This is a genomic window from Nitrososphaerota archaeon, from assembly GCA_027887005.1.
In the GTDB taxonomy this organism is placed as follows: domain Archaea; phylum Thermoproteota; class Nitrososphaeria; order Nitrososphaerales; family Gagatemarchaeaceae; genus UBA183.
The window spans coordinates 115,343-346,028 of the sequence record JAPCJI010000001.1; the positions used below are offsets into that span (position 1 = coordinate 115,343).

The following is a 230,686-nucleotide window of genomic DNA, read 5'->3' on the forward strand; positions in this document are numbered from 1 at the left end:
CCTGATATCCTCTGTGTCGGCGAAGTGAGAGGAGAGGAGGCATATGTGCTATTCCAGGCAATCTCCACGGGCCACGGAGGCCTTTCGACTGTCCACGCAGACGACGCAGCGTCGGCCCTGCAGAGGCTTGTATCCGCTCCTATGAACGTCCCGAGGGCCTTCATACCATTCCTCGACCTCGTTTTCGTAGTCAGAAGGATCTCAGTCCCGGCCCCAGGGGGAGGCTTCAAGGCCGTGAGAAGGATCGTCTCGGTGGACGAGGTGGTCAGCGACCAGGAGGTAATGAAGGCGTTCCGATGGGACGCACGCACCGACACTTTCAAGCCTAGTTTCGACAAAAGCACCAAGCTCGAGCGCATCTCACGAGACAACGGCATCCCAATGGGTGACATACTGAAGGAGATCGAAAGGCGCGCCCTCATCCTCCGGTGGATTCAGCAGAAGGGAATCAGGAACTTCAAGGAACTCTCGCCGATACTCGAGCTTTACGTGGCAAGGCCTGAGGAAGTGTTCAACACCGCCGCCAACGAGCTCGAAGCGAAAGGGGTCGCGGTCGCTGAGATCATGGGCGAATACGGCCACGGCGGTCAGCGCCCGTGAGCTTCAAGTTAATCCTGCCCAGGGGCAAGTCGAAAGAGAAGATCAAGCTCACCTTCTTCGACAGGTTAACACAAGCCTCGTTTCGGATCTTCGCCTGGCCCGCCACTAGGCTAAGCCGCTCGGTACCCCTACTCAGGGATAACATCCTGAAGTCGAACCTCAGAATAACACCAGAGGGCTTGATCTCCGTGGCCCTCTTCTCAACCGCCCTTACCGCAATAATCGCCGGGGTCCTGATCTACGTTGGTTTTGCCTTCTTCCACATTCCCTACTTCCTGGCGCTCATCGCCGCTGTCCCCCTGGTGTTCACTCTGGTCATAAATGGCCCCAAAATCAGTGCGTCATCTCGTGGAGCAAGCATAGATACCGAGCTCCCCTTCGTGATCGGATACATGTCGGTGCTGGCAGGGGGAGGCGTTTCCCCTCTCTCGACACTCAGGAGGATCTCGGAAATGAAGCTATTCCCAGCCGCTCGAAGGGAGGCGAAGAGGGTCCTACTTGAGGTTGAAGTCTTCGGACACGACCCTATCACCGCGATTGAGATCGTAGCACGCTATAACCCAAACAAGCGCTTCTCAGAATTCCTGTTCGGGTACACGGCAATCCTCAAGAGCGGAGGAAACTTCATCGCCTATGTCCAGTCTAAGCTCAGGGATACTATGGAGGCCAAGGCAAACCAGGTGAAGAGGTCTGCCGACACGACGGGAACCATGGCAGAAGCGTACCTCACGGTCACAGTCATCCTAGGAATGGTGCTCTATACCCTGTACATGATTCAGACACTCATCAGCAACAACCTCAATGGGCTCACTAATCTTTACATCTTTGCCTTTGTCCTCGTTCCTGTAATCTCTGCTGGATTCATCTGGCTCATAGACGCCGTCCAGCCAAAGTGGCCCTACGTGGACTACAGGCCCTACAAATGGTTCCTAGTCACCGCGCCTATTGCAGCGCTGTTCTTCTTCCTGCCTCTCCCACTCCATTTGTACCAGAAGACCTCCGGAACCCTGATCATAGGTGTGTCAATCCCGGCCTTCCTGGCGATCAGATACGGCAGAGAGAGGAGAGGACTCGAGCGCATGCTCCCCGAGTTCATCCGAGACGTAGCCGAAGGCAGGAAGACTGGACTCTCTCCCGAAGTCGCGATTGAGAGGCTCGGAACGAGGCAATACGGGATCCTCTCAAAGCACGTAAGAAAGATGGGAGCCCAGCTATCGTGGGGTGTTGCCCTCTCGAAGGTCATATCGACTTTTACCGGCGCTGTTGGGAGCTGGATCACGAGAGCTGTCGGAACATTGCTTATCGAGGTTGTCGACGTCGGTGGTGGGACGATCAGGAGCTTCTCAGAGATGGCCGAGTTCACAAGGAGCATCAACGATATGGAATCGGACAGGCGGTCGGCCCTCAGGCCCTTCGTCTTTATCACCTACATCGCGGGAGTGATGGTCATCATTACAACGTTCATCATGGTGTACCTGCTGTCAGCTCCTTCGGCGACCGGTTTCGCGACCTCAACCGTTCCAACGGTTTCACCCACCGTCATCGACACTCTTCTGACGACCGCGGTCTTCGACGCATTTGTCATTGGGATAGTCGCAGGCAAGATGGGAGAGAGCGGAATCTCGGACGGATTCAAGCACGCCATCGCCCTGGTCGTCGTAAGCCTGCTAGCGATATTCGTCGCAAGGGGCTTCATTGCCATCCCCGTCTAACGCGAAGGTACGAACAATAAATACAAGTTCCAGAGGGATGCCGTGAAACATGTCTTCTGATAGGCCTGTCAGCGTCCCTTCCCCTACAGGATCTCCCGTGAAAAGCCTCGGAAAGGTAGGATATGGAATCGACGAACCGAGGTCAATCATTGAGTTAGTCATCGCCGGTGGTCTTGCAGTGGTGATTGGCTTCGTCATCTCAGCCTACACAGAGAGAGTGAACCCGGGGACGGCGCGGATTGGTCTCCTTGCCGGCCCTGCGGTGGGGTTCCTGATCCTCGCGGTGGCGGCTGCGCTCTACTGGAGCAGCAGACAGGGGAAGGTGAATGAGATGACTAGGATAGTCGCGAAGATTCCCTGGGGGGGTGAAGAGGTCGTGCTGGAACTTGGATGTGGAAGGGGGCTGGGAATGGTCCTCGCAAGCAAGAGGCTTACAAGCGGGTATGCGGTCGGAGTGGACCTCTGGCAAAAAGGCCATCTGTCTGGGAATGCTCCCAAATCAATATGGGCCAACGCCAGCCGAGAGGGGGTGCAGGACAAGGTCTTCGCCATCAAGGCAGACCCGAGGTTCCTCCCCTTCGCAGATTCCTCTGTTGATGTCGTTCTCTCTGCCGTCTCGATTCACAGGCTGACGAAGCGAAAGGAGAGAGGCTTGGCCTTTTCTGAGGTGGGGAGGATACTCAAGAACGGAGGCCGAGTAGGGATCCTCGAGGCGGGGAACGGCGGGATCTATTCCGACTTCCTGAAGAAGCAAGGCATGTCGGACGTGTCCGTCCATCGACTCCGTTTCTCTAGCTTTCCCCCCTTCCACGTGGTCATGGCAAGGAAACCATTTCCAGGATAGAAAAGCTTGGAAAACGCACGGGACAATATAAAGAAGGGTCAAATATACACTAAGATACCGTCATTGAGAGGGCACAGTCTTGTTTAGAGGTTCCCAGAAGAAGGAGCCACCGAAGGACGAGCCGTTTGACGTGGACGTTGAACACGGTACGATAAGACGGAAGGAGGATGGAATCCGGATGATGGCAGTGGGATCCATAGGCTGGGCGACGATCGAAAAGGAACTTGCGAGTACATTCATGACTGGTTCAGCGGTCATCCTCCAGAGAATGGGATACAGCAACGGGCGGTACCTAGGAAGGCTTGCGAAGACTCGTGAGGTCGCGCCACAGGGGGCCTACGAGGCGCTGCAGGGCTTCGCCAGGGAGCTTGGGTATGGCGAGATGCGTCTGGTCGGAGGCGACCTCTACGGAGGCCAGGCCAGGATATTGGTCAAGAATTGCTTCTTCTGCCTGCACATCAGGGACTCGACGGATCCGGTCTGCAACCTACTTGGCGGCGTAATTGGAGGGGTGGCAGACGAGATAATCGGATCCACGCATCGAGTCGTCGAGGAGAAGTGCGTGGCGAAGGGAGACAACATCTGCGAATTCCTGGTCGAGCGCGTAGGCTGAGCTACACCTTCGAGTTTGCTTCCGAGTCCGTGAAGTCCGAACCGGAATGTTTGGCATAAGGGCAGGAAATCTTAACTCGTTTTCTGCTGTCGGAACTCCAATGATAAACGGGCAAAGGCGTCGGGACAGTTCAGAAATAATGTTCGCTATCCTTAGGTCAGTGCAGACAGGTCGGCGAAAGACGAAGGTGATGTACGAGGCCAATCTCAACCTAAAACAATTGAACACATACCTCGACATGCTCGCATCAAACCAAATGGTTGTCTTCCAGCCAGCGGGAAGGATCTTCCAGGCGACCGAAAGAGGGAAGGCCTTCGTGAAGGCGTACGAGCACTATAAAGAAACGACCGAGTTGCTCAGGGAGCAGCAATCTGCCCTAGGCGTTTTCTTCACCAAACAAACGAGTGAGCCTGTTTCTCCTCGGACTTGGTAGCCGTTCCAAGCAGCCCGAGCAGCTCTCCGGCCCCTGAAGGTTCCTTCCCCATGAGGCTCAACCTGAGCCCATCGTACACCTGAAGGATCGACTTTCCTCTGCCTGTAAGCTTGTAGGTGCTCCTTTTGCCCCCCTGTTCCTCCTTTTCAATCAGCCCCTTCCCTAGCAGGTAATCGAGGTAGGCCGCAAGGACCTTCCAGCTCATGTTCGCCTTGTATAAGATATGAGTCGGCTTGGTCGGACCTTCAGAGAGAACGCCCAGGATGTCGCAGACCATCTCCATCGGCGACCGTCTCGCCTGACCGAGGGTCTCTCCAGGGAGCCCGAATGTTGCCGTGTTACTCATATCTCTGTAAAAGGCATGGAACCTAGTTAAGTATTGCTGTGCATATTCCAAATATCTACTCCCATTCGGCCCGTTTTCCAGACAACTACTTCTTATCGGGTGCGGTTTTCAGCAAAGTAGGCAGCGGGCGGGGGATCTTCAGGCCCTCAGCGACGAGGTAGACTAGGCCGTAGATTCTCTCATATACGGTCGCCAGGACGAGCGGAGGGTTGGTGTCGTCAGGAGCTGCCAGGGCGCCCTGGATTTCGTCCTTCGTGCCAGTCAGAGTCGTTATCCCGGAGACCAATATCCTGGCCAGTTGTGGTTGGCTCGTAAGCTCGAGCGTGAAGCTGAGTAGGAGAGATGCGGGGCTTCGCTCGCGCTCGGAAAGCGAAACATTCAGGCCATAATTTGAGGCTGAGTTTTCGGTGACCTTGTCAGAAAGTCGGGCGCCATCAATTCTTTCTATGAGAACGCCGATCTCGAGCATACTACGCGCACGGCTCAAGAGAATATAACATTTAAGGGATTGTGGTCAAAATTCAGGCTCTGCATTCCTCACGTCAAGGACCACAAGAGCGCCAGCGGACTAGACAGCCTTGAATTTCCCGTCGAACATGAACTTGGGAGGCCTTGTTTCGTTCATGTCTACGATTAACCTTTCAGGGATTCCGCCGCGGAGGTACAGCAGGAAGGTGGCGTCGTCTGGAATTGGGAGACCCTCTACCCCTTCGAATGCCTTTAGGACTTCTTCAGTCTTTACGACTCTCGGTTTCATCTCGTTTACTATCTGAAAAACGACCTCCATCCTCCCCTTCTCTGCGTCGGCCATGTTGACGAACAGGGATCCGACCTTTGCCCACCCCTTCGAGATGATGACCTCCATGCCCTTCTGGCCCTCCGAGCGAAGCATCCCTCCGATGATATTGGACGACTTGTCGTACTCGCGTTGGTACGTATCGAGAAGTTCTTTCAAGTAACGCCTGACGTCGTTCAGCTCGTAGAACCTTAGCACGCCGGAAACCATGCTCGTCCCCGTCTCAGGGATCAACACACTTGTTGCACCAAGGGCGCGGTTATAACGTTTGTTTCCATTCGTCTTCTATCCTATGGCCAGGTAGAAGTGGGCGAGGGTGACGATATTCGACCCTACCACGGCAACATAGAAGATGTCGGCAGCCGCCAAGGCCACGAAGGCGCTAACCTTAACGATTCTGAAGACGACAGGCCTCGTCCCTTTGTCCTTCAGGTAGGTCGCGTAGATTAGGGGGGCAATGGGTGCGTACTTCAGACCGAGAGCGACGACGAACCCGTCGAAACTGAGCCGGAAGAGCTGCGAGGCGATTGGGTTCAGCTCGACGAATGTCGGACCCGAATGGATTGCTATCAACGTGCTGAGAGCGTCGAAGAAGTTCAGTGAGACGAAGACTCCCAGTAGGACTATGAGCCTCTTGTCGAGGCGTATCATGTTGAATGACATCAGGAACTTTGTCTCCCGAATGCGCGCGTCGTGATACCTCTCACGCCACCTTGCCATGATGCGTTGCAACCCGAGTCAACTCTCGACTTCTGTCATACAGATTTGGGCTTGTCTTCGGAACGCAAATGCTCAAGAGGAGATGCCGGAGATCTCCTTCTTGTCGCCGAACGATCCCTTGAACACGAAGGCGCCTTTTGTCGCACGCAGGGGTACTTCGACCTGGTCTTGGACTTTCAGGGGCCTCTCTTCCTCAACGGCCTCGCTTGCCTCTTCCCTCGGCTCGTCTTCCGTTACCTCGAGCTCGTCCCTTTTAGCAAGCTTGAAGGTGGCCTGCGCCTTCTTCAGTTCCTTCAGGACCCTTTCCATCGACTTGACCTTGTTGCTCTCGGTCCGTCTCTTCTCTGAGATTAGCCTCCTTAGCTCCGGAGTGCACTCTTCTATTACTGAAATCAGCACGTTGGGGGGCAATCGGTAGAGGGGGCTTGAACTCATGTTGCGGCTCTTGTCGAAGGCGACGACGACTGCCTCTGACACCAGGTACGCTGAAGTGACCCCGTTGCCCATCGTCTCCGGCCTAATGGGGATTGTAGTGTCGACCTCGAACTGCAGTGCCTTCATCATGTCCGAGAGCTTCTGGCCGTATATTCTTTGCCTCTCGTAGAGGTCATTGAGCTGTATGTATTCTCCTTGAATCTCGCGAAGGCTGTCGACGAAACTCCCGTTCTCTCCATCTGAAGCTTTCTGTTCTTGAGCCAATGTTCCAGACTGGGCTGTTTCAGCATTAAAGGCATTGTGAAGGTCCAATCTGATTTTGGAATCCATGAATGCCAGGTGTGCCTCAAGTAGCCTCGAACGAGAGTTGATATCAGCTCGATGAAAACGCCGCGGAGTAGGAAGCGAGAGTACCGTCGTCGAAGCGAACCGTAAGGTTGTAACCTCCCCCGCCCTGGCCATTGAGAGTTGGGAGAAACTGTTGATTCATACCCATCGAACATAGGTATGCGGTAGTTCGGTTCGAAAGCATAGTCAAGGATGAGCCAAAAGAGACGGCAGGTGGGCCGGACCCGTACCGCAGGGTGAGCTCGGTTACGTGAACATCTGTGGCTCCCGGGTTGTGTAGTTCGATGCTGCACGATGACCCGTCAGGGGCGATCATCGCGCTGAGAATGGTCGGCGTGGGTCTCGATGCGAAAGCCTCAAACCCCTGAAACCCCAAACCTGCAACTAGAACGAGAGTTGCGGCGGTGAGTAAGAGCGGAACGTGTGGGGTTATCTTTGCGGACAGGTGTCTTATTCTCACTCGTCGCCAGCGCCAGAAGACCTCAAGCGGTACCTAAGCGAACCTGCCATTGCGAATGAACTCGCAAGTGCCTATTCTATGATTCGGAAGCTTCCGGGCCTAAGGTAGTTACTGAATCCATATTGAAAATAGGCAAAGGCTAATTACGCTAAAGCGTCATTCGTGGACAATGACTGAGAACCTGTTCCAGCCCGTAACGGTGCAGGGTGGGGAACCTGAGCAGTCGATTCCGGCAGGTCGGAGGTCGATCCTTCAGATAAGGGTAGACATCCTGCGGGTAGTTGCGCAGGGGTTCGGGAAGCCGACTCAAATAATGTACAAGGCGAACCTTTCCTGGAACGTCCTCCAGGCCCAGCTGAGGTCGTTCGTCGTCGCAGAAATGCTGACTGTTGAGGAGTACGGGAGCAGGAGGAGATACACGATTACAACACGAGGCGCCGACCTAGTCCGGTCCTATGAGAAGGTAGTCAACGAGATCCTGAATTGAAAGTCAACGGGGAACTCTTGCGACTCACTTGGTCTGATAGTCGGATTGCTGCGGACAGGTTGACACCACCTACTCATGAATCATGCGCCTCCTACTTCAGAGAACAGTCGACATGACTCAGTCAAGAAAAGAAAGGAAACACTCCAACGGGTTCGGCAGGATAGCGTATCTTCCCCCGTCACCAACAAGGGGTATGGGAGCCAGCTTGATGCCCGGAAATATTCAGAGGAAAGCCCTGGGCAGGATGTCGGCCCTGATCAAGGAGAGCCTGGAAGAGGAGCTCATCGCCCTCAACGCGGTAGCCCCTGACCACATCGAACAGCTTCCACGAATTTTCGAACTTGCGGTCATGGACTCTTTGACCAATATCGTAGGAGAAGGCGAGGCAATTGCCCTTTCAAAGCTGGTTGGGAAGTCCGGCCTTGGAGAACCTATCACGGTCTATGCCCAGCTCGACCTCCTACTTGGCGAAGGGTCTGGGATATTGAAGGGCGCAATCCAGGAGGAGTTTCGAGTGAAGGTTCATGAGCTTTACGTTCGAATGATCGATCAGTTTGTGCCAGTGCCTGAAGCATTGGCTGCATTCCCAATCGTTTCTTGACCAGGACCACACGCCTGTGCAGGGTTTTTTGGCGCCCGATTCGAGGTTTCTCGACTGCAGTGATTCAAGACGCCGATGTCTAGCCTTCAGATTACTGAAGGAGAGGGTCTAGGTCTGACGAGCCTCAGTATCTTGCGTCTCTTAGCCTGTCCTGGTACGGCTCCACAACGTTGTGGGCCGTGTCCCTTACAAACGTGAGGTTCTCTAATCGGAGCGTGTGTGCATTGGGGAATGCGGCGGCTGGCCCGAATGCAAGCTCCTCCTGCCTCCGTCCAGCCTTGTTCACGCTCTCCTTGTTCAGGTAGACTAACTCTAGCTCTTCGCGTATCTTCTGGGGCAGCTTCCACCCGAGCCCTAAGCGCTTGTATTCCATGTAAGCACGCTTGGAGTACCGAGGCATCGGTGCAATCGAGGTATCCCCAGAAAGCTGTGAGTCGGCATACTCCATTATCTTCCTCGTGACAATCGCGTTCGTCTTCAGCTCGGCTCTCAAGGCGTTCCTAGCCTTCCGCCTATTGTTCCTAGCAGAAATTGAGAATGCGAGCCAGACCGAGAGGAAGGCGATTACAAGCGTGAAGAGGTATGGAAAGACGTACATCTGAAGGTCGTCCAACAGCGTCTGCCAGAACAGGTCAAGAGGGGTGGCCAAGTCCGAAAGTTGTAGGGGGCGTTCGGTATAAAGAGTAACCGGAAGTGCAATACAGATTCCGCGAAGAGGTTTCTCTCCCGGCCAGGATCCTACTTCCTCGAGATGTCGGCATAGTTCGAACCGGCCGAGATAACGTTCGCGAGGGCCAATTCAAGAGCGTCGAGCATATCGGTAAGCGTGAGTCTGTCTTCTGGGGGTTTGGACAGGTCGAGCGTTTCTCTCTTGAGTGCGAAGGCAACCCAACCAGTCGTTATGATTGTCGATGCCATCATGAATACAATCACGTGACTCCCGGTGAGTCCGATTTCTTTCGCGATCGAATGAGTCTGCCTTCGGATTAGCTCCTGAAGCCTGGTCTGTGTGGCTTCGATTTCCTCGGGAGTCTTGCCTGGGCCGATGTCAATTAGGACTCTTCTGAGCTCTTCTTCGATCTGGTCTATGTACTTCTTCATGTCGACTCGGCTCGTGACAGCCGGAAATCCTTCGCTCATTCTTGTACCCAAATCATTTGTCTAGCCAGTCTTAAACGTTTGAGAAAATAGAATCAGTATTGGATAGGAAGTAATGGATTATGGCAACCCGCTCCTTCGCAAGGAATCCGCCACTAGTTCCTGCAAAGCAAGCACTCATCCGATGTCTTGAACATTCGAATTCTCCTTTCACCGTCAGTTCCTCTTCGCCACGAAAAAATCAAATTGGGCATCATTACGTAATACTTCACTTCAGAATCTCCATAGATTATGAAGACTTTCACAGTCGCCTCGTGCTCTTCGCAGATGGCTTGGTCCAAGGCTTGGTTGGCCGTCCTGCCGCGCTTCAGCATGTTTCAATACGAACGCCCCCTGTTGGATATATGCGAAGTGGAGCTAGAATTCAGTAAGAAGGTCTGTCGAGGATGAACTCTGCTTCGAAACCCCACTGCTCCCGAGGGGAAACTGGCTCTGGACTCTTGGGCTCCCGTTCGAGGATGTCCTCAAATGGCATTTGTTCGAGAAGGAGGACCCTGCCTTATTCTGCTTTGTGTACTACGGGTACATAGTTCGCGTTTGTTGGACCTTCGTAGGTTCCCAAGTGACCTCTGAGAAATTCAGAAGGCCGACTAGGTTTCCAAATGCTATCACATCCTTCGCTCATCTAATCAGGAGTTGGGATTGAAATCTTAGGAGCCTGACTGCAGACTAAGGAAATATCCTCTCGATCCAGAACTCTCGCTCATCGCAGCAAGTTAGGGTCTCCGGAGTACTCTCCGGACTCTTTCCCTTGCGCCTGTTGACCTTTTGATAGGAGAGGAGCGTGATCATCGGCGTGGGATGCTCGCAGACTCGATGCCGTCCTTCCATGCATTGCCTGCAGGGTTCTTCCAGTCTCGCCATCATGGGCGAGTGAATCACCCCCATTTTCCTACTTGAGGGTTGTGAACTCTGGATTCGGATTTTGGTTTCTTGCCAGGTCTAGAATCAAGCCGGTCGAATGAGGCCCTCGTTCAAGCTTAACCTGGAAAAAAGGAGAGGGAGATTCTCACTTGCCAGTTATTCGGAATAACTTGCTCCCGCAGGACGAGCACGTCCCCGAGATTGCCTTGCGACCATTCTTGAAGGTGACTGGTCGGGGTGAGTTGATCTCCCTGGTCTTCTTCTCTTTAACACAGAAGGCCTTGGTCATCAAGGAACAGAAGTGATACGGATGATAAACACTCCAGAGACAATCTAGTTGCACTGTGGAGTCGGCCAATCTTGACCAGTTCTAGGCTAGCAGATGTGCCCTTGCGAACCTAATCGGGCATGAGGGCTGAGTCCTTTGATCGTTGATCCACCTATGGAACATCATGGAATATCTTCTATAACGTCATTCCACGAAGTATCTACTATCATGACACATAATGACTGACAACTTAAATAGAATTTCTACGGTGGGGTCGGTGGCACCCCTCATGCATACAGAGAAAACCACCGAGTTCAATACGTTCCCCATAAGGGTAAAGAGTCTACTGAAGAGGGCCATCACTTCGTCCAAACGAAGGGGAGCCTGGTTCGCGCTTGACAGAAGGGAGAAATCCATCCTGTCGCTGTCGATCCGCCTCGAGCTCAAGTTCGAGAGCTTCGACCTCCTCCGCGCGCTGACCTCAATTCTGAAGAAGTTGGCGGGGCAGGGGGAGACGCTTCACGCATGGCTGCAGAGAGGGACCAAAATCGCTTGGGCATTCTCTGATTTCGCCGTCTCATCGGGAAACGCCTCCGCACGCTCCTGGAGGCAAGATAGGAACTACGTGGAGTACCTCGGCCGAGCAGTCTCGGGAGGTCTAAGGGGGATAGCCGCGTTTTGAGTTCTAACGCAGGTCCTTAGCGAAGTTTGGAAAAGAGTCGTCGCAAGCGCAACAGTTACGAGCTTCTAGCTGAGATGCTAATCTCCTCCAGAGGTGGCGCTAGAAAGACGACGATAATGTTCAGGGCAAACCTGAGCTTCCAGCTCCTCACCAAATACTTGACAATTCTCCTAACGAATGGCTTCCTCGAATTTGAAGATGGCTTTTTCCGACCAAGTCCGAAGGGATTATCCTTCCTCCGAAGATTCGCCAAGTATCAGCGTGCCAAGAATGACGTGAGGAAAAGTGAGGAGCTGGTCAGATCATACTTGTCATTCACCCCTACGCCGGGACGACCCGCATGAAGGCAGTACTGCTCGTCGGTGGAGCGGGCACGAGGATGCGACCCCTCACATACGTCATGCCGAAATGCCTCCTGCCGGTGGGTGGAAAACCTCTCGTCGAGGGAACGATTGCCTACCTCAAGGGTTACGGCATACGCGACTTTGTCCTGTGTGTGGCTTACCTGAAGAAGCAAGTAATGGACGCCCTGGGAGATGGCTCCCGCCTCGGCGTCAAAGTGGAGTATGCCGAATCAGATTCTCCCATGGGGACAGCAGGGCAGCTAAAGACCGCAGAGCCCTTCCTCAGTGGGACTTTCATCGCCATGAACGGCGACATCGTCACCGACCTCAACGTCGCCCACCTTCTCCAGAGTCACCTTGGGAGCGGAGCTATAGCGACCCTCGCTGTGAAGAAGTATGGCGTCAAGATTCCATACGGCCACATCACGGTCGACGAATCCTCGGCGATAATAGCGTTTGAAGAGAAACCTACTCTGCACTACCTTGCCAACGCAGGGGTCTATGCGATCGAGTCGAGACTCCTAGAGTCAATCCCGGCTGCGACCCAAAGCAGCCTCGAGAAGGAGATATTCCCGCGGCTCCTTTCCAAAGGCGAGAAGCTGAACTCCTACTTCGAAGAGGCAAGCTGGGCAGACGTCGGTTCGATGGCTGACTTCGAGCGGATCAATGATGAGGTGTTGGCAAACGGAACCTAGGGCAAACGGAAGCCGGCATGGAGCGTACAAACACGCGATTTTGGTGATATTTTCCCTCTTTCCCTTTGGAATATCTGCCATCGCTTCACTCGCTGCGTGGGAGATTTCGTCGGGCTTTGACCCAATTCCGAGGCTGGCCCTCGCCGTCTTCTCGTGGGTGATTGCCTTCGCAGCTGGAACACAAGCATTCTGGAAGGTTGTGGAACGATTAGCTCCTCGGTAGCAGGCTTGGACCCGATAGTTGGGACTGCAGCTGTGGCCGTCGCCGCGTTGTCTTCCTTTTCGATAGCCAGGTATCAGAGCAACAAGTTCGGGGCTCTTGGAATTACAGGCATCGATGTGCACAAGCCCCATGGGCCCGTTGCGGCGGAGATGGGAGGACTAGCGGTGCTCTTCGGTTCAGCATTGGGGGCTTCTGTCTACTTGGTCGCGGCTTTTCCCCATGACGGCTCTTTCCTCGCTTTTGCCGCAGGGATGTCTGCGATTGGATTCACAGGAGCAGTCGGCATTGCGGACGACCTCTATGACATCCGCCAGCGGTACAAGCCCTTCATGATTGTAGCCGCTTCTATCCCTTTGATGTACTTCCTGATGGGACGAGGTTCAGTCTACCTCCCGCTAATTGGGAACCTGAACATTGGCCTGCTCTTCCCGCTTGTCGCTGTACCCCTGGCGGTGACCACGTCCGCCAACTTCTCGAACATTTTCGCTGGGTTCAACGGTCTGGAGGCGGGCATAGCGGTAATCTCGCTTGGAACCCTTTCTTTCCTCTCTGCGGAGAGGGGATATCCCACGGTGGCCATGTTGGGAGCGATACTCACGCTCGCCTATCTGGGTTTTCTGTTTCTCAACTGGTATCCCGCACGTCTCTTCCCCGGAGACACAGGTACCCTGATGGCAGGGGCCGCCGTTGCAGTCATCGGCATCCTGGCGAGGGTAGAGTTCGAGGCAATAGTATTGAGCATCCCCGCTGCCATGGACTTCGCCCTCAAGGCGATGCAGAAGAAGCCCTTCGGTGGAAGGAAGATTCACGGCAACACCTCGGTTGACGCGGACGGCACCCTGACACCCCCCGGATATCCTGCTTTGGCTCACGCCTTCATGAAGGTCTCCCCCATCAAAGAGAGGGGGCTGGTCCTTTCGCTGCTCAGTATGCAGGCCCTCTTCGCATTGACTGCCATAGTGATTGCCATGGGATATGCGTGATGAGCTGATGGACAAGCCAAGTGGAGTCAAGAACGCCAAGATCCGGAAGATATGGGTGGCAATGAGCACCCCATTCCAGGCGAACTTCTTCGCTCCCTTAATCAAGGAGCTGGAGAATGACTACGATTTCGTTGTAACCGCCCGGGAGCACGACAACATATCCCGTATCCTCAGGGCCAAGAATATCGACTTCATCCAGGTCGGGAAGCACGGGGGGAGAGAGCTTTCCAACAAGCTAGAGGCCTACGCCGATGGGATCAAGACCATGATCCCCATAGTCTCGAGGGAAAAGCCCGACCTACTTCTCACGGAAAGATGGCCCGAGGCCGTTAGGGTCGCCTTCGGGCTAGACATTCCCGCTTGGACTATTTTCTACGATGAGAGGGAGACTCATGTCAATCAGATGGTTTTTCCCCTGGCGAGCAGGGTGTATGTTCCCCGATTCTACAATTTCCAGGAAATATACGCGAGTGGAGTTACCGATCCGGACAAGGTTGCCTGGTTCAACGGGTTCCACACGGGTTACCTGAAGGGGACGAAGACCAACGGCGAAAACCCCTACAAGAAACTTGGAATCAAGTCTCCTCTAGTTTTCGTCCGACCAGAACCGGAATTCGCCTCGTTCTTTCCCACCCATGAACCGGTCCTTGAGAAGGCAGTCGCGCGGATCGTGAAGAACGATAAGGCTTCAGTAGCCGTCTTGCCAAGGACTGAGTCTCAGCGCAGGACGTACTCACAGATGGGTGTGACCGTGCTCGAATCATCCATGATCGAGTCTCCAGTTGCCCACGCGGATGTTACTTTAGGAGCAGCGGAAACGATGCTGATGGAGGCGTTCATCCTAGGGAAGCCGGCTGTCAGTGCCATCTACTGGAAAGCATCCAAGCCGGTGGCCGAGCTGCATAGGTACATTCCTCACTCGACAGACCCAACCCAAATCGCAGAATACGTTGAAGAGTATCTCGACCCTGACACGCAGAAAGCCTTCAGTGAAAAGGTCTCTCTGCTGGTGCAGAACATGGACAACCCTGTCCAGCTCATGATAAACGACATCCGCCGGCTAAGCGATCCTAAGCCGGTAGAAGTGTCCCTGAAGAGGAGGTCAAGGCTTGAGATCTATCTTGACATAATCCAGGCCGCGTCTTTGAGACCGCTTCGTCCCACCCAGATAATGAAGGAAGCAAATATTTCATACAACGAACTGAGAGGGATAATAGAGAGCCTCGAGGCGAGGGCTCTAATCAGAACCGAGAACACAATCAGCGGGAAGTATTACCAGGCAACTGACGAAGGTCTTAGGCTACTGGAGGATTATCGCACTGTTCGTGGTCGGCTCTTTCCCGAATAAGAGTAGGTCGATTGAATATGAGAGAGTTGGGCGTGCGGTCAAGCCACCCTCGCGAATGGAGGAGGCTCAAGGTTGGCACCCCCCACACACCCCGTCTGTACTTGGGTTGCAATTTGGATAAAAGCTTGATGAATTTGAAAACCATAAACATGAGGGTGAAATCCTTTGCACCGAGCGGCTTCATCACGGGAGGGAATCGAAACTGAACCTGAAAAGGGTCGCGAAACAGCTCGCCGTAAGGGCCGTCTCATCAACCTATGTTTCGCAACCCCTTGTTTCCAAGGAGGTTCTGAGGGTTCTGAACTTTGACTACGGACCGTCGATTGACGCTGCCGGGGTTCTCCCTGGCACCGGAGCAATCTCATGCGTAACGGTGGACTTCGACGTCACCACTCCCTCCAGATACGATGACAACCGAAACGGGACCATTGCACTGCTCGAGCTAGCTGAAAGGTACGCAATTCCACTTACATGGGCTGTCTGCGGGAAGTCGGCAGAGGAAGACATGAAATCCTACTCAGCCATCGTAAACTCTTCAATCCTTCACGAAATAGGGGTGCATACCTACTCCCATCTTGACGCTACTGCTTGCACATCTGGAGAATTCAGAGCCGACATCCAAAGATGCATTCAAACACTCGGTCTCGACTCTCCGCGGAGCTTTGTCTTCCCATGGAACCGGGAAGCTCATTTCGACGTGTTGTCAGATATGGGTTTCAGGGCATACAGGGGCAAAGCGCGAGCAATTGGAATCCCGGTGAAAAGGGAAGGACTCTGGAATATTAGGCCTGTCTACTACTTGGACCAGAAATCAAGAGGAGCCCAGTCCCTGATAAATAGCTACATCGACCTATGCATCAGGCACTCTCTCCCTTTTCATCTTTGGACCCACCCTTGGTGCATGGTTTCTGAAGGCAGAACTGAACCCATGATGAAGACCTTGGAGGCCGTCTTTTCCTACATGAGGGAAAGGAGAGCGGACAAGACCCTTGCAACGCCAACGCTTGGGGAGATAGGCGCGTCGCTTGATACTGCAACCGAGCCCAATGCAGCGTTCTCGAGAGCAGTTCCCTTGCCATCGCGGGTGGCCGCCAATTGAGAATTGCTCAAGTGAATTCCTACTTCCACCCCTTCATGATTGGAGGAGCGGAATGGTACGTTTACAACATTTCGAGGGAGTTGGTGAAGGCAGGTAACGAGGTCACAGTCTTCACGTCTGAAAGTTATCGCGGCAAGAAGGCGCCTCGTGAAGACGAAGTTGAAGGCATCAAGGTCCGACGGATTCCGCTCAGAATCGACTGGAGCTATCGGATCAAGCTTTGGGATGGTCTAAGAGACGCGCTGACAAGGGAGGGTTTCGACATCATACACACCTACGATTACGCGCAGAAACACAGCATAGACGCTCTGGGAGCCGCTAAGCATATGGGAATAGGAACTGCACTGACAGTTTTCGACGTGCATTCCTCCATTCCGAGAAGATGGTACAAGCGAGTCCCAATGAATTACCTCGACTCGTATTGCGCTAGGCGGACCTTCCCATTTGCGACGAGAATACTCGTCCGTGCACCGAATCTTGTTCAACATCTGCCTGAACTAAAGGGGAACGAGGGCAGGGTCAGAGTCTCACCTTCGGGGGTGCGTGTGGAATCGTTTGCAAAGTACGACGGAGAGAAGTTCAGGGGGAAGCACGCAATAAAAGGTGCGCCCGTTGTCCTCTTCCTGGGGAGGCTCAATCCCCTCAAAGGACCGCAGGTCCTCCTCGAGGTGGCACCGACGCTGCTTAGGCAATTTCCAGATTTTGCCGTGGTCTTCGCTGGCCCCGACCAGTCTGGCTACAGGAGGTATCTTGAAACTAGAGCTGAACAACTTGGGATTTCCTCGCGAGTCTACTTTACAGGAATGATCGACGATTTTGAAGAGAAGATGCAGGCCTATTCAGCCTGCGATGTCTTCGCACTTCCCACAACCTACGAGGGAACCAGCCAAGCAATATTCGAGGCCATGGCCCAGGCTAAGCCAGTTGTGGCGACAAGGACTGGGGGAATCCCATACCAGATCACGGACGGCAGGGAAGGATTATTGGTCACCTACGGCGACTTGGGAGCACTGGCCGAGGCGATTGCGTTCCTCTTGAGGGATACCGTGAAGGCAAGGGAGATGGGGAACAGGGCCAAGGAAAAGGCCATGGGTTTCCAATACCCGAACTTGGCTATCGGTCTGCAATCCGTTTATGAGGAGATAGTTGAGGCAAATGGAAATTAACGATCAGAAAGTCCTAGTGACTGGAGGAGCCGGTTTCATCGGTTCCAGCATGTCCGAGGCTCTTCTCAGACTAGGCGCAGAAGTGACTGTTGTAGACAACTTCGACGACTTCTATTCAGGGAAGGAGAAGAACATCGAGGGTCTCCGCCTGAACAAGAGATTCAAACTGATTCGGGGCTCTATCCTCGACCAGGACCTTCTTCTCTCAGCGAACAAGGGCGTTGACCTAGTCGTCCACCTGGCTGGCCAAGCAGGGATTCGCTATTGCAACGAGCGGCCCTCCAAGGCCAACGAGGTGAATGCAACTGGCACCATGAATGTCCTTGTCGCCGCCCGCCAACGGCAAGTGAAGAAGGTAGTGTATGCGTCTTCCTCTTCTGTTTACGGAGATCCCGTGAAGACGCCGATAAGAGAGGATCATCCGACCGAACCCTCGAGTCCCTACGGAGCCAGCAAGCTGGCCGGTGAGAAGTACTGCACATCTTTCGTGAAGACCTACGATATGGACATAACCTGCCTTCGATACTTTTCGGTGTATGGACCTCGGGGACGCCCCGATCAGATACTATACTCTTTCGCGCAGAAGGTGGCAAACGGAGGAGCCCCAGTCATCTACGGCGACGGCAGCTATTCGAGAGACTTCACCTACGTGTCGGACGTCGTCTCCGCGACTCTGATGGCCGTTATACATGAAGAAAGTCGGGGTCGAGTGATCAACGTTGGATATGGAAAAGACTTCAAGGTGATCGAGGTGGCACGGCGTATCATTGACCGCTTCGGCCTAGATATTCAGCCCGTCTTCAAAGAGAGCTACGGTGGCGATTTCTCAAGGACACTCTGCGACAACAGCCTGGCAAGGCAAGTGCTGAAGTGGACACCGGAAATCAAATTCGAAGACGGATTACCTCGATTCTTGGACTGGTTTGACGAACATCACAATTCCGCCACAACGAGGACTGACGAAGCCACGTTCCCAAAGTCTCCTGAACATCCTGAACTCTAGCATGAAGCTAATCCTGTATGTTCTGCTCTTGGGGCTAGCCACGACGATGCTGCTGATCGCCAACCACCCAGCCAAAGCCGCAGGTCAATCGCCGGTCATCCTCTCCTACAACATCACGGGGGGTGGGACTAACAGTTCTGCGGTTCTCTATTACGTATCAAATGGCGCGAAGGTCAATACATCCCTAACTCAAACCCCGACGACATACGCGATCGACCAAGGTACGGTCTGGACCGCCTCGAGGTCGCTTCCCGGCAGCAACAGCACCGAACGCTGGCAATTCAAGGGTGATAATCCGAGTGGCAACTCCGGAAGCAAACCCCTTGTCTTGAGCTACTACAGGCAGTATCTGGCCGCCTTCGGTTTTACTGTGGTAGGAAGTATCAAAGGAATGATCGCACCCTTGGTCAACTTTACAGCATTCGGGAAGCCCCAATCATTGCAAGCGGGGTACGCCGACTGGGTCGACTACCAGTCCACTTATGCCTACGGGGTTGCCCACGGGAACAGGTCTGGTGTCCGATGGTTCGCGGGAGCTGGCACGTCCGGGGTTGTCAACGGAAGGGTCAGAGTCTCTCCAAAGTACTACCAGCAATACTACGAGGTCTTCAGCCTCAGTACCAAAGGAGCAGACGCTGTGCCGCCAATCTCCCTGGGCACGACATTCCTTGGAGTGGCCATTCAAACCCAACTGGGCGGCTCCGGACTGTCAATGTGGGTCGATGCTGGAACCCTGTTCTCGTTCCCTCCCGTGATCAATTCCGGCTCCCCCGATCAAAGATGGACGTTCCATAGCGTCGACGCGGCTAGCGCGGTATCCCCCGCCAACCTAAAGGTAGTCTACTACGAGCAGTATGTGTTCGTCCTGAGCTTCTCAATCAGCGCCGGCGCCGCTCCCTCCCCTCCCGTCCTCACCGCTATCGCCAACGGCCAGCAGACTTCCTTTCAGATGTACCCGAGCGGTCCAGCAGTCTGGGTCGACCTCAGTTCAACTTACTCAGTTTCGAGCCTCCTCCTTGGGTCCACGTCTGGGGAAAGATGGATTACGATTGAAGGCACTTCCGGCGTAGTCAACGGACCGAAGTCCCTCGCATTGTCCTACTACCATCAAGTGCAGGTCAGCTTCAGCTACACCGCGATAGGCGGAGGAGACCTACCCGCTTCTGATGCGTCGTTCTTCGACTTTGGGAAGAATATGACCTCTCCCATCGGCACCGCAGTGGGCAACGCCTGGGCGGATTATGGAACGAGTTTTGTGGTGCCAGGCGGTCATGATGACGCGGGTTCGGGGGGGAGATGGATTCTCGGCTCGGCTCCGTCCCTGATTCTCCTCGAGCCCGCTACTCTGTCTCTTCACTACTACCATCAGTATCAGATCGTGGTCACATACTCCTTGTCGAACGGCGGACATGCCCCGCCTGACAACTTGACCGGAATTGCCTTCGGGAAACAGATCATGGCCTCGATTCCTTCGAGCGCGATCCTGTGGCTTGATGGCGAGTCAACTTGGAGTGTTTCTCAAGTCCTGTCGAGACACACAAGCGGGGAGAGATGGTCTGCCGTGGGAGCGACCGGCGGAACCGTCAATGGCTCCGCGACTATTCACGCACTCTACGAACACCAATACTTCGTGAGCACGAGCAGCAACTCTCCAGGAGGCGGTACCTTCACTCAACCCGGCTGGGTTCCCGCTGATTCGCCTTTCGGCCTGTCAGTGGCACCGAACGAAGGGTGGAGATTCATGGAATGGGTTGGTACCGGCGCCGACTCCTACACTGGACCCACGGAAAACGCCACAATTACTGTCTCGGCGCCGGTGAACGAGACTGCAAGTTTCGGAGCGGCGTTCACAATCGAGGCAGTGGGGAAAGGAACTCTAATGGTTTCTTACGGCTCGAAGATCTTCGCTGTGGCCAACGCGGCTCTCGTCCTTTACGTGCCTCCCGGGAGCAGCGTAACGATCAATGCGGAACCGGGTATTCTCTCGCTGTTCGACAGGTGGAGTGGCGCGTCGGGTTCTAACCAGAATCCCGCTACGTTCGATATCACTTCACCCACTCAGATACGCGGAGTGTTCGTCGCCAACGCAGGGTTAGAATACTCGATGATTGCTGGGGTCTGGTTGGCCACACTCTACTTCGCTGCGTATCTGGTGAGGCGCAGAGGCATTTCGTTTGGTTCCCATAGGCGAATCATGTCGAGGCGAGACTAGGGCTTTGAGTGGAGATTCGAGTCAGGTGCCGAAGGGTGAAAGCCCGTCAAGAACGGGACGCCGGCTCCTCGGAAGTGGAAATTCGAGGATATTTGGGGTGGTGCTCATTGCGACTGGTGGTCTCCTCTTCGGACTCGCCTTCGAAACTGGTCTCCCAGTGTTCGAAGTCGGGTCGCTTATGGCGTTCGTCTTGGGCGTTATCCTCGTTGCAGTAGAAATCGAGCCCAGAATAAAGATCAGCATGGCATCTGATAGCACTCTAGGCTATTTCAAAGCCCTTGTGAGCGCCCTGAAGATTCTGGGGGCTGAAGGCAAGGCCACGTATCTTCCGAAGGGGAACGAGATCAGCATGGTCGTGGCGCGTGACGACAAGCAGACGCCAATCGAATTGGCACCTGTAGGAGACGGCCTCTACTCCGGGTTCGTAGAAGAACTCGGCGAAATGCAGAGGAAAGGGTTCGACTTCTTCACCTCGTGGATACCCAGAATAGTCGTGGACGGAATCGGAGCAGCAGACAAGGTCAGCGTTGCCAAGGAAGGAGACCGTGTAAATATCACAATGCGCCGGCCCTACGTAAGGCCTCTCTGCGCTGACCCTTACGTCAACGCTAACGTGTGCTGCAGGATGGGTTGCCCCTTGGCCGGATCCTTGGCGCAAGCGCTGGCAGCCACGACGGGGAGGGAGGTCAGGTTCGAGAACTGCGCCTATGACCCGAAGCTCCAAACGGCGACGACCACCCTCGATTTGGGCAGGAGTCCATAGGTGTCCGGTTCAAGGACACTGGCCATTACGCTAGTCCTTCCCGTACCTGCGGTCATGGTTCTATGGCAGGACGCGATGGGGACATTCTCTTTGAACTTGTTGAATAATCTTCCTTTGATAGGCTTAATCTTGGGCGCATCTTCGCTATCTGTCGCTGCCGCAATCAGAAGAATCGGCCCCCAGTACGCACTCGGACGCTCGAACACTGGCGCCCTGCTCATTGCCGTGGCTCTCTTCTCATATCTCTTCGGCACCTCGGTCCAGAGCGACCAGTTGCATTTGCTTTCAATCATGGCATTCTACATGGGCGGCGTCTTCTACCTCGGGGGAGTGAAGTATCTCATTTCCACTATTCCTGGTCTGGGAATTGCGCTGTCAGTCCTCCTTCTCCAGCCATACGGAACGGTGGTCCAGCTGGGATCAGAAGGGGTTCTGGTGGGATTGATATTCGCATTCGCTTTGATGCTCTGGAGCTCAAAGAAGCGAACCGAGAGGGCACTCTGTCGACTCTGCTCCTCCTTCAGGGATACTGGTGCGAGTTTCTGTAACGCGTGCGGAAGAAACCTGAAACCATTCATGGTTAGGCTCCCATACGCGAGATTCGCAGGCTTCGCTATCTTCTCTTTGCTCCTGGTCTCATTCCTAGCGGTTACCGTCCCGGCGGTCTCTGATTCTCCCAAGCCCTCATTCGTTACCCTCACACTCGGTGGGATTCAAAACAACGGCCCGTTCACGCCGCTTCCAGGATGGAGTATGAGCGGCCAGGTTCACTATCTCTCGGGGCAGACGCTACAGTGGTTCGACCTGACTAGGGGCAGGACTTCTATTCAGGCTATCATCAGTACGTCGTTCACCCGTGCGGCGGCTGTAGGAGCCCTCGGTCAGCTGGCAGGCAATGTGACGGTGAGCCCGATTGCGGTCAATCAGTCCGGTGTGAGCCTGGTAAGGTACTCCGCTGTCATCAACGGGACGCACTACGAGGGCGTTCAAGGAAGCGATCTAGTCGGGGTGGTCAACGGCTCACGGTTGTCCCAGAGCTACGTTGCTTTTGATCTGCAGCAGACTACCAGCCAATTCAAAAGCGACAATGGCGCCTCTCTTTATCCTGCCGGAGCTGCAGTGGCCAATTGGCTTTCCAATTCTGGAGTTTGGTTCCCGAGCGTAGTAGCTCTTTTGCCTCAGTATCAATCGGCAAACCTTCTAGTTGCAGATGGCTCCCTCGGTCTAATCGCGGTATTCCTGTTCTCCTCCATCAGGACGTACGATCTTGCTATTGAGCGACGGCTCGAGTCAACCCTTGGCCTCACCGCTTCCGCACTCGCCCACCTGAGGGCCTTCGGCGTTAACGCAGGAAATGCGAAGGGAGAAGACCTCCTGGCGATAGCAAGGAGGGTGGACCCCGGCCTTGATGAACGCGGATTCTATCTCGAACTCAACGAGCTGTCAAAAAGGGGTTTGGTCGAGTCTCAGGTCTCGTACATCGCGGGCGAACCAGTCCTCCTATGGAGGTGCCTCATTTGAAGAAGCGCGTATTCCTTACAACTCTTGCCTTGGTCACACTTCTGACTGTGGTGCAATTCCTTGTGCCCGTGGCGGTCTCCCAATCCGCGGGTTCACCCAGCCAGCAGCAATGGTGGAATACCCAGTATGGCTACAGGCGCCAAATCACGATACCCGACAGGACTCCCCTGCCTTTGGTCAACCAGACGGCGATTGCACATCTCAGTTTCGCGTCCAACTTGGCAGAGGACCCGCTGACAAGCTTCAGGCTCATCAGCGCGGCAGGGAAAGAGATTCCTTCCGTCGTCGTGGGCGAGCAGTATTCTGGCGCGTTCCTCACTTCGGCGTACCTGCTGTTCCTTGCCGATGCCCCAGCGAATTCAAACTCGACCTATTACCTCTACTATGGAAGCGGCGTCCAAGCGCCTCCTTCGTACAGGGCATCAGGACAACTCACCTCGCTCAGCAACAATCTCATCAGGGCTCAGCCGGGGGCGCAGACCCTGGACGCTTCCAGGCTCGAAATCATCTTCGGAAATGTCTATACCGAGACCACCATTTCGAAGGTCTCCTACGTGAATGGCGGGGCCATGGACTATGGTCCAACGCAGATATCGGCGAACCCGTTCTCGTCTGATAATGGTTGGGTCAGCGCCGGGGACCTTAGTTCCTCAATATCCGTGGCTTACGACGTTCTCAAGGCTGGAACGGTGCAGCTTACAGAGATCCTGCTCGTAGGCCCGAGCTCGGCGGTCACGGTCAACGCCGTCGCAAACGCGGGACCAACCGAGATTTCAGGGGTGAGCCTGACCTCGGTGATTGGACTGGCGGGCCTTTCAGTGATATTGCCCTCAGTTTCAACCTACGACGCGAGCAGCGGCTTCCTGACCTCCCAGTCCCCAGGTGTGGCTTTCGGTATCAAGTCGCTGCCTCTGCCTGTATCCTACGGCCTCGGTTCGCAAAAGCAGGTCATGTCGGAAGCTTTGTCCAATGGATTCCAAAGCAGCTCGTCCCAATCGGGAGCGTCCGCGGCTGGCTTCGTGTGGGGGCTCGGGATTCTGCCCCCGGCAGCGTCGAGCTGGGTTTCATCAGACTGGAGCGCAGCCGCAAGCACCAAGGGGCTGAGCTCAGGTTCTTTCCGGATGCCCGTAGTGGCCCTGGGAGGGCCAGAGGAGGCTATCGGGGTCGCCACCCCAATGGCGAGGTCGCTGTGGAACACCACTCTCACTATCGCGGGCGTAACTGTGCCTGCAACCGGGCTGACGGTCCCCTTCACCCTCAAAGGCGCCGCATTGGTGCCAATCATGACAGCGATCAGCGGGAGCTTCTCTTACAGCGTTCCTCCAGCCCCCTCGGTGGTCCCTGGGGCCTGGTCCGCGGCAAGCTTGTCGACGGGGAACGGGACAGCATTCGCTTCTCCAAGTTACTATGCGTTTGACCTGGGGGCGAACGTCGGGAGGCTCTCGGGATACGTTCCCAACAACTCTAGCTCTGTCACAGCTCGCCTCGCATCAAAGGGGTTCTTCGCCTACGGGGGACCCTTGGTATCGCTCGAAATTCGTTACAAGGCGTCCTACTCCGTCAACGCGGGCAACTTTTCCCAGCAGAACTTCTACGTGGCAGCGGACCTAGACCCGACGTTGAACAGTAACTTCAACGAGAGCATCCTAGTCCCTGTGGTTGGTAGCTCGACCACCATAGGTCCCTTCGGCTGCCAGCTTCCAGGCTTGAGGCCCCCGGTTGTACTAAACCAGAGAGGGGGGAACAACTACTTGATTGGAGACAATGCATGGAGGACCCTCACCCTGAGTCTTCCGGACAACCTGCCGAAACAGGGGTTCAACGTCAGGATAAGGAGTTGCGTCTCTTCCTCCCCTGGTTTCGCAGGAATCATGCAATTGGACATCCAATCGGCGAGCATTTTGCTGCGTGGCCCGGCTTCAAGTGTACTTCAGGCGTCCACTTCCTACGCGAGTCCACGGGTGGTGGTTGACTATTTGCCTGAAGCCGCTGGCCTGTCCTCTGCGGGAGTTGTAGTGAACTTGACGCTGGCCCTTTCACTCCAGGCCAAAAGCAGCATAAGCTGGGCCGACGGGGCTGACTTCACCGGTCTTGCCTCTGCTCCTCGATCCTTCAGTCTCAACAGATCGTCATTTCTGGGGTCTGAGACGCTAGCTATGCCGCACCTTCAAGGGGTCCTCGTCAATTCCGCCATAGCCAATCGTGCAGTCGATTCGTCAGTGGGAGGAACTTCGGTACAGGGCTCGCTTGCTCTCGGCTCGCTCTTCCTCCCCTCTCCCATTCTTCCGACGCCCTCATCACCCGTTCCATACAGGATTGGCCTTGGAAGCAAGACCGTCCGGGTGACTGTCCTTGACAAGAACGGCGTTGGGGTCCCGGGAGTGGTGGTAGTTCCCCAGTTGGAGGGGACCATCATCCCTGGCACGTATGCGACTGATACATCGGGGAGCGCTCAATTGAAGTTGGTCCCCTGGACGTTCCAAATGAACGCCACCTACCTTGGAAACACCGTCGCTTCCGAAGGCATTATGGTGGGTAGCCAGTCCTCTCTGTCGATCAATGCAAGCATTTTCAGCGTCACCGCAGCTGTCGTGGACTCCCGCAACCACCCATTTGTGGGGGCTGAAATCAGGCTAACCCTGGGCAATTACACGATTTCAGGGGTGACCGACAGCAAAGGCTTCTTCTCGTTCCATGCTGTTGGCAATGCCGTCTACAATACTACAGTGAGTTTTGGGGACCAATCATACTTCAGCGGTGGGGTTGGAGTGCCGAATAGCAACGTGGTCGTAGTGGTATCTACGTCGTATCTTCCACCGTCATTCCAGCTGATAATACTTGCCCTCGCGGCGGCAGTTCCGATTTCGGGAATCGCTGTCTACTTCATTGCCAGAAGACTGAAGAAACCCAGATGAAGCCCACTCTTACTCTCTGCCTCCTCCTGGTTACTTGTATGTTCCTCGTGGTACCGAGCCAGGGGGTACACGCCCAGCAATCTTCCCTGGCCGTCACCTACGAGGCAGACCTCAGCCAGCATTTTGGGCTCTACAGCGGTACCATCCACGGACTGAAGTTGACGGTCTCTGGGGTGATTCAACAAACGAACGCGAGCGCACACGTATCGATTTACTACCAGTTCAACCTCAAGTCAGTCAGTGGCCTTCCGTCGGGCGCGAACTACTCCATAATCTCAATATCGCAGCACCCCGTCCTGAACGATTTGTACATCACCCTCCCTCCTGGAACTAGTGGGTTCGAATTCAGCGTCTACGCGACCATCCACGACCAGAGCGTTCTGTACCGAGGCACCGCGACTCTCACCTACGCCTCCGTTGCGATGGATGTTCCACCATATTCTCCGACGTCGTACGTTGTCCTAGTGCCAACATCGCCAAGCTTCGAAATTCTCTCGGTCTTCCCAGGCAGTGGTCCCAACGTGGTGACGCAGGATATCTCGATCAACGGTACCTCCTATCTGCAGACGGGGTTCGTATCAGGTGTGTACGAATATGTTCCTGGAACCATCGTCATTCTCTACCAGGCAGCATACTTCAAGTACTTCCTCGTCGCTTATGTTGTCCTCGCCGCGGGTCTTCTTGCTGCTGCGGGGCTTGTCCTTCGGAGGCTAAGGCAGCAGTCGGGGAGCTTGTTGGTCCGAGTAAGGAGGCTCTTGAGGTGGCTCGTAACTTCTATTGACTCCAGGAAACTGCTCGCCTCCCTGGTGGGGGTGGCCATCCTCATGGTTTCGATTGCGTTCATTTTCGGGCCACCCCCCTCTCCCAGGCTCTACCTCGCCGCCACGCCCCAGACCGCCCAGACATTGGGGCCGGCTATCAACGGCACGGGTTTCACCTACCTGACCCCCACGCAAGCCTCTGACGAGTTTGACAGGCTATCGCAATTCGGCTTCTTCCATTCCGTGTTGGTGGCGGATTATCAGATACGCCTGCCATCACAGGGACTCGGATCAGACTACAGGATTCTCGTTCTGTCGCAGTACGCGAACGCGACGTATATTCGCGAGCTAAAGTCCCTCTACAGCCCCTGGGTTAGCGTGGCAAACAATACCCTGGAAATGACCAGGGCGCTAGATGGTCAGAGGGTGAACTACGGCTCGAACCATCTGGGCCTGGGTTTCTTTCCCCAAGGTTACGCAGCCATCAGCAACATCGAGGGGCTGTTGAGCTTGGTGGTGCCGTTTCTGGCCCTGGCGTTCTTTGCACGCTTCATGATCGAGTCTGCCTCGAAGGGTCTCGGCAGGCTGGCGCAGGCCGTTGCTTTCTCGTTCTTCTTGTTCCTGTTTGGCGAGCTGGTCTATATCCAGACCGCGGTCCTACTGGGCATCCCGGTTGCTTTGCACGCCACGATTTCTCCGCTAGAAACGGCGGGGGGAGGACTCGGATTTGGCGGGGGTTCCCGTCCCAGACTTGTAATGGGGATTGTCGGATTCTTGTTCGGGGCTTCGTTCGGGCCCGGTGGGAGAATCAAGTTCGACAGGGTTGTCTTCATCGGGCTTGCTTCGGCTTTTGTCTTCCTGATTGTCGACCCGCTTCAAATCGGCCAGGATTTCTACCAACTCATACTCTTGGGCTTGACCAGCGAAACTGGAACCACGTTCGGTCAGAGCGCGTTGGTCACCGTTAGAGATTCTGTTTCCCATGTCATGAGTATTTTTGGGGACTTCTCGACACTGTCGTATTTCGCTCAGCACGGGGCAGTGTTCTTCTTCGTAGGAGCCGTGCCTTTTGCCCTCTACACCTACATTCGTAAGTCGTCTGCGACTCTTCTCCTGTTCTTCTCGGCACTCTTGTCGGGCCTGGGTTACGTCAGAATCGGGGACCAGGACCCGCTGAAGGCGATTGCCTCGACCATGCCAGGGGTCACTATCGGGATCCTGGTCATACTCGCATTCCTCTCGCTCGATAGGGTTGAGAGGTTTCTAAGGCTCAGGCTCGGGATTCCTTAATGGAATCGTGCGCCCACACGTTGAGTCCGAACAAGGCTATGGACAAATCAAGCGACCTCCAAGTTCCCGCCATTGTCCCCACAACGACAAGGAACTGAGGCGTCATCGGAATGAACATAATCTACGTCACTCCGGACGTCGCCATCCCCTACTTCAGGGGCGCCTCCACTCATGTGTTCGAGGTTTCAAAAAACCTCTCCGCTCGGGGTCATCACGTCTCCGTGGTCTCGCGCCGGTTGAATCGTTCACAGCCCAGGTGGGAGGCAATCGATGGGTTCGAAACTTACAGGACGTTCCAGGGTCTGGCGTTTGAGCCGCCAATGTCGAGTTACAGCAGATCTCATGTAGACAGGGAGAGCCTCTCCTCCATCCAACGTGTCTATTCCTGGTATCTCGGTTCCTATCGCGCTTTTCAACTGGGTGTGGAGGTTGCGACCGTGATGTCGGGCAGGGAGGCTGACATCGTCATTGAGCGAGAGACGGCGTTCGGGGCCGGGGCTGTGCTGAGTTCGATTCTGGGCGTCCCGATGGTTCTTGAAATGATAGGTCCGAGAGTGAGTGTGTTATCTTTGAAGCGAGCAAGCAAAGTCCTGGCGTATTCCACGAGAATGGTGGGGGGTAGGGTCCCCCGCGAGAAGCTGGAGATTGTCTCGGGCGGGGTGAATACAGAGATGTTCAGGCCAGACCCGGAGGCAGGAGCTAGGGTAAGAAGCAGGTACGGGCTGACAGATGAGTTTGTAGTGGGGTATGTTGGCACGTTTCCGAAGTGGCACGGAGTGAACGCCCTCTTGTCTGCCTGCAGAGTGCTTGATTCTGCTGTCCGGAAGGTCAAGGTCTTACTCGTGGGTCCGTACTACGCTGACGCAAGGCAATTCGCGGAGGGTATCGGGATGGGAGACAAAGCCCTATTCGCTGGGCCTGTCTCTTATGATATGGTCCCAGAATATATCAACGCCTGTGATGTCCTTTGCGCACCCTATGACCCCACCCTCTCACGGATTAGGAAGGAACGCGGAATCGGCGCCCCGCTCAAAGTGTTAGAATACATGGCCTGCCAGAAGGCAGTGATATCGACCAATGTGGGACCGGTGAATGAAGTTGTGGAAAGCGGAAGGACAGGGGTACTCGTTCCTCCCGGAGATGTGAACTCCATCACAGACGCAATAAGGGGATTCATCGAAGGCCCGGACCTCTTGGAAAGAATGGGGATCGAGGCAAGGAAGGAAGTAATCGCCAAGTACTCCTGGCACAGGCTCGCGGAGATTCTTGAAGGAATCCTTTACTCCGCAAGTTCTCCCCGCATTGGGAGGCAAGAAGCGCTGAGTTGAGCGTCTTGGAAGGAGCCACCAAGCAGTCAGAACGCGAGTCTGTTCCCCCCGCGGTGAAGATCACCGATCTCTACAAGAGATACTCCGGGCGGAAACGGGGACGCGACCTCTCGCCGAGAGGTTTCCTGAAGTCCATCTTGGTTGGGAAGGAATGGGAAACAATCGCGCTCGACAGGGTCAGCTTGACAGTCGAGCATGGCGACGTCTTCGGGCTTCTTGGTCCCAACGGCTCGGGGAAGACGACGATGATTAAGATTCTGGCCAACCTCGTCATACCGGACTCGGGCACGGCCTATGTGGAAGGCATCAACGTGGTCCGGAGGCCCTATGCCGCCGCCAAAAGGCTTCAGACCGTCCTGGCCGAATCGATTGGTTTGGAGAAGCGGGTTACCGTGAGGCAGAACCTTCAGCTCTTTGCATCTCTGTACGGTTTGCCCAAGCAAGAAGCTAACGAAAGAATTGATAGGCTCCTTGACTACTTCGGGTTGAGCGAAGTCACTGACAAACAGTCACAGTCGCTTTCCACCGGGATGTCGCGGAAGTTGTCTATCTGCAGAGTGCTCCTCAGCAATGCCTCGGTGGTCGTCTTCGACGAGCCAACAAGCGGCTTGGACCCTTCTGCTGCAGAGAACTTAAGGGAGTTGCTCGTGCGAGACCTTGTTAAGCGCGAAAAGAAGACCATCATCATAGCTACGCACAATCTGGCCGAAGCAAACTCGATTTGCACTCGCATAGCCCTCCTGAACAGAGGCAGGCTGATCGCCCTAGGTAGTCCGGAAGAGATCAGGAGGAGCGTCCAAGATCAAGTTGACATAGCCATTACAATCACCGGGGCGGACGGCAATCTGGAAGAGTTGCGTGAGAAGCTTGGAAAAGTTGACGGTGTATTTTCGGTCGAACTTGTCGAAAGGCACCAATCCAAACAGATTCGGCTAACGGGAAGGAAGGACATGCGTTACCTGGATGTCTTTTCTCTGGTGTCGGCCCGCGGGTTGGAGGTGCTCTCAATGGAGACCTCGTCCCCCTCGCTTGAAGACGCATTCATCCGGTTGACCCGCGAGGCCAAGAAGTGAAGTTCTATTCCTTCGAATGGGGGAAGATATTGGCGCTGATGCGAAGAGACTTCCGTAACTGGTCCTCGTACAAAATGCAGGTAGCCATCGCCATCATGGGCGCGCTTGTAGGGTTCGCGTCTTGGGGCTTTAATGCGAGCTACAGAAACGTCACAGTCACATTCCAGTCCTTCCAATCGACCCCCGTTTATCAGACATCGTATCTGTCCTTCATCATCACTGGGATACTAGTGTCCAACGTTGTACTATCGCTTACAGGTGGATTGACAAGCGGACTCCGTCCGTGGATGCTTGAAAGCATTCTGATGACAGGAATGAGGCCATCCACCTTCGTATTGGGGACTGTGGCCTTTTCCTACTCTCTTTCGGTTGTTTTCTTCATTCCTCAACTTATGATAGGGGTTTTCTTTTTCAATGCGGGCCTAAATGTGAACTACCTCTCCTTCATCGTTTCGGTGCTGATCTCTGGAGTAATCGTCTTTGGGATTTCGATGGCCAGTGTGGGACTACGGCTGGTTACGAAGGTGTCAGACCCCATCAGCTGGATGCTCGGAATCTCCATGTCGCTTCTTTCTGGACAGACATTTCCAGTTCAGTACCTCAACAACTTCTTCCCCGGCATATCAAACATCTCGTGGGCCCTTCCCTACACCTGGATCTTCGACATCATCAGACTCTCGACCCTGACAGGCGCGTCGATCTTCGAACCTAGCGTTGCCGTGGCCTTCCTCGTCAGCCTCGCCTATGCGTTGGTCCTCGTTCCGGTCGGCCTCTACGTCTTCCTTTGGGGACTTCGCAAGGCGAAGAAGCAGGGAACCCTGGGCTGGTTCTGAGTCATGCTGGTCGACTCCCGATGAAGCAAGTAATCGCCGAGGCAGGCAAGATCAAGGTGATTGAGGTTCCGGTTCCTCAGTGCAAGGATACCGAGGTCCTCGTCCGTTCCGAGTTCTCTCTGATAAGCACCGGCACGGAAACGTGGACGCTGGAATCCACCAGGCCCATAGGGGCAGGCGACCTCGTTGCGGACTCGTCCAAACTGAAGAAGGCTGCCGGTCTTGCCGCTGGCGTGCTCAGAAAGGAAGGAGTCGGCGGGTTGGTAGACTACGTGAAAGCGGTCAGGAATCCCGAAGTTGCTCTGGGATACAGTCTTTCTGGGGCGGTGGTGCGGATAGGCAAGAACGTGACTGACCTGACCGTGGGTGACCACGTCGCATGCGCCGGGGAGGGCTACGCCTGCCATGCTGAGTACGTAGCGGTCCCGAGAAACCTCGTGACGAAGGTTCCAGAAGGGGTGAGCATGAGGGACGCAGCCTTCTCGACCCTCGGAGCTATCGCCATTCATGGTTTCAGGCGCAGCGGCTCCGCCCTGGGTGAGACTGTCGCTGTGATAGGAGCGGGATTGGTTGGAAACCTGGTGGTCCAGGTTTGCAAGGCCGCAGGATGCAGGGTCGTGGCACTCGACGTTAGGAAAGAGAGACTCGAGCTCGCCGAAAGGGTTGGGGCAGGCCTGACCCTGGAGATTGGTGACCAGAGCCTTCTAGATCATATTCTCCACTTCTCGAATGGGAGGGGCGTTGACGGGGTGATAGTTTGCGCATCAGGACAAAGCAATGATCCTGTAAACCTCGCATCAAAGCTGGCCAGGGATAGGGCAAAGGTCACAATCGTGGGAAGAGTCGGGATGGACTTCGACAGGAAAGACTACTACCAGAAGGAATTGGATGTCTCGATGTCCAGATCCCTCGGGCCGGGTAGGTATGACGTGAGGTACGAGGAGCAGGGGTCCGATTACCCCCTCAGCTATGTCCGCTGGACCCTCAACAGGAACATCGAAGCCTTCCTGGATATGCTCTTGCAAGGGAGTGTCTCGGTTGGAGAGCTCGTAGGTCAAGAGTATCCCATCGAGAGGGCATCGGAAGCGTACGAAGCCTTGAAGACCACTTCCAAGGTCGCTCTAATGTTACGATATTCAACTGAGTCCGTTCCGGCTGAGACCTTCGCGGTCCAGGAGGCAAAGAAGACTGCAAAGAAAGACGCCTTAGGCGTTGCACTCGTCGGACCTGGAAACTACGCTAAGGAGATATTGCTACCACTGCTCCGTAGAAATAGGAGATTCACTCTCAGGTGGGTGGTCTCATCGGACCCGCTTCACGCACGACAGGCCGCCCGACGCTATCATTTCGAAAACTTCGCCACCGACTTGGACAATGCCTTGGGCGACCCCCAGACCGACCTAGTTGTGATTTGCACCCCCAACAACACGCACGCTCAGATGGCGATAAGGTGCGCCCGAGCTGGGAAGGCGGCATTCATTGAGAAACCGCTCTGCATCACCGTTCAACAGCTTGAAGAGGTAATTCAAACCCAATCGGAGACCCGTCTTCCCATGATAGTGGGGTTCAACCGGAGATACGCTCCCCTCGTCTTGAGGATGAAGGAAAGGCTTGCGCGCCTTGACGGTCCGATACTTATCAATTACAGAGTCAACACTGATCTAGTACCTTCGATTCGATGGTCGCAAGACCCCAGCATAGGCGGAGGGCGGGTCATTCACGAGGCATGCCACTTCTTCGACCTTTTCAACTTCCTTGTTGCGGCAAGCGGACCTAAGGTGTCTGTTACCTCAACAGATGTCAATTCCTCCACGGCGGTAGCGCGAGACAACTTCGTCGCGGTGCTCAAGTACCCGAACGGTTCGGTGGCGTCGCTCACCTATTCTTCCCTCGGGACGAAATCGATGGACAGGGAGAGGATAGAAGTTTTCGCTCAGGGACAGGCCTTCGTCTTGAGCGACTTCGTACGTCTGAATATCTACGGTGTGAGGAACGTGGAGGTTAACCTCAGAACGCAGGACAAGGGCCATGCTAGAGAGTTGGAGGAGGTGTTCAACGCGTTGACCTCCAGTTCATCGAGACTGATCACATTTGGAGAAGCAGTAGAAGCGATGAGGACCACATTCGAAGTGGACTCCAAACTCAGAGAGCTCGAAGGGCTCTCCAGAGAGAAGTAGGTAGTAGGTTTGCTGAAGAGTTTCAATGACCGTAGCCAGTTCGACATCAAACTACAGGCCAGCAATCAGGCCATGCACCTCCTCGCCCATACCGATCCGGAAGAATCAAAGCGAACGCGGGTGACCCATCAAGAATACGTTGGTGCGAAGGACGCACCAAGGGTTTCAATCATCCTCCCGCTCTACAACTCTGCGAAGGAACTCCCCTCGGCCCTGTCCGAATTGGACAATCAATCCTTTCGGAACAGGGAGATAATACTTGTGGACGATGGCTCCTCTGATGAGACTTGGAAGACGGCAACAACTCTTTCCACCGGTCGAGCCGATCTTTTCCTCTTAAGGACCGAACATCGTGGACCAGCCCACGCTCGCAACGCAGGGTGGCGACAGTCTCGTGGTGCTATAGTCTTCTTCTCCGAGTCAGATTGCGTCTATGATAAGACGTACCTACAGCGAGCAGTCGAGTGTCTTGACACGCAAAAGGAGGCTGCCGCCGTTTGCCTTACAGGGGCTCCGCTCATTACCCGGTCGACCCTGGCCACGGAGTGCATTGACATCGAGAACAAGGTGCAGCACCGTCTGCTCAGCCAGGGGAAGATCAAGCCATTCTATGCGTGGGTCTATCGTCGGGAGGTCCTGGTGAAGCTGGGTGGCTTCGACGAGGACCTCTTTCAGGCAGAGGACAAGGATCTATTCAGGAGGCTCAAGAATGCCAAATTCGAGGTGGCATGGGTTCCAGGCGTGAACTGGCGACACATACGAGACCAGACCACCCTTGACCTCTCAAGAAAGTGGTTCGGCCGTGGGAGGACGAGGCTTCTCTACCTGCTTAAGCACAGGCGCACACTTGAAATTCTCAAGACTGTGCTGCCTTTGTGGGTAACTGTGCTTGGCGTAGTCCTGTCAGTGTGGTTCCCGTTACTCGGCGCTTTGGTTCTCCTCCTCGTTGCAGTGGCGTTCTTGGCCAATACAGTGAGAATCACTCTGATAGCGTGGTCGTCGGTCACGAGAAGGCGTTATTTCATCGGGTACCCGCTCTTCACTATTGCTCGGAATTTCTCCACGGCATTTGGATACTCCTCGGCGATGATCACGATTCTAGTCAGAAAACTCCAAGGCAAACAATTGACATGGGACACCCTGTAGGATTGTCACAGAACGGCAGAAGGGAGCTGACTTTCCTTGCCGCAGAGATCGACATCGGTGAAGGGAACGGGCACTCGGGACGAGTCCTCCCGCAGGAATCTGACAGGAAAGGAGACTATGAATGGCCCTCTCCGGGGCTCAAGCGATTCCACCTCGGCCATGGAACGAATTGACCACGAATTGATAACCAAGGTTTGCCGTTTCGTCGGCGAGTATCCTAGAGCTGGGGAGGCTTCATATGGCCTCCAGCCAGTATTTGTGAATCTATCTGAGGAACAGGCTCGAATGGGCTACGAAGTGCATGTGATTGCGAGAAGGAGCCCCGGGCAGCCTTCCCACGAAACAGTGAAGGGGGTAGAGATTCACAGGGTCAACAGCCCCTTCAACGTAACCGCCCTGGACCTCAGCCTGAGGCTCACGGGGGGCGAACCTGGATGGGTTCTTCACCCGCATGCTACTTCGGGCATCTTCCTGAGTATCACTAGCAGATGGGGACGCACCCCTCTCGTGTGCCATTCACACGGCACGTCCCGGTCTCACAACGTCCCCATCAGCCTGAGTCATGGGGAAATCAAGGTTGAACAGTCGAGCGGCGGAATGCCTTTCCATGTGGTGCGGGAGAGGATGCTTTGGTCCAGCGCCGACAGGCTTCTCGTAGTGAGCAAAGCCGTAGAGCGTGACGTGACAGGAACCTACGGCATCAATCCCGAGAAGGTCAGGGTTGTCTACAATGGTGTCGATGCCAGTCTTTTCAGTCCAAAGGAGGGTGTTCCCCTCCCAGCACAGCTGGCTGACCTCGGCGGAAAGAGAATCGTCCTCTTCGTTGGTCACTTCGGGCTGCGCAAAGGAATCTTTTACGTCATTCGTGCGATGAAACGTGTCAGGTCGGAGATCCCGGACGCACACCTGGTGTGTATTGGAGGTACACCTGCCTGGCTCGGGAGGACTGATTTCGAGCAGATGCTCCGGGGAGAAATGCAGAGGAACGGGGTGGAGGACTGCGTGACCCTCCTGGACGCCGTGAAGAACACAGAACTAATTGGGTTTTATCGCCACTCAGAGGTCTTTGTCCTTCCCACCTACTACGAGGCATTCCCAAAGGTGGTAGTGGAGGCGATGGCCTGCGGAAAGCCTGTCGTGGCCACTAGGACCGGAGGGATTCCAGAGCTGGTGAAGGATGGCGAAACAGGTTTGCTTATCCCATTCGGTTCACCCGACGCCATCTCGGAGGAACTGATTGCGCTCTTGGAAGATGAACACACGAGGGCCGCAATGGGCAGGCGCGGAAGAGAGCGCGTTGAAAGATTGTTCACCTGGCATGCCGTGGCAGAAAGGACAAGATCAGCCTACGACGAGCTCATGCACAACTGAGATGGTGAATTCTCTTCTTGAATATTGCTCGACGAGTGGTGCCAGAACAGTTGATGAGAGGCATTAGGCGCCTCGGTGTTAGTGTTGCTCCATAGCCGCCAGATCGGTCGACCGCGTCCTGCCAGAAACACTCCTTGTAGCCTGCGGCCGTCAGCTCGCTCCTAACTGACTCACCACAAGGGTTGATTGAACTGGAAGTGAGAATGCTGATAGTGACCTGTGACCCTCCGGTCGGTTCTGGGGGGATGGAAGGGAGGGCGTTAGCATATACCAGAGCTCTGGTCAGGTCGGGAGTTCACGTCGAAGTGGCGGCGCTCGCGCCTCACCAAGAGATGTCCGTGGAACCATACCAAGGAACGACACTGACTCGCCTCTCCTCGTCTATCCTCCAGCTTCCCAGGACCTTCGGAGCGCTGGTCCGGATGATTAGCCGTTCATCGCTCGATTCCATCTTCATCCTAAGCGGTGGGTCGACTGCTGCCGGTCTTCTCGTCTTGGGCTTCTCTCGATTGACTGGGAGGAAAAGCGGCATCTTCTTCTACGGCAGGGATATCCTTCAGGCTAGGCAGCAGACTAGTGGAAGGATCTCACTTATGCTATCGATTCTCTTGGCGGGAAGGGTTGCGACCAATTCCAGATACACGGCAGGGCTGCTTCCGCTCGGACCAAGGAGCCCTTTAGCTATTATTTATCCGGGCGTCGATGCCAGGATTGCTGAAGGTCCGAGCTTTGACCAAAGCCATCAGCAGAGCCGGCGAATTCTTTTCGTAGGAAGGCTCGTAAGGAGAAAGGGAGGGGACCTCCTTCTGACTGCATTCAGTCTACTGAGACCCACATTCGCTGACCTCCGGCTCGACATAGTGGGTGATGGGCCCGAAATGGGAAACCTCCGCACCCAAGCAGACGAGCTCGGCCTGGGAGACGCCGTCACCTTCCACGGCGCGCTCTATGGGAGGAGTCTTTGGGCGAGGTATGCTGAAGCTTCCATCTTCGTGATGCCTTCCAGGCAATCGAAAGTCGACGCGGAAGGCTTCGGTACGGTCTTCCTCGAAGCGGGCGCTTTTGGCGTCCCTTCCGTAGGTACGCGAACGGGGGGGATTCCCGAGGCCGTGATCGACGGTGTTACCGGAACACTCGTCAGGAGCGAAGACGTCGAAGGGCTGAGGGCAGCGATCCAGGGCCTTCTCGCCGACCCCTCAGAGATGGGACGAATGGGGAAGAATGCTCGACAGCGTGCCTCAGGGCTGTCCTGGGAAGCCAGTACGACCGAAGTTTTGTGCCTCTTTGAGAGTGATGTCGCATGAAATACATCGCCATTTCCGGTCACCGGGGGAGCCCAATGGTCGCAAGGCGCCCTCTGGCCACCATTCCTGGTTCGAGCAAGTCCAAAGCGAATCTCCTATTATCCGAACTTCCCGGGTCTGGGGCAAGCGAACAAAGATGATTTCAAAGCACACGGTTGGGATGGTAGGGTTGGGCTACGTCGGACTTACTACGGCAGCTTGCCTAGCATCAAGAGGCATTCGCGTGGTCGGAGTCGACGTCGACCAGCGCAGAGTCGCAACTCTCTCGAAGGGGATCGTTCCTATTCACGAGGAAGGGGTGGACTTCCTCATAAAACGGGCGCTCGGTTCAGGGCTAATATCCTTCCACGAGAGCTATGAGGCGATAAAGAGCTGTGATATCGTCTTCCTTACCGTGGGAACACCGGGACTGCCTGGTGGCACGATTGACACCAGCTACGTAGAAGCCGCCGCCGGAGCTGTGGGCAGGCTTCTGAAAGGAAGGAGAGAGTACCCCGTAGTCGTCGTCAAGAGCACTGTTACTCCTTCGACTACGCAAGAGAGAATCCTTCCCATTCTGGAAAAGGAGTCGGGTCTCAAGTGCGGTGAAGGATTCGGACTTGTAACGAATCCGGAGTTCCTGAGAGAGGGGAAGGCAGTCTGGGACATGATGCATCCCGACGCCGTAGTCCTCGGGAAGGTGGACCAACGCTCAGTGCGGGTCATGAAATCGCTTTACGGCAGAGTCTATGTGAAGATGCCCCCTCTATTGGTGACCGAAGCAGTGAATGCAGAGTTCGTAAAGTACGGAGTGAACTCCATCAGAGCCGTCCAGCTCAGCTTCATCAACACCTTGGCCAACATGTGCTCCAGACTGGGAGGCGCCAAGGTCGACGAAGTCGTACGAGGGCTCCTCCTGATCAATCATATCGACAAGAGGTACTCCCGCGCAGGGCTGGGGTTCGGGGGGAGCTGCCTCCCAAAGGACACGAACGCGTTAATCTCACTCGCTCGGTCGATGGGCGTCAACGAAGGCCTCCTGAGTATGGCAGTGGAGGTCAACGAGGGCCAGGCTAACGAGGCGATTGCCATGGCAGAAAGTCTCATTGGCTCTGTCAGGAGTAAGAGAATTGCCGTCCTAGGCTTAGCATTCAAGGCAGGAACCGACGACACGAGAGAATCGGTCGGAATTCGCGTGGCAAAGTCGCTTGTAAGCAAGGGAGCTGAGGTCACAGCGTACGACCCAGCCTACCTTGTTGAAAAGCACAAGGAGGATTCGTTCAAGCTCGCGAGGAGCGTCTCCTCCTGCATCAGAGGTGCAGATTGTTGCATCGTTACGAACGAGTGGGACGAATTCAAGAGACTCAGTCCTCGGGCCTTCAAGAGTCTGATGAGGCAACCAGCCGTGGTTGACGGCAGGGGTCTGTATGACGTCAAGAAGTTTACCCGCGCGAAGGTTAACGTGCGCAGAATAGGCGTCGGAGTGCTGCCGATAGACCTCGGCCGTAGGCTCTAGAGTGACCCCGTCTGATCAACCTGCTCAGGGTTTGTCCCTCGTGAAAGACCAGTCTATCTCCATGGATGCGTCTTCGAGCAATCAGAGCCTCAGAGACGGGGCTCAGAGACGAAATCAGAGACGAGGCTGAGCCTGTACGTCTATCTCTCTGGCTCTCTCCCGCTCGTTGTCCCGGCCCGGTGCTCATTAGACAAATGCTACCTCGAGTCTCAGTGGTAATGACGAACTTCAACAAAGGGGCGTATCTTGAACTTGCGATAAGGAGTCTACTCGGCCAGTCACTCGGGGACTTCGAACTCGTCCTCGTGGATGACGGGTCGACTGATTCCTCGAGCGAGATTATCAGGGGGTTACAAGAGACCGATAGTCGGATTAGGTTACTTGAACATCCCAGGAATCTAGGTCCTGCAGCCGCAAGAAATACCGGCGTAAGGGAAACAACGTCAACCCTGGTGACTTTCATGGACTCGGACGACCTATTCTCTCGAGACAGGTTGCAGAGACTCGTGGATCTTGCCGCGAACAATCCAACTCCTTCACCCATCTACTCGGATCCCGTGTATATCGACTCCAAGGCAACAACGGTCTCCACCTCTCCTTCTGACTCCGCCTTTCGACCCTCTGGGATGATCCTGAGTTATCTGCTAAGCGGGGCTTTCAGATTCCACGGTGGGCTGATAACGGCGAAGAAGATCTGTTTCGAAGAGGTAGGCAAGTTCGATGAAACCCTAACCTGGGGGGAGGATTTCGAGATGTGTCTTCGCCTCGCTGCTAGCTATCCCATCACATATGACGGGGTTTCAACATACGGATACAGAATCTACGATCAGAACACGTTAAATAGAATTTCAAAGAAGAAACGGTGGAGTGTGCAAGGCCAAATACTCGAGAAGCATCTTCGCATGAACATGGGGGCACTGGATTCCGAAAGCGTCAAGCGTTCCTTCGATTATCTATTCTCCTGCTATGTAGCGAGTGGACAGTGGTCCAAGATCCTACGCTATGGGTTCACAAGAAAGGAAGGATTCGAGTCCATGGTCGGCTTGCCGATTCGCGCTCTGCGGCGATGACAGTTCATCCGGAGATAACACTGTGAACTACGAGGAGGCCTACCTACGCGATTAAGAGGGCTGCCGATGGACGAACGGGAGAGTCAGGGAAGGAGTTAGTCACATGACCAGATACAGCGTCTGCATGACGTGTTTCAACGAAGTCGCAACCGTCAGAGACTCTCTCAGCAGCCTCCTCGGGCAGCTTAACGAGAATTTTGAGGTCGTCATCGTGGATAACTTCAGCAACGACGGGACATACGAAGTACTCAGGGAATTCGAACAGTCCCACGGGGTGAAGGTTATTCGGAGGCGATGTTCGCGGGGATTGGGCCGCCAGTTCGCCTTCGAGAACGCATCGGGAGAGTACATAATCGCGAACCTGGACCTTGATGACACATTCCTGCCTGTCCTGAATGAAGTGGTGACGAGGTATCACGAGATAGTTGGAGGGAAACTGTTGGCAGTATTCAACTCCTCCCCCCCTCCCGACATGACCAGGGGGTGGACGCAGAACATCACAATCGGCCCTCAGAAGCTGATCGCGTCGCTTGGCGGGTGGCGCGACTTGAACGTGTTCGAGGATTGGGACATCTGGAGCCGGGCGAACAAGCAGCAAAGTTTCGGTTGGACTTCGTTCAGGTTTGCGGCGAACGAGACTCTTCATCCGGTGTCAAGACGGGCTCTCACCAGGTTGGTCCAAAGGTATGAACGGTACCGCAACAGACTCCGGCTCGGATTGAAGATCTTCAGCCCCGGCGAGAATATTGGCCTTTCGCAGAGGCTTGCCTATACTGGTGCCCGACTGTCTCTCCTTTCCCAGGGAGCTCTCGTCGGCCAAGATCCAGAATTCAACTCGCTGGACATTGGTCTCTTCATCGACTTTGGGGCAGGCGAATCGCGTGAATAGTCCGAAGGGGGAAGGTGGAGAAGAGGAACGAAGCTACGATGTTCATGGGGCAGTAGCGATGAGACTGGTCGGTCATGACCCGGTTTCTGAGATAATTGATAGGACGCTGAGTTTCTTTAGGTCTCCGACAAAGACTCCCGATCTAACATTGGTCCTCGGACAATATCCGAGCCAGGAATGGACGCCCACTGGAACACTCGTCGGAGACAGAATCCTCTACGACCCGGAGAGCAGAACGACGAGTGTCCTTCGCAACAAGGCCACCAAGAAGGTAGTGAGGTCCGAGGCCGAATACGTGGTGATCGGGGACCTCCGAGCTTGGGGAGAACCGGTGACCGTCTACGTTCCAAGCCTGCGGAGACCCATGACTCCGCGGAAGACTTTCGGTCGAGATGTCAGGCACGGCCATTTGAGGCGGGCTATGCTCGCCGTGGCGGGTAACCCCCTCGGGATGAGACAGGTTGTCCGACAGGCTGAAATGATAACTGAGGCTATTCTCGAGCCGTTCCTTTTCTACAGGCTCCCAGCAAAAGGACTGAGCCTCATCCACGCTGCTTCCGTCTGCTCCCAAAGCGCTGCGACGGTGTTCGCTGGGTCGGCGAACATCGGTAAGAGCACCCTTGCGCTCCGTTTCGCGAAGGAGAAAGCAGCCTTCCTAGGAGACGCCCTAGTAATCTTGGCAGAGAGTGGCGAGGTTCTGCCATATCCCGGGCTAGTCAAGCTGCACGGGGGACACTTGGCATCATTCCCAGAACTCAGAATTCGCCTTACGGCAGGAATGGGTCCGATTGGTACCTACCTCCTTCGGAGCGAGCTGTCCGCCAACCCCATGGAGGCGCTCGAATCTCTCCCACAGCGCGAGATGGTGGAGCTATTCGATGAGGTCATTATACCGAAACGCTGTAAGCTGAAAGAAGTCGTACTTATCAGACGGGGACCCTTCGCTGAGGCCAAAGTCGAAGAGATTGACCCCGAGTTGCTAGCCCGAGTCCTGTCTGCGGAAATTTATTGGGAGGCTGAGGCTGCTCCGTGGCGCAACGGACAATTCATCTACGCTCCCTCGGCTGCCACCGGGAGGGACTTCTTTCAGGAGGCAGCGGAGCATCACGCCAAAGTTGACGAGATCATGCGTAGGGGAGTTGCCAATGCGAAGTGCTTCATGGTAGCTCTCCCGATCGAGGCGCCTGTCCAGATGGTTGAGGGTCTGGTCCCCGGGTTCAGGGGCTCGACGCAAGACTGAGAAGCCGACTGTGGAGATGGCCTCGAGCTCGCCGGGTGCTTTCGATTTTGAGTCAGCGTTTGGGAACCATCGATTGATTGACGAACCTTCGAGACGCATTCCTTCAAGGTTGGTCTGTGCTCCATGAAGATTGCGATGATAGGCGCGCGTGGCGGAGGCGGGATAGCCACGCACATAAATGAGCTTTCAAGACAACTTGAGTTGCGTGGCAATAGTGTGGCCCTCATTTCGCCGCGCCATCTTTCCCCGCCACTTGCGTTGGCTAGGTATGTGAAGAAGCTCGCGGCGGGTTACGACATTGTCCATATCCACGGGGATTATGATGTCCCAGGCCTCATTGCGGGGCTCCTTGCTACCAAGGCCCTTGGGGGTGGCACAGTCTTCACTACGCATGGCACTGGCTCCAGGTACTGGCGACCGGGGAAGCGGTGGGGGGCCCTCTGGAAAGACTCGGCCAAACGGGTCGATGTCATCATCTCGGTCTCGGAGTATGTCAGACGGAGATTGGCGCAAGTCCTGGGCGAGAACCCCCCTAAGCATCACACAATCTACAACGGTGTGGACACGCGTTTCTTCAGCCCAGCCGAGGATTCGTCAGAGGCAAAGCGCGAACTGGGGGTCTCGGGGAAGTATGTCCTTCTCTATTTGGGAAGGCTCGCTCCGAGCAAGGGGATAAGCTATCTTCTCCGAGCTATGCCCTCGCTCAAGAACGAGATTCGAAACGTGATGCTGCTAGTCGGCGGCCGAGGGGAGATGGAGGGGGATCTCAGGAGAGAGGCGGTTGAGTTGGGAGTTTCAGACGTCGTCGAATTCAGAGGATTTGTCCCTCAAGAGCTCCTCGTCAGCTATTATGGGGCCAGCGATGTAGTGGTGGTTCCGAGCGTCATTGAGGCCATGGGGATTGTCCCACTGGAAGCCATGAGCATGAAAAGACCCGTCGTCGGGGCGAGGACGGGGGGAATCCCCGAGCTTCTGACCAACGGGCGGACCGGATTCCTAGTCCCACCCAGGGACCCGGAGGCGATTGCCAACGCCGTAAAGACCCTCCATGAGAATCGAGAGCTCGCAGCCCAGCTTGGGGAAAACGGGCGCATGATAGTTGAGAAGAGATTCAGCTGGGAGAGAATAGCTCAGGAAACTCTTGAAGCCTATGCCGACGCACTGTCAGGCTGAGCCGACAGCGTCGGAAAACGTCTCAGAAGTGTGATGGCACATTCTCAAATATAGCATCTGTATCACTCACTACAACTCCGGAGCAACCGTAGAGAAGTCCATCAATAGTATTCTCAGTCAAATTGACGATCAGTTTGAAATCGTAGTCGTAGACAACCTGAGCAAAGACGGCTCGAGATCGATTCTACAGGAGCTCGCAAGACGAGGCTTAATCAAGTTAATCGAGAAGAAATGCTCCCGTGGCAAGGGGAGAGAGATAGCATTCGAGGAGGCAAGAGGTCAGTATGTGATCTCAGGTCTGGACATGGATGAAGCCTTCAAACCGAGGCTGCTATCGCTCCTCGACTTCTACCACAAGAAATGCGAAGGGAAGTTGTTGCGAGGAAAATGGCAAGGAACGATTGTCGCCCCCCGGCGTCTGGTGGCTGAGCTCGGCGGTTGGAGGGATTTGCAATACAGCGAGAATTGGGATCTGCAAAAACGTGCGGCTCAGGTCGGCCTTTACAGATGGACCATCTTCTTGCTCACGGAAGGAGCTGAGAACCGCCATCCAGAGAGATGGAGTTTCCGCGGGGCTACAAGATACAGGTATATCATGTATCGAGAGAATCTGAGAGTAGGGCACCGCCTGTTCCAACCTAACGAGTCCATTGGCTTGCAGAAAAGGCTCATTGAGTTGGCAGCTCTTGTTTCCCTTCCCTTCTACGGGTCATACCGCGGAGGCGTCGCTGGCTTCACATCAAACGAACTGGAGTATTTTGTAGATTCGAGAGATTGGTGGTATGATGGGACTGACGCCGAGAGGGAACGTGAACGGTATGGGACACTGTTGGGAAAGGAGTTTCCTTGATCCTTGAGCGGTCCTCAAGGGGCTTCAGAGTGTCTGGAAAGCTGGACAAGCTCGCGCTTCACGGTATTCTCCCACGAGAAGTTCTCAGCGAGCTGACGCGCCTTCTTGGCAAACATCTTTCGCTCTTCTTCGGCTCGCAGTAATTCTCTAATCTTGCTTGCGAGGGCGGAGGGTTGATCGACCGGGAAGAACACAGCCGCGCCCCCGTAGACCTCCTTGAGCGGCGGAATATCGGACAGGAGGCAACAGAGACCGCAACCCATCGCTTGAGACACAGCTTGGGCGAAGCCTTCCATTCTCGAGGGGAACACAAAAATCTTTGACGAGTTCAAGAGTCTTACCAGCTCCGCGTCCTCGACGAACCCTCTGAATTCTACATTTCTCTCGAGCCGAAGTTCCTTTGCCATTCCTTTGTAGCGTAGGACGTCCTCGGGGTCGCCCCCGCCCAATATGACCAACTGAGAGCCCGGTTCTTCTTGGACCACCTCATTCCAGGCTTGCAGAAGAACGTCAATTCCTTTCTGAGGTGCCAAGCGGCCGAGAAACGCCGCGTCGAAAGTCTTCGGTAGGTCAAGAGGGCGGAACTTTACTGTATCCAGCCCATTCCCAACCACCGTGCAGTCTTTGATTCCAATGTGCTTCTCGACATCTTCCCTGGTTGCCTCAGACAAGGCAATATGAACATCAGCGTGATTCGCAGCAAACCTGTTAAGAGCCGGCAGCAGGCTCTTGAAAACGGCTCGAACGGGATGGAAACCCCTTCGCGTTCGATCGATAATGCCCTTTCCAAACGAGACGAAGGCTGCGGGCCGTATTTGGTGATAGACTACTATTAGAGGAGCACCGAACAAGAGTTTCAGCAAGAAACCTACCCAGAGGTTCTCGATATCCTGGTTGTACGCATAGATTGCTACGGGCCTGGAAGGATATCGTCGGATCGCTGCTTTCAAGGAAAATAGCGAGAGCATGAGGAGTTGGCCAATGCTCTGAGGTGGAATGGGACAACGTCCCAATATCATTTTGGTGTAGAGTTGTTCATTCATTCCGTCCTGAATTGATGGTTCCTTCTCAAGTGTATAGAATTCAAACCCCAGTGACCTGAACGCTTTGACTTTCTCTATGTACCCTCTTTCGTCACCCCGAATTTGGTGCCCCCAGGCGTAGGTATGGATGAAAGTGCCGACAATGAAGCGCTTTGCAGGAGACTTCCCTGTAGAAGAGACTGACCGTTCCAACCTTTACCGGGCATCCCGCAAATCTCTTAAAAAGTAGAGCAAAGACGAAGCGACTCCCGCGAGGATATTCAGTTTATTACCGATCATCAAGGCAGCCTGACGAAGGCACGAATTATTGAATCCCACTCGAGGACCCCCCGCCGACGGCTCCGCCGGAAAGCCATACTCGGGGGCTTTCATTGAACTCGAAAGCATTCAGGTACATTCGGACACCCTTCTTCTCAGGATCTCGTACCACGAGGTCCTAGATCCACTCCTAACTTCGGGACTGTTCTACGCAAAGTTTGACTTCCCAATCGAGCAGGTGCCCCCTTCCATACTCTCGATTCCCCTCCTTGGATTCCTTGCACCACTGGGATGGCTTACAAATGCGGAGATTCGGTTCGGAGACGTTGACGAAGAATACCTGAGTTCGCTGCCTCGGGTGGCCCAGGAGTTCAAGAAGATGTACCCGAAGATACCTTTCTCGGGGAGAATCCTGGCCAATCCAGTGAAGAACAGTTCGCAGTGGGACCATGAGAAATATTGCATACTCTACAGCGGAGGAGTCGACTCCACCACCTCCTTGATCCGAAACTTCGAAAATCACCCATCCATCTTGACCGTTAGAGGAGCGCCAGACGTCCCGCTCCAAGATGATGAATACTGGAGGCGGGTCCAAGAGCGTATCCAGCCTTTCATCAGTGGCCTTGGGGTCGAGAGCCATGTCGTTGAAACAAATGCCTTGGACATGATCAACCTCGGGGCCATCAAGGCCAACTTCAAGTTCCAGCTCCGAACGGGCTGGTGGGAGGATCTCACTTTTGGGTTGTTCCTTGTTAGCATGTCCGCCCCGTACACCTTTCTCAACCAGATTGGTAACGTGATGATTTCTTCTTCCAATACGGCGAAGTCCCAGGTACCATGGGGTTCGAGTCCCATGACAGATGAGAAAATCAGGTGGGGAGGTATTAGGGTGATTCATGATTCATATGACCTTGAAAGGGTCGAAAAGATTCGTCAGGTCGTTGTCCCATTTGCGAAGAGCCACGGTGGCACGGTTCCGCTTAGGGTGTGCACTGGAAGCAGGCGTGTCAGGCTTGCGAGCAACCAGCTTAACTGCGGTCAGTGCTCCAAATGCATGGTGATTGAGCTCACTCTGATCCTCTCGGGGGCTGATGCGGGTGAAAGCGGCTTCGACATCTCCCCCGCCTCGCTGTCGGCGTTGAAGCACAATCTGGAGGTCGGATTATTCAGCAGGGAATATGACGAGTCCAGCTGGATGTTCATCAAAGAACACGCCAGATTTGCGCCCAATGAGATTGTGTCCAGACACCCAGGTCTTCGCGAGTTTTTCAACTGGTTTGCGGATTGGGACGAGAGGCCTACGAGGAAGAGCAGGAGCTGCGTAGATAGAATGGCGCCTCGAGGGAGCCGGCGGAGGGACATAGCTAGGGCAATGTTCGCCAAGAAGGAGAACCGGACAGAGTGAGGCCACAACACATCAACTTGATTCACGAGAGGGTCAAGTGACCTGGCAGAGGAATATTCCACTCGGCCTCAGGTTCTCGTAGTGATGCTACCCCCCAAGGCTCGCCCGCGCGACCAACTTGGGGAGGTCAGATCAGCATACTCGTATCAGCATACTCGTCAGAGCAGATGAACCGTCTGCTCTTGCGGATACAATACTCGGACTCCTCTCGACGAGGGGAAAAGAGTTGAATACTCAGCCCGAAGCGAATCTCTAGCATGAAGCTTCTCCTGGGGTATTGTCGCGAAGAATGTTCTTGCCGCCTTGAGCGGGCAAGCATTGGGCAGCGAAGTCCGCAGGCTTTGCTAATTTGAAGAGTGATCTCTTCGTTTCGCGAGAATTAGCCCAGCTTCGTACCGTGGACTCGAGCTACTTGAATTGAAGCTGAAGTGGAGATCCCATTTCCTGGTAATGTTGAAGCCGGCGCTTTTCAACTTCTCTAGTATTGGCTTGGCTCCATAATGATACTTGAGGGCTATCTGAGAGAAATGTGCAAGATCCTCTGCAGACGCGTTCAGTAGGAACTCGTACTCAGAGCCCTCCCCATGGAATTTTAGGACCGCCTTTTCAATTCCGAACCTCGATATGATGTCGTTCAGCGAATTGAACCTCACCTCTTGTCCGTCGTTCGACGGAACAGCGTTGGCCCAGAGGTTTCGTTCCGAACGAGATAGCTTCATCCAACCCGAAACGCCCGCTCCTTCGTTCAGGAGTATCACTCTATCATCGAAGCCATTCGCTGAGATGTTGTGCTTTGCGTGCGCATACGTCGCAGGATATGGCTCGAACGATATCACTCTGCGCGCACCTTTAAGGCCAAAATAGATGGGCGTGTCTCCGATACTCGAGCCGATATCGACTACGTCCATCCCTTCGACATCCAGTCCTCCGTACGGTTCGTGTATGAAGAACTCTTTCAGCACGACCAGCGTGCCATACCTATTGCCTTCATAGGGGAACGCGAGGTTCCTCCCTTTGAAACTGAAGCGGAAAACTCCCGCGTGCTCCCCAAGAACATCCTCATCGAAAGGTGAGGGCTTATAGGCCGCACGAACGCGTTTCGAGAACTCATTTCGATCTGCCGAGTTCCTGACGTTAAATGGCCGTCCCGCGACGGTGGCCGTGAAGGGAATTCTGATCCCGAGCCTCCAGAGAAGGAAACCTAACCATCCCTTAACGTGCGACGGGATCCATAACTGGTAGGCAAGGCTCGTCTTTACTCTCCGCGTCCAAGAGCTTGGACCAATCAGCCTGAGACCGACTGCCCACTTCAGTCGATACAGAATCCATGCGAATCTCCCCATTTCTGAAACTGGAGTCTTGGATGGCCTCATCAGTTGCAAGCCGGCCAACGACGGTGATTGGAACTCCTTTTCCTCTGTTTGAATCGTCATGGCTGGAGTAGTTGAAGGGAAGTGCGAAACCTATTAGGGCAAATATGCCCTTCTCACAGGTTTTCAAGTCAGGCCCCCCCGAACACGGCAACATTGGCGAAGTCGTAAGTGGGCCCAGTGCTGTCAAGCCGCCAGAGCGCGCTCGAGCCCAGAGAGGGCGCCATCCGGGACCTTCATCTCAAGAACTCCGAGGTACTCGACCACTTGACCCGGTTTGGACGCGCCTACAACCGGGGCGGTAACCGATGAGTTGCTGAGTACCCAGGCCAGGGCTAGCTTACCCAACGGAACGCCTGCTCCTTCGGCTATCACGCGGAGCCGTTCGATTGTCTGAAAGTCTCCTTCCTTCGTTACCTTATCCCAATACCTCCGGTTTGCCAGTCCCCTTGAGCCTAACGGGGGCGGCTTACCCACCTGGTACTTGCCAGTGAGGAATCCTCCCCACAGCGGACTGTAGGTTAGGACGGACATCTGATGGGCTGTGCAGTAGGGGAAGAGGTCCTTCTCGGCGTCCCGGTTCAGAAGGTTATACGGCGGTTGGACAGCGACCGGCTTGGCGAGTCCGAGCCGCTCGCAAATTCCCAACGCCTCTTCAAGCTGGCCCAAAGTGAAGTTTGAGACACCAAGGTATCTCACCTTGTTCTTCTTGACCAGCCCATCGAGCGTCCTAAGCGTCTCTTCCAAAGGCGTGTGCGGGTCGAACCTCTGCACATAGTAGAGGTCTATGTAGTCTGATTTGAGGCGCTTCAGGCTTTCTGCAACCTGCCGTTCGATGTATTTGCGTGAGAGATCAGCAGTCCTTGGTCCTTCACCTGTCAGTATTCCGACTTTTGTTGCAATCAGGACCTGGCTCCGGATGGCGTGTAAAGCATTACCGATTATCTCCTCGGAGCGTCCTCCGTTGTATACGTTCGATGTGTCAAAGAAATTAATCCCTATTTCGAGCGCCTTGGATATGATGGCCTTGGATCCGTCCTCGTCCAGCTGCTTTCCGAAGTTGTTCGTGCCCAGGCAGAGACGCGAGACTTTGGGACCATCGGGTCCTAGGGTTCTGAAATACACGCCGCCTCGTCTCCTTTTCGCGAGTATTCACTCTTGCGCCTGATGCGAAGGTGAACTCGTGTCCTCTCGTTGCCCCCAGAAGTCCTTCCAGGAGGAGATGAGATGTGTGATTCTCGACTCTGCGGTGCGGCCATGATCCGCGTCGTTTTGCCCCCTCGAACTTGACCAGACGCTTAGATTTCCCCCTCTTCGCTTTGGATTTTGCCGTTCCAGCTTAAATAATTGAAGCCGTCCAAAAGTTCGACGAGTTATCATGGTTGGCAAGGAACTCCCAGTATCCTACGAAGGCTGGGAAGAGCTAGCCCGGAAAACTCTTAACGAAGAACGGTTCAGGTACATCGCAGCTGGCACCGGCTATGATGAGACGATCAGTGCAAATCTTGAGGCGTTCAGGAAATGGAAGATTGTCCCTAGGGTGCTCAGGGATGTCGGGAATCGAAGTAGCGCGGTGACGCTGCTCGGGACGATCGCCTCCGCCCCACTCCTCCTTGCTCCAGTGAGGGCGCTCGGTTACATCCATCACGATGGGGACATGGGTGTTGCAAGGGCGGCCGCCGATCTCGGGGTGCCTTTAGTCGTGAGCACTTTTGCGACGACCCCCATTGAGAAGATTGCGGAGGCAATGGGGAACGCGTCGAGGTGGTTCCAGCTCTACCCGGGTACAGATCCTGAGATAATGAAGAGCTTGGTGCATCGCGCGGAGGTATCGGGGTACTCGGCTATCGTCGTCACAGTGGACAAGGCGGACAACTACCCTCAGTACAGCGGCCCCCGAGGGCACGAATACGATCTGACCGGTTACGAGGTCTACTTTAGCGACCCAGTTTTCGGGGCAAAGTTTGGCGGAAGGCCCGAAAGGCAGTTCGAAGAAGCTCTAAAACTCTGGAAAGAGGTTCGGCTGGGACCTGGCCTCTCCCTAGACGACCTTCTTATGCTTACAAAGCAGACAAGGCTTCCGGTCATCCCCAAGGGTATCCTAGATGCGAGGGACGCTGCGCTCGCGGTCGAGAATGGTGCCGCCGGAATCATAGTCTCGAACCATGGAGGAAGGAGCCTCGACGGGGAGGTGGCGAGCCTGGACGCACTTCTCGAAGTCCGCAAGGTTGTTGGGAAGGAGTTCCCCGTGCTATTGGACAGCGGAGTCCGGTCGGGAACTGACATGGTGAAAGCTTTGGCGCTGGGCGCCAACGCTGTGCTAGTTGGGAAGGCCTACCTTTTCGGGCTTGGAGTGGCGGGTGAGCTTGGGGTAAGGAAGGTCCTGCGCAGACTAATCAGGGAATTCGACTCGGCCATGGGTCTCTGCGGTGCATTGACTGTCGGCGACATCGACAGGTCAGCGGTAGTGAGTGCGTAGCCCTTCGCTCCCAAGTCATCAAGGGTGATGTTTCGGCTTTGGCACGGTGCTCGCAAGATCACATGAATTCCTTTGCCTTGACCCCAGCTTCACTTTGCGTGAACCAGCGCGAGAACCCTGTCCACAATCCTGGGAATCCTCGATTCGATGGAAAACGCTTCAAAATGCCTGGCTTGATCCTCCGCTTCTGAGTGGAGAAGCCCATGGTCCTTCTGGACGTTCTTCAGAGCACTCAGAAAGCTCTGATAGTCCGAGTCGACCCAGACGACGCCCTTCAAGTGTGAGTAGTCAAGCTTGCTGATTTCAGTCTTTGTCGCAATGATCGGCGTGCCTACGGCAACGGACTCGGCGATCTTAAGCCAGTTGGAGTGTGTTGAGAATCGGAACTTCGTGCTTACGGGGCAGATAGTAACGTCGCTTGCTGCTATGTAGTCAGGAAGCTTGGTGTAAGGAATTGTTCCAAGCATGGTGAATGAATTACCTGCTTCTGTGCTTCGGAGCCTATCAAATTCGCCAAGCAGCGGTCCTTCTCCACCAATCAGGAAGTGAGCGTTGGGTATCTCTCTCGCTAGGTTTTCTATGAGTGGGACGATGATTTCCTTTATCATGCGATAGGAGTGCATTAAGCCAAACCAGCCGATTACAAATCTACCCTCTAGCCCCAACTTAGATTTCGCGTCGTTTGGCTTGACTTGTGGTTTGAAAACCTCCGGATCAATCCCCCTGAAGATCCCAAGTACCTTTTTCTCTGGAATGCCCTCGGATATGTAAAGCTCGGAGTACGCTTCTGAAGGCAGGATAATCAGGTCAGTTTGTCTGAGCAATAGCGAACGGATCAAAGAGAGCCGCCTGTGTATCTTCGTCCCCTCGTTCAACTCGCCCGCGGCGATCTCGAAATCCACGTAGGGGTCTCTTTGGTCTAGAACAAGCTTCACACCGAATCCGCGCAAGATCATCTGGCACGCCAGACGCGCCCAAGGCTTCTTCCTAAGGAATAGCCACTCGTCCTCATAGACCACCTGAATCCTTCGAGTGGCGCAGTACAAGGCTAGAGGTAGAGCTTGGAGCGCCTCGGGGAGGTGGCCCCCCCTTGGAGCCCTGAGCACGGCGAATTGTATCCCGTCTTTGTTCCATCTTTTCTTGGGTCCTCCGAGCTGCACCCAATTGACCGTGAGCCCTCGCCTTTTCATTTCCTCGGACACGTAATAATTTTTCATGTTGTGAATGTCGGGAGGATAATTCATTCTCCCGCTGAACAAAAATGCGACTCGCGGCCCCCCCTTGGAACCAACATCCTGCGGACTCGCTCGGGCCACAGAATCGCTTCCTAAACTATCCTTAAGAGGTTATGGAGCCCCATGAGACCTCTCTTGTGAAAGGACGCGACTTGCATTGGCTCAGCGAAGCCGATTATTTCCAGATGGGCACTTCTCTGGCAGGCGCTGCTATCTCAGCCCATCGGTCTCCCGCGGCCTATCGTGGGAGGCCTTGCGCTCGAAGTGACCCACGCTACACCCAAAAATCTACATTTGAGGATGAAGGAGGTAAGTCAAATCCTCTTAGGCTCCTGCTGAGTGAAGATTCCAGTGCCCCTTCCCGATTCTATGACTGTGCTTTTGAACTGACAATGAATGATTCGATTGGCTCGGCAGGAGAGTACGCGGGGGGAACCTGGCGTCGTGGAGAACATAGGTTCTTGGCGCCGAACAGGGCTAGGCCAAAGACTAGGACTGAAGCGAGATGCTCGAGAACGTCCAGTTCATACCACGAGGACCTGACAGCTGACTGCACTGAGTGAAGAGGTATGTTCTGAAAGTAACTCAGGATGAACGCAATCCCGAGAAGCATGTAAATCCACAGCCTCCCATCATGCAAATGGAGGGCACCATCCGAGATCTCCCATACAGAGAGATAAAGGAAGACGAGTGTTGCCAGGTGGAGGAGGAGCTCGAGGGTAAGATGAGGAAGAAGGGGGTTGAGCCTCGTGACTTCCGGCCAGGTAAGGACCGAATCGAAGTTCACCGGGGCATCGTCGATGACAGACCAAAGGTATCCGACGAATGCGAACAAGAGGAATCTGTTGTCCCTTCGGCGAAGGAGGGCCCACCCTACTGCCAGAGGAATAATAACGCCGATCATGAAGGTCGAGTAGTCGAACGCCTGGTTGTAACCGACGTAAACCTCAGTGGCCACTAGCGCTGCGATGACTGTGGCCCCAGATCCAAAGCGGCGGAATCCCGCTGACACGCTAAAGAAGCACCCTTTCATTCACGCAATCCAGCCTTCTGAATGGCTCACTGCACCAATCTTATGAATATGTGTTGGAATTAGTATTTTTCAGGTAATGGTCATCCATGAGACCTGTCATGGTCCGGAGTACAAGAAGGGCCTCATCCATGGGGTCGGCCCAACAAACGCTTCCCTCGGAGTGTCAGAAAGAGCTAGCTGGGGAAGCGAAATGCGAAGTAGAACAACTACTGTCCAAAATCAGGAACATCATGTCGACTTGACATGAATCCGATATTCATGCGCATGACTCCCTGGTACATACAAGGTTCCAGTCTCTGCCGGGTTCTCGAGGGCTGGAGTCAAACAGGCGCATCGCGATCCTCGATTCTAACATCGCAAACGAGTCCGTCAATTCAAGGTCGATTCGAGCTTCAAGAATGGTCCTCGGGACTTCCTGGGCGTTCGATTGAACCGACCCTAGGCATCTCAGCGTGCGGCCAAATCTTGGGTCGGACCTTTGTGAACTTTGTCGCTGTGAACCCTACTCCTAGGGAACCTCGTTTCCCTCAGGTAGCGTAGTAATGACGCGTAGTCTTGCTTAAGCTTCTTTGTGACCAGCGAGGTTGTCAGCTCAGCAGCAAGGACGTCAAGGTCGCGAAGGACCGAGTCTCTCATCTTGAACATGTCTGTCTCAATCACCTTCATCGTGTAATTATTGGAGCCAAGAGTCTCGTAACATGTAACGATCCTGGGGTCGGAGTTTATGAGCTCGTTGAGCTTGTGAGCATACCCAATCCCACGAACTGTGGTCGACCCGACATAAGCCTGAGCCCGAAGTCCGAGTTTCGACCAATCTATTTCGACAGCTTGCTTCAGCACCCCTTCGTTGGTGAGAGTCCTAATTCGCTTTGCCACAGTCCGCTGGTCCCAGTGGAGCAATTCAGCGATGTCCTTGTAGTTCATCTCGGGATGGCGGACCAACGTTTCGAGCAACATTAGGTCGAATTCGTCTGCCTCGAACGTTGTCTCCGACGACACCATGACACTCGATGGCATGAACTCTTGGGCTTAAGGCTATCCGTTGGGTCATCCCTGCCGCCCTCGGTCTAATTCTTGCCAAGCGAGACGAGAACCACTCCTGCAACTTTCAAGTCCGAGTCAAATTGTTGCGACCAACCTAGCGTGAGGGGGGGTTTCCTTTGAACTCATGTCAAACCATTTCGCCCAAAACCCCAAATCAGGGGTTAGAGGAAGCGGGGGACCTTGACAACACTTCCATCTTGTATTCAAACGGGACCTCCAACTTCTACAGGATGCCTGGCTTGACGAAATTGAGAGTCCTGATTGTCACCCCATCGTTCCCGCCGCTACGAAACGGGACGGCGAGGCTGATTGGAAACATAGCTGATTCCCTGAGCGCAGGAGGATCCTCCGTCGTTGTACTCACCCGCCGAACAGGGGCATTGCCTGCTCGCGAAAGCGCGAATGGAGTCTACATCATGCGCATTTCTGCTAGCTCCTCATTTTTCGGGAAGATTTCCTTCGTGATTCAATCCTTGGTGCTTCTGGCGGTCTCTATTCGGCGCTGGCGGATCGAGGTGATTCATTCCGTCGGCACGGCGGCGCTAGCCTCTTCGATATTCGGGTCGCTCTTCTCTCGACCGATCATCGTGACCTTCCCCGGGCTGCCCGCTGAATCAAAGCGATCTGGAGACCCTCAGAGGGCCGTTAAGACGAAAGCCCGCGGGATACTACGTGTCCTTTCCCTTTTTCCTCGATACGCGACCGTCCCTACGAAAGGGGCATTGGGGCCAATTGTCGAGCTCTGCGGCGAACGAATCGCCGAGAGAATTCGGGTGATTTCGAACCCGATGGATGTGGCCAAGTTCTCACCTTCTGGTCGCGCGAGGCCCGAAGGAAACTTCCCCGAGATACTGGTTGTGGGCGGACTCCGGTCAAGAAAGGGCGTTGGGACCTTGATTCGTGCCCTTCCCGTGGTCTTGCATGAATACCCAACCCTTAGAGTGACTCTTGTGGGGAGTGGGTCGTTTGCGCCTAGCCTCGAAAGGCTGATTCAGAAGTTGGGCATAGCAGGGTCGATAGGATGGACGGGAGAGGTCAGTGACGAACAGCTCATTGATCGCTACGAGGACAGCGATGTGGTCGTAGTTCCTTCCCTTGCCGGAGGAGAAGCGTTCGGATACGTCGTTGCCGAAGCAATGTGCATGAAGAAGCCGGTGATTGCGTCCGCAACGCCTGGGCCGTCAGAGATCATCACAGACGCCAACTGCGGCCTCTTGTTTCCTCCTGGAGACCAGGCCGAGCTAGCGGCACTGATTCTTCGGATCGCAAGAGACGACACTCAATGCAGGTTGTTCGGCGAAAATGGCAGGCGTTACGCAGAAGAGCATTTCGACTCAAAGAAAGTGATTGTGGAATTCGAGGACTTGTACAGAAAGGCAATAGGTTGAACAACCAGCCGACTGATCTTGACCCTCCTAATGACCCCCGAGGAGCGAAAACAAGGGCAAAAATTATTCAATAAATCCCCTCCCCTGCCTGCAAGATTTCTGGTACTGAAGCCTCTCGGATGGAAAGATGTCGGAAGTGGAAGCATAGATTCAGAACCCTCGTTTGAAATCCATTCCACTTATGAGCCTAATAACATGAAAATCTGCTTGTTTGAGGAAGAAAGATTCAAGTTTACTTGTTCTCGCTATCTTGGTGGTCTCCTCACTCTATCCGATGATCCTGACTTCTACAGTCGCGCCAGTCAGTGCATCAGGCGGAGCGCGCTTGGGCTTCTGGGTTGACGAGCGCGACCAATGGAGCGGCATCGGCTATAACTGGACGCCACAGCAGTTCATAACGAATTACTTCAATACCGCGCCGTTCCCATCTGCCATGGTCTGGGCGACTTCGATGACCCCTGGAGGTCCCAATAACCCCGGTGCGTTGGGCGAGGCCGCGTGGCTCTCGCAGCTTGCGAGTCTATGCAAGTCGTCGAACCTAAATGTCGAGATAATACTTCTTATGTTCATCAACCTCTCCGGAACCACAGTCAATGGCGTTCCGGATCAGACTGCGCTCTTCACCCAATACGTAGCCGCGCTCGGAACTCACTCGAACATTGCAGGTTTCGAGTACGAGCGCGAGTATTACGGTAACACCGTCTCGGAGAACACCGCTTTCAGAGACATAGTCCAAGGGGCGGGCTATACTTGGATCATCGACCCTTCAATGGTGCCGAACTTCTCAACTGGGCCTGTCCTTGACTACTCCACCTACCCCTACTTCGGCGCGACAATCCCCTCTTCGCTCTCTTCGGGCTCTCGAAGCATGGGGGTCGGGTACGGGGAGACGGGGTCCCCGACGGGCAATACTCCTAACCCCGCGTGGACTCAAACGAGCGTCCAGGCCATTGTCGACACATCTCCAGCCAATCCCTACGTTCTGCTCTACTCGGGAAGCGGAGGGACGGGCCAACCTTCCTATCAACTCTGGAACTGGCCCACGCTCCGGAACTGGATATGGAATGACCCCAGCTACCAGCAGAACTTCGTGCTTTCCACCCTTTCGGGAGGGGGCGGTACGACCACGACTTCCACCAGCACCACTTCCTCCACGAGTTCAACGACTAGCACGTCTTCCTCCACCACTCGTTCCACCTCCACAACGTCTTCAACATCTACCACGAAGTCCACTTCCACGGCGACCACCTCCAAGTCCACCACGACAACTACTTCCACTGTGACCACGGCCAAGTCCACAACGACAACTTCGACCTCTTCTTCGGCAGCAACAACGAGTTCGACCACCACGTCGACGACAACGCCTACAAGTCCAACTTCGACCTCTTCCTCGACAACCACAACCAGCTCTGCGACCACGACGTCAACTTCAAGCAGTCCTAGTCTAACAACCTCGCAGCCGGCACCGACAAGAACAAGCACTTCCCAGGGCACGCCATCGTACACGCTTTCGGTCGTGGGCGTTTGTGTCTCGTCTGGGGCAGGGTCCTATGTGGATGGCTCCACGGCGACCGTCGAATTCACGGGAGTCTGCTCGAGAAGCCAAGGATCGGGGGTCAGGGTGATCTCCTGGTCACTTGACGGCGGACGAAACACCACCGTTCAAACTCCTGCTGCGTCTAGCATCTCAGTACTCATGGATACATCTCATACTGTCAGACTCTACTCCGTTGCTCAGTACCAGTTATCCCTCGACTACGGAGCCGAGACCTCTATGCTGTCTGTCACGTCTCCCAGCATTCCGGGGGACGGCTATTGGTACGACTCCGGGACCACTGTCTCATTTGCCGGCGAGGTCGGGGTAGTTGGGTTCCAGGTCACGGGCTGGGCGCTGGATGGTTCGGGCACCAACTCGGTTTCAAGCGCCACAACGTTCTCCTCGACCCCATTTGCCATGACCAAACCACGTTCACTCACCATCGTTCTCACTCCTGCCTCCGGTCCCTCATGTGGGTTGTCCAGTTGTACTTCAGCACCGGTATTCGATATGACCGTCAAGACAGACAAGAACGTTGCTGGTGGGGTCTGGGTCGATGGGACTTCCTTCCCCCAGACAGTGACATTCTCCTGGCCAGCTGGGTCGATTCACAATATCACCGCGATCCAAAGCGACATTGATTCGTCGGTGCGCGAATACTTCAGCCACTGGTCTGGAGACTCTACCTCCCGATCACCGACCATCACGTTGATTGTTAACAAGACTGGGTATTTGGCGCCAGAATATCATTCACAATACTTGGTGTCTTTGGCTTTTACAGACGCTGGGGGAAGCCCTCTGACGCCTCAGGCCGTCACCCTAGACGGGCCTGCCGGCGTGCAGAAGCTCGGGCCGAATCTGTCGATGTGGGCAATCGAGGGAGACAACTACAAGTTGACTTCGGTGTCCTGGTCGGGCTCGAACGTGGTGATGGACAATGCATCCGTGTTCAGCGTGAACTTCCCTCAAACCATTGCCTTCCCGCTCGCCGTTTATCCACAGGTCGTCAGGGCCACCGACGTCTATGGCTTGCGGCTCCAGGGTGCGATGGTCAACGTCACAACTTCGACCGGCGTCGGCTTCTCAATGAAGACCGATGCCCAAGGAATAGTCCGATTCAGAGTCCCATTCGGGATATATGCTGCCACTGTCAGCTATTTGGGGGTGACCGAACAGATTGTCCCAAACAGTCTGGGGAGTCACACCTTCACAGTAAGTTTCTTGCTCAGCTATCCTCTCTTCGCAACCGTTGGGGCCGCAACTGCCATAGCCTGCGTCTTCGTTTTCGTCAGACTTCGGAGGAGACCAGACTTTCAAGGCATATACTACTTCGACTCGGAATAACGAATATCCTCGAGGCCGCCGAATCAGGTGAAATGTCAAGAACAATCGTTGGATTAGGTCATGATTGCCTAAACCCTGGTTAAGCGCGAACCAGGCCTGATTCGAGTGTCTCGGCATAGACGGCTAGTCGCCGATCTCGTTGTGTCGGCTTTCATACCGTTCTTGGGCATCTGGCTCTATGAAATGACTAATTGGATGGCTCTGGCACTTCAGGGCTATGGTGTTTCTCTCAGCATGGCGGGGTGGATGCCTTTGGGAGTCTCGGCAGTGACTTCATCGGGACCCTCCCCTTTGACCAAGGTGGTCCAAGTGGCCGTTGCCATCGGCCTCCTGCTGCCGCTGAGGAAGCTTTTCTCCAGCACTAGGCTCCCTCTGGCCGAGGCCTTGGTCGTCTCTTCAGTCGGCATCTTTCTCGCCAGCGGATATTGGGAGATGCTCTCCCTTCTGACAGTTCTGCCAACTGCGATTCATATGGGCATCTTCATCTCCGGCACAGGCGCCTCGGTGCTAGTACTGCTCCATGGTAGCCAAATCGGTCGACCCCGTCACTTCGCACGCACTTCTGCGCGCCCAGCACCACGCTTGTAGGGGGACGCACTACTATCTGGTTGGCGCCCTGCAATAGAAGGGGCACCTGCAGAAACCGCCAGTCTGCCGGCAGACCACCTACATGATAGAGTGAGCTTCGGAAACCCTGACCTCGTCAGATTGAATTCGTAGGCGGCGGATTGCCTTCTCCGCATGGTGAGTCGATAATAGTGATCGCCTAGGGCTCCATGAGTATGGCGCTCATCCATAAGTGGAAAGCACGAAGTCTTGCTGGTAGTTGGAGTCAGTCCAAATCCAATTTCTGAGCGTAGGCCAGTTCCACATCCGCGTTGACGGTTGGCCTGCGGGTAAATATCCCGCGCCCGCATATACCAGGACGTAGGGATCGGCTGGAGATGTGTCTACAATGGCCTGGACGCTCGTTTGAGTCCACGCTGGAGTCGGAGTCGAACCAGTTGGAGCACCAGTTTCTCCATATCCTATCCCTATGCTGCTTGAGCCCGAGGGGAGCGAGCTGGGAATAGTCCCTCCGAAGTAGGGATAGCTCGAGTAATCCAAAACCGGATCAGAGGGAAAGTTGCTCATCATCGAGGGGTCGACTACGTTGGTGTAACCCGCCCCGTTGATGATGGTCCTGAATCCAGCGACCTCCGCGACGGTGTTGCCGTAGTATTCCCGCTCGTATTCACAGCCAGCGATATTCGTGTGGCTTCCGAGCGCGCTCATGTATTGGGTGAGGAGAGTGGTCTGGTCTGGAACCCCGTTGATGGTTCCTCCCGAGAGGTTGACGAAGAAGAGAATCACTATCCTCACGTTCAGCCCTTGGGACTGTGCCAGGCTCGCTACCCGTGAGAGCCACAGGGCCTCCCCTATCGCGCTTGGCGCGTTCGGTCCAGTAGGCGTCATGGCTGTCGCGAAAAGCATCGCTGAAGGGTAGGGCGCAGTCAGGAAGTAGTTAGTTACGAACTGCTGGGAAGTCCAGTTGAGGCCTACCCCGCTCCACATGTCCCTCTCATCAATCCAGAATCCGAGCCTGTACGTTGCAATTACGGTTCGAGTCGTCGTTATTGTCCTGTTGGTGATGATTGTGGTCTGGGTCCTGATTGTTGTGGTTTGAATCGTTTGAGTGGTTTGGGTGGTTCGGGTCGTGGTCGTTATGGTTTGGGTCGTTGCCGTCGACGTCGTTGTGATTGTGCTAAGTGGGAGAGTGCATGAATGGGTCTCGCAGGCGTTGGTCGTGGCGCCACCTGCGATGTCGAGGTATGCAAGAGCGCTAACAACAGAAGCGACACAAACTATGCCGATTACGAAGATGGCTGCCCAGAAAGTGTTCTTCGTTGTCCACGTCTTCATTCGCGCGGCGAATGTCATCCGAATTTTCAAGCGCGCGGGGAATTAAAGGTTTCACTGCTCCACATCGTGAGTGGGTCAGGTGGTGGGCTGCTTTGATTCTTGAGGTAATGAGGGTCGTCTTGGTCGGGCTGGGTGGTTGGGCTGAGTCGAACAGTGGACGAGTGGGACACGAAGTTTGACATGACCGACAGTAAGGGAGGCTCGAACGAGCCGGTGGTGGTCGATGCTACTCGCTTGCTTCAATCGTTCGTCAAGATCGCGAAGTTCACTCGAGGGGGAGAGAATTGGCCACCCGTTGATGGCACTGCATCTGAGCTTGATGGAAATGCAAATACGTTCCTTCAATGTGTCATGATAGGCTTATCTCTCTGTATGACATGGATATTGTATGTTCGTGTTATTCAATAACACAGGCAATTATATCTGAACCGGAACATCCCCAAGAAGGAAGTACTAGTCGATGTCGAAGTTCCCCTTGTTCCTTGCGATTATCCTCGTAGTCAGTCTTCTCTCAGTCCCCGCTGCTATTGCTCAACCAACGCACAGGCTCGGATTCTGGATTGATGAGAGGGACATGTGGAGCGGGGTAGGCCTACATTGGTCACCCCAGCAGTTCGTAACCAACTACTTCCTGACTGCGCCGTATCCGTCGGCCATGGTCTTTGCCACGGCGATGACACCTGACGGCCCATACGCTGGCACGTTGGGGGGAGCGCTGGGGGAATCCAAGTGGTTGGGACAGGTGGCGAGCCTGGCACAGTCCCAAGGGCTGAACGTGAGGATAGTGATTCTCTTCTTCGTCAACCTCTCGGGAAAGACGATTGGAGGTATTGGGGACCAGGCTGGGCTCCTGACCAAGTACATGCAGGCACTCGGGAGCCATACAAGCATAGTTGGTTGTGAATACGAGCGGGAATACTACGGCAACACCGTCGCGGAGGTCACCACGTTCAAGAGCATCGTAAACAAAGCGGGATGCACCAACATAGCCGACCCCACGCAGAAGGCCAACTTTCTCTCCGACCCAGTCCTGGACTATTCGATCTATCCATATTTCGGAGGGACAGTTCCTGGCGCGCTTCTCGCAGGTTCCCGGAGCATAGGGCTAGGATACGGGGAGATAGGAGTGCCTTCTGGCAATACTCCCAACCCCGCATGGACCCAGGCAAGCGTTCGCTCTATCGTCGATGCGTCCCCTGGCAGTTCCTTCGTACTGATTTACTCAGACAACGGCGGCAAAGGCCAGCCATCGTGGGAGTTGTGGAACTGGCCCACGCTCCGGAACTGGATATGGACTGACTCCAACTACAAACTCAATTACGTTCTGTCCACGACCAAGTAGCGGCCAGCAAGTTGACCACCACGACCAGGACAACCCTGGTCAGTCAACACGCATCCGACCCTCGTCGTTCCACTCCTCGCACTTTATGTGAAGATGCGAGGACTTTGGAGTGAACAATTGGCGGTCGAAATCTAGAACATCCTACCTCTAAACAATGAATGCGAGATTCATGATAATGAATTGCTGGAACACTCGTGGCCTATTGGTTGCCTTCGCGTAACTTGGGGCTCGTCTTCAAGCTATCCATTCTGATTTGCACCAAATGAGTCCGAAAACAATAACCTAGCTAGATGTTCAAGACTTTGTGAAGTGATTCGACCTTCTTCTGGTTTCGTGCGAGAATGTCCCAGAAGCGTTGGCTCTTACCAGGGTCAAGTTGGAGTCCCTTGCTCCAATAGGATCTGTTGACTGGGTCCGAGAGAACCTGCGAATCGAATTGGTCTTCTCTGACGACCATATCGACCTCGTCTTCGAAGATGTCGAGGGAGGGCGGAACCACCCTCTCTGTCGCGGTTACCGCCACGATTCCTTCGGCGATACCAGGCCAGCTGACGACGGGAGCATCAGCCCGGGTTCTGACATCATGAGGTTCCCTTATGTCGAAGACTACTCCAGAGGATGCGCCGACTCTTTCCCATTTGCCGATTGCCAGGACCTCGATTTCTCCCGCCAGAACAAAGGTTGATTCCTGAGTCATCAAGTGAACATGCTCGCCGTCTTTCGCGTTGGCTGTTCGCTTTGTTATCGATATCATGCTCCTACCACTGTAGAAGCTCTTTGCAAATCCATCCAGCGAATCGCCTGCTTGAATGACTTGCATGAAGTTCCACACTTGTGCGACGGTATTTCAAGGTTCGGAACTGCGGCCAGAATGCCAGGTGGAAGAGGTGAGTCAGGATGAAGGTGGTGCTGGTCAGGAACTGCCTTACCTCCCGGCGGGCATTTCGATCATGGGAGCGGGGTCGTCTCCACCCTGTGGATCCTGGAATAGAGATAGTAGATTAGCAACCCCAAGATTATCCAGACTGTTCCCACTTCTCTTCCGATCGGATGAAGGACAACCACCAACAGCCAGATGGTGAGATCTGCTGCAAAGCATGCTGCGGCGAGGATCGGGACCTCATACTCTCTTTGCCCGCCACTTTGGGTCTTCCTCTTGATTCTGATGCTCCAAGGGGCCTTGAAGGGGCGAACGAGGTTTTTCTCTTTGTTTCGCAGCGAGATAAGGCTTAGACCCACTATCATGTAGGCGATTAACGCTCCAAAGTTGTACATTTCCGCAAGAATGTCAAGCTCGGCGGAAAAGGCGACGACGATAGCGATTGCAATCGATGAGAAGACAACAATTGAGACGAAGGGGGTCTTGTACCTCTTATGCAGACGGCTGAAAACCTTTGGGATGACTCCCTCATCACTCATGGCATAGGTGATCCGAGAGACTCCCACAATTCCTGCGTTGGCAGCAACAATCAGAACCGAGATTCCGAGGATAGCTGTAAGCCCGCCAAGAACCCATCCGAACGGAAGCCTAGACGCGATGAACGAAACGGGATAGTTGATAGCGGCCGGATTGTTCTGAAAGGCCTGATATGGGACGACGCCCAACGCCAGTGTCGAATAGGCTAATGTTGCTGCGACCACCGCGATGCTGATGAGAAAAATCGCCCGTGGGATGTTCTTTCCGGCATGCTTGGTCTCTCCGCTACTCTGAGAGACGACTTCAATCCCAAGGTAGGAGGACATGGCGATGGTTACTGCATAGAGAAGATTCGGATAGGTAGGGGTGCTCCCAAGAACCGGCGGAGCATTCAATGCCGGGTGATAGGAAAGGACGAAACCAATCGCCAGCACCACTGCCTCTCCGACAAGGTCGAACATGACCAGGAAATACGAGAATCTCGCAGACTCCCCAATCCCCAAGATGTTGATTGCCAACAGTCCAAGGATGACTGAGACGGTTACAATGCCCGCTACGGTGTTTAGCACTGGGAAGAAGTACCCCACATATCCGACTGCGGCAACTGCGGAGATTGCAGTCGTCACTAGATAATCCAACAGCAGCGCCCAGGCAGCTAGGAATGCGACCCTACGGCCAAAGGCCTTCTTCGCGAAGATGAAGGCTCCCCCAGCCTGGTGGTAGGAACTTGATAACTCAGCGTAGCAAATGGCGGTGAGGACGTACGCAATGGTGGCGAAGACGTACGCATATGTCGCAGCCGCGCCAGCGTACAGCAACACGAGGCCGAGGGTGAAGTAGACCCCCTCGGCGACATCGCCGTAGGCGAAAGCGAAGTTTCCGAGGATACCGATGTCCCTTCGAAGACTCTGTCCTCGTTTACGTTGCATAGGAATAATCGGAGGGGTCGAAGGTCTGGCGCATCTCTAAAAAGCGTTTAAATCGAGCTGATTTTCGCTTTCATTAGGTAACGATTGTAGCTCATGAGAGATACCCCGGATAAAGAATTTGAAGATTGAGTGCTTCTGAGTTTGCCAACGCTAGTTACCGGTGGAGGCGTGATAGGGTCTAGGCTCGCTGTCTATCTCTCTCAAATTGGGGAGGATGTGACCGTAGTCGAGGAAGATAGAAAGAAATGCGAGTGGATTTCGAAGAACTCCGACGCAAAGGTGTACAATGGCAGCGCGCTGGACCCCGACCTCCTCATGCAGGCGGGCATCGACAAGGCTGACACCCTGATCGTCGCTATGGGGAACGACCAGCTCACCAGAAAGGTTGTGGATCTTGCAAAGAAACAGTTTGGAATCCCCAAAGTCTTCGCCATAACAAGAGAATCTGAGCATTCTGACCAAATACGCTCCAGCGGAGCCAACAGGGTGATATGTGCCCAAGATGAAGTTCTGGATGAGGCCAAGAGAGCGTTGAACTCGGGCGCCGATCGAATGATCTATCACGACGTGCAGAGAGGCTGTCTCATTTCAAGGGCAACCCTTCGGGCGACTTCGAGCGCGATTGGGAAGCCGATTTCAAAGTTCCAAAACAAGTCTGCAAGGATCTCGGGATTGATACGTGATGGAAACCTCATGTTTCCGTTCGAAGACACGACCCTCGAAATGGGCGACGAGCTGTTCATCATCGGAATGCAGGACGACGTTGAAGAGGTTGTGAGGGTGCTAAGTGAGGAGAGCTGAGAGTAGAGAAATGTCGTCAACGATATCGACCTCCTCCGTCACAGACATCGTCGTAAGGATAATCATATCTGCGGTCATCCTGGCAACCACGTACCTGATCACCTTCGGGTTTGGCAGGCTTGTCGTGCAGGCTATCGGAAGGCGAAGCAGGAGCTCTGCCTATGAGATTGGGAGGGTGGGATCCACGGTGATTTGGATCATTGGGATACTTTCGATACTACCTGTCCTTGGCGCTTCGGAAATCGTCGTTGCCGTGGTCATCTTGCTCGTCGGCGCCTTTCTGATCTTGGCCACGAGGGACTTTTCGAACAACTGGTTTGCCGGCCAGATGATCAAGGCGATCGGACCATTCAAGATCGGAGACTGGATTCGGACGACCGATGGCTCCTACGGACGAGTAGCAAAGATAGAGGGGCTCTACACGCTGCTCGTGACGCCCCAGAACGAGATAGTTGTCATCCCGAACAGCAAGTTGACCTCTGACTTGCTCTTGGACAGGACCACGAGTGGGAGTCTGAAGGTGCCCGTCGAACTGGAACTTGATCGCGGCGTGGAGTTTGGGCAATTCACCCTGGCTGTCTCAAGGATCATGGAAGATCTAGGGCAGAACTTCACCGATTCTGCGCCGAAGGGTAACGGACCGGAGATATACTTGGTGTCGACAACGCCCGATTCTATCAAGGTGAGAATCTTTCTCAGAATAGACAACGCCGCGAAAGAGGAAGAAGTAGCATCGGAATTCAGAAAGCGCTTCAGCGTATCGGGACTAGAACGACGAAAGGCAAACGTCCCTGGCTAGCCAACATCTGACCAAAAGGGCACGGCCTGATGACACGCGCGCATTACGGGTAGGTCGTCGTCTGAGCGGGCTTCGCGACCGGCGCAGGCTTGGCTTTCTGCATGAACATGTACCCCCCCACGACTAGGAGCACTATTCCGACCCCTATGCCGCCTGTACCGATGGTCCTATGCCAGTCTATAGCATACATTGCCCCGCCGATGATTACACCGAGTACGCCCAGCAGGATCACCCACATTCCAGACTTCATGTCGCGAAGTAGACCGACCCGCCTATTTATTCTCACCTAACATGAGGATGGTCCTGCACTCTCCTAGGCTTGGAGGCAGGGTCTCCGTCCGGGCGAGCAAAGTCTCTTGAGCCCTTCAAAGCGGCCAATCCTTGAACGGCGGGATAGGAGGAACCACACAGGCCGTACACCTGTCATCTTTGGATCAAGTCGAAAGACCCGAGCGAGCCGAGACCTCCCAAGCAGCCCCTAAACGAGACCCTTCTGGCAATCAGATGGACCCTGCTTGAGCTGACTGAAGGGGGCGAGATAAATGAGGCGCCCGACATCAGCGGCCACAATGAGGAAGAATTGGTGGCCCCCTCGGGTTCACACGGCCCTTGAAATGGGGGACGAGCCGCTCATTTTGCTGGTTCTCTTGAATCCAAATGAAGGAGGGAGGCGTGAAATCCATAACATCGGTGCCTTTGAGCATGAATCCGAGGTTTATGTTCGTGAATTGCTGCCACATTCATTCGTATAAGCAGTGACCCTCTGGATCTAATTGGAGTGCCGGGGTGAGTTGGGAATGGCACGCTCAAGGGGCTATGAGTGTGTTTTCGGTTATCCGGCATTCCTGAGCATTGGCGAATGGCCCAGGTTGGGCCGGCAGCCATGAATGTGCTTTTGGCAGCAGTCTCGAAGGCGAAGAAGAGGATGGGGGTGACCCCGGGGCAATGGGGGGTGTTAGTCGCGGCGTGTGTGATGACAGTTACGGTTGGCACAACAGTGGTGCTGACATCAACTCCAACTACCTACGTGGTTACCGACACATCAACAGCCACAGTGGTTTCAACATCGAGCGTCACCAGAACGGCGTCCGAAGTTCCGACATCGACGGTGACCTCCACTCAAACATTAACTGTGACTTCGGGGACCGGACTCACCTCTGTCAGGACGACCACTACGACTGTCACCACCTCGCCGAGCACGACGATAACAAGGACGGTCATCACCACCTTGACCGTCGCTTCAACCACAACGGGTACGACGACTTCCACCAGCACTACCTCGACCACTGTTACCCAGACGGTCACCTCGACCCAGTCCTCAACTAGCATTGTCACATCAACGAGTACGGTCACATCCACGAATACAGTCACATCCACGAATACAGTCACTTCGACGACCACTGTGACCACTACACGCACCACGCGCAGCCACTAGACTTCGCAGTCCTCGAACGGATTCAATTCCCGGATGTCCGGTGGGATAGCTGGCCGACGGAGATCTCCGAGTAGTTCTGCTTGGGCGATTATGGCGGAATAGAGTCCATTCTGAGCTTGCTTGGACTAGCCCGGCTAAGGGGTGCGGCTGTATGGGTCCGAATGCATCTCCAATTCGAAAGTCAATGGATGAGCCTTGTGCGTGCCGCTCCACCTGCAGTAGCCTATCTTCGGCTCAAGATTCAACTAGTTCTTGATGGATTCTATGGCGGTGATCGTTCCTGCCCATTGATGCGACACTCGTGATACAGGACCTGGCCCTAATCATGGTCGTCGCATCTGTCATGGCTCTCGCATCCTTCAAACTCAAGCAGCCCATGGTACTAGGCTACATTATCGCGGGGATGATTCTTGGACCCTACACCCCTCCCGGGAGCCTCCTCTTGGATCCGGACGCGGTCAACGTCTTTGCCCAGATTGGAATCATTCTGCTCCTGTTCGTTGTCGGCCTCGAATTCCCCATGAACAGGCTGAGGGTGATTGGAAGGAAGGCAACCCTGATTGCGTCCACAAAAGCCCTGGGTACTTTCGCCGTGGGCTATCTCGTCGCCTACGCCCTGGGGTTCTCCCCTTTTGACAGACTCTTCGTCGCTTTATCCATCTCTGTCACGAGCACTGTGGTTGCACTCAAGGTCATGGAGGGACTCGGCATGGTCAAAGAAGAGGCGGCTTCTCTGATTGTAGCCATCTCTATAATCGAGGACATCGTAGTGATTTCAGCGTTGGCACTCCTTCAATCAATAGCGTCGACGGGAACCCTTTCGGTCCTACAATTGGCCACCTCGACAGGCTTGGTTACATTGTTCATCGGAGGGACAGTGTTACTCGGTTCTCGGACCATCCCCAAGTTCATGAACTTCGTTGCCAGGTCGAACAACGAGGAGCTGTTGCTGATTGCGATGCTTGGCGTTGCGTTCGGCCTCGCCGTCGTCGGAAGCAAGCTCGGGATATCCGTGGCGACAGGTGCGTTCCTTGCGGGGGTGGTCGTTGCGGAGTCGAAGGCGGTCGACCCTGCAAGGGTTATCTCGAGGCCCTTACGAGATATGTTCTCTGCCATCTTCTTCGTATCTATGGGCGCGCTGATGAACGTCTTTCTGATTCCGCTTTTCATCATTCCGGCGCTGATCTTCGTGTTAGCTTCAGTTACCATGAAATTCGTTCTCAGCGTGTCCGCTGCAACGGTCCAGGGATACCAGCGGTCACTATCGCTCAAGGCAGGCGTCGGATTGTCTGGAACCGGGGGCGAGATGTCTCTGGTGGTGGCGAAAGGGGGTGCAGATGTTGCCGCCACTAGCGCGTTCGTCCTCCCGATGATCGGCGTCATCACGCTCATCACAACCTTTCTCTCACCTTACATCATGAGAGTAGGCTGGAAGCTAGTCGACCAACGCTGGGCGGAGCCTCAGAGAACCCCGCCCCAGGCAGCCACGCCTTAGGTTCAATACATCCGTGACTCACTTGAAACAGTGGTCCCAGGGATTTCCGGTCGAGTTAATGCCATGAAAGCTTTCAAAATGAAAATGTTTTGATTTGAGCCTCTATCGAATGTAGATGGCAGATGCTCAAGACCCAAGAATGGACCTTGAGAGTGCGATCCCAGAATCAAGTCTTTTTAGTAGGGAGGTAACCTCGTGCGGGCGGGAACTGGCCCGTTGAGATTGTAATTGAGACAGAAAGTTGTAACGGTCTTGCTCCTTATCGACGTTCTCTTTGCCGGTCTGATAGTGTATCTGCAATTGGCGAATCGCGGTGTTATCACTTTGGATGTCAGGACCACGACAGTCACCGTGACGTCGACAGTCGACTTAATTCAGGCACCCTACGCGGCAGTAAACGTGACTTCGGTGAACTGCATCGCGTCTGACCGAAGCTGCAACATCACCGTCTTGAACTACGGAGACATGGAGGTGAGGTTCTCAGCGTGTATCTTCCAACAGAGCGGTGGAAAAGGCACACTCAACGCTACGGCCGGGTTGCCTCCTCACAGTCAGACAAGGGTGAATTGCTTGGCGCCGGCGGATATGGCAGGTGTCGCTGCGGGAGCCAGAGTTCTCGGAGCGTTCTTCTTTGTCGGAAGTTCTACGCTCAATTGGTCAGGGACTTGGCAGTGAGCCAGAGCACTCTTACGGCATTCCAAACTGATGCTAGGTCTATCAGGGGGCTTGGTTGGCTCTCAGAAGTGAATTGAGCCTAACGAGGTCGGCGATCATGCTCGCCGCGATCTATGGCGTCCTGGTCCTTGCGTTCACCGGCATTGGCATGGCGGTCGCGGCGCCTGGGGCACAGGTTGGTGGGACCCGGTCCTTGGGGACAATCCCGGGACATCTGTTGGAATTGGCCTTCTTCGGACTGTTGCTGGGGGCAGCCTCAGCAGTGTTCTATGGGCGCAAGGGGCTCCCACTGTTCCTCCTGACGCCATTTCTGGTCGTCTTGCTCGACTTGGACCACATCCCAGCCTACCTAGGTTTGTCCCAACCGATCCGACCCGCGCACTCCTTCGTCTTCCTTCTTTTCGCCCTGGTTTCTGCGGCGATAGTCTTAAGGCGGATTGATCTGGAACTGATACTCACGTCTTCGTTTATGGCGCACCTGGGGGTCGATTCGGGCCTCTTCCCGCCATTCTCCCCTCTTTCCTTCGAATACATCCAGGTAGACCCGTACCGGGTCCCGCTGCTGGTTGGCTCCGTTACGTTCGCCTTGCTGGCTGGGCTCTTCTGGCGAAACAGAGTTAAGGGGAAGTCTGCCAGATGAAGCAAATGAAGGCCTCAGTTGTCGCGTTGGAACCTGAATCTGGCAAGGTGGCCAGCCTCCTTCGCCAGGGAAAAGTCAGGATCGCAGTTCTAGGCCTGGGGCGGATTGGCCTCCCTACGGCCGCAGTCTTCGCGGCAGCTGGCGCGAAAGTCGTGGGGGTCGACGTCAGCGCCGACGTCGTCCGGAACACGAACGCCGGCCGCTGCAAGTTCTCCGATGAGCCGGGCCTGCCGGAATTGGTCAAGAAGGTCGTAAGGAACAGGAAGCTGCGAGCCACGGTTGAACCCGGTGAGGCGATAACCAATGCCGATTTCATCCTGGTCTGCGTGCCCACGCCGGTCGACGAGACCAAGACCCCGGACTACTCGGCCGTCAAGTCGGCCTCGCACACGATAGGCAAGTTCCTGAGGAAGGGGAGCACCGTGGTCATCGAGAGCACGATTGGCCCGGGCGTAGCTGAAGAGATGGTGCGACCAATCCTGGAGGGGGAGTCTGGCCTGAAGGCAGAGGAGGACTTCGGACTTGCAAGCTGCCCGGAGCGCTCTGACCCGGGGAACATACTCGCTAACATGAAGTCGCTGCCCAGGATCATTGGTGGGATGAGCTTGAAGACCACCGACTCGGTCATCTCCTTTTACGAGGGGGCCCTGGGGGTCAAGGCGATCAGGGTCGCGGACCCGAAGACTGCAAACGCGGTCAAACTCACTGAAAACCTGTTCCGTGACGTCAACATCGCTCTCGCCAACGAATTCGCGCTATTGTTCGAGAAGATCGGGATTGATGCCATCGAAGTCATAGACGCCTGCGCTTCAAAGTACAATTTCATGCCTCACTACCCCGGGGCCGGGGTGGGGGGCCCCTGCTTGCCTTCGAATTCCTACTACTTGATTTCAGAAGGCGTCAGGGCGGGCAACATCCCATATCTCATTCGGATGGCCCGAGAAATCAACGACAGGATGCCCGACCACGTGGTGGAGCTGGTGGGCGAGGCCCTGAACGAAGTGGGGAAGACGATCAGGGGCTCGAAGGTGGCGATCCTCGGAGTGGCCTACAAGCCCGACATAAAGGACACCCAGCTGACACCCATTGAGAGGGTAGCCTCGCGCCTGGGCGAAATGGGCGCGGCGGTTTCAATATACGACCCCATGTTCAAGGGGGAGAAGGTCTTCGGCATCAAAGTGAATGCAAATCTGAAAGGCGCAGTTCGAGGAGCAGACTGCGTAGTAATCGGGACCGCGCATTCAGAGTTCAAGGGACTGGATCTGGGGGTCCTTGCTTCCTTGGCCAATGTGAGAGCGGCCCTGGTGGACGCGAGAAACCTAGTTTCGCCCAAGCAGGCGGTTAGGAACGGGTTTGCGTACAGAGGAGTCGGAAGAAGGTCGTCCTAGGCGCCCTGACCTTTTGTGGCTCCGCCGTTGAAATCCTAATGAGGTGCCATCGGCGGAGGATTAGACCTTGACAATGAATCAGCACCGCAAGAGACTGCACGTTGTCATCTGTGGATATTATGGAAAGGGCAACCTCGGGGACGAAATCATACTCGAAACCATGCTTCGCTCAATGCGAGCAGCTTTCCCGGAAACGACTTTCGTCGTCTTCTCGGACAATCCACGGCAAACGTCTCAGAGCTTCGGCGTGGCAAGCGTGATGAAAAGGGGGAGCTGGTTCGATTGGCTGAGGCGAATCCGAGTTCTCATTTCCGCGGACCTGTTCATATTGGGCGGTGGTGGGATCCTAATGGATTATGGCGCCTCAGCTGCGGTCTTGCTGAAAGGGCTTGAACCTCTGGACGTTGCACAGCTCCTTGGGGTCCCGACGATGACCTACGGAATAGGGGTGGGGGACGTGTATACCGGAAAGGGGCAGGATGCCCTCAGGACGAGGTTGAATGAAACAAGTGTCGTCTGCGTACGTGACAGGGACTCTCAAGTAAGACTCGCCGAACTCGGGGTCCAGAAGTGCGTTGTGACTGGCGATCCTGGAGTTACGATTTCCGACCAATTTGGGATTGGGTACGGACAGAGGGCCTTGCATGTTTCTTCGCCCCAAGTCAGTGTCTTCCTGCGGCATTGGTTCGTGAATAAGGACGAAACCACAGACATCCGAACTTGGGAGCGCTTCGAGGACAACCTCGCGGAGTTTCTCGACATCCTAGTTGAAACCCGTGCCGCATCAGTAGTCTTCGCGCCCATGCGGACCGTTTCGTCGAGGGACGACGATCGCGTTGTCGCAAAGGAGGTAGTTGATAGGATGACCCAAAAGAAGGCCGCTACCATCCTCGAAGGCGAACCATCCACTAGCAAGTTGATGGAGCTCGTAAGCCAGAGCGACCTGGTCGTGGGGATGCGACTTCATTCTGTCATCTCGGCAGCGTCAGTCGGAACTCCCACGATCGCGGTAAGCTATGCCTCGAAAGTCGAGAGCTTCATGCAGTCGATTGGGGCGGCCGAGTGGGTACTCAGACCCGACCAGTGCTCCGTGGAAACGCTCCAAGGTCTATCAGAGAAGGTTTTCGCCGGGAACTATCCTAGGGAGACTTTACGGGTTGGCTTGGAGAAATTGAAGGAGTCAGAGAGACAGAATGTGGCTCATGCAGCCGACCTTTTGCTTCGAGCGGAAGGCCGACGGAGGAGGTTGTCAAAAGCAATGGCAGGGCTGGGGATTGCGACCGGCGTGAAGAGGAGAAGGACGAATCAGAATGGAACCTGATCCCACATATCAGGCAGACTATTTCGACGATGATTCTAATCATGACAAGTTCATCGAGCTTGAGAGCACCCAGGTCCATTCCGGCACCGTTCTTTTCAGAGTCTCATACCACGAGTCTCTCAGCAGGTACCTTACCACCGGGCTCTTCTACCTGAACTATGATTTCCCCCTAGAATCAGTTCCCCCCTCCATTCTGTCGATCCCTCTCTTGGGTTTGCTCCTGCCATTCGGATGGTTGACGGGTGCGGAGGTTCGGGTGGGAGACGTTGACGCCAAGTATCTAGACTCGCTGCCGGAAGTGGCCCTGGAGTTCAAGAAGATGTTCCCAACGATGAACTTCTCGGGGAAAATCCGGGCGCACCCTGTCAAGAACGACTCGGAGTGGCGCCAAGATAGTTATTGCCTCCTGTACAGCGGGGGAGTTGACTCCACGTGTTCTCTTATCCGGAACTATGAGAAGAGGCCGTCACTAATGACCGTAAGGGGGACCCCCGACATCCGCCTCCATGAAGAGCAGTATTGGACTCGGGTGAGGGGACGGATCCAACCTTTCATCAAGAGCATGGGGCTGGAGGCTCACGTTGTGGAGACCAATGCCATAGACATGGTCAACCTAGCGGCTTTGAAAGCTGATTACAAGGGGCTGGTTAGGCATGGCTGGTGGGAGGAACTCGCCCATGGCTTGTTCCTTTTAGGCGCATGCGCACCTTACACCTTCCACAACCAAATTGGCAGCGTCATGATAGCCGCGTCATATACGAAGAAGAACCAAGAACCGTGGGGGTCCAGTCCAATGACCGACGAAAAGGTTAGGTGGGGAGGGACTCGGGTAATCCACGATTCCTACGACCTTAGCAAGGTAGAAAAAATTTCCCAAGTCCTCGTTCCATTCATGAGGAACCGCGGCAGCCCGATTCCACTCAGGGTTTGCACCGGGAAGAGGGGAGCAAGGCTCGCGAGCAACCAGCTGAACTGCGGGCAGTGCGCCAAATGCATGGCGATTGAACTTTCCCTAATAGTCTCTGGGGTTGACGCGGGCCAAAACGGATTCGACATTTCCCCCCCTACCCTAATGGTGCTAAGACAGAATCTCGAGGCCGGGTGGTTCGGCCCGAAGGACTATCCAATCCCCTGGAGATTCATCAAGGAAAACATTAGCTCTACACCGGAAAGTGTCGTTGCCGGGCACCCCGGACTTGGCGAGTTCCTTGACTGGCTAGCGGACTGGGATGAGAGGCCGACGAAGAAAAGAAGGCGCTACGCGGACAAGGTGGCGCCTCCAGGTAGCCGGCGGAGGGACTTCGCCAGCGCGATCTTAGGGAAGAAGGGGAAGCTGGAACCAGGCGTCATGAATGCGGATGTCGGGCAGCATGCCTAACACGAGGCCTTGGCCAAATACCACTCGTAGTCAAAGAGAATCTTGGTCAGGCAAGGTCTTGAGCCAGATGCATACGGGATTTGGCTATTCGGTCTGTCTTCCCTGACGCCCCTTGCGGTGTTTGCCCAGTCTAGGCTCGGATCCCCGCTGGATGACTAAAGGCCACCTTTCGCGCCAGAAACAGGATCGAGATTGAGAGCAGGAGTACCGGCACGAGGCCCAGAGGGAACTCGGGAACGCCCGGCGCACATTCCGCGGCGCTACAGGTACCATGCGTAGTCGTGGTCGTCTGGGTAACAATTACCAAGTTGGAACCCGCCGTCGAGCTGGATTGAGTATTCACCGTGGTGGTGGACTGGTCTGGCGCTCCGAACAACCCCGTGGAGGTGCCAGCAACGCTTGTCTGAATTTGTTCCGTGCTAGTGCCTACGGTGCTTGTCTGGACATGCTGAGTGGAAGTGGTCTCAGTCGAGGCTGAGCTCGTCAGAGCGGTTCCTTGACTGGTGCTCACGTCGGTCGTTGTCGCGACGACAGTCGTACTGCCGTGCGAATCGGAGGTTGAACCTACAGAATCGCTGCTATCGGTCGACGTTGCGGTAGAGGAAACGGATTGGGCGCTCGTGTCCGAACCGGTGGATTGCTGGGTACTTGTGGTCGAGTCAGGCGAGTGGGCTACAGTCGTTGTTGAACCAGAGGGGTGTGGGGTGGTAGTTGTCAAACCGGAGGGGAGTGAGTTGGTCGCAGAGTTGGAAGATCCTGCAGGCAATCCGGAACCCAGGGCGAGGAAGAACGCGATCGCCAAGAGGAAGAAAGCGAATGAAGTAATGATTACTGACCGGCGCGACTTGCTCAACGACATGCAGGAGTGTCGCTCTAATCAGTATAAGCATTTGGGATTATTTGGCAATTGAAATATGGCTTTTCGTTGGTTCAAGTCTAGAAGTTGCGACCCCCTTACACCACTTGGAGGCCTCCCCTTCACCAGTTAATTCCAACGGAATGAGAACTATGTTTCGTGGATTTTGTCCGTCCACGCTTTTATAGGAAGTCAGCCCCTTTCATACGAAGCTACCACGATCAAGCTTACACGAGCTCACGCATTCGTCCTGAGCATAGCCGCCACTTTCCTGCTGCCGCTGGCGATTCCGGGCGTGGGCCTGGATTACGAGTTCTTCATCATAACCGTGTTAGTCCTGCTCGCCTGGTTCATTTTCAGGTGGGACAGGATTAAGGAGATTTCCCGGCGGTCTGGGAAGGCTGAAGTCTTCTTGGGTTCTACCCTGATTGTTGCGGACTACGCTTTCAACGCGCTTAGGCAGTCGAGCGTAGGAATCGTCGACCTTCTCGTAATCTTTGTCGGGGCTATTATCGCCTCATACGGGATCAGGTCTCTGAAGTTCTTCTGGGTCCCGGCCACCTATGGGATAATCCTCTTGCTCGGCTATCAGATCGAAAGCCTCACTCCGAACTACGTCGTTCTGCAGAGCTGGTTGGCCGGGGTCATGGCGTCGATCCTTAACGCAGTGGGTGTCGGCTCCACGGCCACGGGTCACGTTGTCTCTATGACCGCGCCCGATGGCACGCGATTGTTGCTAGACGTATCGGGGCCATGTACCGGGTTGCAAGGGATCCTCGCCTTCGGCATGCTCTCCACGCTGGCTCTGCTAGACCTAAAGCCTAAGATGTCTCGGACAATCCCGATTTTCGCCATCGGTTTTGCGGGAGCTTTTCTGGTCAATATCGTCAGGCTCCTTGCGATGTTCTTGACCTACGAGTATTTGGGCGTCGACGCAGGGGCCTTCGTGCACATTTACATTGGGTACTTCGTGTTCATTGTGTGGGTCGTGGCTTTCTGGGCGATCGCTTACAGGTACCTGGGTCCCGTTACGAGTCCTACAGCACAGCCCGCCTCTATGCCAAGTCTACTAGACTCAGGCAACCCGGTCTGAAGACGATCGCCGCCGACGCTTCGCGAGGCAGTTCTTGGTCAGGTTACTAGTCACGGCGATCGTGACTTCGCAATAACCTATCTGGAAGGAATATTATTGTGTTAATCATCCTAGCGATGACTGACCCGAGAAGTGCGGCCCACCATTAGATGAGGTTGGAGACTTCCCCTATGCAGTCAATCGACTTTACACTGCACGGAACCGGCGGGTCTCTTGTTTAAATAAATCCCGAAGGACTGATGGCCATGGTTCTTGACCTCCCGACAGGCAACATAGCCAGGCGCGAACTAATCAAGATCGACGAGGACAAGTCGGTCTTTGACGCAGCCAAGATGATAGTCGAGAACAACAGGGGTAGTGTTCTGGTCACCAGGGGAGGCGAGAGCATCGGGATACTGACTGAAAGGGACGTGATGAGAAAGGTGGTCGCCAGATCCCTGGACCCGAAGTCCGTCAAGGTGAAGGAAGTGATGACATCTCCTCCGGTGACAATCGACAAGGACAGGCCGCTCCGCGAAGCTGTAGAAGTAATGAACAGGAAGAAAATCAGGAGAATGCTCGTAACGGAGAAGGGCAAGATCATTGGCGTCTTCACCATCAGGGATGTCGTCAAACACATGAGGACTTGCACCTACTGCGGCAAGGAGATCAGGTCGATCCTGGAGAGTGAGAAGCCCGAGCCCTACGCCGAGTGCGAGTGTGGATCCAGGTATCACAGGAATTGCGTCGAGACTGTGGTGAATTGCCTGAACTGCGGAAGAACGTTAGTCACGAGCGTTTCATATCCAGAGCCGTCAGAGACGTTCAGCGGCTAAGGGTGTCTCCTTCATCTCCTTACCCTCCAAGCGCGAGCATAGGATTCGCAAACCTGGGAGAGAAATCCTTCTCGTCGGGAGACATAGTTGAGGAATAGGCGCCCGGTTGGGCCTTGAAATTCTAGGCGGGCGCCCTCTACAGACTTGGCGAGCGAGGGCGCCCTCGAATATTCGATGGCGCCCTCTCGGTTGCCACGGTAAGTTTCACCGTGTTTATCTACGAGGGTTCCTCGGAAGAATCGGTAACCGTTGAAATCCCCCACCGTGCCGGAGCCGTTCACGCCCCCGCCTGACATATTCCTCGTGACGACGCCGTTCGTATCAGGGTATCACGTGACTCGTGTCGTTGGTGCGACATTTGGGTTAATCGTAAGGTCCAGGGGACTGGGGCAGAACATATGGGCCTTCTTCCGGGCCTGGGGTGGCGGGGAAATCAAGGTGTATACGGAGCTCCTCGAGCAAGTACGTCATCAAGCCCTCCAACGCCTCGCCGATCATGCAAATAGCCTAGGAGCAAACGCAGTCGTCTCCATTGGTTTTGACACATCAGAGATGGGCGGAGCGATGACGGAGGTTCTCGCCTACGGGACCGCGGTGGTTGTGGAGAAAGACGCCCAACCTGCACAGCCCGTTGCCCTTCACTGAAATGGCGCCCTGGCCGGGCCTTGTCATGAATGCTGGCCCCTTGTAAGGACAATCCATTTGATGCGATGCCAGGCGTCGGGGGCACTCCCATATTACAGTAACCGGGCAGTCCGCTTGCTCCCGAGCACGTACCCAGCCGAGAGGCCGAATAGCGCCCCGCCAAGATGGGCGAGCCAGTCGACGTAGGAAAGCCCGAAGCTGCTGAAGACGAACACCAGGAGGAACCAGCTCAGCAGGCTGTAGTTGACCCGACGCTGGACTGCGTAGTCTAGCGCCACCGCACCTGCGAGCAACCCGAAGATCCCTCCAGAGGCGCCGAAGCTTATCTCCCTGGGGCCGTTGAGGAGGCTGAACAGGTTCCCCGCCAGCCCCGAGGTGACGAACACGGCATAGTATTCGGCCGGCGCTAACGCGTCAGACAGAAGCCCGTCGAGCCAGACCACGGCCAGGGCGTTGAACAAGACGTCTACGACTCCGAGCGAGTTTGGAAGGACGACCAGAAGGGAGGTGAACAGCTGCCAGTACCAGCCGCGATAGACGAGGGAGTTATCCTGGAGGAAGAGGTAGGTCAGTGGGACCCCCCCGAAGCTCACAAGCGAGGAGACCAGCCCGACGACGAGGCCTCCGACGATTCCCAGCGCAAGGTTCCTGCCCTGCTTTGAGACCACGCCCTAGGAGCGCCAGGAAGGGTGTTTAGGCGTTAGACCCACTGGGCCCCTGTTCGGGCCTTTCCGCTGTGCACGATGACTGCCAGTCATTTAGAACCACCACTGAAGGCTCGGTCCTAATGGGCGCAGGTTCTCTTCGGCTGACTAGGTCGGTTTCTGCTCTGTGGAGTCTGGTACCGGCCCGGTGGGCATTTCTGGGATGTCAGTGATGGGTTCGGGGGGAGGAGTGGTCGCCATGGTGTACCCTATCCAGCCAAGGATGGCCAGCAGGGCGAACACCGCGAGGAAGGCGCTTATCTCGAGCACGAGCACAGTCCAGTACCATATCAGGAGCCCGTAGACGATTACTCCGATTATGCTTCCCGCGAGGATGCCTCCGCCGATTAGCTTGTCGTTGGCCAAGGCTTGTAAGGCTGCTTCTCAACTTTAGGATATAATGCTTCCCTCCCGACTCCGATCCCGCTCCGCACGTCAGAGTCACAATTGACGGGGGCCCACTGTTCTGTGGATTGAATGGGCTACGCCAGCGTGCGCATTGCGAGGAGCGTCAATCGGATGATACCGAAGGCCCGACGGGACATCAGGGTGGACTGGGAAACGTGGGCTCGGAGATGAAAGACTTCTCATCGCGTTGGTCTCTCCTGGCTAATCTAGTCGACGGGGGAACGACGATATGGAAGAATAATCCCTACTGATACTTCCCAGAACGGAAAGAACGCTTTAATCGATTTCGAGAGGTCTGGAAGGACAGCGCTTGAAACGTCAAAGTGTCGGGTCAGCTGACGGTCGACATAGGAAATCCAGCCCTCGCAGGACGATGAAACGGAAGGGTAAGGCAAAGACGACGATAATCTTTCCATTCTCTCCGGATTCAGTTCCAAGTTCCTCGAATCTGCCCTTCTCTGAAAAGAGTCCATATCAAGAGAGCGTTGAGTCTCAGAAACCTCAGGAACACGTATTTGGCACCCCCCAAGTCAAAGTTGGCTCCGAACCAGCCAATGCACCAGTGGTCGTAGCTCACGAGACTGCAACGGCTTCAAAGGAGACTAGCCCGCTTCCTTCCATCAGCTACAGCGAATGGCCCCCATCCTCTTCTCGGATGTCCGCCAGAGGCTTCTTCCAGGTGGGAAGCCTGATTCGACTTAGGCTGGGCGCGTTGGTCGGATGGACAAGTATAGCAGGAACCGGAGCTCTCCTACTGCTAAACAGGGGAGGGCCGTTCCCGGCGACGCAACTTAGTGAACTCCTTGCGACCTGGGCAGGGGTATCCGGAATACTCTGGGTCGTCTCGGCGAGACTGAAGAAGTAAGGCTAGCTGAGTCGCAGAAGCTCCAAACCCCTCTCAGCGGGCCTGGAGGGATTTGACCAGTTTGGTGTGCAAATCCATTCGTGCAATCCCGCGGGGAAGTCTTTGAAGGTCCCAGACAGACAGAATCAACCCATTTTATCCAAGAACCGAACTTGTCCTGAGTTCAACGGAAAGCGGGGGTCGCTGCCGCCGGATCGCTAGGGGTAAGTTAGCCCTCGTAGGGTAGGTGAACCTTCCTGAAGACCTCCCCGAGGCGGGGATCCTCGCGAGCCTTCTTGAACAGGGGATGGTAGCGCGCGGTGACGGGGTCGAAGGTGTGATTTTCCGCGGCCCTGTACATTTGTTCGAAGAATCTGTCCTTGTCTCCAAGGGCCAAGTAGATGAATCCTGCTTGGGGAGCGCCGATCCATCCTGGCCCCTTTCCAGAGTCCAGCTTTGCGATCATCTCCCGAGCTGTCTTCTCATCACCCGTCAAGGCCGCAAGATAACCCCTGTTCAGGTATGTGCTGGTCAAGGTCGGGCCAATCCTCTCCATCTCCCTCACGGTCTCCTCCGCCTGCTCGTAGTCTCCCTTGCTTACATAGTAATCGAACATGTTACGATACGTGCGGTACGGCTCCAAGTGAAACGTCTTCTTCCAGTGGTCCATGGCTTCCTCGCTTCTACCTGTGAAGAAGTAAGCTCTGCCCAGCGTAGATATCGCCCTTGGTGAAAGAGGATCCAGCTGGTAGGCCTTCTCCGCCGCCCTGACAAACTCCTTTGAGTCTCCTAGTGCGGCTGACTCGCTGGCCAGTTCGACATAGGCATCGGCCAAGTTGGGGTTGAGCTCCAGGGCCCTTCTGAGCTGGAGCAAAGAGCTTTGATCCTCGTCTGCCATCCCCATGATTGAGGCCAGGCTGCTGTGCGCCTCCGCTAGGTTTTCGTCTAGCTCCAGAGCCTTCAAGGCAGCTGCACGACCCTTATCGATCCCCTCCTGAAACTGGATGTAACCTCCGTTGCCGAGCCAAAGGTAGCAACCAGAAATTCCTGCGTAAGCCCTGGCGAACTTAGGGTCCCTAGCCACCGCCTGTTCGAAGAGGCTCAAGGCGTTTCTGAGCGGGTCCTCCCCCCCTTCTGGTCGGTGGACCAGCTGCATCCCCTGCAGGTAATACGAATAGGCAACCGTGTCTTCAGTTGCTCTACTCTCCAACGCCTTCTTCTCAGAGTCAAGGAGGTGGATTTTCAACTCCCCCACCACTTTTTCGGCTATATCCGTCTGCACAGCGAAGATGTCTTCCAGTTCTCTGTCGTACCTGGAGGACCAAAGGTGCTCCTCTGTGTTGGCATTGATCAACTGGGCGGTGACTCTGATCCTGTTCCCCGCTTTCCTGATGCTTCCCTCTACAAGCGAACCTGCCTTGAGCTCACTCCCGATTTGAAGGGCGTTCTTTTTCACGCCCTTGTAGTTCATCACAGAGGTCCTGGCTATCACGCCCAGCTCCCTAACCTGGCAGAGCCTGTCGATCAACTCCTCCGTGAGGCCGTCAGCGAAATACTCGTCGTTGGGCTCGGGGCTCATGCTCGAAAAGGGAAGGACTGCTATCCTCTTCGAGTCCAGCTGCAGGACCTGCCTAGGGCTACTCTCTTCCCAGGGCATCACAACCTTGTAAACCTCCATCGGCTCGGCAACGTTCTTCAGAGACCTTGGCCCAAGGCTCGAGAGCTGAAGGTCTACCCTGTCGCGGATGAGATCGTATACCCGATGGGTGATACACACCCCGCCATCCTCGGAAACGGCCTCTATCCTGGACGCGACGTTCACAGCGTCGCCCGAAATGTCTCCCTGAGACTCGACCACCTCCCCTACGTGGACGCCTATCCTGAGATGAACCCTCTTGTCAGTGGCAAGGGAGAGGTTGAACTCCCGGGTCGCCCTTTGAATGTCGTAAGCGCACCTGACCGCATCCACGGCGTTTGGAAACTCGACAAGGAAGGCGTCACCCATGGTCTTGACCTCTCTACCATTGTGTCTCCCGAGAATTGGCCTAACGAGTTTTCTTTGCTCCTCGACCAAGGCGAGCGAAAGCGACTCATTCCTTTGCGCCAAGGCGGTGTATCCTACCATATCAGTGAACATGATCGCGGCCAGCCTCCTTTGACTCTGGGACAAACCTGACTTCGAGTTCGGGTCACGCCAGCGATAAATCCCTTTTGGGGAGTGTGAAGAACGTCCAAACATCGGCAGTGGCTTCGGACATGGACGCGACGCTAGGAACGCAATTTGAACGAGCTCCTAGCAATTCACGCGTATGGTCAAGATTAGCCAGAATCGAGTCGCTTTCACCGAACTGAGTTCAATCTGGGTTGTATAGAAAATGGGGTCGCCCGGATACGAACCTCAAGTTCAATGCGCACCCTCGCCCGGCCGACTTCAATTTCCCTTCCTGTTCGCTTCCCCCTAACCTTCATTAGATTCCAGGTCGAAACTGCGTCGTGTCTGTCTATTATGAAGGCGCCGAGCCGCCAGACTATCCGTCGCGCCATCTCCTGATCCGCTCGCTGGCTCTGACATTCGCAGCCTCAATCCCGTTCCTGTTCTTCCTGCTCCTAGGCGCCGTGGGTCTGCTCCTCTACGGGGTCGCCCTCTTCTACCTGTTCCTGCTGGTCTTTGCCCAGATCTACTACCTGCCCGAGAACTCCAAACCGTCGATAGTGGAACGGCTCCGTCTCCATAGATGCCCCTATTGCATGCGCTGGTCTTCTCGCATGGTCGACAGGCGGGCTGTAGGGGAAGAGACGAACCAGTCCACGCCGACGCCTCAGGTCGTCCTCTCCGCCCAGGCGATGGTCGGGCCAGACAGCTTCCTGCCCGGCGACGGGATGGTGGTGAAAGACGCTCGGATCGAGAACGTCGAGCCCGAAGTTGAAGAAGTTACGTTCAAGGAGTCCTTCAAGTGTTCGCGGTGCGGCAAGACATGGACCAGGGACGTCACCCATGCCACAAAGATGATCCTAAAGCCTCGGATGAAGGAAGAGGCCGAGGCTAAGTGGCAGGACGCAGACCTCTGACGCCTCCCTGCTGAAGGGAATCCCTAGGGAAGACGATTCTCGTAGAGGGTGTCGCGCGCAGTTGGGAGCGAGAAATGGGTTCGAACCCAATCACCTTCGGCCCCTAGCCGGGCTATCTGGAACATTCTAGAACAGAGCCGGAGATGAAATGAGAATGCTGATCACTTCACGGTCAGAAACTGCACAACGTTCTTCAGTCACCTTCAGTCTTTGCATACGTTGGGCCCTCGCAGCGGGTCGAAACTAGTCGCTCTTATCGTGATTATGCTCCTTGCGGCCCCCTTCCTCGCGCTGATTCCGTCTAGGGCACAGGCGGCTGGCCCTCCGGGGACGGTGCCGGTCGTCCTGACGGTCTACCCCCGGGGAGCCCCCACGGCGACATTCAGTCTGAGTGGATGCGGCGTTTCGCCCGCGACAATACCTGGCGATGGACTCGCCCACACCGTAGTGGCCGAATCAGGCTGTGGCGTGATCGTGGCCGCTCCGACTCCCGGGTCAGACATGCGGTTCGTCTTTCCGTCTGCGAGCCTGGGTGCAAGCAACAGCACCGTGATAACGGTAGGCTCCGCTTCTCTGATTTCTCTAACTTACTATTACCAAGTCGGGGAGTACGTCTCTTTCAATGTAATCGGCGGAGGCTCGCCCAGTCCCGTTCCTAGCCTTCTGTACTCCTACGTCGGAACAAACCTCACGCAACCTTTGTCGACCACCCCCACCCACGACTGGTTAGATTGGATTGACCCGTCGACGGGTAAGTACCTGCACGTCTCGCCTGCGGCAATCTTCGCCCCCGGGTCGAGTTCCGAGAGGTGGGCAAATAATGGAACCTTCGCCGTGAAGCAGACCGCTGGAGGAACCATCATCCCGTCCTACCACCACCAGTACTATCAGTTTCTCTCATATTCCGTCACCAACGGTCATAGCGCGACCGCCCCCTTTGTCGACGGCTCCCAGTTTGGATACCCCTTCTCCTCCAAGCTGGGGACCCCGTCAATTCCGACCTGGTTCGACGCCATTGGCAACCTCACTTTCAGCAGCACCACAGACAGCACAGGCGCAAAGCTGGTCCCCAACCCGGCGTGGGTTTCGGCTCTTCAGTCGCAGAACACCATCATAGCGTATTCTCCCGTGTCGGTCACGTCGACCACAACCACCAGCTCGTCGTCGAGCGTAAGCTCCAACACCACCACCCCCACCATCACTACCACGCCGGGATCCACGTCATCTTCGACTGGGGGCGTGAATCTCGTCTTGCTTGTCCTCCTTCTGGGGTTCACAATCCTAGTGGCAGCAGCTGTCTTCCTGTGGCGTAGAGGTATCATTCTTGCGGGCGACAAGCCGAAGGGTCCAGGCGGCGCGCCTGAGGAAGGGGGGGCCACGGGCACCGGGGGACCTGGAAGTGGTCCTGGAGCCGGTCCAGGAAGCGGTCCAGGAAGCGGCCCGGGGGGAGGTCCAGGAGGGATTCCGGTGGGTGGCGAGCCCGTCCCTCCTCCGGTCGTCCCCCACGGAGCACCTGAAGGGTGCGCTCTCTCGTCACATTGGCTCCATCACAGGTTGGAAATGGGCCTGCTTCCTGGAGGGAGCAAGGACGCTCCCAACAAGTTCACCACCCCCCCGGACGAACCAGTCCCACTGAGAGCTGGGGCGACCGACGTCCATCTGCTCATCCAGGAGTGTTCCTGCCCCGGAATAGCAGGAGACTTGAGCAGGAAGACGATCAGCATGGCGGCCAAGCTTCGGGTCGAGTGGGAGATCGTTGAGGGGGAGGGCGGATTCGTCGACCAGAGTCGGGGGACGCCCCGTCAGTCTGACAAGGGCGACGAAGTGCTCTTCCAACCCGGCCGGGTTGACCCGAAGTCAGGCTCGAAAGCAAAGACAGTCAAGGTCAGGGTCAAGGCTGTCCACGACGACACGACGAAGCCCCCAGACCACGCCGAGGTGACTTCACTCATCACGATGGAGATATCGAGGAGTACCGCCCCCGGCGGCCCGGCCGCTGCAGCAGGCCAGGCGTCGAAGGACGAATACCTGTACAACTACTGGGTAGAGGACGGCCCGCCTGTCAAAGGCCCGGACCCGCCGCCGGACATGACCGCAGACTGCGTACCGGGTCACGATTGGGCCCAGGCAGAGGAGATCCAGGGGCAGATCTCGTTGATGCCTCTGTCCTGCAACCCAGGCGACCTCGTCAGGCTTGGGGCGATGGGCACCGACGCGGACGAACTCAGGCTCGTGTGCACACCCTCAGGCAAGGTTTGCAAACTCCCCTCTCCGACCTCGGGCTCGGTCCTGAGCGACCCCCTCACATATTCTTGGAAGGCGGACAGGGGCGACTTTCCACTCAAAGAACTGTACGAGAAGCTGCACGGGAAACCTCCTGGGGCAGGCGGTTGGGAAGGGGGTCAGGTCGTCGTCTGGCGGGCCCCTGGGGAGGCCTGCGACGCGAAGATAACGCTCCAGATGAGGGATTCTGGCGCGGAGTTCCCCGACAAACCCAAGGAACTGCAAGCTGACGTCAGGGTCGGCAACCCAAGCCCGAGCACGCCTGCTACGCCGCCTCCCCCAACCGTCATCCCGCCACAGACGTCCAAGGCACAAGTCGGGACCTGTTGTGGCCCAGATGTCACCGATAACGTGCTGGGGGCCATGCTTAAGATGATGAACGACTTCTTTTCTTGGAGCAGGGAGAAGCAGTCCACAGAGTTGGGATACCTCACACGGATCCCTCTGGCTGGGGACGATGGCTCGAAGCCCAATTTCAACAACGCCTGGGACATAACCGAACTAGCCCCGTCTGAAGAGAGAGGGGACATTACAGTCTCCCGAAAGAACCCTGTCCCACACAGAGGACCCGCCACACCTGTGGCAGGAGGGTACAAGGCCACGCTGAGCCCCTACGTCGGCCGCTGCATGAATCCAACCGACCCTTGCTACCCATCGGTTGTGTTCCTCGGCAACTGTCATCATCCCCAAGTCGTGAACTACATAGAATGGGGCGTCTTGGCGCGACTTGATGAATGGATGAAGGTAATTGAACGTTTGGAGGACTTGAAAGCCGTAAACGCCCAATATTTCAAGAATCATCCCGAAGAGAAAGAAACAGCGTCACCGCAGGCCGCGACCCGGCAGTATCTGGCAACGACCCTAGGTGACTTCCACACCCTCAGGAGCGGACTGTTGGACGCTAATTATCAGGACCAGGTGGCGATGGTTGAGGTGGGGTGGCGGCTTGCAGACGATTATCTAGTGCGAAAGACGAACGGAAAGCTTCCGTACAAGCTGAAGGAGGTGAACAAGGCGGCCCTCGAGGGCATCTTGGAGTCATTGCAGAACAACTCAAGAGGGACGGCAGCCTGCAAGACAAATTGCGGTCGCTACCTCTCGTCCATGTCGTTTAGATACAATTTCGGCGATGAAGAATTGAGGCTCGGAATCCCTCTGGCAGAACTCTGACCAATTGCCTCAATCCCCGCGAGAGAGTTTGTTCAGGCGCCCACCTGAACTGGGAAGGCCCAGCCAGGGCGCTCTCCATCACTCTCAACTATCTAGGGAGGCCTGAAACACAGCTCGGGCAGACAGTCAGGAGGAGTCCATTAGAGCACTCGAAATTGGTGGCAGTCGTCGAGCAGACAGGGCAGAGTGTCCTGTTCACTTTCCACCCTGCATCCAACCCTCCCTTCTTGATCCAGTCGACCAGCGCCAGGACCCTTCCATCCGTAATCTGGTCAGGGTTCAAGTCTTGGATGTAGTTGACTGCCAGCTCGAACTTCTTGAAAACCCCGTCAGGTAGCTCTCCGTTCAGCGACATCTGGGCAAGGGCGCCTAGGAAAGCCCCCTTCTCTTCATCCTTCTTCGCCTTTGCTTCACTCCCCCCTATGTACGCGAATGTGATCAGCCCCACAATGGTGACGAGCCCCTGCGGGGACTGGGCGAACATGACAACGAGGCCCACCTTGGGGATCACGACTTCCGGAGTGCCAAGGATTCTGGCCGAGGGAACGAGCCCCGGGTCAGGCTGTTGGTTGTTGTCCCCCTTCGTTTCATAGTTGATCGTCCTATCGCTCTGAATGACCGTGCCTACTATCCTGTGGATGAGGACGGGCTTCAGGAGGGAATCGAGGGCCGATATCCCGGTCCCGCTCTGGACAAATACGATGACGGTGCCGTTGGGGATCTCCCCCTGGGGCGCCGAGTGGAAGACGACCAGGTCCCCGTTCTGCAGCGCGGGGTACATGCTGTTGCCATTGACTACCGTCATCGGATAGGTCAGGGTCCCCATGGAGATCGGAAGGAGTATCGCGGCGGCGAACAAAGCGATGAGAAGGCTGATTCCAAGCCTCTTCGGGAGCCCCTTGGGTAGCCTCATGTCAACACCTTCAAGGGCACCTGGAAGTTGGTGGGTTGGCCCACTCCCCAGTAAAGGGTAGCGGCGGAGGAAGAGGCTGTGACCACCACTGAAAGGTAATCGTTGGCGGGAACGCTCACAGTTGCTTCGGCGAAGGTCATCGTGTACTGTGCCTCAGCGGTCCCGAGCACAGAAGAGGGGACGTTGCTAGCCACCGTCGTGACCACGGTCCCGGTCGACCCTGTGATGTAGATCGAGACCGTGACCTTGTTAGAGGAAAGGCTGCCCAGAGAAACGGCTGGCAGGGCGCCGCCCGGTGGAGAGGCCCTTGCCCTCCCCCAGTTGAAGTAAAGCCCGTCCGGGTTGCCCGCAACGCTCGCGCCTACCGAGCACCAGTACAGTTGCGCCGAACCGGTGATCGGGTGCTGAGGGGTGGAGGCAGCATAGGCAGAGTAGAAACTAGTCGAAACGATCCCTGAAAAGGAAGTCGAACCCGTTCCAGGGTAGGCAAGTCCGGCATAGTACCAGGTGAGAGCCGCATCCACGCCCCCTCCTGCTACCTTGGTAGCCGCCCCGGCCGCAACGTAGACATAACCATACAGCGTCCCGGCGTTCCCCACGACCTCCGATTCGGCGTTTATCGTCCCTGATCCGGCTGTGGTGCTATCACAAAACCCGGCCAGTCCTTGAAGGTTGCCCGCGTCCCCAGTCTGAATTTCTGAATACGACTCCGCTATCTCCCCATAAGTGGGATTGGCAGCCGGCAGCGGAGTGGTGAGGATCATGTTCACCCTGTTGGACGAGCCGTATCCTTTCAGACTGAGGACGTTGATCGACGAGCCGCCAGCTATTGGATTGGCTACTCCTGTGGTCTTTGCCAATGTGTTAGAGGCTCCATTGTTGAAGCTTGCCACCGCCGTGTTCCCGTTGAAGTAGAGGTCGAACACGTTCGCCCCGTTGTCGTAAGCGGCGTAGGTGGTCGACAGATGGGGAGATTCTCCCCGATATGCCCCATCGAACTCTGTCGATGTGGGTAAGAACACCATGTAGATCGTGAGCGAGCCGCCGCTCCCGGCAAGGGATGAGGTCAGCTTCACCCAGAAGGTCGCCGTGGTCGACGCGGTTGAGCAGGGTCCGTAGGGGGCGGCGCTCCCGCATCCTTCGAGCCATGAATACAGTTTCGTCGAGCAGAGGGTGTTCAGGCAAAACCCGATGTTTCCCAGGTCAGAGGTTTCATACGCTGAGTACAGAGATGGGTTCGGCTGGACAATGACTTGCAAGGTATTGGGGGTGGCAGAGCCTTGGTTGTTGGTCAGGGTGATTGGGACGTAGCTGTATGCAGCTGCCGCAGCCCAGAAGTCGAAGACCCAGTTGCCCGCGCTGACTGTGGTCGCGCTGACGAACTGGGGTGACCATAGGTACCCCGAGGTCGCTTGGGGTATCGAGTACGAGCCCGACGTGCCAGAAGGAGTCTGGGCAGTGTTTGTGCTGGGGGTCGAGCTCCCCGGGCCGGATGCGGTCTCGAAATACACGTTTGTCAGGGTCCCGTACTTGGTCTGAAGGTTCGTAGTAGAGACCGTCACGGACGTGGCGAAGGACTGGACAGCCAGGACTGCTATGATGAGCAGGGCGATAGTGAGGAGCCTCAAGGTCCGGGCGACCTCCAGCAACGAATGCTTCGAGTGAAAGAAGGGGTCACTGCGAGCCTAGGCTCGCTTCCGTCCCCCATTGGGTCTACGCCACCGTGACTACGATACCGGCCGGCGCGGTGAACGATGCTCCAGCAGTATCCAGAAGGAACGTCATAGTCTGGCCTGCAGTGATGGATGCAAGCGTTGTAACGGTCAGGGCGAATCCGAGCGTGGAATAGCCAGCACCGGTGTTCCAAGTGACGGTAAGGGTGTATGTGGTGCTTGGACTGGCAGCGGCATTGAGGGTAAGGGTGACAGAATAGTACCAGTGCCCGGCCGTCAGAGCCGTCTGGCAAGTACCGCCGTTCGCCCATGTGCATGGCAGAGTCGAAGCAGCTCCTGTCGCCTGGACCACGGAGAACCCGTTGCTCGCCGCCGTGAAGCCACCTACGACGTTGTAGTAGACACCGTTCACGCCCTGGTAGGTGTTTGTGGTCACATTCACGCTAGCAGCGTAGGATACCCCTGAGAAGACGACGATGGCCAGGAGCGGCAGGAGGTACCTCATTCGCAGCCTCCGCCTTGATGCCGGCTTTCTCGTGTACGTTTCCACCATCTTACTTCCTAGCCGAAAAGGGGCCCTCTCCCTTATTATTGTATTATGGAGTAGTACTCTATAATATGGAATGACAACCTATGTTATGTTGTAAGATGGTTTCGAGAATTTGCACAGGAGTACTTGCGATTGTTTAGGTTATATCTTAGTGTTCCTTGGTGAAACATGAAATTGAGCAAGCAAAAAGAGACGCATCTGAGCCACCAAAAAGAGACACATGTGATCCGCACCGTCAGAATTCCAGCGTCGATGGACAAGGCGCTGCGGAAGATCGCCTTCGATGGAAACACGAGTGTCAACGCACTCGTCGAAGCCTCTTTGACGAAGTTCATCGAGTTTGACCAATATGCAGAGGAACTCGAATACGCCACTGTACGGAAGGCCTTCCTCATCAAGGGCTTGGAGTACTTTGATGAAGGTGAAATCCGTGATTTCGGGAAGTGGGCCGCGATGGAGTCAACTTCAGAACTCCTCCAGTTCTTTGGCGTGGGCTCCAATCTTGATTCCATCTTCCATATCTTCGAGACGGTCATTTCGAAGTACGGGAGACTCTTCACTTTCCATCACGAGTCTGATGGCAAGACACACAGAATCTTGCTCAATCACAGATTGGGAAAGAATTGGTCCATATTCTTCGATGCGAACCTGAAAACCCTCTTTGCAAGGTTAGGAATTGACCTGCAGACTGAAGTGAGCACGAACTTCGTTAGGGCGCACTTCGTCGAGAAACCATGAGAATCGCCCCAACTAATCTACCCAACAGCGACTACAAGTAATCTGTGGATGTTTGGCGGAGGAGTGAATCGATCCCTCCGGACCCGCAGCTCCCGTCTGTCGGGGCGCGAACCTAAACTGCAGAGTCCCGGCCAGGGCGCCTCTCAATATTCAAGGGCGCTCTATCATTCGGGAACCCTGCGGCATGTATCGTTCATGACCGGCCGCCTCCCTCTCGCTGCTGGCCGGTGCAGTGCCCGAAACTCGAATCCAGCCCGCCGATAATGTGCCTTTCTGTCATCTGGGAGGTGCAAAGGGTTTATCCAACGCCCCCCTCGGAGACCCTCAGAACCTTGATTCAGGAAGGGCGCAGGCTTGGGGCCATCATGTTCACAGACATGGTTGGGTATACCGCACTTTCCCAGGCCAACGAGACGCTCGCTCTCAAGCTCTTAGAAAGTCACAGGAGTCTTATCAGACCTCTTTTTGTAAAGCACAACGGGAGGGAGATAAAGACAATAGGGGACGCCTTCCTGGTCGAGTTCGAGAGTGCGCTTCAGGCGACCGAATGCGCAGTCGAACTGCAGCAGGCCCTCCACCAACAGGAGGAACACTCCCCCGAAAGGGTCCTCGTCAGGGTCGGAATCCACGTAGGCGACGTTGTCCATCGTGAAGGGGACGTGTACGGGGACGCGGTGAACATCGCGTCGAGAATCTACCCTCTGGCATCAGGCGGGGAGATATGCATCAGTGCCCAGGTCTTCGACCAGGTAAGGAACAAGGTTCCTTTCCGGTTCGTGAAGCTGGAGCCGAAGGAGCTTAAGAACGTCACATTTCCCATCGACGTGTACAAGCTCGAACTCCCCTGGGAGAAGGGCCAGAGGGAGAAGGGGAACGAGCCCCTCCCTCCCGACAGGATAGCCGTCCTCCCCTTCGTGAACATAAGCCCTGACCCCAACGACGAGTACTTTGCCGACGGCCTCACGGAAGAGCTGATCACGAGCCTGTCTCTGGTGAAGGGTTTGAAGGTGATCGCCCGCACCTCGGTAATGAACTACAAGAAGAAGGAGATGAACGTCTCACAGATAGGGAGAGAGCTCGGCGTGGGGACTGTGGTGGAGGGGAGCGTCAGGAAGGCGGGGAACAGGATCAGGGTGACTGTGCAGGTGATAGAGGTGGACACCGAGGAGCACCTATGGGCCTCCAAGTACGACGCCAGCCTCGACGATGTCTTCGCGGTCCAAAGCGACATCGCAGACAAGGTGGCACAGTCTCTCCCGGGGGCCCTCAAGGCCAGGCATACCGAAGCCCCCGAGAAGGAGACCCAGGACACGACCGCCTACATGGACTTCCTTCAGGGGAGGGACTTGATGTACGCGAAGGAGGAGGGTCCGCTGCGCCAGTCGTTGCAATTCTTCCAGCAGGCCATGGACAGGGACCCGCACTTCGCGAGGGCCCACGTCGGGATGGCCCAGGCGTACCTCACTCTCGGGAGCGGCGGATTCATCTCCTGGGCGGAGTCGATCGAGACTGCGAAGTCTTTCTTGAGGCGAGCCCTAATCATCAACGAGAGCCTCGCCGAGGCCCATTCGCTTCTTTCTCGTGCGGCGTTCATGGGTGACGAGCCGTATTCAGTCATGGAGTCCGAGGCGCGCAGGGCGATTGAGCTCAACCCTAACTTGGCCGGCGCCTACGAAGACCTTGGGGCGGTGAAGGCAATCCAGTCGTCCCCTGAGGAGTGGGTCCACCTACTCGAGACTGCGTACCAGCTCGACCCCCTTTCTTCTCAGGTGATCGAGAGGCTGAGCGCAGCCTACATGTACACCGGACGAGAGGCGGAGGCCCTCAACCATCTGCGGAGGACGCTCCACCTGAACCCGATGAACACTCACCGATGGATGAGTCTTTACCATACCTACAAAGGGAACCTGGACGACGCCGAAAGGGAGCTCGCCCAGCTGGAGTCCCTTGCCCCGACCTGGGAGTTCACGATGCTGACCAAGGGGTACCTGGCGGCTCTCAGGGGGAACAGAAATGTGGCTGAGGAGATGATTGCAGCCCTTGACCAGAGCCACAAGAGCGGATGGGCACGTTCGTCCCTGGCCGGCTTCATCCGTTACGCCCTCGGGGACATTGACGAATTCTTCCGGTACATGCACAACGCCGCCGAGGACCACACGCTGCGGGCCACCGACCTGATGTACTCCCCCCTCTTCGCCAAGGCAAGGGCCGACCCACGCATGAAAACCGTTCTCGCCGTATCAGGAATAGATCTCCCCTCCAATGCGTGAAGACAGTGGACCTTGTCATGGAGCCTGCGTGCAACTGTTTGCTTCTCCGCGTGCTGGTGCCTCCCTTTCATCGATGGTGAAGGTCATTCGTCTCTTTGCATAGTCTTTCACGTTCTGAATCAGGATAGCGCGCAAGTCTTCTACTCATATCTGGGCGCCTACATAGACCGACGAGTCCCGACCAGGGCGCCCTGGCCGGGACTTTACATCTAATGTTGGCGCCTCTTCATACGAAGGTGCGAAGCGAATCAGCAAGCTAGGCGGGGTCTGAACCTATCGAAGTCAGGTTGGACGTTTGGTCCTAGGTCTAACCAACAGATAGGTCGAAACCAGAAGGATGGTCAGAACCACTGCGGCCAGGGGCTGATACGGGAACTCTGGAATTCCTCCCCCTCCGCCTGTTGTGCTCGACGCGGTGCTCTGAGTCGTGGTCGGACTTTGGCTGGTGGTAGGCGTGGTAGTGGCACTGGATGTGGTGGTCGACGACGCCGCACTCTCCGATATTACCGAGACCGTGCTGTCGCCAGCGTTGGTTACGAACATCTCACCCTTGCCGGAGTCATAGGCCAGGCCGAAGGCACCGGCTCCCACCTTCAAGGTCGTAACCACGGCGTTGGTGCTGTCCGAAATGACCGAGACCGTGCCGTCGACAACATTGGATGCGAAAATCTCACCCGTGTGAGAGTCATAGGCCACTTCTTCTGGAGTGAGCCCCACGGTCACGTTTGCAACGATAGTATTGCTGCTATCCGATATGACCGTGACAGTGTTGACGCCAGCATGGGTCACGAATACTTCGCCTTTTGCAGAATCATAGGCTACGCCATAGGCCACGCCTGCCTGTGGGGGGTATATCGTGGGTATGGTTGCAATCACGGTATTGCTGCCGTCCGATATGACCCCGACCGTGTCGTAACCCTGGATGGCCACGAATATCTCGCCTTTGCCGGAATCATAGGCCATGCCAGCGATCGGCACGTACGTGGCGGCTGCCAAGTTTATGGTTGCAACTACAGTGTTGGTGCTGTCCGATATGACCGACACGTCGGGGGGAATGTCGTCGGAATTCGTCACGAATATCTCACCCTTGGCGGAATCATAGGCTATGCCCACGGGATCCGATCCCACGGTCACGTTTGCCACAACAGAGTTGGTGGTATCCGAGATGACCGAGACCGTGCCGAGTTTCGTGGCGGCGTTACCATTGGTCACGAATATCTCTCCCTTACCAGAATCATAGACTACGGCATAGGGCGCGTACCTCATGGGCACGGTTGCAACCACACTGTTGGTGCTGTCCGATATGACCGATACAGTGTCGGAGCCCGCATTGGTCACGAACACTTCGCCTCTGGCAGAATCGTAGGCTGCGTAGTAATCGTAGGGCTGATAAGTGCCGGGCTTGCCCACCGGTATCGTGGCTGTTACCACAAAGCCATAGGCCGAATGGGCGGTTGACAAGGCAAAGACCGCAACGAGTACTAGACCAAAAAGTTGCCAGACTTTGGTTTTCATAAGAAATTCCCCGGGTATCGTTCAAAAGACAAGCGTATTTACGGGTGTTGCACGTTTGAGTCCGGGCCCGACGGGAGTCGCTTAGATAACTAAGCGAATCCTCCTTTCAACATGGTCTCTCTACAACATGCGTTAGGTGTCCAATATCAGAATTCACTTGTCCTTTTTGTCAGTGTACGCGAGTTATGGCGCGGATAAATAGTGCAGGGCTCTTGTCATCGGTGATGCCAGCGGATGATTGAAACTGAAAATCTCACGAAGAGATTCGGTGGCCTCACAGCCGTTGACAACCTGACCCTCAAAGTCAACGATGGGGAAGTTTTTGGCTTCCTCGGGCCCAACGGGGCAGGGAAGACCACCACCGTGCGGATGCTCTGCTGCCTCATCTCGAAGACGAGCGGCGAGGCCAGGATTGGCGACTACGACATAGGGAGGAACGAGGACGCCCTAAAGATCAGGAAGCTCATCGGCTTGGTGCCTGACAACGTGGGCCTCTACGACGACCTGAGCGCCTATGACAACCTGGACTTTTACGGCAAGCTGTATGGCTGCACGGAGGCCCAGAGGAAGGAGAACATCCAGCGATTCCTTACGATGCTCGGGCTGTGGGAGAAGAGGGACGTCATGGCGGGAACCTTCTCCAAGGGGATGAAGCAGAAGCTCGCCATCGCGCGCGCCCTCATACACGAGCCAAAGCTCCTCTTCATGGACGAACCCACGGCCAACTTGGACCCCGAGTCCGCCAAGACTGTCAGGGATTTCATCCTCGAGCTGAAGAAGGAGAAGAGAACCATCTTTCTCAACACGCACAACCTGGACGAGGCCCAGAGGATATGCGACAGGATTGGGATCTTGAAAACAAAGCTCATCGCGACGGGTACTCCCCAGGAACTCGAGAGGGCGCTGAGCAGCGGAGGAGGCACGAGGAGGACAGTCGTGCTGCTTCAGGAGCAAGCGACGGGCGCGATTCTGGCGGGAGTGAGGAAGCTCCCCGCCGTGGGAGGCGTCACAGCAGAAGGGAACAAGCTAGAGGTCGCGTTGAGCGACCCTGAGAAGCAGAACGCTTCTGTTGTCGAGGCGATCGCCAAGGCCGGAGGGCACATCCAGTCTGTGACGATAGTCGGCGCCTCACTTGAAGACGTCTACCTGAAGCTGGTGAAGGAAGGAGGGGGGAGTTAGGAACCGTGCGGCTCTCCCAGTCCTGGATCGTAGCGGCGAAGGACTTCAAGACTTTCCGCAGGAAGAAGAACATCATCTATTCGTTAGTCATCATTCCGCTTCTCGTCGCCATTCTCATCCCCGCAGTCATAGGCTTCGTCGGCCAGAGGAACACCAGCCGCACGTCCCCTGCCGAGCTGGTGGTCCTGCTACCTGCGTTCCTCTTCTTCTACGTCATTCTGGCCGCGTATCTCTCTACTCCGATAGCATCGTACACCATCGCTGGCGAAAAAGTCGAGAAGAGCCTTGAGCCGCTGCTTGCGACGCCAACAACAGACGGCGAGATTCTCCTCGGAAAGGGGATAACTGCCTTCTTTCCGCCGCTGGCTGCGGTGCTGGGAGGATCCGCGCTCTTCATGCTTCTCATGGATCTTACCACCGTGGACAAGCTTGGTTACTACTATTTCCCAAACTGGAATTCAGCCATCGTTATACTCCTGCTTCTTCCGCTCGCTTTGTTGATGAGCGTACAAATGAATGTAATCGTGTCCTCGAGGGTGACCGACATCAGATCTGGACAACAACTCGGGGCGCTGACAATCATTCCGTTTGTGGGGCTGTATGTCGCTGGGGAGCTGAACTTGATCAACCTCGGAGACGCCAGCAACCTGCTGATAGTTGCGGGAGCTTTGGTCGTGGTAGACGTGCTGCTTTTCTTCGTCTCGAGAGCGACCTTCCGCAGAGAGGAGATACTGACAAGATGGAAGTAGACGGCCTCTGCTTCGAAGCCGATCCAAAACTTGGACGGCGCGATTCTCTTATATGTTCTGTCACCCTTCGCAAAACGCATGGCCGAATCCAGTTTCGAAGTAGGAGAGAAGGAGAAGCACACGATTACAGTAGATCATGACTGGGCAACGAAGCATATTCGCATCGAGCTGGACGGAGAGAAGCTGGCCGATGAATACTACTACTCGCTCAGTGCGAAGACGTGGTCTTTCGACGTAGGAAGCTCTGAGGTGCACAAGGTCGAAGTCAGACTAGGAATGACTTTGCCCCTAGTCGCAATTTTCAAGAGGAGGGAAGTGAAGGTGCTCGTGGACGGGAAGCCAGCGCGGAGTTCGAGCACCTGAAACCGAGGATATGGCGCTACGCAGCAGTGTCGCCATCGGAACCCCGTCGGAATCGAAGTCGTATTAGATTCGGTACTTGGACTTCAAAAAAGGGGAGGGGTATTCGACCCTTGCAAGAGGCGGGCCCGACGGGATGCGATTGAATAATCAAGCGAATCCGAAGCCGAGGATCAGAAGATGGTGACGGCATGAGAAGAATATTCTTGTACATGACAGTGACCTTCGACGGATTTCTATCTGGCCCGCATAACGAGCTCGACTGGTTTGTGCCAGGTCAGGACGACGAGATGAACAAAGACATACTGCGGATATTGGATAGCGCGGATTCGCTAATGATGGGCTACCCGACTGCCCCAGGAATGATGGCTTACTGGAAGGAGGTGGGAGAGAAGAGAGCGGATCCAAAGTGGATGCTTGACATTGCAGATGCGATGGATAACAAACGCGTTTTTGTGATCTCCAACGAGAATGAAGACCTGAAGATGGAAAACGCGGAACTTGTTGTTGCAAAGAACGACAAGGAGTTGACCTCCGCAGTGAAGAAGCTAAGGGAAAGCAAGGGGGGGAACATCTGCATTCTGGGAGGCGTTCGTACCGCGCAGAATCTTTCAAGATTGGACCTAATCGACGAGTATATTCTGATGGTGCACCCGGTTGCGATAGCTCATGGCAAGCCTCTTTTCATCAGCAAGACGGGGCTAGAATCTGTCAGCTCCAAGTCATACAATTCGGGGGTCATGCAGATGCGCTTCCGTCCGGCAAGAGTCTGAGTGGGACTCCTAAGCTATCTGACTTGCAGCTTCAGTCGACCCTTTCATCGGTGGTCAGGGAATCGGATTCGCTGAATTTGAAACCTGATTGAATCTGCGAACCTGCGACCGCACAGCACAAACTCGCGAGACCACATTTCGCAGGATTCGCTTAATAACTTAAGCGGGTCCAGGCAAGAATTCGGCTCTTCGCAAACTAGTTGAACGTGAAAAGTTGGCGGGCCTGGTGGGATGCGCTTAGATAATTGAGCGAATTCTCGCATACGTCGCAAGCCGTTTCATGCTACAGAAGGAAGGGAATCAACCGCTTCGTCCTGCGCATATACTCCGAATACGGCCCGTCGAGGTCACGAACCAACGCCCGCTCCTCCACCACTATCCTGTAACCATAGACAACACCGCTAATCACAAACAGAACCAGGACTCCTACCAGGGATTGAGTCGCGAAGCCGATTCCCACGAAGGTGGCTATTGCGCCGCCGTAGCCTGGGTGCCGAACCAGCTTGTAGGGCCCCGAGTCCACAACCTTGTGGTCTTTCAAGACGCCGACCCTGAACAGAAAGAACTCCCTGAGGGTCATGATCGCCCATTCCCTGATTACGATGCCGACGAACATGAGGGTAATCCCGACGAGGAAGGTCCAGTCGGGGAGGAGTGTGACGTTGGCGCCTCCCAGCGAGAAGGCCACTACAATCGCCGCGAAGGTGCCGATGAAGATCAGCAGAGCCGACCCTCTGTCTTCCTGCGTCCTCCTCTCTCTTCTGCCTCCTCTCCCTATGATTAACGGTTCGACGATGAAAGTGATGAGAAGCCACAGCCCGAAGACGACGTAGAATACGGCGAGTTCGATCGCCGGATGAAGAAGGCTCAAACCGCCGGGACCGTCCGAAGAGCCTCCGCGATGTCGTCAGCCCAGGCCCCGATTTCACTCCAGTCGCGAAAGTCTCCCTCGGGCATCGACTTGCGGGCTTCCTCGCTCCGGCGGACCATCCTGTACATGAAACCAGTGGCACCCGTCAACTTCGAGCCGTCCAGCACTCCGAAGAAGATCTTGTGCTCGCGCGGCCTGACCGCCATCAGCTCTTCCAGCTCTTTCGGCCCTGACACCGACACGTCCAGCAGGTCTTGCCCCTTGGGGTTGGTCCTGCTCGTCCCCACGGGCCCACTACTGAAGAGCCAGACGGGCCTTCCTAAGAGGAGTCGCTTGTTCCGAGAAAGGAACTGCTTCGCCTCTTTCATCCAGTGGAACATGTAAACGGCACTCCCGACGACAAAAGCGTCGTAGCCACTGACGTCACTGACAGAGGTGACCTCTTGGACGTCAACCTGCAACCCCAGCGCCCGCAGCTTCTCTCCGATGAACTCGGCAATGCCTCTTGTGCTCCCGGCCTTGCTCGCATAGGCCACGAGGATCTTCATTTGGGCCCTCCCACACTAATCGCGTACGGTATCCGATTGAACCTCTTCTCCCAGGCGAACATCAACTGGCCGAAGAGGAGGGCCTGAATTAGGAGTTCGATGGCTACAACCACGTAATAACCCAAGGGAATTGAAACGTAATAGACGGACTGATCGAGACTCGCGATGAGCTCTCCAATGACGAAGATGACTGACGACATTGCCAGACACCCATAGAGCCTTCCCAACTCGAGCACTCTTTTCCGAAATGGGTAGAAAACAAACCCAAGGAGGAGTCCATGGAGAATCGCCGCCGGGAAGACCACAGATTGGGAAGGGATTTCTCGGAGGAAGGAGAGAGCGTTCGAAGACGGGGGATAATACTGGGCTTCTCCTAGCCCGATGCCGATGAATCCCGCGACATAAGACGAAACAACGTAGGCCAACATAGCACCCACGAAGAACGTCAGTGTGGATTTCGCCGAAGCCATGCTTTCCACTCCAAGTCTGCAAGGGAGTTCATAATCATCGTGGCGATTCTCATAATTGAGAAACGGCTTGGAAATTGCAGATGGTTAACGGAGGAGGCGTAATGACAACCACGAATCCAAAAGGATTCGCTTGATTTTCTAAGCGAATCCTAGACGCGGGCCCGACGGGGCTCGCTTTCATACAGGTTCGATTCTTGTCCTAGCATGAAAGTCCCTGGCCGGGCCTTGTCGGTCCATGTAGGCGCCCCAAGGTGAGAACCCGGGATGAAGTCCCGACGATCTACCTTCGCTACTTCGTACGGCTACCTTGAGAGTCCAAGGAGGTATTGCCTGAGCCTTGCAGCTACGAGGACGTCTGCGGAATCTCCACCTTGTTTGTAGCACTCTAGCGCTTTCTCGCAAAGCGGCAGAGCCTGCTTGGCCTTTGACCTCCCGTCTATCTGCTGAGAAAGGATCATCTTGATCGCTTCAAGATACCAGTTGCCCGCCTCCTGGCGGTCCTCAAGCCTCGTATTGCATTCTGCCAGCCACTTGCAGTATTCTACCCTCTCCAGCGGAGACCTGGATTCGTCTGCAACCTCTCGTTCCAGCGAAGAAACCGCCCTTCCGTACTCCCCATTGTGGATGAGAACAACTATTTCCTGCAGACTCATCAGCGACCAGAGAACCGCTTGAGGTCATAAGAAGTCGTGTATCAGTTAGGTGACCTTCGACTCAAAACACAAAGGTTCGTTACCAAGGGCCTGAAGACACAGAACGTTACTTGGTCTTAATCGAAGGCTAGTCGTCGGGTGAAGGGCCCATGCTGAGGCCCTTCAACACTTCGTCTGGAGGCGGTGGGGGCATCGAAATCGTTTCCTTAGAGCCAGACTCTTGTAAGTTGAGACACCTCACCAGGTCCTCCCTTGCTTGCTCTAGGTCGTGCCAGGCGTTCCTCACATCTCGGTAAATCCTAAGGCGCCTGGCGTCGTCCAAGCGCCCTGCCCATTTCGCCTCGTCGGCAGTTTCGAGGAATGCCATCTGCTCTTTGTAGCGTGCAAGCGCCGAGTCGAAGGCCAGTCTTTCCTTGCTGCAGTCCTTCTTCTGGGTCTTGGCCTTATCCGACGGTGTCACCTCCCCCCCTCCGGGAGGTATGACGGGAGGTACGGGCGGCCCACCCGGCCTGGATCCACCTCTGAAGAGGTAGTACAGAAGAGCTCCGATTGCCACCAGGGCGAGTAGAACTGCTATCCCCAAGTCCAGATTTGGAACTCCTGGGATCAGGTCACCCCCTCCACCGGTTGCCGTGAGTACCGTGCTAGACTGTGATGTGAGAGAGCTGCTGGACTGGGAGTGGGACTGGATGCTCGAACTCGAACTTTGGGTAGTCGAGCCTGAAGTGGAGGAAGATGTAGACGTTGTCGAGGAGGTCGAGGTTGCCGGCAACCCGCTGACGTTAAGCGTGTACACCTGGGCAACTTGATCGCTGGTCGTCTTTCCGTTGACAAAGAACCACCCCTGTGAGAGACTCGAGAAGACCACCGAAGTGGCATAGGCGAAACCGTAGGCGCCGAGTCGAAGGCCAGAGAGCGAGGGTTGGCCAGCTTCCGCGGCGTTTACGTTGTAGACATTGATCGCCAGAGGGTCGGTGGTATTCCCTGAAGCGCTGATCCACGCAGCCAGGCCGTTGTCGTACAAGATTGGCAAGGTGGCCCCTACTGTTGCATAAGCCCCTATCAAGAGCGGCGGCCCTCCGATGTTGACGGCGGGGAGCAGACGGCCCTTCCCTGTTGCCTGATCATAGAGTTCGTATGCCTGCAGGTAGGTGCTGGTCGAATTGGTGAAGTCCCACAACACTGTGTTCCCGTCAATCCCGAACGCCTGTGCGCCAGGGAAGCTCCCCAGGGGGTAGAGGTTGTGGAAGAGCGTCCCATTGCTGTTGATGAACGTACGACCAGGGTCGTATACCCAGACCACGCTGTTGCTCGGGTTGCTTGTGTCCGGCGAGACCCAGAGGAGCCTGCCGCCGTCGGTGATGGAAGCTCTGATGTACTCTCCGAAATTGCCCGGGTTGGGTATCTGGTAGACAGCGTTTCCGTTTGAGTTGTCCAGGAGCCAAAACGACGAATTGGCTGGGGTGTCGGACCCCAGGTAGGTCCTGAAAACGAGCAAGTTTCCGGTGTAACTGATGAACCCGCCAAAGCACCCGATGCCGTTTCCGGGCGATGAGACGGAGCAAGACTGGAGACCGAACGATGCGTTACCGACCCGGGGCGCGAAGGCATAGACGCTCTTGCCGTCGATGAATATGTGGCCAACCGTCTCGTGCTGGCGCAGGGAACAGCCTCCAGCTGGGGTGTCCAATTGGTAGCTCGACATGAAGTAGGCCACGTGCCCCTCGGGGCCGCCCATGAAACCCGCGAAGGGGTCACCACTGTTGGGTGCTACTTGGAGTACTGTGGGGTCGAAGAAGAATGTAATGTTATTGCCAGCTTGGTCGAGGCAGGGCGTCTGCACGATCTGGTAATCGTTTGGCGTGACCTGGGTCCAGGCGGCGCCATAGGCCCTCACTACCTCGTTGCTATACGCGGGTGGATAGCCGGATTGAAGGACATGCGGGAAAGGGGCAGCTCCGACCGCACCTCCCCCCGACGCGAGAAGGTACGGGAAGAGGAAGTTGCAGTAGATGGCGGTGGTGAGGTTTGCTGTCAGGCACTTGTTCGCTGGGGTCGCCGGGCTGTGGAGGGGTATCAACTGTGAAGTCCCAAAATTGGTGTCGAATACACCGAGGCTCGTGTTGAGATATGGATACGCGCTGTTCACGAAGCCCCTGATGTATCCATCATCGAGGCCAGGGCACCCGGTGGACGCCGGTATGCCGCACCACACCGCGGGAGTCCAGTTCGGCGGCCCGGACACGTCCTTTGCGGTCGGGGCAGAGCAGCCGGCACAGAGAGAAGCATAGCCGTCCTTGGTGGTACCGTTGGAGAATGTCGACCAGGCCGCGAGCGCCCCCTTGGATGGTCCCTGCACAGTGCCGTACCCTGCCAGGAATCTGCTGTCGGCGAGGAGGAAGCTGTCAGTCTTGCCGTTGGTTAGCTTGATCAGCTGAGGCGGGTCTGTCTTGGCTGCGGCGGCGCCGAGACCGAAGACTGTCAGAGCAGGCAACGACACGAGCAGGAGTGCAATCGACAGGGAGGTTAGAGTCCTCGTCCTGTCGGTCAAAGGGTGTGAAGCACTCGACTCAATCTCAAATTTAGACTACTTGAAACCAAAGGCACGCCTGATGGCTATAAGGGTGCAATGGTCATCAGGGCATCCGTTACGAGTCTGTTACCATGTTCCAATCGTTCCTGTCTTCCGTCCAAGTTTAGGCTCGATTTGTGGGACACTTCGTAGGCCTACGAAAGGTCTCTTGGATGTCATGGGTTCATGAGATGTCGGCCCGAAGGTAATCACGGCGAGAGGGTGTCCAGAAGTGGGCCCGAACTGGAAGTGGCCATGACGGCTTGATGCCTTCTCATTACTGAGAAAGGTGTTACGACCTTAAAGACGGGCTCGAAACGCTCAAGCTCCACTGGTGATTGATCTCAGTGAGCCTACTAAATCGTCCCTTGGGATACGTTACAGGGGGTTTCGCCATCCTAGGATATCTCTTCTTCACTGCCATTGCCTACATAATGTACCCTTCCGCATATACTCCAACCGCCAACTGGTTGAGCGACCTCGGCAACTACAGCCGGAATCCAGCCGGCGCCTTATTCTATGATGTCGGCGTCTTTCTGACCGGTGCTTTGATAGCGGCCTTCGCAATCAGCTATCTCGCTTGGCGAAAGGAGTTGAGGCGCAGAGGCCAGGTGCTGCTCTCGATCGGCGTGGTTTCAGGGGTGGCTGCGGGAGTCTCTCTGGCGTCGACAGGTTTCTTTCCGCTCCCGACGCCCGTTCACGGTCTGATAGGGATGTCGTTCCAGATCAACATGGCCGACCTAATCGTATTCTCGACCGTCGCTCTCCTTAGGCACCCCAAGTTCATCCGCCCAATCGCATACTTTGCCTTTGTCTCCGTCATAGCTGACTTGAATTTCAGTGTCCTAAACAACACCCCAATCTTCGAGTGGTTGGATATCGGCTTGTTCCTTGTCTATGCCGCCCTAATGGCTTTCAATTTCAGAAAGAGCTTTTCTCTAAGGCAGTGAAGAGCGCAAGTTCTTTGAGTTTCTTCTGGTAATCAGAGTCTGACGGAAACTAACTGCTCCGGCTGGAATGGTTCAATGGGCTGGCCAACGTAGCTCAAATCGAGCTTCTTTAGAAACAACGGAGTCTATTCTGAGCTTATTCTGAGCTGGGGTCGGCGAGATTCGACAGGTAGAGCGTGCAGATCCGTGTTCAGATGGGCCAGCCCCCAAACAGGTTCTGAGAGTGGATTTCAATCGTGAATGCGAAGTTGGTCAATGCAGGCGCCCTGGCCGGGACTTGTCATAATATGTAGGCGCCCCAACAATTGAAAGGATAGTAGTGGAGCGGCACCAAAGGGTCCGCTACCCCTTAGCGGCTGGGCTTTCCGACTCTGAAGAGTGCACCTAAATAAACTCCGAGCAGGACGAGCGCACTTCCCGCTATGAATGCGAGGTTAACCACTTCCCCCTCAAACAACGCCGCAAGAAGAACTGTCACAATCGGAACGAGAACGAAAGAGTAGTTGGTTGCAGTCGCAGTCCACCCAGACAGAACATAGAGGTAGAGTACGGAGGAAGCTGAACCGACGAGGACCAAGTAAGCAAATGCAATGGAAGTGGTCGGCTGGACTGGCAACAGCCATGCCTCGCCCACCAGAGCCGACAACGCAAGAAGCATCAGCGAACCGGTTGTCATCGCCACGGCAAGTGTCGCAAACGGATCTGATTGAGGGAAGTGCTTGAGGGCGATGCTCGTTTCTGCGCTGCACAAAATTGCGCCTGCCAAGGCCAAGAGCGAGAGCAGTGGGATGCGTGACGTCAGCTGCGCCTGAAACACTATGGCTGTCCCGGCCAGCGCGACAAGTGCGCCCATGATCCCACGTAATCCCAGATGCTCTTGGTTTTGAGCAGAAGCAAGAAAGAGTGTCGAGAGGGGAACCAGCGCAAAGATAACAGAGGTCAGCCCAGCTTGCACATTCACAAGGGCATAATAGAAGAAGGCGTTACTTGCTCCGAAGCCCAAGACCCCGTAGACCAATGCTCCCAGAAGTGCTTTTCCCCTCGGCAGAGCAATCCTTCGCATGGCGACGATTGCAATGAACAGGATAGAAGATACCGAGAATCTGAGACCAGCGCCCCAGAAAGGCGGCAGTTCGAAGTTACTCAGTCTGACGGCAACGTAGACACTCCCGCTTATGACGATGATTCCGAAGAAGGCGAGGAGAAGGCTGTTGGGATTGCGACTAGGCACTAGCTCGACGGGCGAAAGTTACCTTTTATCTGTGCCCTTGGCAGAGTGAAGATGGCAAGCGGTGCGCCCTGGCCGGGACTTTCCTTACTAGGATAGAGAGGAGCTAACCCCATTAGCTTCCTTGCGAACTAGTCTCGCGGCCCAGGGGTGGTGTTCTGACCGAGGTTGCGCCGGCCTGATGAAGGCGATGAAGATAGCGTGGGCGTTCTTGGCCGCGGCCGTAGCCTGGGGAAACCCGGGTGCACCCCTGTGGAGGAGCGACAAAGGGCACGTCAGCTTCCCTCGCAATGAAGTGAGAGGGGGCCCAAATCGACTAAAATGACCGACCGACTTTTATAGGAAGTACCTGCGATGGGACAAGGTGAGATGATGAGGAATCTGATTAGCTACTTCATGGCGATGCTCAAAGGATTGACCCTTTCCATCGAGAGGAAGTTTGCACTCCTCAGTACGAAACGTGGACTCGCGCCGATAGTGTGGGCAGCAGTCATCATGATCATACTTGTATTCGGAACGATTACCGTGTATATACTTGTGGTCCCGGGCCCTGGTTCTGTCACCGTCGTATACCCGTAGCTGTAGGGTTTTTCAGAAGGTCTGGAACTCCCCGAGACAATCTTGTTGATTTAGACGGCCCTCTCACCTCATAACGAACCATCAGACGATCCTGCTCCCGATGAGAAGGTGTTGAGGCGCGTCTGGCTGTTTTCTCTTGTCGTCGGCGTCGGGACTGTGGCGGGATTCTTCTGGTACGCGAACTATGCCCATGGGCACAACTGGATCCCTCTCGGGTACGACTCCTACTATTACGTCGGTTGGATCAACCAGGTCGTCGCCTCAGGGCCTCTGCAGTTCGCTGCGTCTCAGCACTACGTCGATTTCCTATATCCGATCGTGGCCAGCGTCCCCGTGTATCTGGGAGCCTCAGCCGACATCGTGGAGATAGTCCTCCCGATTCTTCTAGCGTGCGCACTGGTCGCGGCCACTGGAATCCTTGCCCTGGAGTCGAAGGATTGGAGGGTCGTGATACTCTCGGTCGCGTTCTCGGGCGGGTGGTTCGCGGTCTACAGGATGGGCGCTGATTTTCACGCGAACCTGTTCGCGTTTCCACTCCTCATCCTAGCTTCGGCGCTGCTCATCCGGGCCGCGAGAAGGGGAGAGGCCTCAGGGCCTATTCTTGGGGGGTTCTTGGCCCTGGTTGTAGTTGCGGGCGCGGCCCACGTTGAGACGACGGACTTCTTCATTGCGGCTTGGTTTGTTGCTTTCGTGCCGCTGGGATGGAAGACCAGTTCTGGCTCGTGGAGATGGAGTTCGTTCATGGTAGTGGCAGGGGCGCTGACAGCTTCCCCCTTCACCCTCGCGTACTTCCAGGGGGTGGCCGGGGGTCTCGGGGGTCAGTACTGCGTCCTCCCCGCCTACTGGTTGGAGGTCTTCGGGCCTGGGGCAGGGTTGGCGATACTCGGGCTGGGGACCTTGGCGTGGCGATACAAGGCCCAGGCCTCCGAGGGATACCTGACGAAGCTCTTGCTTTCTTGGTCCGCTTTGGCCCTGGGGATTGGGGTCCTGGGATACGTCGCCCAGGTCCCGATTTCCTTCTCCGACAGGGCGCTTCTCCTCTTTCCTCTGCCCATCGTCTCATCATTCGGGATGTTATGGCTGGTGGGCAACATCCCAAGGCTCCAAGGGTTCTCACAGACAAGGTTGCTGGCCGTTCTGGTGGTGATAGTACCACTTTTGACCGCCCCCCTGGTCTTCAGCTACACCGCCCCGCACTTCATATATTTCGCTGAGCACGGCCCCTCCTTGGTAACGTGTGCAACAGGGTGACTTTACGGATCTGCAAAGGAGGTCGAACGATACATTGAACGGCCAAGAGGTCCTCGTGACGGGGGGAGCGGGGTTCATTGGTAGCCATCTCGTAGACAGACTCGCCGGCGAGGGGTTCAGTGTGGTCGTGCTTGACAACCTTTGGACGGGACACCTCGACAACATAAGGGCGCAGCTTGAATCGTCGAGGGTCCGGTTCGTCAAGGGGGACGTCAGAGACTACTCCACCTTGAGAGACCTGAGCGAGGGGATGGGGGCGGTGTTTCACCTCGCTGGAATCGCGAACGTATCTTGGTCGATTCAGAACCCAGGCGCGACCCATGAGGTCAATGCCACGGGGACGCTCAACGTCCTGAGGGCCGGCGTCGAGGCAGGGGTAGCCAAGGTCATCTTCGCTTCGTCCAGCGCCGTCTATGGGAATCCGCTTAAACTCCCGATAGACGAGGACCACCCTGTGAGCCCGATGTCCCCGTACGCGGCCAGCAAGGCGGCGGCGGAGGGGTACGCTCGCGCCTTTGCCAGTTCTTCCGGCCTCTCATCAATCTGTCTTCGGCTCTTCAACGTCTATGGTCCACGCCAGGCAGAAGGAGACTCCGGTGGCGTCATCGCTAGGTTCGCCACGATGCTAGCCGGGGGCATCCCTCCGGTCATCTACGGGGACGGGGAGCAGCGGCGGGACTTCGTGTACGTGGAAGACGCCGTGGAAGGCCTCATGGGAGCTTTCAGGGCCGAAGGCGGGTCTGGTGAGGCCTACAACATCGGGAGCGGGAAGGCCTTCTCGGTCAACGAAGTCTTCACCATGCTGCGACATAGCCTCGGGAAGGAAGGAATCCAGGCAGATTACCGTCCCGCTCAGCCAGGGGAGATCAAAGAGAGCGTTGCGGATGTCAAGAAGGCGGCTGAGCTGCTCGGGTTCAAGCCAGCAGTCTCCCTTGAGGAGGGGCTCAGGCTCACTATCCAGAACGTGGTGGCGCGTGCAGGCGGGTAGCACGCGAATAGTGGTGGCCATCCCGGCCTGCAACGAAGAGAGGAACATTGCCGCGGTCATTATCGCCGCACAGAAACATGCGAATGAAGTAGTGGTCTGTGATGATGGTTCCACGGACATGACAGCTGAGATTGCGGAGCGACTGGGGGCAGTCTTGGTGAAACACGACACACATATGGGGTATGGGGCGGCCCTGAGGAGCGGGTTCGAAAAGGCGATTCAACTTGGGGCCGACTTGATTGTTTCGCTAGACGCTGACGGCCAACACGACCCTGACGACATACAGCATTTGATTGAGCCTCTCATCAATCGCAAGGCAGACATCGTCATAGCATCCAGGTTCCTGGAGGGCCAATCAGCTACCCCCGGATACAGGAAGTTTGGAATCGAAGTCATAAATTCCGTAGCACGGAGCAAGAAAATGGGAGTAACAGACAGCCAATCGGGTTTCAGGGCGTATACACGGGAGGCTTTGCTCAAGGTCCTTCCCGCTGAAATGGGGATGGCCGCGAGCACCGAGATCCTGCTGAAAGCGAGGGAGTCGGGGCTCCGGGTTCAGGAGATCTCGTCGAGGATCAAGTATGACACGAATACTTCGAAGCACAACCCGGTTGGGCATGGACTTGACGTGCTGTTTGGTCATGTCAAGCAGTTGACCTTCAGGCATCCGCTCATGCTCTACGGTATCCCTGGGGTGATTCTCTCTGGAATCGCACTCGCCACCGGACTCTTCCTGTTACGGCTCTTCAACGCAGAGGGATACTTCAGCATCCCTCTTGCGCTCCTCACCGTCGGTTTCGGCGTCGTTGGCGTGTTGCTCATTGTGGTCGCCCTCATAGTATGGACGATGGTCAGCCTCTTCCGGGAAGGACGTGCTTGAGCAGTAGGAATTGGACAAGGATGGGCACTAAGTCTCAATGAAGACGACTCAAATCCTGGGTTGATGCCCTTCGGAAACGATAGCTAGGGTCTCTCATGTCTTCTCCCCTCAAGTTGTAGGCGACCCGTTCAGCTCATATGAATTGTCATTGCGGCAGTCACAGACTCGAAGAATCGTGGTTTTCACATGGAACGTGGCTAACAGGCAGAGTGTGACTGAACGTATCAATCCCAATTTCACTGTGAAGAGGATTCGGGGAGTGAACCTCGCCCTAAGGCCTCTCTTCTCTGAATACCCGCTAATTCCGAGCTTGGACACTGAGATTTCGAGTTGCAATCCAGGCCTGATAGATGCCCATTCGCATCTGTTCCTTCCCTCCTTTCAGGCCATCAGAATTGCAAAGAAGCTGGGTATACCTTCGGTACTGACAGTCCATGGAGTGATGGCTCAGCGTGATAATGTCACCAACCTGCTTCAAGAAGCGTACCTCCGTTTGGTAGCCTCGAGGGCGCTCGCTGACGCCACCGTGGTTGTATGTCTGACAAAGAGGGACGCAGATACGATGGCCCATTTCGGCTGCCCTCAAGAGAAAATTAGAATCGTTCCCAACGCTGTTGACGCCGAATTGTTCAGTCCTGGACCGCACAGAGATGAAAAAACTATCCTTTGGGTAGGTCGCATGGTCCCTGAGAAGGGAGTTCGGCACCTCGCCGAAGTCATCGATCTCGTCATTGAAGGTGACAAGACGACGCGCTTCGTCATCATAGGGGATGGACCTCTGCGACGACTCCTCCATGACTCGATAGCTGGTCGCGATTGGCAAAATAGGGTCTCAATTCTGGGGCGTCAATCAAGAGAAGTCGTTTCCGAGTGGATGGGCAGAGCCTCCGTTTTCCTGTTCACGTCTTCGCGTGAAGGATTTCCAAAGGTGATCCTGGAAGCGCTGTCGTCAGGCTTGCCGATAGTGTCTTTTGACCTGCCTGGTCTAAATGGAGTGGTCGAACACGGACTCGATGGCCTTATGGTTCCTCCTGGAGACACAGCGGCCATGGCAAAATCGGTCCTGTCGATTGTCGGTGATTCTGATCTTGGGAAGAAGCTCGGTCAGCACGGGAGGAAACGAGTCCTTGATACCTACACCTGGGAACTAGTTTTGGACTTGCTTTCGAACGTCTATCTCGAAGCTCTCTCGATGGTATAAGAAGGGGAGATCATGTCGGACCATACTGTAGCTGTCGTTGGTGGGTCAGGCTTCATTGGCTCGTCCATTGCAGCCAGAATGGCGAAGAAATATCGAACGATTGTTGTTGACCAGAAACGCTCCAACCTGGCCAGGGGGGTGGAGTTCAAAGCCTGTGATATCCGGAATCCGAAGGAGGTCAGACAATCACTGGCGGACGTAGACTTGGTAATCCACACTGCGATCATTCAGATACCAGCGATTAACTCTGAGAAGAGGCTCGGCTATGATGTGAACGTTTTGGGAACCCAGAATGTCTGCGAAGCAGTCGAGGACAACCCCGGTATCAGAGGCCTAATTCTTGCTGGGACTTGGCACACAATCGGAGAGAGTGCCATCGATGGCATGGTAGATGAGGGGTTCGGATACAGGCCGGACAAGGTCGAGGACAGAGCCAGGCTCTACGCTATCTCGAAGATTGTCCAAGAGTCAATCGTACGGTACTTTGATGAGCTTTCACCAAAGGTCTTTGGAATCATCCGAATGGGCACTGTTCTAGGTGAAGAGATGCCCGCGCTGACTGTCGCAAACTTGTTCATCCAGAAGGGATTGAAGGGTCAGCCGATTACCCCTTACAAACACAGCATGCACAGACCCATGCTCTACGTTGATGTCAATGACGTAACCAAAGCGTTTCAGAGATTCTCAGACATGATAGTCCAAGGCAAGATTCTGAAGGACGGTAACAGCTTGAATCATGTCGTAAATGTAGTATATCCGAAGCCAATCACTATCCGCGAATTGGCCTTCGTGGTGCGTCGAGAGGTTCTCAGACTCACGGAAGGGAATACGCGACCCAGGGTCGAGGTGGTGGACGATGGCCTGCACGAACTCTTCGGACCATGGGAGAAGAGTAAGTTCGAAGCCGACACCAAAAAGGCCAACATTTTGTTGGGGCTCAGTACCCTCGTCAGCCCGGAGGAGTCGATTCGTAGCATTATCAAGGGAAGACTTCGCGTCAGGTGACCTCGGTGAACGGTGGAGCTCTCGTGAAACAAGAATGAAGAGGGTTCTCTTGATTTCTCCCGAGTACCCTCCCTTTGGGAGCGGCATTGGGAATGTAGTTTCTAATTTGAAGACAGAACTGGAGACACTTGGAATAGGGGTAGATCTCATTAGCAGAGGGAGTCGGGAATCGCCTTGCATGACTGTAGAATCCGGATTACCCGGAATCGCAGGGCTGATACCCTTTTGGGAACGGGCCTCACGTAAAGCGGCGGCACGAAGGCAAGATTACGATTTGGTTTGGATGCACTCACCATTGCTCGTCAATGTTCGCCAATTGTTTTCTTTCACGAACCTAATGATTACATTCCACAGCAGCTATCTTGGGTACTACGAGGCATTCAAGTCTCACGGTCATGTTCGACTCGTATCCTACTACAGGCTAGCTAGCACACTTCAGAAACGCTTCCTGAGGGAACTTTCATGCAATAAGAGCGTCATGGTAACTGCAGTTTCTCCCTCGGTTGCGGCTGAACTCCGCTCTAACGGGCTCGATTATCCTGTACAGACTGTCCCCAATGGCATAGGCACACTGAGCAACAATGCATTGATTGAGAACAACATGCGGGCAAAGCTTCTTGATTTGTGCCATGCGCCAAGCGGTGACGACGAACGGATCTTGGTTTACTCCGGTCGCATTTCCGAAGTTAAGCAAGTTGGTCTGTTGTTGCGCCTTTTCGGCCAAATCCACAATTTGGAACCAAAAACTCACCTTCTGATCCTAGGAACTGGCAACCTTCACCTACGTATGGCGAAGCAAGCTGGGTCGCTTACAAATGTCCACATCATGGGGGAGTGCTCACAGGCAGAAGTCTTTGGATTTCTAAGAGGAGCAGACGCATACGTTTCTCTCTCCTGCTACGAAGGACTGCCTCTCGCGGTTCTAGAAGCAGCTTCTTGTCGACTCCCGTTAGTCTTGTCAGATATTCCTGCTCATAGGTACATCTTGAGCAGGTTTGAGAATCCGAGAGTCCTGCTCAACTCCAGAGATCCTGACCCAACCGAAGTCCTATCTTTTCTAGAACGCGTAGGTCCTCAGAATGGAGTTGGCCAAGTCCTGCCATCGGAATTTGCTTGGGCCCGAATAGTTCGTAACTATCTCAGTTTGGTGCGACTGGACCCAGATTCTTAGCTCAACAGTAGCTCTGAGGATGGGTCGCCTACCGCTCGTTTGCCATAACGTGTGCTCACATAATGACATGCTGCCACATCACTCTTATCTTGAGCATTATTTGTTCCGGCAGACAGCAGATGAAAATCCTCAGCGTTTGTGAGAGACTTCAAGACGACGCATATTCTTGGAGAGTCAAGAATATCTTGGGACAGCTAGGGGTTCACGGGAATAGTGTCAAACTCGTAGAGAACTATTCCCTGTCAAGACAGAATTGGTTATCGAAAATGTTCCATTTCCCGGTGTCGATGGTTAGAACCCTTGGTGAGGCATGTGGAGATTCCTACGACTTGATTTATGGCAACAGTCAAGCAATGGCCTACTGTCTGCTAGGAGGATTTGGTCGAATTCCTTTGGTATTCGACATGCATGGGTTCCCGGCCGAAGAATATCGACTGCAAAGTCTGGCCTACGGGAAGGCTGCAGCGCGTAATCCTAGTTACTTGGGGCGGGTTCTAGCGAATCGACTTGAGCTTGCACTTTCTGACACAATTGTTTGTGTTTCGAAAACTCAGATGATAATGCTAGGCAAATCATACCGGATTCCACGGGAGAAAATGGTCTATGCCACCAATGGCGTCGATGTCAGCTTCTTCACCCCACATTCAAACGCCGAGACGAGAGACCTAAGAAAGAGCATTGGGCTGGACGGGAAGCTTGTCTTCGGGTACATTGGGAGCGTTGACAAGTCCTCGAACAACTGGTTGGGTGTCCAGCAGGTGATCAAGACGGCACAGGCAATTCAGGATTCGGAAGTGGGGTTCCTAATCGTCGGTGGAAGAGCAAGTCAGCGAAGCGGGAACCTCGTGATCGTCAAACGCCAACCCAGAGATAGGCTGAATGAGTATTATGCCGCCTGTGATGTGCTTGTACTTCCTCTTGCAAAGCACACATCCATGAACATAGCCTCCCCCACAAAATTCGCAGAATACGCCGCCGTGGGTAGGCCTATCATGTCGACAGATGTAGGTGACCCGCCTGACTTCATAAGAAGGAGTGATTGCGGGATGATAATTCCAGATTTCGAAACTGATACAATGATTGAAGCGATAATGAGATTCAAAGAAATGTCAAGCGGAAGATTGAACCAAATGGGTGCCAGATCACGAATCCTTGCGGAACAAAGCTTCGATTGGAACAAGATTGGCGTCACGCTCTCGAAAGCCCTTCTCAAATATCAGAGGTAATAGCTTGATGGAAATTCTTGTCCTATTCGACCGCTTCCTCGCTAGGTTACGCCGGGATCAGATTGGCGCTTCTTAGCGGCCTCCTCGCTGGCGTCATGTGTTTCCTCCCTGGTCCGTTCCTCTTGGACTATCTGGCGAAGTTAGGGAGGGTGAGAGTCTCCAAAACTGAAATGGTGGTGCTGGGAAGCTTGGTTTGGAACTTCGCATGGGTTAGCGCGGCATACCTCGTCGCAATTCTTACGTCATCGATTGCTGTATTCTACTTGTTCTCGCTTGGAATTGGGGCAGCGACAATCCTCCTCGACCTTTACGAAACTCTCAGACGCAAGCCTCACTTCAGGCTCCCATCCATCGACCTCGATAGTACACTCGCCTTGGCGCTGATCGCAGTCTTGGGTGCTGTCATAGCCATCGAAATAGCGGCGCACTCAATTTACGAGGAGTTTGACGCAATATTCTATTATCTTCCTGTAGCGAAGTCCATTGTGCTGACTGGCGGCCTGCACTTCGATCCCTTGCACGCTACTGGTCTCACAACTACACTGTCACCAGCATTGCCTCTGATGTATGGTTCGGTCCTATTCTTTTCTGGCTCGCTAATGGAGTTCGGACTAGCCGTGAGAATCATTCCCTTGGCATACGTTATTCTTACGTCATTGGGAGTGTACCTCCTCTCATTTGGAATACTCGAAGATTCCAAGTTGGCGCTTGTTTCAACAGTCTGCTTCTTATCACTGCCAGTCCTAATGAGCATGTCTCTCGACTATAGCCTCTACCTTGACATGGGTTTCGTCTTCGCAGCGACAGTTTCGATGTATCTGGTCGTCAGAGTTGGAAGATACAAGTGGAGTGATTCCTTCGGATGGCTGGCTCTTGGCGTTTCGCTGGGCCTATTGCTGCTGACAAAGGATACAGCGTTCTTCATCGTACCGTCTTTGTTCATCCTGGCTATCATGCCTCGTTTGCGCAGTCTTGAGAGGAATCTGGCTGCTCTACTCGGTGCTTTGGTATTTACAGGAATCTACACTTTCTTTTTCGTAGTTGATATTCTATTCTTCTCTGAACTAGGAATCGTCGCCGCACAGACAACAATTCTTGGAACATTAGTTCTGGCATTCATCACTCTCCGTCGAGTGGGGTTCGACAATCTCATTGCCCCCCGCAGGCGACAAATCCTGCTGCTGATTGTCCCGTCCGCCCCAACTATCGTCTTCATAATTCGGAATATCGTACAATACAGGGTGGTGAGCTTTGATCTCATATGGTTTAACGCGGTGGCGGCTCGCGCCTCCAACCTAATTGCCCATTCTAGCGTTCAGGCTCCTCTTTTCGTTGTACCCACTTTCCAGAATCTCTTCGTGATTTTTTCCAGTTATGACGCAGGGTTCATCTTCCTTTTGCCCATGGTTCTAGGCATTCTATGTCTTCTCTTCGTCCATGAAATACGATCGGAGACAAAATCGGTTTACCTTCTTTTTTGGCTGATGCTCATTGGTGCATGGGGATGGCTTTTCAATTTCGCTTATGTCGGTCCGAATCTCAGGCCCTTGTATGACTTCGCACCAATCATCGCATTGCTGGCCTCTGCTGGTGTGGGTTTCGTATCTAGAACGTGGAGGGTCCAAAACTCAATGGTCATTAGACTGGTCTTCTTCGCTTCACTTGCACTGCTTTACTTATGGGCAGGCCCTCTGAACATCGGCTCTGGCGGAGTAGAACTCCTCAGTTACAACTTTTCTTCCATCGCAGTCCCAACGCTGCAGAGTCTTTCAATCCTGTCCATCCTCTTTCTCATCGCTTTCGTACCGATTCGCTACTTCAACCTAGTCCGATCGCAAGACTCCCGTCGCGTGGGCAGAATCATGGTAACTGGAGCCATTCTTCTAATTCTTGTCTTCCCGGCATACTCATTCGGTTCAGCGAATCTGGGCAATACACAAGCTGCCACGACCGTTCCACAGGGATGGGAAAACAATCTCTCTCAAGTCATAAGCTACATTAATCTCAACCTGAAAGACAATTACAGTATCATGACTTTCTACGCCTTGCCGATAGCTTACTTCACTAATCATCCCATCATCGAGATGACGAGATGGTTCGGAGTCACGTCAGTCCTGGGATTAGTCGGGGCCAACGCATCCATTGCTATAGATGCTTTGGTCAAAGATGGCATAAGATACCTGTTGATTCCCAAGCCTGTCAACAGTCAATATCAGTACTATCTTTCCCTCGCTCAGAACTTCACTTTTCTTAGCCCTCAGGGCCTGAGCACAGACCTCAGATTGGTCCTACTATCAGATTTCACAGACTATCAGCTTTACAGAGTATTGGGCTAGTCTGAAATCAAACATAGACCAAGGTACTTGTCTTGCCAAACTTGGAACCAAATGGCAACAAACCGCCCTCCTGAGTCCTAGGAGTGTCAGATGACTAGTACAGTCTGATCGCCCAGGTGCCGTTCCCCGTCAGCCACCTCCTCCCGACGTATAGCGCCATCATGAAGGCCCAGGCTAGGTCGTCATGGAGCCCTTCCGGGTGAGCGTACCTCGGCTTGTCCCAGGCCCCAATGACCATCTCCTGCTCCTTGAGCTGCTTCTTCAGCTCGTCGGTGCCAGAGCCGAACTCCACCACGCCCTTCTGAAGGCAAGCCCCGGCGCACTCCACCATCGCGTACTTGACCGGTGCCCTCTCGCGCTAGCTCTTTCCCTCACTCGTGATGAACGAGTGCCAGATTGAAAGCGGCAGGAGAATCGTGGACAGCCTGATCGGGAGCAGCTCGACGATAGCGGACGGTGAGAGGAGGGTGCCCAAGGGGTACAAGCTGATCCTCGGAGAAAGGTCATTCGTGCAAGTCTGATACGTCCAACTACATCGGAAAAGACACTTCCGCGTTAACGGGGGTGAAATCGCCAGGCTCGAGTTTGTTGTGACTGGATTTAGGCCCCTGACTGTCGTTGCAAGGCCCCTGCTGAGGTTCGAGAGGGGCATTCTGGAACTGGTCTGACCGAAGCAAAAACAGTTCTGGTGGAATGCTGGAACCCCGATTTCCTCGGGGGTGCGCAATCCTTATGGTCGTGACTTGGTTGATTTCGTGTCCGTGCCGGGTTTGTTCAATTGTCGATAGGTGCAAGCGGAAAGGCACTCTTCTGCGACGTGGGGGGTGTCCTGATCGCGGACCCCTGGGCGCTGACCGCGAAGAAGCTGGGCAAGGACTATGGTCTAGACTCTTCCAAGGCATACGTCAGGTTAGTAGAGTACAGCAAGTTGCTCGATTTGAATCGGCTAACCCTCTTCGGACTTTGGCGAAGATTCTCTGGTTCGTCGTCGACCGAGATACCATATGCACACTTCAGGAGGCTCTTTCTTGGTGAGTCGCTTGTCAAGATACCCGAAGTCTGGGATTCTGTCCAATGGTTGCGAGACTCAGCGGGCTTTTCGGTCTATGCGCTCAGTAACATGTGCAAGACTGTGTGGGTGTCTCTCCAGGAGAAGTATGCCATTAGGTCGTTGTTCGACGGAGAGACACTCTCGTACGCGTGTGGCATGATGAAGCCTGACTCTCGGATATTCAGGCTCGCCCTCAAGCGGGCCCGCCGAAGTCAAGCGGAGAGCACTTTTCTGGACGATTCTGAAATCAACGTTGCCGCGGCCCTGTCGGTTGGGCTAATGGCGCACAAAGCCAGTTCTCCTGCGGCGACGGCCCGATTCCTAAGATCGCTGGCAGGGAAGGCATGACGTCAGTGCAATTCCAGAGTCTTCCGACCAGCTTTGCGAGGGTGATGGGTTTGTTGGTCTTGTAGTCTGTCTCATCAATCTCGCCCGTCTCTACCCATTGCTCGAAGGCGTCCCTCAGCTATCATTGATTATCCATCTGGGTCGAGCCTCACACGAGAATGCTGGTTGAGAACACTTGCTGGGATGAGCCACTCTCGGTATGTTTTTCCCTCTTCGACCCATTCCCACTTGGCGAGTTGCCTTGGTGGGAGGTCGACGTCAAGCACCATTAATGCCCCTTCCTTCGTCCCTTCGTTGCTGTCCAGTGGACGGTCCGAGACCCACACACCCCTGAAAGTTCTCTCGGTCAAGTAAGACCCCTCATCGTCTCGGAACCCTTCCCGGAGGATCATCCTTGCCGTTTCTACGGTTGTTCGGTGATAGAACCTTATCTTGCCGACTTTTCTCCTCATTCTTCGCCCCGAATCCTGGATTGAAGCAGTAGTGCCTTCTCAATGATTAGTGTTGTTTTTCGGAGATGATTAGTCATCTGAATTAGAGGACACCCTGATTGACCCACCATCTCCGAATACTAACCCTAATCCCACGTCGCGCTCCTTGTCGGTTACATTTTCGTACTTGTTTGTTTCAATCTGACTGGGGTCTACCAGAGACCACTCGTATCCCTTATCTTCGTTGCCGCTTTTTTCGACGAAATTCAACAAGCTGAGGTCCTCCAGAACTCTCTTGGCTGTCTCGGTCGGCAGACCCGCCCTTTGGCCTATGATACTCGTCTTGGCACTCTCCGTTGTAAGTTTGCCCAGAATCGAGACCCTTCTAGCGTCTATCGTGTCTCCTGCCACGCGAGAAAGGAACTTCATTACCCCTGAGTCTATCTCTTCTCTCCCTAGGATTGCAACCAAGCACCACGCCAACTTTAGGAGTTGTTTGTACAGCCTCGCAATCCCCTCGGATTGCGGGAGATACTGTATCGTGCCCCGCCAGTCTCTCGGTACTCCTGTCCTCGCGTTCGCAGTGAAGCAGGCCAACTTGACTAGGCTGTCACTCTGCTCCTCAGAAAGCTCAAGCTGCTTGACCTCCACTGACGAGAGAAACGCTGCCGTCTGTGATCGAATCTTCTGCCTGATTCCATCTTCATTCCCTGCCGCCCTGCTGGCGCGTTTGCCCGTCTTGAAAGGGTCGACACTCTTGACTCGCATCTTCAGGAACCTTTCTCCAAGAAGGCTCATGACGGTGTCGTAGAAGTCGATGACCGGGGTCACGCCCGCGAGTAGCGTTATTCGCGCCTTCACATTCTGATACTCGGCTCCCTCGTTCCCGGACCCCTTTGATAGATAGCCGTCGAATATCTCTCTCAACTGTGCAAGGATTTCGTTCCTGGCGTCCCTGCTCTTCTCGAGGATCGTCGTGAAGTCCTTGATCGTAAGGATCTTCCCGTTCAATCGGTGAAGGAGGCCCACCTTCTTGCGCTGACCTGAGATGAAGGTGTTGACGGTCAAGGTCGACAGAGGGAACACAAGGTCGTTTGGCTCTTCCCCTAGTGACCTGATTATCTCGGTCTTGATGGAAGAGGGTGGACCTACGAGGAGGGACCATACGGGATCGCCTTCAAGCTGGTTAGAGACGGCGGTCGCTAGGCAGAAGAGGATTGGCCCATCATCCTCGATGTGAAAGTGCTCATGCCATGTCCTGAGCAGGTCGGCGAGGCTGATTTCATCGGTCTCGGGGGCGACGACATCCCTCGAAAGGAAACTGTCGAACTTGTACCCGCAGAGACACTCAAGATACCGGCCATCGTCGCAGACCTTTACGAGCCGCATTCCGTCACGTGGACAGGATCTCCCCAATTCGTCAGAGTCTGCGCTCTTGTTAGCCTTCCGAACTCGTTTCCTCTTGGTCTGAGAGTGTTCCTTCATTGAGAGATGCGCCTCCTTGCGGCCTCCCCCCTCTTCACTGCCCTCTGAACGACGCGAACCCATCGAGGCGACCTGGACCTTCCGCGGTGTCGTGGCTTGAAGTAGTAGACCACGCCCCGCTTGGAGAGCTTCACCCTGGAGCCTGATGAGAAATCGGCGAACCCCTGCTTTTGGAGAGCTTCGAGAACGACACGGGTTCTCTCCTTGCCTCCCCTCTTCACGGCCTCATGGACACGCGCCGCTAGGACTGCTCGTGTGAAGTCCCACTCTTTCACTTGGTCCATCGCAGGTTTCAGGCCCTCCCGCTTCAGCTGGGCCCGGAGTTCCTCGGCCACTTCAGAGAGTTCCGTTCTTGCCCTCGCCCGCTCCCTGGTCTCCATCTGGTTCATTACCTCCGTCTGCTTGGCCATGGCCTTCTCTATCCCGACGCCAACCTGAAGGGCCTGCTTGTCTTCATTCGTGATCCTGCTCTCGGTCCCGAAGATCTCATTGAGGGTCAGCTGGATCTGGGGGAGGAGGAAGCCGCTCTTGTCTGTCCCGAACTTCGACGACCTGGCATCATGCTCCGCTTCCTCTCGGGTCGAGAAACGGTGTGCCCACGCTTCGAGCCTCGGATACTTGCCCATCTACCATTCACCTGCTGCTCGTCCAGTAGCCTTCGATCCGGCTGTGCTCGTATCTCTTGTCATGATGCTTCGCAGACCCGCCAGGACAATTGCACACCACAAGACGCGGGGGGCCGGAGACCTTTCTTTCACTGGAGAACTTCGGGCCCACTCTAATCCTTAGCTCTCTGCAGTTCCGGATGTAACCGGCCTTCGAGAGCGGCCCGGCCTTGGTCGAATCGAGAAGGAACTGGACCTGGTCCCAGGTCATCCCGGGCTCGCGGTCTACGACGTAGCAGCCGTGCTGCGTCATGTAGATGTCCCAATCAGTGAGAGCGTTGTCTTTGATGAACTGCAAGAGGTCGTCGATCCCCAGGCCTTCGTTCAGGTCAACATCGAAACAGAATGTCGGCTGGACCCAGGTGACTCCGAGCGTCGCGATCAACCTTGAGGGCTCAAGGTTCGCCGGGGGTGTCGGAAGGACACTGACCCTTCTCTTTCGTTCAGGCTCTTGCCATCCGAGCTTCCGGGCGTATCCGTTGACGAGTTCTTCGAAATCGTCGACTACAGCTATCGGGACCTCCGGGTTCGTTACCTGGTATCGCCCATCGAAGGAACCCGGCAGGATGATGTAATTTCCGACGCCCTGGACTTCTATCCCAAAAACGGACCGGAACCTGTCGATCGAGCGGCAGAGTGACTTTGACGCATAGAGAAGATGGTAGCCTCTCGATGGCGTTAGGTGTTTTCGCGTCACCGGGAGCATGCCGACGAGTCCCTTGGCCTTCTCAACGTTTTCGATGTCGACATCGACCGCCACATGGCCAAGCCCGGTAATCCCAGCTACGCCAGCTGCGTTCTGCCAAGGCAGCTGGACAACCTCTTCCTTCGTCTGTCTTCGACTCTTCCATTGTCTCCATTTTACCAGCGGGCGTTTCTTGAGGTTAACTGGAATAGCGTTCCACCCTTCGCTCCAATACTCAAGCGCGATGGCCGAGAAGTCGTGCATGCTTTCCTAGCCTTCGTCTCCTTTCCGCTCAGTCTCCTGCCCACGTGGTTCGTCTAGGCCTAGCTCGGCATCGAGATAGCTCAATACAATGTGCCTCGTCTTGGCAAGCTCCTCTTCCGTCAGCCCCGCCGATGGCATGTTGGTGAGGATGCGAAGACAGCGGTCTAACGTCTGCAGTTTGTCAGGGACCGCACGAGTCGCACACTCTTTGAGGACATTCTTGATCCTCTCTCCGGCCTGTTCCCCTTTCTCCAGCGCGGCTCCGGTCACGTCGCCTCGGCCTCCATGGATCCCTTCGCGAAGGAGAGGATCCACTTCCGCCAGGTTAAGGCGCCTTTAGCCTCCTTCAAGCGCTCAAATTCTGCGTCATCGAACGCCAGGACGAGACTCTTCATCGATTGATAGTATCCCTGAGGGTCTTAAGACACGTCAAGCCAAAGTACGCAAAAAAGCCGACGGGCCTCAGAATGGCTTGGATATGCTTCAGAATACCCCGGAAGCTATTCCCTGATACCCTTCGGCTTCGAGAGACTTACAAACGACCTTTTCGGGATTCCAGAGGCTTCGGAAATCTGGCTCGCCCCAACGATATTCTCTTTTCTCACGCGCAACTTCTTCCAATCGATTTCTCTTACTGCGAGATTCCAGCAGTGTGCTGCCACTGTTCTGGGGTTGCGCGATGCGAGAAAATCGGGGCTCGCTTTCATTGTGCGGTCGTAAATCGATATGGCTTCGAAATACGCGGACCGCAGAGCCCTCAGCGTCTGGAGCTCGTCTTCGCGATGAACCATCCTCTGAAGTCCCCTATAGATCAAATCGACATACTTCTTCGCTGGAGTTACCGGGATGTTTCCTATCCAATCTCGCATCGGCTTATCGAGACTTGCGTAGATTCGCTCAAATGCACTCTGAAGTCGGTAGCGGTTCCAGCGGCTGTGGAGTTGCCGGCCATCTTCCCTCTTCTTGAGTGCCTCCGCAATATCATTAGCACCAGTTTTCGCAGAACCATGCTTCTTTCCGGCGATATAGACGCAGAAGGCGGCCCTCTTCGACTGCTGCACGCTTCATGGTTGGGAGGCGATCTGCCATGACCAGAGCCTCAGCCCTGATTGCATCTCCGGTGACCAGCTCATCGCACACAAAGCCGATTGTTCTCTCCAGCTTCTCCGAAGTGCGGTTTACCTGAGAAAGTGTCGGGGAGAGGCCCATGGCCTTCATGTCCGCGCTCTTCAATTGCTTGCCTCCCAGTTTTTCCCTCCGAACGGATGACGAGAGAGTGGAATCATCCGCGTGGCTGGTGCCGGTCAAGTAACGCCTGCAAGGCCCGGTCGATATATACGCCTGGACAGCCTGGTCCCCTGGCTGTCGTTGTGAAGCCCCTGCAGAGGCTCGCTATTTGAGAATCCAATTACAATTGCTGTTTGCCGCAACTCGGGCAAAATACGGCTGGGGTCGGCATCTTGGATCCGCAGAATTGACAGAATTTGGTTCCCTGGCTTGGAATTCGAGGCATTTGGTAAGGCACTCTTTGACCTGGAGAGGTTGAAACCTGCTGCATAGTGGTCTGTCGAAGGGCTTGAGACTGTTCCTTGCTGGTCTGAATGACGTTCTCGACGATGCCCTTCACCACGAGCACGTCGGATACCCCATTCATCTTCACGTCCCCTGAGAAACCTACACCAGTGAATGATACATCTCCGAAATTCAATATCCTCCCAAAGATCCCCTGATGGACAATCGTCCCTGTCATCCATTCGATCTTGAGGTCATGGGATGCCCGACCGAGAATCCCGCGCTTGATGTAGATGCGCCTGTTCGAGACGAAATACTCCGCTGAAATCACGTAAAGGAGGACAAGGATCCAATCGAAAAAGGCAAACACAGTGAACCAAAGGAAGCCAACCTGCCCTGAGATTCCAACCCAGACAAATACAAAGAGCACGATAATGAAACCGAAGACGATTGATCCCGCGTATGAGGCATAACTCTGCCTCCCATACCAAACAGGCTGTTCTCCTTCGGAGAGCGCAAGCAGCCCGGGAACCCTGATGTTAGTCCCTAACGTATCCTCCAATAGACCAACCCTGGGATAACCACTTGCTTGACTGAGCTGTGAGTTATAGGTCTTGACTCGAGCGCGCCCGAACAAGCAGGGAATGGATTCGCTAGGTCCCAGCCAGCAGGTCTATCTTCGTGATTATACCCTCGGCCTTCTCCCCGGACGACACGAGGACCGCAGGGAGATACCTGAACATGGAAAAAAGGGCCTCCACCGGGGTGTCTCTCCCGACGACCTCGTACACCTGCTAGACGTGATCTGAATAGGTGGAATCTGAGATACTCCCCCGGAGGGCCTGAACTGTGCCCTTCTGGTCGCGTACGTCGGGGGCCTCGCTATGGACCTCGTGTTGGCCAGGAGGTCCCGGCCAGGGCGCAGTTTCCTCCCGTAACGGCTTTATCATCCAGGCCTCCTTGAATGAAGGGACCCCTTGTTTCAAGGCGAACGCAGGTTAGCGGCAATAATGTTCACCGATATGGTCGGTTACACCGCCCTAGGACAGAAAAACGAATCGCTTTCACTAGCTCTGGCTGAAGAACAACGGAAACTGCTGAGACCGATCTTCGCCAGACACAACGGCAGAGAAGTCAAGACTATGGGCGACGCATTCCTTGCGGAGTTTCCCAGCGCGCTTGAGGCGGTGAGATGCGCCTACGACGTCCAGAGGGCAACCAGAGAATTCAACTTCGCCTTGTCCGACGAGAAGAGGGTGCATCTGAGAGTAGGTGTTCACCTCGGGGACGTTGTAGAATCCGGAGGCGACATCTCTGGCGACGCTGTCAACATTGCTTCAAGAATCGAGTCCCTTGCAGAGGATGGAGGCGTCTGTCTCAGCCAGCAGGTTTACGACCACATTCAGAACAAGTTCGAACTCCCATTGCAGAGTCTTGGAAGAAAGCTCTTGAAGAATGTCAGCGTGCCGATAGAACTATACAAGATTGTGATGCCATGGATTCACGACGAAGGTGCAACATCGCCGCCGTCCGAGCAGAGGAGAATAGCTGTTCTCCCGTTTGCCAACTTCAGCCCCGACCCCAACGATGAATACTTCGCTGATGGCATGACAGAGGAGATCATATCAACCGTGTCGAGAGTCATTGGTCTGCAGGTCATCTCGAGGACCTCCGTAATGGGTTACAAAGGCACGAACAAGAGGGTCAATGAGATAGGTCGGGAACTTCGGGTTGGGTCGTTGCTTGAAGGTAGCGTGAGGAAGTCGGGCAGCAGGATGCGCATTACGGTGCAATTGATCAACGTGGGAGACGATCAGCCTCTTTGGTCTCAAAGCTATGACAGAGAATTGAATGACATCTTCGCACTGCAGAGTGATATTGCGAAACAGGTAGCAAACACACTAAGCTTGAGGATACTGCTGAAGGAAGGGGGACTTGTCGACAGGAAACCCACCAAGGACGTAGGGGCCTACGAACTTTATCTGAAGGGGAGACATCAATGGAACAAGAGGACCAAGGAAGGTCTACACAGCGCGATCGAACATTTCCAAAGGGCCGTCGAGAGAGATCCTGCCTTCGCCCTCGCATACAGCGGGATGGCTGACTGCTATACCGTGCTTCCGGGATACGACCCTCAGCCTCAACTTGAGAGTTTTCGCAAGGCAAAGGAGTTCTCCATCAAAGCCCTTGAGCTAGACGACACGCTTGCCGAAGCGCACACCTCTCTGGCCCTCTCTTTGTCAAATTACGAATGGGATTGGAAGGGAGCTGAGAGGGAGTTCAGCCGAGCGATCCAACTCAATCCGAACTACTCCACTGCCCACCAATGGTACGGCACGCACCTGATATGGTATTCAGGTATATTCGAGGAAGGAGTACGGGAGATGCGCCGAGCAGCTGATTTAGATCCACTTTCTCCCATCATAGGAGCGAATCTAGCACATGCCTACGCATATGCATCCAAGTGGGACGACGCAGTCATCCAATGCGAGAAGGTCCTTGACTTACAGCCAGACTTCTGGCCCGCACGAAATTTCTTGATGCAGGCATATCGTGCGAAGTCAATGTACAAAGCGGCAATCGATGAGGGAGTCAACGCCCTCAGAATGGCGCCCAACGACATCTGGGTAAAGACAGGGCTTGGCCTAAGTTTTGGCATGGCAGGGCTGCAAGAAGAGGCAAGGAAAATTCTCGGTGAATTTCTGGAGCTTCAGAAAAACCATTTTGTTCCGCCTCTCGCCTTCATTAGCCTATACTTCTCACTTGGCGAGATTGAGAAGATGTACGAATGGATGCAGAAGGCATATGACCAACACGACATCTCAGTACCACAGCGGCGGTGGGACCCTGACTTCGCGAAGATCCGTGCTGACGCAAGGTTCACGGACCTCATGAAGAGAGTAGGTCTAGACTAGACCCAGCGCCAATCATTTCGCAGTCTTCCCCCTATCCGACGATGACGTTCATGTATCGAAGGTTCTCATATCAAAGGACGTTCCCCGATGTTGGGGCGCCAACCTAGACTAACAGGGCCTGGCAAGGGCGGCAAACAATGATTCGAGTTTGGGCCCAGTTTCGGCAGGGTAGACCATTCGTGTCCGACGGGGATCGAGGGGTAAACCGTGCTAGAGCTGGATTCATTGGTAGACCTTGCTTCGATGCCCGATTTTTAACACTAGGACGTCGCCATCTATGACAGTGTAAATCACCCTGTAATCCCCGACACGAATCTTGAACAGACCTTTGAATTCCCCCACCATCGGTTCCTCTGCGTTGAGGTTGTCGCCGAGAACCGTTCGTATCCCTCTGAGTATCCTTTCGACCTCTTTTGGGTTGATCTTCTTAAGATCTCGACTGACGGAAGACTTGTAGAGAATCCTACCGGACAAGCTTGACCAGTTCTTTCTCTGACACCACTCGGTCGTTCTTGTCGTTCAACCTGTGCAGAGCCAGCATATAGTCCTCGTATTCTGCCAGGTATTCGCGCAATGCCTTGGTGACGATGTAGGTCTTTGGGCGGTCTAGGGACTTGGCCAGGTCGTCTAATTGCTTTGCAACGTCTTCTGGCAACCTCACGGATACGGCTTCGCTCATTTACATGTAAGACATGAATGACATGTATTTAGCCTTGCCGATGGTAACAGTGGGAGAGGCGACATCGGAAACCTGACCAAGCTTCTTCTGGAGTAGGAAAGGTATCTGGCTAGCCAGCCACGCTGTCTCACGTCCCGGCAGCGAGCAGATCTATCTTAGTGATTATCCCGACTACGTTCTTTCCGGACGACACGAGGACCGCGGGGAGGACCCTGAACAGGGAGAGCAGGGCCTCCACAGGAGTTTCCCTCCCGACGACCGGGTATGCCAGCTGGACGTGGTCCCCCGACCCTCTAGTCCGGGACCTTGCCGGGTTTTGCCTACGCGTTGCGTCAAGCAGTATGCCAGACCCGATGTCTTGGTCGATCATGGTTGCCCTGATTTCTCATCGTCGTCAATGTGATCGAGCCTCTTGCGCTATGCAAACTCGAACTCCTTCACCGTCAGACCTGGCTGAGAGATTCGATGAAGTCGAAATTGCTTTTCGACCACCTCGCTTCCCTCGACCTCCTTCGCGGAGTCGTTCTGACCGCGGCTGCGGCTTAAATAGCCAAACGCCAAGAAACATGAGTAGCCTTGCAACCCAAGGGTAACCGCGGATGAGGGCTGCGGCTCAACGCCCTTCTTCAATGTCGACGGCGAGCAAATCTTCTGATTCGGATCCGCTAGTTTCTGTCGTGATGCCTAATCTGAACAAGGGAGATCTAATAGAAGCCGCGATCAGGAGCGTTCTCGAACAAACGATAAAGAACCTCGAATTGGTAATTGTCGACGATGCTTCGACAGACACCTCTTCCGAAATCGCCCGACGTTATGCCGAGAAGGATGCCCGGATAACTCTAATCAGACACACGGCTACGCGGGGAGTCTCGGCAGCGAGGAACACGGGAATTCGCGAAGCCCGCGGCGCTATAATTGGGTTCATCGACTCGGACGACACGTATGCCCCCTCAAAGCTGGAAAAACAGCTAGACGCCCTGGACAAGGAGCGAGTCCCCGCCGTCATCTATTGTGACTTCGGAAAAATAGATGCACAGGGCAAGGAACTACCACCAGACAGGCGGCCTCATTACAAGAAAGACGGCATGATTTTCGGAGATATATTGGAATACAAATTCGGAATTAAGGCTACGATCTTGCTCCCCAAAGTATGCTTCCAAAAAGTAGGATTGTTCGATGAATCCCTTCCTTTGGCAGAAGACCTTGATATGGTTCTCCGCTTGTCTTGGCTGTATCCGTTCAGATGTCTTGATGAGAAGTTGTACAGTTACAGAATTTCTCCTGGGAACACGGAAGATCGTCTGTCTCAGTCCTCCATCAACTTCTATCGAGCACTTGTCATTGAGAGGCACTACAGGCGCACGAGTTCGACCCTGACACGTGACCAGAAGAGAACGGTAGGGCTAAACCTCACCGTCTTGTATAGCCGTAGCTCCCATGCGGGAAAAACGATCCGCTATGGTCTCAGCAGCTATGATAGTTTAAGGTACCTCCTCATCGCGCCTTTCCGAGGCCACGGTCTTAGACAAGTCCTACATCTGTCAAAGACTGATTGATGAAGCATCAGACATGTCCGTCGGAAAGGCGCACGAAGAAGATTCTTGCTTTACGCTTCCGGCAAGAAAGCCTACAAGACGAACTCTTCTTCGTTTCTGAGGCGGTTACAGGGGTGACTGGGATATCCAAAGATACGACTTTGCGTCGCTTGCGCGGACGAGCCGAGTTGGGGGCTTGCCTCGCGACTCATTTTCGAGGCTGAGTCTGGTACAACAGGCCCTCCCCCGGGTCGGGGGCATCGAATCAATCTATGTCGTAGGGAGCGTAGCCAAAGGAACCAACACCGATCAGAGCGACCTGGACGTACTCATCGTAACGAAGTTTCCGACATATCTAGGCCGGTTCGGCAAGCTCATGAAGCTCTACCGACTTGGCGTAGACGTTAACCTCGTAAGCGCTTCGCTGATTTCAAGGCTGAAGAGTGGCCAACCATCCTCGCTCATTCCGTATCTCGCTAACTACAGGAAATGTAATATTGTCGTGCATGGCAAGGACATCCTGCCGGAAGTTCTCCCAAGGATGGATAGGCATTCCTTCGCACTCTACGCCTTTGACAGAGCTGCGAATTGGGTGACGCTGTTAGGGGCCAATTCAAACTCAATCGGGTTCAAGGATCCGAGCAGAAGTAGAAGAATGTTGCTCAAGCGCGCCGAGCGCATAATGAAGGAGGAGGCCAAGGTACCATTCGAGTGGCGAGAGTTCGGTGCTCGTTTGAAGGAGCAGGCTTCTGGGGATATGAATCCGCGCCTCATATGTCGGTTAATTGCCGACATGCTGGAACAAAGGATTAATGACTTGAGATTCTCCGCTCTGGACCAGGCTCACTACGTTCTGATAAATCTCCTTACTCGCAGAAGATTTCTGTGGCGGACACTTGTGAACAGGACTCCGATTCAGGAGCGTTACCTGCGGGCACTATTCCTCTTGTTCAAAAGCGGTAGCGGGGAAACGGAAAGGATCTTTGACGCCATGCCGCTAGTGGGAGTTCAGCCTGCCCTATCGAAATCGAATGATTTCGGCTCGGTGTGGATGCGAGTCCAAAGAGCAGTTCTAGAAGACTACCAGACGATGATGGGTTTGGGAGGGGTGCTGCAGTAGTCAAGAAGGAGAGCGCGCGCGAAGGGGGAAGCGGATTCGGGGTAGTCGATGTTCTTGGAAGCGTACGATACTAAGCTTGTCCGTTCTTATTTGTATGGTCTTATGACTGTGAAGTTGTCCATAGGGTTTCGCTGTAGCTGTCTGTCGAGCTTCCGGGCGGGCTCCCTCTGACTGCAGCGAAGTATTGGTCGACCATCTGAGACCCGTAAATGTTCATGGCTTCGTATTTGCTTTTCATATCTGACATGCTGAGCTTCACCAGAACCGGGCGGTAAACGCGCCCGAGGTCATCGTGGGCAACATCGAGAGGACGTCTGCTGTATGGTTGATCGTCCACGTAGTACAAGTTCGCATTCAAGTCACGGGCTGCCCGGGTCGCGGCATGACACACGAGCCTATGGTCCACGTGTTGTCTGCTCCCATATGGCCAGGGCAAGAGCACGTTCGCGACGCCAGTTTCCTTGATCGTCCTCTCCAGGAGGCTCCTAAGCTTCGTCGAGAGCCGTTCATCAGGGCCCAATGGCCAATCGGGGTCCATGATCGCCCTACCGTACCTTACCTTGCAATCTGGGAGGTCGAAGTACTTGGTCTTTGCGCCTATGCTCCTAGAGAAGGAGATGTCCTCTGACAACCGGATCCTTGACACCTTGTAGGTTTCTTCCAGGTCCAGCAGTCTGGCTAGCAGATCGACTCGCGACCCGCCGAAATGGCCCCCATTCTTACGTAGGGCATTGAAGAGTTCATTGGGCCGAGGTAGAAGCTTGGGCAATGTTTGTCTCTGGAAGAAGATTCGCCTGTCGATGACCATGTAATTACTGCGAATGAAGGCAGTTACGAGGTACAAGGGCCTGGGCAACACGTTCTTCTGCAGCATGCCGAAAGCTTGCATTACTGTGTCATCTGAATGAGGTGAGACCAGGACAGTACCCTCTGACACGATAACTTGTCTGAAAGTAGACCAGTGAAAAGGTTTGAAAAACCGGTCGAGCGGGTGTTCATCGTTTCATCGGGACTGACTGTTTATGAGTGCGCTCATCATTTGGTGTGATTGGAGTGGGGGTGGGATGTGGGTGGTGAAGCCTTGAGAATAGCGATGGTGCAACCAAACATGACCTCCATCGGCGGAGCGGAGAGGGTATTGTCGTACGTGGCCACGAGGCTAGCCCGCAAAGAGGAAGTGGGAATCTTCACATTTCGCATGGGGCGAGAAACTGTTCCTGAGTACGGTCCCGTGCAAATACACGAGATAACTGGGAGGCCCAGCATCCGCGGTCGGCTTCGAAGATATTTTCAATGGCGGTTGATGAATAAGCTCGCAGAAGAGATAAACAAATGGCGACCCGACGTCGTCTTGCTCAACCAAGGCATTTGGCTCGCGGATTGGCTGAGCTCAAGCATGGGAAAGACGCCTCTCATCATGTACCTCCACGGAACGGTTGAGATTGAACAGGCGCGAAAAAAGGTCGACCAGATTTCTCGAGAGAAGCCACATTTCCTCCTACGACCATACTCAAATCTCGTTTCTCGCAGACGATATACGAAGGTTGGCCTCGGGCTGACCAGGCTCGTTCTGTGCACGTCGAGGTATGTCGAGGAAACCGCGAAGGGTTCCTGGCCAGGCGTTTCGACACGCGTGATCTACAACGGGGTGGATCACCAGCGCTTCTTCCCTATCTGGGAGGATGAAGGGTACGCTCTGTGCATTAGCAGGATTTCGGAGGAGAAGAATTTGAAGTTGCTTCTCAGGTCATTTGGGTCTAGCGGCTATCCTGTGCTGATATGCGGTGCCATATCCCCCCCAGGGGACGTGTTCAAGATGGCTCTCCTGAACGAGCTCATGCAGTTGAGAGGTACGGTCCAATTGGAGATTGATCTGGACCAAGGGAAATTGCTGGAAAGGCTGCAAAGATGCAGTGTGTTCCTTCACCCTGGAGTCAACGAAGGGTTTCCACTGGCTGTAATGGAGGCGATGGCTTGCGGCAAAGCGATAGTCGCACACAGGAGTGGAGGGACGATCGAGTGCCTGGACCGAGCGGGAGTATTGCTGGGCGATGACGACGATTGGAGAACGACAACGGATCACCTCATGGGGGATGTCGCGCTCAGAAGGAAAATGGGTGAAGCTGCTCATTCCCGTTCTTTGAATTTCGATTGGAATCGCACCAGCTCTGAAGTCCGTGAAGCGTGCGGTTCGGTCGTCCGCAAGTAGCAAACTGGTTACAGGGTAGAACAGGGCCTCCACCGGAGTGCGCGCGCTCGCTGCCCGCGTCCTCGCTGTGTTCAAATATTAAGCGGACGAAAGAGCGGGGCGAAGTCATGAGTCTGATTCCCAGCTTCGGGACTCATGATCCCTTTGCGCATTGGAATGCGAAATCCGAAGAGTTAACAGTACCTGGATGTACCAAGGTTAGGTCGAGGCGCTTGTCGTTGGATAGCGCTCATCTGAGGAAAAACAGAGAGTAGTGATTATGAGGCTCCCAAGACCCGAGTCGGCGTTTCAGAGGCTCTTACTCGATACAAAATACATCAGGTTTCTCGGAAGAAGGATGTTTCCCACCTATACTTCGAGGCTGGACGACGGGACGCGGCTCATGCTCAGAACGTCAGGTGAAGAGGGTTCAATCGTCGAAGAGATCTTCGAGAAAAGAATCTACGAGAAGTATTTCAGGCCCGAAGCCGGCCAAACCGTTGTCGATGGTGGTGCCCAAATTGGATGCTTCACCCTGAGATCAGCAAGACTGGTCGGTGGCCGAGGAAAGGTACTGTCGTTCGAACCATTTTCTGGTAACTATGCGCGGTTGAAGAGGAACGTCGAGTTGAACAACTTGGGGAACACGAAGACGTTCAACTTTGCCCTAGGCGACTCAGATGCAGAGGCAGACATATGGTTAGGCAGGAACCCTGGGTCCCACACACTGCTCCGTGAACGTTGGAAGGACATAGCGACTCGGGGCTCAGAGAAGGTCCGATTGCGGAAACTCGACAGCGTCATGGAGGAGCTGGGTGATCTCCGTGTCGACTTCGTCAAATTGGACACGGAGGGCTCGGAGTTGCCAATACTGAAAGGAGCGGCAAGAACGCTGGATAAGTACCATCCAAGAATAGTCGGAGAAGCACATCCGACCTTCAGTTCTCCTGGGAAGGAGATCATCGACTTTCTCCGCGGGTTCGGATACGACGGTAGGGTAGAGGGCTATTACACCAATGAGCTGTTCTACGCTTGGGAGAAAGAAACCGGAGCCTAGGTAGGCAGACTGATTGCAGTGTTCCACTTACCAAGTGGACTCCCTTCGGACTTGATCATTAGAGAGATTTCGTCGCCTCCAGCACCGGTCCTGCCAGAAGCGCCGATCTCTTCTTCGAGCGCGCTCTTCCTCATCAAATGGTCCAGCGCCCAATCCGATACTTAGGCGAACCTTGGATTCTTCAGGGCTCGGAGAGAGGGTTAAGTGAAGATGCGCCCCTGGAACAGGTGGATAAAGGATTCAGACCCAGCCCGGCAGCAACAACACCCCCTGGTGGGAGTCGCACTCCTACGCCGAACGTGTACAAGGTGGGGTCGGTCCAGAGACTCCGAGGAAGATTCAGAAAAGAAGGGGGCGTGTCCGTAGTCTAGGCGGACACGATGCTCGGGTCACGTCTTCTGCGAGACGCCACAAAGACGAGCGCCAGTGCGCCTATGGCGGCCGCAGTTCCGATCACCGCCAGGCTGGCCGCGTTGAGTCCCTGGACGGCAGAGCCATTGGCCGAGGTCGGGGAAGCGGTCAGGAGAGCCACGGGGGCGTCAGTCGACGAAAACCCCGGTATCCTCCCTTTGGCTGGGGCCTGAGTTGAGCCGGCGGCACTGTTCGACCCGGTCTGGTTTGTTGCCGGAGCCGGGACTCCAGGAGGTACGCTCACCCCGAGGGGGATAGGAGCGTAGAACATCACCGGCTGCTTCTGGAGGGTGATGGTCCCGCTCGTCTGGGGCGGAAGTATGAGCGTCTGGCCTTCCAGGGAGACCCAAGTGGTCTGTCCGGGTGTGGTGCCGTTGACCGACTTGCCCCCAGACGAGGTGGTGCCGTTTGACCCGCCGCCTGGAACTGCCGTTGGGAATGAAAGGTAGCTCGTGACCAGCAGGGGGGCCTTCGGCATCTCCAGGACCACGTTGCCGTCTGCGCCTGTCTGGAGGTTCGAGACTACGTTGGGGCCATAATAGTAGTAGTTGCCTATGACTGACGCGTAGACCCAGGCGCCCTGGGCCGCTGTGCCGTTTGCGTAGACGACGTGCACGCTGACCTTGGTGGTGGGGAGGGCGGAGGCGTTCTCCGTGGCGATGGTGAAGCTAGAAGGCCCTGTGATCTGCTCGACTGCGTAGCCGTACTCGGCGGTGTTCAGCAGACGGATGTACAAAGCAGACGTCCCGCTGCCGTTCGCTGTCGAGCCGGCCGGGGACGCGCAGACATTACAGGGGAAGAAGGGCGGGCTGTAGGTCGCTGAGACGGTGAAGAGATACGTTCCATCCGGCAGCTCCATGGCCGCCGCGGGATAGTTGCTCTGGTAGTACGCCACCTGATAGCCTGAGGTGTTGTAAGCCGTGAGGGTGTAGGAGTAGGGTAGGGCGTGGCTCGTTTGGACGAAGACCTGAACGTTGTCGAAGCCGGTGGCCGCCGAGGCCCTCACAGGGGAGGTTCCGACCCCCGCTAGCAGGACGAAAGTCAAGATTGAAGCGAGTGCAAGGCCGAGAACCTTGCTTCTTCGCGGAGGCGCGTTTTCGCGCCTGAGATAGTTCGTAGACATTGTCTTTCTCTGGCTACCCTTGGGAAGCAGGGGTGATAGGCCTATCCTCCAGAACGTGGGTTCGAGTGCTGTTCTAGTGGCCCGAACGGGGCATCTACCAAGGCTGGCAAGTCCCGGCCAGGGCGCCACCAGTCACTAGGATTCGCTTAATTATCCAAGTGCATCCCGTCGGGCCCGCAGACAGATATCCAAACTCCCCGCTTTGTTCAACTTGGGTTGATATCCCGGCGACCGCTATTGAACGATTAGCTCGCCGCTCTGCATGGCCCAGTGAATCGTGCAGAAGATCAAGCAGTATATCTGAAACGTTCCTGTTTTGTCAGCGACAAACGAGACCTTGAAAGTCTGCCCTGGTGCCACTGAGTTTATGTTGCCGTCGAGAAAGTGCGTGATTTGGAATCCGTGGGCCTGGTGGTCGGAGTTGTAGACCGAAATGGTCACCTCCGTTCCCTTCTGCACCCTGATCATTGGCCACGTGTTCTGGGGTACGCCGTGGTCGACGCTGTCATTGTACCCATTGGCGCTGACGACTATCAGGAAACCGCCTGACGGCTTCGTGCCGGGACCTTCCTTCCCCAGATTCAAGGAGTACGCAACCACCACCGTGGAACCAACTATGAGAGAGATGACCAGGATCAGAATGGTGGTAGGGCGGTCCAGCTTCATGACTTCTCACCTAGGCGTGGAATAGTGCTGCGAGATAAATGCAGACAAGACCGAAGACCAGCCACAAAGCAATCTTCAGGGAGTCTGTGGGAGTTGCGACTTCTGGCCCTTGGAAGAGGGGTTTTGCCAGTCGGATTGCGGCATATACTGAGGTCCCCGTCCCAAGGGCGAAAAGATAGGTCGCGTCGTAACTGATGTAGTAACCGGTAGCAGCTCCAACTAGCGACGGCACAACAAACAGGATTGTCAACAAAACCAGGTCTTTTACCCTGCTTAGAGTTCCTCTGATCTGGTTTCGCGAATAGACAACGTAGACCGCCCCTATCATCATCGGCTCGAATGCCTTGTGAAGTGCATACGCTATTCCCGCGCTGACGCCTCCGAAAGCATCCAGCAGCTGGGTGCCCGAGGTGGATGCTGCGGTACTCCCGAACGCAGTACCTTCACCGAACCCATGAATTCCCACCGCAAGCGCCACCAAGAGCGGAATCCTGAGGTCAAAAGTCCCAACCTCCGACCCAGTCGAAAACAGTCCTCTGTCCGCTGATAAGAGCAGGATGACACCTACGACGAAGAGAAGCATGACTGCAGCTTGGCTGGCTCCGCCGCTGAAGCCTTGGTTAACTTCCAGGTTTGAGGACCCACCAATGGTGTCGACGAAGAACCAGAGGAAGATGCCCAAAGCAAAGGCGTTCAGATACCTGGGTTTTACGAGCGAACCGAGGCTGGTGACCACCATCAATCCCAGGAATGCTGGACCAGCGGTGGAGGCCAACCATGCCAGGAAGCTGGTGGAGAAGTCCAGCATGCATTGCGATATGTGGCCTGGAATCAGTTTAACTGTTGTGGCTCAATCCGTGAACCCCGCTAAGGCTTAAATTTTGAGAGTGGCTCCCAGAGTTGGTTCGCGCCAATGTTTCTCAGCTTGCAGGAGGCAATCGTCCACACAACCACAGTAACTCTTTCGATCGTCGTTTTGGGAATTTCCGTAGCTGCCTACCGGAGGAGGGGTGGCAACAGGTATGCTGCGCTCACCATTGCCTTCCTCTTCTTAGCTCTAAGCGAGGTGGTCCAATTTGTGGAGTCCGCATCACTCAACGCATCCATCTTTGTCCCTGTGCTCGAAATCCACCTATCGCATTTGCTTGATCTGGCGATGCTCGTCAGTTTTGGATTCGCCTTGGTGACCAAGGGATGAAAGTGGGGAGCACGTCAGTGAGTCTGAACCGCGCACGAATCGTAGACGCGGTCGAACGCTCGCCAGGTATACACCTGCGTGCCCTTCAGAGGGTGGTGGGCCTTTCGTTCACGACCGTGAGGTATCACATCTCGAACTTGGCAAATGCGGGTGAGATAGAATGCTCCGTCGTAGGTAGATACACGAGGGTCTTCCCGAGGGGATTCCCTGAGTCTGAAAGGAGCCTCGCCTCGATCCTCCTGGGAGGTAGTTCCAGGCGGGTCCTAAAAGAGGTCTTTGAAGCCAAGGTCGCATCGAACAAGGAGATTTCAATCGCGACAGGTCTCGCGGAGTCGACTGTCTCGAAGCACATGAGACGACTTCTGAGTCTCGGAATCGTGTCTAGAACTGGTCCCTTCGAAGGGAGACCCGGGTATGCGATGAAAGACCCGGGCCGCGTCACCCGGCTGGTGCGTGCCGGGAGCGTCCAACTAGAACGAGCTTCAGAACGATATGTTGAGTTGTGGGACTTCTGAAAAGCAACCTTGATGATCGAGCGCCTGGTGCATTTCTTGTTTTCGCCTGCGTGGCCATCTCCCTTATTGGAGTCTCTTCGATCGCAGGAATAGCCAGCTCAGCCCAAGGAACTTCGATCAAGTTCTCGGCTTCTTCGATTCTGTCCGACCCCATGCCCATCAAGGAGTACTCTGTCCCTCTCCAGAATGCAGGCCCCGAATCAATCGCAACCGCCTCAGATGGTTCATTCTGGATCGCCGAATACAAAGCTGGAATGATAGCACACTTCTTCCCCTCAAATGGCACATTCAGCCAGTTCTCTGTCCCCGAATCCAGGGCCCTCCCGACCTACATTACGCTTGATGTTTCAGGGCGCGTTTGGTTCTCCGACCAGAAGGACTTTGGGAGCATATGGATGTTCGACCCATCCGTACTGAAATTCACTCAGCATAGCATCCCCACGCCGTTTTCCTATCCAGTTGGGGTGCTCGCTGACGGGCAGAATAACATTTGGTTCGCCGAGGACTCCGGCAACAAGCTCGGAGAACTCACCTATCCGAGCTATTACATGGAGGAGTTCTCGTTGCCGAACCCTAACTCAGGCCCTGCAGAACTCGCACTTCAACCGGGCGGAGTGGAACTCTGGGTTACTGAGAGTCTAGGAAATCGGATTGCGAGATTCGACATGGTGACTCACGCCTTCAGCGAATTTCTGCCTTATGTTCTATTCAATTCGCCCGTGGGAATAGTCTTGGACTCGATGAACAACGTTTGGGTCTCTGAGCACGGGGGGAGCTCGATAGTTCGCTTCGATCCGACGACTGGTAGTTTCACGAAGTTCCTGACATCACCGCCCGATGCAAACTCCTCATATGGGAACTCGGCCCCAGCAACACTCGCTATTGACAAACTGGGGCGCTTCTGGTTTGTCGAACACTTCTCCAACAGGATCGGCAGGTTCGACCCCGTCACGAAGTCGGTGGACGAATTCGTTATTCCTAGCAGCGGGGTGTACTCTGTGCTGAGCGCGATAGACGAAGAAGGCAACTTCTGGTTCACCGAATTCGATGCTAACAAGATAGGGATGGTGTTGGGCAACGCCAGCCTACCCGTGGACGTACGGGCCCTCGGTGAGGCGCCCAGCACAACAGCCGGGCATACCCAAACCATATACTTCAAAGTGTCAGACAAAGGTCCCTCCGACATAGGCGTCCGGCTCAGCGGGGCGAGCACCTTCCTGCAGAACGCGGTAACCAGTGCCTCCCAGGTCTCTTTGAATGTGACCTCGTTGTCACTAACTCCCGGCGCAAGCGTGACAGTCTCCGCCACCTTCACGCCAGACAGCGGGACCGTTCCGGGGAGCTACTCTGTGGGTGTCTCGGCCTCTTATGCCGATTCATCCTCAATAGGAATCGCATCCTTCAGCGTTACTCCCACGCTAATCAATATTCTTCTCTTTCAGACCTTCCCTGACCTCCTCGCAGTCGCTATTATCCTTCTAGTGATAGCCGACTTGGTAATTTGGAAGAGAATTAGGAACAAGAAAGAACCCAAGGAGAGGAATGCCGTCAGATCACTGTTGTTCGTCGTCAGCCTCTTGGTCCTGCTCATGTTCGCACTTTCACCAGTGCCGCCGGTAATGGCGAAGTGCCCTGGGCTGCCAGGGTTGGGTCCCTCTTCCAGCGGGCCAAGCTACGGGGGAATAATACTCGATGCCGTGGAATTGTTTGTGACGGTGGTTCTAGCAGAGGTCTTCATCAGGAGCCTGAGAGAATACAGGCGCCAACGAAGGGAGCCAAATAAGGCAAATGCGAACTGAATTGTAAGTGAAATTTCGCCTAGCAGATGGGCTGAACCAAACAGCATGGCCAATACAACCATGAGATTTGAACCCACAAAGAATCTGGGCCCAATTGGCGTAGTTTAGTCTAGAAGGGAATCCCGATGTTTCCCGAGTTTGGTGCGGAGGTATCCCGTTCAGCACGTCGATTTTCAGACTGTCTCATGCGAAGTTAAGTGCGGGGGGTGCGCACTGAACTTTAGGTTCGAATCCCACCAGGCCCGAACCCGAGCCATGGAATCCATAAGGGGTAGGATTCGCTCAATTATCTAAGCGCATCCCGTCGGGCCCGCTTCCAAATACCTCAATCCAGACTCTGTGCATCAGAAGAAGCTCAGCGCGGCGCTAGATTTCACGGCGCTTCTCGACTGTCTGACTCCCTTCGTCCTCTAAAGCTTCACTGGCGTTCTGCGAAACTAGAGCGACCGCAACAAGATTCCCTGCTGACTTGGGTTGCGCACCGCGAGAGCCGTTGACATAGATGCCAGACAGGATTAGGACGCCGCCCACGACGAGCGCTAACGAAATTCCCTCTGATAGGAAGAAGACTCCCATGAGGGCGGTTAGCACGGGGACAAGCAACTGAACGAGGCCGCCTAAGGACGCGGTAACCCGCCGCAGCACGCTATTCCACACCACATAACTCAGCGCTGTACTAATCATTCCCATGTAAAGCACCAACGCCAAACTCGGGATCGAGATTCCTGTCCACTGTTGGGTCCCGGTTAACGAGGCACTCGCAAGAGCTAGGACGGAACCCACAATCCCGAAGAGCAGGAAGCTGTTGTAGGTGTAGCCGAAGGAGCTGTCTGACTTCCTCCCATGAACCGAGTACAGGCCCCACGACGCTCCTGTCAGGGCCATCAACGCCACTCCCTGGACGGATATCGCTCCTATTCCGCCGAAGGTAAGGATGACGATCCCAAGGAAGCCCAAGACGATTCCAATGAGAAGCCGCAGTGTGAGCTTCTCCCCGTCCCTGGCAACCGAGTACGAGCTCATCGTGATTACGACCATGCCGTAGAAGACTAGGGCTCCGGCGCCAGCCGGGATGAAGAAGTATCCAAAAGAAATCGCGAAGGCATAGAGCCCGAGGAACAGGGCCCCTGCTAGGTCTCGCGCTCTAGCCTTTGTCTTCTTGAAGCGGCCGGAGAATCCCGTGATCATCAGTTGGAGAGTTACGAACCCGCTGACGAATCGGATTATGGTGAGCGGGAAAGGGCCGACGAGGTTGCCGGACACCAGGTATCTGGTGATTATGCTGTTGATAGAAAAGCTGAAGATTATGACGAGGAATATGGTTGGGACTGCGAACCTGCCTCGGCTGGCCATCGAATGCCTGGTGCCAGACGGTGGAAATTAAGGCAGACGTCGAAGCGGTCTTGTTGCTACGCAGGCGCGATGTTCTGGTTGATGTGGAAGACGTTCTCCGGGTCATATTTCCTCTTGGCAGCTTGGAGGCGTCCGTAGTTCCTCCCGAAATTAGCGGCGACCCGATTCATGTCGTCACCGGCAGCGAAGTTGATGTACCCTCCCTCCTCAGAATAGGGTGCGAGGGCCTTGTAGTAATCGCGGACCCACTGGACATTTTTCTCGTTCTGGGCAGGGTCAGGCCACATCCCGGCGATGACGACGGCGTATTTCGCGTCTCTATGGCCGAAGGCTGTGGCGTCAGGCCCAACGTCGTGCACAGCTCCGTTGATCGAATAGATGTGGGTAGTCGAATTCACGACCGGAACCTTGGGGCCGAACTTCATGTGCGCCTCGATTGCGCCATCACTTAGGTCGCGCGCAAAGACCGCCTTCCAATAGTGCTGGAGTCCCGGAGGAAGAAGGGCGTCGAACAGGCTATTCAGCGTGGGAAGGGGCATCGGCTGGACGAATTCGGCGACGACCGGAGCAGCTTCTCGCAGGGGTGCGATTGCCTTGCTCGCCTGGTCAGGCGGGCCGGTCCAGCACACGACCATGGCGCAGAACGTGTCGCCATGTCGGTTCTGGGGAATGAAAGGCAGCGGTGGCGCAATCTGCCATGCGAAGAAAGCCCCAAGCTGTCTTGGCGCTTCGTTGATGTACTTGTCGTAGGCGCGCATTACGGCTGGGGCATCCTTGACCTCGAAGAACATCGGCCCTCCTACGATATCCTTGACGTCGCTGATTCGATACTTGAAGCTAGTAACCAAGCCAAAGTTCCCCCCGCCCCCGCGCATCGCCCAGAAAAGCTCAGGATTCTCCTTTTCACTCGCTTTGACGAACGACCCATCTGCGAGCACCACATCGGCCGAAATCAGGTTATCCAGTGACAGGCCGGCGCCCCTGGAAAGATAGCCAAATCCCCCACCCAGCGTGAGCCCGGCTATCCCAGTGGTGGAAATGATTCCTCCGGGAACGGCCGACCCGAAGCCGTATGTCGCGTGGTTAAGGTCCCCCCAGGTGCAGCCGCCTTCTGCCCTAACTGTCCTACTCGCAGGGTCAACCCTGATTCCTTTCATTCGCGAAAGATCAACGACAAGGGCATCGTCGGCAGTCCCGAACCCGGGAACACTGTGACCTCCTCCGCGGATCGATACCGAAAGGCCCTCCTTGCGGGCGGCCTTCAACGCAGCCATTACGTCCCCCGCGTCTACGCACCTGACGACGACCGCAGGCCTCTTGTCGATCATCGCGTTGTAAACCCTCCGGGCCTGCTCGTAGGCCGCGTCCTCCGGGAGGATTACCTCGCCCCTGACCTCACCCTTTAGTGTCGTTAGCGTTGATGGGTCCATTCTTACCTCTCTCCTGGTTTGGTTCCCGATATAAGCACTGACTCCGCGGTCGCTAGGCATCAGCGCAGGTTCTCATTGCCAGGGTGCTTTCAACATACCAATTAGATTCGGCCAGGGCGCCACAGAACAACTCAAGTCCAAGAAGGCACCTTGCTTTGATCAGAACCTGACCCAAGGGCGATCCCCTCCGGGCAGTAACCTTCTTGCAGGCCGAGATGGATTCGAACCCATATGGGTTCAGCCCAAAGTCAATTCGAACCTCTGCATGATTGGGTCCATTCGCATCCCGTTTATGGAGCGAATCCCTCTAAGCCCGTATTCTAGAAGAGGACCAGGCACCGGGCTCCAGGTTCTAATCTCCTGAGTTTCCGGATTGATCCCCAACACTCGAGGTTAACTGTCCCGTAAGAGCAAAGCAGCAAAAGGGCGCGAAATCGCAACCCGAAAGCCGGTCAAGTGTCAGCTCTGTCCTTCTTTCTTGTGAGGTCTTCTTCCAACGTTCTAGCTTCTTTCTCCACAAGCTCCAGCCCCTCCCTCCACAGTCGACCCAATGCGGGAAGAAGATTGAACACCAGACTCGCGATTACTGTTATGACCGAGATGAACCCCATTGTTGACGCGAAGATCTTCCCGGAGTCGGTGTACAGCGTGAATGGCGGGCCCTGCCCGGCCGCCATCATGCTTTCAAAGTAGAAGCCATCGACGTAACTCACTCCTTCGAGCAGATGGAAACCAATTGTCCCTATGGTTAGCACAGCGGCAACCGCTGAGAGGGAGTAGAGGGCTCTTCTGACTGCAGCCCTGTGACGTCGTCTCGAGACGTTCACCATGTTCTAATTCGTAAAGATTCATCCGGGAGGGAAGGAATTAATTGTTCTGGTTGACTCTGCGGGGACTGACAGGAGCGCATCTCCTAGGTCTGGATGGATGGTGAAGTGTGGTTTGTTCTCCCCCGTCCTGTCAAGAGTCTCTATCTCCTCAGGACTCCACTTTCGAACCCATCCAGGGACGGGCCCCAACGGCAACTGCCGGGGAATTCTTTCACGTCAGTCCTGCCGACCCCGGCGGGATTCACGGTTCAACTGAGTCCCTGGCCGCCAAACGTGCACGGAGCGTCGTGGCCTGACTAGTGCTCTATCTTCGTCAGGTCGAATCCGACCACTTTGTAGTCGTTGTCGAGTTGCAACGTAATACGCTCCGTTTCTTCGCCTTCTGGGTCGATTCCAAACTGGATGGACGCCTCGACAACCGTCTCATCAGCAGACTTCCAGAAACGGTAGATCGAGACCACCCCTTTGTACTGATAACTCGCCCGGCTGACGTGCTCTTTGAGGTATGCGTTTGGGAACTCTGTCTTGGCCCATTCGTCTATGACTGCGAACAACCGCTCTAGGTCAACCAAGCGAGCTCAGAAGAAGTTCGATTGAGGTGTCTTAAATCGATTCTGGAGGGAAGCCATTCCGGGCGAAAGAGAATCTCTCCTCGTGCGGGTCGGGCGCCCGCCAAGGAAGGAAGAACCCAAGAAGAAGATGGATTGACTCATCACAAAGCTAATACGCCAAGAAGATGGACGCAATAAAAGCGATAGAAACTGTCGTTGCCACGTTGTCCGATATGCCAGAATGAAGTGGGTGTCGACTATAGCTTCTGCCCGAAATGTGGAACGCGGCTCGCCCCCGTGCCCGAAATAGGCAGCGTGCCTCCGGTTGAGACTAGGACCACTGCTCCGCAAGGACGGCCCATACGATCCCGAATGAGTGTCTCGGCCGCGGTCCTAATTGTATTGCTGGTGGTGGCCCTCGCAGTGTTCGCCGCTAATCCACATGCCTCGCAGGTCAGCTCCAACACTACCGTCCAGACGGGGTGCCCATCCACCACCAACTCGTCCGGCAACGTTACAGCGCCGAATCCAAGCTACGACGTCCAGGAGTTGATGGGATTCGCCCAGTCGTACTCCCGGCTGGAAGTCAATGTCACAGCCGTGGCCCAGTGCGACGCAAACGGGTACGGGCCTGCTTACCTTCTTAACGGACTCTCTAACACAGGTTACTGGTACCAGGTCGGGATAAACTGGAATTGGCCGCTTCAGACGGGCGGCTACAGCCCGGGCTTCGGGTTCGTCAGTGAGACGTGGGCTCCGGGCGGACTTACGCGAGCGCCAGCCACTTCTGCGTTGACGGGCACGGTCAATAATGGCGACACCGTCGAGCTGAGCCTCTCTTTCACTGGGGGCCGATTGGTCGCGTTCGCACATGACCTGAACACTGGGGCAAACGGCTCGAGTAGTTACCCTGCGAGGGCTGCTACCATATTCGTCGGCACGGAGGCGCAGCAGTCGCATTCAAGGTTCTCGTTTGCGACGCAAGGCTACTTCACAGGCCTCATGACGGAGTGGTATCATGTAAACGCGAGTGAAAACGGAGTCGAGCAAAAGGTGACTTACTCCGAGAATACGACGGCAATAGCGTCTGCTACTCTGGGCGTCGGCGAATGGAACTTCACGGTTCCAGCCCCCAGCTCGGTCTTCACTGCCGCGGCGAATAATGGGAACCCTATAGACTTGGGTGCAAAGCCGTATCAACTCCAACAGTTTACGCTCAACGGATACACGGTCACAGCTGACGCGTACGAGTTCTCAACCGGACGGCCGTGAGATTAGCGAAGCTTTCCGGGGGTAGGATTCGCTTGGAGGACCAAGCGCGCGCCTCAGCGCTCCCGCTATGGCAAGTCCAGGATCAACATACTAGACGCTTCAGTCTCGGCCATTGCTGAGAAGATCCCTCGGAGCTACAGTGCGGCGTCTCAATCTCAGAATAATCCACGCCACCACCAGAATCAGTATGAGCAAGGCAACAAGAAGAAGGTAGGGCAGTGAGCCCCACTCAGAACCTGAAGTCGTCGAGCTTGTAGACGACGACGTTGATGATGTCGATGAAGACGTGACCGACGTATGAGTGGTGGAACCGGACGATGTCGTCGCAGTAGTCGAGGTAGAACTTGACGAAGTCGTTGAGCTTGTAGACGACGACGTTGATGATGTCGATGAAGACGTGACCGACGTATGAGTGGTGGAACCGGACGATGTCGTCGCAGTAGTCGAGGTAGAACTTGACGAAGTCGAAGTCGTCGAGGTCGAAGACAACTGCTGATAGTAGTCGTAGGCGAAGACGATGGCCAGATTACCATTGACAGTGGGGCACGAGGTAGCGGTAACCCATCCTTCCGTCTGCGTAGAACCTGACAATGGATTCGTGGTCGAACAGGTCGCTGAATTGTCGAGCCAGTAGCCTGTCGGCGTAGTCGTCAGCGGTGATGTATATGCCGCTCCGAACTGGGTAGACGTCAAGGTGGGCGGTGTCGGGGTTCCTCCTCCGACCACGGAATAACTCAAGGTGTAGAGGAATTGGTGATAGTAGCCCGTCGTGACCGATGCCCCAGCCGACGCCGTTCCAGAAGTCTCTGAGGCTGCCTGCCACCTTTCGACAGTTCCTGGACCACCGAGCGGATTGGAGGTGCTCCACCCAGATCCAAAGTCTAGCCACTCTGAGGTCAATGTAGTAGTCTCATTGTATGTTGACTTTGAACCCAGCGAAGTGAAGGAAAGGGTCGGAGCAGAATAGCCGGTCCCGCCGTTGGCCACAGAATAGGCGAACTGCTCGCTCAACTGGTAGTAGATTACGGCCGAATACGACGGGCATGTGCCCGGTGATCCACACGTCTGAATAGAAAGTGAAGACGCGCCTGCAGGGCCTTCATAGCGAGTGTTTCCAGCGCTGGGCAGAGATGCTGTAATGGTACAGGCAGCAGTTGCCTGGACAGTCTGAGTGGACCCGTCCGCAGTTATTGACGCTGGAGAAACGGAGCAGCCCGACAACGTGACTGTGGGAGCCTGAACAGATTCAATGAGTGCAATCTGGATAGGCTGGGCCACCATGAGGACTGTTACTGTGAGACTGAACGTTCCCGAGCTGCCTAGGTTATTCGAGTCACCGCCGTAAGCCGCCTGGATGACGACGCTCCCCGCGCTGGCCCCTGACACCGTCAGAGAGCATGAGCCGGATGCGAGGGTGCACTTGGAGGACGAAGAGAAGTTGACTGTGCCCGTGCCAGACTGTGTGAAAGTGACTGTGCCCGTGGGGAGGTAGCCGGTTACTGTCGCGGTGCATGTGGTGGATGAAATAGTGTAGAGCGAAGACGAAGGGCAGTTTACAGAGGTCGATGAGGTGTGTATGCTGTCGAGTATCACGGTAACCGTGTTAGATCCAAAATTGCTCACGAACACATCTCCCTTCCCCGAGTCGTAGGCTACGCCCCAGGGGTTGCTTCCCACATTCACCGTCGCGACGACCGTGTTGCTGGTGGCGGATATCACAGAAACGGTGTTGGAGCCGTAGTTGGTTACGTACACCTCTCCCTTGCCGGAGTCGTAGGCTAGGCCGTATGGACTGGTTCCGACGTTCACCGTCGCGACGACTGCATTGGTGGTGTCAGATATGACGGAGACAGTGTTGGAGTGGGAATTGGCCACGAACAGTTCTCCCTTGCCCGAGTCGTAGGCTAGGCCATTGGGATAAGTCCCCACGTTCACAGTTGCAACAACTGTGTTGCTGGTGTCGGATATCACAGAAACGGTGTTGGAGTCGGAATTGGCCACGAACACCTCTCCCTTGCCGGAGTCGTAGGCGAAGTTATGGGGACCACCCCCCGCGTTCACCGTCGCGACGACCGTGTTGCTGGTGTCGGATATCACAGAAACGGTGTTGGCATCCTCATTGTTCACGAACACCTCTCCCTTGCCGGAGTCGTAGGCGAAGTTATGGGGACCACCCCCCGCGTTCACCGTCGCGACGACTGAATTGGTGGTGTCCGATATAATGGAGACAATCTTAGAGTTGTTGTTGGCCACGAACACCTCTCCCTTGCCGGAGTCGTAGACTACGCCGTAGGGACCTGTTCCTACGCCCACTGTCGCGACAACTGTGTTACTGCTATCAGATATGACGGAGACAGTGTTGGAGAAGGAATTGGCCACGAACACCTCTCCCTTGCCGGAGTCGTAGGCCGCGCCGTTGGGACTGATTCCCACGTTCACGGTACCAACGACCGTCTGCGCGTGTGAAACCGGCACAACTCCGAGAAGGGGGACTAACGCCAGTGATAGCACAACCAGCAACGCAAGCGAGCCGTGACGCACTTCTGTGCCGCCGTTGAAGGTAATCCTCACCCTAACTAACGAATCTCAGTCTCTTTATATGCAATCTGACCTTTATGTCAAATCTGATTTGGCAGACTCTTCCGATGGCCGGAGGCGCGCGCAGAAAAGGCTGTCGTGTTTGAGCTAATATGTCTGCGGCACTTCGATCGAAATCTCCTAGTCGGCCCAGGGGAAAGCGGAAGGCAACCAGAAAGGCGAAGGCCCCGCTCAAGTCCCAGCAGCTAGTAGGTCTGTCTAGGTGACTATTTCCTCGGCCATCTCCCCTTGCGACACGAGAATCGCAGGGAGGTATAGGAACTAAGAAGACAGCGCCTCGACTGGCGTCCCCGCACCTCGCCGGGTCACGCTCTCTCCCCACCCCTTGGTCGCCTATCGCTCGTCATCTGATCCCGGTGTCGATGTTGAAGTCGATGGTGTATGTGCCAGCGACAAACGTTTCATGAACTGGAAAGACCTTGGAGCAGCCCATCCAGCTGCAATTGGGCATAGCCAATGTGTAGTTACCTGGGGGCAATGAAATGCCATAATGACCGTCGGAATTTATGATTGCAGTGTAGGCGATTATGTATAGCGGGCAAGCTCCATTCGCTGGCAGACAGTTCGGGTACTTGTAGAAGCCAAGCTGGTAGCCAGTGATGTTCACGTTGCATGGCTGTCCAGCGGTGCACACCGGAGTCGCAGGCCCTACAGTTACGATCCCTTGAACAAGCACGCTACACCCAGACAGGCAAGTCTGGATACTGGTGGTCACCGTCGTCGCTGAAGTGGTAATCGTTGATGTTGAGGTCAGTTGCATTGAGCTGGATGAATTTGTTCCCGACAGTGAAAGTGAAAAATAGCCCATCGTACCCACAATTATGACCACTATGACGGCTAAAGCCGTTGATGCAGTTGCGATCGCTCTTGTGCGGGACATTCGTGTGTGTCTTTTGGTGACTGTAGGTGTATAGTTCTACCGTCTAGAACAACGACCGCATTCTCGTAAAGGCGCATGCAACTTCTCTCTAATCCAAGGCTAAATAACGCTCCCCTTGCCTGGTCCAAAGGATCACGTGGGCGAATGGGGATTTCACCACATGAGAGGATGAAGGTTCTCTATGCCACCTGGATGTCGAGACTCACACTCACCCCCAGGGTGAAACTACTCGTCCTTGCCGTTGTGGTCCTCGCGTTCGTACTCCAGGCCCTCCGGGTCTTTCTCAAGGCATATCCAGTAATGTCGGTGGGAGTCATCCCAGGAAACAACTTCTCCCTCGACTTCGGGTCGTACTACGCCTCCGGATGGCGGCTCCTCCATAATGCCTCGCAGCTCTATGCCCCTGGCGATGTGAGCGGATACTACCCTCTGGGCCTTAGGCCAACCGACTTCAAATATCTTCCATTCTTCTCCTTCTTCATTCTCCCCCTACTGGCACTGGACTACGTTCCGGCTTTGATCGCTTGGAACGTCTTCCAGCTTCTCCTCATGCCCGTCATGGGCTTGCTCCTCTACAAGGCCTTGAAGAGATTCAACGTTGTCGTAATCGTCGGGGTGCTCTGGGTCGTCCTCCTCCAGCCTCTCCCAATTGGTCCCCATTACACGATCAGTTTTTACGATCTGTACACCTCTCAGAGCTACTACTGGCAGTGGGCCGAAGGCCAAGCGAAGGTCTTCATGACCTTCTTGATCATAGCATCTTACTACCTTTCAAAGAGTCGCAGGCCCTACCTGGCGGGCCTTGCATACGGACTGGGCTTCTTCGACCCCCGTTTTCCTCTATATGCGATCCCGCTCGTCCTGCTGGTGAATAGGGGTCAATACAGGAGATTTTCTTCCGCAACCCTGCTGACGCTGATTGCTGGGGACGCAATTCTGCTCTATGATGGCCTGGGTGCCTCTTTCATGACGATGGTAGAGACTTCCGGGGTAGGCACCCTCTTCTACCAGTACACTTGGATCCCGTTTTACGCCATTGCAGCTCTCACGGCGGTTGAAGGGTTTGCTTTCATCCACCAAACCTGGCGTCAAAGGTCGAAATCAGCATCGTCTTCGGGCCCCCTGCACAAGCTTCAAGACGGAGTAAGACTTTGGGGGAGGCGTGAATTCCTACTCCGTTCATTTCAAGTTCAGCCAGCACTTCGACTTCCCACCCGAGCGGGCCTACGAATGGTGCACCGACTACGAACCGGGGGACATCAGGCTCCAGGGCAAAGATGGGGTCCGGAAGGTCCGATGGGTCAACGAAGACACAATCTTGCTGACAGACACAGACTTCACGGGTGCGAGGGAGGTCGCCAGGCGGAAGCTCGTCAGGCTATATCCGGAGCGCCTCTCCTGGACAAACACCCGCATCAGCTCCGAAGGGAGACATTCTCAGTTCTTGTATGAAGTAGTCGCGGAGAAGGGAGGGTCTCGCCTCGACTTCACCGGCTCGCAGGTCTTTCTCGGCAAGAAACCATCTTCCGCCAAGCTTGCAACCATGGCTGCCGAACTGGTGAAAGAAGATTCTGCTACCTGGCGGAACCTTGCCAAGGCCATGGCCAAGGACCTTTCAGGCTAGCCCGGCGATGGAGCCTAGACCTTGAATGGAAGACAGGAACAGTTGGAGCGCACAACTTACTCGATTGGATGCGCTGATCGCCCCCAGGGGCTCTGGTGCGTCTTCGGGTGATTCCTGAGAGTGTTGCGTATCGGGTGATTCTAACTCCCTGTTGCGTCGCGGGTGATGGTCTCGATGCTCAGTAGTGATACGAGATTGAAATTGACTGCAGTGCTGTAAGGCCTGGTGATTGATAGAGAAAAGCCGAAAGGTTGGTCATTCCCCTGATAACAGGAACGATAGTCCATCCAGGAGTTGTTCGTGGATACGCCCCCGCAGAATAGTCCCACTGTTGATGACCCGACCCCTCACCGTTGTTATACAACCAAGCGAAGACCAAATAGCCCAGCGTGCTATTCGAAGAGTAGACGGTGACATTGAGGTAGCCTGGAGTCTGCAGGCTCATGTTATAGGGAAAGCTCCATTGCCACTTATTCGCAACATCACACCCTTGGGGAGAACAGGGTAGAAGAATCACATTTGTTCTTGGTAGCAGAGTCACCGAATGACTGAATGTTCCCTTCGCGTTGAGGTCTCCGATTGTGGATTGAGTTTGATAATAGTAGATTGAGAAGCCTGCAACGACCAACACAAGAGCGACGGCCAAGGCGATTAGTGGTAGCCGAGGCCTCCTTCCTTCATTGACGTTGCTCATCTATTGTTCGCTGAAGTAGGCTTAGCCACTTATTCCTTCCCCCTAGTCCTATTCCCGCGAGCAACAGGGAGTTAGAATCACCCGAATACGCAACAACCCCGCCCCCAGACCAACCAACTCCTATATCCACCCTCTTGTCCTGACGCATCCCAATGCCCCAAACAAAAGCAATCGTAAGCATCCAGAACGTCGTCGCTTCTGCCTCGATAGACCAGAGGGTCGACCTGAACCTGATAACCAAGAACTTTGCCGACGTCGAGTATCATCCCGACCAGTTCCCCGGACTGGTATTCAGGCTAAAGGACCCAAAGACCGCCACCCTGGTTTTCAGCTCCGGGAAAATGGTCTGCACGGGCGCCAAATCGGAGGAGCTGTCAAGAAGGGCGGTGCAAGAGGTCGTCAGGAGGCTGAAGAAGGGGGGCATCCCCATCAAGAACGAGGCAAAGGTAGAGATACAGAACATCGTGGCATCGGTGGACCTTGGAGGGAAGATTGACCTAGAGGAAGCGGCCAAGAAGTTGCCAAAATCGATGTACGAGCCGGAACAGTTCCCCGGCCTGATCCACAGGATGGCTGACCCCAAGACAGTGATACTTATCTTCGCCTCTGGGAAGCTCGTCTGCACTGGAGCTAAGCGGGAGGGCGACGTCTACAGGGCCGTGACCAACCTGCACGTGATGCTTGAGGAAAAAGGGCTCATGATCTACTGACGACGCGCGCGGCGATGGGTTTCAGATAGTATTAGTTTTTGGAACCCGTTCAGGCAGAGGGGCCCCACCGGGCCCATTTCACATTCATTAAGATCAGTGTGTTTCTCAGGCTTTAGAAACGTGTCCCATCCTTAAATAACTTCACCGGAGGTTTCCTGGCCTAGTAGCATGCAACAGATGCAGGGAAAGTGGGCCTCAAGGTTCATCTCGGCTTCGATTATCCAGGGCTTCATCGCAGTTATCGTGACCGTCCTTATCGCAGAACCCTTGACCATCTTCGGCATCAACTGGTACTACGCTCCGTCGAAAGTAATCGCTGGGGGCGGGGGCGGGACGTGGATGTTTACAGGCTACGTCTTGTACCTTATCGTGGGCGTCGTCGCGATGGCAGTCACCGCAGTCTTCTACTCCTACATCGAAGGTACGATGGGTAAGGTGTACAGCGGACTGACGAACTACCTCGCCTGGGGGCACCTCATCTTCATGAATGTCGGGGTCGCCGGGAGTATGCTCCTGATGATGTGGGGGGGTTACTTGGCAGGCTGGTCGGGTGCCGCCGTTTCCTCTGGAGGTCTAGGATACACAGGCGGACAGATCCACGTCGCCTATCTCGGCCAACTTGTGAACCCCATCGGCGCATTGGTCATGCTGGCGGCCCTGGGCGCGGTTCTTGGAGGCCTGGGATATGTTATCAGAAGCAGAATGAAGTAGTATTCGCTACCGGTCTCTGTTCTTCTTAAGCGCCGCTCATGTGTGATTCAATTTCCGGACCCGATTGGGGGCGACTCCCATCGGGCCCGCTACATCCCTTCATCAGTTCGTAAGTTGGGGCGCCTACCTAGGATGACAAGGCCCGACCTGGGCGCCCGACTTGCAAGAATCTCCCTTGCGACCGTAAATGGCTTTATCCTCCAGTTTTCGCCCCGATTCAAGACCAACCTTGTCCCAGGGAGAACGCAGACTTGCAGCGATAATGTTCACTGACCTAGTCGGATACACCGCTCTTGCTCAGAGCGACGAATCCCTCGCCCTGAAACTCCTCGACGGCCACAGGGACTTGATCCGCCCTCTCTTCCCAAAGCACTCGGGGCGCGAGGTGAAGACAGTTGGCGATGCATTCCTTGTCGAGTTCGACAGTGCCCTGGATGCCACCGAATGCGCAGTGGAGATTCAAAAGCGTCTTTACGAATACAACCAGAGCGCCAAGGACAGAGTTCTGGTCAGAATCGGGATCCATCTTGGCGACGTGATTCACAGGGAGGGGGACGTCTACGGCGACGCAGTGAACATCGCCTCTAGGATCGAGCCTTTGGCTTCTGGTGGAGGCATATGCATCTCCGAACAGGTCTACTATCAAGTGAGGAATAAGGTTCCATACAAGCTGGTCAAGCTAGAGCTCAGAGAGTTGAAGAACGTGGCGTTTCCGATCGAAACTTTCAAGGTGGAGCTGCCGTGGGACGAGGAGAAACCCGCTCAAGCCATGCAACTCGACAGCAATCGCATAGCCGTCCTCCCCTTCGTCAACATGAGCCCCGACCCCAATGACGAGTACTTCGCCGACGGGCTCACTGAGGAGCTCATCACCCGTCTCTACGACGTGAAAGGTTTGGAAGTCATAGCAAGAACCTCCGTGATGAACTACAAGAAGAAGGAGAAGAACATCACGCAGATAGGGAAGGAGCTGAACGTCGGTTCCATCATAGAAGGGAGCGTCCGCAAGGCGGGAAACAACATCCGGGTCACAACCCAGCTGATCAACACCACTACGGAGGGCCACATATGGGCATCCACCTACGACAGGAGCTTGGACGACGTCTTCGCAGTCCAGAGCGAGATCGCTTCCAAGGTCGCCGAGTCGCTTTCAGTCGCCCTGACGAAAGGAAGCTCAGCAGTCCCCCTGGAGAAGGACACGGAGAACGTCTCGGCGTACACGGATTTCCTTCAGGGGAGGGAGCTCGTCCACGAGACGAAGGAGGAGCCGCTCCGACAGTCCCTCCGCTTCTTCGAGCAGGCAGTGCGCAAGGACCCGCGCTTCGCCAGGGGATATGTGGGAATGGCTCAGGCGTACGTCTCGCTTGGAGGGCATGGTTTCATCTCTTTCCGCGAATCGATAGACACCGCCAGATCTTTCCTTCTCAGGGCCATGGCGTTGAACGACAGGCTGGCCGAGATTCATGCCCTGCTGGCCGAGCTGGCTTTCATGAACGACGATCCTTTCGAGATTACGGAAGCGGAGGCCCGCAAGGCAGTCGAGCTGAACCCCAACCAGGCGGACGCCTACATGGAGCTCTCCAGCGTGATGGCCGTCACGAGGAGAATGGAAGAATCGGTGCGTCTACTTGAGACAGCCTACCATCTAGACCCTCTTTCAACCGCCATCATTTCCGACCTTGGGCGGGCCTACTACTACTCGGGAAGGGAAGCCGAAGCCCTCAATCACTGGGACAGGACCCTCCATCTCGAACCGCTTAACGCCCACCGATGGCTGTGCGAATATCATCTAGCCAAGGGGAGTCTCGACGAAGCAAAGAGTGAGGTCGCCAAACTTGAACTGCTTGACTCAGCCTGGGAGTTCACGATGTACTACAAGGGGTACGTTGCCGCGCTCGCCGGGGACAGACAGACTGCGTTGGGCATGATTGCGGCTCTCGGAGAGGCCCACAAGGAGGGATGGGCGAGGTCGTGTTTGGCTGGAATGATCCAGAACGCCTTGGGAGACACTGATGCTTTCTTCCAGGCAATGCGCGTCGCTGCTCAAGACCACACGCTGCGTGCCATCGACCTGATCTACTCACCTCTTTTCGTGAACGCCCGGACCGACCCTCGAATGAAGGAAGTCCTGGCGATCATTGGAATGATGCTCTAGCGCATGGAACGCAGCCGCCGATTGTCCTCGCGCGGGAGCATCATCCTCACGCGAAATTGATTAGGAAGTCATGCGCAGGAAAAGTATGCTCCCTATGGTGAAATCGATTCACGTGGTCTCTGCCGAGTGGTGTCCCCACTGCGTTCCGACCACCGTCGAACTGATGAAGAATGCTGCGGACCAGGGCAAGCCCGAGACGAGAGCAGTCGAGCCCCATCAGTTCCAGAAGCAGCGCGTAGATCTCGAATTGGTACTCGGGCGACTTCGAGCGGGAATCCCACCCCTGCCCAGAACTTCTGATGAAGCCGTGAGTCGCCAGCGTTAATAACAGGTGAAATATGGCGCGAGCTCGATGTCAGAAGAGGACGATGAGCTCGACGACGGCGACGGCGACGAGGATGAAGGCGGGGACGACGAGGAAACCGAGGAATAGCTGCCGTCAGGCCTGTTTGTCTTCTCCCTTGGGGGGGTCCCGAATTTCCGACAGAACCTCCAATTGACGGATTCATTAGGTAGCAAGGACCGAGAGACAGCGTGGGGGTTTCATCCTCAACTGGACGGACTAGGATGCGGCTCATCGCTCGTCGCGTGTTCATCGGTGTCGGAATGGCACTCGTTCTTCTCCTCGCAATCCTGCCAGGGCTTCCAGCTCAGAACGCTTACGCGACATCAGCTTCCATCTCCTGCACGGTCACCTCCGTACTGGTCTACGGTTTCACCCAGTGCACGGCAACTTTTGGGGGAACAAGCCCGGACGGGAACATTAACTGGTCGAGCACCCGGCAAGGAGGGTTCTACCCTCCATCGTGTGACAGCGGCAGCGAGATCCATCATTCGACCGACGTCCAATGCACTGCCTACTACGTTCCTACCTCGCTTGCCTCACCGGTTACGATAACGGCCAGCTTTGCGGGCGACTCGAACAATCCGCCCACTTCTGGCAGCACCGACCTTGCGGTGACCACATCGCCGACTTCGGCCCTGGTCAACTGCTTCCCCTCGACAGTCCCGGTCGGCTTGGTGGCGACCTGCACGATCTACCTGAGCTACAACATGTACCAGATTGTCAATTACCCCAATGCGACCCCGCCGCCTCCCACAGGGACCGTCCAGTGGACGAGCTCGGGGGGCCAGGGCTCATTCAATTCCACGTCGTGCACGCTTCCTCCCGAGTCCTGCACCGTCACCTACGCTCCGTCGTCCAGCGCTTCGCCCGTCACGATCACGGCAAACTATCCGGGGAACGGGTTCTATCAGCCCGCTTCCTCGACCTACCAGCTTGCGATTACGGCAGGGAGAACCTCGACAACCTCCAGCACGACCAGTTCCTCCTCGGCATCCACCAGCACCCCCTCGAAAACACTGACCACTGCCTCGACTAGTGCGAATTCGACATCTCTGGGTTCAACTGTGGGCGGTTTCACGCTCCCGAACTACTGGCCCGAGGCCTCGTTGGCCATCGTCGCCGGGTTGGGACTTTTTGGCTACTATCTTTACCAAAGGGGATGGCCGAGTGATGATGATGAAAGGTATGAGAAGTCGGAGGACGTCAGAGGGGTTCTCGACCGGCTTCGGTGGAAAAAGCCAGAGAAACCCACAATAGAGCCAGACACGCCGATCACACCACTGCCATATACCCCTGTCACCCTACCCCCGCTGCCGCCAGAGCTAGTCATCACAGGGACGCCGCCGATTGTCGTTCCCGTCACGCCGGAGCCAGTGACGCCGGTCACGCCAACGTCTCCGACCCCCGTGACGCCGTCTGAAACCCCAGTTCAGCAGCACGATGAACATGGCCCCGGCTGCGTGATTTCGTACCGGTGGCAGCACCAGCTCATGGACCTCTTCATCTTCCCCAACAACAAGGCTGTCGGTAAGGTCCTCAAGTATGCGAAGACCACCAAACGCGGAGCCTTCCAGTTTGTGACGGCCGCGGAGGAGCCGGTTCCACTCAGGGCCGAGTCGAGTGACTGGCACCTTCTGATCCACGAATGCTCGTGTCCGGGCATCGACGGCGACCTGAGTAGGAAGTCGTACGCCCTCCCAGCCAACCTCAGGGTCACGTGGAATCTGGAACAGGGTGAAGGTGGATTCGTGAACAGGAGCGAAGGTTCCCTCTTGTCCGAGAACTGGGGACTTCCCGCCCCAGTGGATGGCGGCGACGAGGTCCTTTTCCAGCCCGGACCAATTGACCGACCCGAGCCAGGTTCCAAACCGTCAGTTGTAACGTCAGTAGCAAAGAAGGTGAAGATCAGAGTCACGGCCTATCATGACGACCTGACAAAGCCTCCCGACCACGAACCGATTCAGACATTCATCACGATGGAGATAACGCGGAGGGTTACCATTAAGGAACCAGTGAAAGAATCACCCTTCTATGATGTAGTGGATGAGTACGTGTATGACTATTGGGTCGACCCCGAGCCCCTCGTCTCTGGAGCCGAAGTGGAGGACATGCTAGGCGACTGCCAACCTGGCCACTCATGGCCCGGGCGGGACCCAATCTCGGCCAAGATCTCGATGATGCCCGAGACCTGCGAGACAGGCGAATATGTCAGGTTCGTCGCCGTGGGTGGGGACACTGATGACCTTGAACTCACGTGCACCCCGAGCGGCAAGGCCTGCAAGAAGGGCACAACCCTCCTGATGACTGGTCTTAGCGACATACTGACCTTCTCATGGCACGCCGACAAGGGGGAATTCCCCAGGGGCGCCGAACATGAGACCGATAGTCGGCTCGACCAGGGGAACAGTGTGATATGGCACGCCCCGGCTGAGGAAGGAACTGTGAGCATAAGGCTCAGGGTCAACGATTCGGGGAGGGAGTTCCCCGACAAGACGCTGACAATCGAGAAGAAGATTAAGGTCGAACGGCCTCCGTCCACGGATGCACCGCCTCCGACGACCAAGCCCGACGGTCCTGCTACAAGACCCCATCACATTTCCCACGATTCAAGCAATAGAGACGTCACCCGGCAGTGAGGATGTCACAACGCTAGTCCCATGGGGTCCATGACCTCCCTCCATCCGCTAGTACGTCGAGGGCCCACATGGAATGGCGAGTCCCGGCCAGGGCGGCAGACTGAAAGTGGGTCGGATGCGTCGCCGCTTAGGGGCCGGACTTCGATGGCATCATGCCACCCAGCACGTCCGTCAGAGGCGGTATACTCATCGGTTCATCCTCCACGATCTTCCCGTTAGCGAGACGGTAGTAGGTGATGACTCGACCAGAGACCTTCTTCCCGCTGGCGAGGGTCCAATGATAGTTTCCACGAAGTACGACCGAATCGCCTTCGGCTACCAGATTCGCGATTTCGAAGTCGCGTACCGGCATTGCCGCTTGCAAGCCGGAAACCACGGCCTTGAAGCCATCACGGTTGGTGACACCCATGCTCGGGTTCGCATAATCCGGCGCAAGCAACTCGTCCATTACGCCGACGTTGCCTCCACTCAAGACCTCGCTTATGAATCGGCGGACGACCCGTTTGTTCTCTTCTGTGGACATGCCAACCCACCTAAGCGAATGATCGGCTTGCAGCTTTGTCGAGGAAGTAGATGTCAGGCTTGTCGGCGACTCCCGCACGCTGCATTATCTGCTTCAGCTCATCCGATTGCACGAACGCACGCGCCGTGGCTGCGTCATCGAACTCGCTGATGACAACCAACTCGTTCGGATTGTCCGTGCCTCTAAGAATCTGGGCGCTCCTGACGCCGTGGGTCTTGTGGAAGGAGTCTAGGGTGTCATATTCAGATTTCCACTTCGCATAATCCTCTACCTTATGTCTAACCAATACTGTGGTCATTGGTTATCGATTATACTAGTGCATACATAAGGCTTGTACTGGGAGAAATCCATCCTCGTCAAGTAGTTTGTGGTGAGTTTGGTTCAGCGTGCAAGTCGATTGCTTGTCAATCTATGGGACTGTTCGGAGTGCTCAGGCCTTGGTCACCGACGTTATCCGCAAGGTACTGGAGTATGTTAGCGATCCACCGGTCGCCGGATAGAATGCCCCTGCTTCCGACCAGAGTGGCACGAGTGTCATGGTGGTTCCGGAGACTTTGCCGACCTGAAGCAGGAAACGACTGTTCGTTATCACCCCGGAACCATTACAGAACGAGGTTGGCGAGCTGATCCCATAGTTGGTAACCGTCAACGTGGTCGGTCCCAGAGTCAGACTGGTCTGGTTGATTTGGTGCATCCCAGGGAATGACAGGTATGCTTGAAGGGCTATCCCATATTGGAACACAACCGGGAACGGGGCCGTCAGCAGCCCCGCCTCTCCAAGGGCGACCGCGCCGGTGGAATTGTGTCCGGACATGTAAATGGCGATGATCATTCCGTCTGGCTGGATCCACATCATCCCCGCTTCTGAAGGGTTGTATATCGATTCGGTGAAATTGACCTTGTAGGCGCTCGCGCCCGTCTTGGGGCTGTACAGGACCCTATACGACGAAGTGCCGTTGTATTGATACGTAGCACCAGTGGTGGAATTGTGAGAGTATCCGTAGCTGTTGACCTTCATCGCTGAGAAGTTGCCGAACATCTCGACAAGCTGGTGCAGGTACGCCGGTGTGCCCGTCATTGAGGTGGTGGTCGTAGTGCTCGTGCTCGACGAGATTGTTGTTGAGGTGGTAGGGCAGGTTAGCGAGGTCGAAGTGCTGAGCGATGTGGAATATGTCGAGGTCGAGGATTGAGACGAGGCCGAGGCGCTGCTCGTAGTCGATATGGAGGAAGACAATGATGAAGTTTGGCTAGAAGTAGCAAGGCTCGTGGACGAACGGGTGGAGCCACCAGTGGAAGTCAGAAAGTAGGCTCCGGCGCCGGCTACAGCAATAATCAAGATTATGGCCACCACGACGATACTTCTAGCGATTCCTGACTTCTTCGAGGTCAACCAAAGACCCTTGAATTTCCAGTATTTAGGAGGACTCACGTTAAGAAATGAGTGGCTTGCTCACCCTATCGGTCACGTTATCTAACCGACAACCGATCCGCTGGGACTCCTACCGAAAGTGAAAACCCCGTCCAGGGTGTTCGCTCCGACCGCCTCCCGGAATCCACTTTCAGAACCTGTTTGGAGTTGAATCCCAATTGGATGTAGCTTACTTGCAGGTCTGAACAGATTCGAACCCAATTAGATTCACCCCCCTAGCCGGGCTATCTGAAACAAGCTCCGTTTAGCAGAAAGAACCTGATTCAGACTTCTTGAATGATAGGCTGCACTGGGGCTCGACGGGACTATCAGCCTAGAACTGGCGGAGATGTACTTGAAGTTCCGCCCGTCACGGGACACACGGTGCGGACACAAAGTAGATATTTCAGGGAGCCAAGCCTACGGTTGAAAGGAATGCGAAAGGAGAACATCATTACCTCAGAGGCGCCCAGCTCAACGCTTTATAGTCAAGCGGTGAAGGCAGGGAACTTCATCTATCTGTCGGGATTTGTTGGGATTGACTCCAAGACGAAGAAGATGTCGGGTGAAACAATCGAAGAGCAGACTCGCCAGGCGATTCAGAATTGCATCTCTGTTCTCAGGTCTGCGGGGTCTACCCTTGAGGAAGTCGTTCAATGCATCGTGCTGCTGAGTAACCCAGAGGATTTCGACGGTATGAACAGAGAATACGCCAGGTTCTTCACCAAGAATCCGCCTGCAAGAATGGTAACGAAGCTGGGCGTTGCTCTACCGAACGTCAAAGTTTCTATTGCAATGACCGCGGTCGTCAATTCGGACTCCGCCTAGCATCGGGCTTTGTGTCGCGATGGTCGGGTTAGATGAAAGACTAGGGCCGTGTCGGAAGGCGGAACCCCCCGCCTATCGGGGATAATCCGTGAGGCGTTATGTCTGTCCCAGCTTGTTCTGGGTTCAGCGTCAGGTATGATTCCTCCAGGACCCACCGGACCCGCTTACCAATTCGGGCGCCTACTTGGACTGACAAGTCCCCGCCAGTATGTACTACTTTGAATTAGATCCGCCTAACCAAAGAGGGGCCCGCCAGCTCATCATTTTTTTTGAGTGGGGTTCCTGAGCTCAACCAAAGGTAGCCACTCTAGCCCCATCAGTCGGATCTGGGTTAGTCGAGGAAATACCCCCTTTGGTCCTAGTTCTCGACCTCCACCCAACGAAGAATGGACCACTAATCCATAATGGTCTTATTCCAAGACGACGTTCTGAACAGCAGCAACGTATGAACCAATTGGGCGTTCGGAAGGCGTTTGTCCTGTTCTCGATGTGTGCTTTGCTGACGACGTTGGCATTCTCCCCGGTGGCGAAAGCGGCTGCCAACGGCCCATATTCGATCTCGTGGGCGGATTCGGTCTGGAACAACAGGTATCCAGGGAACACGGTCGAGTTCGACTTTTATCTAGTCAACTCTGATCCGACTTCACCGACCGACACGATAAGCTCGTTCCAGCTAGTGACCCCGTGGCAGACGTACTTTCCATCCGACCTCCCGGCCTCCTTGTGCGATGGGTGCGACTACTACTACTTCGTGAACGTCACGATTCCAAGTTCGGTCCAGCCAGGCGACGTTACGTGGACATACAGTTTCTCGGGCACCTACAGCGATAGCTCTCACTTCTGCGCAAGCACGGGGAACGTCTGCACCAATACGATTACACTCACACTGAGTCCAGACCCCTATGCCCTTCAGACGCAGGTGACAAATCTCGAATCGTCGATAACCACGCTCAACTCGAACATCGCTTCTCTTAACACGCAGCTCACGACAGCAAAGTCAAACGTAACGTCACTTCAGGCTCGTGTGATTTCCTACCAGAGCCAAGTTGCGAGTCTGATGGTCGCCGAGACACAGCTCCAGGGACAACTCGCCCTAGCGAAAGGCAACGAAACCTTGCTCCAGCAGCAGCTTACCACCTCCAGGGGGGATCTTACTACCGCGAATACCGCACTCGCCGCCGCCGAGTCCCAACTCGGTGCTTCTCAGTCCCAACTCAACACAGCCCAGTCGTCCCTTTCCACGTACTCATCGGTGTACCTTCCATTGGCCGTTCTCGCCCCGAGCATCATTGCTGTTCTGCTACTCGTCCTGTACCTCAGAAAGGGCCACAAGACGGTTCCATAACAGGACACCTTCGGCTACCACAGATTGATATGGAGCCCTAATTCATTAGGGTTACAGTCCGCCGCCGACCCGAGTGGTTTTTGCCTTGCAGAAGAGCGAGACTGAAGACATAGTGGAAATACCGTTTGAGTATCTCCTCACGACCCACATCCAAATGAATGCGATGTATGAGAAGCTCAAGGAACTTCTCGGACAATCGGGAGCCTCACGCTCTTTGCGATGTCGGCCGATGCCGGACTGCCTGCGAAACAGCCAACCCCCTCCTCGAGCGTCGACGAACTCAGGAAGCTCATCAACGGGGTCGGCTACGAGTTGACCGCAGAACTCAAGGACGACCTCGTGAAGTTCCGCCTAGCCTGCCCATATGCCGATAGGATACACCCGCACCTTGGGAATGAAGCTACCTTCTGTCCGATGTCAATGACTGTCTTGAGCGCTATTCGTAAGAAATACTGGAAGTCAATGGTCACCGGCACTAGTCTTGTGCATGGTGGCTCGTCTTTCACAATCAAGATCCAAGAGTAGTGGGCTCATACCCCTTGGCCGAATCCCACCGGCATGTGTACCACTTTGATATCAATTGGCATTATCTGGGTAGTTCCCTTCCTCGTCCTTGATTCGATGCTCGTGGAGGAATACTGGCTTTTCGCCTGAGGTTGGACTCTGCGCCGGCCCTAGCTGCTGCAGCAATCCGAGAATTGGGGGAGCCTGGCTGGAACCATAGAGCCCCATGTCTACGTATTTGATGATGGGTTCATAAACCCCCATTGCCCCTCTACCGAACATCTTCGACATCTCCCGGACGAAGTGCTCAGGTTCGTTCAATGCCCTTCCAGAGAGGTCCCGGAGAAGAACGTCCACTGCTCCTCCGAACTTCCCGGTCAACGCTTCTCTTGCCAATTCTTGAAAATCAACGCCTGAGTTCCTCAGACGCGTCGTCTTCAGGATGAATGTCTTCTCATAGTCGTTCAATGCTGGTCCCTCAGAGCTATCCTCGCGGTGGTCATGGGGCGTTGTTGAGGAGTGGAGGGTATTCGTGATTCAGAGCATCTCATGCTAGTCCTCAGAACTCCTTCCTGTGGACGTAGAACGCCAGGGCAAGGACTAGGTATGCTAGCAAGAAGAGGAGGTCATCCAAGCTTCCGTTGTAGTAGGTGCCCCCGGCGGCCTGATAGAGAAAGAACTCATCCCCGATGACGTACAAGATTGCACCCATGCCAAACAGCATCCACCACCTTGCGATGGTCCCCCCGTAGAATATTGCAAGGGACAGAATGGCTAGGGAAAGCAAGACAAGGTCCAGAACCGGGTAGATCATGTCCGTCATGAGATTGAACGGGGAGAGGCTCTTGGCAAGTTCTGTAGGCAACACAAATGCCATCGCGAGCACAGTCGAAATTGCAATAACGACGATGGCGAACCCCAGCCTCTGCCTCGACATTGCTACGCGGAATGTCCCCAGGTAGGCACCAAGCCCTGCGATGATTGGCAAGTAGCCCCCAATGTAGAAGACATCGGCGAGGGACGGATATGGCACCTGAATGTCGAGAACGAAGTAGTAGATCGCCCAGGATGCCTCAGCGAAGACCCACAACCCAGTTCCAAGTGCAAAACAGAACCAGACAGCTTCGAAGCTTCGAAGACCGAACCCGTACCTCCGTAGGCAAAGGAACGCTGAAGCAAAGGCACCTGACGCACATACGGTGGGAAGCGCGTTGGACAAAGGCCCAATCAGGTCAGGGTAGAACGACTGCAGCGCAAAAGTCGTCGTGAGGGCGACAGTGCTAGCCAGCCACACCCTGAAGCCTAGGAGAGACGAGAGGCTCTGAAGCCGTCTCTCGCCCCTCAGGTCCTTCGGAGTTTCCTTCGAGTTCAAATGAACCCCTTTTTTCTGAGACTAGGCCCGGACAGAAAAGGAGTCATTGTATGGGACTGCCCACCAGAAAAACAGCCTTCCGGAGTCGCCGGTCCAAGATGAATCAGGTACGTAAGGGGTCAAAGGATAAAAAAGCCGTGTGGATTCTGGCTCCATCAAGCGGTGCTGCCTCACGGCGCCCGCTTCCTCCCCTTTCGTTGGGGCGCCTACGGAGGATGGCAATTCCCGGCTAGGGCGTACAGCCTACCGCGGAGTGTCTTCCAGCCCCACAATGTCTTTATGAGCCAATCATCCCCTGGATGGAAAGAAAGAGTTGTCACATGGGGAGCGAAGACTCGCGGCCATAATGTTCGCCGATGTCTCTGGCTACACTGCCCTCACCCAGCAGAACGAACCATTCGCCCTTCAGGTTCTTTCGAAGATCAAGCATTTGATAACGCCAGTTCTTGAGAAGCATGGCGGAAGACTGGTCAAGACGATGGGGGACGGGTTATTGGTGGAGTTCTCCAGCGCGATGGACGCTGTCCTCTGCGGAATCGAGCTTCAGAATGCGATGCGGGAGCGGAGACGAGACTCGGACATGGAACCCGTCCAGTTGAAGGTGGGGATTCACGTTGGCGACGTCATCCACGAGAACGGGGATGTGTTCGGTGACGCTGTTAACATCGCATCGAGGATTGAGCCACTGGCAGGGCCGGGCGGAATCTGCATCTCGGGTGATGTGATGAATCAGGTGAAGACCAGGCTAAGCTACGCAACCACTTCAATGGGGCCACAGAAGCTCAAGAATGTCGCAAGCCCAATGGAGACGTACCGCGTGCTCCTCCCTTGGGACCGCGAGTCGCCAGTCGGCTCTCAAGAAGCTGGTCGAGACAAGCACCGGCTAGCGGTCCTCCCGCTGAGCAGCTTCAGCCCTGACCCCAACGATGAGTACTTCGCGGACGGAATGATGGAGGAGATAATCACCAAACTTTCGGGTGTCAACGGACTCAAGGTCATCGCCAGGACATCGGCGATGAAATACAAGGGAGTCCGGAAGTCTGTCCAAGAGATAGGCACAGAGCTGGGAGTAGGCTCCGTCTTGGAGGGGAGTGTTCGGAAATCAGGTCAAAGGGTTAGGATAACTCTCCAGTTGATTGACGCGTCGACCGAGGAACACCTATGGGCGAACAGCTACGATCGAGACCTTACCGACATATTCGCGGTCCAGACAGACATCGCTCAGAGCGTCGCCGGTTCGCTCGAAGTGAAGCTTTTGGCGAAGGACCTAGAGGCCATAGGCCGTCCTGAAACGCAGAAGCTCGGGGCGTACAGCCATTATCTGAAAGGGCGCAGAGCGATGCCAAGCAGGACTGACGAGGGATTGAAGGAAGCAAGAGCCGAATTCGAGGCTGCCATCGCAGAGGACCCCTCCTATGCACGGGCATACTCAGGGTTGGCCGACTGCATGATGGTGATGGCGAGCTATCAGATCATTTCACAAGAGGAAGGGGGGAAGAAAGCGAGACCACTCGTCATCAAGGCCCTAGAGATTGACGACGGGCTGGCTGAAGCGCACGCTTCTCTCGCGCTTCTGCTCAGCACGTATGACCTTGATTGGGCAGGGGCGGAGCGCGAATTCAAGCGAGCTCTGGAGATCAACCCAAGCTATGTCCCTGCCCATCATTGGTACGCAAACCATCTTTCAGATCTAGGAAGGACGGATGAGATGCTCGCGGAGGCGCAGAGCGCACTTGAGCTCGACCCGCTCTCGGCTGGTGTTACTGTGTCAGCGGCGATTGCGTCTTACTACACACGGCACTATTCCCAGGCCCTGTCTCTGGCAAGGCGGGTCCTTGAACTCTCCCCGCAGAACAGAGGAGCGAAGTTCATGGTCCCCCTGATACTGTCCGAGATGGGGAGACGGGACGAGGCGATCGCTGAGGGATTGAAGTTCGCAGAAGAAACGGCGCGCCGTGCCGATTCGTTGGGGGCCCTAGGATGGGCCCTTGGAAGGGCTGGGAAGGTGGAGGAGGCTAGGGGAATCGTAGAGGAGATGGAGGAGCTGAAGCTCCAAGGCAAAGCTCTTGCAGGGGACATCTGGTTCGTGTATGTCCCCCTCGGAGACCTGGACAGGGCCTTCGAGTACCACGACCAGGCGATCGACGCGCGCGACCAAGACGTCGCCGTGATTCGGCTCGCGCCGGGCCTGGAAGCGATGCGGGCCGACCCCAGGTACGAAGCCCTGTTGAAGAGATTGCGCCTGGCCGGTTCGAGCGGCTAGGATTGACAAGACTCGGCCGGGGACTTTCCGCCAGCAGGTAGAATCGAGACAGATGCCTTAATTCAGGGAAACCGTTCCGTCGCAACAGACCTTCGACGTATTGGGATCAGATTCGTCAAGGAGGCGGGGGCTAGTGCAACTCAAGTGCATCTCATTCATGCAAGCATCACATTGGGCGGGCACGAGTGGTTCAGACGCCAGCCCCGATAAAGGTTAGACGGTGAACCCAATCCCAGACGCTTAACACCTTCCCTTGGTACTTTGGGAAGATGAATAGGTCGACCAGGAACCAAAGTGAGCCTCTAAGGAAGTTTTACGTGTAACCGACTACTTGATCCTCCCCGTCTTCACACTGGGCGACTTCCTGGGCCTGTCGGCAAGACAGTGGATGTGCCTTTCGTTCATACCGATTGGGTTTGCCGTTAGAATCGCCCGATTTTTCGAGGGCAAAGATTGACCGGATGAACTGGAACTCGTTCTCTGCAAGACCCTGCTGGCGGTGTAGCCCCAAGCATCAAACTTCGGCTTTATAGGAGCGGCTGCAGTGCAGACCGGCTTAGGGGACATAGCTAAAGCAGGCGCTCCACCGCATGCAAACCGTATGTTCTGCCCGAAGTGCGGCAAGGAGCTCGTCCCTGACGCAGCCTTCTGTCACAACTGCGGGGAAAGTGTCGGGGCGCCATCAAATATGGCAGGGCAGGGATGGAATTGGGAGCGACGGTGGAGGCCCGATAGGGGAACCACCGATGGATGGTGGGGAGCGGTCAGCGCCTTCGGGTTCCTCATAATCATCGGGCTGACGATAAGCCAGTACCCAAACGCGTTCACCCTCATGAACAGGTACTTCATCGGCTGGGGTACGGTCGGTTACCCATTCCTTCCCGGATACGCTCTTGGCCAAGTCGTCATCTACTTCTTCACCCTATGCGGCATCTGGGGCCTGGTGAGCGCGGGGCTGAGGTTCGCCTTCACCAATTCCATCTCGAGGCCGATGAGGAGCGTCGTCGGGGCTCTGTTCGCCTTCTACATCGCCAGCGTGTTCTCGCAGTACTACGCGGGAACAATCGCGGGGAGTGCACTCGTGCTGACCTTCTTCGTCGGGCTTGGGGTCGTGATAGTCGCCAACGCGTTAATCGCATATTATGTCCCGCGACGCCTACCAAAACAAGCGTTTGAGCACTAGTCCGGATGAAACCGATGGGGCCGATTCGAGCTCCTCTATCCTTCGGCAGATTGTCGACCCCTGGTATGCGTCCCTTGCCAACCCGGCAGGCGAGCAGGAGAAGGTCCTCAAGGAACTCGTGAGAGGGTACTCACAAACGGAGTACGGAAGAGACCACGGGGCGGATGCCGCCGATGGAATCGAAAAGTTTCAAACATCCTTCCCGATCTCGAACTACGCTAGCCTCTCACCGTACATCAGGAGGGTAAAGCTCGGAGATCACAAAGCTCTCCTCCCCGAGCCGGTGAGGAAGTGGGTGATGACGAGGGGCTCGACGGGCGCCTCGAAAGTCATTCCGACAACTGAAACTCACCTGTCTCTGGTCCTTTCTCTGGGGGCCAGGGCCGTCGTCAACTTTGCAGCTAGGGGGAACCCGCAAGTCCTCGAGACACCTGTTCTAAACCTGAACTTTCCATCCGAAGTGCACGAGTTCGAGACAACAGCGGGCAAGGAGGCCTACGGATACAGCTCAGGAACCTACGCCCGCCTTTACCCTGAGCTCCTCGGGGCCAGGCTACTCCCGAGGCAGGAGGAAATCGACTCCCTCGGGGGAGGGATCTCGAAGGGTGACTGGGCGAAGCGGTTCGAGCTGGTTTACCAGCGCGCGAAGGGGGAGGACGTGGGGAGCCTTATCGGGGTCACCCCCGTCATGCTCGCATTCGCAACTTTCGTCAGAAAGAAGCACGGAGTACGGCTCAGAGACCTATGGAAACCCCGGGCCCTCTTTTGCACCAGCGTAGCCAAGATTCACACGAAGTATGAGCCGACTCTGCACTACCACTACGGCCCGTCTCCCGTCATGGAGATGTACACAGCTACCGAGGGGGTCTTTGCCCAGCAGCTAGACGGAAGCCCATACGTCTCCCCTAACTACGATGGGTACCTATTCGAGGTTGTGACTGGAAGAGGCATCAAGATGCTCCACGACCTCCAACGAAACCAGTGGGGAAGGCTGGTGGTCTCCACACCGATGCTCCCCAGGTACGATATGGGCGACCTAATCGAGTCTCTAGGAAAGGGCTACTTCAGGGTGTTCGGGAGGAACCGCATTCTCACCAGAATCGAGCACCTGCTGTTCAATGTCGTGGCGTTGAGACGCTAGGGAGCTGGCACCCTTCGGCGGGAAGCCAGCGCGGCGAAAACAACAAACAATCCTAGCGCAACCAAGAACAGTGGCCAAAACCGCGTCGAGAGGTTAAGTTGGCTGTCAGCGATGGCGCTGAGGCCAATGAATGTGATGACGGCTCCTCCGATCAGCGAACCAAGCCCGCGGTGTCCTTGTGAATAGAGAACGGCCCCCCGAAGTATCAATATCAGTCCCAGCCCGGAAACGAAGTAGGCCCACCAGATGTTGCTCCCAAGGTAACCGTTCTGCTCAAGGAAGAATGTCACGCCGAGCCAGATCAGAATGGAACCGCCCACGGAGGCGCCAAGCATGCTACTCCCTGCCCCTTTCTCACCTTTCTCGTTCTTCTCGTGCTTCTCGTGTTTCTCGCCCTTTTCTCCATACATGGCCCTACGAGGCTGTTGAGGTCCCGTCGTCGGAGCTGCGCCCGAAATGACAGAAGCGCCGCACTTAGGACAGAATGTGGCACCGGCTGGCAGCCGAGTCCCGCACCTGTGGCAGTACGATGCGTCCTCAGGCATCGCTGGAATCCCTTTTGGATGATATAAAACGGTTTGAACAGATGGCTTCGCGGATTGAATGGTCGCGTCAGGTCGGCTGAGTCTGCGAATCCACGGCCTTGGGTCGTCTATCTTGTATTAGGGACGAAGGTTCGCTTTCTCGAAGAACTGAGCGTAACGGGGGTCCGCTACTTTGACAAGATGTCCCCGAATTTGCGACCGGATCTACTCTCAGATCTTACATTAGGCCCAGACAAAGGGGGCAGAAGTAAGTATTGTGCCGCATGTAGTTCATCTCGACTTGATGGATAGCACAACGCATCGGAATCGGTTGAGGGGCTTCAGGTCGCTGGATCAGTTGCATGGCTTGTTCTAGGTTCGAAGGTTGATTGAGAGTCCTGAAGTTATGAACCCTAGTTGTTTCCATGCCTTGCCATCTATTGAAGGGGTCTGGTCCATAATACCTTTAGGGAGTACTGCTCTAGCTTTCTAGTCCATCTTGAACTGACCTATCCAGCGTTGCCTGGAAGTCCATTTTCCCCCCCCACGAGAATGAGAACCCCCGGACGAAGGGCGTTTGCCATAACAAGAGGCTTAAGTTCCTCCAGATTACAAACGATCGGACAACTTGAGCAAGCGGTGGAGAAGAGCGTTGAGTATCCTGGCAATGCTCCTTCTGGTCCTGTCGGCTGTCGTGAGCATCCTGATCTATCTCTAACCTCCCCCCCACACGTCAACGCTGTCAGAAACCATCCTCCAAAGTCCAAATAGACTCACGCTCCGTAAACATCCAGAATGGTCAGTCCTACCGCTTCACTCGAAGAGGAGTTCCTAACCAAAGACCGAGTCCCTAACTGATGTAGGGCAGAAATCACATCTTCTTCGCTACTTCGTCAACGACAGTTCTGGCTATCTCGCTTTTCGAGCGTTCGCCCACAATTCTCCTACCTTTGCCGTGGAGGATCAGCACGCTGTTGGTATCCGCAGCGAAAACCTTCCCACCGCTGACGTCGTTCGCAACGACCATGTTTACGCCCGATTCCTTCATGAATCGCTTCGCCGCCTTCGCCAAGTCTCCCCTGGAAGGTGCCGTCTCAGCCTTGAACGCAACCAGGAAGAGTTCCGGCCATCCCTCCCTGACCTCGTCGATTATTTTCTGGCTAGGCCTGAGCTTGAGAACAAAGATCCCTTCCCTCGTGTGAATCTTGCTCTTGGCCTGTGATTCTGGCGTGAAATCTGCCGGCGCTGCGGCCATTATGAAGGCATCACATTGCCCCCCCTCCAGCTCGTTGATTACCGCGTCCCGCATCTCCGATGTCGTCACGACCTTCTTCGACTTGATGAACTCGGGAGGAGGGAGCCCCCCGCCAAAGATGTAAGACACGTCTGCCCCCCTCAGCCATACCTCCCTCGCAAGTGCGAGCCCCATCTTACCAGAACTGAGGTTGGTGATGACCCTGACCGGGTCGATAAACTCTGCCGTGGGACCTCCCGTAACTATGAACTTCCTACCACTCAGGTCCCGGGTCGCCAGCCTGCGTATCGAAGCATCCACAATTTCGCCCACAGTCGCCATCTTCGCCTTCCCTTCCTCGAACCGCGGCCCGACGAACACCACCCCTTGCTCCTTCAGACGCTCCAGGTTCGCTGTCACCGCGGGGTTCCTGTACATCGGTTCGTGCGCGGCAGGACAGACCACCAGAGGTATGCCCCCGCCCAGGGCCATTGACGCGATGGTCGTGACCGGAGTATCGTCTATGCCAAGGGCTATCTTAGATATCGTGTTCGCAGTGCATGGTGCTACAAGAACCAGGTCGGCCTTCCCCTTCCAATCGCCGGCGAGCCTGACATGTTCGGTCCCGCCAGTCAGTTTTCTCACGACCGGGTTTCCGGTCGCCCACTCTAGCGTCTCCGGCCTCACCAGCCTCTCAGCCGATTCCGACATGACCGCAGTCACCTCAGCGCCGTGGCGCATTAGCTCTCTTGCGAGCGAGGGGACCTCGATCGACGCGACGCTCCCGGTCACGCAGAGAACAATCTTCCTACCGGCCAATTCCTTCCCGCGCGACGATCTTATGTCCTTGAGGGGATCACGCCCCTGTCTCTTTTCCATGCTCGCGATTCGTCCCAATGGCCGAGTATTAGCCTTGCTGAGGGGTCTCTCAGAAATGCAGAATAGGCACGCTCCGGGCCTACCAGCAGCTTGCGAGGGCTAAGGGTCGCGGCAGTCCAGCTCGGACTGTACAGGGGCCGACCAGACAAGACCGTGGCAGAGGCTGAGCGCCTAGTGCGACAGGCATCGAGGAGGGGTGGCAGACTAATCTGCCTGCCGGAACACTGGCTGCTTTCAAGGGTCCTCAAAGAGGACGACGGAGTCATGCGCCGGTTCTCAGCACTGGCCAGGGAGCTCGATGCTTTCATCAACATGGGTGCCAACTTCGAGCAGAGGGGCGTTGAAACGTATATGACAAGCACGACCCTGTCGCCGGAGGGACACGTCCTCTCCCGTCAGGACAAGATACATCTGTATCGGAGAGAGAAACAAAGAGCCCTCCCGGGTTCGCGATTCGACATCATGACCATCGACGGCTTCAAGGTTGCCGTCCTGGTCTGCCACGACGTTGTCTTCCCCGAGACAGCAAGAGAGGTGACTCTGGGGGGAGCCGAACTGCTCTTGGTCCCGTCCCTGATATCCGCAAAGGGAATCGAACCTTGGCTAATCTATTTGAGGGCTCGTGCTCTCGAGAACCGAATCCCTATCGTGGCTCCGAACATTTTCGCCCCTCCTAGAATCCCGGGCCGAAGCTGTGTCGTTGATCTGAAATATGACAGGGAGGAGCACGTGATGGAGCTGGTCGAACGAACGTTACGCGGACGGCAGACATCGATTGTGGTTGAGCTCGACCTCCTTTCAAAGAGGGATTTGCGGGAAGAAAGACTTCACGAATTGCGCAGGTCGTTCCCGTGGGCCCCAACTGGGATTAGGGCTCCAGAAAGCAAATAGCCGTGCGCTAGGGGCGCTGAGACAATGGGCCAGCCCGCCGGGAAGACGACTCGCGAAGTCAAGGGGAACACTCTGAGGGTGTATCTCTACCTCCTGCATACGGGGAACTCAGAACTCAGGGACGTCCAAAAGTCCCTGGGGTTCTCGACCCCTTCTCTCGCCTCCTACCACCTGGGAAAGCTGGTTGAGGCAGGCTATGTCTCCCAGGACGAGAAGGGAAAGTACGGAGTAGTCAAGGACTCCACTAATGAGATCCTCGAGGGATACGTCCGGATTGGGGCAGTCGTTTTTCCTCAGCTCTTCTTCTTCTCTGTGCTCTTCACCGGGGTCATAGGCTTCCTTGCGTTCGCGTCCTTCTACTCCTCTTCCTACGTCCCGCTTCTCGCGGGTGCCTCGGTGGCCCTTGTGGCCGCGTTCTGGTACGAAACGGTCAAGGTCTGGAGGCGGTTGACCTCGTGGACCTGAGCCAAGGCCGACTATTGCCTCTTGACCCTACGCTTTCCGGCTGGGCCGACCCTCCGGCCTGCAACCCTTTTGCAAGATCAAGAGAATTCGAACCTATGACAGGTCTTAGCTCATCGGGCCCCGCTTAGCGCGTGCGAGGGGAGGGTGGAGGGTGTCTGCCCATTTCGGCCCAACCGCACCGAGCCTCCACGGTCAGCGCAACCCGGTCAGACGTTTGACGGTTCTGTCATCTCTAATCCCAAGGATCTCATTGACGTACTCTTGAATTTGGGCTTTCGAGGGGTCTTCTTTCCCTTCTCGGCGCTCACGTCGTACAAGAAAATCGCACCTAATCCTGTCCTTCTCCACCGGCCGCTCATGCTTCACGCAGTAGAGCCCCGTCGAGCGCTCGCGAATTTCGCATCCCTCAGTCAACTCAATCAAGGTCGACCTAATGGCAAGAAGGGTCTCGTCGAGGGGTTGCTCTGGAGGCCTTGGTTCGCTCGGGTCTTTCGCCTTGATCCAGAGATGGTAGGCGTACGGCCTATGGGGTTCCTCCTGTCCCGTCATTCAATGACCAATGGGAATGGAGGGCTGAAAAGTCTTTGCGAACGTGGACTGAAGGACCTACCTGGATGCTAGCCCCTCCTGACCATAACCTTGTTGCGGGCTGAAATGCATCCGAAATCAAATGAAAGCGGACCGGAAAGGGCTTGCTGTACGAATCCATCAGTTCGCGTGGGGGCAGGGAGGTCCGTTTCTAAGGAAGTTGCCTGCGGACAACCTCAATCTTGTCTTAGCCGGGCGACCTGTTCGGGTGATACTCGCGAACGTGTTCCCTTTTGGCGAACTCCAGGTCAGAGTCATCCGCCGAATCCAGCTCCGCACCGCAGTCGGGGCACTTCCAGTGCGAATTCAGGGGTTTTGGGGGACTATGGGTGTCGATGGAAACTGTTCTCCTAGGCCAGTCCGGTTTCTTTGGCTCTTTGCCAAACCCCAATTCGACATCACTTGGCGGGTTATTCCCTGGTCGCGCTTGCAGTCTTTCTTTGAGGGCATAGACTATTCCGCAATTGTCGCAATACCCAAAGAGGCTCGAGTCGTCTATGGGTCTCACTTTTCCCCCGCAAACTTCACAACCTTTGGAACTCGACAACCAATTGTGACTCGTCCGGGCGTCGATTTAAGGAGAGACCCCGTCCTTGGGTCAAGGCCGTTGGGCTCGGCGGGGCCGATAGGGCCCGACAAGGGCGCAGGCGGACAACCCTTGTTTCAAAAAGCCCGCCCGTGGGGACAGACCCGATCCGTGTCGTTGTCGACCTAGACTTCATGCTTAAAAGCCACCAAGGCTCGCAATTCGGCCTATTGCGGCGCTTACAGGCGCTAATCTCGACCGTCCTTCCAGACCTGTTCAAGATGCCGAGAACAACCACAGACCCCAACTCTCCTCTGATTTACTCCGGATCGCTGCTCCACGTGTCAGACATTCAGATGCTCCCTGTGCAGAGGAATGAACTCGCCCGAAAAGGCAAGTCTGGAATCAGGCTCTACGGCGCGTTCGGGAGCTATGCTGTGCTCCAGAGCATACTCATTCTTCCGCCTGAGAACGCATACCAATTCCTGTGGACGCCAACGCGTGACTCGCTCGTCTGGATAGGGTCCGTCTCGTCGGATAGCCCTTTTGATAGGCTCCTATCCGTCTTCGAAGCTACTGGATTCGGGGCTGCCAGAGTGTCAAAACGGCAAATTCACACCCTGATTACCTTGGAGGATGTGGTCAACCTCATAAGGATGGGAGTGCTGACCTCAGAAGTCAGGATAAGTTCGATTTCGAGCGAGCCGATTACCACTTCGCGCGATACGACGTTAGCAGACGCTCTCCAACTCATGTTTGAAGGAAAGGTCAGGCGCCTGTTCCTTGACGACGAGCCCCGGAAATATATCTCGGATCGGTCCATCCTCGCGCTCCTCTTTAGCCCATACATGCTCAAGGTCGCGAGAGACTCCCCAGGGAAGTGGCTTGATCTCCGGGTCAATCAAATTCCAAAGAGAGAGGCGACCTCCGTTCCAAGTGAGGCATCATTACTGGATGCCGCGAGCTTGCTGACTCAGGGATCTGACGAGTGTCTTGTCACGAGCAAGAACCGCGTTGTCACACGATGGGATATCGTCATCAAGTCATGGAAGAAGGATCTAGAATTCGTCGCTGAGCAACCAATCTCACCTGAAGTTCGAAACAAGTTCTCCCATCGTGCGCGAATCCGAGATGCTTCGAAGGAATAGATTGCCCATAAGGAAGGTGTTCGCACGAAGAAGATCAATCACGAGCGCTTTGGACCATGTTTTGGAGGGTTAGTTGAAAGTTGAGGGTGCGCGCACTCACAGGACCCTGAAGGAGAATCTCCTTTATGCTTCAGAAACACGAAGCCTTCGACAAAGAGCGGTCAGCTTTGCATCAAGAGGGACGCGTGGCTCGGAGGCCCCTGGGGGGAAGCTATGACCTAGGTCTGGCGGGGTAGCACCACCCCGGATCTGCTAAGCTACTGAGCTCCGCTTCTGGTATTTCCCTGAATCGGAGTCCTTCTCGTGCTCGCCTGCATGAGACGAAGGCTTTCAAGACCCTTGAAACCCAGCCCTCCGGGCCTCGTCAGACATTCAAAAGCCTAGGATTATCTCCCCTTCGGTCGTAGGCTGGCCGAATAAGATGTCAGTCAAACGGAATACGATCAGGTACGGCGCCGCAGCGGCGGTGCTGGCCCTTGCTATCATTGCAACCTCTTCATTCCTCGCAGGCTCTTCAGTCCTGCCGAGTTCGAGCTCTAGCTCAATCCAAGGTCCCAAGTCACTTCTGGTCATCCAACTCACGGATCCACCGCATGTCCCCGTTGGGACTTTGTGGTTGAACATGACCTACTCCTCTCTTGACTTCTTGGTCGGCGAGCCAACAGGAGTCGACAATCAGGTAACCCCGAAGACAATCACTAACTCAACTTCTGCGACCCTCGACCTCTTGAGACTCCAGAACATATCTCAGACAATCGGCTCAATCAGCCTTCCTGACGGGTCGGTCATTTACTCGGTTACATTCCATGTCTCGGGGATTGTGATTGATATCAACGGGACAAAGCCCTATCCCTCTGTCTCTCTAGCCTCTGGGACAAGCTTCACCGTCGCAGTGGCGGGGAACCACCAGCTCCACGGAACTAACAAAGTCCTACTGCAATTGAACCCAGTTGTGGTGTACACCGGATCGGTCTACAACATGATCCCCTCGTCCGTGGGCGTCCTCAGACAGTCTGAAGGCGCGGGCGAGAGCCAAATCGGATGGGAGCATAGGCTCACTTCAAGCGATACGAAGGACTTGGACAGCGCCCAGGGGAACCTCAGCGCAAACCTCCTTACATTATCGGTCGTTACCTCGACCTCTAGCACTACCCTGACTGTGCAGGTTAACAACACCGGGAGCCAATCAATCACTCTAAACGCAATCGGAGTCTCTGGAAACTTCACGGCCCAGGGGAACAGCTGCCCATGGAGTGAGTCTTCTACGACAACCACTACCACCCTCCACACCGAATCGCCCCAGGTCACTGATAATTCGGCCAAGGATCAGCCGCGGTGCTGGCCGAACTTCTTCTTGCACGTGGTCGCCTTCGTCCCAGTCATTCCTCCAACCTCGGCACAAACCTCCACTTCCTGCGCCCTTGGCCAGTTGAGCCTGGTCACCGACGATCTGATCGGCGAACACCAGGATGGAGGTCTAGTCCTCGCTCCAGGCGAATGCATCAACCTCACATACGTTGGGATAATCAAACTAGGTGGTTTGCCGGTCGTGTTGACCCCCTCCACCGCACCAGGACAGCCCTACGGCGTCCACATTTTCGCTTCGAACGGAGCAAATCTACAGCTCGACTGCGTTCTTCCGACAGGCGCAAACAGCTGCAAAGTAGACCAGCATCCATAGCAAGATTAGGTGGTCCGCGGCGAACCCCGCGGATCGCTTTCTCCTTTTTCTCTGACCCTGAATTTCCCTTTTTCCAGGTAGTCCGGTCTCATCTATGAGAGCCGTGGGAGCTTCCTCGCATGAACTCCAGAGTGTGCCTGGAGCAGTAGGTGTCCCCGCTTATCGGACTCCCAATCCACCAGCTTGCCAGTTCATAGCACGTGGAGTCCTCGCAGAATGAGAGGTACTGAACGCGCCTGAGGATGCTCTCACTTCGCTTAGCCCTAGGTTCAAAGCTCCTCCTTCGTTGACGCCCCTCGAACCTTCGACTCAAAGTCTGTTCTCCCCAGAACCAGGACGAGACAGAGGAGTCCCTCGCCGCCCCTTCAGATCGGCGCCCCCTGGGTTGGCTTCGCGATTCACTTTCGTCTCCAGAACGGTCCAACAATAGATTCACCTTCAACGTGTGTGCTTCACAAATTGGTAAAATCTATTCGAACGCCTACAAAGGTTAAAGCAATGAGCCTCCTCCGCCGGTAATGTGAAGCCGAAGGTCGCCGCAGCCGTCCTCTGTGGAGGAAGAGGTGAGAGGCTGCGACCTCTTACAGACTTCTTCCAGAAGACAATGATCCCGATCGGAGAACGAAGGCGCCCGTTGCTCGAGTACATCGTCAGGCTCTTGGTCCACCACGGAATTCGCGACATAACCATGCTCGGGAGCTACAGAATGAAGGAAATCAGGGATTACTTCAAGGAGGGTTCCGCCTTCGGAGCAAGGATAGCGTATTCCAAGGACAAGAAGGGAGAAAGAGGGAGCCTCAGCGCACTTGCCGGAGCTCTAAGTAGGGCATCCATACCGAAGTGCGACGTGCTGATAGTGTATTATGGAGACATTCTCTCCGACCTTGACATTACTAGGCTGGTCTTGGTCCACAGCAACGAGAAGGCAGATGCCACCCTCGTCCTGTCGAGGGGATACACCTTGCCAATAGGTGTCGCCACGGTGAGGGGCGGCCGTCGGGTCGTCGCCATGGAGGAGAAGCCTACTCTAGACCTCAGCATTACCACTGGTTGCATGGCCCTCGGACCGCGGGCGATGAGGTCGGCCCTTGAAATCGCAGGAAAAGGGAGGGGTGACCTGATGTCGGACTTCGTTCCCGAGCTCCTCAAGCGAAAGGTCAAGGTCGCTGCGTACTACACAACTGGACTTTGGTACGATGTTGGGGCGCTAACCAGCTATGAGAAACTTAACTCAGAGCTCAAGGACGACTCCCTGTCCTATATTCGGGATCAACCAGCGGCGCACCCTTGAGGTTGGTCAGGTGGAAAAGGCCAGAGGTCCGAAACCTCGGACAACCTTGACTTCAAGTGCCTTCCAATAAGGTAGGAACCTCCACTCATTGCAAGATTGAGGGGCAGCGGAGCTGGGGTTCACCCAGCCCCTGATTACATGGACCCTAGACGTTCCTCAGTGCGAAGAACTTCTGCCCCGAAATCCAGTTCAGCGCCTTCTCTAGTTAGGGCTTCTTGCCGTTTCCAATGTGAGAATGGGGAATCCGGTCCCAAAAAGGCAGCCCTCCTCCCCACTTGCCCCTCTGAGAGATGGTGCTCCCGCGGAGAAGGAATAAAATGACTTGTCTGAACCTGGCGGCGGGGCGGAGAGTTTGACGATAGTACCTTTGGCGAAGTTCGGGGGGATGCCGGGAATCGGGACGATAATGCTGAACTCTGCTGGCGAATTTCGTGACAAGGAAGGCTTGGGAGTTCCCGGCTACATAGCAGAAGAAGCAGGTAATTTGTTGAGCAAGCTCGCATCTCCTGGCCCTCTGTCACGTCCACTCGTAGTAACTGGCAAGTCAGGGATAGTGCACACATTTGCCTTCGGCTTTGGCGACCTAGGAAAGCCAACAGTAGCATGTGATATCGTCGTCGGCTCCAATCCCGTCGATGAGACGAAAGTTCTCTCCCTCTTCATCAAGGTGTACGACGTTGGGGCCAAGAACGCCATCCTCTGTGTGATTCCGAGCCTCATGCCTCAGGCCAAGAAGCTGGCAGGTCTTTACAAGATAATAGTGGTCGAAGCGCTTGACAAGAACCAGGCCGCCTCTAGACTGGCCGAAGTCCTCGAGAAAATCTCCACGCCCAGGTAGACTAACCGGTAAACCTATATGAATCGGAAGGTGAAAGAACGGGTAAGGCTGTCTTCTATTCTACCGACTTAAATAATCCGACGAAGTGGTGTATCGTACAACTAAGACATGAAACAAGCCAAGCGACGTATTTTCGCCTATCATTATGCTCCAGGTAAGAAGCTTTTCAACGTCGTCGTGACTCTAAAGGACGTTCCCGGCGCCCTGAGCAGTGTCTTGGAGCTCCTTAGCGACAGGGTGAATCTCATTGGAAGCGTGAGCTACGCGACTGGTGATGGCAGTGCGATCTGGAGTGGTTTTGCTCAATCTCTTTCTCAAAGAGAATCAACTGCCAATCTGAAACGTCTCCTAGGAAGGTCAAAGATGGTTAAGGAGTCATGGGTCGGACAAGGCCAACAAGGCTTCCTCGTCGACTCGTTTCACACTGGCATCGATATCGATAGCGAGTCCTTCATGCTATCACCAAGGAAGGGCACGTCGCAGATGTTCGAGATGCTGGTGAAGACATTCGGGACTGGAGGAGAAACAATACTCTTCAATGAAGGAGTGGAGATGGGTAGATTTACGGCGGAGTACTTCAGAAAGATCCTGGGTCCAGAGCTCGCCAAGAAGAACCCCTCGAAGTACGGTTCGGTATTCGGGGCTGAAGGGTGGGGTGCTGGTACTCTCTTAAAGAGTCGGACTGATGGGAAGGTCAGGATCAGAGTAGCAGAATGCTTCGAATGCTCAACCAAGAGCGATGTCAGGACGACCTGCACCTTCAGGAGAGGTCACATCCAGGGCTTTACCTCGACGATCCTAGAACGCCCGATGACGAGCGTCGAGACTACCTGCCGGTTTAGGGGTGGGCCTTACTGTCAGTTCGAACTGAGCGACGCGAGGCCGAAATGAGGCACTTCCTCACCGAGGGCGTTGAATTATCTCGTCGAACGAGATCTGATCGCCTGGAAGAAGAATCAGGTGCCTATTAGATGGTCTCAGCGATGGCTTCTGAGTCCGACCGTGTAGCCCGAGAAATCGTCCAATCACTGAATGAGCATGAGCCTGGCGCGCCATTCGAAAGCCCCATCACTGTTGTGGGCAGGTCCGGGGTTCGCCATTCTTTCTCCTTTGGCTCCAAGACCAACGAAGGTGCGAACGTAGTCGGGGATATCATCTTCTCATCGAGTCCAATTGACGAGACAAGGATCCTGTCTCTGTACATCAAGGTCTACGACGTGGGGGCGAAACGTGCCATTCTGTGTGCCCTGCCCTCCATCACGCCAGAAGCAAGGAAACTCTCAGACCTCTACAGCATTGCCGTTGTCGAGAGCCCGGACGAGGGGGAACTCGCGGAAATGGTCTCAAAGACTGCCCAGAAGCACTTGAAATCGCATTAGCCGGACAGCTGGGCCCGACCTAGGGAAGGGCGAACCAGACTCAGCAAGATTGAAATACGAATCGGCCGCCGATTCGACTTCTTGCAGGGTGCTTTGTTCCGTTGAACTGCGAATTCTGTGGGAAAGAGGAAGCCCTGCCGTTTGTTTGCAACTATTGCGGAAGCGCCATCTGTCCTGACCACAGGCTACCTGAGGCGCACCAGTGCAAGGGAGACCTGTCTCAAAGGAGGACCATAGTCGCACCCCCGCAGACCACCTTCAGCTGGCAGGATTCAGCCACATCTCAGCCGCTTCCCCCGCCTCAGCGGACAGGGGTCTTCTCAGCGATAGAAGTCAGAGACATACTCATAGCTTGGCTCGCCCTCGGGGTCGCGTTCTCCCTCGCTCTTTCCGGAGTAGGACTCACATTCTTGTTCGGAGGCCAAGGTCTAGGACTTGGGGACATCATCGCCCTGTTCCCGATTGCCCTAGTCACCGTGGGGTCGGGTTTCGTACTCCACGAACTCAGCCACAAGTTCGTCGCCCAGAGGTACGGTTACTGGGCTGAATTCAGGATGTGGCTTCAGGGCCTCTACCTCGCGCTCATTACGTCCCTCTTCGGTGTTATCATCGCCGCGCCGGGCGCCACCTATATTTCTGGGATCAGTATCTCCCGCGTCCAAAACGGGTGGATCTCCCTGGCAGGGCCCCTGACCAACGTCGCCCTCGCCGCTGTTTTCCTTCCTGTCTTCTACTTTGGAGGGGGGACTTGGCAACTCCTCGGGTACCTCGGAGTGCGTATCAACATCCTCCTTGCAGCCTTCAATATGCTCCCCCTCGGCCCTCTGGACGGCGCTAAGGTCTTCAGGTGGAGTTTCGTGCTCTGGGTTCTAGTATTCGCCCCGCTTGCGGGCGCCTATGTCTACACCTCCTGGATTCTGTAATATCGGTCCAGGAGAGAATTTGTCATATCAAACGACCCACTCTGTTAAGATAATCCATCTCGGTCTGCTAAAGCATCGAGCGGGCCCTAACTTAACGGTCAAGATGTCATCCCTCCAGCCGCTTGGACTTCTGATGGTACTCAAAGAGTGGGCTGTCTCCACCGGGGCCTTCCGCCGGAACCGCATGGACCCGGGGAAAAAGGTGCTCGCAGCGGCGCTGTGCAACGCAGGCTACTCCTACCGGGAGGTCGCGGGCATGGTCGGAGGGCTTTCATACATCGCCGCCAGGGACGCCTACTTGGCCTTGCTCACCAGTCTTCCCGAGGAGGCCAGGAAGTACCGCCGCGAAGTTGCGATCGACGGCGCGGACGTTACCGTAGGAGGGCGCGGATTCTATCTTTGGATTGCGAGGGACGTCGACAGCGGGGAGATAATGTCGTTCCACGGATCTTCGTCAGGCTCGGCGGAAGACTCCGCAAGATTCCTTGCGAGCGTCGGTGCTCAATGTGCCAACAGGCCCCTCGTCAGGCTCGGAGTGGGGCAGAACTTTCCTCGAGAACTTCTGAACTTGGATTTGTACTTCCAAATGGCACCCACTCAGTCTCTGATCGGAAGGCTGGGAAGGATATTCATGGGTTCAGGACAATAGGGTCTACTTGCTATCGGTCCGGGCGACACCCTAGTCTTCATGCCCCGCGACATACTTGTTTGCGAATCCGACTCGGGCCCTGTACCAAGTTCCTCTAGAAAGGGGCCACGCTCTCAGTCTCCGGGCAGTACCGACGTTGATATCAAACTCGATACTCTCCTCAGAGAGCCCAACATTCAATTTCAATGTGTTCAGAAGAGGAGCGTACTACACACAAAATGGGCACGAGGGCGGGGCTCTTTACTATCTCTTTCAATTCATGTTAGAGAACCCGAGGAGCGCGCTCGCTTCCTCTGCCCGGGGGCCAAGGGTCCTGATTCTATTTTTGACGAAGTCAAGGGTCAACGTCTCATCGACCAAGGTCGAATTCCCGTAAAGAGCGTTGATTAGGGACCGGAACCTGGGAATCATCACCTTGACTACTGCGCTCAGGAGGTCGAAGCAATTCAACTCCTGAAGGACGTCGGTTGCCCCTAGACGAACCTTCGAAATCGAAACCTTCCTCTGCTTCATCTCGATCATTAGGGCAAGGATGCTTTCCATGGCAGCCTCCACTGGTTTCGTCTTCAGGTGTTTGCGGAGCGTCTCCATCTCGCTGACTTCGACGGTCCCTTGGGCGTTCGTATAGGTTATGGTCACATACTTTCGCTCATTTAACCAAGAGTGAATCAGGTTGAGTTTCTTCCCTTCCCCGCCATCAAGATCCACGACCAGCGAAGTGTCTGAAAGCTCAACCCGCTTGATGATGTATTGGTCCACCCTCTCAAAGACAGGTGCCGACTTCCTCTTCACCAGCGACTTCGCAAATCCAATCGGTATTCGGAGTTCCTTCTTTAGGAGCCCAAACCCAACTGGTTTCGCAAGAATCTCCTCAGCTTGTGCGTCAAGTGAGAACTGATACTCGATTCCGCCTTCGCACTTTTCCATTAGGCTCGCCTCGTACTCCTTGTCAACGAGCCGCAAGGTCAACAGGGTTTCGGTGACTGGCAAAGGGGAAGAAGCGAAATACGCTTCGAGGCTCCTGATTGCCTTCGTCCGCTCAGTGACTAGGTGAGAGTTGAACTCCTCTTCGTCCGCTTCCACTTCAGCCTTTACCCTGGCCTTCGCGTTCACGATAGCACCATCAAGCGCGCTCATTACTTGGGCTGACATTAGCTCTGTGTACTTGCTCGGTATCTCGACCTTAAGCTGTTCAAGGACCCTGCTCACTTCAATCCTAAATTCATCGACCTTCGCTCCCTGGCTATCGCCTGCGAGTCTGGCGGTTGCCGCCCTCTGTTTGAGTGCCTCGGCGGTGCTGGCAAACCTGACGGCATCGAAGAGGTTGGTCAGAAACTGCTTGAACGAAGCCAAGTCGATGTATCGGGCCGAGGAGGGTTTCTGGGCGACATTATACATCGGGTCTCACCAAGGGTCTCCCCCAGCGGAAGTTTGAGCGCGCTTATGGACCCTCATAGGCATCTTTGGGTCGCCCATCCCCGATGCCATCACACAGGTGAATTCAGGAGCCGGTCGCCTTAATCGTCGCCTTGATGCTAACCGGAGCGCTCTCGGGTCCCATCACGTCTCGACCAATCAGTTCTGAGATCGAATCCAGCACCCTGTTGAGCTCTTCTTTCTCGCGTGCATCTCTCGCGGTCATCGAGTTCGACATCTCCATCATGGCTTTGTACCCTGCTTCGTCGATCTCCCCCGAGCGTGAGTAGACTTTGATGTTGACAAGGAACTCCTCCAACACCTCTTCTTGCTGTTCGAGCTCCTTGACTCTCTGGGTGATCTTCTTGCCAAACTCACTGAAGGATATCTGAATCTTATCAAATTGTTCCTCGTACTGCTGGTACATCCTGTCATGCGTCACCTTACTTATTTCGCCCTCCTTCCTGAGATCAGTCAGTGCCTGCAGTCTTTTCTTGACCATCTCCTGCTCTCTTGAGAGCACCTCGCTTTCAATCTTCCAGGCCGGCACGACAACAAAACCATCTTTGTCAGTGAGCAGGCGAGAAGAGGGGTACTCCGCGAATTTACCCTTTCCCTCATCCACGCCTATGGATTTCACCTCACCCGAAGTGTCAATCGAGAAGCCGATCGCGAGTCCTGCATTTCTGCCGTACAGGTCCTTAACTGGCTTGCCCACCAAGGGTGTTATTGAGTCAGGTTTCATGTAACCTTCAGTTCATGATACGAGTATTATCGCGAGGAGTGAATTTCCCTTCTTAATGTTGTCAATTGACATACAAGCTTAGCTGGGCAGTCGTGCCAGACATGGTCTCGTGACCGCTGGACCTGCTGACCAATTGGCACCACCTGCACGTAACCCCAAACATGCTGCGAAAGCCTCTTGCTTGCGTGGAAGTGGGCACTAGGCGTCCAGCTCCATAATCAGCCGATAAAGGACGGTCCCGGTCATGATGGTGGTCATCCTCCTTGCTTTCACGGTTAGCAACGCGCTTTCCCGAGCTCCAACGCATGTCACGAAGGAACTCGCGCTGAATGGGGCGGTGATGTGTCTCGCCCAATCCTTCAACGCATCCATTCGAGGGGACCGGACATGATAACAATCCAGATACTCATTCCACAGGAGCCTCGGGTCAGGGTGCATGTGCTCGAGGTATCACCAAGTGGCGTTGCTATCAGAGCTATCCGCAACGAGGTAAGACCAAAAGAAGAACCTAGTTCAGCTCAAGCACTCGCGCGCCAAGGACTCGCGGCTAACGCTCGAGGATCTCCGAAATCCAAACCCGAGGGTATGTTGCCTGCTGTCGGAAATCGTCCACGACGGACCATAATGCAGTGAGGAACCAGGGGGTTCAGGGTCAACAAAGGGTCAATCGAAGAGGATATTTGACCGTGGTCTAATCGACGGGGGCTTTTCCCTAGACGCCTTTGATGAGTTCCCTCCTAGGGTCACCTCCTGACTCGGAAAATCTGTCACTTCGAATTAGGGTGCTTCTTTGGTCCCAGGTGCCGTTCTGTTACCCTTTGGGGACACTATAGGTGGAGAAAGCTTGTTTCGTGGCACTATCCTCAAGGGGAACTAGATGCAAATGGGCGAAAGCGGCCCGGAGTGGCGGAAACGAATTTCTCGAGATTCCAGGAAAGAGGGACCCGCCTCTTGTCGAGTGCGGGTCCCCGACTGAATCCAGGCATCTGTGATTTGGTAAATTGCTAACGTTGACCCCTCATTGGTTAGGTCAAATGGAAAGCTTATCTAGGCTTCACGTCTTACTTCATCTTAAGGTAGCGATTTTGCAGGTTAATCGAAGGGCCATCAGCTCGATATTGGTAGTATTAGTTGTCGTGATTCTTGTCGGCGGAGGTGCGGTTGCATACTACGTGGTATCGACAAAGCCAGCGAGTACTGGCTCGGCAACGTCAACAACAGGGACGTCCACAACGTCGGCCAGCACAAGCGCCGCTGCTACCACCTCTACCACTGGAACGACTGCCTCAGCGAGTTCTTCTGCGGTCACGACTACGACGCCTTCAGGAACAACTACCGCTACTATCAGTGAGAGTTCCGCCACTAGCACTTTGACCTGCCAAACGACTACCACTACAACCTCAGCTACGGATCACACGCCTCAATACATCATGCTAGTTCAGCAATTCAAGGCGATCCAATTCAAGGCCGCTGGGGTAACAAACGGAACTCAACACTTTAACGAAACGTTCGGCTACCATGTAACTTCTAACTCTGGAGGAATAATCAACATGACAATTACGTCGGTCTCTGGGACTCAAGGCACTTCAATTGTGGCTCTGGTGGACTCGAACAACAACACGGTCCTGTCTGTCTCATTCTCAGGGTTCAAAGTAACCGGGAGTCAAGCGAAGACGGAGTTCGATAGTTTCATGGCCTTGTTCGGGTTAGAAGGGTACTACGGAGGGCAGGTTGGTGTGTTGACAGACTCATCATACTTCCATTCCACGGGTACGTCGTCGTTCACAAACGGGACTTCGTTCCAAGTCACCAACTACGAGGCGAATACTCTTCCGCAGATGGTTAACTCGTGCGGGTTTGGTTTCAATCTCACTGCCTACACTCTCTCGGTCGGGACTCCCCCTAACACATCACTTCAATTCATTACATTCCTGCACATTGCAGGGACAAATCTATCGAACCAGAGCACCGAGGACTACACTTTCCAGCTGGTCTCGATGACCGTCGCCTAGGTTCCTCTTTCCGCGAGTGAAGCTCAGGACTTCGATTTTACGTAGCCCTTGTGGCCTATCACCAATCGCGACAAACGATTTTATCGTCACTCCCGGCGTGCTACGGCCGTAGACTTTGGCAAAAAGCATCAAACTCTACTGGAACGAAAGGACTCTGAACAGCGGGGACGCCCTAGGCCTCCTCTTTGGGGACAGGAAGGAGACTTTGAAGGCGGCGAAACTTGTCATCTCAAGGATGAAGGAAGCGAACACCCTCTCGATGACCAAGAGGGAGCTCCGGTTCTTCGCGAAGGAACTGCAGACCGGAAAGCTGGGGGTGAAGTACAGCTATCACAACTTCTACACGAAGCTGCTCAGGAAGCTGCTCGACCTGGGTTTCGTCGAAAAGGACGTCCTGATCTGGGACCAGAAGAGACGTAAGACGGTCGCGGTGTATCAGCTGAAGATCCAGTCCATCCCCGAAAGAGCTCCCTCAGGGGGTTTCGTCCGGCATGCCTGGCAGGTGGCCAAGGGGTGGAACGACCTCGTCCAGAGCTGAAAGCAGCGAAGGCGAGGGTTCCAGTATTCGCATCGATGTTGATATCAACAATGATAGTGGAAAAGCAGGTCGCTTCCCGTGATTGATGTGGACTGCAGCGAGCTGACAACGGACGAACAGCTCGCGCTGGCATCTGAGATAAGCGACGCCCTGGAGGGAAGGTGGGTCGCCCTAGTCAGAGACCAGAAGATAGTGCTCGGACAGGTGACGGGAGGGGAGCTTGACAAAGGGGTCGTGCAGTCGGTGGTCGAGGACTTTGTAAGTCGGCGTAAGGGGCACGAATGGTACTCGTTGGAGAGGAAGGGAGACACGCTCTTCGTCCACGGAGCGGACCCCATCCCCGCGATGGAGAAGAGGCCGAAGCCGGGACTCCCTCCGAACGTGCTGCAGTGTCCATTCTGTCCGTTCGTGACTCCGTACCAGGAGGCCTTGGTAGTCCACACCAGGGCACATGGTTTCGTGGCATGACTGAGAGGGGTTTCCCCTGGCTAGTAGTTCTGGAAGCTGCGGATCCTGAACGCGCCTATCACGAGGGCGATCCCCGCGATCACCAGCAGAACGGGGAGGAACGGGACTTGATAGCCGAAGAAGACAATCGGCGCGTATATCACGGTCAGGAGGGCGCCAAGTCCGATGGTGAGGGGGCTAAGCTTCAGGCGCGATAGGGTGCGGATGAGATTGAGGAGGAGCAGCAGCAGGCCGACCCCAAGGGCAAAGCGGGCGTCGCTGATGGCCTCGGTGATGCGCAGGATGTTGCCGCCAAAGTAGACCCCCCAGACTGTGCCGAGCCATATGAGGACGATGCCCCAGAAGATGTTGTTCAGCGTCTCGTTGTGGACCAACCGATGGCTCTCCCCACGGGAAGTTCTCTTAAAGAGATGCTAGTCACGCTTAGAGCGAGAGCCTTCCCTTCCCAAACACCTTCTCAAGGTAGGCACCCAGCCTCGAGGCCCGGTCCCTGAAAAAGAGCTGATTCACCGCAATGCCCCCGAAGGCAATGGCAGCCCCCAGGGCAATACCGCCAAGTACGTCCGTCGGGTAGTGGGCCCCGACGTAGACCCGGGAGAAGCAGACGACCGCGGCCTCGACAGCGAGAAGGGACGCGACCCACCTACGGCGGAAGGTCGCGAGCGAGTAGACGGCCCCGATAGAGACAATCAGAGCATGACCGGAGGGGAAGGAAAAGTCTGTGTCGAAGGGCACGCGCAGGGAGAAAGACGGCAAGGAGGCAAAGCTTCCTTGGCCGATGAACACCGCGATCCTCTCTCTCATCACCAGGGCCTTGGCCACCTCACCGGCGGCTATGCCCACCAGGAAGACCAGAGCCAAGCCGAGGGCAAGAAGCCGGGTGCGGCGGTCCCCGAAGAGAAAGACCAAGCCCACAACTGGCACCCAGAAGTACTCCCGACCATAGAGCGCGGCCGAAACGAAAACTGCGTTCAGGGTTGCGCCGACGCCCAGTCCGTTGACCCAAAGGGCGGCCTGGAAATCAGCCTGGTAGAAGGAGGTGGAGAAGGTGACAGCCGCTGCGAGGAGGACGAATACGAAGAAGGGAAGCAACGCAAGGGCTGCAAGGGGTCTGCTTCTCAACAGCGACAGCGTCCGCTTGAAGGCGCTATTTCTCCTTACCTGACCAGCTTCCATATTCTCCCAGGCTTTCTGGAGGTGTTAAGCTAAGGGGGGGCAAGGATGACACGCATCGGGTAGAGTTATCCTAACAGCCGCAAACGTCCCGGGACCAGTCCATTGTGGCGGGTTAGGAGGGAGGCAACGGCGTAAGGCATATAATCGCACGGAACGGGCGGAGGACAGGGCCCCATGCCCATCAAGATGTTGACGCTGGAGGACCTGGAACTCCAAGGCAAGCGGATCTTCTTGCGGGTCGACATCAATACGCCTATTCATCCTGAGACTGGCAAGCTGATTGAACATGCGAGGCTGGAGGAGGCGGCTGCCACCATCGCCGACCTGTCGGAGTCTAGGGTCATCGTGGCCTCGCACCAGGGGAGGGTCGGGAGGCCGGACTACACCAGCCTTGAAGCCCATTCCGAAGCTCTGCAGACTATCCTGGGGAAACCGGTCAACTTTGTGCCCGACGTCTTTGGGCCCGAGGCCCTGCGAAGGATGGATTCGATGTCCAACGGAGAGGTTTTGATGCTGGACAATCTCAGGTTCACGGCCGAGGAGAACCAGGAATACAAACCAGGGGACGCGGAGAAGACGTTCCTGGTCAAGAGGTTGAGGGAGCACGTGGATTCGTGCGTCTTGGACGCGTTTTCGACTGCCCACCGAGCGTCCCCAACCATAGTTGGCTTCGCGGGCCTGGTCCCTACTTGCGCGGGGCGGACTGTGGGGAGGGAGCTCAGAATGCTCGACAGAATAGTCGCCGTGGAGAAGGGGCCTTACGTCACGGTCCTCGGGGGGGCGAAGGTGAACGACAGGCTCGAGGCGATTGACGCGCTGATCATGAACAACAGGGCGGACAAGGTTCTCCTCTGCGGGGTCGTGGGCCTAGTGTTCTTGAAAGCGGTCGGCAAGTACAGGGGCGAACTAGGCATCGACAACGAGCAGAAGCACCTCCTAAAGGCGAGGCAGCTACTTGACGCGGACCCAGAAAGGTTCGCCATGCCAGTCGATGTTGCCATCAGAGTCGGCGACGGAAGGAAGGAGGTGGAGCTCAAGGACCTGACCGGACAGATTCAGGCCCTGGACATTGGCCCGCAGACCGTCGAGCGGTATGAGAGGTTCATAAAAGGAGCTGGGACGGTGTTCATGAGCGGACCGCCGGGGGCTTTCGAATTGGAGGGGTTCAGCTACGGGACCGAGCACCTTCTAAGGGCGATGGCCTCTTCGCTCGGGACCACGATCATCAGCGGCGGGCACCTGTCTTCGGCCCTTCGGAGGTACGGCATCCACGACCAGATCGACCACATCAGCACGGCCGGAGGGGCCCTTGTGCAGTATCTCGCGGGGAAGAGGCTTCCCCTGATCGACGCACTCGAGAGGTCGGCCGACAGGTGGGGGGCTGGGAACGCTTTAAGGTGAGGCCGGGTGGTTGAGAAAGCGATGATCAGGGTCGGGGTCAACGGCTTCGGGACCATAGGCCGGCGGGTGGCGGACGCGGTCATGAAGCAGAGCGACATGGAGCTGGCCGGGGTGACGAAGACCAAGCCTGACTACAAGTCTATCATAGCCGAGAAGAAGGGAATCCCGCTCTACGCCGTCGACATGAAGAGCCTGGAGGCCTTCAGGACGGCCGGGGCCAGCGTAAAGGGGACCCTCAACGACCTCCTTCAGAGGGTGGACGTGGTGGTGGACGCGGCGCCCGAGGACACGGGGCCGGTCAACAAACCGATCTACCAGATGGCGAAGGTGAAGTGCGTCTTCCAGGGCGGGGCAGGGGACAACATCGCAGATGTCTCCTTCGTGGCCCAGTGCAACTTCGAGGCGGCCCTGGGGAAGGAAGCCGTGCAGGTTGTGTCCTGCAACACGACCGGGCTCTGCAGAACCATCGATGCGATAGACAAGGGGGTGGGGGTGTCCAGGGCCAGGGCCGTCCTTGCGAGGAGGGCAACGGACCCAGACGATGTCAAGAAGGGGCCCATCGACGCGGTCGTTCTGGACCCCACAACGTTGCCGTCGCACCACGGTCCGGACGTTCAGGCGGTGCTGAAGGGGCTGAAGATAGTCACCATGGCGTTCAAGGTCCCGACTACCCACATGCACCTGCACAGTCTGATCCTGACCCTGAAGAAGGACGCGACGAGGGACGATGTGCTAAAGGCCCTTTCGACTGCGCCCCGGATACAGCTGGTCGACGGGAAGTCGGGGTTCAAATCCACGGCGAGCATAATGGACATGGCGCGCGAGATGGGACGGCCGAGGAACGACATCTACGAAGCCACGGTGTGGAGCGACTCGGTGACTGTGGTTGACGGGGAGGCGTACATGTTCCTCGCTGTCCACCAGGAGGCGATAGTCGTACCAGAGAACATAGACGCGATTAGGGCGGTGTACGGAGGGTACACCAGGGAGGATTCGATGAAGATGACGGACGCTTCTTTGAGCATCGTGCACAGGTAGCTGCTACGGCAGCCTGGGGATATCCTTCAGGACGTACTTGGGTTCTTGGAACTGCCTGACGAGGGACTTGACCCGGCTCTTCACGAAATCCACGGGTTTCTTCCCCAGGACCACCATGGCGACAAGCTCGGCCACCTCCTCCATCTCTGACGGGCCGAATCCCATCCTGGTCAGCTCTGCAGTGCCGATTCTCCCTCCGCTATCCGAGATGATGTTGGCCTCTTCGAGCTTCTTGGCCAGGGAGGCGAGCTTCACGACGTGGTAGTCGAGGAGGGCCTGGTGAGATTCGGTGTAGCCGTGGCTCGCTCCGCGGACCTTCACACCTTCGTCCACGAGGGCTTTGGCGACCGCCTTCGAGTTCTTGACAACCGCCTCGGCGTAGGGCTTCCCGAACTGCATCATCTCGAGGAGAGCGATGGCAAGGGCCGCGATCCTGTCGAGGTGGATGTTGTCCACTGCGCCGTAGTAAAGCTTGGAGGAGACCCTGGAATAGATTTCCTCGCTGTTCGAGAGGATAATCCCACCCTGGGGGCCCGGGAAGCTCTTGTGGGTCGAGCCGATGAGAAGAGAACAGCCTTCCCTCAGGGGGTCCTGGAAGACCCCTCCTGCGATGAGGCCGAGGACGTGCGAGCCGTCGTAGACGCAGGTCCCGGCGGCAGCTTCGGAAAGCTTCCTCGTGGGGTGCGGGAAGGGGATGAAGCTCGACCCGAAGAAGATGACCTTGGGGCTCGCCGTCTCGATCAGCCGGGCGGAACCCTTGGGTTCGACGTTCACGGCTTCGTCGTCGTAAGGGAAGAAGGAGTTCTCGAGCTTGAGGAGCCTTCCCAGGCCATCCTGGGTTATGCCCGGGTATCCGCCGTCCTTCGGAGACACGGAAAGGACCCTGTTTCCGGGTTCCGTGAGGGCGAATAGCACTGCCATGTCTGCGACGTGCCCCGAGAGGGGGCTGACGTTCGCGTAGCGCGCCCTGAAGACCTTCCTGGCGATCTCCTCGGTCAGCGAGACCAGTTCGTCAAGATACCGCGTCCCCCTGTGGAAGTCTTCGGGGTCGGTGTACCTGTTCCCCAGGTCGCTCAGGAATGCCGACCGGGTCTGGGGACTGGTCCGGTTTTCAGCGGGTTCGAGGTTCAGGCACTCCGTGAGCCTCCAGTCTTCGTGGGCTTTGATTGTGCGGTTCAGACGTTCGAGATAGGAATAGGCCATTGATGGCGCCTGGGTTTCTGGTCCGCCCTTGCCCAGAGGGTATTATCCTTTGTTTGGTCTGAGAGGACCCGACCCTACCCGAACTTGTACCTTACCCCGTGGCCATCCTCTTCGTGGGCAAACTCCACCAGTTCCGCGGGGCCGATGGAGCCGCAGGTTCCGCAAGAGACGCACGAAGAATGGTCGAAGCGTAACCTACCTTCGGCAACGTCTCGTTTGGTTTCTGAGAAAGCCTTCCTCCTGATTGAGGGCGGGGGATTCGTCCCTGTGGAGAGGAGGCGAAGGTTGTGCTCGTAAAGGTCCCTGAACGAGGCGAACTCTCCTTTGGAGGTCTGAAGGACGAAGCAGTTGGCGGGGCAGGTGGGGACCCAGGGCTTGGTTATCGACATCGAGGCAAGGTTGGTGTCGACCTTGATTTGCTGTCGCTCTCCGTCCAGGTCAAAGGAGAGGAGATTCAATCCTGCGCTCACTCTCTGTATAGTGTTTTGGTGCGTCGAGGGTCGGGCCCTTGGCACGAAGTTGAAGGTCTCGGAGATAAGACGGGTGCCGAAGATGACCCGCGGCAGGGTGTGGTAGGTGAAGGAGCTTTCGGAGATGAAGCTGTCCCTTCCGGACCGTCCCACGTCGTCGTAGATCGGCCCGAGCATTTCTCGGTACCGTGAGAGGTTTCTGGCCCTGAACGAGCCAGACGAGTTGGCCCTGGCGAACGCCTCGGCGGCCATGATGCCCGAGGCTATCGCCCCTCTCATCCCGTCGACCATGGGACCCATCTTTACAAACGAGCCCAGGGCGTCCCCCGCGACGAGGTACCCGTCGGCGTAGGGCTTCTTCAGGATAGACTTGAAGCTCTTCGGGGTGTTGTGCGCCGAGTACTCCAGGAGGGTGGCTCCGTCGAGGAGCTCGGCGACCATCGGATGACCTTCGAACTCGTCCTGCACGTCGATGAGCTTGCCTACCCGGTCGAAGTGCTCGGTTGTCGCCCTGACCAGAGAATCCAGTTCGACAACGAGGCCAACCGAGAGGGTTTCTTTGTTGGTGTAGACGAATGCACCGCCTCCGATGCCTTGCATGAAGCCGCCGAGGTAGAAAGCGGCTCGTCCTTTCCCGGCGCCCACTCTGAACCTCCTCTCGATGACTCCGGGGTCGAGGCCGTAGACGCGTTTGATCCCATGATAGAGCTGACGGGGGGATAGCGTCTTCCGGAGCCCTGCCTCCTCGACCAGGGTTGAGGTAACTCCAGACGAGTCTATCACCACCTTGGACCTAAGACTCTCGTGCGTCGTCATTACGCCAGCCACGACGCCGTCTTCTTTGATGAGCCCCACGGCTGTGGTGCTCGTAGATAGGGTGGCGCCTTCCTTGACTGCAAGGTCTGCAAACCAGCTGTCGAACGGCCGGCTCAGGACGGAGAAGTCATGCCCAGTTTCAATACTGGCGGAGAAGAGCCCGAGCTTCCCCGCGAGCGAAGTCTTTGTCATCCGGTAGAACTGAGCAGTTCCCTTCTCCTCGTCGGGCGCCCCAAGGACTACGACTTCATGAGAAATAATCTGCCGCTCGAGAGGCGCGGAGCTATCAAAGTCGGGGACAAGGCTTCGGATTCCCTGGCCCCCCGGGAAGTCCCCGTAGAGCACTCCTCCGGTCATACTCTTCTCCCCCGGGACCTTTCCCTTCTCGAGCATCAGTACGCTGACTCCCCTGCGCGTCAGTGACAGGGCTGCGGCGGAGCCTGCCGGACCGGCACCGACCACTATGACGTCGAATTCAGACTGCACGAGGATTCGCTTCCACGGCGCGATGGTCCGCGGTCTTGAGCGTATATAGTGAGCTCGGAACCTAAGGATGTAGGGCCATGGGGGTCAGCCTGAAGGGAAAGTCAGGGGTGTCGCTCATGTTCGGACAAGGAGATTTCAGTGTGCCAAACGGCCTTCAGGACCTGCCATTCACTGTCACGGATTTCTACACGCGCGAAGTGAACGACTTCGACGTGATCCGGTTCTACCTGATGTTGTCTGACACGGGGGTCCACCGGGGACGGATAATGGCGCCTTCGTTCAGTGCTGCGGCGAAACGGCTGGCAGAGGGCTACTCGCTGACGCTTGAGTTGGCCTAGACAGCGAGCGTTCCGATGGCTTCTCTGAGGGCGTCGGCGCCCTTGTTGAACCAGTCGCGCTCCCTGTCCGTGAGCTTGAGCTCGTAGATCTTTTCGACACCGCCTGCGCCGAGCTTGACGGGCACTCCTATGCAGAGACCGTTGAGCCCGTACTCCCCTTCTAGGTAGGCAGATGCGGCGAGGACCTCCTTGGTGTCGTCGACGATGGCCTTGGCCATGCGGGCGACAGAGCGTCCCGGGGCGAAGATCGTGGCTCCCTTCTTCGAGATTACTTCAGCAGCGACTTTCCTCGTGTCCTCGATCGCCTGCAACACTTCCTCGTCGCTGAGCATGGTGCTCAGGGGGACCCCGCTAATGTAAGTGTGGCTCGCGACTGGGATCATGTTCTCGCCGTGCTCCCCCATTACCAGGGAGGTGATTGACCCCCTTGAAACGCCGAGCTTCTTCGCGAGGACGTACTTGAACCTGGAGTTGTCCAAGACACCACCCTGGCCGACCACGCGCGCTTTGGGAAACCCTGAAGATTTCAGAGCGACGTAGGTCATGGCATCCATCGGGTTGGTGACCATGAGTATCACGGACTCCGGAGCGTACTTCGCGGCCTCTTTCGTTACGGATGCGATGATGCCGGAGTTCTTCGAGAGGAGGTCCATCCTCGTCATGCCCGGCTTGCGACCGAGGCCCGCGGCCACGACCACCAGACTGGCTCCAGTAAGACCAGAGAAGTTGGAAGACCCCCTTACGTCTACGTCCACCCCTGCGTCGGCGAGCCTGTGGCTGATGTCTAGGGCCTCCCCTTCGGCCAGACCCGGGATTATGTCCACCAGCGACACATCGTCGAGGCCCATGGACGCGATCTCCAATGCAGCTTGGGCTCCTACCTTGCCGGCGCCCGCTACTCCAATCATGCTGTCGGGGGCGAGAAATCGGAACTATAAACTGGTTTCGGGGACGAGGGAACTACAGTCTAAGACCGAAGGATTGGGCGAAGTCCTCGAAGTTATAGTAGGCGGCGAGGAACTCGATGCCCTTCTTTGAAATCATGTACTTCGAAATCTTGTCGCCACTCAACTCCAGCATTAATCCAGATCCAACAAGTTCTGCCAACAGCTTTGACATGCGTGAATAGGACATGTTCCCTCGGCGGAGTAAGGTGGTAACGCCAACTCCCTCCCCTTCGGTGTTCATGTCACGTGCAGTACTCAGAACATCTGCTATGATCCTGAACTGCGTCCTATACTGGGCCATCTACTTCTTGACCCCCACTGCGAACCGCAGCACCGGGACGAACAGTATCATCAGACCCATCTCCTTCAGAAGAATCTGTCCAAGTAAGAGGACTTGTGAAACAATATCAACCTGGATGTACAATAGTGATAACCACTGGGCGAAGGTCCCGACCCCTATCAGGGCCAGGCCCCCTGCGATGAGCATGGTGTCAGGCTTCCTGGTTCTGTTGTATGAATACAGCGTCTCAACAACGGCATAAAGCACGAAGAAGAATGACATGAAACTGAGGATGTCCGAAAGCTGGGTTCCCGTCAGGCTGATCATGGGGAAGACCAGGAGGGCTGCGCCCATTCTCTTGGAGATCGTAACGTCGATTGCGTGAGAAAAGGCGAGGAAGAAGTAGCCTGTGGTCTCAAGGAGAAGGCCGATTACCACGACAGTGGTAGTGGAAAGAGAGAGAGTCGGTATGATCGAGCCGAGGCCCACGAAGCCTTCCACCATGAACCCGAACCCCAGGAAGATGAACGCTGTGGCGAGCCTGAGCATTGAAGAACTCTCCGTCTGCCTGACCCCGCGGAAGGCGACGTAGGCTATGGAGAACGAAACGAAAACCCCGATGAATTGCAAGACGTCTTCGATCATCGTCAGGTCAGCTGAGACCAAGGTACAATTGGCCCAAGCCGGCATTCTGGTATAAAAGCGTGGCGACGGGGGTCGAAGGAGATTACTTGGTTATGATGGTCAGGACGTCCTGGTCCATGAGCCGGTGTGTCAGCCCCACGCGCTGGCCGCCGAACTTCACGCTCTTCCCCCAGACCTGGGCGTACTTGAAATCGTCCTTCATGTTCCTGTGGACCTTGCCGCACACCTCCAGTACCGTGGAACCATTCTTGACTATCATGGGTTCCTCAAAGTCCGTCTCTCCGGTCCTGCGGCGCATGTAGACTCGGACGAAGTCAAGCCTGCGGTGGATCTCCTCCCTCAGCGCCTGGAGGTTCACGTCCCCTTCGGCAGAGATGGGCACGAACTTGTAGGGGAGTTTCCTTGTGAGTTCGTTGGTGAAGCCAGAGTTGACGAGGTCGATCTTGTTCATCACAGTCAGGGACGGGACGTAGGTCCTGTTCCCGGCGAGGACGTCGATGAGCTGTTGGTCGTCGATGTCTTGTCTGAGGAGGACCCTCGCGCTGTCGACGTCGTAAACCCTCAGGATGTCCTTGACAAGTTCCTCGGTTAGCTTCGTCAGCTTGACCTGGGCCGAGACCGAGATGCCGCCCGCATCGGTCTTCTCGATCACCACGTTCGGGGGCCCCTCGTCAACCCTGATGCCGACCGTCCTCAGCTCCTTCTCGAGGATAGGCCTGGCCTCGGGCTGGAAGACGTCGATTATGAAGACCACGAGGTCGGCGCTCCTCGCCACGGCGAGGACCCGCTTGCCGAGGCCCTTCCCGGTCGAGGCCCCCTTGATTATCCCCGGCAAGTCGAGGACCTGGATCCGGGCTCCCTTGTGCTCCATTATCCCAGGGACGACCTCGAGGGTGGTGAACTGGTAGGAGGCAACCTTCGACTTCGCGTTGGTAAGGCGATTGAGGAGGGTGGACTTCCCCACGCTGGGTAGGCCGATGAGGACTACGGTGCCGTCCCCGGACTTCTTAACTTCGTAGCCGGTGCGGCTCCCGGTACGCCTGGTCTGCTGCTCCTCCTGCTCAGCCTTGAGCTTGGAGAGCTTTGCCCTCAGGAGGCCCACGTGGTGCTCGGTCTTCTTGTTGACCTGGGTCTTGTGCAGGTCGTCTTCTATCTTCTTGATCTTCTCTGGGAGTCCCACCGAATATTACCTGAAGAGCCGTCGGGAGTCGAGCTGAGATATTAACTTGAGGCGTTCAACAGAGACGATTTCACGAGCATCGCTGTCCCCCTTATATCCAGCCCCAGGCGCGTGTCTACGAGTCTGGCAATGAGGGCGGTCATACTGGGCAATGGCCCATCAGGCAGTCTGGCTGAAGTCGCCGAATTGTCCGTCCCTTCGATATCGCGCGGGGAGCTTCTCGTCGAGATGAAGGCTTGCGGACTTTGCGGGACGGACATCGAAAAGCTCAGGGGGCATTACACGGCAGCGATGCCGGTCCTCGGACACGAAGCAGTCGGAATCGTTTCGACTGTGGGGGAAGGGGTCGCGGGGTTCAAGGTAGGGGACAGGGTGTTCCCACACCACCACGTGCCCTGCGGCAAGTGCTACTACTGCGCCAATGGGAGCGAGACGATGTGCAAGGAATACAGGACCAGCAACATCGACCCAGGAGGCTTCTCAGAGTTCTTCAGAGTCCCAGCCCAAAATGTGAGCCGAGGAGGGGTCCTCAAGCTCCCCGATAGCCTCGGTTTCGAGGAGGCCAGCCTCATAGAGCCGGTGGCCTGCTGCATCAGGGCTCAGGAGAGGTCTCGGGTCCGGCCGGGCGAGGCTGTCCTGGTGGTGGGCGCAGGGCCTGTCGGGATGACCCATGCGCTCCTGCTTCGCTCGAACCAGGCGAGGGTGATGATCAGCGATGTGAGCGAAGAAAGGTTGGATTTCGCGCGCAAGTTCCAGTTCGAGCTGGTGCTGGACCCCCGGGAGGAGGACGTGGCCGAGGCTGTAAAGGGAAAGACCTGGGGCAGGGGCGCAGACCTCGTAATCACTGCCTCGGGGAGCAACGCAGCCATCCTCCAGTCCCTGCAATCAGTGCGGAAGGGGGGGAGGGTCTGCCTGTTCGGGCTGCCTCCGAAGGGCACTGTCCTCGACTACGACATCAGCGACCTGTTCAACTCTGAAGTGTCGGTGGTGACGAGCTATGGGGCGACCGAGAAGGAAACCAGCAGGGCGGTTGAGGTAATCTCCGGGCACCGGGCGGAATTCGCCTCGCTCGTCACCGACCGGATTCCCATCGGAAGGTTCCAGGAGGCGGTTGAGACGGCGACGGCGGGCAAGGGGATGAAGGTACTTCTTACCCCCTGACCGTTTGGAAAACCCCGAGGCACGCTTAAAATGGTGGGCCTGAGCCTGCCGGCCCGAGAGGAGATTCGTAGTTGGACTGGGGTCTGAGCAACAGGCTTTCGCGGATAATGCACGGAGGAAAGACGGTCATGCTCGCGGTTGACCACGGCTACTTCCAGGGGCCAACCACTGGGCTCGAGAACCCGCGCCGGACGATCACTCCCCTTCTGCCCTACGCAGACTCTCTGATGCTGACGAGGGGGGTACTCCGCACGTCCGTTGACCCAGGGCAGAGTCCTCCGATTGTCCTCAGAGTCTCGGGAGGCACGAGCATACTCAAGGAACTCTCGGACGAGGGGGTGACGACTTCCATTGAGGAAGCGATCAGGCTGGATGCGTCAGCCGTCGCGGTTTCTATCTTCGTCGGAGGAGAGCATGAGAAGGAGTCGCTGATGAATCTGGCACGGCTGGTCAATGAAGGAGAGCGGTACGGCATGCCGGTCCTTGCTGTCACCGCCGTCGGGAGAGAAATGGTGCGAGACGCAAGGTATCTGGCGCTGGCGTGCAGGATCGCGGCGGAGATTGGGGCCCGTGTCGTGAAGACGTACTACTGCGACGAGTTCGAGAAGGTAGTAGACGCCTGCCCGGTTCCGGTGGTGATCGCGGGAGGGAAGAAGCTTCCTGAGAGAGAGGCTTTGGAACTGGCGCAGAAGGCCGTCTCCATGTGCGCTTCTGGGGTGGACATGGGCAGGAACATCTTCCAGTCGTCGAACCCGGTGGGGATGATAACTGCGGTCCGTGCCATCGTTCACGAGGGGGCGAGCGTGGACGAGGCGTTCGGGATGTTCAACGCAAGCAAGCCCGCGTAGTCTTGTCCCCGCAGGCGTTGCAGTATTCGGTTGGCAACCGATACTCGGGGGGAACACGTTAGCACCTAAATGAAGAAGACGATGGAAACCTGATACCGTTTTAAGCGCCCTCAGGGGGCACGTTCCAGATTTGGAGCCGCCAGGGGACGAAAGCGGAGAAGGACCCAGGTTCACCCGGAGGAGCCCCTTGAGGCCTGTCAGAAGGCTCTGCCCAAGGTGCCTCAGCCCACTTGAGTCGGGAAGCGAACTCGGCGGGTGGCTGGTCCCCCAGGACTACTACTGCCCGAAGTGCGGATACCGTGGGACGGTGTTCATCGAGGAGGGAATCCAGAAGCCGGGGAAGGAGCCCGGAAGTTGACGACGGAACAGATAATCCCCGATTCCGAAGTAGTGAGCGCGAAGGTAGTACTCGGGCGCATCGCCGCCTGGGTCTTCCTCGCCCTGTTGCTTTACGCTGCCATACTCGTCATCGTGTCCTTCCCCATCGGGGTCTACACGGTCTTCTTCACACACCTCTCGAATTCTACGACGGCAGCCTCCCTCGGGACCCCCTATCTTTGGCTGGGGCCGGTCGCTTTGCTCCTCCCCTTCCAGACGTCAGTCGGGGTCGCATTCCTCGCAGCGTCCGCGGTCTACGTAGCGATGTTTGTCTTCGCATTGACGCAGGGGAGGGGTGCTCTCGAGACCATTGCAGCCGCGCTCAGGAACGGTGTCGGTGAATTCTTCGCAAATGCGGGTCTTGTCACCCTGATCGCGATTGGCTTCTTCATCTATACTGCTTCCATCGTGATCAACATTACATCGGCCTTCGGGCCCCCAATTGGGAATCCCTTCTCCGGCATTGACCCTCTCCAGGCATTCATCGGGTTCACATTGGCCCCTCTCCGCGAAGAGTTTGGGTTCAGGGTGCTGATAATCGGCGCCGTGGCCTTCGCCGTTTCCTTCTGGCGGTCTAACCGGGTCGCTCTCAGGTCCCTCTGGAGGCCCTCCATCGCCTACGAAGGACTCCCGAGGTACAGCTTGGCTGTGCTGCTGATAGTGGCGGCCTGGGCGTTGAGCTCTGGGGTCTTCGGGGCGTGCCACGTCGTCTGCGGAGGTGGCGGCTGGGACCTGGGCAAGCTGCCTGAGGCTATCTACGGTGGAGTCGTCCTGGGGTACCTGTACATCAGGTACGGGTTCCACGTGGCAGTGCTGGGACACTGGGGGGTAGACTACCTCGGCAGCGCCTTCGCGTTCTACGCCCAGGGGGCCTACGGCATCCCATTCACGTCCACGAGCGTCCCCGATGCGGTCTTCTCCGTCGGCCTTTCCCTCTTCGGGATCGCGTGCATAATCGTTGTCGCGTATCTGGGGGTGAGGAGGTTGATGGTCAACAGGGCGAGAGCCGTCGCCCTGGTCGGAGGTTCTTAAGCCCCGTTGCGGATGGTCGGTCGGCGAGCGCGATGACAGTTCTAGGAGTTTCGATAGTGAAGGAGATGGTCGCGAAGTACAAGTCCATCTACCCCAGCCAGGACGTTGCGTTTGACGGGGACGGTTACGTGCTCACCGTGAGGGAGGACAGGACGCTCCACTATCTGGAGCATCAGAACATGATCTCGAGGGAGATCGTGTTCACCCCGCCTGACTGCGTGGCGCACCTGACTTCCAAGAGCAAGTTCGGGAGGCTTGGGCTGTCGTTCCTCAATTCGGTGAAGGTCCACAGCGGCTTCGTGGGCAGGCTGGCGCTCGAACTGGTGAACCTCAGCAACGAGAGGACCCCCATCACGATCAAGCAGGGCGACCCCCTGATTCACATCGAGTTCATGCGAAGGGAGGGAGAACCTGCCCCGTACATCGGGAAGTACATGTTCCAGTTCATGAACGACGAGGAGACTGACATTTACATGAAGATCCTGACGGAGAACTTCCCGAAGGTGTTCCCGATGGACAGGCTGTCCCAGGTAAGAAAGGAACGATTGGTCAGAGAGGACTAGTCGTCTTCAGATTCCGAGGGCAGACCTCAGCCCCTTGTACCTGTTCCTGATTGTGACTTCCGTGACCCCCGCGGCCTCAGCAACGTCCTTCTGGGTCTTGTCTTCGCCTTCAAGGGTGCACGCGACGTAGAGCGCGGCCGCGGCGAGCCCCATGGGGTCCTTCCCTGCGGTAATGCGGGTCTCTTCTGCCCTCCTCAAGATCTCGAGGGCCCGCCTCTTCGTCTTCTCCGAAAGCCCGGCTTTCGAGGCAATCCTGGAGACGCACTTGGCTGGGTCGACCACCGGCATTTTGATGTCCATTTCCTTGATGAGGAGCCGGTAGCACCTTGCGATGTCCTTCTTCTTGACGTTGCTGACGGCGGCGAGGTCCTTGAGCGTCCTCGGGGTCTGGGTGTCTCTGCAAGCGGCGTAGAGGGACGCAGCAATGATCGCCGAGATTGACCTGCCCCTCACCAGCCCGCGCTCGAGCGCCTTCCTGTAGATGTAGGCTGCCTTCTCCACCACGGCGTCTGAAACCGAGAGCTTGTCGGAAAGCCTGTCGAGCTCGCTGAAGGCCTGCCGCAGGTTTCTGTCCACGGGCTCGTGTACCTGGCTGCGGGAGTCCCAGGTCCGGAGTCTGTCGACCGTTGCCTTCATCGAAGAAGACAGGGACTTGCCAGAGGCGTCCTTGTTCATCCCGCCAATTACCGTCGCGAGGCCCATGTCGTGCATGGCTATGGAAGTGGGGAGCCCGCCCCTGCTCCTGTCGTCCTTCTCCTCCTTCGAGAAGGCCCTCCACTCAGGGCCGGTCTCCTCGATCTTCTCCTTGACCACGAAACCACAGGAGCCGCAGAAGAGCTCGCCTCCCGCTGAGTCTACCAACATTGGGCCCTTCCCGCATCTAGGGCACTTGTCGAGGGCTTTCTGCACCCTAACCACTCTAGAGAAGTCCTTGTCTGTTGACAAAATCACCACTAGCGAAATCTTTACAAGAAAGTGCGCCTGGAGGAAGTATATATGCTTTGTGGCGAAATATTGCATTGTTCCTCCCCTTATACAATTCCTGCTGGTAATCGTATGGAATCAGCATTGATATTGGAAGGAAGTGGTCGAGATTCGAAGAAAATCAACATGAGCCTTGGGAGGGTCGCGCGGCGTTGAAACTAAGGCATCCCCCGTCCACGCAGCTGCTGAGGCCGTTGCTGGACATGTACAGGAGCTCGGCGGTCGCCCTGACCGGATGCCGGTCCCTGGGCCTGGAGCGAGGCTCCTGCGAATTCGACGTGATCGTGGTGACGCCGGAGAAGCGGCCTCCCCGCTCTACCCGGGTCAGCGGGGTCCATGTCGACCTGTACTTCATAGATGAGAAGGAGGTCATGAGGCCATCGAACCCCGAGCACGCGGTCTCGATGGCAAACGCGATAGCGGTCAAGGATGCTTCGCTCGTTCTTTCGACGAGCTTTGCTTCCAACTCTGCTCTGCTGGCCAACTCGTCTCGACGGAGTTCCAGGGCCCGGCTCGGTTCTTCGCTGAAGGCCCTGGGGAGGGTGGACGACGCGCTGTCCAAGGGACTGGTGCCGGACGCCGACTTCTGGCTCCTCTCCGCGTCCTATGATTTCGCCTACGCCCTGTTGTACTCGAGGGAGCGGATGCCGGCGCCGAGCCACCTCCTCGGCCAGCTCAAGAGCCAATCGAAGGGTCTGGCCAAGAACTTCGAGGCCTTCTCGAGGGGCGCAGGGTTGGAGAAGGCGTCGAGGGCGAGCTGTTCCGCAAGGCTGGAGGCGCTGGAGGTCCTCCATGATGTGCTCGGGAGGGCGCAGGGGGGAGGGGGAGCCAGCCACTCTGCCTGGACCAAGGAGCGGCTCGACATCGTCCGGAGCAAGGCGGCAGAGCTGAGCAGGTTGATCGACCACGCAGAGGCCTACTCGTTCTTGGGCCAGGAGGTCCTCAAGGCACTGATGGCCATAGCCTGGAGGGAAGAGTCAGAGGGCAAGAGGAGGGCCAAGAGCCCCATGCTGATGAGCGTGTTGGCGGCGGAAAAGGAGGGGCTCCTGAGCGCACGACTTCTCCGGGAGCTTGGCATCCCCCGCCAGAAAGCGAGCGTCGAGGGGTCCCTGGTTCTCCTGAGGGACCATGTCTCGCGGTTGGAAAAGTGGGTTTGACCACAGGGTGGCTGAGGAATGTTCGTCAAACGTTTTCCTTAGGTCATCTAATGGCCTACGAAGAATCAAGAGAAGCGCCGTCCAAAATCGTCTATGCCAGAAGAGTCGCCGATAGATCCCTCATCGCGACCTAATCATTGTCAGCAGCATCTTGAATCTCTTCGATGCTTTGACCGCATGAGGTTTCCCGGCGGGAAGGACGATTGCTTCTCCCTGGTCTAATCGATTCATCTTCCCCGAAATGGTGACCTCGGCTTCACCTTCAAGAAGATGCAGTAGCGCGTCGTAGGGAGCTACGTGCTCGCTCAGTCCTTCACCCTCGTCGAACGCGAAGAGCGTTACCGTGCCAGCGCTGTTGCTGATAATCGTGCGGCTTACTACTGACCCCGGCTGATAGGAAACGAGAGAAGCGACATTCCCCTTATGGCCGGGCATCAATCCTTTCGAGGTGCTGGCTGGTTCTGCCCCCATTGCTACTCACCTGGTCGCGAGGCCCGAGAGCTAAGAACATTCGACAAGTTCACTCTCCCAAGGAGGGAATCGTCAATCACCTTATACGTTTCGCCACCGCCGTTCATCGGCGAGGAATGACCTACACTCTGGACTACGACGAACCTCTTCCGAAGGTGATAGCCAGGCTGAAGTCGGAGCACAGGAAGCTCGACCTAGAGCTGAAGCAAGTCGAACGGCTGAGCAAGAGAGGTGACCTAGCGGTTGCGATTAAGAAGCTGAACACGATCAAGCTGACCCTGCTCAGACATGCGGTCGAAGAGGAAGCGAGGTTAATGAGAGTCATAATGTGGGAGTTCAAGGTCGACTCGGGCGATTCGATCATGATTCTGAGGTATCATCGAAAGATTGTGGAGTTCTACGAGCGCACATTGGCGAACCTGGCTACTCTCCCTGAGAAGGTGGGTCGCAGAGAAATCGGGATCTTTGTCAGGGAGCTAAGGCAGCATCATGAGCAGGAGGAGGAAACCGTCTTCCCCCTCGCTACCAAGGCGAATCGTCTTTATGAAAAGAACCCACCCTGACGAGGAGGTAATGACAGGATCCAGACAGCCCAAGCTTCCGGCGCGGAAATACTGCTCATCCTGCATTGAGCATCGGGTCACTATTCGAGAAGCCTATATCGTCAAACGCTTAAAATAACATTCGCCAAGCGCCAAATTCCATGGAGGAGTCCGGCAAGGGCAACGCACTGGCCCAAATCTCGGGGGACGTTGTCGCGAGCGCAGACCCGGGCCGGGCCATGAAGGCGTGGAGGGCGAAGCTGGGAATAAAGCAGGTCGTGCTGGCCAGGGCCCTGAGGATGTCCCCGTCGGTCCTGAGCGACTACGAGAGCGGAAGGAGGCCGTCACCGGGGGTCCAGTTCGTGAGGAAGTACGTAGAGGCGCTTGTCAGGCTGGACGCGGGGAAGGAGCGGGTGATACCCAAGCTCGTCGCGGACGAGAAGGACGAAGCGATACTCTCCATCGGTGAATTCCGTTCCCCGGTCGAGGCATCAAGGATCCTGAAGGCACTCGATGCGAAGGTCCTGGTGGGGGACGAGAAGGCGGTCAAGCTCTACGGGTACACGGTGGTCGACTCGATCAAGACGATTTACGCTCTATCTGGTTTCGACTTCTACAGAATCTTCGGTGCGACTACGGAGAGAGCTCTCATTTTCACGAAGGTGGGGATGGGGCGGAGCCCCCTGGTGGCCATCCGCGTCTCGCAGCTCAAGCCTAGGGTGGTGGTCATTCACGGGCCCAAGGAGGTCGACCCCCTCGCGGTGGACCTTGCCCGAAGGGAGGGCCTCGTATTCGCGCTGTCGGAGGCACTCACCGTGGAGGAGCTCATCTCATCCTTGCGGGCGATCGAACCCTCTGCCCAGACTTAAATAGAAAAACTGGCAAACCAGTGCGAAAATGGGCAACGAAAGCTCAGCTTCAACGACGTCCGACAAGGACTGGCAAAAGCAGGCCGGAAGGCGCCGAGTGTTCGGCTTCTTCTGGATCTTCTTCGGCGTCGCCATAGTCCAGACTCTCTCGTCAGAAGGGGACACCTTCATCCACGTGGTCGACAACTACATCGACATCGCACTTGTTGTTGTCGCGGTCATCGTCCTGCTGGCCTGGTGGAAGAAATCGTCCACCAAGGACCTGCAGATGGTGAACAACATACTCTCGGTGCTCGCCGTAATCCTCCTCGTACTGGCGATAGTGACTCTGGCAGGGCTAACAGGAGAGACCACAGCTGAAGACCTTGCGGACGATATCCCTACACTGTTGTTCGGCATCTTCATGCTGATCAACAGGTTCGTCTAGGGACTAGAGCATAGAAATCAACAAGCGGGAGATTGTTTCCACTCCCAGGAACTTCCGTGGGGGCTCCCGCTTCCCGATTTTCTCGTTCATCAGCCCTGCGAGGTTGCCCAGGCTCTCTGGAGAGTAGCCGAGGGCGGCCGCGTTCCTCTCCTGCTCGGCGTGATGTTTGATTGGAATGACGATGATGGGTGTTCCGGCGCTGGCCGCTTCGTCAATGGTGCTCTTTCCCGCGGTGGAGACCACGAGGTCGGCGCAGGCGACCAGGTTCTGGTTGTCTGAAACGATGCCGAGGTCGAACATGTGGTCGCCCTGTGCTGCCTTCCCCCTGTTTCCGGATATCGCCAAGAACGCGCCCGGAACAGCTCCTCGTTTCATTACGTCGACGGTCTCGCGGAGAAGGAACTCTCCCAGGCCGCTCCCGCTCATGCTGAGCAGCACCATCCTCCCCTTCGTCGGGAGAGCGTGACTCGCCCTGGTCTGAATCGCGGTCGCAATCACCTCCCTGACTATCGGTCCGACGTAGCGCCTGTTCCCCGAGTCCTCTCCCGATTCGGGGATGACCAGGACGTCCACCGAGGCTTGGAGGTTCCGATACCATCCCTCGACACGCCTCTCGATGGTCCGTGCCAGCCATCCGCGAGCGAATCCCAGTTCGAGCTCGTCAGAAATGAAGGCGGTCTTGCACCCCTTCTCCATGGCCACGGTTATCCCCGAGAACTCCTCGTCGCAGACTACCAGGTCTGGCCGATAGGAATCGAATAGCTTCTCGGTCTGGCTCTTGGTGCCCCTCAGCGCGGCCCACGAACGTAGGTACCACAGGGAAGCTCTCTTCATCTCTCCTCCGACTATCTCTAGAGAAGGGTCGGAGACGATGTCTTCCGCCATCAATCCCTGGGACCTGATGAACTCGGCTGCCTTTCCTCCCGAGAAGAGTTTGACGTCGTGGCCGGCAGAGGAGAGGGCCCTCGCGACGACCAGAGACCTCGTAGCGTGGCCGAGGCCGATTGGGCTGATCCCGTAGAGTATCCTAGCCATCAGGGTCGAGGCCCTGGGCGCGTATATATTTCCGCGAAAGACTCGGAGACGGGTCTGCCGTCCGCAAGGTTATCTACAGCAAGGGGCGGGGATGCGGGATACTTTGCTGAACCTTGTCACAGGCTCGGTCGAATTCTCAGTCGTGATAGGAGTCGCCCTTGCCGCGATACTTCTCAACACCCTGGACTCCAGGGGTTTCCTCGCGAGCGTCGGGGTCGGGTTGGCGATAGTGTACGGAGGCGGTGCCTCGTGGTTCTTCATCGTGGCGGTGTTCTTCATCCTCGGCGTGGTCTTCACTCTCTACAAGTACGGGTACAAGCGCAGGCTTGGCAGCGCCCAGGAGAAGGGAGGGGCAAGGAACTGGCCGAACATACTTGCAAACGGCGGTGCGGCGTCGGTTTTCGCAGTTTTCAACTTCTTCAGCCCATCTCCGCTCCTTGCCGGGCTCTTCCTGGGGGCCGTTTCCACTTCAGCCGCCGACACCGCTGCCACCGAGCTGGGGCTCCTGAGCCGCAGCAGGCCGAGGCTCGTCACGAATCTAAGGAAGAGCGTGACGCCGGGGACTTCCGGCGGGGTATCGTTTCTCGGGGCTTTGGCCGCGGTTCTGGCATCTGTCGTCATCGGGCTCATGGCGCTCTTCCTAGGGGTGCTCACGATTGGGCTGTCAGTGATGGTCGTTTGCGTCGTAGGAGGGATATTCGGAGCGTTCTTCGACAGCTACCTCGGGGCGACAGTCCAGCGACGCGGACACTGCGCCATCTGCCTGAAGCCCACCGAGGCCCTGAACCACTGCGGGGAAGCGACCAGGTTGACCGGGGGAATCGGGTTCATCGAGAACAACCTGGTGAACCTGCTGGCGACGGTGGCGGGAGCGCTCGTCTCTATGCTGGTGGTTCTGGCTGTGATGCCGGCCGTCTAGGGTAAGCGCAGAGCGCCGCCAACCTCGCAGGCAGTTCGGCGACGGGGAACCTCTGCTGGCTCCGGTCATCTCTGACTCTCAGGGTCACAGTCTTGTCAGCCAGGGTCTGATAGTCCACGGTGATGCAGTACGGCACGCCTATGTCGTCAGCCCTTGCGTAGCGCTTCCCGATCGAGCCCGTGCGGTCGTAGAACACATCCAAGGTGTTTTGGAGCTCGTCTGTGATGCGGAGGGCCTCTTCCTCGAGCCCGTCCTTGTTGACCAGCGGAAAGACCCCTGCCTTGTAGGGAGAGATGTAGGACCTCAGGATCAGCCAGGTCCTGTCCCCCTCTGCTCTCATGGAGCTCTCGAGGACTGCGTAGAGGCTCCTGTCCACTCCCATGGACATCTCGAAGACGTGCGGAAGGACCTTCTCCCCCTCGTCGTCTACGGTGAAGTTTGTCCCGCTCACGGCAGCATGTCGGCTCAGGTCGTAGTCACCTCGGTAGTTGCAGGCCACAAGTTCTAGCCATCCCACCGAGAGTTCGACCTCCAGGTCGAAGGCAGCCTTGGAATAGAATGCTCTGTCCTCCTCTGAAAGGATCCTAAAGCGGAGCTTCTCCATCGGAAGGCCTGCCGCCTCGTAGAAGCCGAGAAGGAGAGATAGGTAGTGGCCGACCAGCGCATTGGGCAGGAGGCCCTTTGCAACGGCCTCGGAGACCTTGACCCTGTGGAGGGAGCCGTCGGGGCTCATCAGGGACATCTCCCTGTCCCCGGCGGACCAGGGCCGAGGAACGCCGGCTCGGTTCGGGTTGAAGAAGACCTCCACCTCGGCCTGGTTGAGCTCGCGCATGCGGAGCAACCCCTGCCTGGGCGCGATCTCGTTCCGGAAGCTCCTCCCGAACTGGGCCACGCCGAAGGGGAGCTTCACCCGCTGAGTCTTGTGCAGAAGAGGGAAGTCGACGAATATGCTCTGGCAGGTTTCGGGCCGCAGGTAGGCCTCCTCCTGGACCGGGCCGATGCCGACCCTGAACATCATGTTGAACCTGCTGGTGCCGGACAGGGGGGCCCCGCACTTCAGGCACCTGACTCCGGCCTTTTCCATCATCGAATCGTAATCCGAGTCCTGGAGCTTCTCGGGGACCGGCTTCTTCGTCTTGTCCTCGATGAGCTTGTCGGGCCTGAAGACGGAACCGCACTTCGGACACTTGACGAAGGGGTCCGTGAAGCTGGCAAGGTGACCTGAGGCTTCGAAGACCGCCTTCGGGAGGATCTGGGAACCGTCGATCTCCAGCATGCCGTCTCGCTTGACAATCGTCCTCCGCCAGAGCTCGACCAGGTTGTTCCTCATGGCCACGCCCAGGGGCCCGTAGTCCCAGAAGCCTGCAGGAGAGTTTGGGTAGCTGTCTGCGGACTTGAAGAAGAAGCCCTTCTGCTGGGCGAGGCGGGTCACGTCTTCGAAGGACATTGTCGCCCTTCGGTCGGAGTTGACTGGATATATGCTAGACGGGTCTCAATTCGCTCGCGCGCCGCTTTCTGGGATTGATTCTGCCTACTCTACGATAGACTTGTAGCCGTATAGACGTTCAAACAAGCGAATCTACTGAGGGTCAAGAGATCTGAATCTACGTACTTCGCGCCAATCCCGGACTTTAGAACATTGGCAAAGAGGAGATTTCAGAAGGTCACGAAGACAGAGACACCTTGTCGCTGGAAGAACCCCGTTAAGCTTATCGAACGGCCCTCACTTGGCGCAGGGGGGTACAAGATTGATTGAGGTGGCTGGAAGGTTCTCGCTAAGGTTATCCGTAACCGTGGTCCTGCTTTGCGTAGTAAGCGCCGTCAGTGGGGTCCTTGTTGGTGCGAGCTTCTTCGCGCGAACGACATCAACACTGCAAACCACTACGGCATTCAACAACATCAACGGCACTCGCACTGCAACCGTCATAGGGACAGTGGAGAATGCTTACCTTTTAACAAACGGATCGCTGGTGGTCACTTATCGCGCAGGAGGCTACGATGTACTGGCCTTTGGGACTGGCTTCTTGTGTGCGCCCTCGCATGATGAACAAGCTTGGGGCCCCGTAGCAACCAACCAGTCTGTCGTCCTAAGAACGAACTTGGGAGAGAATCTCACTGAAGGTACCAGCTGCGGGTTCTTTGTGACACCGAACAGCAACAATGCACCGATTGTGGACATGAAAGTGTATCCCAAAGTCGCTGCGGCAATCCCATCGCCTGGGGGCCTCAATCTCACTTCAGCTTCGTTAGAGATTGTTCTGAATCGCGTTTGCACAACCGTTGGGTTACTGAATAACAATACATTTTGTTACAACCCAATTCATGTCACCGTCGCACTGAAGAACTCCGGGGCGAGTCCCATTACATCAATAATCATCGAAACGATAGGCGTGGGCACAATCCCGAACCAGTCGTTTCTGTATGGCGGGGTTCCGGTTTCCCCGAGTAATCCTGTTCCACCCAAAGCCGTCGCGCTACTTGATGAGGAAGGGCTCACGGGCAGCTCTTTCGTCTTCTGCGCCACATTCCAGAGCGGATCGGCGGCGTCGATCTACGTGGTCTTCCAATAGCGGCCACTTGGAAGATCTCGGCAAAGGGGAGAAATCCCATCCTTCTCGAGCGTCCGAGTATGTATCGGCCAGATTGACCGTTACACTCAACTGGCGACGATAAACTTGTATCCGTAGGTGATCTGCCCCGACTCCCCGTCAACCCTGGCCCGTCTGACTGTGGCCCTGACCTTCGCGCCGGTCTTCACAAGTTCGTCCGGCGAGTCGACTAGCTGGGTGAGGACCTTCGCCCCGTTTTCCAGCCTCACCAAAGCAAGGAAGAATGGCGCCTGGGCTTCAAACCCTGGGAGTGTCTCGTGGAGCTTCGTGTAGGTGATGATCTTTCCAGTCTGGGGCATCTGCTTGTCCTTCACACGCTCGGACCCGCACCCCCTGCAACGATAAACGGGGGGGAAGAACTCGTCGCCACAGTCTTCGCATTTGCTCCCGAGGAGCCGGTAGTATCTGTCGCGCAGCCGCCAGGACTGGATGGTCAACTAGGACGCCCTCCCGAAGACATGAACAGCGCTCGTGGAGTCGACCCCTCCGATGTTTTGAGTCGCCGCGTACCGAGCACCCTCGACCTGGTTCTCCCCTGCGCGGTCGGTCAGCTGCATGTGAGCTTCGACTATCTGATACATGCCCGTGGCGCCGACTGGATGTCCCCGCGCCTTGAGCCCTCCAAATGTGTTGATGGGCAGGTCCGACCCTCTGCTGTATTTCCCTTCCTTCGCGTCCCGCGCCCCCATGCCCTTCTTCGAGAAGCCCATGGCCTCGAGCGAAAGCGCGCCCACCACCGAGAATGCGTCGTGCACTTCGAGGAGGTCGAGCTTCTTGGGAGAAAGCCCGGCCCGCTGCATCGCGCCCCTGAATGCGTGCCTGGTGGCTTTGAAATCGAGCATGTCGTCCCTCTCGTACAGGCTGAATTCTGCTGTGGAAACCTGGCCTCCCAGGACCTCGGTCATAGCTTTCCTTGCACCTGAGGCTGCCTTCTCGTTGACCAGGAGGACGGCGGCGGCCCCGTCCCCGACCGGGGCGCAGTCGAAGAGCCTCAGGGGATCGGCGATCATTGATGAGCGGCTTACCACGTCTGCAGTGATGGCCTTCCTGAACTGGGCGTGCTCCGCAGTGACTGCGTTGGCGTGGTCGATGACCGGGATGGAGCTCAACTCGTCCCGGGAAACGTTCATCTGCTCCATGTAGTACCTTGCAAGAAGTCCGTTAAGGGCTGCGAAGGTGGCCCCCACGAACTGCGTGTATTCAGCGGATTCTGCCATCGACAGGGCCTGGGAGACCTCCTCGGGTTCCAGGTCCCTCATCTTCTCGACCCCGACTACCAGGGCCGAGTCGATGGCCCCACACTTCACGAGAGAATAGCCGAGATTGAACGCCGACCCACCAGACGAGCAGGCGGCTTCGACCTTGAACGCTGGGATGCCCGAGAGACCGAGCGCGCTTGCGAGCAGGGCGCCCAGGTGCTCCTGTCCGGCCCCGATGGCGCTGAACATATTGCCGACGAGGATCTGCTGAGGTTTGACCCTGGGTGCTCCCTTTAGGGCCATGCGAGATGCCTCCACTGCGAGGTCTGGCAGGGACTTTCCCCAGTGGTCGCCTATCTTTGTAAGGCCCGCTGAGGCAATGTAGACCTTGGATTTCGCCAACTTTTCTCCTACTTGTGCAGTTTGTCTCTGAATTTACTGTAGATGGAGTAGTCTATCTTCAAACTGTGATTCATCAGCGACTTCACCGTCTGATTCCCTTTTCTTGCCTTCGTGATGCCGTCCAGGACCTCGATGCAGAAGGCGTCCGACCCTGCGCCTGAGCCGAAGCTAGCGAGCAGGATCTTGTCCCCCGGTTTCGCTTCGTCGAGGACGGCCGCGAGGCCAATGGGAGAGCTGCCGGCGTAGGTGTTGCCGATCATAGGGTTGAGGAGCCCGGTCTTGATCTGCTCCAGGGTGAACCCCAGCCGCGTCGCCACCTCCACTGGGAACCGAGGGTTGGGCTGGTGGAAGACCGCGTAGGTGAAATCGGAGGCCTTGTGCCCTGTTTCCTCGAAGAGGGTGTTCACCGCGCTCTCGATGTGGAAGAAGTAGGCGGGCTCCCCAGTGAATCTCGAAAGATGCCTGGGGTACTTCTCGTGCGACCTGCGCCAAAAGTCGCCCGTGTCGGACACGAAGGATGTGCTGCAGTCGATCACGGCTACGGCCTTCTTGCTCTTCCTGCCGATGACGTAGGCCGCCCCGCCGCTTGCAGCCGTGTACTCGAGGTCGTCCCCGGGACGCCCCTGAGCGGTGTCCATCCCCACGGCCAGACCAGCCTCGATCATCCCGGAGCCCACCAGACCGGAGATGACCTGAATCGCTTCCGTCCCCGCCTTGCAGGCAAACTCCAAGTCGGCGGCTAGAGTGTGATGCTGTCCGAGGGCCTGGGCGACCATGGTGCTGGTAGGCTTGACCGCGTAGGGCTTGGACTCGGTGCCGACGAAGACCGCGCCAAGCTTCTCCACGCCCGACATCTTCACTGCCTGCTTCGAAGCCTCAATCGCCATGGTGACCGTGTCTTCGTCCATGGAAGCGACCGCCTTCTCGATGTTGGGGCCAGAGCCTCCCCCCTTCCAGACCCTTGCGATCTCCGTCGTAGGGAGTCTGTAGTAGGGGATGTAGGCTCCGTAGCCCAAGATTGCTGAAGGCTGCTTGCTTCTCATCACGTGCATGGGAGAATTTATCGTGCCAGCTTCATCCCGTAGTTAAATGATTAGGCAAATAAGCATTGTATTGATAGGCGATTGTCGAATCAACCGGGTCGACCCTGGAATACGGTCTAGACGGCCTTGATCTGCTTGACCACCGACGGCCTCGCCTTTCTGAATACCCGGTAGCCGCATATGCATTTGACCTCAGGAAGCTTCGAAAGCTCCTCCTGGGTGGTCCGAGTTCCGCACCTGACGCACTCGTACACCGCGCTGGCGAACACCTTCGCAGGCTGTTCTTTTGGTGTCTCTACTGACAATTCAACGCACCTGAGGTTCTCGTCGTATATTTGCCTTGCTCCGGATGTGTGTGCTCGGCTTCAACTAAGCGCGATCCTGAGGACCGCGACAAAGAACCTCAGCATGTCCCGAAGTCCTAGTTTGGACTTTCCTAGAGCTCTTGCGGAGAAGGTGTACGGGACCTCGACGATTCTCATGTTCGTTTTCAGAAGTTGGAGGGATGCTACCTGAAACTCGAATCCCTTGGCAGGCAGGGGGGTGTTCGCCACTTCGGCGGCTGCCTTCGCCCCGTAGGCCCGGAAGCCTGACGTCGAGTCCCTGACCGGGAGGCCGAGCAATGTCCTCGCATACCCGTTCGCTCCCTTGCTGACGACCCTCCTCCAGAAGTTCCATCCTGAAACCGAACCGCCTGCGATGTACCTCGAGCCTACTGCGACATCGGCCCCGCCCCTTACAGTCTTGACCAGCTCGGCGATGGCCGAGGGTGGGTGCTGGAGGTCCGCGTCCATCTCGACGATGATCTCTGGGGCCAGGGTTGAGATTGCTTCTTTGAACCCGTCCTGGTACGCGCTCCCGATCCCTCTCTTCTCAGTACGGACGAGGAGCCTCACCCAGGGTTCCCGAGAGGAGATCCCCCGCACGAGTTCCGACGTCCCGTCCGGGCTCGAGTCATCGACGAACAGCAAACTGAGCCCTTGTATCGCGCAATTCCTTACCTCGTCGACCAGCTTCGGGACGTTCTCCTTCTCATTGTAGGTTGGCACCACGACACAAATCCCCTGCGGCGATGCCATAGACGCGATCTCCTAGAGGAGGCCGCGGGTTGCAGCGATGAACGACCCGGCGACTCGTTTGATCTCTTCGGGGCCGAGCCTAGGATGGACAGGGAGGGAGAGGACGTGGTTCGAGGCCTCCTCAGTGTTCCTGAGGGTCCTTCTGCCATAGCCGAGCCGGACGTACAGCGGTGTCTTGTGGACCGGGAGCTTGAAGTAGACTGCAGCCCCGATGCCCGCTTCGTTGAGCCTCTTGAGGACCTTGTCCCTGTTCTTCCTGAGGCGCAAGGTGTACAGATAGTACGCGTGGGTCCTGTCAAGGGCGTCCTGGGTGAACTCAGACCCTTCGACCATGGAGATTTCCTGCCCGAGGAGCTTCGCGTTTCGTGCTCGTGCTTTCAAGAACCCCGCGAGCTTGTCCATCTGGGACGAAGCGATTGCCGCTGGGATCTCGGGCATCCGGTAGTTGAAACCCAGGTGCCTGGTGTCATAGCCGTGGACCATGCCGTGGTTCCTCACAAGCCGGAGCTTTTCCTCCATCTCGTCGCTGTTCGTGGAGACCGCTCCCCCTTCGCCGGAGGTCGCCACCTTGGTGGCGTACATGCTGAAGCAACCCGCGTCTGACAGCGTTCCTGTCTGCTTGCCCTTGTACTCCGCACCAAGGGATTCCGCTGCGTCTTCGACCACGCTGATGGAGTGGGTCGCCGCAGTCTCATTGATCTCGTCCATGTCTGCCGGGTAGCCGTAGAGGTGTACGGGTATCACAGCCCTCGTTCGCTTCGTGATCGCCCTCCTGAAAAGGACCGGGTCCAAGTTATAGTCCTTCTTCGTGTCCACGAAGACGGGCTTCGCCCCGCACGCGAGCACCACGTTCGCGGTCGCCACAAAAGTGAACGATGGAATGACCACTTCGTCCCCAGCCTTGACCCCAAGCGCCAGGAGGCTCGAGTGCAGCGCGGCTGTCCCCGAGTTCACCGCGACGACGTGCTTCACCCCTAGGAGCCTCCGCACCTTGGCCTCGAACTCCTTCACGTACTTGCCCCCCTCGTAGGACGCGTCGGTGAGCTTCCCGCTTTCAAGCACAGACAGGACTGAAGCCTTCTCCTCCTCGCCCAGGATGGGCACGTTGATCGGGATGAAGTCCAAATTCCCCGACTGCCCCACAGAGCAAGACTATTTGAAAGTCATGAAGCTGTCCTCATCCCGCGCGTGATGAGAAGGCCATCGTGGAAGACGCTCGCGGTCATCTTCCTGGTCGCTGTCGGGGCAAGGCTGTTTCTGGTGGCCTTGCCTTTCGCCTACATCCCCGACATCTACTACTACGACGCCCAGGCAATCCAGGCCCTGTTCTCAGGGGCTGACCCCTACGGCCACAACTTCACCGTCCCGTCCGGCCTCCAGACCCCCGGGGCCCAGAATTCGTTCGCATACCTTCCGGGGGTACTCCTGTTCCTGGCCCCGTTCGGGGTGGCCGGGGACGTGCGCCTCGGCTTGATAGCCTGCGACCTCCTCGTCGGCTTCGCACTGTTATACATGGGTGGCAAGTGGGCGACTTTCGCCGCTGGGGCTTTCCTTCTTTTCCCCGCGACTGTGCTCTTTTCGACCTGGTACCCCAACGACACGCTGGTAGCCATGGCGTTCCTCGGCCTCGCGTTGATGCTCGAAGTCAAGGGAAAACCCTACGCTTCCGCTCTGTTCGTGGGCGCATCACTCGCCTCGAGCCAGTTCGTCTGGATCTTCTATCCGTTTTTCCTGCTGATCTACCTGAAAGGAAGGCGCCTCCGCCAGGCGGCGTTGGGGTTGGTGACGGCGGCCGCCATGGTAGCGCCCTTCCTTGTTTGGAGCCCCGCAGCCTTCATCCATGACACCGTCTTTTTCGAATTCGGGCGGCCTGTTCAGTCGCTCGTCACCCCTGAGCCCTTTGGATTGAACGTGAACCCCACCATAAGCGGCATCTCCATGACCTTCTTTGGCGCCCAAGTGGGGTTCGCAGTCAAGGCTGCGATACTCCTCATGGTCCTCGCGCTACTGCTCTACAGAACGAAGTCATTCCCCTCTGCGTTGCTGAACGGCTCCATCTTCCTCCTGGCGGCGACCTTCATCCTCCCCAACGACTTTTCGCCCTGGTACCTCGAGCTCCCCTTCCAGCTGCTCCTTGCTCGCCTCGCCCTCGCCCCAACCGAGGGAGACGCTAGGGCCGCGAACCCTTAAAGCAGACTCGGGGTCGCGCATGCCGAATTGGCCACGGGGCCTACGCTTACTCCGGGAACCAGACGAGTCTTCAGAGTAGTCACCTGGCTCTCCTTCGTCACCATCCTGGTGGTCGCCACCTACGGCGTCGTCGCTTCCTATGGGACCAAGTTGCCCGTCGGGCAGACCCTGGTCGACGTCTACTGGCCCATCTCGCCGTACTTTGCCCAGCCCGTCACCTACTTCAGCGTGGCCTGCATCGCGTTCTTCTACGCCGGACTGAGAATCTGGCAGGAAAGGATCATGCGATGGCCCCCTGCCCTCCTCTCGTTCCTTCAGCTCTTCGGATTCGTCGTCGCCTTCTCCTCGGCCTACGAGGTTCTCTACAATTTCATGCTCTGGGGGTCGACCTACTCTATCGCCTGCGCCAACTCGATAATAGCACACACACCGTGCAACCCCGACGTGATAATCAGCTCCTACCCCGTCCCCTGGAACCTGGTCTTTGCGACCAGGGCGTTCGCAGCCCTGTTCGTGATCAGCGGATACTCAGTCTACTACCTGAGGCGCCTGTCCGGGTCAGAACTGATCTAGGCTTCGGGGACCTTCGGAGAGTAGGCCGCGTAGAGGATGAGAAAGTGCACCACCGCGAAGGCCCCAAACCCCGCCAGGGACAGCTCTGCGATTGTGGAGAAAGGCCCGCCCACCAGAGGGACGTTGGCATAGGCCGCGTATCCTGAGAGGAGGAGCCCGAGGACGGCCGAGGCCGTGGCCCAGGCCCAGGTCAGCCTCGTTGTCGGACGGACCCGGAGCAGGATTCCGGCTACGAGGCAGGTGAACACTGGCCAAAGCACGAACCAGCTCGAGAGGTAGGCGACCGTGAGCCAGACCACTCCCACGGCCAAGAATGCATAGGCAACATTCACCCTGAGTGCGTCCAGAATCCGGGACATCTGCGCATGCGCCCCTTGGTCTCGATATAAATTGTGCGAGTGGAAAGCTAGGGGGCGCGGTAGCCTTATCTGGGTTGAGCCCTGGATGGCAAACCAGCTGATTTCACTATGCAATCGGTCGCCCAGAGCAAGAACCTAGCGAAGCAGCTTGCGGAGCTGACTAGGCCCGTCACCGAGCTTGACGAATCCCTCCTTGCCTCGGCCACCTACGACGGGGACCTACGCCTTGCCGTCCTGAAGTTCTACGACCAGAAGTCGGGAAGGTTTTGGCTCTGGAAGGACAACACTCGGCACCGGCCCTACTGCTACACGAGGCTGGGGCTGGATGAGCTGGGGGAGATCAGGGCCAGGAAGGACGTCATCGAGATTACCGAAGAGGAGAAGCTCGACCTCCTGAACGATACCCGGGTGAAGATGAGGAAGATAATCACCACCGACCCCCTGGCGATAGGCGGAGGGAACGACAGCATCAGAGACCGGGTGAAGGCCTGGGAAGCGGACATCAAGTACTACGAGAACTACGCCTATGACAAGGGCCTGAAGATGGGGACCTACTACAGGGTCTCCAAGGGGAACGTGATCCCCGTGGCCCACCCTGTCCCCGAGAAGGTAGCGCGTTCGCTCGACGACCTATTGAGGCGGAATCCCCCAGAATTCGCTCCGTATCTGAAAGAATGGGCCCAGCTCCTTGGTGAGCCGCTCTGCGAATTCAAGCGGATAGCCCTGGACATCGAGGTGGCCAACGAAGCGTCGCGCCTCCCCGACCCCGAGGACCCGAAGCGCCCGGTGATTGCCGTGTCCTTCTTCAACGAGAGCGAGCAGACTGTCTACGTCCTGCGGAGCGGCAAGGACGCGGGGGAGCTCGGAGGGAGACCGTACACGGTTCAGCTGTTCGAAGACGAGGCGGAGCTGCTCAGGGCGGTCATGGCCAAGATCCTGGAGTACCCAATCATAATCACCTTCAACGGAGACGATTTCGACCTCCGATACCTGCAGCACAGGGCCGAGAGGCTCGGGATCCAGGAAGGAGAGAACCCCATCCAGTTGGAGAGAGTCGCAGCGTCGCTGAAGCACGGGGTTCACATAGACCTCTATCAGTTCTTCAGGAACCGGTCGATCCAGGTCTACGCCTTCAGCAACAGGTACTCGGAGCACACGCTCAACGGCATCTCCGAGGCCCTCCTGAACAAGTCGAAGATCGAGTTCGATGGCGAAATAGGCGACCTTCCACTGGCCGAGCTGGCAGGCTACTGCCTGAACGACTCGCAGCTCACCTACGAGCTGACTTCCATGGCGGGCTCGGTGGTGATGAAGCTCCTGCTTGTCATCTCGAGGATCGGGAAGATGCCCATCAACGACGTGTCGCGGCTGGGAGTCTCCAACTGGATCCGGAGCATGCTCTTCTTCGAGCACCGGAAGATGGGAGCACTGATTCCCAGGCAGGACGAGCTCGCGGAGAAGGGGGGCGCCTCATCTCAGGCGATAATCAAGGGGAAGAAGTACAAGGGAGGACTCGTGATCGAGCCGAAGCCCGGGGTGTTCTTCGACGTCTCGGTCCTGGACTTCGCAAGCCTCTACCCTAGCCTGATCAAGGTCCACAACCTGTCCTACGAGACTGTCGACTGCGTCCACGAGGAATGCCGTTCCAACACAGTTCCCGACACCTCCTCCTGGGTCTGCACCAAGAGGAAGGGGATCACCAGCCTAGTCACGGGTTCCCTGAGGGACCTACGGGTCAGCCATTACAAGCCCCTGACCAGGGACGCGACTCTAAGCAAAGAGGATAGGGAGCTGTACAACGTCGTAACCCAGGGCCTCAAGGTCTTCCTCAACGCCATCTACGGCAGCATGGGTTTCGAGACCTTCGCGTTCTACTGCCTCCCCGTCGCGGAGGCGACCGCGGCCCTGGGGCGGGACGCCATCACGAAGACCATAAAGAAGTGCGGCGAGCTGGGGATCAACGTCCTCTACAGCGACACGGACTCGATCTTCCTGCAGAACCCCTCGAAGGAGCAGGTCTCAGCGGTAGAGAGATGGGCGAACGCCGACCTGGGAGTGGAACTGGACCTGGACAAGACCTACCGCTACGTGGCGTTCAGCAGCCGGAAGAAGAACTACTTCGGGGTGCTCCCCGACGGGACGGCGGACATAAAGGGTCTGACTGGGAAGAAGTCTCAGACCCCCGAGTACCTGAAGGAGACCTTCTACACCGCGTTGGACATCCTCAGCCAGGTCAAGACAGAGTCCGACTTCGAGAAGGCGAGGGCCGATACGAGGGCGCTCCTGACCAGGATGATCGGCCAGCTCAAGAAGAAGGAGGTCCCGGTCGAGAAGCTGGCGTTCAACGTCATGATGGGGAAGCCCACGGAGAAGTACAACGGGACGACCCCCCAGCACGTCAGGGCTGCGAAGCTGCTGGAAGCGCGGGGGAGGGAGATCAAGGCCGGGGAGATCATAGCCTACGTGAAGACGAAGAACCCGCCCTATGTGAAGCCCGTAGAGCTGGCCAAAGTGGAAGAAGTAGACGCGGACAAGTACATCGAGTACGCCCATTCGATGTTCGACCAGATGCTGGACGCCCTGGACTTCAGCTTCGACGAGATAATGGGAGCGACGACCCTGGACTTTTTCTGGTCCTAGACCGCGAGTTTCTTCCCCAGGCGTGCGCCGGCCGTATGATTGAGGATGGGTCCGGCCGAGAGGTTGCTGTTGCCGATGATGGCGATGACGCCCTCTCCAGTCCTGACCCAGGTGGTCCTCATGTTCAGTCGCACCACCTCCCCCTTGGTGGACCCGAATTCGATCACATCCCCTAGGCGAAGTACCCCATCTCTCAGCATCAGCACCCCGGCGATTATGTTGGACAGGGTGGTCTGGAGGGCCAGGGTGACTGCTAGGCCTCCGATACCAGAAAGGGTCAGAGAGGTGTAGGTGGAGGAGATTCCGGCTATGCCCGTGACGGCCGCGGCAGCGGCAAGTATCATCAGGAGAGCGACCCACTGCCTGACCGAACTCGAGACTGACTTCGGGGCCCCCGCCCGCTTTGCCAGCCGCTCGACCAGCCGGCCGAACAGAGTCCCGACTAAGATGATCGCCGCCAGGGCCACCACTACGTAGGCGAAGGTCAGGAGGAGGGGCCGACCTGTCGCGAACTGGGCGGTGGTGACGCTGGTCGAATTTGTGATGGGAGTAGTGACGAGCTGCAGGAAGGTCAAACCCAGCGCTTGAGGGAACAAAGCCCACACCTCGGTGTTTCACAGCAGGGGAAAAGGATTTTTGCACGTCCGCGGCGGGTTTATTGCACCTGGGGAAGCCCTCACTTCGAACGGGGCTTGGCCGAACCAGAGGTCAAATTCACAGTCTGTCCGAAGGTCTTCGTGGCCTCCATCAAGAGGAACGGTCCCTACTCCGGGGTCGCGGCGGCAATCAGAGAGCTCAAGGAGTGGATCGATTCCAAGGGCATCGAACAGGCGGGCCATCCGTTCTGCCTGTTCTACGACAACCCGACGGAAACTCCAGAGTCGGAGCTGAGGAGCGAGGTCTGCATCCCGGTCGTGAAGCCCTTCAGAGCCGAAGGGAGGGTGGAATCGAGGGAACTGCCAGAGACAGCGGTGGCAGAGACGCGGCACAAAGGGCCTGCGGAGGACTTCTCCAAGACCTACGGGCCGTTCCTGGAGGGGCTGCTCAGGGGCGGCTACAGGAACATCGGCCCCGCACGTGAGTACTTCATGACAGTCGCCGATGTCACCGGCCCCGGCGCCGGATTCCTCATCCAGCAACCCCTCGAGAAGTGCTAGCGATTCACGTCTTGTTAATATGGAGGATTCGGGCCGGCGAGTTCCTCCGATGAGACAGAATCGTTCAGAGTCGCGTGTCAAGATAGCCCTGGTGCAGATGGCCGCGACCTACGACTACGACGCCAACATCGCCCGGGCAACGAGCCTGGTGTCGGAGGCGTCGGAAAGGGGCGGGCAGATCGTGTGCCTTCCCGAGCTGTTCTATTCCCGATATTTTCCGAGGACCAAGGGGGGGGAGCAGGCTCCCGAAACCATCCCAGGTCCCACATCCGACTCCCTCTCGAAGGCTGCGAAAGCAGCCAGGGTGGTCCTCGTGGGAGGGTCAATCTACGAGAAGAGGGGAAGGTCTCGCTACAACACCTCCGTCGTCTTCGACGAGCGGGGGAAGATGGTCGGAAGGTACAGCAAGGTCCACGTCCCCCAGGACTCGCACTATTACGAGCAGGACTACTTCTCCCCGGGGAAGAGGTACACTGTGGTGGACACCGACCGGGGGAAGGTGGGGGCTCTCATCTGCTTCGACCAATGGTTCCCCGAGGCGGCGAGGGTCAACAGGCTGATGGGCGCGCAGATGCTCTTCTATCCGACTTCCATCGGCTGGGTGAAGGGGATAGACCCGGTCGAGGGTGACTGGCACGAAGCCTGGGAGGCGGTCCAGAGGGGCCACGCGATCGCGAACAGCTTGGTGGTCTGTGCGGCCAACAGGGTCGGGGTCGAAGGAGACATGACTTTCTGGGGTGGCTCTTTCGTCTGCGACCAATTCGGGAAGATACTGGTCCGGGCGGACGACAGGGAAGGGGTCTACATTGCCGAGTGCGACCTCGGGCTGGGGCCCGAAGTGGAGGAAGGGTGGGGCTTCCAGAAGCTCCGCAAGCCGGCCACCTACGGACGGATTGTAAAGTAGAGGGATGGACAGGATGGACCCGACCTGGTCGATGCCCGCGGAATGGGAGAGGCACGAAGCGACCTGGCTGTCATGGCCGAAGAATCCAGACACCTTCCCCCCGGAAGTACTCCCGGGGGTCGAGGCTGCTTACACGACCATGGTCGACGCCCTCTCGCGAGGGGAGAAGGTCAGGGTCCTCGTTGACGACCTGAACGAGGAACGAAGGGTTGCGGACGTCCTCTCTGGGATCGACAACATCGAGTTCCACAGGTTCAGGACCGCAGACGTGTGGGTCAGAGACTACGGCCCCATCTACGTCCGTGGGCGAGGTCAGGCGCTCACCAAGTGGATGTTCAACGCCTGGGGCGGGAAGTACGACGACCTGATGGAGGACAGCCTCGCCGGAGACAGGATCGCCGACTCTGCCGGACTTCCGGTCTTCAGGCCCGGGATTGTCCTGGAAGGAGGGTCGGTCGAAGTGAACGGACGGGGGACCCTCATGACGACGGAGCAGTGCCTCCTGAATCCGAACAGGAATCCGACCCTCTCCAGGGCCCAGATCGAAGAGTATCTACATGACTTCCTTGGAGGCCGCAAGATCGTCTGGTTGAAGTCTGGCATCGAAGGGGACGACACCGACGGGCACATCGACGACATCGCAAGGTTCGTAGGCCCCTACCGAGTCGCCTGTGCGACAGAGGAGAATGCGAAGGACCCCAACCACGGAGTCCTCGCCAAGAACAGGGCCATCCTTGAGTCAGCCTCCGACCAGGATGGAAGGAAGCTTGAAGTCGTCAGCCTCCCGATGCCAAGAAGGGCGGATTCGCAGTTCGGAAGGCTGCCAGCTAGCTACGCCAACTTCTACATCGGCAACGCGGTGGTGCTCGTACCCGCCTTCGGATGCGAGCAGGACGAAGAGGCAAGGGAGACACTGAGGCGCGAGTTCCCCGGCAGAAGGATAGTCAGCATCGACTGCAGGGGCCTCGTCTACGGGCTGGGCACTCTCCACTGCGTGACCCAGCAGGTTCCAGTCTCAGAATAGGGCGACAGCCGCACTAGCGGTTGGCGGCAACGTCTGAGGCGACCCGGCCGATGAAGGACTCGAGCCTGACCCCCTGCTCCTGCTCTCCGGCTCTGGTCCTGACGGAGACGGTCTTCGAATCCTCCTCCTTCTTCCCCACTACTAACATGTAGGGGATCTTCTGAAGCTGGGCGTTCCGTATCTTCGACCCCATGGTGCCGCTTTCAAAGTACCCTTCGGCCCTGACGCCTGCTGCTCGGAGCTCGGAGAGGACTTCCTGCGAGTAGACAAGGTGCTCGTCTGAGAGGGGAATCACGCACGCCTGGACCGGCGACACCCAGACCGGAAGGGCCCCCTTGTAGTGCTCCAAGATGATCCCGATGAACCGCTCGAGCGAGCCGTAGATCGTACGGTGAATCACCACGGGGACGTGCTCCTTCCCATCGGACCCGGTGTAGGCCAGCTTGAACCGCTTCGGCATCTGAAGGTCCAACTGGATTGTACCGCACTGCCATTCCCTCCCCAGCGAGTCTTTGATGTCCACGTCTATCTTGGGTGCGTAGAAACTGCCTTCCTTGTCCTTGACTTCGTAGGCCAGCCCCTTGGCCTCGACTGCCTTGACAAGGGTCTTGGTTGCCCTCTCCCACTCCTCCACGCTTCCCATGTGCTCGTCGGGTCTGGTTGAGATCTTCACTTTGTACTTCAGCCCGAAGACCGAGTACATCTTGTCGAGCAGGTCGAGGAGGCCCACCAACTCGGACTCGGCCTTCTCCTCGGGCGCGAAGATGTGGGCGTCGTCCTGAGAGAGGACCTTGACGCGGAAGAGGCCAGTCGCCACTCCGCTCAGCTCGTTCCTGTAGACCGGGTCGAAGTCTGCGAACCTCACCGGGAGCTCCCTGAAGCTCCACCTGCGCGACTTGTAGATCAGGAAGATAGAGGGGCAGTTCATGGGCTTGAGTCCGAGCTCTTCTTCTCCCAGGCTCGTCAGGAACATGTTCTCCTTGTAGTGCTCGTCGTGACCGCTGACCCTCCAGAGCGTCATGTTGGCCAGGGCAGGGCTGCTCACTTCGATGTATCCGCGCCTCCTGAGCTCCGCCATGATGAACTGAACCAGCAGGTTCCTCAGGGTGAGCCCCTTGTCATGCCAGTAGACCATACCCGGGGAGGGCTCCTGGAAGCTGAACAGGTCGAGGCGTTCGCCGATGACCCTGTGGTCCGTCTCGGGGAGGGTTCCGAAGTCGCTCTTCTTGATCCGCGCGAGGAGCTCGCCTTCGGAGAGCTCCCTCCTCGGATGGGGGGGCTTCTGCTGCTCGGGGGCGGGCTTCACCCCCTTGGAGTAACTGCGAGACATCTCCGCCAGGGGGTGGCCTTTGACCTTCAGCTGGTAGGCCTTGTTCCAGCCGAAGGGAGACCTAGACGTCTCGATTCCGGCGTTCTTCGCCTCCCTCTCCATCGCCTCGAGGACGGGGAGGGCGTCGGCAGGCCTTGCCAGGTCGCTGCTCAGGTGCGCGAACGGATAGATCATCACCCTGTTCGCTCCGAGGTTCTTCAGGAAGGCCTTGAGCTCCCCCACTGCCTTCGCAGCTACCTCTCCGTCGTCCCCCTTTTCCACAGCGGTGAACAGGACGACCGTATCCTCCTCCCTGACCTTCCCCTTCTCCGCCTCCTCGGCTCCGGGGATTTCTTTCTTGATAGGCTCGTATTCGATGAAGTCTACGTGGAGCTGGAGGATCCTCAACGCGAAACCCTGTTGATTACCATCGGGCCCTTTCCAGGTCCTTCGATTTCTTGGTCGCCTTCTTCCAGACCTTGTAGTGGTCGTGGCACAGGTAGACCCTCCTCCCTTCTCCGGAGACCGAGAGGCCGCTCCCGCCGATCTGTGAACGACTCAGGGAGCGCACGGCGGGATTGGAGCAGCCGCCCACGTTGCATCCCACGCCCTTGTCTATCTTGCCCAAGGATGTTCCCGAGCGTGTTTCACTATTTATAGCGTTGCACAGTCGGGCTCTCCCCCGATGCTCGACAGGCTGAGGGGGCGACTCAAGACCTACTTCTGGGAGATCGGGAAGGCTTTCGCGACCCTGGGCCTCTCCCCGACGGGGTGGACCTCCGTCGGTCTGGTCGTCTCGTTCATCTGCGCAGCCGCCTACTGGACCGCAGGCCAAAGGGGGGAGCTCACCGCTGGGCTGCTTATCCTGCTGGCAGGGTTCCTCGACATAGTCGACGGAGCAGTGGCTCGGTTCACCGAGAGGATGTCGAAGAGAGGGGCGTTCCTCGATTCGACCCTTGACCGCGTGTCTGAGGTGGCAATCTTCCTGGGGATACTCGCCGGTGGCCTGGCGAGCCCCGTCGCCGTCGTACTCGCACTGTCGTTCAGCCTGCTGGTCAGCTACTCGCGCGCGAGGGGGGAGTCCCTAGGCACGAGCCTTTCTGGGGTCGGCATTGGGGAGCGGAGCGAGAGACTGCTCGTCCTCGCAGTTTCGTCCATTTTGGGCCTGGTCGGCTGGGGCGTGGTGCTGGTAGCGGTCTTGGCTCTCTTCACCTTCCTTGAGAGGACGGCGAGGGGAGCGATGAGCCTGAAGTAGAGGCACCGGACCGGATCGACCGGCTTCACCGAATGATATTTCAACGAACTCGGCGGGACCCTTCCCGAGGGTTGTCCTACAAGCCCAGGAACAGGGTGCAGACGAGGGTCGTGACCGGCCGGCGAGTCGCTTCGGTCCTCGTAGCCGTACTCCTGGCCACTTCTGCCTGGTTTGCCTACGAGACCTACTTCGTCAAGCCTGCCCCAGAGTACGCCACGGTCTACACGACCAAGGGGTCCTTCGAGATCGAGCTCTTCCCGGCGGCCGCCCCAGCCACCGTGGCGAACTTCGTAAATCTCGCGGATTCTGGATTCTACAACGACCAGGTGTGGCATCGGATATTCCCGGGCCTGCTGATCCAGACTGGAGACCCGAACACCAGGGGCGGGCTGACAAACAGGTCGACCTGGGGGGTGGGGGGTTCGAGCCAGACCGTCCCCCTTGAGATCGACCGCTCGCTTCACAACTATCAGGGCTACGTAGGAATGGCCAGAAAGGAAGCGAACAACAGCGGCACCTCGCAGTTCTACATCAACCTGTCAAACAGCACCCTCAACCGCAGCCTTGACGGAAACTACACGGTGTTCGGGAAGGTCGTTTCTGGATGGAGCGTAGTCCAGTCCATAGCAGACGTGCCCACCTATGCCTACGGACTGAAATTCGCAGGACAGCCGATAGACCCGGTCTTCGTGAACGTTATCGTGATATCGAAGTCGCCCTAGAGTCTGGCTACCAGTTTCGTCTTTCTGACGCCGCTCTGACCTTTACAATGCCGTAGTGGACGCTGCAGCTAATGCAGTAGTACCGCGTGGTGGTGGGGGAGGCGATGTACGCGCCCGCCGCTCTCAGCTCCCTTGCCAGGGTGGGTTCGACAAGCGACACCCGGGTTGTGACCTTCTTCGCCTTGTCTCGGGGAACGGCAGCGCCGCAGTTGCTGCAGTAGATCAATCCTCCGCGCCCCTTCCCTCCCTTGGACCGTCCTCGGCTCTTTCTCTTCTTGGTCAAGACTTCTGAAGCTCTTGGAGGCTGGAGCCTCTTTAAACATGTCCCCGTTGTTATTCTTTCTTGTAGGGGGTCGCGAGGGCAGTGGGGGGCCTCAGGCGCTTCGAAGCGATGGCCAGCACCGCCACCGTGAGGACGTAGGGTATCGTGCTGAAGAGGAAGAAGACAGGCCCGGTGGTCGCGACAACAGTGGTAAGGCCTATGCTCGCCCCGAAGATGAGCCCCGTGGCCAGTACGTAGGTGGGGTTCCAGCCGCCCGCTATCACAGCTGCGATTGCGATGAACCCGATTCCCGCGGTCGCGTTCCGTGTGTAGGAGTCGAAAAGGTCCACGGTCAGGTAGGAGCCCGCGAGGCCCAGGAGGACCCCCCCCAGAGACGTGGCGAGAATCCTCGTCCTGGCGACCCCGATTCCTGCCACCTCTGCGGCCTTGGGATTCTCCCCCACGGCCCTGATGTGGAGGCCGAACTTGGTCTTGGAAAGCAAGAGGTAGGTCAGGAGTGGGAGGACGAACATCAGTATGGTCAGGGGGCTTATCCCGATGGAGAGGTTGGAGGAGATGTTGTGGATCACGAAGACAGGGGGGATCGTGTTGGAGACGGGCGTTGTGCCGTTGATCCGCGACCCAAGTATCTGCTTGGCCGATAGAACGTAGATGATCCCCAGCGCGAAGATGTTGATGCCGATGCCTGCGATAACCTGGTCCACGTGGGCTTTGGTGCTAAGGAACGCGAAGACGAAGTTCATTGCGACGCCGGTGGCGACGCCAATGATCAGAGGCAGGTAGGGGTTCGCGATCCCGAGGATGAGCTGGAAGTAGACGTTGGAGAGGGCGGCTGTAAAGGATGCCATCAGCATGACCCCCTCGATTCCTATGTTCAGGATGCCCGATTTCTCAGTAATCAGCTCCCCCTGGGCGGCGATTGAAATCGTGGTGGCGTACTGGAGCCCGAAGACGGCGACCAGGAGAACCGGGGCTAGGTCCATTTCCTTCTCCTGCCCGCCTTGAGTATTACGGTGCTGATGTGAGGCATCGACATGAAGACGATTATTATTCCCTGCATCGCCCAGATGACGTAGACGTTGAGGCCGCTCGCCCCCACGCTGGCCGACCCGGCCACGAGGACGCTGAAGAAGATGGCGGAGAAGATCGCACCGATCGGGTTCGAGGCCGCCACCAGGGCAACCGCGATTCCCGCGAACCCCTCACCGCCGAACCATCCGGCGGCGAACCCCACCTGATAGCATGCCGAGGACCCGCACGAGTGCCCAGCGGCCAGGACGTCCCCGGCCCCCGCCAGTCCTGCGACTAGGCCTCCGATGACCATCGCGATGACCTTGGTCCTCCGCGGGTTCACCCCCTTGGCTTCGGCCGGGTGCGGACCCAACCCGGTAGCGCGGATCTTGTACCCTAGGGTCGTCCCCCGGAAGAAGTACTCAGTCCCTATGGCGACAACAACCGCGACGATAATCATTATCGATGTCGTGAAGAAGGGAAGGCTGGGGATGGAGGCCAGGGGAGGTATGGCGGCCGTGTTGTAGAGCCGGGCCTTGGGCTGGGCGTCCACTATGATGCTGAGGAAGAGCGCAGCCGAAATCGCCTCGCCGACGAAGTTCAGCATGATCGTGGTCACTATGGCCGAGGCGTTGCGATAGGCTTCGAGGATTCCGGGGATGAAGGCCCAGAACGCCCCCACCAGCATGGCAGCCATGACGGCAACGAGGGGCCAGATAATGAACGGGAGAGGGAAGACTACTGCGACTATGGTGGCCACCGCCCCGGCCATGAAGATCTGTCCCTGGGCACCGACGTTCCAGATGCCCGCCTTGCCTGGGATCAGGAATGCGAGGGCCGAGAGGATCAGGGTCCCGGTGTAGGTCAGGACGTAGGACTGACCGTCGCGGTTGCCCAACGCCCCGTTCACCAGGGTCCCGTAGACCTCGAGGGGGTTGTAGCCCACGATAAGCATCAGAATCGAGGCAGCGAGGAGACCGAGCAGAAGGACCAGGACCTGGGGGACGCTGGCCCTCAGGGCCTTGACCACCCGGCCCTCGGACCGGGCGGTCAGACTGCTATCCCGCCCAGTAGCTTGCCCAAGTCTCCTATGCTCGCTCCGCGTTCCAGCTCCCCGATTATCTTCCCCTCGTAGAGCACCAGTATCCTGTCGCTCAGGTCGAGGGTCTCGTCAAAGTCCGCGCTCACCAGCAGGACGCCCCTCCCCTCGTTCCTGGCCTCGACAAGGAGGGACTGGATGTACTCGGTGCTCGCCACGTCCAGGCCCCGGGTGGGCTGGTGGGCGATGAGGAGGTGAGGGCCCCCCGAAAGCTCTCTCCCCACTATCACCTTTTGCTGGTTGCCCCCCGAGAGGTTCCTGGCTTTTACTTCGACCCCTGGGGTGGCCACGCTGAAAGTCTTGACGATTCCCCTGGCGAACTCTCTGACCTTCGCGAGGGAGAGGAGGCCCGAGCTTGAGAAGCGCGGCTCGTCGACCCGCCCCAGAACTGTGTTCTCTGCTATCGAGAAGTCCAGGACGAGGCCGCTCAGGGCCCGGTCCTCGGGGACGTGGCCCACCGAGAGGTCGAGGATCTGCTTCGGAGCGAGGGCGTTGGTGCTATGGCCGTTGATCGAAATGGTGCCCGAGACGGGCCTGTTCATGCCGGTGATCGCCTCGATGAGCTCAGACTGACCGTTCCCCTCAACCCCTGCCAGGCCCACGATCTCGCCCGCCCTCACCTTGAACGAGCAGTTCTGGACAGCCCTCGGCTTGTTCGGGGTCGAGACCACGAGGTCTTTCACTTCGAGCAGGTCCTCCCCGGGCTGACGGTCGACGAACTTGAACTTCCGCTCCACGTCCCTGCCCACCATCATGTTGGCGAGGATGTCGAAGGCCGCGTCCTTGGTGTCGATGGTCCCAACGACCTTCCCCTTGCGCATGACCGTGATGCGGTTGGAGAGGGCGATGACCTCCTTCAGTTTGTGGGTGATGAAGATGACAGTGGTGCCGGCGCCCGCCAGCTTCCGCACGGCCTTGAAGAGCTCATCCGCCTCGAGGGGGGTGAGGACGGCCGTCGGCTCGTCGAGGATAAGGACCCTAGCTCCCCTGAAGAGTGCCTTCAGTATCTCGACGCGCTGCTTGAACCCCGTGGGAAGGTTCTCCACGAGCTCGTCCTGGTCGATGGGGAGCCCGGTCTCCTGAACAAGCTTGGTCACCCTGGCGTTCGCTCCGGCTGCGTCTAGAATTCCCAGCCTCGAGGGCTCGGCGCCCAGGATGATGTTCTCTCTTACCGTGAGGTTCGGGACCAGGGTGAAAGCCTGGTGGACCATCCCGATGCCGAGGGATATCGCGTCGCGAGAGCTTCTTATCTTCGCGGGGACTCCGTCGATTGAAATCGAGCCGCCGTCCATCCGGTAGAGCCCGTAGAGGACGCTCATGAGGGTGCTCTTCCCAGCACCATTTTCCCCAAGGAGGCCCATGACCTCTCCCTTGGAGACGCTGAAGTCCACGCCGTCCACCGCGACGACACCGGGGAACTCCTTCCTGATCCCAGACATCGAGACCATCGTCTGGGGCACGTTAATCACAAAAATGGGAAATAGGTGAGCAATCTACTCACCTAGTTCTAGGTTGGGGAATCGTTGTAGTTTTCTGGGATTACGATGGTTCCGTTAAGGATGCCGCGCGTGATCTGGGTCAGTATGTTCTTGGCCGCTGGTGTAAGGTACTGGCTCGAGTACTGGAAGGGCGTTGGTCCGACTGCGCCCTGGGCGAGGCCCAGTTGCAGTACGTTGCGCACGTGGCAGGGCTGGTCGCCTGTCGTGCCGCAGAGGGTCGTGGACCCGCTGAAGTAGCCGCCGCCGAACGTGGCTGCGTCGTTCCAATAGTTGGAGTAATTGCCGTATACCACCGACTGCATGACCTTGAAGACTCCGAAGTCCACCTTCTTTATTTCAGAAGTGAGGACGAAGGAGGGCGCGCTGAAGGTGGAGGAGTTCTTGACGAAGAACCCGTAGGTTCCGTAGTAGTCCTGGTTCGCATCGACTCCGATGCCGAAGACTGGCGGCTTTGCAGATGTGAAGTTCCAGCCCTGCTGGATGTCATACTGCCCGACGGCCTTGAGTCCACCGATGCCGGTTCCGCCTGCGACCATGAATACTATGTCAGCTCCCTGCGAGATGAATGATTGGGTGATGCGTTGGCCTCCAGCCGGATCGCTGAAGCCCACACTGAAGTCTGTGCTGTCAAACTGCTTGAGCAATGTGACGTTCTTGTGGAGATAGTTGGAGGCCCATACCGCGCCGGCCTTCCAACCGTTCCAGAACTTGTAGATGATCGAGAAGGGTACCCCGCCGAGGAATGCTATCTTGTTCGTGTTCGTCATGGCCACCGAGAGCGCCCCTACTATCGCGCTACCAGTGTGTTCGGTGAACTTGATTGCTATGACGTTCGTCAGGTTATAGATGTCACCGTCGACCTGGGCGAACTTCTGGTTCGGATACTTCGCCGCTTCCTGGGCGATGGTTGGGTCCATGTTGAACCCGACTCCGACCACGAGGTTAACGTGCTTCGCTATGATAGCCTCAAAGTCTGAGGTGTAGTCGTTGGAGCTGGCGGCCACTACATAGTGGGTGTCGACACCAAGAGTGGTGTTGGCCTGCGACATTCCCTGGAAAGCCAGGTCGTTGAAGCCGCGGTCACCCAGCCCTCCGACGTCGAAGATTACGCCGATGGACATCCCCTTGCCGGGGAGCGGTCCTGCGGTCGTGGTGGTGGTTGGAGTGGTTGTGGTCTTTGTGCCCGTTGAGGAGATGAAGTAATACGCCACTGCGGCAGCTAGCAACAGGACGATTATGACTGAGACGCCGATTGTTGTGCTAATCCCATTTCTAGAATGAACGTTCAAATTGTTCTCGCAGCCCTCCTCGCGTTTGGTTATTTAAACGAGCCACGAAAAAAGTCGGCCGATTGCGCTCTGTGTGTGAATGGGCGGAAGTATTCTTAAGACGAGTTCGGCTGACGCGGCCTCGGAATGAAGGTGCTGGTCGCAGGATTCATCACCATCGACTCGATTCAGCTCCCCATGAGACTGATAACGTCGGTCGGGGGCCCCCCCTGCTACGCTGGTCTGATCTGTTCCAGGTTCGGCCTGGACGTGACTCCCCTTACCAGGGTGGGGAACGACTTCCCCGAGGAGCAGGCGGTGTGGCTGGCGCGGAACGGGATATCCCTGCGGGCGGGTGACAGGAGCTTCCTGAAGCCGACAACGAAGTTCAGCATAGCCGAGGGCGTGGGGAGCCGGACCCTGACCCTGGTACACAGGTGCGAGGACCTTTCAGTTTCACAGATTCCTCCAAACATAAGGTTCAGCGCCGCCCTGGTCAGCCCGATAGCAGGGGAGGTGTCCACGTCACTGTTGACAGAGATTTCGGCGCGCTCCGACTTCACTTTCCTCGACCCCCAGGGGTTCGTGAGGAGCTTCGATTCTAAGGGGACCGTGTCCGTCGCCCCCATCCAGGACAAGAGCATACTCTCGAAGGTGGACGCCATCAAGATGGACCGGAGCGAAGCGGAGGCGCTGACGGGGAAGGCGAACCCGAAGGAAGCGCTCGAGAAGATCGCGGCCATAGGCCTTCGGAAGGCCGTCGTGACCCAGGGGGCCGACTCCTGTTTCGTCCTTGACGGGGCACGCATCTACGAGATCAAGGTCCCCCGCGCACAGGTGGTCGACAGCACCGGGGCCGGGGACATCTTGAGCGGTGCCACCGTCAGCTGGTACCTGAAGACCAGGGACTTCCTCCGCAGCGCCTGCTTCGGAATCGCCGCGTCTTCCCTCTCCCTTCACATGATCGCCCTGGCAAAGGTTGACCTGCCCATGAGCGTTGATGACAGCGCTATGAGGCTCTACTCCCTGGCGAGCCCCGTGGCCGTCGTCTGAGCTCCCCCAGTGCCCCCATCGAATCCTCCAGCTCCTTAGCACCGGGGCTCCCCCGGGTCTCGTACCTGGCGGCTTTCAGGGCCCCCGCGAGGTTCGCCCAGGAGGCAGCCTCCTCCACAGTCTTGCCCCAAGTGAGATAGGACGCAAGAACGCCGAGGAACGCGTCCCCGGAGCCGGTGCTGTTCACCGCCCTGAGGCCGAGCGCGGCCAGGTCGACTCCCTCAAGCACGGTCTTGACGGTCCCCCTGGAGACTACGCATCCTTTTGCCCCGAGCGTCACCACCACGGTCACCCGGGGGAAGGCGTTCGAGAGCGCCTCGAGGGAAGGGTCTTCGGCCTCAAGGCCGGCCAGGTTCTTCAGCTCGCTGGAGTCCACGACCAGGATATCCGCCCGACGGATCACCGGCCCGATCCTCCTGAGCCCTTCCTGAGCCCTTACCCCCGGGCTGTAGACGACCCTGCACCATCGCTCCTTGGCTCGGCTGACCGCGGCGAGGGCCACGCTCGTGGGAGGGTCCATAACGACTATCATCGAGCTTCTGGAGACCAGCCTCGCCACGTTTTCCTTCGCAAGGTGAGCGGGAGTCAACTCCCCGTTGGCCCCGAATTGGGTGTGGATGGTCTTCCTCCCCCTCTCGTCGACGACTATGTACGCCATCCCCGACCGGCTGCCCGTCAGGGTCGACACTCCGCCCGTCAGAACACCTTCAGCGCGGAGCCCGGCAAGCTGCCTTTCAGAGACGTCGTCATCGCCAAGGGCCCCGACAAGGCTGACCCGTCCGGCGCCGAGGACCCTCGCGGCCGCCACGGCTACGTTCGCCCCCTTGCCGCCGGGGTATTCCTCCACGAGTCTAGCTTGGACCTCCTCTCCCACTCGAGGGAAACGATCTTCGAAGATTGTGACGTCCCAGTTTATCGCACCTATGACGGACAGGAAGCCGCGCCCCGGCGCTCTGGTCTCCAAGGCGTCTTCTCGTCAGGCCCTTCTAGTAGGACTTCGCGTAATTGGCCGTAGACTCGGCCTTCTCCCCGCACGAGACACACTTCGCCTTAGGAGGCTTTTGGTCGAGGGGGATGCTCAGGATCTTCCCTCCTGCTCTGTCCTTCATCTTGTCTTCGCACGACTTCTTTCCACACCAGGCGACCCTCACGATCCCTCCCTTTCCAGCAATGAGACGTTCGAGCTCCTCCATCGAACCCGCCTCCACTGTGTGTGATTCCAGGAACGCCCTCGCCCTGGCGAGGAGGTTGGATTGGATGTCTCCCAACTCCTTGTCCACTTCCTTCCCGAGGAGGTCGATAGCCACGGTCCGCTTGGCCCCGGTGTCCCGTCTGACGAGCACGGCCTGTTTTGCCTTGAGGTCGCGCGGACCGAATTCAATCCTCAGGGGGACCCCCCTGAGTTCCCACTCGTTGAACTTCCTGCCCGGCGTCAGGTGGTCTCGGTCATCCAGCCTGGTCCTCCAGCGGGCAGCGAGGTCCTTGGAAAAGGCCTTTGCCTCCTTGAGGATCGACTCCTTGTTTTCCTCGTTGACTATGGGCACCACCACGATCTGCAGGGCCGCGAGCTTCGGTGGGACGACGGCGCCCTTGTCGTCGCTGTGGACGGCAAGCATGACCCCGATCTCCCTCGTCGAGATCGCCCAGGTGTTCTGCCATGCGAACTGCTTCTCCCCTTCCTCGTCGACGAACACGATGTCGAAGGCCTTCGAGAACCTCTGACCGTCGGAGTGGAAGTCCGGACCCTGAATCGCCTTGCCGTCGGGCAGAAGATGCTCGATGCTGTAGGTCGCCTCGGCTCCTGCGAACTTCTCGGAGTCGGTCTTCCTTCCAACCAGCCCTGGGAGCGCAAGATAGTCCTCGGTGACCATCCTGTAAATGCCCAGTATCTCGTCCCTCTCAGCGTCCGCCTCCTCCTTGGTGGCGAAGATCGTGTGCCCTTCGTTCCAGAGGAACTCCCTCGAGCGAAGGAAGGGGGTCGGGTGCTTGAACTCCCACCTGACGACGTTGTTCCACTGGTTCAGCCTCAGTGGCAGGTCCCTCCAGGACCTGATCCAGCGCTTCACCACCTCGTACATGACGGTCTCTGAGGTCGGCCTTACGGCAAGCCTCTCGTCGAGAGTGGACTTCCCCGCCTGGGTCACCCAGGCCACTTCGGGGGAGAAGCCCTTGACGTGCTCCGCCTCCTTCTTGAGCAGGCGTTCCGGGATGAAGAGCGGAAAGTAGGAATTCTGAATGCCGATCCGCTTGAACTCCGCGTCGGCGGCAGACTGGATGTTCTCCCAGATGGCGTAACCGGAGGGCCTGAAGACCATGCACCCCGAGACCGGACTGTAGTCTGCGACCTCCGACTTCAGGATGACCTGAGTGTACCACTCGTCGAAGTCCGTCCCCTTCTTCGCGGTCAGACCTTCTTGGCTCGCCTGAGACATGCAGCCCTACGCGCCGACGACCTGGCTTAAAGAATATGCGCCCTTGAAGTGCTGAGGCGAAGCCTCAGCGGGCGTCTCAAGCGGGGAGAATGCCTGCCTCGGGTTACGTGAAGGCGGAGAGGATGATGAACGTGCCCAGTATGAGGAAGACGACCACCGAAACGTTTCGGATTCTCGCCGGGGTCAGGAGCTTCCCGAGCCTGCTGCCGAGGGCCGTCTCGACCCCGGTGGCCAAGATCAGCCCCGTGCAAACGCCTGCGAAGACCAGGAGGGCATTGGAATAGTGGGCGACGAACACGATTGTAAGCACTTCCGTCGCGTCCCCCGCGACGTCCAGGATGACGAGGGCGCCCACCATGGAGACGAAGACCCTCCATCCTGCGGCTTTCTTCTCTACTTCCCGCTCTTCTCTCTCGACAAACCTCTCCCCGACAAGCCCCCGCGCTTCCCACAGGGCGTAGGCGATCATGATTGTACCCCCTGCGAATTTCACCCATGCAATCGGGACCAGCCGGGTGATGAGGCTGCCTGCGGTGACGAACAGCGCAGTCGTGAGGGCAAACGCGCTCACCCCCGCCAGGAACACCGTCGAAGCCTTCTCCCTCCCAGCGAGGGCAAGCAGAAGCAGAGCGTCCTTGTCCGTGAGTTCGGTGATGAAGAGGGCTGCGGCAATGCCGGCGAAGGCGGTCAGGAGAGGCGGATCCAAGCAAGACTACCTGATGGGTAGAACCTGCAGGACAGCGAGGGGTTCTAAGGTGTTACTTGAGGGAAGTTAGGGGGAGGAGAAGCCCTAGTTCTTCTCGGGAGCCGCTTTCTTCGCAGTGCTTCTGAGGAGCAACACCACCCCGATGATCAGTAGTATCAGGGCAGTTCCCAATCCAACGGAGAGGTTCCTCTTTCCAATCAGGTCGACCGAAACGGGCACGAGGAGCAGTGCGATAATGCCGAGTGGCTTCGGGTTCTTCAGGGAAGCGAGGTTGAACCGGGCTGTGATGAGATAGCTCAACAGGACAAGGGCCGCAGGGAATACCAGGCTAAAGCGTCCCAGGATGAAATCAGTCGCCGCACCTGATACATCCAGGAAGCCGTTTGCGTACCAGGCGAAGAAGAGTGCGAGGACCAGGCTGGCGGCCCCCATCGACTGCAGGGTGTTCCCAAGGGAGTTCAGCCTCGCAGGC

The 230,686-nt window shown here is 56.2% G+C and carries 227 protein-coding genes (2 of these 227 cut by a window edge); 126 read left to right on the forward strand and 101 right to left on the reverse strand.

What is annotated here, in order from left to right; translation table 11 throughout:
- From OK438_00575 to OK438_00595, 5 genes are all read left to right on the forward strand, one after another.
- Positions 1-600, forward strand: partial view of a type II/IV secretion system ATPase subunit gene (locus OK438_00575; protein ID MDA4123930.1) — the 3' end only. 999 nt of this gene lie to the left of the window's left edge; 600 of the gene's 1,599 nt are visible here — the last part of the coding sequence; the start codon falls outside the window, past its left edge; it ends in the stop codon at positions 598-600.
- Positions 597-2,312: a type II secretion system F family protein gene (locus OK438_00580; GenBank protein ID MDA4123931.1), complete on the forward strand. Its 1,716-nt coding sequence runs from the start codon at positions 597-599 to the stop codon at positions 2,310-2,312. Before OK438_00575 ends, OK438_00580 begins: the two co-directional genes overlap by 4 nt.
- A gap of 97 nt (positions 2,313-2,409) precedes the next feature.
- Complete coding sequence (locus OK438_00585) at positions 2,410-3,156, forward strand: class I SAM-dependent methyltransferase (GenBank protein ID MDA4123932.1); 747 nt, start codon at positions 2,410-2,412, stop codon at positions 3,154-3,156.
- Between the two features lie 79 nt (positions 3,157-3,235).
- On the forward strand, positions 3,236-3,769 hold the full coding sequence (locus tag OK438_00590) for a hypothetical protein (protein MDA4123933.1): 534 nt from the start codon (positions 3,236-3,238) through the stop codon (positions 3,767-3,769).
- A 100-nt stretch (positions 3,770-3,869) separates the two neighbouring features.
- The gene (locus OK438_00595) at positions 3,870-4,202 is read left to right on the forward strand and encodes a winged helix-turn-helix domain-containing protein (protein MDA4123934.1); all 333 of its coding nucleotides are present in this window, start codon (positions 3,870-3,872) and stop codon (positions 4,200-4,202) included.
- On the opposite strand, the gene OK438_00600 is transcribed toward OK438_00595, so the two are convergent.
- From OK438_00600 to OK438_00620, 5 genes are all read right to left on the reverse strand, one after another.
- Positions 4,159-4,548 carry a hypothetical protein gene (locus OK438_00600; protein ID MDA4123935.1) on the reverse strand — a complete coding sequence of 130 codons (390 nt, stop codon included), beginning with the start codon at positions 4,546-4,548 and terminating at the stop codon, positions 4,159-4,161. The two genes, OK438_00595 and OK438_00600, sit on opposite strands and share 44 nt — an antisense overlap.
- Before the next feature lie 85 nt (positions 4,549-4,633).
- Positions 4,634-5,017, reverse strand: a complete 384-nt coding sequence (locus OK438_00605; protein ID MDA4123936.1) for a hypothetical protein — start codon at positions 5,015-5,017, stop codon at positions 4,634-4,636.
- Positions 5,018-5,116: 99 nt separating this feature from the next.
- Positions 5,117-5,578, reverse strand: a complete 462-nt coding sequence (locus OK438_00610) for a hypothetical protein (protein ID MDA4123937.1) — start codon at positions 5,576-5,578, stop codon at positions 5,117-5,119.
- A gap of 51 nt (positions 5,579-5,629) precedes the next feature.
- Complete coding sequence (locus OK438_00615; GenBank protein ID MDA4123938.1) at positions 5,630-6,064, reverse strand: DUF5658 family protein; 435 nt, start codon at positions 6,062-6,064, stop codon at positions 5,630-5,632.
- A 72-nt stretch (positions 6,065-6,136) separates the two neighbouring features.
- Positions 6,137-6,763 (reverse strand): hypothetical protein, encoded by a 627-nt coding sequence (locus OK438_00620; GenBank protein ID MDA4123939.1) that lies wholly within the window; start codon positions 6,761-6,763, stop codon positions 6,137-6,139.
- Positions 6,764-7,476: 713 nt separating this feature from the next.
- Between OK438_00620 and OK438_00625 the strand changes: the two genes are divergently transcribed.
- Both OK438_00625 and OK438_00630 read left to right on the forward strand, forming a co-directional pair.
- On the forward strand, positions 7,477-7,794 hold the full coding sequence (locus OK438_00625) for a winged helix-turn-helix domain-containing protein (GenBank protein ID MDA4123940.1): 318 nt from the start codon (positions 7,477-7,479) through the stop codon (positions 7,792-7,794).
- Positions 7,795-7,906: 112 nt separating this feature from the next.
- Positions 7,907-8,395 (forward strand): hypothetical protein, encoded by a 489-nt coding sequence (locus OK438_00630; protein ID MDA4123941.1) that lies wholly within the window; start codon positions 7,907-7,909, stop codon positions 8,393-8,395.
- Between the two features lie 124 nt (positions 8,396-8,519).
- On the opposite strand, the gene OK438_00635 is transcribed toward OK438_00630, so the two are convergent.
- From OK438_00635 to OK438_00645, 3 genes are all read right to left on the reverse strand, one after another.
- On the reverse strand, positions 8,520-9,044 hold the full coding sequence (locus OK438_00635; protein MDA4123942.1) for a hypothetical protein: 525 nt from the start codon (positions 9,042-9,044) through the stop codon (positions 8,520-8,522).
- Positions 9,045-9,133: 89 nt separating this feature from the next.
- Positions 9,134-9,535 (reverse strand): hypothetical protein, encoded by a 402-nt coding sequence (locus OK438_00640; GenBank protein MDA4123943.1) that lies wholly within the window; start codon positions 9,533-9,535, stop codon positions 9,134-9,136.
- A gap of 1,027 nt (positions 9,536-10,562) precedes the next feature.
- Positions 10,563-10,706, reverse strand: a complete 144-nt coding sequence (locus tag OK438_00645) for a DUF5679 domain-containing protein (protein MDA4123944.1) — start codon at positions 10,704-10,706, stop codon at positions 10,563-10,565.
- 268 nt (positions 10,707-10,974) lie between these two features.
- Between OK438_00645 and OK438_00650 the strand changes: the two genes are divergently transcribed.
- The 26 genes from OK438_00650 to OK438_00775 all read left to right on the forward strand — a co-directional run bounded on the left by OK438_00650 (position 10,975) and on the right by OK438_00775 (position 43,639).
- Positions 10,975-11,367, forward strand: coding sequence for a hypothetical protein (locus OK438_00650; protein ID MDA4123945.1), 393 nt, complete (start codon positions 10,975-10,977; stop codon positions 11,365-11,367).
- Positions 11,368-11,393: 26 nt separating this feature from the next.
- Positions 11,394-11,711: a winged helix-turn-helix domain-containing protein gene (locus tag OK438_00655; protein MDA4123946.1), complete on the forward strand. Its 318-nt coding sequence runs from the start codon at positions 11,394-11,396 to the stop codon at positions 11,709-11,711.
- Positions 11,708-12,406 (forward strand): sugar phosphate nucleotidyltransferase, encoded by a 699-nt coding sequence (locus OK438_00660; protein ID MDA4123947.1) that lies wholly within the window; start codon positions 11,708-11,710, stop codon positions 12,404-12,406. The genes OK438_00655 and OK438_00660 overlap by 4 nt, the downstream gene beginning before the upstream one ends.
- A 228-nt stretch (positions 12,407-12,634) precedes the next feature.
- Positions 12,635-13,612, forward strand: a complete 978-nt coding sequence (locus tag OK438_00665; protein ID MDA4123948.1) for a hypothetical protein — start codon at positions 12,635-12,637, stop codon at positions 13,610-13,612.
- Between the two features lie 7 nt (positions 13,613-13,619).
- Positions 13,620-14,960, forward strand: a complete 1,341-nt coding sequence (locus OK438_00670) for a DUF354 domain-containing protein (protein ID MDA4123949.1) — start codon at positions 13,620-13,622, stop codon at positions 14,958-14,960.
- Positions 14,961-15,258: 298 nt separating this feature from the next.
- Positions 15,259-16,059 carry a polysaccharide deacetylase family protein gene (locus OK438_00675; GenBank protein MDA4123950.1) on the forward strand — a complete coding sequence of 267 codons (801 nt, stop codon included), beginning with the start codon at positions 15,259-15,261 and terminating at the stop codon, positions 16,057-16,059.
- Between the two features lie 11 nt (positions 16,060-16,070).
- Complete coding sequence (locus OK438_00680) at positions 16,071-17,225, forward strand: glycosyltransferase family 4 protein (protein ID MDA4123951.1); 1,155 nt, start codon at positions 16,071-16,073, stop codon at positions 17,223-17,225.
- Positions 17,215-18,228, forward strand: a complete 1,014-nt coding sequence (locus OK438_00685; GenBank protein ID MDA4123952.1) for an NAD-dependent epimerase/dehydratase family protein — start codon at positions 17,215-17,217, stop codon at positions 18,226-18,228. The genes OK438_00680 and OK438_00685 overlap by 11 nt, the downstream gene beginning before the upstream one ends.
- Position 18,229: 1 nt before the next feature.
- Complete coding sequence (locus OK438_00690; protein MDA4123953.1) at positions 18,230-20,440, forward strand: hypothetical protein; 2,211 nt, start codon at positions 18,230-18,232, stop codon at positions 20,438-20,440.
- A 97-nt stretch (positions 20,441-20,537) separates the two neighbouring features.
- Positions 20,538-21,203 (forward strand): hypothetical protein, encoded by a 666-nt coding sequence (locus OK438_00695; protein ID MDA4123954.1) that lies wholly within the window; start codon positions 20,538-20,540, stop codon positions 21,201-21,203.
- 129 nt (positions 21,204-21,332) lie between these two features.
- Positions 21,333-22,724 carry a hypothetical protein gene (locus tag OK438_00700; GenBank protein ID MDA4123955.1) on the forward strand — a complete coding sequence of 464 codons (1,392 nt, stop codon included), beginning with the start codon at positions 21,333-21,335 and terminating at the stop codon, positions 22,722-22,724.
- The gene (locus tag OK438_00705) at positions 22,721-25,639 is read left to right on the forward strand and encodes a hypothetical protein (GenBank protein ID MDA4123956.1); all 2,919 of its coding nucleotides are present in this window, start codon (positions 22,721-22,723) and stop codon (positions 25,637-25,639) included. The genes OK438_00700 and OK438_00705 overlap by 4 nt, the downstream gene beginning before the upstream one ends.
- A complete protein-coding gene (locus tag OK438_00710; protein ID MDA4123957.1) occupies positions 25,636-27,690 on the forward strand; it encodes a hypothetical protein in 2,055 nt (684 codons plus the stop codon). The genes OK438_00705 and OK438_00710 overlap by 4 nt, the downstream gene beginning before the upstream one ends.
- A 110-nt stretch (positions 27,691-27,800) precedes the next feature.
- Positions 27,801-29,018 (forward strand): glycosyltransferase family 4 protein, encoded by a 1,218-nt coding sequence (locus OK438_00715; protein MDA4123958.1) that lies wholly within the window; start codon positions 27,801-27,803, stop codon positions 29,016-29,018.
- Positions 29,015-30,091, forward strand: coding sequence for an ABC transporter ATP-binding protein (locus tag OK438_00720; protein ID MDA4123959.1), 1,077 nt, complete (start codon positions 29,015-29,017; stop codon positions 30,089-30,091). Before OK438_00715 ends, OK438_00720 begins: the two co-directional genes overlap by 4 nt.
- Positions 30,092-30,165: 74 nt before the next feature.
- Positions 30,166-30,924, forward strand: coding sequence for an ABC transporter permease (locus OK438_00725; protein ID MDA4123960.1), 759 nt, complete (start codon positions 30,166-30,168; stop codon positions 30,922-30,924).
- A gap of 20 nt (positions 30,925-30,944) precedes the next feature.
- Positions 30,945-33,101: a bi-domain-containing oxidoreductase gene (locus OK438_00730; protein MDA4123961.1), complete on the forward strand. Its 2,157-nt coding sequence runs from the start codon at positions 30,945-30,947 to the stop codon at positions 33,099-33,101.
- A gap of 120 nt (positions 33,102-33,221) precedes the next feature.
- Positions 33,222-34,247, forward strand: coding sequence for a glycosyltransferase (locus OK438_00735; protein ID MDA4123962.1), 1,026 nt, complete (start codon positions 33,222-33,224; stop codon positions 34,245-34,247).
- A 159-nt stretch (positions 34,248-34,406) separates the two neighbouring features.
- Positions 34,407-35,618: a glycosyltransferase family 4 protein gene (locus OK438_00740; GenBank protein MDA4123963.1), complete on the forward strand. Its 1,212-nt coding sequence runs from the start codon at positions 34,407-34,409 to the stop codon at positions 35,616-35,618.
- 212 nt (positions 35,619-35,830) lie between these two features.
- Entirely contained in the window at positions 35,831-36,922 is a 1,092-nt protein-coding gene (locus tag OK438_00745; GenBank protein MDA4123964.1) for a glycosyltransferase family 4 protein, read from the forward strand.
- Between the two features lie 136 nt (positions 36,923-37,058).
- On the forward strand, positions 37,059-38,417 hold the full coding sequence (locus OK438_00750; GenBank protein ID MDA4123965.1) for a nucleotide sugar dehydrogenase: 1,359 nt from the start codon (positions 37,059-37,061) through the stop codon (positions 38,415-38,417).
- Positions 38,418-38,611: 194 nt separating this feature from the next.
- A complete protein-coding gene (locus OK438_00755) occupies positions 38,612-39,487 on the forward strand; it encodes a glycosyltransferase (GenBank protein MDA4123966.1) in 876 nt (291 codons plus the stop codon).
- 103 nt (positions 39,488-39,590) lie between these two features.
- Positions 39,591-40,376, forward strand: a complete 786-nt coding sequence (locus OK438_00760) for a glycosyltransferase (protein ID MDA4123967.1) — start codon at positions 39,591-39,593, stop codon at positions 40,374-40,376.
- Positions 40,369-41,616: a hypothetical protein gene (locus tag OK438_00765; protein ID MDA4123968.1), complete on the forward strand. Its 1,248-nt coding sequence runs from the start codon at positions 40,369-40,371 to the stop codon at positions 41,614-41,616. The genes OK438_00760 and OK438_00765 overlap by 8 nt, the downstream gene beginning before the upstream one ends.
- A gap of 123 nt (positions 41,617-41,739) precedes the next feature.
- Entirely contained in the window at positions 41,740-42,789 is a 1,050-nt protein-coding gene (locus tag OK438_00770) for a glycosyltransferase family 4 protein (protein MDA4123969.1), read from the forward strand.
- 61 nt (positions 42,790-42,850) lie between these two features.
- Entirely contained in the window at positions 42,851-43,639 is a 789-nt protein-coding gene (locus tag OK438_00775; GenBank protein ID MDA4123970.1) for a glycosyltransferase, read from the forward strand.
- A 14-nt stretch (positions 43,640-43,653) separates the two neighbouring features.
- On the opposite strand, the gene OK438_00780 is transcribed toward OK438_00775, so the two are convergent.
- On the reverse strand, positions 43,654-44,874 hold the full coding sequence (locus OK438_00780; GenBank protein MDA4123971.1) for a glycosyltransferase family 4 protein: 1,221 nt from the start codon (positions 44,872-44,874) through the stop codon (positions 43,654-43,656).
- Between the two features lie 115 nt (positions 44,875-44,989).
- Between OK438_00780 and OK438_00785 the strand changes: the two genes are divergently transcribed.
- Positions 44,990-46,345 (forward strand): hypothetical protein, encoded by a 1,356-nt coding sequence (locus tag OK438_00785; protein MDA4123972.1) that lies wholly within the window; start codon positions 44,990-44,992, stop codon positions 46,343-46,345.
- 344 nt (positions 46,346-46,689) lie between these two features.
- Here OK438_00785 and OK438_00790 read toward each other — a convergent pair whose 3' ends face one another.
- Both OK438_00790 and OK438_00795 read right to left on the reverse strand, forming a co-directional pair.
- The gene (locus OK438_00790) at positions 46,690-47,307 is read right to left on the reverse strand and encodes an FkbM family methyltransferase (GenBank protein ID MDA4123973.1); all 618 of its coding nucleotides are present in this window, start codon (positions 47,305-47,307) and stop codon (positions 46,690-46,692) included.
- A gap of 594 nt (positions 47,308-47,901) precedes the next feature.
- Entirely contained in the window at positions 47,902-48,840 is a 939-nt protein-coding gene (locus tag OK438_00795) for an aldo/keto reductase (protein ID MDA4123974.1), read from the reverse strand.
- Positions 48,841-49,093: 253 nt separating this feature from the next.
- Between OK438_00795 and OK438_00800 the strand changes: the two genes are divergently transcribed.
- Positions 49,094-50,194, forward strand: a complete 1,101-nt coding sequence (locus OK438_00800) for an alpha-hydroxy-acid oxidizing protein (GenBank protein ID MDA4123975.1) — start codon at positions 49,094-49,096, stop codon at positions 50,192-50,194.
- 89 nt (positions 50,195-50,283) lie between these two features.
- Here the strand turns inward: OK438_00800 and OK438_00805 are convergent, their stop codons facing one another.
- The 3 genes from OK438_00805 to OK438_00815 form a co-directional block, all read right to left on the reverse strand.
- Entirely contained in the window at positions 50,284-51,453 is a 1,170-nt protein-coding gene (locus tag OK438_00805; protein MDA4123976.1) for a glycosyltransferase, read from the reverse strand.
- A gap of 343 nt (positions 51,454-51,796) precedes the next feature.
- Positions 51,797-52,441, reverse strand: a complete 645-nt coding sequence (locus OK438_00810; protein MDA4123977.1) for a hypothetical protein — start codon at positions 52,439-52,441, stop codon at positions 51,797-51,799.
- Between the two features lie 468 nt (positions 52,442-52,909).
- Complete coding sequence (locus OK438_00815) at positions 52,910-53,464, reverse strand: Lrp/AsnC family transcriptional regulator (GenBank protein ID MDA4123978.1); 555 nt, start codon at positions 53,462-53,464, stop codon at positions 52,910-52,912.
- 281 nt (positions 53,465-53,745) lie between these two features.
- Here OK438_00815 and OK438_00820 point away from each other — a divergent pair, with 281 nt between their 5' ends.
- Positions 53,746-54,894: a glycosyltransferase family 4 protein gene (locus OK438_00820; GenBank protein MDA4123979.1), complete on the forward strand. Its 1,149-nt coding sequence runs from the start codon at positions 53,746-53,748 to the stop codon at positions 54,892-54,894.
- Positions 54,895-55,968: 1,074 nt separating this feature from the next.
- Here the strand turns inward: OK438_00820 and OK438_00825 are convergent.
- On the reverse strand, positions 55,969-56,388 hold the full coding sequence (locus OK438_00825) for a hypothetical protein (protein MDA4123980.1): 420 nt from the start codon (positions 56,386-56,388) through the stop codon (positions 55,969-55,971).
- A 202-nt stretch (positions 56,389-56,590) separates the two neighbouring features.
- On the opposite strand from OK438_00825, the gene OK438_00830 reads away from it, so the two are divergent.
- Entirely contained in the window at positions 56,591-57,775 is a 1,185-nt protein-coding gene (locus OK438_00830) for a hypothetical protein (protein MDA4123981.1), read from the forward strand.
- A gap of 215 nt (positions 57,776-57,990) precedes the next feature.
- On the opposite strand, the gene OK438_00835 is transcribed toward OK438_00830, so the two are convergent.
- Both OK438_00835 and OK438_00840 read right to left on the reverse strand, forming a co-directional pair.
- Entirely contained in the window at positions 57,991-58,182 is a 192-nt protein-coding gene (locus OK438_00835; GenBank protein MDA4123982.1) for a hypothetical protein, read from the reverse strand.
- A 382-nt stretch (positions 58,183-58,564) separates the two neighbouring features.
- Positions 58,565-59,677 (reverse strand): hypothetical protein, encoded by a 1,113-nt coding sequence (locus tag OK438_00840; GenBank protein MDA4123983.1) that lies wholly within the window; start codon positions 59,675-59,677, stop codon positions 58,565-58,567.
- 460 nt (positions 59,678-60,137) lie between these two features.
- Here OK438_00840 and OK438_00845 point away from each other — a divergent pair, with 460 nt between their 5' ends.
- On the forward strand, positions 60,138-61,019 hold the full coding sequence (locus OK438_00845) for a hypothetical protein (protein ID MDA4123984.1): 882 nt from the start codon (positions 60,138-60,140) through the stop codon (positions 61,017-61,019).
- 286 nt (positions 61,020-61,305) lie between these two features.
- Here the strand turns inward: OK438_00845 and OK438_00850 are convergent, their stop codons facing one another.
- Both OK438_00850 and OK438_00855 read right to left on the reverse strand, forming a co-directional pair.
- On the reverse strand, positions 61,306-61,851 hold the full coding sequence (locus OK438_00850; protein ID MDA4123985.1) for a cupin domain-containing protein: 546 nt from the start codon (positions 61,849-61,851) through the stop codon (positions 61,306-61,308).
- Between the two features lie 116 nt (positions 61,852-61,967).
- On the reverse strand, positions 61,968-63,365 hold the full coding sequence (locus OK438_00855) for an APC family permease (protein ID MDA4123986.1): 1,398 nt from the start codon (positions 63,363-63,365) through the stop codon (positions 61,968-61,970).
- 141 nt (positions 63,366-63,506) lie between these two features.
- On the opposite strand from OK438_00855, the gene OK438_00860 reads away from it, so the two are divergent.
- Complete coding sequence (locus OK438_00860; GenBank protein MDA4123987.1) at positions 63,507-64,166, forward strand: TrkA family potassium uptake protein; 660 nt, start codon at positions 63,507-63,509, stop codon at positions 64,164-64,166.
- 10 nt (positions 64,167-64,176) lie between these two features.
- Complete coding sequence (locus tag OK438_00865) at positions 64,177-64,965, forward strand: mechanosensitive ion channel family protein (protein MDA4123988.1); 789 nt, start codon at positions 64,177-64,179, stop codon at positions 64,963-64,965.
- A gap of 43 nt (positions 64,966-65,008) precedes the next feature.
- Here the strand turns inward: OK438_00865 and OK438_00870 are convergent, their stop codons facing one another.
- Both OK438_00870 and OK438_00875 read right to left on the reverse strand, forming a co-directional pair.
- Positions 65,009-65,215, reverse strand: a complete 207-nt coding sequence (locus OK438_00870; GenBank protein MDA4123989.1) for a hypothetical protein — start codon at positions 65,213-65,215, stop codon at positions 65,009-65,011.
- Positions 65,216-66,084: 869 nt separating this feature from the next.
- On the reverse strand, positions 66,085-66,387 hold the full coding sequence (locus OK438_00875) for a hypothetical protein (GenBank protein MDA4123990.1): 303 nt from the start codon (positions 66,385-66,387) through the stop codon (positions 66,085-66,087).
- Between the two features lie 314 nt (positions 66,388-66,701).
- Between OK438_00875 and OK438_00880 the strand changes: the two genes are divergently transcribed.
- From OK438_00880 to OK438_00920, 9 genes are all read left to right on the forward strand, one after another.
- The gene (locus OK438_00880; GenBank protein ID MDA4123991.1) at positions 66,702-67,895 is read left to right on the forward strand and encodes a cation:proton antiporter; all 1,194 of its coding nucleotides are present in this window, start codon (positions 66,702-66,704) and stop codon (positions 67,893-67,895) included.
- Positions 67,896-68,643: 748 nt separating this feature from the next.
- Positions 68,644-69,210 (forward strand): hypothetical protein, encoded by a 567-nt coding sequence (locus OK438_00885; protein ID MDA4123992.1) that lies wholly within the window; start codon positions 68,644-68,646, stop codon positions 69,208-69,210.
- A gap of 5 nt (positions 69,211-69,215) precedes the next feature.
- On the forward strand, positions 69,216-70,598 hold the full coding sequence (locus OK438_00890; GenBank protein ID MDA4123993.1) for a nucleotide sugar dehydrogenase: 1,383 nt from the start codon (positions 69,216-69,218) through the stop codon (positions 70,596-70,598).
- Between the two features lie 73 nt (positions 70,599-70,671).
- Complete coding sequence (locus tag OK438_00895; protein MDA4123994.1) at positions 70,672-71,919, forward strand: polysaccharide pyruvyl transferase family protein; 1,248 nt, start codon at positions 70,672-70,674, stop codon at positions 71,917-71,919.
- Positions 71,909-73,297 (forward strand): hypothetical protein, encoded by a 1,389-nt coding sequence (locus OK438_00900; GenBank protein ID MDA4123995.1) that lies wholly within the window; start codon positions 71,909-71,911, stop codon positions 73,295-73,297. The genes OK438_00895 and OK438_00900 overlap by 11 nt, the downstream gene beginning before the upstream one ends.
- A gap of 503 nt (positions 73,298-73,800) precedes the next feature.
- Complete coding sequence (locus OK438_00905; protein ID MDA4123996.1) at positions 73,801-74,208, forward strand: hypothetical protein; 408 nt, start codon at positions 73,801-73,803, stop codon at positions 74,206-74,208.
- Between the two features lie 111 nt (positions 74,209-74,319).
- Positions 74,320-75,246 carry an exosortase/archaeosortase family protein gene (locus tag OK438_00910; protein MDA4123997.1) on the forward strand — a complete coding sequence of 309 codons (927 nt, stop codon included), beginning with the start codon at positions 74,320-74,322 and terminating at the stop codon, positions 75,244-75,246.
- Positions 75,247-75,491: 245 nt separating this feature from the next.
- Positions 75,492-76,061: a CBS domain-containing protein gene (locus OK438_00915; GenBank protein ID MDA4123998.1), complete on the forward strand. Its 570-nt coding sequence runs from the start codon at positions 75,492-75,494 to the stop codon at positions 76,059-76,061.
- 249 nt (positions 76,062-76,310) lie between these two features.
- A complete protein-coding gene (locus OK438_00920) occupies positions 76,311-76,706 on the forward strand; it encodes a heavy metal-binding domain-containing protein (protein ID MDA4123999.1) in 396 nt (131 codons plus the stop codon).
- Between the two features lie 92 nt (positions 76,707-76,798).
- Here OK438_00920 and OK438_00925 read toward each other — a convergent pair whose 3' ends face one another.
- On the reverse strand, positions 76,799-77,374 hold the full coding sequence (locus OK438_00925) for a rhomboid family intramembrane serine protease (GenBank protein ID MDA4124000.1): 576 nt from the start codon (positions 77,372-77,374) through the stop codon (positions 76,799-76,801).
- A 144-nt stretch (positions 77,375-77,518) separates the two neighbouring features.
- The gene (locus tag OK438_00930) at positions 77,519-77,776 is read right to left on the reverse strand and encodes a transcriptional regulator (GenBank protein MDA4124001.1); all 258 of its coding nucleotides are present in this window, start codon (positions 77,774-77,776) and stop codon (positions 77,519-77,521) included.
- Between the two features lie 697 nt (positions 77,777-78,473).
- On the opposite strand from OK438_00930, the gene OK438_00935 reads away from it, so the two are divergent.
- Positions 78,474-78,683, forward strand: coding sequence for a hypothetical protein (locus tag OK438_00935; protein MDA4124002.1), 210 nt, complete (start codon positions 78,474-78,476; stop codon positions 78,681-78,683).
- 208 nt (positions 78,684-78,891) lie between these two features.
- Here the strand turns inward: OK438_00935 and OK438_00940 are convergent, their stop codons facing one another.
- A complete protein-coding gene (locus tag OK438_00940) occupies positions 78,892-80,832 on the reverse strand; it encodes a hypothetical protein (protein MDA4124003.1) in 1,941 nt (646 codons plus the stop codon).
- Between the two features lie 323 nt (positions 80,833-81,155).
- On the opposite strand from OK438_00940, the gene OK438_00945 reads away from it, so the two are divergent.
- Both OK438_00945 and OK438_00950 read left to right on the forward strand, forming a co-directional pair.
- Positions 81,156-81,731 (forward strand): hypothetical protein, encoded by a 576-nt coding sequence (locus OK438_00945; GenBank protein ID MDA4124004.1) that lies wholly within the window; start codon positions 81,156-81,158, stop codon positions 81,729-81,731.
- A gap of 219 nt (positions 81,732-81,950) precedes the next feature.
- Positions 81,951-85,184 carry a hypothetical protein gene (locus OK438_00950; GenBank protein MDA4124005.1) on the forward strand — a complete coding sequence of 1,078 codons (3,234 nt, stop codon included), beginning with the start codon at positions 81,951-81,953 and terminating at the stop codon, positions 85,182-85,184.
- 88 nt (positions 85,185-85,272) lie between these two features.
- Here the strand turns inward: OK438_00950 and OK438_00955 are convergent, their stop codons facing one another.
- The 3 genes from OK438_00955 to OK438_00965 form a co-directional block, all read right to left on the reverse strand.
- The gene (locus OK438_00955) at positions 85,273-86,097 is read right to left on the reverse strand and encodes a signal peptidase I (GenBank protein ID MDA4124006.1); all 825 of its coding nucleotides are present in this window, start codon (positions 86,095-86,097) and stop codon (positions 85,273-85,275) included.
- Positions 86,094-87,725: a hypothetical protein gene (locus tag OK438_00960; protein ID MDA4124007.1), complete on the reverse strand. Its 1,632-nt coding sequence runs from the start codon at positions 87,723-87,725 to the stop codon at positions 86,094-86,096. The genes OK438_00955 and OK438_00960 overlap by 4 nt, the downstream gene beginning before the upstream one ends.
- Positions 87,726-87,810: 85 nt before the next feature.
- Positions 87,811-88,275 (reverse strand): hypothetical protein, encoded by a 465-nt coding sequence (locus OK438_00965; GenBank protein ID MDA4124008.1) that lies wholly within the window; start codon positions 88,273-88,275, stop codon positions 87,811-87,813.
- 219 nt (positions 88,276-88,494) lie between these two features.
- Between OK438_00965 and OK438_00970 the strand changes: the two genes are divergently transcribed.
- Complete coding sequence (locus tag OK438_00970; GenBank protein ID MDA4124009.1) at positions 88,495-89,058, forward strand: hypothetical protein; 564 nt, start codon at positions 88,495-88,497, stop codon at positions 89,056-89,058.
- A gap of 332 nt (positions 89,059-89,390) precedes the next feature.
- Complete coding sequence (locus OK438_00975) at positions 89,391-91,328, forward strand: hypothetical protein (protein MDA4124010.1); 1,938 nt, start codon at positions 89,391-89,393, stop codon at positions 91,326-91,328.
- Positions 91,329-91,610: 282 nt separating this feature from the next.
- Here the strand turns inward: OK438_00975 and OK438_00980 are convergent, their stop codons facing one another.
- Positions 91,611-92,789: a hypothetical protein gene (locus OK438_00980; GenBank protein ID MDA4124011.1), complete on the reverse strand. Its 1,179-nt coding sequence runs from the start codon at positions 92,787-92,789 to the stop codon at positions 91,611-91,613.
- A gap of 288 nt (positions 92,790-93,077) precedes the next feature.
- Here OK438_00980 and OK438_00985 point away from each other — a divergent pair, with 288 nt between their 5' ends.
- From OK438_00985 to OK438_01000, 4 genes are all read left to right on the forward strand, one after another.
- Positions 93,078-94,022, forward strand: coding sequence for an ABC transporter ATP-binding protein (locus OK438_00985; GenBank protein MDA4124012.1), 945 nt, complete (start codon positions 93,078-93,080; stop codon positions 94,020-94,022).
- A 5-nt stretch (positions 94,023-94,027) separates the two neighbouring features.
- On the forward strand, positions 94,028-94,771 hold the full coding sequence (locus tag OK438_00990; GenBank protein MDA4124013.1) for an ABC transporter permease: 744 nt from the start codon (positions 94,028-94,030) through the stop codon (positions 94,769-94,771).
- Positions 94,772-94,849: 78 nt separating this feature from the next.
- Positions 94,850-95,134 (forward strand): hypothetical protein, encoded by a 285-nt coding sequence (locus tag OK438_00995; protein ID MDA4124014.1) that lies wholly within the window; start codon positions 94,850-94,852, stop codon positions 95,132-95,134.
- Positions 95,135-95,322: 188 nt separating this feature from the next.
- Complete coding sequence (locus tag OK438_01000) at positions 95,323-95,904, forward strand: dihydrofolate reductase family protein (GenBank protein MDA4124015.1); 582 nt, start codon at positions 95,323-95,325, stop codon at positions 95,902-95,904.
- 283 nt (positions 95,905-96,187) lie between these two features.
- On the opposite strand, the gene OK438_01005 is transcribed toward OK438_01000, so the two are convergent.
- The 5 genes from OK438_01005 to OK438_01025 form a co-directional block, all read right to left on the reverse strand.
- Positions 96,188-96,775, reverse strand: a complete 588-nt coding sequence (locus OK438_01005) for an isoprenylcysteine carboxylmethyltransferase family protein (GenBank protein ID MDA4124016.1) — start codon at positions 96,773-96,775, stop codon at positions 96,188-96,190.
- Complete coding sequence (locus OK438_01010; GenBank protein MDA4124017.1) at positions 96,772-97,323, reverse strand: protoporphyrinogen oxidase; 552 nt, start codon at positions 97,321-97,323, stop codon at positions 96,772-96,774. The genes OK438_01005 and OK438_01010 overlap by 4 nt, the downstream gene beginning before the upstream one ends.
- Positions 97,320-97,793, reverse strand: a complete 474-nt coding sequence (locus OK438_01015) for a hypothetical protein (GenBank protein MDA4124018.1) — start codon at positions 97,791-97,793, stop codon at positions 97,320-97,322. Before OK438_01015 ends, OK438_01010 begins: the two co-directional genes overlap by 4 nt.
- A gap of 302 nt (positions 97,794-98,095) precedes the next feature.
- The gene (locus OK438_01020; protein ID MDA4124019.1) at positions 98,096-98,446 is read right to left on the reverse strand and encodes a hypothetical protein; all 351 of its coding nucleotides are present in this window, start codon (positions 98,444-98,446) and stop codon (positions 98,096-98,098) included.
- Between the two features lie 127 nt (positions 98,447-98,573).
- On the reverse strand, positions 98,574-100,997 hold the full coding sequence (locus OK438_01025; protein MDA4124020.1) for a hypothetical protein: 2,424 nt from the start codon (positions 100,995-100,997) through the stop codon (positions 98,574-98,576).
- A 389-nt stretch (positions 100,998-101,386) separates the two neighbouring features.
- On the opposite strand from OK438_01025, the gene OK438_01030 reads away from it, so the two are divergent.
- Entirely contained in the window at positions 101,387-101,968 is a 582-nt protein-coding gene (locus OK438_01030; GenBank protein ID MDA4124021.1) for a hypothetical protein, read from the forward strand.
- 349 nt (positions 101,969-102,317) lie between these two features.
- Here the strand turns inward: OK438_01030 and OK438_01035 are convergent, their stop codons facing one another.
- Complete coding sequence (locus tag OK438_01035; protein ID MDA4124022.1) at positions 102,318-103,199, reverse strand: EamA family transporter; 882 nt, start codon at positions 103,197-103,199, stop codon at positions 102,318-102,320.
- A 351-nt stretch (positions 103,200-103,550) separates the two neighbouring features.
- Between OK438_01035 and OK438_01040 the strand changes: the two genes are divergently transcribed.
- The 8 genes from OK438_01040 (at position 103,551) to OK438_01075 (ending at position 113,833) form a co-directional block, all read left to right on the forward strand.
- Positions 103,551-103,775 (forward strand): hypothetical protein, encoded by a 225-nt coding sequence (locus OK438_01040; protein MDA4124023.1) that lies wholly within the window; start codon positions 103,551-103,553, stop codon positions 103,773-103,775.
- Between the two features lie 111 nt (positions 103,776-103,886).
- On the forward strand, positions 103,887-105,026 hold the full coding sequence (locus OK438_01045) for a hypothetical protein (protein MDA4124024.1): 1,140 nt from the start codon (positions 103,887-103,889) through the stop codon (positions 105,024-105,026).
- A gap of 34 nt (positions 105,027-105,060) precedes the next feature.
- Positions 105,061-106,014 (forward strand): SDR family NAD(P)-dependent oxidoreductase, encoded by a 954-nt coding sequence (locus OK438_01050; GenBank protein ID MDA4124025.1) that lies wholly within the window; start codon positions 105,061-105,063, stop codon positions 106,012-106,014.
- Positions 106,001-106,894, forward strand: a complete 894-nt coding sequence (locus OK438_01055; protein ID MDA4124026.1) for a glycosyltransferase family 2 protein — start codon at positions 106,001-106,003, stop codon at positions 106,892-106,894. The genes OK438_01050 and OK438_01055 overlap by 14 nt, the downstream gene beginning before the upstream one ends.
- A gap of 175 nt (positions 106,895-107,069) precedes the next feature.
- A complete protein-coding gene (locus OK438_01060) occupies positions 107,070-108,095 on the forward strand; it encodes a glycosyltransferase family 4 protein (GenBank protein MDA4124027.1) in 1,026 nt (341 codons plus the stop codon).
- Positions 108,096-108,107: 12 nt separating this feature from the next.
- On the forward strand, positions 108,108-109,100 hold the full coding sequence (locus OK438_01065) for an NAD(P)-dependent oxidoreductase (GenBank protein MDA4124028.1): 993 nt from the start codon (positions 108,108-108,110) through the stop codon (positions 109,098-109,100).
- A gap of 1,290 nt (positions 109,101-110,390) precedes the next feature.
- Entirely contained in the window at positions 110,391-111,497 is a 1,107-nt protein-coding gene (locus OK438_01070; GenBank protein ID MDA4124029.1) for a glycosyltransferase, read from the forward strand.
- A 17-nt stretch (positions 111,498-111,514) separates the two neighbouring features.
- Positions 111,515-113,833, forward strand: coding sequence for a glycosyltransferase family 39 protein (locus OK438_01075; GenBank protein ID MDA4124030.1), 2,319 nt, complete (start codon positions 111,515-111,517; stop codon positions 113,831-113,833).
- 94 nt (positions 113,834-113,927) lie between these two features.
- On the opposite strand, the gene OK438_01080 is transcribed toward OK438_01075, so the two are convergent.
- Entirely contained in the window at positions 113,928-114,164 is a 237-nt protein-coding gene (locus OK438_01080; protein ID MDA4124031.1) for a hypothetical protein, read from the reverse strand.
- Positions 114,165-114,213: 49 nt separating this feature from the next.
- On the opposite strand from OK438_01080, the gene OK438_01085 reads away from it, so the two are divergent.
- Together OK438_01085 and OK438_01090 are read left to right on the forward strand one after the other, a co-directional pair.
- Positions 114,214-114,354, forward strand: a complete 141-nt coding sequence (locus OK438_01085; protein ID MDA4124032.1) for a hypothetical protein — start codon at positions 114,214-114,216, stop codon at positions 114,352-114,354.
- A 257-nt stretch (positions 114,355-114,611) separates the two neighbouring features.
- On the forward strand, positions 114,612-115,232 hold the full coding sequence (locus tag OK438_01090) for an HAD-IA family hydrolase (GenBank protein MDA4124033.1): 621 nt from the start codon (positions 114,612-114,614) through the stop codon (positions 115,230-115,232).
- 128 nt (positions 115,233-115,360) lie between these two features.
- Here OK438_01090 and OK438_01095 read toward each other — a convergent pair whose 3' ends face one another.
- The 9 genes from OK438_01095 to OK438_01135 form a co-directional block, all read right to left on the reverse strand.
- Positions 115,361-115,684 (reverse strand): hypothetical protein, encoded by a 324-nt coding sequence (locus OK438_01095; protein ID MDA4124034.1) that lies wholly within the window; start codon positions 115,682-115,684, stop codon positions 115,361-115,363.
- 69 nt (positions 115,685-115,753) lie between these two features.
- Positions 115,754-117,148, reverse strand: a complete 1,395-nt coding sequence (locus OK438_01100; protein MDA4124035.1) for a hypothetical protein — start codon at positions 117,146-117,148, stop codon at positions 115,754-115,756.
- Positions 117,145-117,774 carry a hypothetical protein gene (locus tag OK438_01105; GenBank protein MDA4124036.1) on the reverse strand — a complete coding sequence of 210 codons (630 nt, stop codon included), beginning with the start codon at positions 117,772-117,774 and terminating at the stop codon, positions 117,145-117,147. Before OK438_01105 ends, OK438_01100 begins: the two co-directional genes overlap by 4 nt.
- A 7-nt stretch (positions 117,775-117,781) precedes the next feature.
- On the reverse strand, positions 117,782-118,762 hold the full coding sequence (locus tag OK438_01110) for a bifunctional DNA primase/polymerase (GenBank protein MDA4124037.1): 981 nt from the start codon (positions 118,760-118,762) through the stop codon (positions 117,782-117,784).
- A 6-nt stretch (positions 118,763-118,768) separates the two neighbouring features.
- Positions 118,769-119,032 (reverse strand): hypothetical protein, encoded by a 264-nt coding sequence (locus OK438_01115; protein MDA4124038.1) that lies wholly within the window; start codon positions 119,030-119,032, stop codon positions 118,769-118,771.
- Complete coding sequence (locus OK438_01120; GenBank protein MDA4124039.1) at positions 119,029-119,157, reverse strand: hypothetical protein; 129 nt, start codon at positions 119,155-119,157, stop codon at positions 119,029-119,031. The genes OK438_01115 and OK438_01120 overlap by 4 nt, the downstream gene beginning before the upstream one ends.
- A gap of 105 nt (positions 119,158-119,262) precedes the next feature.
- Positions 119,263-119,823 (reverse strand): hypothetical protein, encoded by a 561-nt coding sequence (locus tag OK438_01125; protein ID MDA4124040.1) that lies wholly within the window; start codon positions 119,821-119,823, stop codon positions 119,263-119,265.
- A gap of 347 nt (positions 119,824-120,170) precedes the next feature.
- Complete coding sequence (locus OK438_01130; protein ID MDA4124041.1) at positions 120,171-120,836, reverse strand: PH domain-containing protein; 666 nt, start codon at positions 120,834-120,836, stop codon at positions 120,171-120,173.
- Between the two features lie 91 nt (positions 120,837-120,927).
- Complete coding sequence (locus tag OK438_01135) at positions 120,928-121,065, reverse strand: hypothetical protein (protein MDA4124042.1); 138 nt, start codon at positions 121,063-121,065, stop codon at positions 120,928-120,930.
- Between the two features lie 186 nt (positions 121,066-121,251).
- On the opposite strand from OK438_01135, the gene OK438_01140 reads away from it, so the two are divergent.
- Entirely contained in the window at positions 121,252-123,189 is a 1,938-nt protein-coding gene (locus OK438_01140; protein ID MDA4124043.1) for a hypothetical protein, read from the forward strand.
- A 222-nt stretch (positions 123,190-123,411) separates the two neighbouring features.
- On the opposite strand, the gene OK438_01145 is transcribed toward OK438_01140, so the two are convergent.
- From OK438_01145 to OK438_01155, 3 genes are all read right to left on the reverse strand, one after another.
- The gene (locus tag OK438_01145; GenBank protein MDA4124044.1) at positions 123,412-123,663 is read right to left on the reverse strand and encodes a type II toxin-antitoxin system RelE/ParE family toxin; all 252 of its coding nucleotides are present in this window, start codon (positions 123,661-123,663) and stop codon (positions 123,412-123,414) included.
- The gene (locus OK438_01150; GenBank protein ID MDA4124045.1) at positions 123,653-123,868 is read right to left on the reverse strand and encodes a ribbon-helix-helix domain-containing protein; all 216 of its coding nucleotides are present in this window, start codon (positions 123,866-123,868) and stop codon (positions 123,653-123,655) included. The genes OK438_01145 and OK438_01150 overlap by 11 nt, the downstream gene beginning before the upstream one ends.
- Positions 123,869-123,995: 127 nt before the next feature.
- Positions 123,996-124,238, reverse strand: a complete 243-nt coding sequence (locus OK438_01155; protein ID MDA4124046.1) for a hypothetical protein — start codon at positions 124,236-124,238, stop codon at positions 123,996-123,998.
- 310 nt (positions 124,239-124,548) lie between these two features.
- On the opposite strand from OK438_01155, the gene OK438_01160 reads away from it, so the two are divergent.
- Both OK438_01160 and OK438_01165 read left to right on the forward strand, forming a co-directional pair.
- Positions 124,549-125,424: a glycosyltransferase gene (locus OK438_01160; protein ID MDA4124047.1), complete on the forward strand. Its 876-nt coding sequence runs from the start codon at positions 124,549-124,551 to the stop codon at positions 125,422-125,424.
- A 175-nt stretch (positions 125,425-125,599) separates the two neighbouring features.
- Positions 125,600-126,523 (forward strand): nucleotidyltransferase domain-containing protein, encoded by a 924-nt coding sequence (locus tag OK438_01165; protein MDA4124048.1) that lies wholly within the window; start codon positions 125,600-125,602, stop codon positions 126,521-126,523.
- A gap of 100 nt (positions 126,524-126,623) precedes the next feature.
- Here OK438_01165 and OK438_01170 read toward each other — a convergent pair whose 3' ends face one another.
- Positions 126,624-127,154: a hypothetical protein gene (locus OK438_01170; GenBank protein ID MDA4124049.1), complete on the reverse strand. Its 531-nt coding sequence runs from the start codon at positions 127,152-127,154 to the stop codon at positions 126,624-126,626.
- Positions 127,155-127,604: 450 nt separating this feature from the next.
- On the opposite strand from OK438_01170, the gene OK438_01175 reads away from it, so the two are divergent.
- Entirely contained in the window at positions 127,605-128,732 is a 1,128-nt protein-coding gene (locus tag OK438_01175; GenBank protein MDA4124050.1) for a glycosyltransferase family 4 protein, read from the forward strand.
- Between the two features lie 259 nt (positions 128,733-128,991).
- The gene (locus tag OK438_01180; protein MDA4124051.1) at positions 128,992-129,768 is read left to right on the forward strand and encodes an FkbM family methyltransferase; all 777 of its coding nucleotides are present in this window, start codon (positions 128,992-128,994) and stop codon (positions 129,766-129,768) included.
- On the opposite strand, the gene OK438_01185 is transcribed toward OK438_01180, so the two are convergent.
- The 4 genes from OK438_01185 to OK438_01200 form a co-directional block, all read right to left on the reverse strand.
- Positions 129,765-129,902: a hypothetical protein gene (locus OK438_01185; protein ID MDA4124052.1), complete on the reverse strand. Its 138-nt coding sequence runs from the start codon at positions 129,900-129,902 to the stop codon at positions 129,765-129,767. The genes OK438_01180 and OK438_01185 overlap by 4 nt on opposite strands.
- Positions 129,903-130,135: 233 nt before the next feature.
- The gene (locus OK438_01190; protein ID MDA4124053.1) at positions 130,136-131,302 is read right to left on the reverse strand and encodes a hypothetical protein; all 1,167 of its coding nucleotides are present in this window, start codon (positions 131,300-131,302) and stop codon (positions 130,136-130,138) included.
- A 234-nt stretch (positions 131,303-131,536) separates the two neighbouring features.
- The gene (locus OK438_01195) at positions 131,537-131,968 is read right to left on the reverse strand and encodes a cupredoxin domain-containing protein (GenBank protein MDA4124054.1); all 432 of its coding nucleotides are present in this window, start codon (positions 131,966-131,968) and stop codon (positions 131,537-131,539) included.
- A gap of 10 nt (positions 131,969-131,978) precedes the next feature.
- Positions 131,979-132,776 carry a hypothetical protein gene (locus tag OK438_01200; protein MDA4124055.1) on the reverse strand — a complete coding sequence of 266 codons (798 nt, stop codon included), beginning with the start codon at positions 132,774-132,776 and terminating at the stop codon, positions 131,979-131,981.
- 105 nt (positions 132,777-132,881) lie between these two features.
- On the opposite strand from OK438_01200, the gene OK438_01205 reads away from it, so the two are divergent.
- The 3 genes from OK438_01205 to OK438_01215 are packed head-to-tail and all read left to right on the forward strand — an operon-like array spanning position 132,882 to position 135,480.
- The gene (locus OK438_01205) at positions 132,882-133,166 is read left to right on the forward strand and encodes a hypothetical protein (protein MDA4124056.1); all 285 of its coding nucleotides are present in this window, start codon (positions 132,882-132,884) and stop codon (positions 133,164-133,166) included.
- A 17-nt stretch (positions 133,167-133,183) separates the two neighbouring features.
- The gene (locus OK438_01210; protein MDA4124057.1) at positions 133,184-133,681 is read left to right on the forward strand and encodes a winged helix-turn-helix transcriptional regulator; all 498 of its coding nucleotides are present in this window, start codon (positions 133,184-133,186) and stop codon (positions 133,679-133,681) included.
- A gap of 50 nt (positions 133,682-133,731) precedes the next feature.
- On the forward strand, positions 133,732-135,480 hold the full coding sequence (locus tag OK438_01215) for a hypothetical protein (protein MDA4124058.1): 1,749 nt from the start codon (positions 133,732-133,734) through the stop codon (positions 135,478-135,480).
- A gap of 366 nt (positions 135,481-135,846) precedes the next feature.
- Here the strand turns inward: OK438_01215 and OK438_01220 are convergent, their stop codons facing one another.
- The 4 genes from OK438_01220 to OK438_01235 all read right to left on the reverse strand — a co-directional run bounded on the left by OK438_01220 (position 135,847) and on the right by OK438_01235 (position 139,665).
- A complete protein-coding gene (locus OK438_01220; GenBank protein MDA4124059.1) occupies positions 135,847-136,833 on the reverse strand; it encodes a DMT family transporter in 987 nt (328 codons plus the stop codon).
- A gap of 56 nt (positions 136,834-136,889) precedes the next feature.
- Entirely contained in the window at positions 136,890-138,263 is a 1,374-nt protein-coding gene (locus tag OK438_01225; protein ID MDA4124060.1) for an FAD-binding oxidoreductase, read from the reverse strand.
- A 452-nt stretch (positions 138,264-138,715) separates the two neighbouring features.
- Positions 138,716-139,093: a hypothetical protein gene (locus OK438_01230; GenBank protein MDA4124061.1), complete on the reverse strand. Its 378-nt coding sequence runs from the start codon at positions 139,091-139,093 to the stop codon at positions 138,716-138,718.
- Between the two features lie 296 nt (positions 139,094-139,389).
- On the reverse strand, positions 139,390-139,665 hold the full coding sequence (locus tag OK438_01235; protein MDA4124062.1) for a hypothetical protein: 276 nt from the start codon (positions 139,663-139,665) through the stop codon (positions 139,390-139,392).
- Positions 139,666-140,016: 351 nt separating this feature from the next.
- Between OK438_01235 and OK438_01240 the strand changes: the two genes are divergently transcribed.
- On the forward strand, positions 140,017-140,916 hold the full coding sequence (locus OK438_01240; GenBank protein ID MDA4124063.1) for a hypothetical protein: 900 nt from the start codon (positions 140,017-140,019) through the stop codon (positions 140,914-140,916).
- A gap of 99 nt (positions 140,917-141,015) precedes the next feature.
- On the opposite strand, the gene OK438_01245 is transcribed toward OK438_01240, so the two are convergent.
- On the reverse strand, positions 141,016-143,487 hold the full coding sequence (locus tag OK438_01245) for a YncE family protein (protein MDA4124064.1): 2,472 nt from the start codon (positions 143,485-143,487) through the stop codon (positions 141,016-141,018).
- 370 nt (positions 143,488-143,857) lie between these two features.
- Positions 143,858-143,992, reverse strand: a complete 135-nt coding sequence (locus OK438_01250) for a hypothetical protein (protein ID MDA4124065.1) — start codon at positions 143,990-143,992, stop codon at positions 143,858-143,860.
- Between the two features lie 546 nt (positions 143,993-144,538).
- On the opposite strand from OK438_01250, the gene OK438_01255 reads away from it, so the two are divergent.
- From OK438_01255 to OK438_01280, 6 genes are all read left to right on the forward strand, one after another.
- Entirely contained in the window at positions 144,539-145,846 is a 1,308-nt protein-coding gene (locus OK438_01255) for a DUF2029 domain-containing protein (protein ID MDA4124066.1), read from the forward strand.
- Entirely contained in the window at positions 145,839-146,018 is a 180-nt protein-coding gene (locus OK438_01260) for a hypothetical protein (GenBank protein MDA4124067.1), read from the forward strand. The genes OK438_01255 and OK438_01260 overlap by 8 nt, the downstream gene beginning before the upstream one ends.
- 846 nt (positions 146,019-146,864) lie before the next feature.
- The gene (locus tag OK438_01265) at positions 146,865-147,422 is read left to right on the forward strand and encodes a TATA-box-binding protein (protein ID MDA4124068.1); all 558 of its coding nucleotides are present in this window, start codon (positions 146,865-146,867) and stop codon (positions 147,420-147,422) included.
- Between the two features lie 168 nt (positions 147,423-147,590).
- Complete coding sequence (locus OK438_01270; GenBank protein MDA4124069.1) at positions 147,591-148,133, forward strand: hypothetical protein; 543 nt, start codon at positions 147,591-147,593, stop codon at positions 148,131-148,133.
- A 229-nt stretch (positions 148,134-148,362) separates the two neighbouring features.
- The gene (locus tag OK438_01275; protein ID MDA4124070.1) at positions 148,363-150,288 is read left to right on the forward strand and encodes a hypothetical protein; all 1,926 of its coding nucleotides are present in this window, start codon (positions 148,363-148,365) and stop codon (positions 150,286-150,288) included.
- Between the two features lie 606 nt (positions 150,289-150,894).
- Positions 150,895-153,270: a hypothetical protein gene (locus tag OK438_01280; protein MDA4124071.1), complete on the forward strand. Its 2,376-nt coding sequence runs from the start codon at positions 150,895-150,897 to the stop codon at positions 153,268-153,270.
- Between the two features lie 127 nt (positions 153,271-153,397).
- Here the strand turns inward: OK438_01280 and OK438_01285 are convergent, their stop codons facing one another.
- From OK438_01285 to OK438_01295, 3 genes are all read right to left on the reverse strand, one after another.
- Positions 153,398-153,793, reverse strand: a complete 396-nt coding sequence (locus OK438_01285; GenBank protein MDA4124072.1) for an ester cyclase — start codon at positions 153,791-153,793, stop codon at positions 153,398-153,400.
- A gap of 10 nt (positions 153,794-153,803) precedes the next feature.
- Complete coding sequence (locus OK438_01290; protein MDA4124073.1) at positions 153,804-154,091, reverse strand: antibiotic biosynthesis monooxygenase; 288 nt, start codon at positions 154,089-154,091, stop codon at positions 153,804-153,806.
- A gap of 132 nt (positions 154,092-154,223) precedes the next feature.
- Entirely contained in the window at positions 154,224-155,183 is a 960-nt protein-coding gene (locus OK438_01295) for a hypothetical protein (protein MDA4124074.1), read from the reverse strand.
- A gap of 453 nt (positions 155,184-155,636) precedes the next feature.
- Between OK438_01295 and OK438_01300 the strand changes: the two genes are divergently transcribed.
- From OK438_01300 to OK438_01310, 3 genes are all read left to right on the forward strand, one after another.
- The gene (locus tag OK438_01300; protein ID MDA4124075.1) at positions 155,637-156,029 is read left to right on the forward strand and encodes a RidA family protein; all 393 of its coding nucleotides are present in this window, start codon (positions 155,637-155,639) and stop codon (positions 156,027-156,029) included.
- Positions 156,030-156,474: 445 nt separating this feature from the next.
- The gene (locus OK438_01305) at positions 156,475-157,374 is read left to right on the forward strand and encodes a hypothetical protein (GenBank protein MDA4124076.1); all 900 of its coding nucleotides are present in this window, start codon (positions 156,475-156,477) and stop codon (positions 157,372-157,374) included.
- Between the two features lie 219 nt (positions 157,375-157,593).
- Positions 157,594-157,899, forward strand: a complete 306-nt coding sequence (locus tag OK438_01310; protein ID MDA4124077.1) for a hypothetical protein — start codon at positions 157,594-157,596, stop codon at positions 157,897-157,899.
- 51 nt (positions 157,900-157,950) lie between these two features.
- On the opposite strand, the gene OK438_01315 is transcribed toward OK438_01310, so the two are convergent.
- Both OK438_01315 and OK438_01320 read right to left on the reverse strand, forming a co-directional pair.
- Positions 157,951-158,346: a hypothetical protein gene (locus OK438_01315; GenBank protein MDA4124078.1), complete on the reverse strand. Its 396-nt coding sequence runs from the start codon at positions 158,344-158,346 to the stop codon at positions 157,951-157,953.
- A gap of 91 nt (positions 158,347-158,437) precedes the next feature.
- A complete protein-coding gene (locus OK438_01320; protein MDA4124079.1) occupies positions 158,438-159,250 on the reverse strand; it encodes a hypothetical protein in 813 nt (270 codons plus the stop codon).
- A gap of 313 nt (positions 159,251-159,563) precedes the next feature.
- On the opposite strand from OK438_01320, the gene OK438_01325 reads away from it, so the two are divergent.
- The 3 genes from OK438_01325 (at position 159,564) to OK438_01335 (ending at position 163,837) form a co-directional block, all read left to right on the forward strand.
- A complete protein-coding gene (locus OK438_01325) occupies positions 159,564-161,513 on the forward strand; it encodes a hypothetical protein (GenBank protein ID MDA4124080.1) in 1,950 nt (649 codons plus the stop codon).
- A gap of 601 nt (positions 161,514-162,114) precedes the next feature.
- The gene (locus OK438_01330; protein ID MDA4124081.1) at positions 162,115-162,696 is read left to right on the forward strand and encodes a zinc ribbon domain-containing protein; all 582 of its coding nucleotides are present in this window, start codon (positions 162,115-162,117) and stop codon (positions 162,694-162,696) included.
- Complete coding sequence (locus tag OK438_01335) at positions 162,686-163,837, forward strand: GH3 auxin-responsive promoter family protein (GenBank protein ID MDA4124082.1); 1,152 nt, start codon at positions 162,686-162,688, stop codon at positions 163,835-163,837. The genes OK438_01330 and OK438_01335 overlap by 11 nt, the downstream gene beginning before the upstream one ends.
- Here the strand turns inward: OK438_01335 and OK438_01340 are convergent.
- The gene (locus tag OK438_01340) at positions 163,834-164,382 is read right to left on the reverse strand and encodes a zinc-ribbon domain-containing protein (GenBank protein ID MDA4124083.1); all 549 of its coding nucleotides are present in this window, start codon (positions 164,380-164,382) and stop codon (positions 163,834-163,836) included. The genes OK438_01335 and OK438_01340 overlap by 4 nt on opposite strands.
- An 850-nt stretch (positions 164,383-165,232) precedes the next feature.
- Positions 165,233-166,474 (reverse strand): bifunctional phosphopantothenoylcysteine decarboxylase/phosphopantothenate--cysteine ligase CoaBC, encoded by a 1,242-nt coding sequence (gene coaBC, locus OK438_01345; GenBank protein MDA4124084.1) that lies wholly within the window; start codon positions 166,472-166,474, stop codon positions 165,233-165,235.
- Between the two features lie 90 nt (positions 166,475-166,564).
- On the opposite strand from coaBC, the gene OK438_01350 reads away from it, so the two are divergent.
- The gene (locus OK438_01350) at positions 166,565-167,365 is read left to right on the forward strand and encodes a carbon-nitrogen hydrolase family protein (GenBank protein MDA4124085.1); all 801 of its coding nucleotides are present in this window, start codon (positions 166,565-166,567) and stop codon (positions 167,363-167,365) included.
- A gap of 24 nt (positions 167,366-167,389) precedes the next feature.
- Positions 167,390-167,830, forward strand: a complete 441-nt coding sequence (locus OK438_01355; protein ID MDA4124086.1) for a winged helix-turn-helix domain-containing protein — start codon at positions 167,390-167,392, stop codon at positions 167,828-167,830.
- Between the two features lie 192 nt (positions 167,831-168,022).
- Here the strand turns inward: OK438_01355 and OK438_01360 are convergent, their stop codons facing one another.
- A complete protein-coding gene (locus OK438_01360; GenBank protein MDA4124087.1) occupies positions 168,023-168,379 on the reverse strand; it encodes a hypothetical protein in 357 nt (118 codons plus the stop codon).
- A 795-nt stretch (positions 168,380-169,174) separates the two neighbouring features.
- Between OK438_01360 and OK438_01365 the strand changes: the two genes are divergently transcribed.
- The 8 genes from OK438_01365 to OK438_01400 all read left to right on the forward strand — a co-directional run bounded on the left by OK438_01365 (position 169,175) and on the right by OK438_01400 (position 176,853).
- Positions 169,175-170,092 carry a CBS domain-containing protein gene (locus OK438_01365; protein MDA4124088.1) on the forward strand — a complete coding sequence of 306 codons (918 nt, stop codon included), beginning with the start codon at positions 169,175-169,177 and terminating at the stop codon, positions 170,090-170,092.
- A gap of 421 nt (positions 170,093-170,513) precedes the next feature.
- Positions 170,514-171,773, forward strand: coding sequence for a DUF4382 domain-containing protein (locus OK438_01370; GenBank protein ID MDA4124089.1), 1,260 nt, complete (start codon positions 170,514-170,516; stop codon positions 171,771-171,773).
- A 520-nt stretch (positions 171,774-172,293) separates the two neighbouring features.
- Positions 172,294-173,064, forward strand: a complete 771-nt coding sequence (locus OK438_01375; GenBank protein ID MDA4124090.1) for a nucleotidyltransferase family protein — start codon at positions 172,294-172,296, stop codon at positions 173,062-173,064.
- 352 nt (positions 173,065-173,416) lie between these two features.
- On the forward strand, positions 173,417-173,902 hold the full coding sequence (locus OK438_01380; GenBank protein MDA4124091.1) for a hypothetical protein: 486 nt from the start codon (positions 173,417-173,419) through the stop codon (positions 173,900-173,902).
- 108 nt (positions 173,903-174,010) lie between these two features.
- Positions 174,011-174,793 carry a hypothetical protein gene (locus OK438_01385; GenBank protein ID MDA4124092.1) on the forward strand — a complete coding sequence of 261 codons (783 nt, stop codon included), beginning with the start codon at positions 174,011-174,013 and terminating at the stop codon, positions 174,791-174,793.
- 80 nt (positions 174,794-174,873) lie between these two features.
- Entirely contained in the window at positions 174,874-175,281 is a 408-nt protein-coding gene (locus tag OK438_01390; GenBank protein MDA4124093.1) for a hypothetical protein, read from the forward strand.
- 101 nt (positions 175,282-175,382) lie between these two features.
- A complete protein-coding gene (locus OK438_01395) occupies positions 175,383-176,204 on the forward strand; it encodes a hypothetical protein (protein ID MDA4124094.1) in 822 nt (273 codons plus the stop codon).
- Between the two features lie 103 nt (positions 176,205-176,307).
- Positions 176,308-176,853 (forward strand): hypothetical protein, encoded by a 546-nt coding sequence (locus tag OK438_01400; protein ID MDA4124095.1) that lies wholly within the window; start codon positions 176,308-176,310, stop codon positions 176,851-176,853.
- A gap of 252 nt (positions 176,854-177,105) precedes the next feature.
- Here OK438_01400 and OK438_01405 read toward each other — a convergent pair whose 3' ends face one another.
- The 4 genes from OK438_01405 to OK438_01420 form a co-directional block, all read right to left on the reverse strand.
- Entirely contained in the window at positions 177,106-178,251 is a 1,146-nt protein-coding gene (locus tag OK438_01405) for a hypothetical protein (GenBank protein MDA4124096.1), read from the reverse strand.
- A 103-nt stretch (positions 178,252-178,354) separates the two neighbouring features.
- Positions 178,355-179,014, reverse strand: a complete 660-nt coding sequence (locus OK438_01410) for a CdvA-like protein (protein ID MDA4124097.1) — start codon at positions 179,012-179,014, stop codon at positions 178,355-178,357.
- A 198-nt stretch (positions 179,015-179,212) separates the two neighbouring features.
- Entirely contained in the window at positions 179,213-179,377 is a 165-nt protein-coding gene (locus OK438_01415) for a hypothetical protein (protein ID MDA4124098.1), read from the reverse strand.
- 805 nt (positions 179,378-180,182) lie between these two features.
- On the reverse strand, positions 180,183-180,407 hold the full coding sequence (locus OK438_01420; protein ID MDA4124099.1) for a hypothetical protein: 225 nt from the start codon (positions 180,405-180,407) through the stop codon (positions 180,183-180,185).
- Positions 180,408-180,444: 37 nt separating this feature from the next.
- Here OK438_01420 and OK438_01425 point away from each other — a divergent pair, with 37 nt between their 5' ends.
- The 3 genes from OK438_01425 (at position 180,445) to OK438_01435 (ending at position 182,032) form a co-directional block, all read left to right on the forward strand.
- Positions 180,445-181,026 carry a hypothetical protein gene (locus tag OK438_01425; GenBank protein MDA4124100.1) on the forward strand — a complete coding sequence of 194 codons (582 nt, stop codon included), beginning with the start codon at positions 180,445-180,447 and terminating at the stop codon, positions 181,024-181,026.
- A gap of 115 nt (positions 181,027-181,141) precedes the next feature.
- Positions 181,142-181,564, forward strand: a complete 423-nt coding sequence (locus tag OK438_01430; protein ID MDA4124101.1) for a hypothetical protein — start codon at positions 181,142-181,144, stop codon at positions 181,562-181,564.
- Positions 181,565-181,642: 78 nt separating this feature from the next.
- A complete protein-coding gene (locus OK438_01435) occupies positions 181,643-182,032 on the forward strand; it encodes a hypothetical protein (protein MDA4124102.1) in 390 nt (129 codons plus the stop codon).
- Between the two features lie 20 nt (positions 182,033-182,052).
- Here OK438_01435 and OK438_01440 read toward each other — a convergent pair whose 3' ends face one another.
- Both OK438_01440 and OK438_01445 read right to left on the reverse strand, forming a co-directional pair.
- Positions 182,053-182,406, reverse strand: a complete 354-nt coding sequence (locus OK438_01440; GenBank protein ID MDA4124103.1) for a hypothetical protein — start codon at positions 182,404-182,406, stop codon at positions 182,053-182,055.
- 49 nt (positions 182,407-182,455) lie between these two features.
- Positions 182,456-183,208, reverse strand: a complete 753-nt coding sequence (locus OK438_01445) for a phosphatase PAP2 family protein (protein ID MDA4124104.1) — start codon at positions 183,206-183,208, stop codon at positions 182,456-182,458.
- Between the two features lie 174 nt (positions 183,209-183,382).
- Between OK438_01445 and pgk the strand changes: the two genes are divergently transcribed.
- Both pgk and OK438_01455 read left to right on the forward strand, forming a co-directional pair.
- Positions 183,383-184,609, forward strand: a complete 1,227-nt coding sequence (gene pgk / locus OK438_01450; GenBank protein ID MDA4124105.1) for a phosphoglycerate kinase — start codon at positions 183,383-183,385, stop codon at positions 184,607-184,609.
- A 21-nt stretch (positions 184,610-184,630) separates the two neighbouring features.
- Positions 184,631-185,647 (forward strand): type II glyceraldehyde-3-phosphate dehydrogenase, encoded by a 1,017-nt coding sequence (locus OK438_01455; GenBank protein MDA4124106.1) that lies wholly within the window; start codon positions 184,631-184,633, stop codon positions 185,645-185,647.
- A 3-nt stretch (positions 185,648-185,650) separates the two neighbouring features.
- On the opposite strand, the gene OK438_01460 is transcribed toward OK438_01455, so the two are convergent.
- Complete coding sequence (locus tag OK438_01460; protein MDA4124107.1) at positions 185,651-186,850, reverse strand: serine hydroxymethyltransferase; 1,200 nt, start codon at positions 186,848-186,850, stop codon at positions 185,651-185,653.
- Between the two features lie 74 nt (positions 186,851-186,924).
- Positions 186,925-188,622, reverse strand: a complete 1,698-nt coding sequence (locus OK438_01465) for an FAD-dependent oxidoreductase (protein ID MDA4124108.1) — start codon at positions 188,620-188,622, stop codon at positions 186,925-186,927.
- 77 nt (positions 188,623-188,699) lie between these two features.
- Between OK438_01465 and OK438_01470 the strand changes: the two genes are divergently transcribed.
- Entirely contained in the window at positions 188,700-188,960 is a 261-nt protein-coding gene (locus tag OK438_01470) for a hypothetical protein (protein MDA4124109.1), read from the forward strand.
- Here OK438_01470 and OK438_01475 read toward each other — a convergent pair.
- The 4 genes from OK438_01475 to OK438_01490 form a co-directional block, all read right to left on the reverse strand.
- The gene (locus OK438_01475) at positions 188,957-189,868 is read right to left on the reverse strand and encodes a malate dehydrogenase (protein MDA4124110.1); all 912 of its coding nucleotides are present in this window, start codon (positions 189,866-189,868) and stop codon (positions 188,957-188,959) included. The genes OK438_01470 and OK438_01475 overlap by 4 nt on opposite strands.
- 52 nt (positions 189,869-189,920) lie before the next feature.
- Positions 189,921-190,208 carry a transcriptional regulator gene (locus tag OK438_01480; protein ID MDA4124111.1) on the reverse strand — a complete coding sequence of 96 codons (288 nt, stop codon included), beginning with the start codon at positions 190,206-190,208 and terminating at the stop codon, positions 189,921-189,923.
- Positions 190,209-190,853, reverse strand: coding sequence for a hypothetical protein (locus OK438_01485; GenBank protein ID MDA4124112.1), 645 nt, complete (start codon positions 190,851-190,853; stop codon positions 190,209-190,211). It lies immediately after the preceding gene.
- 61 nt (positions 190,854-190,914) lie between these two features.
- Positions 190,915-192,012, reverse strand: coding sequence for a GTP-binding protein (locus OK438_01490; GenBank protein ID MDA4124113.1), 1,098 nt, complete (start codon positions 192,010-192,012; stop codon positions 190,915-190,917).
- Positions 192,013-192,141: 129 nt separating this feature from the next.
- Here OK438_01490 and OK438_01495 point away from each other — a divergent pair, with 129 nt between their 5' ends.
- From OK438_01495 to OK438_01515, 5 genes are all read left to right on the forward strand, one after another.
- On the forward strand, positions 192,142-193,173 hold the full coding sequence (locus OK438_01495; protein ID MDA4124114.1) for an alcohol dehydrogenase catalytic domain-containing protein: 1,032 nt from the start codon (positions 192,142-192,144) through the stop codon (positions 193,171-193,173).
- 71 nt (positions 193,174-193,244) lie between these two features.
- Positions 193,245-194,021: a 3-hydroxy-5-phosphonooxypentane-2,4-dione thiolase gene (gene lsrF, locus OK438_01500; GenBank protein ID MDA4124115.1), complete on the forward strand. Its 777-nt coding sequence runs from the start codon at positions 193,245-193,247 to the stop codon at positions 194,019-194,021.
- Positions 194,022-194,151: 130 nt separating this feature from the next.
- Positions 194,152-194,379: a hypothetical protein gene (locus OK438_01505; GenBank protein ID MDA4124116.1), complete on the forward strand. Its 228-nt coding sequence runs from the start codon at positions 194,152-194,154 to the stop codon at positions 194,377-194,379.
- Positions 194,376-195,431, forward strand: coding sequence for a CPBP family glutamic-type intramembrane protease (locus OK438_01510; GenBank protein MDA4124117.1), 1,056 nt, complete (start codon positions 194,376-194,378; stop codon positions 195,429-195,431). The genes OK438_01505 and OK438_01510 overlap by 4 nt, the downstream gene beginning before the upstream one ends.
- Before the next feature lie 32 nt (positions 195,432-195,463).
- Positions 195,464-195,994 carry a hypothetical protein gene (locus OK438_01515; protein ID MDA4124118.1) on the forward strand — a complete coding sequence of 177 codons (531 nt, stop codon included), beginning with the start codon at positions 195,464-195,466 and terminating at the stop codon, positions 195,992-195,994.
- A 6-nt stretch (positions 195,995-196,000) separates the two neighbouring features.
- On the opposite strand, the gene OK438_01520 is transcribed toward OK438_01515, so the two are convergent.
- Positions 196,001-197,014: a transcription initiation factor IIB gene (locus OK438_01520; GenBank protein ID MDA4124119.1), complete on the reverse strand. Its 1,014-nt coding sequence runs from the start codon at positions 197,012-197,014 to the stop codon at positions 196,001-196,003.
- 116 nt (positions 197,015-197,130) lie between these two features.
- On the opposite strand from OK438_01520, the gene OK438_01525 reads away from it, so the two are divergent.
- Entirely contained in the window at positions 197,131-198,135 is a 1,005-nt protein-coding gene (locus tag OK438_01525; protein ID MDA4124120.1) for a hypothetical protein, read from the forward strand.
- Positions 198,136-198,255: 120 nt separating this feature from the next.
- On the opposite strand, the gene OK438_01530 is transcribed toward OK438_01525, so the two are convergent.
- Positions 198,256-198,606, reverse strand: coding sequence for a cupin domain-containing protein (locus OK438_01530; protein ID MDA4124121.1), 351 nt, complete (start codon positions 198,604-198,606; stop codon positions 198,256-198,258).
- A 116-nt stretch (positions 198,607-198,722) separates the two neighbouring features.
- On the opposite strand from OK438_01530, the gene OK438_01535 reads away from it, so the two are divergent.
- From OK438_01535 to OK438_01545, 3 genes are all read left to right on the forward strand, one after another.
- Complete coding sequence (locus OK438_01535; protein MDA4124122.1) at positions 198,723-199,169, forward strand: hypothetical protein; 447 nt, start codon at positions 198,723-198,725, stop codon at positions 199,167-199,169.
- A 140-nt stretch (positions 199,170-199,309) separates the two neighbouring features.
- On the forward strand, positions 199,310-200,017 hold the full coding sequence (locus OK438_01540) for a helix-turn-helix domain-containing protein (GenBank protein ID MDA4124123.1): 708 nt from the start codon (positions 199,310-199,312) through the stop codon (positions 200,015-200,017).
- Between the two features lie 28 nt (positions 200,018-200,045).
- Positions 200,046-200,444 carry a hypothetical protein gene (locus OK438_01545; GenBank protein ID MDA4124124.1) on the forward strand — a complete coding sequence of 133 codons (399 nt, stop codon included), beginning with the start codon at positions 200,046-200,048 and terminating at the stop codon, positions 200,442-200,444.
- Between the two features lie 3 nt (positions 200,445-200,447).
- Here the strand turns inward: OK438_01545 and OK438_01550 are convergent, their stop codons facing one another.
- Positions 200,448-201,479: a hypothetical protein gene (locus tag OK438_01550; protein MDA4124125.1), complete on the reverse strand. Its 1,032-nt coding sequence runs from the start codon at positions 201,477-201,479 to the stop codon at positions 200,448-200,450.
- A 103-nt stretch (positions 201,480-201,582) separates the two neighbouring features.
- On the opposite strand from OK438_01550, the gene OK438_01555 reads away from it, so the two are divergent.
- Positions 201,583-202,398, forward strand: a complete 816-nt coding sequence (locus OK438_01555) for a DUF92 domain-containing protein (protein MDA4124126.1) — start codon at positions 201,583-201,585, stop codon at positions 202,396-202,398.
- Here the strand turns inward: OK438_01555 and OK438_01560 are convergent.
- A complete protein-coding gene (locus OK438_01560; protein MDA4124127.1) occupies positions 202,361-203,845 on the reverse strand; it encodes a glycine--tRNA ligase in 1,485 nt (494 codons plus the stop codon). The two genes, OK438_01555 and OK438_01560, sit on opposite strands and share 38 nt — an antisense overlap.
- A gap of 301 nt (positions 203,846-204,146) precedes the next feature.
- Between OK438_01560 and OK438_01565 the strand changes: the two genes are divergently transcribed.
- Positions 204,147-204,968 carry a hypothetical protein gene (locus tag OK438_01565; GenBank protein MDA4124128.1) on the forward strand — a complete coding sequence of 274 codons (822 nt, stop codon included), beginning with the start codon at positions 204,147-204,149 and terminating at the stop codon, positions 204,966-204,968.
- 86 nt (positions 204,969-205,054) lie between these two features.
- On the opposite strand, the gene OK438_01570 is transcribed toward OK438_01565, so the two are convergent.
- From OK438_01570 to OK438_01595, 6 genes are all read right to left on the reverse strand, one after another.
- Positions 205,055-205,444, reverse strand: a complete 390-nt coding sequence (locus tag OK438_01570) for a Zn-ribbon domain-containing OB-fold protein (GenBank protein MDA4124129.1) — start codon at positions 205,442-205,444, stop codon at positions 205,055-205,057.
- Entirely contained in the window at positions 205,445-206,608 is a 1,164-nt protein-coding gene (locus OK438_01575) for a thiolase domain-containing protein (protein ID MDA4124130.1), read from the reverse strand.
- A gap of 8 nt (positions 206,609-206,616) precedes the next feature.
- On the reverse strand, positions 206,617-207,660 hold the full coding sequence (locus OK438_01580) for a hydroxymethylglutaryl-CoA synthase (protein MDA4124131.1): 1,044 nt from the start codon (positions 207,658-207,660) through the stop codon (positions 206,617-206,619).
- Between the two features lie 107 nt (positions 207,661-207,767).
- Complete coding sequence (locus OK438_01585) at positions 207,768-207,956, reverse strand: RNA polymerase Rbp10 (protein MDA4124132.1); 189 nt, start codon at positions 207,954-207,956, stop codon at positions 207,768-207,770.
- Between the two features lie 60 nt (positions 207,957-208,016).
- Positions 208,017-208,730 carry a polyprenol monophosphomannose synthase gene (locus OK438_01590; protein MDA4124133.1) on the reverse strand — a complete coding sequence of 238 codons (714 nt, stop codon included), beginning with the start codon at positions 208,728-208,730 and terminating at the stop codon, positions 208,017-208,019.
- A 12-nt stretch (positions 208,731-208,742) separates the two neighbouring features.
- Positions 208,743-209,855, reverse strand: a complete 1,113-nt coding sequence (locus OK438_01595) for a DegT/DnrJ/EryC1/StrS family aminotransferase (protein ID MDA4124134.1) — start codon at positions 209,853-209,855, stop codon at positions 208,743-208,745.
- A 66-nt stretch (positions 209,856-209,921) separates the two neighbouring features.
- Between OK438_01595 and OK438_01600 the strand changes: the two genes are divergently transcribed.
- Complete coding sequence (locus OK438_01600; GenBank protein MDA4124135.1) at positions 209,922-210,920, forward strand: hypothetical protein; 999 nt, start codon at positions 209,922-209,924, stop codon at positions 210,918-210,920.
- Between the two features lie 27 nt (positions 210,921-210,947).
- Entirely contained in the window at positions 210,948-211,493 is a 546-nt protein-coding gene (locus tag OK438_01605; GenBank protein MDA4124136.1) for a hypothetical protein, read from the forward strand.
- Here the strand turns inward: OK438_01605 and OK438_01610 are convergent.
- Entirely contained in the window at positions 211,490-211,852 is a 363-nt protein-coding gene (locus OK438_01610; GenBank protein ID MDA4124137.1) for a hypothetical protein, read from the reverse strand. The genes OK438_01605 and OK438_01610 overlap by 4 nt on opposite strands.
- Positions 211,853-211,960: 108 nt before the next feature.
- On the opposite strand from OK438_01610, the gene OK438_01615 reads away from it, so the two are divergent.
- Positions 211,961-214,492 carry a DNA-directed DNA polymerase I gene (locus OK438_01615; protein MDA4124138.1) on the forward strand — a complete coding sequence of 844 codons (2,532 nt, stop codon included), beginning with the start codon at positions 211,961-211,963 and terminating at the stop codon, positions 214,490-214,492.
- Here OK438_01615 and OK438_01620 read toward each other — a convergent pair.
- The gene (locus OK438_01620) at positions 214,489-215,088 is read right to left on the reverse strand and encodes a mechanosensitive ion channel family protein (protein ID MDA4124139.1); all 600 of its coding nucleotides are present in this window, start codon (positions 215,086-215,088) and stop codon (positions 214,489-214,491) included. The genes OK438_01615 and OK438_01620 overlap by 4 nt on opposite strands.
- A gap of 96 nt (positions 215,089-215,184) precedes the next feature.
- Between OK438_01620 and OK438_01625 the strand changes: the two genes are divergently transcribed.
- Genes OK438_01625 through OK438_01635 form a run of 3 tightly spaced genes read left to right on the forward strand, consistent with a single transcriptional unit; the run spans position 215,185 to position 217,577 of the window.
- The gene (locus OK438_01625; protein ID MDA4124140.1) at positions 215,185-215,649 is read left to right on the forward strand and encodes a GyrI-like domain-containing protein; all 465 of its coding nucleotides are present in this window, start codon (positions 215,185-215,187) and stop codon (positions 215,647-215,649) included.
- Positions 215,650-215,698: 49 nt separating this feature from the next.
- Positions 215,699-216,553 carry an acyltransferase gene (locus tag OK438_01630; GenBank protein MDA4124141.1) on the forward strand — a complete coding sequence of 285 codons (855 nt, stop codon included), beginning with the start codon at positions 215,699-215,701 and terminating at the stop codon, positions 216,551-216,553.
- Between the two features lie 13 nt (positions 216,554-216,566).
- Positions 216,567-217,577, forward strand: coding sequence for an agmatine deiminase family protein (locus tag OK438_01635; protein MDA4124142.1), 1,011 nt, complete (start codon positions 216,567-216,569; stop codon positions 217,575-217,577).
- Positions 217,578-217,590: 13 nt separating this feature from the next.
- On the opposite strand, the gene thrS is transcribed toward OK438_01635, so the two are convergent.
- Together thrS and OK438_01645 are read right to left on the reverse strand one after the other, a co-directional pair.
- A complete protein-coding gene (gene thrS, locus OK438_01640) occupies positions 217,591-219,294 on the reverse strand; it encodes a threonine--tRNA ligase (protein ID MDA4124143.1) in 1,704 nt (567 codons plus the stop codon).
- Positions 219,295-219,310: 16 nt separating this feature from the next.
- The gene (locus OK438_01645) at positions 219,311-219,514 is read right to left on the reverse strand and encodes a hypothetical protein (protein ID MDA4124144.1); all 204 of its coding nucleotides are present in this window, start codon (positions 219,512-219,514) and stop codon (positions 219,311-219,313) included.
- Positions 219,515-219,571: 57 nt separating this feature from the next.
- Here OK438_01645 and OK438_01650 point away from each other — a divergent pair, with 57 nt between their 5' ends.
- Positions 219,572-220,141 (forward strand): CDP-alcohol phosphatidyltransferase family protein, encoded by a 570-nt coding sequence (locus OK438_01650; protein ID MDA4124145.1) that lies wholly within the window; start codon positions 219,572-219,574, stop codon positions 220,139-220,141.
- Positions 220,142-220,212: 71 nt separating this feature from the next.
- Positions 220,213-220,863: a peptidylprolyl isomerase gene (locus OK438_01655; GenBank protein ID MDA4124146.1), complete on the forward strand. Its 651-nt coding sequence runs from the start codon at positions 220,213-220,215 to the stop codon at positions 220,861-220,863.
- 7 nt (positions 220,864-220,870) lie between these two features.
- On the opposite strand, the gene OK438_01660 is transcribed toward OK438_01655, so the two are convergent.
- From OK438_01660 to OK438_01680, 5 genes are read right to left on the reverse strand one after another with little or no spacing between them, the layout of a single operon-like run.
- Positions 220,871-221,146 carry a 30S ribosomal protein S26e gene (locus tag OK438_01660; GenBank protein MDA4124147.1) on the reverse strand — a complete coding sequence of 92 codons (276 nt, stop codon included), beginning with the start codon at positions 221,144-221,146 and terminating at the stop codon, positions 220,871-220,873.
- Positions 221,147-221,196: 50 nt separating this feature from the next.
- Positions 221,197-222,129 (reverse strand): ABC transporter permease, encoded by a 933-nt coding sequence (locus OK438_01665; GenBank protein ID MDA4124148.1) that lies wholly within the window; start codon positions 222,127-222,129, stop codon positions 221,197-221,199.
- A complete protein-coding gene (locus tag OK438_01670) occupies positions 222,120-223,187 on the reverse strand; it encodes an ABC transporter permease (protein MDA4124149.1) in 1,068 nt (355 codons plus the stop codon). Before OK438_01670 ends, OK438_01665 begins: the two co-directional genes overlap by 10 nt.
- 20 nt (positions 223,188-223,207) lie before the next feature.
- Positions 223,208-224,704 carry an ABC transporter ATP-binding protein gene (locus OK438_01675; protein MDA4124150.1) on the reverse strand — a complete coding sequence of 499 codons (1,497 nt, stop codon included), beginning with the start codon at positions 224,702-224,704 and terminating at the stop codon, positions 223,208-223,210.
- 59 nt (positions 224,705-224,763) lie between these two features.
- Complete coding sequence (locus OK438_01680; protein MDA4124151.1) at positions 224,764-226,044, reverse strand: BMP family ABC transporter substrate-binding protein; 1,281 nt, start codon at positions 226,042-226,044, stop codon at positions 224,764-224,766.
- Between the two features lie 126 nt (positions 226,045-226,170).
- Here OK438_01680 and OK438_01685 point away from each other — a divergent pair, with 126 nt between their 5' ends.
- A complete protein-coding gene (locus tag OK438_01685; GenBank protein MDA4124152.1) occupies positions 226,171-227,076 on the forward strand; it encodes a PfkB family carbohydrate kinase in 906 nt (301 codons plus the stop codon).
- Here OK438_01685 and OK438_01690 read toward each other — a convergent pair.
- The 4 genes from OK438_01690 to OK438_01705 all read right to left on the reverse strand — a co-directional run.
- Positions 227,033-228,040 (reverse strand): PfkB family carbohydrate kinase, encoded by a 1,008-nt coding sequence (locus OK438_01690; GenBank protein MDA4124153.1) that lies wholly within the window; start codon positions 228,038-228,040, stop codon positions 227,033-227,035. The two genes, OK438_01685 and OK438_01690, sit on opposite strands and share 44 nt — an antisense overlap.
- A gap of 22 nt (positions 228,041-228,062) precedes the next feature.
- Entirely contained in the window at positions 228,063-229,508 is a 1,446-nt protein-coding gene (gene proS, locus OK438_01695; protein MDA4124154.1) for a proline--tRNA ligase, read from the reverse strand.
- Positions 229,509-229,611: 103 nt separating this feature from the next.
- Positions 229,612-230,214 (reverse strand): TMEM165/GDT1 family protein, encoded by a 603-nt coding sequence (locus OK438_01700; protein ID MDA4124155.1) that lies wholly within the window; start codon positions 230,212-230,214, stop codon positions 229,612-229,614.
- Positions 230,215-230,298: 84 nt separating this feature from the next.
- On the reverse strand, positions 230,299-230,686 hold the 3' portion of the coding sequence (locus OK438_01705) for a hypothetical protein (protein ID MDA4124156.1). The gene runs 230 nt beyond the window's last position; the window shows 388 of its 618 coding nt (coding positions 231-618); its start codon lies beyond the right edge, outside the window; the stop codon is at positions 230,299-230,301.

Excerpts from the sequence above, each read along its gene's own strand:
- OK438_00625 (MDA4123940.1), top strand. The coding sequence starts at position 7,477 with ATGACTGAGAACCTGTTCCAGCCCGTAACGGTGCAGGGTGGGGAACCT.
- OK438_00895 (MDA4123994.1), top strand. The coding sequence starts at position 70,672 with ATGAATCAGCACCGCAAGAGACTGCACGTTGTCATCTGTGGATATTAT.
- OK438_01110 (MDA4124037.1), bottom strand. The coding sequence starts at position 118,762 with ATGCACGACTTCTCGGCCATCGCGCTTGAGTATTGGAGCGAAGGGTGG.
- OK438_00935 (MDA4124002.1), top strand. The coding sequence starts at position 78,474 with ATGTCCGCCAGAGGCTTCTTCCAGGTGGGAAGCCTGATTCGACTTAGG.
- OK438_00650 (MDA4123945.1), top strand. The coding sequence starts at position 10,975 with ATGCATACAGAGAAAACCACCGAGTTCAATACGTTCCCCATAAGGGTA.
- OK438_01300 (MDA4124075.1), top strand. The coding sequence starts at position 155,637 with ATGCGAAAGGAGAACATCATTACCTCAGAGGCGCCCAGCTCAACGCTT.
- OK438_00630 (MDA4123941.1), top strand. The coding sequence starts at position 7,907 with ATGACTCAGTCAAGAAAAGAAAGGAAACACTCCAACGGGTTCGGCAGG.
- OK438_01460 (MDA4124107.1), bottom strand. The coding sequence starts at position 186,850 with ATGGCCTATTCCTATCTCGAACGTCTGAACCGCACAATCAAAGCCCAC.
- OK438_01550 (MDA4124125.1), bottom strand. The coding sequence starts at position 201,479 with ATGGCTAGGATACTCTACGGGATCAGCCCAATCGGCCTCGGCCACGCT.
- OK438_01080 (MDA4124031.1), bottom strand. The coding sequence starts at position 114,164 with ATGGTGGAGTGCGCCGGGGCTTGCCTTCAGAAGGGCGTGGTGGAGTTC.
- OK438_00615 (MDA4123938.1), bottom strand. The coding sequence starts at position 6,064 with ATGGCAAGGTGGCGTGAGAGGTATCACGACGCGCGCATTCGGGAGACA.
- OK438_00660 (MDA4123947.1), top strand. The coding sequence starts at position 11,708 with ATGAAGGCAGTACTGCTCGTCGGTGGAGCGGGCACGAGGATGCGACCC.
- OK438_01545 (MDA4124124.1), top strand. The coding sequence starts at position 200,046 with ATGGGCAACGAAAGCTCAGCTTCAACGACGTCCGACAAGGACTGGCAA.
- OK438_01040 (MDA4124023.1), top strand. The coding sequence starts at position 103,551 with ATGGGACAAGGTGAGATGATGAGGAATCTGATTAGCTACTTCATGGCG.
- OK438_00840 (MDA4123983.1), bottom strand. The coding sequence starts at position 59,677 with ATGAAGACGTGGACAACGAAGAACACTTTCTGGGCAGCCATCTTCGTA.
- OK438_01535 (MDA4124122.1), top strand. The coding sequence starts at position 198,723 with ATGACCTACACTCTGGACTACGACGAACCTCTTCCGAAGGTGATAGCC.
- OK438_01270 (MDA4124069.1), top strand. The coding sequence starts at position 147,591 with ATGCAACAGATGCAGGGAAAGTGGGCCTCAAGGTTCATCTCGGCTTCG.
- OK438_01015 (MDA4124018.1), bottom strand. The coding sequence starts at position 97,793 with ATGGCTTCGGCGAAATCCACACTGACGTTCTTCGTGGGTGCTATGTTG.
- OK438_01100 (MDA4124035.1), bottom strand. The coding sequence starts at position 117,148 with ATGAAGGAACACTCTCAGACCAAGAGGAAACGAGTTCGGAAGGCTAAC.
- OK438_01185 (MDA4124052.1), bottom strand. The coding sequence starts at position 129,902 with ATGAGGAAGAGCGCGCTCGAAGAAGAGATCGGCGCTTCTGGCAGGACC.
- OK438_00685 (MDA4123952.1), top strand. The coding sequence starts at position 17,215 with ATGGAAATTAACGATCAGAAAGTCCTAGTGACTGGAGGAGCCGGTTTC.
- OK438_01590 (MDA4124133.1), bottom strand. The coding sequence starts at position 208,730 with ATGGCATCGCCGCAGGGGATTTGTGTCGTGGTGCCAACCTACAATGAG.
- OK438_01160 (MDA4124047.1), top strand. The coding sequence starts at position 124,549 with ATGCCTAATCTGAACAAGGGAGATCTAATAGAAGCCGCGATCAGGAGC.
- OK438_01480 (MDA4124111.1), bottom strand. The coding sequence starts at position 190,208 with ATGGCCCAGTATAGGACGCAGTTCAGGATCATAGCAGATGTTCTGAGT.
- OK438_01400 (MDA4124095.1), top strand. The coding sequence starts at position 176,308 with ATGTCATCCCTCCAGCCGCTTGGACTTCTGATGGTACTCAAAGAGTGG.
- OK438_00670 (MDA4123949.1), top strand. The coding sequence starts at position 13,620 with ATGGACAAGCCAAGTGGAGTCAAGAACGCCAAGATCCGGAAGATATGG.
- OK438_01280 (MDA4124071.1), top strand. The coding sequence starts at position 150,895 with ATGGCACTCGTTCTTCTCCTCGCAATCCTGCCAGGGCTTCCAGCTCAG.
- OK438_01410 (MDA4124097.1), bottom strand. The coding sequence starts at position 179,014 with ATGAAACCTGACTCAATAACACCCTTGGTGGGCAAGCCAGTTAAGGAC.
- OK438_00915 (MDA4123998.1), top strand. The coding sequence starts at position 75,492 with ATGGTTCTTGACCTCCCGACAGGCAACATAGCCAGGCGCGAACTAATC.
- OK438_01455 (MDA4124106.1), top strand. The coding sequence starts at position 184,631 with ATGATCAGGGTCGGGGTCAACGGCTTCGGGACCATAGGCCGGCGGGTG.
- OK438_01200 (MDA4124055.1), bottom strand. The coding sequence starts at position 132,776 with ATGCTGGACTTCTCCACCAGCTTCCTGGCATGGTTGGCCTCCACCGCT.
- OK438_01225 (MDA4124060.1), bottom strand. The coding sequence starts at position 138,263 with ATGGACCCATCAACGCTAACGACACTAAAGGGTGAGGTCAGGGGCGAG.
- OK438_01495 (MDA4124114.1), top strand. The coding sequence starts at position 192,142 with ATGAGGGCGGTCATACTGGGCAATGGCCCATCAGGCAGTCTGGCTGAA.
- OK438_01635 (MDA4124142.1), top strand. The coding sequence starts at position 216,567 with ATGGACCCGACCTGGTCGATGCCCGCGGAATGGGAGAGGCACGAAGCG.
- OK438_00890 (MDA4123993.1), top strand. The coding sequence starts at position 69,216 with ATGAAGGCCTCAGTTGTCGCGTTGGAACCTGAATCTGGCAAGGTGGCC.
- OK438_01340 (MDA4124083.1), bottom strand. The coding sequence starts at position 164,382 with ATGCCTGAGGACGCATCGTACTGCCACAGGTGCGGGACTCGGCTGCCA.
- OK438_01285 (MDA4124072.1), bottom strand. The coding sequence starts at position 153,793 with ATGTCCACAGAAGAGAACAAACGGGTCGTCCGCCGATTCATAAGCGAG.
- OK438_01685 (MDA4124152.1), top strand. The coding sequence starts at position 226,171 with ATGAAGGTGCTGGTCGCAGGATTCATCACCATCGACTCGATTCAGCTC.
- OK438_01515 (MDA4124118.1), top strand. The coding sequence starts at position 195,464 with ATGACAGTTCTAGGAGTTTCGATAGTGAAGGAGATGGTCGCGAAGTAC.
- OK438_01290 (MDA4124073.1), bottom strand. The coding sequence starts at position 154,091 with ATGACCACAGTATTGGTTAGACATAAGGTAGAGGATTATGCGAAGTGG.
- OK438_01230 (MDA4124061.1), bottom strand. The coding sequence starts at position 139,093 with ATGGTGAACGTCTCGAGACGACGTCACAGGGCTGCAGTCAGAAGAGCC.
- OK438_01265 (MDA4124068.1), top strand. The coding sequence starts at position 146,865 with ATGCCCCAAACAAAAGCAATCGTAAGCATCCAGAACGTCGTCGCTTCT.
- OK438_01675 (MDA4124150.1), bottom strand. The coding sequence starts at position 224,704 with ATGGTCTCGATGTCTGGGATCAGGAAGGAGTTCCCCGGTGTCGTCGCG.
- OK438_01220 (MDA4124059.1), bottom strand. The coding sequence starts at position 136,833 with ATGGCCAGCCGAGGCAGGTTCGCAGTCCCAACCATATTCCTCGTCATA.
- OK438_01070 (MDA4124029.1), top strand. The coding sequence starts at position 110,391 with ATGAAAATCCTCAGCGTTTGTGAGAGACTTCAAGACGACGCATATTCT.
- OK438_00710 (MDA4123957.1), top strand. The coding sequence starts at position 25,636 with ATGAAGCCCACTCTTACTCTCTGCCTCCTCCTGGTTACTTGTATGTTC.
- OK438_01370 (MDA4124089.1), top strand. The coding sequence starts at position 170,514 with ATGTCAGTCAAACGGAATACGATCAGGTACGGCGCCGCAGCGGCGGTG.
- OK438_01355 (MDA4124086.1), top strand. The coding sequence starts at position 167,390 with ATGGGCCAGCCCGCCGGGAAGACGACTCGCGAAGTCAAGGGGAACACT.
- OK438_00865 (MDA4123988.1), top strand. The coding sequence starts at position 64,177 with ATGTCGTCAACGATATCGACCTCCTCCGTCACAGACATCGTCGTAAGG.
- OK438_01095 (MDA4124034.1), bottom strand. The coding sequence starts at position 115,684 with ATGAGGAGAAAAGTCGGCAAGATAAGGTTCTATCACCGAACAACCGTA.
- OK438_01520 (MDA4124119.1), bottom strand. The coding sequence starts at position 197,014 with ATGCAATATTTCGCCACAAAGCATATATACTTCCTCCAGGCGCACTTT.
- OK438_01120 (MDA4124039.1), bottom strand. The coding sequence starts at position 119,157 with ATGAAGAGTCTCGTCCTGGCGTTCGATGACGCAGAATTTGAGCGCTTG.
- OK438_01240 (MDA4124063.1), top strand. The coding sequence starts at position 140,017 with ATGAGTGTCTCGGCCGCGGTCCTAATTGTATTGCTGGTGGTGGCCCTC.
- OK438_01010 (MDA4124017.1), bottom strand. The coding sequence starts at position 97,323 with ATGAAGATCCTCGTGGCCTATGCGAGCAAGGCCGGGAGCACAAGAGGC.
- OK438_00715 (MDA4123958.1), top strand. The coding sequence starts at position 27,801 with ATGAACATAATCTACGTCACTCCGGACGTCGCCATCCCCTACTTCAGG.
- OK438_00600 (MDA4123935.1), bottom strand. The coding sequence starts at position 4,548 with ATGAGTAACACGGCAACATTCGGGCTCCCTGGAGAGACCCTCGGTCAG.
- OK438_00740 (MDA4123963.1), top strand. The coding sequence starts at position 34,407 with ATGGAACGAATTGACCACGAATTGATAACCAAGGTTTGCCGTTTCGTC.
- OK438_01540 (MDA4124123.1), top strand. The coding sequence starts at position 199,310 with ATGGAGGAGTCCGGCAAGGGCAACGCACTGGCCCAAATCTCGGGGGAC.
- OK438_00870 (MDA4123989.1), bottom strand. The coding sequence starts at position 65,215 with ATGAAGTCTGGAATGTGGGTGATCCTGCTGGGCGTACTCGGTGTAATC.
- OK438_01180 (MDA4124051.1), top strand. The coding sequence starts at position 128,992 with ATGAGGCTCCCAAGACCCGAGTCGGCGTTTCAGAGGCTCTTACTCGAT.
- OK438_01205 (MDA4124056.1), top strand. The coding sequence starts at position 132,882 with ATGTTTCTCAGCTTGCAGGAGGCAATCGTCCACACAACCACAGTAACT.
- OK438_00750 (MDA4123965.1), top strand. The coding sequence starts at position 37,059 with ATGATTTCAAAGCACACGGTTGGGATGGTAGGGTTGGGCTACGTCGGA.
- OK438_00770 (MDA4123969.1), top strand. The coding sequence starts at position 41,740 with ATGAAGATTGCGATGATAGGCGCGCGTGGCGGAGGCGGGATAGCCACG.
- OK438_01190 (MDA4124053.1), bottom strand. The coding sequence starts at position 131,302 with ATGTCTACGAACTATCTCAGGCGCGAAAACGCGCCTCCGCGAAGAAGC.
- OK438_01155 (MDA4124046.1), bottom strand. The coding sequence starts at position 124,238 with ATGATCGACCAAGACATCGGGTCTGGCATACTGCTTGACGCAACGCGT.
- OK438_00690 (MDA4123953.1), top strand. The coding sequence starts at position 18,230 with ATGAAGCTAATCCTGTATGTTCTGCTCTTGGGGCTAGCCACGACGATG.
- OK438_01085 (MDA4124032.1), top strand. The coding sequence starts at position 114,214 with ATGAACGAGTGCCAGATTGAAAGCGGCAGGAGAATCGTGGACAGCCTG.
- OK438_01360 (MDA4124087.1), bottom strand. The coding sequence starts at position 168,379 with ATGACGGGACAGGAGGAACCCCATAGGCCGTACGCCTACCATCTCTGG.
- OK438_00815 (MDA4123978.1), bottom strand. The coding sequence starts at position 53,464 with ATGGTGTCGTCGGAGACAACGTTCGAGGCAGACGAATTCGACCTAATG.
- OK438_00605 (MDA4123936.1), bottom strand. The coding sequence starts at position 5,017 with ATGCTCGAGATCGGCGTTCTCATAGAAAGAATTGATGGCGCCCGACTT.
- OK438_01650 (MDA4124145.1), top strand. The coding sequence starts at position 219,572 with ATGCTCGACAGGCTGAGGGGGCGACTCAAGACCTACTTCTGGGAGATC.
- OK438_01255 (MDA4124066.1), top strand. The coding sequence starts at position 144,539 with ATGGGGATTTCACCACATGAGAGGATGAAGGTTCTCTATGCCACCTGG.
- OK438_00830 (MDA4123981.1), top strand. The coding sequence starts at position 56,591 with ATGGATACATCTCATACTGTCAGACTCTACTCCGTTGCTCAGTACCAG.
- OK438_00835 (MDA4123982.1), bottom strand. The coding sequence starts at position 58,182 with ATGCCGACTGAAGAGACGACCAAGGCCTCGGCCAGAGGGAGCCTAGTG.
- OK438_01390 (MDA4124093.1), top strand. The coding sequence starts at position 174,874 with ATGGTCTCAGCGATGGCTTCTGAGTCCGACCGTGTAGCCCGAGAAATC.
- OK438_00955 (MDA4124006.1), bottom strand. The coding sequence starts at position 86,097 with ATGAGGCTACCCAAGGGGCTCCCGAAGAGGCTTGGAATCAGCCTTCTC.
- OK438_01475 (MDA4124110.1), bottom strand. The coding sequence starts at position 189,868 with ATGATTGGAGTAGCGGGCGCCGGCAAGGTAGGAGCCCAAGCTGCATTG.
- OK438_01580 (MDA4124131.1), bottom strand. The coding sequence starts at position 207,660 with ATGCACGTGATGAGAAGCAAGCAGCCTTCAGCAATCTTGGGCTACGGA.
- OK438_00965 (MDA4124008.1), bottom strand. The coding sequence starts at position 88,275 with ATGAGGTACCTCCTGCCGCTCCTGGCCATCGTCGTCTTCTCAGGGGTA.
- OK438_00760 (MDA4123967.1), top strand. The coding sequence starts at position 39,591 with ATGACCAGATACAGCGTCTGCATGACGTGTTTCAACGAAGTCGCAACC.
- OK438_01150 (MDA4124045.1), bottom strand. The coding sequence starts at position 123,868 with ATGAGCGAAGCCGTATCCGTGAGGTTGCCAGAAGACGTTGCAAAGCAA.
- OK438_00730 (MDA4123961.1), top strand. The coding sequence starts at position 30,945 with ATGAAGCAAGTAATCGCCGAGGCAGGCAAGATCAAGGTGATTGAGGTT.
- OK438_01530 (MDA4124121.1), bottom strand. The coding sequence starts at position 198,606 with ATGGGGGCAGAACCAGCCAGCACCTCGAAAGGATTGATGCCCGGCCAT.
- OK438_00800 (MDA4123975.1), top strand. The coding sequence starts at position 49,094 with ATGGTTGGCAAGGAACTCCCAGTATCCTACGAAGGCTGGGAAGAGCTA.
- OK438_01610 (MDA4124137.1), bottom strand. The coding sequence starts at position 211,852 with ATGTCCCGGATTCTGGACGCACTCAGGGTGAATGTTGCCTATGCATTC.
- OK438_00725 (MDA4123960.1), top strand. The coding sequence starts at position 30,166 with ATGCAGGTAGCCATCGCCATCATGGGCGCGCTTGTAGGGTTCGCGTCT.
- OK438_01020 (MDA4124019.1), bottom strand. The coding sequence starts at position 98,446 with ATGAGTCTGCAGGAAATAGTTGTTCTCATCCACAATGGGGAGTACGGA.
- OK438_01630 (MDA4124141.1), top strand. The coding sequence starts at position 215,699 with ATGAGACAGAATCGTTCAGAGTCGCGTGTCAAGATAGCCCTGGTGCAG.
- OK438_01445 (MDA4124104.1), bottom strand. The coding sequence starts at position 183,208 with ATGGAAGCTGGTCAGGTAAGGAGAAATAGCGCCTTCAAGCGGACGCTG.
- OK438_01385 (MDA4124092.1), top strand. The coding sequence starts at position 174,011 with ATGAAACAAGCCAAGCGACGTATTTTCGCCTATCATTATGCTCCAGGT.
- OK438_00985 (MDA4124012.1), top strand. The coding sequence starts at position 93,078 with ATGATTGAAACTGAAAATCTCACGAAGAGATTCGGTGGCCTCACAGCC.
- OK438_00900 (MDA4123995.1), top strand. The coding sequence starts at position 71,909 with ATGGAACCTGATCCCACATATCAGGCAGACTATTTCGACGATGATTCT.
- OK438_00595 (MDA4123934.1), top strand. The coding sequence starts at position 3,870 with ATGATAAACGGGCAAAGGCGTCGGGACAGTTCAGAAATAATGTTCGCT.
- OK438_01615 (MDA4124138.1), top strand. The coding sequence starts at position 211,961 with ATGCAATCGGTCGCCCAGAGCAAGAACCTAGCGAAGCAGCTTGCGGAG.
- OK438_01310 (MDA4124077.1), top strand. The coding sequence starts at position 157,594 with ATGTCGGCCGATGCCGGACTGCCTGCGAAACAGCCAACCCCCTCCTCG.
- OK438_01405 (MDA4124096.1), bottom strand. The coding sequence starts at position 178,251 with ATGTATAATGTCGCCCAGAAACCCTCCTCGGCCCGATACATCGACTTG.
- OK438_01665 (MDA4124148.1), bottom strand. The coding sequence starts at position 222,129 with ATGGACCTAGCCCCGGTTCTCCTGGTCGCCGTCTTCGGGCTCCAGTAC.
- OK438_01105 (MDA4124036.1), bottom strand. The coding sequence starts at position 117,774 with ATGGGCAAGTATCCGAGGCTCGAAGCGTGGGCACACCGTTTCTCGACC.
- OK438_01470 (MDA4124109.1), top strand. The coding sequence starts at position 188,700 with ATGGGGGTCAGCCTGAAGGGAAAGTCAGGGGTGTCGCTCATGTTCGGA.
- coaBC (MDA4124084.1), bottom strand. The coding sequence starts at position 166,474 with ATGGAAAAGAGACAGGGGCGTGATCCCCTCAAGGACATAAGATCGTCG.
- pgk (MDA4124105.1), top strand. The coding sequence starts at position 183,383 with ATGCCCATCAAGATGTTGACGCTGGAGGACCTGGAACTCCAAGGCAAG.
- OK438_01600 (MDA4124135.1), top strand. The coding sequence starts at position 209,922 with ATGAGAAGGCCATCGTGGAAGACGCTCGCGGTCATCTTCCTGGTCGCT.
- OK438_01000 (MDA4124015.1), top strand. The coding sequence starts at position 95,323 with ATGAGAAGAATATTCTTGTACATGACAGTGACCTTCGACGGATTTCTA.
- OK438_01065 (MDA4124028.1), top strand. The coding sequence starts at position 108,108 with ATGTCGGACCATACTGTAGCTGTCGTTGGTGGGTCAGGCTTCATTGGC.
- OK438_00640 (MDA4123943.1), bottom strand. The coding sequence starts at position 9,535 with ATGAGCGAAGGATTTCCGGCTGTCACGAGCCGAGTCGACATGAAGAAG.
- proS (MDA4124154.1), bottom strand. The coding sequence starts at position 229,508 with ATGTCTCAGGCGAGCCAAGAAGGTCTGACCGCGAAGAAGGGGACGGAC.
- OK438_00645 (MDA4123944.1), bottom strand. The coding sequence starts at position 10,706 with ATGACCAAGGCCTTCTGTGTTAAAGAGAAGAAGACCAGGGAGATCAAC.
- OK438_01305 (MDA4124076.1), top strand. The coding sequence starts at position 156,475 with ATGAACCAATTGGGCGTTCGGAAGGCGTTTGTCCTGTTCTCGATGTGT.
- OK438_01425 (MDA4124100.1), top strand. The coding sequence starts at position 180,445 with ATGCTAGTTCAGCAATTCAAGGCGATCCAATTCAAGGCCGCTGGGGTA.
- OK438_00755 (MDA4123966.1), top strand. The coding sequence starts at position 38,612 with ATGCTACCTCGAGTCTCAGTGGTAATGACGAACTTCAACAAAGGGGCG.
- OK438_01560 (MDA4124127.1), bottom strand. The coding sequence starts at position 203,845 with ATGTCCTTCGAAGACGTGACCCGCCTCGCCCAGCAGAAGGGCTTCTTC.
- OK438_00995 (MDA4124014.1), top strand. The coding sequence starts at position 94,850 with ATGGCCGAATCCAGTTTCGAAGTAGGAGAGAAGGAGAAGCACACGATT.
- OK438_01195 (MDA4124054.1), bottom strand. The coding sequence starts at position 131,968 with ATGAAGCTGGACCGCCCTACCACCATTCTGATCCTGGTCATCTCTCTC.
- OK438_01330 (MDA4124081.1), top strand. The coding sequence starts at position 162,115 with ATGTTCTGCCCGAAGTGCGGCAAGGAGCTCGTCCCTGACGCAGCCTTC.
- OK438_00845 (MDA4123984.1), top strand. The coding sequence starts at position 60,138 with ATGTCGAAGTTCCCCTTGTTCCTTGCGATTATCCTCGTAGTCAGTCTT.
- OK438_00855 (MDA4123986.1), bottom strand. The coding sequence starts at position 63,365 with ATGCAACGTAAACGAGGACAGAGTCTTCGAAGGGACATCGGTATCCTC.